This window comes from Spirosoma knui, assembly GCF_054780635.1.
Genome location: NZ_BAAGVY010000002.1, coordinates 57672 through 288357, shown reverse-complemented (window position 1 = coordinate 288357; position 230686 = coordinate 57672). Strand labels below are relative to the sequence as shown.

The 230686-nt window shown below is 50.7% G+C and carries 180 protein-coding genes and 1 pseudogene (1 of these 181 running past the window's edge); 119 read left to right on the top strand and 62 right to left on the bottom strand.

All coding sequences use genetic code 11. The annotated features are described in order from the left end of the window. The first annotated feature begins 286 nt into the window (after positions 1 to 286). The 5 genes from ACYVIY_RS05890 (at position 287) to ACYVIY_RS05870 (ending at position 5510) form a co-directional block, all read left to right on the top strand. Positions 287 to 1375 (top strand): MBL fold metallo-hydrolase, encoded by a 1089-nt coding sequence (locus ACYVIY_RS05890; RefSeq protein WP_460975368.1) that lies wholly within the window; start codon positions 287 to 289, stop codon positions 1373 to 1375. A 34-nt stretch (positions 1376 to 1409) separates the two neighbouring features. After that, complete coding sequence (locus ACYVIY_RS05885; protein ID WP_460975367.1) at positions 1410 to 2783, top strand: Gfo/Idh/MocA family protein; 1374 nt, start codon at positions 1410 to 1412, stop codon at positions 2781 to 2783. A gap of 112 nt (positions 2784 to 2895) precedes the next feature. Then, positions 2896 to 4122, top strand: coding sequence for a sugar MFS transporter (locus tag ACYVIY_RS05880; protein ID WP_460975366.1), 1227 nt, complete (start codon positions 2896 to 2898; stop codon positions 4120 to 4122). Positions 4123 to 4200: 78 nt separating this feature from the next. Beyond that, positions 4201 to 4428 (top strand): type II toxin-antitoxin system MqsA family antitoxin, encoded by a 228-nt coding sequence (locus ACYVIY_RS05875; protein WP_460975365.1) that lies wholly within the window; start codon positions 4201 to 4203, stop codon positions 4426 to 4428. 2 nt (positions 4429 to 4430) lie between these two features. Continuing rightward, positions 4431 to 5510, top strand: coding sequence for a mevalonate kinase family protein (locus ACYVIY_RS05870; RefSeq protein WP_460975364.1), 1080 nt, complete (start codon positions 4431 to 4433; stop codon positions 5508 to 5510). On the opposite strand, the gene ACYVIY_RS05865 is transcribed toward ACYVIY_RS05870, so the two are convergent. After that, positions 5503 to 6714, bottom strand: a complete 1212-nt coding sequence (locus tag ACYVIY_RS05865; RefSeq protein ID WP_460975363.1) for an ABC transporter permease — start codon at positions 6712 to 6714, stop codon at positions 5503 to 5505. The genes ACYVIY_RS05870 and ACYVIY_RS05865 overlap by 8 nt on opposite strands. A gap of 109 nt (positions 6715 to 6823) precedes the next feature. Then, positions 6824 to 7204 carry a 30S ribosome-binding factor RbfA gene (gene rbfA / locus ACYVIY_RS05860; protein ID WP_460975362.1) on the bottom strand — a complete coding sequence of 127 codons (381 nt, stop codon included), beginning with the start codon at positions 7202 to 7204 and terminating at the stop codon, positions 6824 to 6826. 258 nt (positions 7205 to 7462) lie between these two features. On the opposite strand from rbfA, the gene ACYVIY_RS05855 reads away from it, so the two are divergent. Then, complete coding sequence (locus tag ACYVIY_RS05855; protein ID WP_460975361.1) at positions 7463 to 8872, top strand: LTA synthase family protein; 1410 nt, start codon at positions 7463 to 7465, stop codon at positions 8870 to 8872. A 57-nt stretch (positions 8873 to 8929) separates the two neighbouring features. Beyond that, positions 8930 to 9721, top strand: coding sequence for a queuosine precursor transporter (locus ACYVIY_RS05850; protein WP_460975360.1), 792 nt, complete (start codon positions 8930 to 8932; stop codon positions 9719 to 9721). 46 nt (positions 9722 to 9767) lie between these two features. On the opposite strand, the gene ACYVIY_RS05845 is transcribed toward ACYVIY_RS05850, so the two are convergent. Continuing rightward, complete coding sequence (locus tag ACYVIY_RS05845) at positions 9768 to 10520, bottom strand: TrmH family RNA methyltransferase (protein WP_460975359.1); 753 nt, start codon at positions 10518 to 10520, stop codon at positions 9768 to 9770. Here ACYVIY_RS05845 and tamL point away from each other — a divergent pair. The 6 genes from tamL to secG all read left to right on the top strand — a co-directional run bounded on the left by tamL (position 10519) and on the right by secG (position 18162). Next, a complete protein-coding gene (gene tamL / locus ACYVIY_RS05840; RefSeq protein WP_460975358.1) occupies positions 10519 to 13200 on the top strand; it encodes a translocation and assembly module lipoprotein TamL in 2682 nt (893 codons plus the stop codon). The genes ACYVIY_RS05845 and tamL overlap by 2 nt on opposite strands. A gap of 163 nt (positions 13201 to 13363) precedes the next feature. Further along, entirely contained in the window at positions 13364 to 14785 is a 1422-nt protein-coding gene (gene miaB, locus ACYVIY_RS05835) for a tRNA (N6-isopentenyl adenosine(37)-C2)-methylthiotransferase MiaB (protein WP_460975357.1), read from the top strand. Positions 14786 to 14852: 67 nt separating this feature from the next. Further along, positions 14853 to 16202, top strand: a complete 1350-nt coding sequence (locus ACYVIY_RS05830; RefSeq protein WP_460975916.1) for a sigma-54 interaction domain-containing protein — start codon at positions 14853 to 14855, stop codon at positions 16200 to 16202. Next, positions 16183 to 16734, top strand: coding sequence for an LPS assembly lipoprotein LptE (gene lptE / locus ACYVIY_RS05825; RefSeq protein ID WP_460975356.1), 552 nt, complete (start codon positions 16183 to 16185; stop codon positions 16732 to 16734). The genes ACYVIY_RS05830 and lptE overlap by 20 nt, the downstream gene beginning before the upstream one ends. Before the next feature lie 123 nt (positions 16735 to 16857). Next, on the top strand, positions 16858 to 17688 hold the full coding sequence (locus ACYVIY_RS05820) for a hypothetical protein (RefSeq protein ID WP_460975355.1): 831 nt from the start codon (positions 16858 to 16860) through the stop codon (positions 17686 to 17688). A 54-nt stretch (positions 17689 to 17742) separates the two neighbouring features. Beyond that, on the top strand, positions 17743 to 18162 hold the full coding sequence (gene secG / locus ACYVIY_RS05815; protein ID WP_460975354.1) for a preprotein translocase subunit SecG: 420 nt from the start codon (positions 17743 to 17745) through the stop codon (positions 18160 to 18162). A gap of 69 nt (positions 18163 to 18231) precedes the next feature. Here secG and ACYVIY_RS05810 read toward each other — a convergent pair whose 3' ends face one another. After that, positions 18232 to 18939: a hypothetical protein gene (locus tag ACYVIY_RS05810; RefSeq protein WP_460975353.1), complete on the bottom strand. Its 708-nt coding sequence runs from the start codon at positions 18937 to 18939 to the stop codon at positions 18232 to 18234. A 250-nt stretch (positions 18940 to 19189) separates the two neighbouring features. Between ACYVIY_RS05810 and ACYVIY_RS05805 the strand changes: the two genes are divergently transcribed. Then, complete coding sequence (locus ACYVIY_RS05805) at positions 19190 to 19486, top strand: co-chaperone GroES (RefSeq protein WP_460975352.1); 297 nt, start codon at positions 19190 to 19192, stop codon at positions 19484 to 19486. Between the two features lie 61 nt (positions 19487 to 19547). Next, complete coding sequence (gene groL, locus ACYVIY_RS05800) at positions 19548 to 21188, top strand: chaperonin GroEL (RefSeq protein ID WP_460975351.1); 1641 nt, start codon at positions 19548 to 19550, stop codon at positions 21186 to 21188. Positions 21189 to 21715: 527 nt separating this feature from the next. Here groL and ACYVIY_RS05795 read toward each other — a convergent pair. Then, complete coding sequence (locus ACYVIY_RS05795; RefSeq protein ID WP_460975350.1) at positions 21716 to 22375, bottom strand: ABC transporter ATP-binding protein; 660 nt, start codon at positions 22373 to 22375, stop codon at positions 21716 to 21718. A gap of 152 nt (positions 22376 to 22527) precedes the next feature. Between ACYVIY_RS05795 and sucC the strand changes: the two genes are divergently transcribed. Next, entirely contained in the window at positions 22528 to 23748 is a 1221-nt protein-coding gene (sucC, locus tag ACYVIY_RS05790; RefSeq protein ID WP_460975349.1) for an ADP-forming succinate--CoA ligase subunit beta, read from the top strand. 70 nt (positions 23749 to 23818) lie between these two features. Here the strand turns inward: sucC and ACYVIY_RS05785 are convergent, their stop codons facing one another. Further along, complete coding sequence (locus ACYVIY_RS05785; protein ID WP_460975348.1) at positions 23819 to 24643, bottom strand: M48 family metallopeptidase; 825 nt, start codon at positions 24641 to 24643, stop codon at positions 23819 to 23821. Positions 24644 to 24860: 217 nt separating this feature from the next. Between ACYVIY_RS05785 and ACYVIY_RS05780 the strand changes: the two are divergent. The 8 genes and pseudogenes from ACYVIY_RS05780 to ACYVIY_RS05745 form a co-directional block, all read left to right on the top strand. Next, a pseudogene (locus tag ACYVIY_RS05780) lies at positions 24861 to 25487 on the top strand (fumarylacetoacetate hydrolase family protein); the annotation flags it as partial. 146 nt (positions 25488 to 25633) lie between these two features. After that, positions 25634 to 27559: a M23 family metallopeptidase gene (locus ACYVIY_RS05775; protein ID WP_460975915.1), complete on the top strand. Its 1926-nt coding sequence runs from the start codon at positions 25634 to 25636 to the stop codon at positions 27557 to 27559. A gap of 60 nt (positions 27560 to 27619) precedes the next feature. After that, positions 27620 to 28069: a thioredoxin-dependent thiol peroxidase gene (gene bcp / locus ACYVIY_RS05770; protein WP_460975347.1), complete on the top strand. Its 450-nt coding sequence runs from the start codon at positions 27620 to 27622 to the stop codon at positions 28067 to 28069. 97 nt (positions 28070 to 28166) lie between these two features. Beyond that, positions 28167 to 29024 carry a transketolase gene (locus tag ACYVIY_RS05765; RefSeq protein WP_460975346.1) on the top strand — a complete coding sequence of 286 codons (858 nt, stop codon included), beginning with the start codon at positions 28167 to 28169 and terminating at the stop codon, positions 29022 to 29024. A 20-nt stretch (positions 29025 to 29044) separates the two neighbouring features. Next, positions 29045 to 29998 (top strand): transketolase family protein, encoded by a 954-nt coding sequence (locus ACYVIY_RS05760; protein ID WP_460975345.1) that lies wholly within the window; start codon positions 29045 to 29047, stop codon positions 29996 to 29998. Positions 29999 to 30097: 99 nt separating this feature from the next. Next, positions 30098 to 30670, top strand: coding sequence for an RNA polymerase sigma factor (locus tag ACYVIY_RS05755; protein ID WP_460975344.1), 573 nt, complete (start codon positions 30098 to 30100; stop codon positions 30668 to 30670). Between the two features lie 70 nt (positions 30671 to 30740). Next, positions 30741 to 31205 (top strand): hypothetical protein, encoded by a 465-nt coding sequence (locus ACYVIY_RS05750; protein WP_460975343.1) that lies wholly within the window; start codon positions 30741 to 30743, stop codon positions 31203 to 31205. 8 nt (positions 31206 to 31213) lie between these two features. Continuing rightward, positions 31214 to 31666: a hypothetical protein gene (locus ACYVIY_RS05745; RefSeq protein ID WP_460975342.1), complete on the top strand. Its 453-nt coding sequence runs from the start codon at positions 31214 to 31216 to the stop codon at positions 31664 to 31666. A 67-nt stretch (positions 31667 to 31733) separates the two neighbouring features. Here ACYVIY_RS05745 and ACYVIY_RS05740 read toward each other — a convergent pair whose 3' ends face one another. From ACYVIY_RS05740 to trpF, 4 genes are all read right to left on the bottom strand, one after another. Then, positions 31734 to 34550: a M14 family metallopeptidase gene (locus tag ACYVIY_RS05740; RefSeq protein ID WP_460975341.1), complete on the bottom strand. Its 2817-nt coding sequence runs from the start codon at positions 34548 to 34550 to the stop codon at positions 31734 to 31736. A 101-nt stretch (positions 34551 to 34651) separates the two neighbouring features. After that, positions 34652 to 35677, bottom strand: coding sequence for a LiaI-LiaF-like domain-containing protein (locus ACYVIY_RS05735; RefSeq protein ID WP_460975340.1), 1026 nt, complete (start codon positions 35675 to 35677; stop codon positions 34652 to 34654). Between the two features lie 71 nt (positions 35678 to 35748). Further along, entirely contained in the window at positions 35749 to 36216 is a 468-nt protein-coding gene (locus tag ACYVIY_RS05730) for a PspC domain-containing protein (protein WP_460975339.1), read from the bottom strand. A gap of 174 nt (positions 36217 to 36390) precedes the next feature. Further along, entirely contained in the window at positions 36391 to 37011 is a 621-nt protein-coding gene (gene trpF / locus ACYVIY_RS05725; RefSeq protein WP_460975338.1) for a phosphoribosylanthranilate isomerase, read from the bottom strand. Between the two features lie 215 nt (positions 37012 to 37226). Between trpF and ACYVIY_RS05720 the strand changes: the two genes are divergently transcribed. Genes ACYVIY_RS05720 through ACYVIY_RS05710 form a run of 3 tightly spaced genes read left to right on the top strand, consistent with a single transcriptional unit; the run spans position 37227 to position 42946 of the window. Next, positions 37227 to 37565 carry a PadR family transcriptional regulator gene (locus tag ACYVIY_RS05720; RefSeq protein WP_460975337.1) on the top strand — a complete coding sequence of 113 codons (339 nt, stop codon included), beginning with the start codon at positions 37227 to 37229 and terminating at the stop codon, positions 37563 to 37565. After that, complete coding sequence (locus tag ACYVIY_RS05715) at positions 37562 to 40222, top strand: ABC transporter permease (RefSeq protein WP_460975336.1); 2661 nt, start codon at positions 37562 to 37564, stop codon at positions 40220 to 40222. Before ACYVIY_RS05720 ends, ACYVIY_RS05715 begins: the two co-directional genes overlap by 4 nt. 12 nt (positions 40223 to 40234) lie before the next feature. Then, positions 40235 to 42946 carry a permease prefix domain 2-containing transporter gene (locus tag ACYVIY_RS05710; protein ID WP_460975335.1) on the top strand — a complete coding sequence of 904 codons (2712 nt, stop codon included), beginning with the start codon at positions 40235 to 40237 and terminating at the stop codon, positions 42944 to 42946. A gap of 63 nt (positions 42947 to 43009) precedes the next feature. Here ACYVIY_RS05710 and ACYVIY_RS05705 read toward each other — a convergent pair whose 3' ends face one another. Both ACYVIY_RS05705 and ACYVIY_RS05700 read right to left on the bottom strand, forming a co-directional pair. Further along, complete coding sequence (locus ACYVIY_RS05705) at positions 43010 to 43858, bottom strand: sugar phosphate isomerase/epimerase family protein (protein WP_460975334.1); 849 nt, start codon at positions 43856 to 43858, stop codon at positions 43010 to 43012. Positions 43859 to 43952: 94 nt separating this feature from the next. Beyond that, entirely contained in the window at positions 43953 to 45023 is a 1071-nt protein-coding gene (locus tag ACYVIY_RS05700; protein WP_460975333.1) for a PA0069 family radical SAM protein, read from the bottom strand. A gap of 200 nt (positions 45024 to 45223) precedes the next feature. On the opposite strand from ACYVIY_RS05700, the gene ACYVIY_RS05695 reads away from it, so the two are divergent. The 13 genes from ACYVIY_RS05695 to ACYVIY_RS05635 all read left to right on the top strand — a co-directional run bounded on the left by ACYVIY_RS05695 (position 45224) and on the right by ACYVIY_RS05635 (position 71864). After that, positions 45224 to 45562 carry a PadR family transcriptional regulator gene (locus ACYVIY_RS05695; RefSeq protein WP_460975332.1) on the top strand — a complete coding sequence of 113 codons (339 nt, stop codon included), beginning with the start codon at positions 45224 to 45226 and terminating at the stop codon, positions 45560 to 45562. Then, positions 45559 to 48210, top strand: coding sequence for an ABC transporter permease (locus ACYVIY_RS05690; RefSeq protein ID WP_460975331.1), 2652 nt, complete (start codon positions 45559 to 45561; stop codon positions 48208 to 48210). The genes ACYVIY_RS05695 and ACYVIY_RS05690 overlap by 4 nt, the downstream gene beginning before the upstream one ends. Before the next feature lie 80 nt (positions 48211 to 48290). Then, on the top strand, positions 48291 to 50903 hold the full coding sequence (locus ACYVIY_RS05685) for a permease prefix domain 2-containing transporter (RefSeq protein WP_460975330.1): 2613 nt from the start codon (positions 48291 to 48293) through the stop codon (positions 50901 to 50903). A gap of 76 nt (positions 50904 to 50979) precedes the next feature. Further along, entirely contained in the window at positions 50980 to 53613 is a 2634-nt protein-coding gene (locus ACYVIY_RS05680) for an ABC transporter permease (protein WP_460975329.1), read from the top strand. 300 nt (positions 53614 to 53913) lie between these two features. After that, on the top strand, positions 53914 to 54243 hold the full coding sequence (locus ACYVIY_RS05675; RefSeq protein WP_460975328.1) for a PadR family transcriptional regulator: 330 nt from the start codon (positions 53914 to 53916) through the stop codon (positions 54241 to 54243). Positions 54244 to 54246: 3 nt separating this feature from the next. Further along, on the top strand, positions 54247 to 56913 hold the full coding sequence (locus tag ACYVIY_RS05670; RefSeq protein ID WP_460975327.1) for an ABC transporter permease: 2667 nt from the start codon (positions 54247 to 54249) through the stop codon (positions 56911 to 56913). 3 nt (positions 56914 to 56916) lie between these two features. After that, positions 56917 to 59592: an ABC transporter permease gene (locus ACYVIY_RS05665; protein WP_460975326.1), complete on the top strand. Its 2676-nt coding sequence runs from the start codon at positions 56917 to 56919 to the stop codon at positions 59590 to 59592. A gap of 180 nt (positions 59593 to 59772) precedes the next feature. Beyond that, a complete protein-coding gene (locus tag ACYVIY_RS05660; RefSeq protein WP_460975325.1) occupies positions 59773 to 61527 on the top strand; it encodes an ABC transporter ATP-binding protein in 1755 nt (584 codons plus the stop codon). Then, entirely contained in the window at positions 61511 to 63274 is a 1764-nt protein-coding gene (locus tag ACYVIY_RS05655) for an ABC transporter ATP-binding protein (protein ID WP_460975324.1), read from the top strand. Before ACYVIY_RS05660 ends, ACYVIY_RS05655 begins: the two co-directional genes overlap by 17 nt. Positions 63275 to 63470: 196 nt before the next feature. Then, positions 63471 to 63806, top strand: a complete 336-nt coding sequence (locus ACYVIY_RS05650; RefSeq protein WP_460975323.1) for a PadR family transcriptional regulator — start codon at positions 63471 to 63473, stop codon at positions 63804 to 63806. Between the two features lie 12 nt (positions 63807 to 63818). Continuing rightward, positions 63819 to 66554 (top strand): ABC transporter permease, encoded by a 2736-nt coding sequence (locus ACYVIY_RS05645; protein ID WP_460975322.1) that lies wholly within the window; start codon positions 63819 to 63821, stop codon positions 66552 to 66554. Positions 66555 to 66579: 25 nt separating this feature from the next. Continuing rightward, positions 66580 to 69234: an ABC transporter permease gene (locus ACYVIY_RS05640; RefSeq protein ID WP_460975321.1), complete on the top strand. Its 2655-nt coding sequence runs from the start codon at positions 66580 to 66582 to the stop codon at positions 69232 to 69234. 20 nt (positions 69235 to 69254) lie between these two features. Beyond that, complete coding sequence (locus tag ACYVIY_RS05635) at positions 69255 to 71864, top strand: ABC transporter permease (RefSeq protein WP_460975320.1); 2610 nt, start codon at positions 69255 to 69257, stop codon at positions 71862 to 71864. A gap of 12 nt (positions 71865 to 71876) precedes the next feature. On the opposite strand, the gene ACYVIY_RS05630 is transcribed toward ACYVIY_RS05635, so the two are convergent. Next, complete coding sequence (locus ACYVIY_RS05630) at positions 71877 to 73310, bottom strand: alpha/beta fold hydrolase (protein WP_460975319.1); 1434 nt, start codon at positions 73308 to 73310, stop codon at positions 71877 to 71879. A 95-nt stretch (positions 73311 to 73405) separates the two neighbouring features. Further along, positions 73406 to 74212, bottom strand: coding sequence for an AraC family transcriptional regulator (locus ACYVIY_RS05625; protein ID WP_460975318.1), 807 nt, complete (start codon positions 74210 to 74212; stop codon positions 73406 to 73408). 141 nt (positions 74213 to 74353) lie between these two features. Between ACYVIY_RS05625 and ACYVIY_RS05620 the strand changes: the two genes are divergently transcribed. After that, positions 74354 to 75256, top strand: coding sequence for a helix-turn-helix domain-containing protein (locus tag ACYVIY_RS05620; RefSeq protein WP_460975317.1), 903 nt, complete (start codon positions 74354 to 74356; stop codon positions 75254 to 75256). 96 nt (positions 75257 to 75352) lie between these two features. Beyond that, complete coding sequence (locus ACYVIY_RS05615) at positions 75353 to 76207, top strand: oxidoreductase (protein WP_460975316.1); 855 nt, start codon at positions 75353 to 75355, stop codon at positions 76205 to 76207. A gap of 95 nt (positions 76208 to 76302) precedes the next feature. Here ACYVIY_RS05615 and ACYVIY_RS05610 read toward each other — a convergent pair whose 3' ends face one another. The 3 genes from ACYVIY_RS05610 to ACYVIY_RS05600 all read right to left on the bottom strand — a co-directional run bounded on the left by ACYVIY_RS05610 (position 76303) and on the right by ACYVIY_RS05600 (position 81139). Then, positions 76303 to 78321 carry a xanthine dehydrogenase family protein molybdopterin-binding subunit gene (locus ACYVIY_RS05610; RefSeq protein WP_460975315.1) on the bottom strand — a complete coding sequence of 673 codons (2019 nt, stop codon included), beginning with the start codon at positions 78319 to 78321 and terminating at the stop codon, positions 76303 to 76305. 176 nt (positions 78322 to 78497) lie between these two features. Continuing rightward, positions 78498 to 80666 carry a xanthine dehydrogenase family protein molybdopterin-binding subunit gene (locus ACYVIY_RS05605; protein WP_460975314.1) on the bottom strand — a complete coding sequence of 723 codons (2169 nt, stop codon included), beginning with the start codon at positions 80664 to 80666 and terminating at the stop codon, positions 78498 to 78500. Next, positions 80663 to 81139, bottom strand: a complete 477-nt coding sequence (locus ACYVIY_RS05600) for a (2Fe-2S)-binding protein (protein WP_460975313.1) — start codon at positions 81137 to 81139, stop codon at positions 80663 to 80665. The genes ACYVIY_RS05605 and ACYVIY_RS05600 overlap by 4 nt, the downstream gene beginning before the upstream one ends. Positions 81140 to 81409: 270 nt before the next feature. On the opposite strand from ACYVIY_RS05600, the gene ACYVIY_RS05595 reads away from it, so the two are divergent. The 7 genes from ACYVIY_RS05595 to ACYVIY_RS05565 all read left to right on the top strand — a co-directional run bounded on the left by ACYVIY_RS05595 (position 81410) and on the right by ACYVIY_RS05565 (position 94386). Further along, positions 81410 to 82531: a sensor histidine kinase gene (locus ACYVIY_RS05595; RefSeq protein WP_460975312.1), complete on the top strand. Its 1122-nt coding sequence runs from the start codon at positions 81410 to 81412 to the stop codon at positions 82529 to 82531. An 18-nt stretch (positions 82532 to 82549) separates the two neighbouring features. Next, positions 82550 to 83275 carry a LytR/AlgR family response regulator transcription factor gene (locus ACYVIY_RS05590; protein WP_460975311.1) on the top strand — a complete coding sequence of 242 codons (726 nt, stop codon included), beginning with the start codon at positions 82550 to 82552 and terminating at the stop codon, positions 83273 to 83275. Positions 83276 to 83440: 165 nt separating this feature from the next. After that, a complete protein-coding gene (locus tag ACYVIY_RS05585; RefSeq protein WP_460975310.1) occupies positions 83441 to 83767 on the top strand; it encodes a PadR family transcriptional regulator in 327 nt (108 codons plus the stop codon). Continuing rightward, entirely contained in the window at positions 83764 to 86412 is a 2649-nt protein-coding gene (locus tag ACYVIY_RS05580) for an ABC transporter permease (RefSeq protein WP_460975309.1), read from the top strand. The genes ACYVIY_RS05585 and ACYVIY_RS05580 overlap by 4 nt, the downstream gene beginning before the upstream one ends. Before the next feature lie 4 nt (positions 86413 to 86416). Then, entirely contained in the window at positions 86417 to 89074 is a 2658-nt protein-coding gene (locus tag ACYVIY_RS05575) for an ABC transporter permease (RefSeq protein WP_460975308.1), read from the top strand. 4 nt (positions 89075 to 89078) lie between these two features. Continuing rightward, positions 89079 to 91748, top strand: a complete 2670-nt coding sequence (locus ACYVIY_RS05570) for an ABC transporter permease (protein WP_460975307.1) — start codon at positions 89079 to 89081, stop codon at positions 91746 to 91748. A 4-nt stretch (positions 91749 to 91752) separates the two neighbouring features. Further along, positions 91753 to 94386: an ABC transporter permease gene (locus ACYVIY_RS05565; RefSeq protein ID WP_460975306.1), complete on the top strand. Its 2634-nt coding sequence runs from the start codon at positions 91753 to 91755 to the stop codon at positions 94384 to 94386. Between the two features lie 36 nt (positions 94387 to 94422). On the opposite strand, the gene ACYVIY_RS05560 is transcribed toward ACYVIY_RS05565, so the two are convergent. After that, positions 94423 to 95730, bottom strand: coding sequence for a hypothetical protein (locus ACYVIY_RS05560; RefSeq protein WP_460975305.1), 1308 nt, complete (start codon positions 95728 to 95730; stop codon positions 94423 to 94425). A gap of 142 nt (positions 95731 to 95872) precedes the next feature. Between ACYVIY_RS05560 and ACYVIY_RS05555 the strand changes: the two genes are divergently transcribed. The 9 genes from ACYVIY_RS05555 to ACYVIY_RS05515 all read left to right on the top strand — a co-directional run bounded on the left by ACYVIY_RS05555 (position 95873) and on the right by ACYVIY_RS05515 (position 108573). Further along, a complete protein-coding gene (locus ACYVIY_RS05555) occupies positions 95873 to 96550 on the top strand; it encodes a hypothetical protein (protein ID WP_460975304.1) in 678 nt (225 codons plus the stop codon). 66 nt (positions 96551 to 96616) lie between these two features. Beyond that, positions 96617 to 97276, top strand: coding sequence for a hypothetical protein (locus tag ACYVIY_RS05550; protein ID WP_460975303.1), 660 nt, complete (start codon positions 96617 to 96619; stop codon positions 97274 to 97276). A 210-nt stretch (positions 97277 to 97486) separates the two neighbouring features. Next, positions 97487 to 97822: a PadR family transcriptional regulator gene (locus ACYVIY_RS05545; RefSeq protein ID WP_460975302.1), complete on the top strand. Its 336-nt coding sequence runs from the start codon at positions 97487 to 97489 to the stop codon at positions 97820 to 97822. A gap of 20 nt (positions 97823 to 97842) precedes the next feature. Continuing rightward, positions 97843 to 100500: an ABC transporter permease gene (locus ACYVIY_RS05540; RefSeq protein ID WP_460975301.1), complete on the top strand. Its 2658-nt coding sequence runs from the start codon at positions 97843 to 97845 to the stop codon at positions 100498 to 100500. Positions 100501 to 100698: 198 nt separating this feature from the next. Next, the gene (locus ACYVIY_RS05535) at positions 100699 to 100911 is read left to right on the top strand and encodes a hypothetical protein (RefSeq protein ID WP_460975300.1); all 213 of its coding nucleotides are present in this window, start codon (positions 100699 to 100701) and stop codon (positions 100909 to 100911) included. 152 nt (positions 100912 to 101063) lie between these two features. Continuing rightward, the gene (locus ACYVIY_RS05530; protein ID WP_460975299.1) at positions 101064 to 102317 is read left to right on the top strand and encodes an exo-beta-N-acetylmuramidase NamZ family protein; all 1254 of its coding nucleotides are present in this window, start codon (positions 101064 to 101066) and stop codon (positions 102315 to 102317) included. Between the two features lie 126 nt (positions 102318 to 102443). After that, positions 102444 to 103679 carry an alkaline phosphatase family protein gene (locus ACYVIY_RS05525; RefSeq protein WP_460975298.1) on the top strand — a complete coding sequence of 412 codons (1236 nt, stop codon included), beginning with the start codon at positions 102444 to 102446 and terminating at the stop codon, positions 103677 to 103679. Positions 103680 to 103746: 67 nt separating this feature from the next. Then, positions 103747 to 106128 (top strand): ABC transporter permease, encoded by a 2382-nt coding sequence (locus ACYVIY_RS05520; protein WP_460975297.1) that lies wholly within the window; start codon positions 103747 to 103749, stop codon positions 106126 to 106128. 81 nt (positions 106129 to 106209) lie between these two features. Continuing rightward, a complete protein-coding gene (locus tag ACYVIY_RS05515) occupies positions 106210 to 108573 on the top strand; it encodes an ABC transporter permease (RefSeq protein WP_460975296.1) in 2364 nt (787 codons plus the stop codon). Here ACYVIY_RS05515 and ACYVIY_RS05510 read toward each other — a convergent pair whose 3' ends face one another. Continuing rightward, the gene (locus ACYVIY_RS05510) at positions 108574 to 109053 is read right to left on the bottom strand and encodes a Uma2 family endonuclease (RefSeq protein ID WP_460975295.1); all 480 of its coding nucleotides are present in this window, start codon (positions 109051 to 109053) and stop codon (positions 108574 to 108576) included. A 41-nt stretch (positions 109054 to 109094) separates the two neighbouring features. Between ACYVIY_RS05510 and ACYVIY_RS05505 the strand changes: the two genes are divergently transcribed. Continuing rightward, entirely contained in the window at positions 109095 to 111509 is a 2415-nt protein-coding gene (locus ACYVIY_RS05505; RefSeq protein WP_460975294.1) for an ABC transporter permease, read from the top strand. Between the two features lie 131 nt (positions 111510 to 111640). Beyond that, positions 111641 to 114040, top strand: coding sequence for an ABC transporter permease (locus ACYVIY_RS05500; protein ID WP_460975293.1), 2400 nt, complete (start codon positions 111641 to 111643; stop codon positions 114038 to 114040). A gap of 455 nt (positions 114041 to 114495) precedes the next feature. Here the strand turns inward: ACYVIY_RS05500 and ACYVIY_RS05495 are convergent, their stop codons facing one another. Both ACYVIY_RS05495 and ACYVIY_RS05490 read right to left on the bottom strand, forming a co-directional pair. Next, entirely contained in the window at positions 114496 to 114885 is a 390-nt protein-coding gene (locus ACYVIY_RS05495) for a hypothetical protein (RefSeq protein WP_460975292.1), read from the bottom strand. Positions 114886 to 114943: 58 nt separating this feature from the next. Continuing rightward, entirely contained in the window at positions 114944 to 115372 is a 429-nt protein-coding gene (locus ACYVIY_RS05490; protein ID WP_460975291.1) for a hypothetical protein, read from the bottom strand. A 282-nt stretch (positions 115373 to 115654) separates the two neighbouring features. Between ACYVIY_RS05490 and ACYVIY_RS05485 the strand changes: the two genes are divergently transcribed. From ACYVIY_RS05485 to ACYVIY_RS05470, 4 genes are read left to right on the top strand one after another with little or no spacing between them, the layout of a single operon-like run. Next, complete coding sequence (locus ACYVIY_RS05485) at positions 115655 to 116059, top strand: hypothetical protein (RefSeq protein ID WP_460975290.1); 405 nt, start codon at positions 115655 to 115657, stop codon at positions 116057 to 116059. Positions 116060 to 116088: 29 nt separating this feature from the next. Continuing rightward, positions 116089 to 116574 (top strand): hypothetical protein, encoded by a 486-nt coding sequence (locus ACYVIY_RS05480; protein ID WP_460975289.1) that lies wholly within the window; start codon positions 116089 to 116091, stop codon positions 116572 to 116574. Positions 116575 to 116610: 36 nt separating this feature from the next. Then, positions 116611 to 117531: a winged helix-turn-helix domain-containing protein gene (locus tag ACYVIY_RS05475; RefSeq protein ID WP_460975288.1), complete on the top strand. Its 921-nt coding sequence runs from the start codon at positions 116611 to 116613 to the stop codon at positions 117529 to 117531. Between the two features lie 18 nt (positions 117532 to 117549). Further along, positions 117550 to 117696, top strand: a complete 147-nt coding sequence (locus ACYVIY_RS05470; protein WP_460975287.1) for a hypothetical protein — start codon at positions 117550 to 117552, stop codon at positions 117694 to 117696. A gap of 60 nt (positions 117697 to 117756) precedes the next feature. Here ACYVIY_RS05470 and ACYVIY_RS05465 read toward each other — a convergent pair whose 3' ends face one another. Both ACYVIY_RS05465 and ACYVIY_RS05460 read right to left on the bottom strand, forming a co-directional pair. After that, on the bottom strand, positions 117757 to 118278 hold the full coding sequence (locus ACYVIY_RS05465) for a dihydrofolate reductase family protein (protein WP_460975286.1): 522 nt from the start codon (positions 118276 to 118278) through the stop codon (positions 117757 to 117759). Positions 118279 to 118345: 67 nt separating this feature from the next. Continuing rightward, the gene (locus ACYVIY_RS05460; protein ID WP_460975285.1) at positions 118346 to 119143 is read right to left on the bottom strand and encodes a helix-turn-helix domain-containing protein; all 798 of its coding nucleotides are present in this window, start codon (positions 119141 to 119143) and stop codon (positions 118346 to 118348) included. 173 nt (positions 119144 to 119316) lie between these two features. On the opposite strand from ACYVIY_RS05460, the gene ACYVIY_RS05455 reads away from it, so the two are divergent. The 15 genes from ACYVIY_RS05455 (at position 119317) to ACYVIY_RS05385 (ending at position 149045) form a co-directional block, all read left to right on the top strand. After that, positions 119317 to 119655 (top strand): PadR family transcriptional regulator, encoded by a 339-nt coding sequence (locus tag ACYVIY_RS05455; protein ID WP_460975284.1) that lies wholly within the window; start codon positions 119317 to 119319, stop codon positions 119653 to 119655. 11 nt (positions 119656 to 119666) lie between these two features. Then, on the top strand, positions 119667 to 122348 hold the full coding sequence (locus ACYVIY_RS05450; RefSeq protein WP_460975283.1) for an ABC transporter permease: 2682 nt from the start codon (positions 119667 to 119669) through the stop codon (positions 122346 to 122348). Continuing rightward, entirely contained in the window at positions 122348 to 125020 is a 2673-nt protein-coding gene (locus ACYVIY_RS05445; protein WP_460975282.1) for an ABC transporter permease, read from the top strand. The genes ACYVIY_RS05450 and ACYVIY_RS05445 overlap by 1 nt, the downstream gene beginning before the upstream one ends. A gap of 107 nt (positions 125021 to 125127) precedes the next feature. Further along, positions 125128 to 127506, top strand: a complete 2379-nt coding sequence (locus ACYVIY_RS05440) for an ABC transporter permease (protein WP_460975281.1) — start codon at positions 125128 to 125130, stop codon at positions 127504 to 127506. A 325-nt stretch (positions 127507 to 127831) separates the two neighbouring features. Beyond that, positions 127832 to 130582 carry an immunoglobulin domain-containing protein gene (locus ACYVIY_RS05435; protein WP_460975280.1) on the top strand — a complete coding sequence of 917 codons (2751 nt, stop codon included), beginning with the start codon at positions 127832 to 127834 and terminating at the stop codon, positions 130580 to 130582. Between the two features lie 624 nt (positions 130583 to 131206). Next, positions 131207 to 133009: a T9SS type A sorting domain-containing protein gene (locus ACYVIY_RS05430; RefSeq protein ID WP_460975279.1), complete on the top strand. Its 1803-nt coding sequence runs from the start codon at positions 131207 to 131209 to the stop codon at positions 133007 to 133009. A gap of 553 nt (positions 133010 to 133562) precedes the next feature. Further along, positions 133563 to 136658 carry an SBBP repeat-containing protein gene (locus tag ACYVIY_RS05425; protein ID WP_460975278.1) on the top strand — a complete coding sequence of 1032 codons (3096 nt, stop codon included), beginning with the start codon at positions 133563 to 133565 and terminating at the stop codon, positions 136656 to 136658. Between the two features lie 496 nt (positions 136659 to 137154). Then, on the top strand, positions 137155 to 140475 hold the full coding sequence (locus ACYVIY_RS05420; RefSeq protein WP_460975277.1) for a hypothetical protein: 3321 nt from the start codon (positions 137155 to 137157) through the stop codon (positions 140473 to 140475). Between the two features lie 196 nt (positions 140476 to 140671). Beyond that, entirely contained in the window at positions 140672 to 142690 is a 2019-nt protein-coding gene (locus ACYVIY_RS05415) for a T9SS type A sorting domain-containing protein (protein WP_460975276.1), read from the top strand. A gap of 167 nt (positions 142691 to 142857) precedes the next feature. Beyond that, complete coding sequence (locus ACYVIY_RS05410) at positions 142858 to 144351, top strand: choice-of-anchor Q domain-containing protein (protein ID WP_460975275.1); 1494 nt, start codon at positions 142858 to 142860, stop codon at positions 144349 to 144351. Positions 144352 to 144609: 258 nt separating this feature from the next. After that, a complete protein-coding gene (locus tag ACYVIY_RS05405) occupies positions 144610 to 145488 on the top strand; it encodes an MBL fold metallo-hydrolase (protein ID WP_460975274.1) in 879 nt (292 codons plus the stop codon). 207 nt (positions 145489 to 145695) lie between these two features. After that, positions 145696 to 146835 (top strand): tRNA 2-thiouridine(34) synthase MnmA, encoded by a 1140-nt coding sequence (gene mnmA, locus ACYVIY_RS05400; RefSeq protein ID WP_460975273.1) that lies wholly within the window; start codon positions 145696 to 145698, stop codon positions 146833 to 146835. A 176-nt stretch (positions 146836 to 147011) separates the two neighbouring features. Next, positions 147012 to 147926 carry a pirin family protein gene (locus tag ACYVIY_RS05395; protein ID WP_460975272.1) on the top strand — a complete coding sequence of 305 codons (915 nt, stop codon included), beginning with the start codon at positions 147012 to 147014 and terminating at the stop codon, positions 147924 to 147926. Positions 147927 to 148060: 134 nt separating this feature from the next. Further along, positions 148061 to 148753: a 3-keto-disaccharide hydrolase gene (locus tag ACYVIY_RS05390; protein WP_460975271.1), complete on the top strand. Its 693-nt coding sequence runs from the start codon at positions 148061 to 148063 to the stop codon at positions 148751 to 148753. Positions 148754 to 148796: 43 nt separating this feature from the next. Further along, on the top strand, positions 148797 to 149045 hold the full coding sequence (locus ACYVIY_RS05385; protein ID WP_460975270.1) for a hypothetical protein: 249 nt from the start codon (positions 148797 to 148799) through the stop codon (positions 149043 to 149045). Here ACYVIY_RS05385 and ACYVIY_RS05380 read toward each other — a convergent pair. Beyond that, the gene (locus ACYVIY_RS05380) at positions 149038 to 149574 is read right to left on the bottom strand and encodes a GAF domain-containing protein (protein WP_460975269.1); all 537 of its coding nucleotides are present in this window, start codon (positions 149572 to 149574) and stop codon (positions 149038 to 149040) included. The two genes, ACYVIY_RS05385 and ACYVIY_RS05380, sit on opposite strands and share 8 nt — an antisense overlap. Positions 149575 to 149666: 92 nt before the next feature. Between ACYVIY_RS05380 and ACYVIY_RS05375 the strand changes: the two genes are divergently transcribed. From ACYVIY_RS05375 to ACYVIY_RS05345, 7 genes are all read left to right on the top strand, one after another. Continuing rightward, positions 149667 to 150377 (top strand): HAD family hydrolase, encoded by a 711-nt coding sequence (locus ACYVIY_RS05375; RefSeq protein ID WP_460975268.1) that lies wholly within the window; start codon positions 149667 to 149669, stop codon positions 150375 to 150377. A gap of 76 nt (positions 150378 to 150453) precedes the next feature. Beyond that, a complete protein-coding gene (locus ACYVIY_RS05370) occupies positions 150454 to 151515 on the top strand; it encodes an agmatine deiminase family protein (RefSeq protein WP_460975267.1) in 1062 nt (353 codons plus the stop codon). Beyond that, positions 151515 to 151859, top strand: a complete 345-nt coding sequence (locus ACYVIY_RS05365; protein ID WP_460975914.1) for a n-acetylglutamate synthase — start codon at positions 151515 to 151517, stop codon at positions 151857 to 151859. The genes ACYVIY_RS05370 and ACYVIY_RS05365 overlap by 1 nt, the downstream gene beginning before the upstream one ends. A 6-nt stretch (positions 151860 to 151865) precedes the next feature. Further along, positions 151866 to 152558, top strand: coding sequence for a putative periplasmic lipoprotein (locus ACYVIY_RS05360; RefSeq protein ID WP_460975266.1), 693 nt, complete (start codon positions 151866 to 151868; stop codon positions 152556 to 152558). A 132-nt stretch (positions 152559 to 152690) separates the two neighbouring features. Continuing rightward, positions 152691 to 155051 (top strand): peptidylprolyl isomerase, encoded by a 2361-nt coding sequence (locus tag ACYVIY_RS05355; protein WP_460975265.1) that lies wholly within the window; start codon positions 152691 to 152693, stop codon positions 155049 to 155051. Positions 155052 to 155163: 112 nt separating this feature from the next. After that, on the top strand, positions 155164 to 156549 hold the full coding sequence (locus tag ACYVIY_RS05350) for a peptidylprolyl isomerase (protein ID WP_460975264.1): 1386 nt from the start codon (positions 155164 to 155166) through the stop codon (positions 156547 to 156549). 126 nt (positions 156550 to 156675) lie between these two features. Next, positions 156676 to 157638, top strand: a complete 963-nt coding sequence (locus ACYVIY_RS05345) for an AAA family ATPase (RefSeq protein ID WP_460975263.1) — start codon at positions 156676 to 156678, stop codon at positions 157636 to 157638. 112 nt (positions 157639 to 157750) lie between these two features. Here ACYVIY_RS05345 and ACYVIY_RS05340 read toward each other — a convergent pair whose 3' ends face one another. The 3 genes from ACYVIY_RS05340 to ACYVIY_RS05330 form a co-directional block, all read right to left on the bottom strand. After that, the gene (locus ACYVIY_RS05340) at positions 157751 to 157930 is read right to left on the bottom strand and encodes a hypothetical protein (RefSeq protein ID WP_460975262.1); all 180 of its coding nucleotides are present in this window, start codon (positions 157928 to 157930) and stop codon (positions 157751 to 157753) included. 59 nt (positions 157931 to 157989) lie between these two features. Next, positions 157990 to 158994 (bottom strand): ABC transporter ATP-binding protein, encoded by a 1005-nt coding sequence (locus tag ACYVIY_RS05335; RefSeq protein WP_460975261.1) that lies wholly within the window; start codon positions 158992 to 158994, stop codon positions 157990 to 157992. Positions 158995 to 159276: 282 nt separating this feature from the next. Next, entirely contained in the window at positions 159277 to 160911 is a 1635-nt protein-coding gene (locus tag ACYVIY_RS05330; RefSeq protein ID WP_460975260.1) for an NADP-dependent glyceraldehyde-3-phosphate dehydrogenase, read from the bottom strand. 237 nt (positions 160912 to 161148) lie between these two features. Between ACYVIY_RS05330 and ACYVIY_RS05325 the strand changes: the two genes are divergently transcribed. Further along, complete coding sequence (locus ACYVIY_RS05325; RefSeq protein WP_460975259.1) at positions 161149 to 162489, top strand: sigma-54-dependent transcriptional regulator; 1341 nt, start codon at positions 161149 to 161151, stop codon at positions 162487 to 162489. A 6-nt stretch (positions 162490 to 162495) separates the two neighbouring features. On the opposite strand, the gene ACYVIY_RS05320 is transcribed toward ACYVIY_RS05325, so the two are convergent. Beyond that, positions 162496 to 163176, bottom strand: coding sequence for a hypothetical protein (locus ACYVIY_RS05320; protein ID WP_460975258.1), 681 nt, complete (start codon positions 163174 to 163176; stop codon positions 162496 to 162498). Between the two features lie 3 nt (positions 163177 to 163179). Further along, the gene (locus ACYVIY_RS05315; RefSeq protein WP_460975257.1) at positions 163180 to 165189 is read right to left on the bottom strand and encodes a KUP/HAK/KT family potassium transporter; all 2010 of its coding nucleotides are present in this window, start codon (positions 165187 to 165189) and stop codon (positions 163180 to 163182) included. A gap of 340 nt (positions 165190 to 165529) precedes the next feature. Between ACYVIY_RS05315 and ACYVIY_RS05310 the strand changes: the two genes are divergently transcribed. Both ACYVIY_RS05310 and kdpA read left to right on the top strand, forming a co-directional pair. Next, on the top strand, positions 165530 to 165610 hold the full coding sequence (locus ACYVIY_RS05310) for a potassium-transporting ATPase subunit F (protein WP_114408399.1): 81 nt from the start codon (positions 165530 to 165532) through the stop codon (positions 165608 to 165610). Positions 165611 to 165622: 12 nt separating this feature from the next. After that, the gene (gene kdpA, locus ACYVIY_RS05305; RefSeq protein ID WP_460975256.1) at positions 165623 to 167338 is read left to right on the top strand and encodes a potassium-transporting ATPase subunit KdpA; all 1716 of its coding nucleotides are present in this window, start codon (positions 165623 to 165625) and stop codon (positions 167336 to 167338) included. On the opposite strand, the gene ACYVIY_RS05300 is transcribed toward kdpA, so the two are convergent. Together ACYVIY_RS05300 and ACYVIY_RS05295 are read right to left on the bottom strand one after the other, a co-directional pair. After that, positions 167325 to 167675, bottom strand: a complete 351-nt coding sequence (locus tag ACYVIY_RS05300; protein ID WP_460975255.1) for a toxin-antitoxin system TumE family protein — start codon at positions 167673 to 167675, stop codon at positions 167325 to 167327. The genes kdpA and ACYVIY_RS05300 overlap by 14 nt on opposite strands. Further along, on the bottom strand, positions 167672 to 167968 hold the full coding sequence (locus ACYVIY_RS05295; protein WP_460975254.1) for a hypothetical protein: 297 nt from the start codon (positions 167966 to 167968) through the stop codon (positions 167672 to 167674). The genes ACYVIY_RS05300 and ACYVIY_RS05295 overlap by 4 nt, the downstream gene beginning before the upstream one ends. A gap of 29 nt (positions 167969 to 167997) precedes the next feature. Between ACYVIY_RS05295 and kdpB the strand changes: the two genes are divergently transcribed. From kdpB to ACYVIY_RS05270, 5 genes are all read left to right on the top strand, one after another. Next, positions 167998 to 170136, top strand: a complete 2139-nt coding sequence (gene kdpB, locus ACYVIY_RS05290; protein WP_460975253.1) for a potassium-transporting ATPase subunit KdpB — start codon at positions 167998 to 168000, stop codon at positions 170134 to 170136. A 72-nt stretch (positions 170137 to 170208) separates the two neighbouring features. After that, the gene (locus ACYVIY_RS05285; protein ID WP_460975252.1) at positions 170209 to 170772 is read left to right on the top strand and encodes a K(+)-transporting ATPase subunit C; all 564 of its coding nucleotides are present in this window, start codon (positions 170209 to 170211) and stop codon (positions 170770 to 170772) included. 95 nt (positions 170773 to 170867) lie between these two features. Continuing rightward, positions 170868 to 172049 (top strand): porin, encoded by a 1182-nt coding sequence (locus tag ACYVIY_RS05280; RefSeq protein WP_460975251.1) that lies wholly within the window; start codon positions 170868 to 170870, stop codon positions 172047 to 172049. 107 nt (positions 172050 to 172156) lie between these two features. After that, the gene (locus ACYVIY_RS05275) at positions 172157 to 173284 is read left to right on the top strand and encodes a sensor protein KdpD (RefSeq protein ID WP_460975250.1); all 1128 of its coding nucleotides are present in this window, start codon (positions 172157 to 172159) and stop codon (positions 173282 to 173284) included. 242 nt (positions 173285 to 173526) lie between these two features. Then, positions 173527 to 175281, top strand: coding sequence for a sensor histidine kinase (locus ACYVIY_RS05270; RefSeq protein WP_460975249.1), 1755 nt, complete (start codon positions 173527 to 173529; stop codon positions 175279 to 175281). Here the strand turns inward: ACYVIY_RS05270 and ACYVIY_RS05265 are convergent. Both ACYVIY_RS05265 and ACYVIY_RS05260 read right to left on the bottom strand, forming a co-directional pair. Beyond that, a complete protein-coding gene (locus ACYVIY_RS05265) occupies positions 175238 to 175882 on the bottom strand; it encodes a DUF1003 domain-containing protein (protein WP_460975248.1) in 645 nt (214 codons plus the stop codon). The two genes, ACYVIY_RS05270 and ACYVIY_RS05265, sit on opposite strands and share 44 nt — an antisense overlap. A gap of 12 nt (positions 175883 to 175894) precedes the next feature. After that, positions 175895 to 177013: a L,D-transpeptidase family protein gene (locus ACYVIY_RS05260; RefSeq protein ID WP_460975247.1), complete on the bottom strand. Its 1119-nt coding sequence runs from the start codon at positions 177011 to 177013 to the stop codon at positions 175895 to 175897. A 201-nt stretch (positions 177014 to 177214) separates the two neighbouring features. Between ACYVIY_RS05260 and ACYVIY_RS05255 the strand changes: the two genes are divergently transcribed. Next, positions 177215 to 177457 (top strand): FixH family protein, encoded by a 243-nt coding sequence (locus tag ACYVIY_RS05255; protein WP_460975246.1) that lies wholly within the window; start codon positions 177215 to 177217, stop codon positions 177455 to 177457. A 19-nt stretch (positions 177458 to 177476) separates the two neighbouring features. On the opposite strand, the gene ACYVIY_RS05250 is transcribed toward ACYVIY_RS05255, so the two are convergent. Beyond that, positions 177477 to 179966, bottom strand: a complete 2490-nt coding sequence (locus ACYVIY_RS05250) for a TonB-dependent receptor (RefSeq protein ID WP_460975245.1) — start codon at positions 179964 to 179966, stop codon at positions 177477 to 177479. A gap of 237 nt (positions 179967 to 180203) precedes the next feature. Between ACYVIY_RS05250 and ACYVIY_RS05245 the strand changes: the two genes are divergently transcribed. The 6 genes from ACYVIY_RS05245 to ACYVIY_RS05220 all read left to right on the top strand — a co-directional run bounded on the left by ACYVIY_RS05245 (position 180204) and on the right by ACYVIY_RS05220 (position 188951). Continuing rightward, positions 180204 to 180488: a hypothetical protein gene (locus ACYVIY_RS05245; RefSeq protein ID WP_460975244.1), complete on the top strand. Its 285-nt coding sequence runs from the start codon at positions 180204 to 180206 to the stop codon at positions 180486 to 180488. A gap of 269 nt (positions 180489 to 180757) precedes the next feature. Then, positions 180758 to 181201, top strand: a complete 444-nt coding sequence (locus ACYVIY_RS05240; RefSeq protein WP_460975243.1) for a DUF6508 domain-containing protein — start codon at positions 180758 to 180760, stop codon at positions 181199 to 181201. A 95-nt stretch (positions 181202 to 181296) separates the two neighbouring features. Continuing rightward, a complete protein-coding gene (locus ACYVIY_RS05235) occupies positions 181297 to 181452 on the top strand; it encodes a hypothetical protein (protein WP_460975242.1) in 156 nt (51 codons plus the stop codon). Between the two features lie 447 nt (positions 181453 to 181899). Next, positions 181900 to 182790 (top strand): AraC family transcriptional regulator, encoded by an 891-nt coding sequence (locus ACYVIY_RS05230; RefSeq protein WP_460975241.1) that lies wholly within the window; start codon positions 181900 to 181902, stop codon positions 182788 to 182790. Between the two features lie 69 nt (positions 182791 to 182859). Next, positions 182860 to 183597 (top strand): SDR family oxidoreductase, encoded by a 738-nt coding sequence (locus ACYVIY_RS05225; RefSeq protein ID WP_460975240.1) that lies wholly within the window; start codon positions 182860 to 182862, stop codon positions 183595 to 183597. Positions 183598 to 184073: 476 nt separating this feature from the next. Continuing rightward, entirely contained in the window at positions 184074 to 188951 is a 4878-nt protein-coding gene (locus ACYVIY_RS05220; protein WP_460975239.1) for a glycoside hydrolase family 9 protein, read from the top strand. A gap of 251 nt (positions 188952 to 189202) precedes the next feature. On the opposite strand, the gene ACYVIY_RS05215 is transcribed toward ACYVIY_RS05220, so the two are convergent. The 5 genes from ACYVIY_RS05215 to ACYVIY_RS05195 form a co-directional block, all read right to left on the bottom strand. Beyond that, the gene (locus ACYVIY_RS05215) at positions 189203 to 189841 is read right to left on the bottom strand and encodes a carbonic anhydrase (protein WP_460975238.1); all 639 of its coding nucleotides are present in this window, start codon (positions 189839 to 189841) and stop codon (positions 189203 to 189205) included. 174 nt (positions 189842 to 190015) lie between these two features. After that, a complete protein-coding gene (locus ACYVIY_RS05210) occupies positions 190016 to 190405 on the bottom strand; it encodes a hypothetical protein (RefSeq protein ID WP_460975237.1) in 390 nt (129 codons plus the stop codon). Positions 190406 to 190691: 286 nt separating this feature from the next. Next, complete coding sequence (locus ACYVIY_RS05205; RefSeq protein WP_460975236.1) at positions 190692 to 192053, bottom strand: HAMP domain-containing sensor histidine kinase; 1362 nt, start codon at positions 192051 to 192053, stop codon at positions 190692 to 190694. Beyond that, a complete protein-coding gene (locus tag ACYVIY_RS05200; RefSeq protein ID WP_460975235.1) occupies positions 192050 to 192745 on the bottom strand; it encodes a response regulator transcription factor in 696 nt (231 codons plus the stop codon). Before ACYVIY_RS05200 ends, ACYVIY_RS05205 begins: the two co-directional genes overlap by 4 nt. 114 nt (positions 192746 to 192859) lie before the next feature. Further along, positions 192860 to 193570 (bottom strand): TerC family protein, encoded by a 711-nt coding sequence (locus ACYVIY_RS05195; protein ID WP_460975234.1) that lies wholly within the window; start codon positions 193568 to 193570, stop codon positions 192860 to 192862. A gap of 505 nt (positions 193571 to 194075) precedes the next feature. Here ACYVIY_RS05195 and ACYVIY_RS05190 point away from each other — a divergent pair. Beyond that, complete coding sequence (locus ACYVIY_RS05190) at positions 194076 to 194858, top strand: phytanoyl-CoA dioxygenase family protein (protein ID WP_460975233.1); 783 nt, start codon at positions 194076 to 194078, stop codon at positions 194856 to 194858. Positions 194859 to 194956: 98 nt separating this feature from the next. On the opposite strand, the gene ACYVIY_RS05185 is transcribed toward ACYVIY_RS05190, so the two are convergent. After that, a complete protein-coding gene (locus ACYVIY_RS05185) occupies positions 194957 to 195973 on the bottom strand; it encodes an SDR family oxidoreductase (RefSeq protein ID WP_460975232.1) in 1017 nt (338 codons plus the stop codon). A gap of 350 nt (positions 195974 to 196323) precedes the next feature. Between ACYVIY_RS05185 and ACYVIY_RS05180 the strand changes: the two genes are divergently transcribed. From ACYVIY_RS05180 to ACYVIY_RS05170, 3 genes are all read left to right on the top strand, one after another. Beyond that, positions 196324 to 197253: an alpha/beta hydrolase gene (locus ACYVIY_RS05180; RefSeq protein WP_460975231.1), complete on the top strand. Its 930-nt coding sequence runs from the start codon at positions 196324 to 196326 to the stop codon at positions 197251 to 197253. Between the two features lie 407 nt (positions 197254 to 197660). Continuing rightward, positions 197661 to 198512 (top strand): SDR family NAD(P)-dependent oxidoreductase, encoded by an 852-nt coding sequence (locus tag ACYVIY_RS05175; protein ID WP_460975230.1) that lies wholly within the window; start codon positions 197661 to 197663, stop codon positions 198510 to 198512. A gap of 9 nt (positions 198513 to 198521) precedes the next feature. Then, positions 198522 to 199439 carry a helix-turn-helix domain-containing protein gene (locus tag ACYVIY_RS05170; protein WP_460975229.1) on the top strand — a complete coding sequence of 306 codons (918 nt, stop codon included), beginning with the start codon at positions 198522 to 198524 and terminating at the stop codon, positions 199437 to 199439. 25 nt (positions 199440 to 199464) lie between these two features. Here ACYVIY_RS05170 and ACYVIY_RS05165 read toward each other — a convergent pair whose 3' ends face one another. Together ACYVIY_RS05165 and ACYVIY_RS05160 are read right to left on the bottom strand one after the other, a co-directional pair. Next, positions 199465 to 200970, bottom strand: coding sequence for a PQQ-dependent sugar dehydrogenase (locus ACYVIY_RS05165; RefSeq protein WP_460975228.1), 1506 nt, complete (start codon positions 200968 to 200970; stop codon positions 199465 to 199467). A 107-nt stretch (positions 200971 to 201077) separates the two neighbouring features. Next, positions 201078 to 202139, bottom strand: coding sequence for a helix-turn-helix domain-containing protein (locus tag ACYVIY_RS05160; RefSeq protein ID WP_460975227.1), 1062 nt, complete (start codon positions 202137 to 202139; stop codon positions 201078 to 201080). A gap of 172 nt (positions 202140 to 202311) precedes the next feature. Here ACYVIY_RS05160 and ACYVIY_RS05155 point away from each other — a divergent pair, with 172 nt between their 5' ends. From ACYVIY_RS05155 to ACYVIY_RS05140, 4 genes are read left to right on the top strand one after another with little or no spacing between them, the layout of a single operon-like run. Next, a complete protein-coding gene (locus ACYVIY_RS05155) occupies positions 202312 to 202635 on the top strand; it encodes an ArsR/SmtB family transcription factor (RefSeq protein WP_460975226.1) in 324 nt (107 codons plus the stop codon). Between the two features lie 6 nt (positions 202636 to 202641). Beyond that, positions 202642 to 203127 carry an SRPBCC domain-containing protein gene (locus tag ACYVIY_RS05150; protein ID WP_460975225.1) on the top strand — a complete coding sequence of 162 codons (486 nt, stop codon included), beginning with the start codon at positions 202642 to 202644 and terminating at the stop codon, positions 203125 to 203127. Continuing rightward, positions 203111 to 203494 carry a DoxX family protein gene (locus ACYVIY_RS05145; RefSeq protein ID WP_460975224.1) on the top strand — a complete coding sequence of 128 codons (384 nt, stop codon included), beginning with the start codon at positions 203111 to 203113 and terminating at the stop codon, positions 203492 to 203494. Before ACYVIY_RS05150 ends, ACYVIY_RS05145 begins: the two co-directional genes overlap by 17 nt. Before the next feature lie 14 nt (positions 203495 to 203508). Further along, complete coding sequence (locus ACYVIY_RS05140) at positions 203509 to 204069, top strand: DUF4256 domain-containing protein (protein ID WP_460975223.1); 561 nt, start codon at positions 203509 to 203511, stop codon at positions 204067 to 204069. A gap of 345 nt (positions 204070 to 204414) precedes the next feature. Here the strand turns inward: ACYVIY_RS05140 and ACYVIY_RS05135 are convergent, their stop codons facing one another. The 3 genes from ACYVIY_RS05135 to ACYVIY_RS05125 form a co-directional block, all read right to left on the bottom strand. Further along, positions 204415 to 205005: a transposase gene (locus ACYVIY_RS05135; RefSeq protein WP_460975222.1), complete on the bottom strand. Its 591-nt coding sequence runs from the start codon at positions 205003 to 205005 to the stop codon at positions 204415 to 204417. After that, positions 204983 to 205192 (bottom strand): transposase, encoded by a 210-nt coding sequence (locus tag ACYVIY_RS05130; protein WP_460975221.1) that lies wholly within the window; start codon positions 205190 to 205192, stop codon positions 204983 to 204985. Before ACYVIY_RS05130 ends, ACYVIY_RS05135 begins: the two co-directional genes overlap by 23 nt. A gap of 66 nt (positions 205193 to 205258) precedes the next feature. Further along, positions 205259 to 205849, bottom strand: coding sequence for a Crp/Fnr family transcriptional regulator (locus ACYVIY_RS05125; RefSeq protein ID WP_460975220.1), 591 nt, complete (start codon positions 205847 to 205849; stop codon positions 205259 to 205261). Between the two features lie 137 nt (positions 205850 to 205986). On the opposite strand from ACYVIY_RS05125, the gene ACYVIY_RS05120 reads away from it, so the two are divergent. Then, complete coding sequence (locus tag ACYVIY_RS05120) at positions 205987 to 206871, top strand: SDR family oxidoreductase (protein ID WP_460975219.1); 885 nt, start codon at positions 205987 to 205989, stop codon at positions 206869 to 206871. 172 nt (positions 206872 to 207043) lie between these two features. Here ACYVIY_RS05120 and ACYVIY_RS05115 read toward each other — a convergent pair whose 3' ends face one another. Further along, positions 207044 to 207382, bottom strand: coding sequence for a winged helix-turn-helix transcriptional regulator (locus tag ACYVIY_RS05115; RefSeq protein ID WP_460975218.1), 339 nt, complete (start codon positions 207380 to 207382; stop codon positions 207044 to 207046). A 124-nt stretch (positions 207383 to 207506) separates the two neighbouring features. On the opposite strand from ACYVIY_RS05115, the gene ACYVIY_RS05110 reads away from it, so the two are divergent. From ACYVIY_RS05110 to ACYVIY_RS05100, 3 genes are all read left to right on the top strand, one after another. Next, positions 207507 to 207923 carry a DoxX family protein gene (locus tag ACYVIY_RS05110; protein ID WP_460975217.1) on the top strand — a complete coding sequence of 139 codons (417 nt, stop codon included), beginning with the start codon at positions 207507 to 207509 and terminating at the stop codon, positions 207921 to 207923. A gap of 5 nt (positions 207924 to 207928) precedes the next feature. Further along, positions 207929 to 208843 carry a helix-turn-helix domain-containing protein gene (locus ACYVIY_RS05105; protein WP_460975216.1) on the top strand — a complete coding sequence of 305 codons (915 nt, stop codon included), beginning with the start codon at positions 207929 to 207931 and terminating at the stop codon, positions 208841 to 208843. Positions 208844 to 208937: 94 nt separating this feature from the next. Then, complete coding sequence (locus tag ACYVIY_RS05100) at positions 208938 to 209822, top strand: NmrA family NAD(P)-binding protein (protein WP_460975215.1); 885 nt, start codon at positions 208938 to 208940, stop codon at positions 209820 to 209822. 69 nt (positions 209823 to 209891) lie between these two features. On the opposite strand, the gene ACYVIY_RS05095 is transcribed toward ACYVIY_RS05100, so the two are convergent. Then, positions 209892 to 211145, bottom strand: a complete 1254-nt coding sequence (locus ACYVIY_RS05095) for a hypothetical protein (protein WP_460975214.1) — start codon at positions 211143 to 211145, stop codon at positions 209892 to 209894. A gap of 493 nt (positions 211146 to 211638) precedes the next feature. Between ACYVIY_RS05095 and ACYVIY_RS05090 the strand changes: the two genes are divergently transcribed. Beyond that, a complete protein-coding gene (locus tag ACYVIY_RS05090) occupies positions 211639 to 212646 on the top strand; it encodes a glycoside hydrolase family 43 protein (protein ID WP_460975213.1) in 1008 nt (335 codons plus the stop codon). Between the two features lie 427 nt (positions 212647 to 213073). Here the strand turns inward: ACYVIY_RS05090 and ACYVIY_RS05085 are convergent, their stop codons facing one another. The 7 genes from ACYVIY_RS05085 to ACYVIY_RS05055 form a co-directional block, all read right to left on the bottom strand. Beyond that, positions 213074 to 213562, bottom strand: a complete 489-nt coding sequence (locus ACYVIY_RS05085) for an SRPBCC family protein (RefSeq protein ID WP_460975212.1) — start codon at positions 213560 to 213562, stop codon at positions 213074 to 213076. Next, the gene (locus ACYVIY_RS05080) at positions 213559 to 213879 is read right to left on the bottom strand and encodes an ArsR/SmtB family transcription factor (protein ID WP_460975211.1); all 321 of its coding nucleotides are present in this window, start codon (positions 213877 to 213879) and stop codon (positions 213559 to 213561) included. The genes ACYVIY_RS05085 and ACYVIY_RS05080 overlap by 4 nt, the downstream gene beginning before the upstream one ends. 583 nt (positions 213880 to 214462) lie before the next feature. Next, positions 214463 to 214951 carry a VOC family protein gene (locus ACYVIY_RS05075; RefSeq protein ID WP_460975210.1) on the bottom strand — a complete coding sequence of 163 codons (489 nt, stop codon included), beginning with the start codon at positions 214949 to 214951 and terminating at the stop codon, positions 214463 to 214465. 379 nt (positions 214952 to 215330) lie between these two features. Then, complete coding sequence (locus ACYVIY_RS05070; protein ID WP_460975913.1) at positions 215331 to 215642, bottom strand: HigA family addiction module antitoxin; 312 nt, start codon at positions 215640 to 215642, stop codon at positions 215331 to 215333. Then, complete coding sequence (locus ACYVIY_RS05065) at positions 215642 to 215920, bottom strand: type II toxin-antitoxin system RelE/ParE family toxin (RefSeq protein WP_460975209.1); 279 nt, start codon at positions 215918 to 215920, stop codon at positions 215642 to 215644. Before ACYVIY_RS05065 ends, ACYVIY_RS05070 begins: the two co-directional genes overlap by 1 nt. Positions 215921 to 216368: 448 nt before the next feature. Next, positions 216369 to 217001 carry a hypothetical protein gene (locus tag ACYVIY_RS05060; RefSeq protein ID WP_460975208.1) on the bottom strand — a complete coding sequence of 211 codons (633 nt, stop codon included), beginning with the start codon at positions 216999 to 217001 and terminating at the stop codon, positions 216369 to 216371. A 560-nt stretch (positions 217002 to 217561) separates the two neighbouring features. Next, a complete protein-coding gene (locus ACYVIY_RS05055) occupies positions 217562 to 218038 on the bottom strand; it encodes a hypothetical protein (protein WP_460975207.1) in 477 nt (158 codons plus the stop codon). 429 nt (positions 218039 to 218467) lie between these two features. On the opposite strand from ACYVIY_RS05055, the gene ACYVIY_RS05050 reads away from it, so the two are divergent. Continuing rightward, on the top strand, positions 218468 to 218737 hold the full coding sequence (locus ACYVIY_RS05050) for a hypothetical protein (RefSeq protein WP_460975206.1): 270 nt from the start codon (positions 218468 to 218470) through the stop codon (positions 218735 to 218737). Here the strand turns inward: ACYVIY_RS05050 and ACYVIY_RS05045 are convergent. Next, positions 218712 to 219884, bottom strand: coding sequence for a tyrosine-type recombinase/integrase (locus tag ACYVIY_RS05045; protein ID WP_460975205.1), 1173 nt, complete (start codon positions 219882 to 219884; stop codon positions 218712 to 218714). The genes ACYVIY_RS05050 and ACYVIY_RS05045 overlap by 26 nt on opposite strands. Before the next feature lie 36 nt (positions 219885 to 219920). Next, positions 219921 to 220691 carry an AMP nucleosidase gene (locus ACYVIY_RS05040; RefSeq protein ID WP_460975204.1) on the bottom strand — a complete coding sequence of 257 codons (771 nt, stop codon included), beginning with the start codon at positions 220689 to 220691 and terminating at the stop codon, positions 219921 to 219923. A 104-nt stretch (positions 220692 to 220795) separates the two neighbouring features. Between ACYVIY_RS05040 and ACYVIY_RS05035 the strand changes: the two genes are divergently transcribed. Further along, complete coding sequence (locus ACYVIY_RS05035) at positions 220796 to 221239, top strand: type I restriction enzyme HsdR N-terminal domain-containing protein (protein ID WP_460975203.1); 444 nt, start codon at positions 220796 to 220798, stop codon at positions 221237 to 221239. A gap of 259 nt (positions 221240 to 221498) precedes the next feature. Here the strand turns inward: ACYVIY_RS05035 and ACYVIY_RS05030 are convergent, their stop codons facing one another. The 4 genes from ACYVIY_RS05030 to ACYVIY_RS05015 form a co-directional block, all read right to left on the bottom strand. Continuing rightward, positions 221499 to 222122: a YceI family protein gene (locus ACYVIY_RS05030; protein ID WP_460975202.1), complete on the bottom strand. Its 624-nt coding sequence runs from the start codon at positions 222120 to 222122 to the stop codon at positions 221499 to 221501. Positions 222123 to 222177: 55 nt separating this feature from the next. Further along, positions 222178 to 222633 carry a MarR family winged helix-turn-helix transcriptional regulator gene (locus ACYVIY_RS05025; protein WP_460975201.1) on the bottom strand — a complete coding sequence of 152 codons (456 nt, stop codon included), beginning with the start codon at positions 222631 to 222633 and terminating at the stop codon, positions 222178 to 222180. A 54-nt stretch (positions 222634 to 222687) separates the two neighbouring features. After that, positions 222688 to 224652 (bottom strand): hypothetical protein, encoded by a 1965-nt coding sequence (locus ACYVIY_RS05020; protein ID WP_460975200.1) that lies wholly within the window; start codon positions 224650 to 224652, stop codon positions 222688 to 222690. A 61-nt stretch (positions 224653 to 224713) separates the two neighbouring features. Continuing rightward, entirely contained in the window at positions 224714 to 225235 is a 522-nt protein-coding gene (locus ACYVIY_RS05015; RefSeq protein ID WP_460975199.1) for a GNAT family N-acetyltransferase, read from the bottom strand. A gap of 81 nt (positions 225236 to 225316) precedes the next feature. Between ACYVIY_RS05015 and ACYVIY_RS05010 the strand changes: the two genes are divergently transcribed. From ACYVIY_RS05010 to ACYVIY_RS05000, 3 genes are all read left to right on the top strand, one after another. Next, positions 225317 to 225913 (top strand): Maf family protein, encoded by a 597-nt coding sequence (locus ACYVIY_RS05010; protein WP_460975198.1) that lies wholly within the window; start codon positions 225317 to 225319, stop codon positions 225911 to 225913. Between the two features lie 61 nt (positions 225914 to 225974). Continuing rightward, positions 225975 to 227528: an alpha-amylase family glycosyl hydrolase gene (locus ACYVIY_RS05005; RefSeq protein WP_460975197.1), complete on the top strand. Its 1554-nt coding sequence runs from the start codon at positions 225975 to 225977 to the stop codon at positions 227526 to 227528. A gap of 49 nt (positions 227529 to 227577) precedes the next feature. After that, entirely contained in the window at positions 227578 to 228186 is a 609-nt protein-coding gene (locus tag ACYVIY_RS05000; RefSeq protein ID WP_460975196.1) for a Uma2 family endonuclease, read from the top strand. A 9-nt stretch (positions 228187 to 228195) separates the two neighbouring features. On the opposite strand, the gene ACYVIY_RS04995 is transcribed toward ACYVIY_RS05000, so the two are convergent. Together ACYVIY_RS04995 and ACYVIY_RS04990 are read right to left on the bottom strand one after the other, a co-directional pair. Beyond that, a complete protein-coding gene (locus ACYVIY_RS04995; RefSeq protein ID WP_460975195.1) occupies positions 228196 to 229233 on the bottom strand; it encodes a hypothetical protein in 1038 nt (345 codons plus the stop codon). A gap of 3 nt (positions 229234 to 229236) precedes the next feature. Next, on the bottom strand, positions 229237 to 230686 hold the 3' portion of the coding sequence (locus ACYVIY_RS04990) for a DUF3696 domain-containing protein (RefSeq protein ID WP_460975194.1). Its footprint extends 137 nt past the window's final position; 1450 of the gene's 1587 nt are visible here — the last part of the coding sequence; its start codon lies off the right edge, out of view — the gene reads right to left on this strand; the stop codon is at positions 229237 to 229239.

Sequence of the window (230686 nt, the reverse complement as noted above, 5' to 3'; positions counted from 1 at the left end):
ATAGAATCGAAATAGGGTTCGATCAACCTGTCGTTACAAAGTTTGTGTACAACACAGGCAGACGGCAGAGCGTGTAGCCAGGACGCTCATTAGTGTGCAAATACTCTATCCCTAACCGGAAGTGCTTTACTTTTGTTCAAGATTTATCGAACAAAATTAAACAAAACGTCTTCGGTTCGTTTACATAACATCTGCTTTGAACTGAATGTTCCTGATACCGCCATTCTGGTAGGAACCTCATTTAAACCGGGTCCGTTGTGGCACCATGAACCGTTTACGAACCACCATGATCGCCACTCTTAGTATACTAGCCCTGCTGACAGCCGCCGTTTTTCTGTTTATACGCCAGCCCCCCTTTGGCAGTGATCCAACAGCCAGTCGGCTGGAACGTATTCAACACTCGCCCAACTACCGGGATGGAACCTTTCAGAACCTGGCTCCCACGGCCGTTATGCGGGAAGATGCTTCGTACCGTACCATGCTCGTCGATTACTTTAATAAGTCGAAAGACAACAGTCCGAACAAGCCGCTTCCCTCCATTCAGACCGATTTGAAAGCAATCGCTGACGATAAGCCCACGATCGTGTGGTTCGGCCATTCATCGTATCTAATCAAATCGAAAGGGATTACCGTTCTGGTCGATCCCGTATTTAGCGGGAACGCATCGCCGGTGTCGTTCTTTGGCAAGTCGTTTCCGGGTTCGGACGTATACAGCGCGGATGACATGCCTGACATTGATCTGCTGGTTATCTCCCACGACCACTACGACCACCTCGATTACAAGACGGTTGCTCAGCTCATGCCCAGAGTTAAGAAAGTGTACACGGCATTAGGCGTGGGAGCTCATCTGGAACGCTGGGGGTTTCCGGCCGATAAGATTGTGGAGTTTGACTGGTGGGAACAGCATAAAGTAGCCGACGATATTGAGTTGACCGCTACGCCAGCCCGGCATTTTTCGGGGCGGAGCCTGACACGCGGAAAAACGCTCTGGACCTCGTTTGTACTAGGCCTGCACGGCTATACGCTTTTCCTGGGTGGGGACTCTGGCTACGGCGATCATTTTAAAGAGATTGGCAAGAAATACGGCCCCTTCGATCTGGCCATTCTGGAATGCGGTCAATATGGCAAAGACTGGCCCAACATCCATATGTTTCCGGCCGAAGTCGCGACAGCCGCTCAGGATCTACGCGCCAAAACGCTGCTCCCCGTTCACTGGGCTAAATTCGCCCTGGCGTATCATGCCTGGAACGAACCCATTCAGCTACTCACGCAGGCAGCCGAACGGCAAGGGCTGGACGTAACAACGCCCCAGATCGGCGAGCCCGTGGTAATTGGCGCTGTGTATCCTAAAAAAAGGTGGTGGTTAACTGAATAAAGTTGTTTCTTTAACCGGTTAATATTCCGTTTTCATGAGCACCACCCGACGCCAATTCATTCGTACAGCCGCCCTCACGGGTGCCAGCGCTTCTGTTTTTCCGTCCATCATAACCGCGGCCGATCGCGTACGATCGAAGCCCGCCGATCCAAAAGTCAGGTTAGGCTTCATTGGGGTTGGCTCACGGGGGCGCAGCCATGTGGAGCAGGCCCTGTACCGCGATGATGTGGTAGTTCCGGCCATCTGCGATATTGACCCCGACAGCATTGCCCGAACCAACGAACTCTTCAAAAAGAAAGGGCTCCCCGTACCCGAAGCGTACACCAAAGGCGACGAAGCCTTTTTACAGATGCTCAAGCGGGATGATTTGGATGGGGTTGTGATCGCCACGCCCTGGGAATGGCATACCCCAATGGCCGTAGCAACCATGAAAGCAGGCAAATATGCGGGCGTAGAAGTTTCGGCAACCGTTACGTTAAAAGAGTCGTGGGATCTGGTCAATACGTTCGAAAAGACAGGCAGCCCCTGCATGATTCTGGAAAACGTCTGCTACCGACGCGACGTGCTGGCGGTCCTGAATATGATCCGGCAAGGCTTATTCGGCGAAATGACCTATGCTCACTGCGGCTATCAGCACGATCTACGCGATATTAAGTTTAACGATGGTAAGCATTACGCCGGTGGAGGAGCCGAATTTGGCGCGAAAGGATACGCCGAAGCCCGCTGGCGCACCCAGCACTCGGTCGAACGTAACGGCGACTTATACCCTACCCACGGTCTTGGTCCGGTAGCACACTGGCTCGACATTAACCGGGGCAACCGCTTTGTGCACCTGACCAGCACAGCGACCAAAAGCCGTGGCCTGCACAAATACGTAGTGGATAAAGGAGGACCTAACCACCCCAACGCGAAGGTCAACTTCAAACTCGGCGACGTAGTGACCACGGTGATTCAGTGCGCCAATGGCGAGAATATTGTCATCATCCACGACACAAACTCGCCCCGCCCCTATTCGCTTGGCTTCCGGGCTCAGGGAACGCAGGGCATCTGGATGGACGACAACGACATGATCTATCTGGAAGGCGTTACGCCCAAAGCGCACACCTGGGAACCGTTTGCCGCCTATCAGGACAAATACGACCATCCACTCTGGAAACGCCACGCCCAGACGGCCGAAAAAGCGGGGCATGGCGGCATCGACTTTTTTGTCATGCGCGCGTTCATTGAATCGGTGAAAACCAAAACACCACCCCCGATTGACGTGTACGACGCAGCCGTCTGGAGTGCCATTAGTCCGCTGTCGGAAGAAAGCATTGCTGGCAATAGCAAATCCGTCGAAATTCCAGACTTTACCCGGGGCAAGTGGAAGACCAACAAGCCCATTTTTGCTCTGGCTGACACGTTTTGATGAATTATGTAGAATGAACGATGGATAATAAAAGCAGAAAAGCGTAGTTTGGCGATTCGATTACCATAACTACTCTCAGACCCAGTATTCATCGTTCATTTTTTCTTCCTGTATGACCCCAACTGCGACCCAGACCCCACCCAAAAACTACACGGGCCCACTACTAATTATTGGTGCTCTTTTCTTTGTTTTTGGCTTTGTTACGTGGGTAAACAGCGTCCTGATCGCCTTTTTCAAGCAGGCGTTTAATCTTAGCACAGTCGGATCAAACCTGGTGGCTTTTGCCTTCTTCATCTCGTATACGCTAATGGCCATTCCGTCGTCGGCGGTGCTAAAGCGCACGGGTTTCAAAAATGGCATGTCGTTAGGCTTGCTGGTCATGGCCGTAGGAACGATGATCTTCGTTCCAGCGGCTAATGCGGTGTCGTATCCCTTGTTTCTGGTGGGTCTGTTCCTAATCGGAATCGGCTTAACGGTCCTCCAAACGGCTTCGAATCCATACGCTACTATTCTGGGTCCACGCGAGAGTGCTGCCCAACGTATTAGCTTCCTAGGTATTGCCAACAAACTGGCGGGGATTATTAGCCAGCGCATCTTTGGTGGGCTGTTGCTAACGGGAACGAGCGTGGCGATCGGGGCCGAAAGCTTGCAGAAAGTGGTTAGCCCCTACATGATTCTGACGGGCGTTTTAGTAGTTCTGGCCGGGCTCATCCGCTTTTCAAACCTTCCTGAAGTATCGGAAGAGCAGGCTGATGACAACGTTGAGGTGGTCTCGAATTATACCAGTATCTGGCAGTTTCCAAACCTGGTACTGGGCGTACTTGCCCTTTTCTGTTACGTAGGTGCCGAAGTTATTTCGGGCGATACCATCATCAACTACGGTAAAGCCATTGGGTTTGGCAACGACGAAGCAAAGCACTTCACCGAATACACCCTCTACGGGCTGCTGGCGGGTTATGTACTGAGCATCATCGCCATTCCCCGCTTCATTTCCCAACAGAACGCCCTGCGCTACGGGATGATCCTTGCGTTGGCGTTAACAATCGGTACGTTAGTAACGGACGGATTCGCGTCTGTACTGTGCATTGCCTTATTGGGTTTTGCGATTGCTCCAACCTGGGGTGCTATCTGGCCGCTGGCGCTGAACCGCTTAGGCAAATTCACTAAATTGGGATCGGCCCTACTCATCATGGCCATTGCCGGAGGAGCCGTACTGCCTTTACTACACGGCTATCTGACGGATACCGTAAGCCCTAAAGCTGCTTACGCCATGCTGCTGCCACTCTTTAGCTTTATTCTCTATTACGCGACAATAGGCTACAAAAAGACGAAGTGGTAAGGCAGGTTGACGAATGAGGCTCATGTATCTGGCGGACCATCTCCTGATATATGAGCCTGATTTTAAAACCAGAAGGCAATGACAAGACTTGAAGCCTGCCCCATTTGTGGAGGCCATAAAGAAGCGGGTTACACGACGTTTAGCGCCGATTTAGGTGAAGGTTTAGTGGTTGTACGCCACGTCCCAGCTACGATCTGCAACCAGTGCGGAGAAGAGTGGATTGACAATACGATTGCTCAGCAATTTGAAAAAATTGTTGAGGAAGCCCGCCAGAAAAAACATCAGGTAGAAGTTTTATCGTTTTAACATTGCTTATTAACGCTTCCACTCCCGGCCGGATCTGTCTGTTTGGTGAACATCAGGATTATCTGGGGTTACCCGTCATTGCAGCCGCCATTTCCCGTCGTATTGAGATTCAGGCCGAACAGACCGACCGGACCGGCTTCCGACTAAATCTACCCGACATACGTAGTTCGGTCGACATCCCCTTCGACGGTACGCCACTAAGCTATCCGCAGGATCGGGATTATTTCCGGTCGGCCGTTAACGTGCTGCTGCGGGAAGGGTTTACGTTCTCGAAGGGTATTCAGGGCGACGTACACGGCAACATTCCGATTAACTCAGGTACGTCAAGTTCCTCGGCCTTGCTGGTGACCTGGCTCAACGTACTGACGCAACTGGCCGACGAACCGCGTCAGCTCTCGCTGGAACGACTGGCCGAACTTGCCTATGTGGCGGAAGTGCTTGAATTTGGCGAGCCGGGGGGCATGATGGATCATTATGCTACGGCTGTTGGCCAGGTTATCTATCTGGAGTCGAAGCCTGCCATTAACCTCCTTAAACTGACTCCACAATTAGGTTCGTTTGTGCTGGGCGACTCACTGGAGCCTAAAGACACGATTGGTATTCTGAAACGGGTGAAGTTTGGTATGCTGGCTATTATTGCCCGGCTTAACAGTGTTAACCCCTCGTTTTCCTTGACCGAATCAGAAGGCACCGAAGTCACTGAGTTCAAGGACATTTTGACAAAAGACGAATACATCCTGCTGAAAGGCAACCTGGCCAACCGGGATATTCTCCGGGAAGCGTTGTCGGTTATGCAGGCACCCGTGCTGGATCACGTTCGGTTTGGCCAGCTCTTAATCGACCACCAAGCCAACTTACGGGATGCCCAGCGGATTTCAACGCCTAAGATCGACCGGATGCTCGACGCAGCGATGAAGGCGGGCGCACTGGGTGGAAAAATCAACGGATCGGGCGGGGGCGGCTGCATGTTTGCGTATGCACCTTCGCATCCTGAAGCCGTTGCCGAGGCCATCGAACGAGAAGGCGGAAAAGCCTACGTAATCGCCGTCGACACCGGCAGTGTTAGCACCCAGACTACGTAACGTTAGCCGCTCGCTGGGCCGGAAACCAGGACGTAGCGAACGTAATGCCGACCACTAAAACGCCAGTTAAAACGATATCAGCCAGGTCCAGGCGCACCGGATACGCATCGATGATCGAACTGGTCGTGCCGATTCCAACAAACCCGTACTGCTCCTGAGCTAAACAAATAGCAACACCCAGGACTAATCCGGTAAATGCACCGGTCAGGCCAATGATTGCCCCTTCGGTCAGGAAGATGCGACGTACCAGACTGGCAGTGGCTCCCATCGCGAAAAGAACTTTTATATCTTCTTTCTTTTCGACAACCAGCATCGACAGCGAAAAGAAAATATTGATGGAAGCCGCCAGAATGATAAACGATAAGGTTACGGCAACCAATAATTTTTCAATCCGAATCGTTCGGTAGAGCTCGGTGTTGAGGTCATCCCGGCTTTGCACCAGCAACTGCTCCCCTACTACGTTTTGCAGCGCTGTCCTGGCTTTAGTTTCGTCGGTACCGGGTCGTAGTTGAATTTCCAGGCTTGTCACCTCGTCGGGCTGGTAACCGAACAGGGAGCGGGCTACGTTAATAGGCGTTAAAACAAAGTTGTCGTACTTCGCTTCCGGAATAAAAAACACGCCTGAAACCGTCAGTCGCTCACGGCTTAGCGCTTCCGGGTTGAGTACGCTGAGCGATTGGCCCCGTTGTGGGTACAACAGTTCGAGGGGCGTCAGAATATCGATAGTTGAAATGCTCAGATCGTTCCGTACTCCTTCGGCTACAACCGCATAATTTATGTCGTGCTGACGTAACAGCAGCTTACCTTCCAGCAACGCCGAATCAAGCTGCTGGCGTTGCAGATAGCTCTCGTCTACCCCTTTTACCTGCACGACGGTCTGCCCGTCGGCGTAATGAGCTAGCGCGTTATCCTGAGCCACGGTGGTTAACAACTCAACGCCCGGTGTCTGGCGCAGGCGGTTGAGAAGTGCCGCATTAGCCATAAACCGCTTGCCCTGCTTTGGCGACACGGTCATGTCGGCCTCGAAGGTTTTGAAGATCTGCCGGTTTAGCTCGCGCATGCCATTAAACACCGATAGCACGACGATCAGGGCCATGGTGCCAACGCCGACACCGAGCATCGACATAATAGACAGTAAGCTGATAAAGCTTCGTTTCTTCTTCGAGAAAAAGTACCGGCGGGCAATCCAGGCGGGGAGGTTCATTTTCTAATGAGTGAAAGAATGAAAGAGTGAAAGAGTGAAATCGGACCGCACGGCGGACCGTCGCCGAAGCGGAGTGATCCAGCCATCTTTCGCTCTTTCGCCCTTTCGCTCATTCATTTTCGTCTTCGTCTTCCGGAGCGGGCGGAATTTCTAAACCGGCGAAGAGTTTATCCATTTTGTCGGCGTATTCGGCCGTATCGTCCATAAAGAAACTAAGCTCAGGCACAATTCGAAGCTGGTGACGAACGCGCTCGCCCAGAAGCTGACGAATGGTCTTTCCTTTTTCCTGAATGCTTTCCAACAGCATCTCTTTATTCTTCGTCGCCAGAAAGCTCAAGTAGACACGGGCGACACTTAAATCCGGCGAAACCCGCACACTGGTAACGGTTATAAACGCGCCGTTGAAGAGGTGTGGCACTTCCCGCTGAAAAATTTCGCTTAAATCTTTCTGCAATTGCCGGGCTACTTTCTGCTGTCGTTTCGATTCCATAATACTATAGCTAGGTAGTATGCTGAACGGTTGAGCGGTTGAATAGTTTACGGTCACCGGAGCGACCGAACGGCGGATTCTTCATCAACCCATCAACTGCTTCCCTCGCTACCTTTTTGCAAATATCCGCAGGTTTTTCCGTTCTGCCGAAATTGACTGTAATTTCGCAGGGTAGTACGTTACGGCGCAGCCGGACGGGTGGCTGATCCGGCCGTTTCAGCGCCAGCCTACGTACTGACTAACTGACTGATTACCGCTTTGTTAAGTTTCTTTCGCTCTTACTTTCCGTATCAATACGTTAGCCTGTTAGGACTGCTCTTCTTAATTCGGCTGCCGCTGTTGCTGCATCCGTTTCCGCTGCTTGTTCCCGAATTGAACTGGATGCTGGTGGGTGAGCAATTAAATCAGGGCGATTTATTATACCGCGATCTTTGGGATAGCATCAGCCCACTTTCGGCCGTGGTGTACTGGGGCATCGACGCGTTGTTCGGTCGTTCGTCCATCGCGCTGCACGGAGCCGCCACGCTGGTATCTGTTCTCCAGATTGTGTATTTCAACTACGTAACGAACAACCGCGATGTGTATCCCGATCGTTCATTTTGGCCGGGGCTGATCTACATGCTTTTCCTGCATCTTTCGTTCGACTGCCTGACCTTATCTCCAGTGTTAATGTCGACGAGTTTTCTGCTGCTGGCATTCGGTACGCTGATCCGGCAAATGGAGCGACGGGGTGCTACCGACGAAGTGTTTGAAGTGGGTTTTTACATTGGCATTGCCGCCCTGTTCTACCTGCCTTCGGCCTTGTTTATACTTTGGGCTACGTTGTCGCTCCTGTTCTTCACGGGTGCTACGTTCCGGCAACACTCGCTGTCGCTGTTTGGCTTTCTGTTTCCGGTTGCAGCCACCGTCTTTTTTTATTACCTCAGCGATAGTCTGGACGATTTTAACCGGAATCTGCTCTCGTCGGTATTTCGCGTACGGCAGTACTCTTTGTCTGACTTCCAGTCATTATTCGCTTCGTTGCTGATTCCCATCGGCCTCGGTATTCTGGGTTTTCTGAGTTTGTTCAATGCCACAAGTCGGTACGTAAATTTTCAGCAGCGGGTTCAGCAAATCATGATGATCTGGTTCGTTATTGCGTTCCTGAGCATTGGTCTGATGCCATTCCTGGCCCCGATGTCGTTTTTGAGTTTCGTGCCACCCATGGCCTATTTCGCTGTGTATTACTTCGAAAATATCCGGAAAGCCTGGATGCGGGAAGTAAGTTTCACGATTGCCTTCGGGCTGATGCTACTTTTGTTTTACCAGGGAGCGCTCGGGCTTATTCCAGGAGCCGAACTGGGTCGCCTGAGTAGCTTACAGGTACGCCCTTCTCCCCTGCCCGCCAACATCCAGAATCAACATGTGCTCATCATTGGTGAAGACATCAGTGCCTATCGCAACAACCAGCCCGCTACGCCCTATTTGAACTGGGATCTGGCCAAGTATGATTTAAAAAATTTAGACAACTACGAAGCGGTCATCAACGTATTTGACCATTTCCGGCAGGACCCGCCCGACTACATTATCGACCACGAAGACGTAGTACAAAAACTGTTTCAGCGGGCACCCGCGCTGGCGGCTCAGTACGAAAAAATGCCGACGGCGGGAGTATACAAGCGAAAGTGATCGACGATTTCGGATTTATGATTTATTTTGGGATAAATCATAAATCCCATCTTCCCTATGCCCACCTATTCGTTCACGAACAAGCGGACTAATCTTTACATCTTCCTGAGCGCCGTGTTTCTGACCAATGCGTTGGTTGCCGAGATCATTGGCGTTAAAATCTTTTCGGGCGAAGCATTGCTCGGCACAAACCCGGCTCAGATTCATTTATTCGGCGATTTCGTGCTCGATTTCAACCTGACAGCGGGGGCGGTTATCTGGCCGTTCGTGTTTGTTACATCGGATATTATTAACGAGTATTTCGGTAAGGCGGGCGTTCGGCGAATTTCGTTTCTGACCGCTGGCTTTGTTGGCTACAGCTTCCTGATTATCTACGCCGTTACGACACTTCCACCCGCGCAATTCTGGCTGGATGTAAACGCCAAAGATGCCGCTGGCAACCCGATTAATATCGACAACGCGTTTCGGATGATTTTCCGGCAGGGATTAGGTATCATCATCGGTTCGTTGACGGCCTTTCTAATCGGGCAGATCCTGGATGCGTCCGTGTTCCAATACCTGCGCAAGATTACCGGTAGCCGAAAAATCTGGCTCCGGGCAACCGGCTCAACCCTTATTTCGCAGTTGGTCGATTCGTTTGTGGTTCTGGGGATTGCCTTTTACGTGTTTGGCAACTGGTCGCTGGCCCAGGTAATCGCCGTAGGCATTATTAACTACCTGTATAAAGCGACGACGGCCGTTTTGCTTACGCCCCTGCTCTACGTAGCCCACTATTTCATTGACCGGTACTTAGGCAAAGAACACGCCGAAGAACTGGCCAACGAATCGGCCATGAGCAGCTTTATGTAGATGACCTCACTCCCATCCCCCCTCCTTTCAAGGAGAGGGGGATTTATTATGAAAAGATGCTTCTCCGCCAGTTATCCAGCAGAACGGCGGTTGCAATGCCTACATTCAACGACTCAGCCTCGCCATAGCGCGGAATCGTCACCCGCTGCGTTACGTACGTAGCAACCTCAGCCCGAATCCCATTCGACTCATTTCCCATCACCAGATACCCAGCCGGTTTAAACGGCAACGTATGCACATCGTCCCCATCCAGAAATGCGCCATACACGGGTTGGTTAACCTCCGTCGTCAGCAACTGAACAATATCGCCATACCACCAGGCAACCCGGGTGAAGGAGCCCTTACTGGCCGAAATCACCTTCGGATTGTACACGTCAGCCGTCGTTTCTGAACACAGGATTTTGCGGATGCCGTACCAATCGGCGATCCGCAAAATGGTGCCCAAGTTACCAGGGTCCCGGATATCGTCTAAAATCAGGGCAATTTCACCGGCTTCGGCCAATAGTGGACGATTTTCTTTCGTTCTGACCACAGCCAGCGCTGCGTTGTTGCTTTCGAGGGTGCCGATACGTTCGAGTTCGGCCACCGACGCGATTTCAACGGGCGTTGGTTGGCGGTCTGTCAACTGCGCGTTTTCTTTGTAAAACGCTTCAGTCGCAACAAGCAACTCGACCTCAAAGTCAGATTGCAGCACCTCCTGTACGCTCTTGGCTCCTTCGACCAGGAAAGCACGGTGTTGCTGACGAAATTTTTTCTGATGCAGCGACTGAATGTATTTGATTTGATTTTTGGAGAGCATGAAGTGGAGTTGCGATTTACGGATGGTCCCGCGCCGACGCTTATTACGTCAGCGTGTCAGTTACGTCTGCCAACATATAGGCAAGGGGGTTGTCTGTATACCAGACGCTATCATTCGGAACGCGTATGTTGTCGTATGCCTGCTTGTTGTATCGGGTTGTGTCACTACAAAAAATCTTCGCACGAACGAGTACATTCTCACGTCGCAGCAAATTCGGGGCAATCACACCATTACCGACGAAGAACTCGAAAGCCTGATCCCGCAAAAGCCGAATCGACGGGTGCTGGGATTGCCCATTACGCCCCCTCTCTGGTTTTATCAGTTAGGCCAACGTCGCTACAACCGGGAAGCCGCCATCCGCGAGCTAGAAGCCAAAACTAACGAATTTGAGCAGCAAAGTCAGCAGTTTGCCGAGCAGCCGCAGGTACTTAAGCAACTGAACCGCCGGTACGGCCGCGAACTCAAACGCCTGCGCCAAAAAGCGGAAGAAGGCAACTGGCTGATGCGTAACCTGGGTGAACCGCCGTCGTACTTCGCCGAAAAAGACGCCCAGACGAATGCTGCGAAGATGCAGAAATATCTGTTCGACAAGGGTTTTTTCAACGCCCGAACCCGGTATAAACTCGATACGCTACGTAAACGGCAGATCCGCGTCAATTACGTCATTAATGAGAACGCGGGGTATTACCTGCGCAACATTACGTACGAAATTGCCGACCCGCGTGTGGACTCAATTGTCCGGCAATCGCTGTTGAAGTCGGTGTTACGTTCGGGCGACCGCTTCGATTTCGAAAACCTGTCGGCCGAAAAAGTCAGGATCGAATCGTTGCTGCGCGACCAGGGGTATTACGCCTTTTCGCGGCAATATATACGGGCCACGGATGTGGATACCATTCGGCGTGGCGCTGATCAGTTTATTTCTACGGATACCTTACGGCGCAGCGCAAACGTATTTATTCAAATTATTAATCCACCGGGACTGGCGGCCCACCCAATCTACCGAATCGGTGACATTCAGGTACGGATTAGTCCGGACGAAACGCAGCCGGCCGCAGCGTCGTTCGGCCTGGATACGGTTAGCCGGAACGGTGTGTTGTACCTATTGGGGGGTCGAAACATATCGGCTCGTTTGCTGGACGGCAAGATTCTGTTACGTCCCGGCGAATTATACAGTCAGTCGCATTACCGCGATACGCAGCGTCAGTTATTCCTGCTGAATCAGTTTAAGTTCGTGAACGTGAATTTTACGGATACAACGAACCGACAGCTAAAGACGCTGATCACGGCTACGCCTTTAGACCGATATGAAGCAACCGCCGAAGGGGGCGTTACCGGCTTATTGTATCAGGGACAGGGCTATCCAGGCGGATTTGGCAGTTTGATTTTTCGGGTTCGGAATTTCTTTGGAGGCCTCGAAACCTTTGAAACATCAGTACGGTATGGGATAGAAGCGCAGACCGGCTTCCTGACGAATACCACGAAGACTGGTGATGTTTATTCATCACAAGAACTTGGCGTAAGTAGCTCGCTGACATTTCCGCAGATTTTATTTCCGGGGCGCTTTCGGTTTTCATTCAACCCCTATAACCCCCGAACGCAGATCAGCTTAAGCTTTAACAATACGTTCCGGCCTGACTTCCGGCGCTCCCTGCTCCGGGCAACGATGGCCTATAACTGGCAGACATCGCTCACCAAACAGTTTAGTTTTTTCATTGCTGACATCAACTTAATTAATGCCGCAGCGGGTACGAATAAGGAGATCAGCGATTTGTTCCAGCAAAATCTTGATGCGTTAACGAAACAAGGCAATACAGTCGGACTTAGCTTCCGGCGTTCGTTTGCTTCCGGAATCAGCTTTGCGTATACCTATAATACCAATGTCATCGGACAAAATCGACGCGCTAATTTCTTACGAACCGTAGTCGAATCCGGAGGGACAACGCTTAACTTTTTCCCGGATGCCACCCTCCAGAAGTTATTCAATACACAAGATACGTCCAGAGGTTTACAGTATTATAAATACCTGCGTTTGAACGTTGACTTTCGTCATTATATACCCCTTCGTACGCATACTACGTTGGCATTTCGGATTAACACAGGTGCCGTGTTTGGCTACGGTTTTAACCGTACGGCTCCTTACGAAAAGCTTTTCTTTGCGGGCGGAAGCAACAGCATTCGCGCCTGGTTACCCCGACGATTAGGGCCTGGGTCGCAGTTACCACAGACATCGGCGGCCAACCCAAACTTACCCCAAACAAACGAAAATGGCCAGTTTCTGTACACGTTTGAAAAACCCGGCGATTTGCTGATCGAAGCCTCGGCGGAACTACGTGGACGTTTGTTTCATCTAGTGGCCGATGTAAACGGCGCGTTGTTTATCGATGCAGGTAATGTATGGACGCTGCGGGACAATATAAACCGTCCGGGAGCGGCTTTTAAATTCGATACGTTTGTTCCGCAGATTGCCGTAGGTACGGGCGTGGGGTTACGCCTTGACTTTTCGTTCTTCATTATCCGACTCGACGGTGGCATTAAGGTCTGGGACCCGGCCCGGCGATACATCGATGCAGAAAATAAACTCGTTGACCAACGATTCCTCCTCCCTAAATTCTCTCTTCGCCAGCTTTCCAGCGGCCCTAATCCGCTGATTATTAACTTCGGTATTGGCTATCCCTTTTAACAAAACAGCAAAGCGCCCCACGTAATCTTAACAGAATTTAACGGGCTTTATCTGCCAAAATGACAGCTTATTTAGGCTTTATTCCTAAATTTGTAAATCGTTTGGCAAGTTATTGATGATCAAGATTTGTGTAAGCTGCCAGGCATTCAACTGATTGACTGTTATGACGCTCATCCCTGAATTAAGCATATTACAACCTGAAGATAAAGAAGCCATTGAACTGCCGCGTACCTCCGAAGACGAGATAGCGGTAGGTAAGAAGCGGCTGTATATTGAGAGCTACGGTTGCCAGATGAACTTCGCCGACAGCGAGATTGTGGCAGCCGTGATGCGTAATGCAGGCTTTGCCACTACGTCCTCGGCTGATGAAGCAGACCTGATTTTTCTGAATACCTGCGCCATTCGCGACAATGCCGAGCAGAAGGTTCGTCACCGGCTCAAACACCTCAACGCGCTGAAACGGCAAAAGCCGGAGTTGCTCGTTGGCATGCTCGGCTGCATGGCTGAGCGCCTGAAAACGAAATTACTGGAAGAAGAAAAAGTCGTTGACATTGTCGCAGGTCCTGATGCCTACCGCGACATTCCTAAACTAGTTGAAGAGGCTGAATCAGGCCAGAAAGCCGTCAACGTATTTTTATCTCGGGAAGAAACGTATGCCGATATTTCGCCGATTCGGTTGAATTCAAACGGCGTAACGGCCTTTGTTTCGATCATGCGCGGCTGCGACAACATGTGCTCGTTCTGCGTAGTGCCCTTCACGCGGGGCCGCGAACGTAGCCGTGATCCACACAGTATTGTGCGCGAAGCCCAGGATTTATTCGATAGAGGGTATCGTGAGGTGACGCTACTGGGCCAGAATGTAGACTCGTATAAGTGGCTGGACAAAGAAGATGTTCAGGCGACAACCTTCGCCAACCTGCTTGAGATGGTAGCCCAGATTCATCCCGATCTGCGCGTTCGCTTCTCGACGTCGCATCCGAAAGATATTACCGACGAGGTGCTGCACACGATGGCCCGCTACGACAACATCTGCAATTACATCCACCTGCCCGCTCAAAGCGGAAACAGTCGGGTCTTGAAGCTGATGAACCGGACCTATGACCGGGATTGGTATATCGGCAAAATTGACCGCATACGTGAAATTCTGGGCGAAGATTGTGGTATTTCCACAGATATGATTTCGGGCTTTTGTACTGAAACCGAAGAAGAGCATCAGGAATCGCTTTCACTGATGGAATACGTTCGGTATGATTATGCGTACATGTTTGCCTATTCCGAGCGTCCCGGTACGTTAGCGGCTAAAAAATACACCGACGACATTCCGGAAGAAGTCAAGAAACGTCGGCTTAACGAAATTATAGCTAAGCAGTTATCCCACTCGGCGGAGCGCAACCAGCGCCATATTGGCCAGGTGCAACGCGTGTTGATCGAAGGCGAATCGAAACGTTCGGCGGACTTCCTGTGCGGACGCAACGACCAGAACAAGATGGTTGTCTTCTCTAAAGGGAATCACCAGAAAGGTCAGTACGTAAACGTGCTGGTTACAGAATGTACATCAGCTACCCTGCGCGGTGAAGTAATATAGTTGCTGGTCATCAGTGATAGGGATAGTAGCTGTCACTGATGACCAGCGTCCAATGACCAATGACTTAATGAACAATCAGGAGATACAATCCGTTAAACAGCGCTTCGGTATAATCGGTAACGCCCCTGCCCTCAACTACGCCATCAACGTAGCCATGCAGGTTTCGGCCACCGATTTGACGGTGCTGATTACGGGCGAAAGCGGCAGCGGTAAAGAATCGTTTTCTAAAATTATTCATAGCTTAAGTGCCCGCAAACACGGCCAGTTCATCGCCATCAACTGCGGAGCGATTCCCGAAGGAACGATTGATTCAGAGTTGTTTGGCCATGAAAAAGGCTCGTTTACCGGGGCCGTTGATTCGCGCAAAGGTTACTTTGAAACGACCAATGGCGGTACGATTTTTTTAGATGAAATCGGCGAGATGCCCCTGGGTACTCAGGCCCGTTTGCTACGTGTTCTGGAGAACGGCGAATTCATTCGCGTCGGTTCATCAAAAACGCAGAAAACCGACGTACGCGTGGTTGCGGCCACAAACGTCAATCTGCTGGATGCGGTCGAGAAAGGTAAGTTTCGGGAGGATTTGTATTATCGGCTCAACACCGTACCCATCTACGTTCCGCCCCTGCGCGAACGTGGTACGGACATCGAATTGTTGTTCCGGAAGTTTACCACTGATTTTGCCGAGCGTTACCGGATTAAGCCGTTACAGCTGACCGAAGGCGCCAAACAGTTGCTCCTTAACTACCCGTTTCCTGGCAATATCCGGCAACTGAAAAACATTGCGGAGCAGGTATCCATTCTGGAGTCGGATCAGAACAAACCCCTCGAAGCTGACATATTAGGTAAATACCTGCCCCAGTCTCAGCAGCCCAACCGAGCCTTAGCCTTATTCCCGCACGCGGCTGGTGGTGCGAACGCCGACAATTTTTCGGAACGGGAACTGCTGTATAAAGTGCTGTTCGACATGCGCCGGGACGTAAACGAGCTAAAGAAACTGGTTCGGGACGTACTGGGTAATGAACTGGACGGGCGGCAGATTTTACACAATCACCGGGATCTTTTCGACTCGATTCCGTCGGAGGGCGACGGTGGTGCTGACGGTGGTATGGGCCGCTACCTGCCGGCCGTTAACGGAGCCCCCCGCTCCGATACTCCGCCTTCGGAGACGTACAACAGTCACCCACCCGTTCAGATTTTCGACGACGTAGACGGCGACATCAACGACGTAACGGTTGAAGATGTTACCCACGAAACCGAAGAAGATGATTCGCTTTCGCTGGAACGGCAGGAAAAAGAAATGATTCTGAAAGCACTCCGGCGGAACAATAACAAACGGAAATACGCGGCACAGGCACTTGGCATCTCCGAGCGGACGTTATACCGGAAGATTAAACAGTATGAAATTGACGAAGAGTAAGCTAATGGCTAAAGGAGTTCGATGGAGTCGCGTGTTCGTGCTGGCGCTTTTAGGCATTAACGCTACGGTGTTCATGTCGTCCTGTGGCGTGTATTCATTCACCGGCACTACGTTGTCGCCGGATATAAAATCCGTAACGGTCAATAACTTCGTGCTGGCAACGGCTGGCGGACCGGCAAACCTGCCCCTTACATTCAACGAAAAGTTAAAAGAGTATTACCAGCGGTACACCAACCTGAAAGTCTTACCCGCTAATGGCGACATGGTGCTGGAAGGCAACATCACGGGCTACGACCTGCTGGCCGTAGCACCAACAGCCCAGGATCAGGCCGGTGTGAACCGATTACAAATTACCGTACTGGCTCGCTTTTATAATAATAAGGACGAAAGCAAAAACTTTGAGCAATCGTTTTCGTTCTACCAGGACTTCCCGCAGAATCAAACGCTGAGCCAGAACGAGAGCCGACTGGTGCCCAGAATCCTGGATCAGATCGTGCTTGATATTTTCAACAAAACGGCGGCTGACTGGTAAAAGATTTGCGTCGTCCGCCATGCGAATTACCGCGCAAAGACGTACTTTCGCATGGTTGCTCAACAACGCGCATCCGCGTTTCCGATTTTGAGTTCATAACCCGTAAAGCAATACCTTCCCTCCGTGCTGGCCCTCGATAAAGAAACATTTTCCTACTGGGTAACCCACCCGGATGATCTCACGGCTACTGATTTTATTCAGTTGCAGGAAAGTCTGGCGCAATTTCCGTACTGTCAGCCGCTTTACACGCTAACGGCAAAAGCGGCCTCCGTGCACCACCGGAGTCAGACAGTTGCCTATATCCGCCAGGCAGCAGCGCACGCCTTAAGCCGCAACGCGTTACGTAAGCTAATCGACAACGAGTTTCAGTGGTCAGAGAATCTGCTCACCAAGCTGAATGAATTGTCGGCTAAACACGTACCGATTCCCGAAGATTACCAGCAGGAGAGCTACGCTTTTTTCAAATCGAAAGCCGGGTTAAGCACGAGTTTTCCTAAACTGGCCCTGCTGAGGTTACCCGAACGGTCGGAGCCCGAGCCAACAGCTACTGTACCGACTCCGGAGGACATGACTCTGGCCGAAACCAATCTGCAGAATGAGCTGGTGCAGATTGCCGAAGCGGCTCCTACTCCGCCTACTTTATCGGCAACCGATCTGGAACGCCAGCGCCAATTAGACTTGATTGATAACTTTATCAAGAAAGAACCCCGCATCTCTCCGGTACGTAACAAACTTGGCGAACCCGTTGAGCAGGAAGACCTAACGAAACGCACAAAGCCGGTTGGTGGCGGTTTCGTTACGGAAAGCTTCGCCAAGATATTGGAGAAACAAGGGAAATTCGATAAGGCCCGCGAAATATACGAGAAGCTGATAGTTAAAAATCCAGAGAAAAAAGCGTACTTTGCGGCAAAAATCAGTGAATTGGAGAAAGGTCACGATATACCTAAGCAGTAGTTTGTCATTCTCCAAACCTGACAGACATTAACCGAACATTTAGAAACTCTTTACATGATAACGGCAATTATTGTCCTCATTTGCATTCTCACCGTCTTATTGATTCTGATTGTGCTCATTCAAAACTCAAAAGGCGGAGGATTAGCTGGCGAATTCGGCGGACTCGGTTCGAATCAGCTGATGGGGGTTAAGAAAACAACGGATTTACTTGAGCAGATTACCTGGGGCCTCGGTATTGGCGTTATGGTGCTGTCACTGGCGTCTTACATCATGGTCGACCGCAACACGACCGCTGGTATCAACAGCGTTAACGTCGACCGTGCTCAAACGCAAACTTTACCAGGTGCAGCGGCTCCAACTCCGGCACCAGGTGCTGCTAACGGCGCAGCACCAAGTCAGACCGCTCCGGGACGGTCCGACGCTTCGGCGCAAACGCCAGGTGCTTCTACATCGGCTCTGACGCCCCAGAAGTAAGCACGATCCATTTTTCAATAAACGCAAAAAGCCGACTACGTAGTCGGCTTTTTGCGTTTGCACCAGGACTTAGGCAACAGCCTGCGCCAATAGCTGCTGAGCAATTGGCAGCAATGTTTCCTGTACAGGGTAGGTCCGTTGACTTTCGAGCATAAACGTCGCCGGATTGGGCAGGTGACGGTGCCGCCGGATTAGATCGAGCTTCATATTTTCGAACGTATTGGCTAATCCTTTCGGTATGGCTTCTACGTACCGCAGCTTTACCACACGGCCGCCCGGCTCCTGCTCGGAGTACAGTGTCAGGCAGAAATAATAGACCTGGGTTTCATTGTGATTGGTAGCGTGTAGGAGCAGGTACCCTTCCTTCGGCCGCAACGGCATCAGACCGATGGGGGCCAGCGTTAGCGATCCGGCAATATCGGTCCAACGTTGCTGCCCTTCCGTGAGCATTGCCTGAAAACGAGGTAAGGCGAAGTTCATAATCTCGTCGACTTCCGACATAAATTCATCGTCCGTTACCTCGGATTTATACTCAATCCGGGGAGGGGGTCCGGTCACACCACTTATCCGCTTGGGAAACGCGGCATTTAACGTACCTTTGCCCCTCGAAAAACGGACGCCAGCATCGTAGTGGGTACGAAGTTCGGGCAGATCAGGGCAAAGTTTGTCATGTTCAAAATTTTGCCGGACGGCCTGCAAGTATGCCATCACGACATATTTCTGGTATTCGGCGTCAAGCCAATTTTGCGTAAACCAATCAGACTGCAATTTTTTCATAGACTCTAAAACAGCGCTCTGTCAGCGTATAATAGACTTAAACTAATCAATTTAAGCAGAGTTGCCAAATGTTATTCAGTGAAATTGTTCTTTCTCCCGAATAAACAATCATGAAAAGAAGGAGTGGCAGACTGTCAGTGAATATCCTGAAAATTTGACAGTTTTTTAGGTTGGCACAGTAATTGGCAAGCCGAACGTGTCGTGTAATCATAGTACACAAATAAATAGTAACCTTAATCAACTCATTATCATGGTAGCAGAAACGGAAAGCGTTAAAGTGAACGTGAAACCGCTGGCTGACCGGGTGCTGGTAGAAGCAGCTCCGGCCGAAGAAAAAACCTCGTTCGGGATCATTATCCCTGACACGGCAAAAGAAAAACCCCAGCGCGGTACGGTCGTGGCCGTTGGTGCAGGCAAGAAAGATGAGCCGCTGACAGTACAGGTTGGCGATACGGTACTCTATGGCAAATATGCTGGTACGGAAATCACCGTTGACGGCAAAGAGTATCTCATCATGCGCGAATCTGACATTTTCGCGATTATCTAATTTTCATTGCTCACATTACGTAAGCAAACGTTTTTTGTAATCCAAAACGATTAACAGTACAATGGCTAAGAAAATTTTCTTCGATACCGAAGCGCGTGAGCGTATCAAGAAGGGTGTCGATACCCTGGCAGATGCCGTAAAAGTAACCCTGGGTCCTAAAGGCCGGAACGTTATCCTTGACAAAAAATTCGGCTCGCCTGCTATCACGAAAGATGGTGTGACGGTCGCTAAAGAAATTGAACTGAAGGACGCCATGGAAAACATGGGTGCTCAGTTAGTGAAAGAGGTAGCGTCGAAAACGGCTGATTCAGCTGGTGATGGTACCACAACTGCAACCGTTCTGGCCCAGGCGATCTACTCGATCGGCGCTAAGAACGTAGCGGCTGGTGCAAACCCAATGGACCTGAAACGGGGTATCGATAAAGCCGTTCAGGCGGTTACGGCTAATCTGTCGGAGCAGGCACAAACGGTTGGTGACGATTTCGGTAAAATCGCGCAGGTAGCTACTATTTCGGCTAACCACGACGAAGAAATCGGTACCATGATTGCCGAAGCCATGAAGAAAGTGGGTAAAGAAGGTGTTATTACGGTTGAAGAAGCACGCGGTACTGAAACGGAAGTTAAAACCGTTGAAGGTATGCAGTTCGACCGGGGTTACCTGTCTCCTTACTTCGTAACGAACACCGAGAAAATGGAAGCTGAACTGGATCGTCCGTTCATCCTGATCTCGGAAAAGAAAGTGTCGTCGATGAAAGAACTGCTTCCAGTTCTGGAGCAGGTTGCTCAAACCGGCCGTCCGCTGCTGATCATCGCTGAAGACGTTGACGGTGAAGCACTGGCTACGCTGGTTGTTAACAAAATCCGGGGTGCGCTGAAAGTTGCCGCCGTGAAGGCTCCGGGCTTTGGTGATCGCCGGAAAGCTATGCTGGAAGACATCGCTATCCTGACCGGTGGTCAGGTCATCAGCGAAGAGCGTGGCTTCAAACTCGAAAACGCTTCGATCGATTACCTGGGTCAGTGCGAAAAAATCCTGATCGACAAAGACAACACGACCATCGTAAACGGTGTTGGTCAGAAAGACGACATCACCGGTCGTGTTAACCAAATCAAAGCCCAGATCGAGAACACGACGTCAGATTACGACCGCGAGAAATTGCAGGAGCGTCTGGCCAAACTGTCGGGTGGTGTGGCTATCCTCTACATCGGTGCTGCTACCGAAGTAGAAATGAAAGAAAAGAAAGACCGTGTTGACGATGCGCTGCATGCAACCCGCGCTGCCGTTGAAGAAGGTATCGTGACGGGTGGTGGTATCGCGCTGATCCGCGCTATCCCAGCGCTGGATGGTGTTAGCTCGATCAACGAAGACGAGAAAACCGGTATCAACATCATCCGTCAGGCTCTCGAATCACCACTACGCACGATCGTAGCTAACGCCGGTGGCGAAGGTTCGGTTGTTGTGAACAAGGTGAAAGATGGCGACGGTGGTTTCGGCTATAACGCAAAGAACGATACGTTCGAAGATCTGTTCGCAGCCGGTATCATTGACCCGAAAAAAGTAACCCGTCTTGCTCTTGAGAACGCAGCGTCGATCGCAGGTCTGTTGCTGACGACTGAGTGTGTAATCGCTGACGAACCAGAAGAAGCTCCGGCTGGCGCTGGTGCCGGTATGCACGGCGGTGGCGGCATGGGTGGCATGATGTAATCATTGCCCCTACCCAGTTTATAGAAACGGCCCACAGTCTAATGACTGTGGGCCGTTTCTGTTTGTGATGTATTGTAAGATTCTAATTAAGCTTACTATAATGGCAAATGTATAACGCAACAAACCAACCTTACTAGGTTGGTTCTTATATTCTGTAAAATCCTTGAAGAATAGACTCGCTGGGAAAAAGCTGATAGGTATTGTAACAGAGGCTAAGGCATCGAGCGAGGCAGTAAAACCCTCGCTATAGGGCAACAAAAAAGCCAAGCGAGATACTCTCTTGGCTTTCTGATTTACTCAACGTTATGAAAAACTTTTCTTTTCGACACAATTATAAAACAAAAATAATAATTATTGATTCTTTTTCCTAAAATAATTTTTTAACAATTCTTTACAGCTCTGTTTATCAGCCTATTAACTACTTATCAGAAGATTACTTTCACAACGTTTTTAAGTAGATATACTTATTAAATCAACTCTCAAGTCTCTACATACATAGTAGAATACTATCAATAGTTTTACGCAAATTAAGTAAAAAGTAGACCATCCCGAATCGTGACAATTCTATCGGCCAAAGCCGCTAATGCTTCATTATGGGTTACGATTATAAACGTTTGACCGAGTTCACTTCGTAAGCGAAAGAACAACTGGTGGAGTTCCTCGGCGTTACGTGAATCCAGATTGCCACTGGGTTCATCAGCGAACACAATAGCTGGTTCATTGATTAAGGCTCGGGCAACGGCTGTCCGCTGCTGCTCACCACCTGACATCTGCGAAGGTAAATGGCTCATCCGATCACGCAAACCCAGCATGGAAAGCAGGGACTGGGCCCGCTCTCGAACGGCTTTTTCGTCCTTACCGGCTATAAACCCAGGCAGACAAACATTTTCAAGCGCCGTAAATTCAGGGAGTAGGTTATTGAACTGAAAAACAAAGCCAATACGCTCATTCCGAAAACGGGCTAACTGTCGGTCGTTTAGCGTGAAAACATTCTGCCCAGTAATGTGCAGTTCGCCCGAATCGGGCCGGTCGAGCGTGCCCAGGATTTGGAGTAACGTGGTTTTACCAGCACCCGACGCACCGACAATTGATACCACTTCGCCCGATTCAATGGTTAAATTTATTCCTTTAAGAACCGGCAATTCACCGTAGTTTCGATGCAGGTCTAGCGTTTGTAGCAGGGGCATTTCTAATAGTAATGAGTGATAAACGATAAACGATGGAGACTACAAACGATGCCACAACCGACATCAGTTTGTTATTTATCGCTCATCATTCATCATTTCGTACTAATTTGCCGCCAAAAATACGATTTCCAACTCTCCTTGTTGCAGTTGTCATGAATATACACGAGTATCAGGGTAAAGAAATTCTGAAAAAATACGGCGTCCGGATTCAGGAAGGCATTGTTGCCGAATCGCCCGAAAAAGCCGTCGAAGCTGCCAAGCAGATCATGGCGCAGTCCGGTTCAAAGTTTGTCGTCGTTAAATCCCAGATCCATGCGGGTGGACGCGGTAAAGGGAAAATTGTTGGCTCCGAACAGCGGGGTGTCGCCCTTGCCAAATCTGTCGACGATGTACGCGACATTGCTAAGAATCTGATCGGTAACGTACTCGTAACCCACCAAACCGGTCCTGAAGGTAAGAAGGTGAATAAGGTACTGGTTGCTCAGGACGTATTCTACCCCGGCGCATCCGAGCCGAAAGAAATGTACATCAGCATCCTGCTCGATCGTACGAAGGCTTGTAACGTCATCATGGCCAGCACCGAAGGTGGTATGGACATTGAAGAAGTGGCCGAGAAGACGCCCGAAAAAATCGTAAAAGAATGGATCGACCCTGCGGTCGGCTTGCAGCCCTTCCAGGCTCGTAAAGTAGCCTTCGGTCTGGGACTAGAAGGTGAAGCCTTCAAAGAAATGGTAAAATTCGTTACGTCGCTGTATAAAGCGTACGTCGATACGGATGCTTCCATGTTCGAAATCAACCCGGTTCTTAAAACATCGGACAACAAGATCCTGGCGGTTGATGCTAAAGTAAATCTGGATGATAATGCCTTGTACCGTCATCCGGATTTAGCGAACCTCCGCGATATTTCTGAAGAAGATCTCCTCGAAGTTGAAGCCAGTGCCAACGACCTGAACTACGTAAAGCTCGATGGCAACGTAGGCTGTATGGTAAACGGCGCGGGTCTGGCGATGGCGACTATGGACATTATCAAACTGTCGGGTGGCGAACCTGCCAACTTCCTTGATGTCGGTGGTGGAGCGAATGCCAAGACGGTTGAAGCAGGTTTCCGGATTATCCTGAAAGATCCAAACGTAAAAGCCATTCTGATCAACATCTTCGGTGGTATTGTGCGTTGCGACCGCGTGGCTACGGGCGTTGTGGAAGCTTACAAAGCCATTGGCGACATCAACATACCGATCATCGTTCGTTTGCAGGGCACAAATGCCGAAGAAGGCGCCCGCATCATCGACGAATCTGGTCTAAAAGTATATTCAGCCGTGTTGTTGAAAGAAGCCGCCGAAAAAGTAGAGCAGGTACTGAAAGAGGTTGCATAAGGCGTTTCCTATAAAACATAAAAAGCCGGGGTGTGTGCCCCGGCTTTTTGGTTTTACGCTTGCTGCCGCATTAACTGTTCCGGCGGTTGTAATACTTCATCGCATCGGGAATCAGTTTCTGCAAGTCGCTGATACGGCGTTGATCAGAGGGGTGACTCGATAAAAACTCAGCGGGGGCCTTTCCAGCGCTGGCTTTAGCCATACGCGACCAGAAGTTAATAGCTTCCTGCGGATTATATCCAGCCATAGCCATGAAAATTAGCCCCAGGTGATCCGCTTCCGACTCCTGACTCCGGCTGTGAGGCAACGCCCGGCCAACCTGATAGGCAACCGGAATACCAGCACCAACCGCCTGCATCAACAAGGCCCTGGTGGTTGAACTCTGCTGTGCCCGTGAGCCCAGATACGCCTGTCCTACCTGCATTAAGCCGTTTGCCACCAGGCTTTCGCTCATGCGCTCGTTCCCGTGTTCGGCAATCGCGTGCGAGACCTCATGCCCCATTACGGTAGCCAGCCCCGCTTCGTTCTGGGTGTAAGGTAATATGCCCGAGTACACCACGATTTTACCACCGGGCATACACCAGGCGTTAACCTCCGGGCTTTGCACCAGATTATATTCCCAGTTGAAGCCTTCCAATCGGTTGCTTTGGTTGTTTGAGTTCAGATACTGCTCAACCGCCTGACGAATACGGGCACCTACGCGTCGAACCATTTCGGCGTCGCCGGAATTAATAACCCGGCTCGTATCAATAAACTGCTTATACTGCTGATTACTCAGCGCCAGCATCTGATCGCTGGGCACCAGCAGCAATTGTCGGCGACCCGTTAGCGGCACTCGAGCGCAGGCGGTCACTAAACCGACTAGTACCAGCATACCATATAATGCCTTTCTCATCTTTTTGTGTTTTTGTTGAATGGTTTCTTCTGACGGTATATGACCCGTAAGGTATCTGATTTGTTCAGATTATTTCCGAACGGGCGTGGTCAGCCCCTCTTTAGTGCTTAGATTTGCGGCATTTCGAATAGTTTAAAAGGTCAGTTTATTCTCAGTCGGTATAGTCGCTACGTTATTTGCGCTATGCATAGACCAACTGAGACGCTGCTGACACCTTACTAATTTTTACCGCATGAAACTTATCTGCGTTGGCCGCAATTACGTCGAACACATTAAAGAGCTTAATAACGAACAGCCCGACGATCCGGTTATTTTCATGAAACCCGAAACGGCCATTCCGCTGAGGAACGAGCCGTTTTTTTACCCAAGTTTTTCGGCCGATGTGCATCATGAAGTCGAAATTCTGGTGAAGATCAATCGGGTTGGCAAGAATATCGACGAAAAATTTGCGCATAAATATTACGACGAGATCGGAATCGGAATCGACTTTACGGCCCGCGATATTCAGAGTAAGCTGAAAGCGAAAGGTCTGCCCTGGGAATTAGCCAAAGGATTCAACGGCTCGGCTCCTATTTCGGGGTTCGTGCCCAAGACGGACTTCCCGGACCTGCAAAATCTGAACTTCCGGCTCGACGTAAATGATGAGACCCGCCAACAGGGCAACACCAGCCTGATGCTCTTTAAAATTGATTACCTGATCGCATTTGTATCCAGATACTTTATGCTGCAGCAGGGCGACATCCTCTTTACGGGTACGCCGAAAGGAGTTGGCCCCGTACAGATCGGCGACCGCCTGACAGCTTATATTGAAGATCGGCCGATGCTCACGTTTGACGTAAAATGAAGGTTTCTTTTCCGCCTTTGAGACAGTTTCTGATCTACCAGGCGCTAGGTATATTAGTCGGCCTCGGCATAGCCGTGAGCCAGACGATGCCCAATCTGCCTAAAGCGTCAGCGAACCTGCTGATTCAACCGAACGTCGGCTATTTCATGTTTCCAATCATGCCAGGTTCGGCCAATTCGCTGTCGGGTGGAATGGGCGATCTGCGCGCAAACCATTTTCACGCGGGGCTGGACATCCGGACCGGCGGACGCGAAGGACTGGATGTGCATGCGGCTGCTGATGGGTACGTATCGCGCATTGCCGTTTTTACGGGTGGCTACGGCAACGTCATTTTTATTAAGCACCCCAACGGCCTGACAACCGTTTACGGGCACCTGAAAACCCTCAAGGATACGCTTGGAACGTTTCTTCGTGAGCAGCAGTACGAGAAGAAAACGTTTGAGATTGATCTTCGTCCTGCACCGAATCAGTTTCCGGTAAAAAAAGGGGACGTAGTGGCTGCTTCGGGTAATACCGGGGGTTCGGGTGGTCCGCACCTTCACTTTGAGGTTCGCGATGCCAACGACAACCTCATCAATCCGCTCCTCTATGGCTTTTCTGAACTTCAGGACGACGTACCGCCGTATTTTGAGCGAATTGCGTTAAAGACGATGACGCCTACGTCACGCGTCAACGGCGAATATCAGCGCGTCAGTTACGTGCCGGTACGGCGGGCTGATGGCTCGTATGTCATTACGCAGCCCATTACAGCCTCGGGGCTGATTGGTCTGGAGGTGCTCGGTTACGACAAAACCAGCGGGTCACCGTACCGAAACGGCATCAGCTGCCTGGAAATCCGGCTCGATGGTCGGGAAGTGTTCGCCTACAATATGAACAGCTTTCCCAACGAGTTGACCCGCTTCATGAACGTCCACGAAAACTACGAAGTGGAGCAGATGACTGGCCAGCGTTACCACCGGGCGTATATTGCCGATGGCAACGTATTGAATCTGTATAAGCTGCCGAGTAATGCAGCCTACCGGGGACGATTGCCGTTGCTCGATGGTAAACCGCATGAGGTTACCCTGACGCTTTTCGATGCGTATGATCACGCGGCTAGGCTCACCTTTACGATTCTGCCCGAGTTGCCGCAAGCCGACGGGTTACGTAGCGATTCGATAGCGGCCAATGATCGGTATGCTGATGAAGCCCCTGAGGAATCCGTTAAGGCTCTACCTACGGCGACCATCACGACCGATGAAAACGTCCTGAAGCTAACGGTCCGGAATGTCTCGCTGAGTAATCCACCAATGGCCAAACTGTACTCAGGCCGAACGGTTGTTGAGCAACCGATTAGCTACGTACGTAACAACCAAGCGGTTTATCTCATAGATTTGCGCCAGACATTGCCGGATTCGGTGCAGTTCGGGCGCGGAGTGGTTCGTACGAATTTCAAGAAACGCATCGTACCGGGCCGGAGCGAAGTGTTTGTAGACGGGAATACCCGATTGGCATTTGGCCCCAGAACGCTGTTCGATACGTTGCACCTGGCCATGCGGTCGGTACCAGGGGGTGGCTTAGAAATCAATCAGCCAACGATTCCGCTCAACGATTACCTGACGGTACAGTATAAACCAAACTATCCGATTGCGATCGACACGATGCGAACAAAAGCGTACTGGACGAGTGGTGGACGCGAGAGTTTCCTGGGTGGCACCTGGAACAAAGGACAGATTGAGTTTAAGACGCGGTCGCTGGGCAAGTTTCAACTCCTGACGGACGTTAATCCACCAACCGTTGAGATTCTGTCGGCGACCCCTGCTGGTATCTCGGCCCGAATTCGTGACGATCTGTCGGGGATTGCGCAGTTTCGGGCGTTGGTCAACGGCGAGTGGGTGCTGATGCAGTATGATTATAAGCGTGCGCTACTCTGGTCGGATAAGCTCGACCCTGAGCAACCGTTTGAAACCGGGGCCGAAGTGATTGTGCAGGTGAAAGACCGGTCAGGCAATATTGGCTCCGACACAGCAACCATTGCCGAACCACGGCCCGTTGTGCGAAAGACCACGCCCAAACGCCGGAAAAGAAGATAACGAGAAGGTCTTAACAGTTACCCGAAACACTGACCTCAACAACCGCAAACGATCAACTCTATGAGTCTATCCATTGGCGATGCAGCCCCTGACTTTACCAGTACTGATCAGCATGGCCACCCCATTAAGCTGTCTGACTATCGCGGTAAAAAGGTGGTGCTGTATTTTTACCCCAAAGATGATACGTCAGGCTGCACAGCCCAGGCGTGTAGCTTACGGGATCATTACGCCGAACTCAGGGCCGCCGGTTACGAAGTGCTCGGCGTAAGCATCGATAACCAAACCTCACACCATAAGTTTATCAAAAAGCACGATCTACCGTTTACGCTCATCGCCGATACAGATAAGCAGCTTGTAGAAGCCTATGGGATATGGCAGGAAAAGTCGATGTACGGCCGCAAGTACATGGGTACCGTTCGAACCACGTTCCTGATTGATGAAAACGGGATTATTACCGACGTTATCGGTAAAGTGGACACCAAAAAACACGCAGAACAAATCTTGAAATAGCCGTCATTTGTGGTCGTTAGACTCATCTCTTGTTTTAACCCGGAACGACGAATGATAGACAATGACAACAAGTGCCAATTTAATGACCAATAAATATATGGAACTCGAAAAACTCGAAGGTATTGCCACCGCCGTTCGGCGCGACATTCTCCGCATGGTTGCGGCCGTTAACTCAGGTCACCCCGGTGGTTCACTGGGGTGCACCGATTTCTTCGTTGCGCTTTATTTTGACATCATGCGCCGGAAGCAGGACGAAAATGGCAATCCCATTTTTGAGATGGACGGTCACGATGAAGACCTTTTCTTTCTGTCGAACGGCCACATTTCGCCCGTCTGGTATTCAGTACTGGCGCGCGCCGGTTATTTCCCACTCGAAGAGTTAGCGACGTTCCGTAAACTGGACAGCCGTCTGCAAGGGCACCCAACCACCGCCGAGCACCTACCGGGCGTACGTATCGCATCGGGCTCGCTGGGACAGGGTCTATCAGTCGCTTGTGGAGCTGCTTACGCCAAAAAGCTCAACGGCGACGATAAGCATGTATACGTATTGATGGGTGACGGCGAGCAGCAGGAAGGCCAGATTTGGGAAGCCGCTCAGTTTGCCCCCAACAAAAAGCTTGGTAACCTGACTGCCATCATTGACCTGAACCACGCGCAGATCGACGGCACTACGGATAACGTAAACAGCAACCGCGACCTGGGTGAGAAATACCGCGCGTTCGGCTGGTTCGTCGAAACGATGGAAGGCAACGACATGGCCGAAGTAATCCGGACGCTGAAGAAAGCGCAGGAAAACCCAGACGTACCCACGCTGATTCTGATGCACACCGAAATGGGCTTTGGCGTCGACTACATGGTCGGCAACTACAAATGGCACGGTACCGCCCCCAATGCTGAGCAATTACAACAAGCGTTGAATGGTCTACCCTTATCGGTTGGCGTAACGGATTATTAAACTACTCACTGACTCTAATCATGAAAAAATACGAATACACTGACAAGAAAGACACTCGTTCAGGTTTTGGCGCTGGTATTGCCGAACTGGGCAAAACGCACCCAAACGTTGTTGCGCTGACGGCTGATCTGGCTGGTTCGCTCAAACTGGAAGCCTTTATTAAAGATAACCCCGACCGGTTTATTCAGTGCGGTATCGCTGAAGCAAACATGATCGGCGTTTCGGCCGGATTGACCATCGGCGGTAAAATTCCGTATGCCACTACGTTCGCGAACTTCGCGACGGGCCGCGTATACGATCAGATTCGCCAGTCGGTTGCCTACTCCAACAAGAACGTTAAAATCTGCGCTTCGCACGCGGGTTTAACACTAGGCGAAGATGGCGCGACGCACCAGATTCTGGAAGATTTGGGCATGATGAAAATGCTGCCGAACATGACGGTTATTAATCCATGCGATTACAACCAGACCAAAGCCGCAACCATCGCCATTGCCGATCACGAAGGGCCGGTTTATCTGCGGTTTGGCCGTCCGGTCATTCCCGTGTTTACGCCAGCGGACCAGAAGTTCGAGATTGGTAAAGCATGGCATGTCAACGAAGGCGATGCAGTGTCTATTTTCTGCACAGGCCACCTGGTTTGGGAAGCCATAAAAGCCGGTGAAATCCTGTCGGCAGAAGGTATTGAAGCCGACATTATCAATATTCACACCATCAAACCGTTAGATGAAGAAGCCATCTTGGCGTCGGTGAAGAAAACGGGTTGCGCGGTATCGGCCGAAGAGCACATGATCAATGGTGGCCTGGGCGATAGCGTAGCACAGGTACTAGCTCGCAACTACCCCGCACCGATTGAATACGTTGGTGTGCACGATACGTTCGGCGAGAGTGCTACGCCCGACGAACTGATGAAGAAATATGGCCTCACCGCTGACAAAATTGTTGAGCAGGTGAAAAAAGTAATGGCTAGAAAATAAAGTAGTCAGGAGCGAGAAGTGAGAAGTGAGAATGTTTTTGTTCGGTGATCCAGCAAAATTCTCACTTCTCGCTCCTCACTTCTAACTACTAAATAAAGAATGACTGACGCAGAACTCCTCGCTAAATACCGCGATCCATCGAGCCGGAACTATGCCTTTAATCTGCTGGTGCGACAGTATCAGCAGAAAATTTATTGGCATATCCGCAAGATGGTCATCGACCACGATGACGCCGATGATTTGGTGCAGGAGACGTTCATAAAAGTCTGGAATAGTCTGGAACAGTTTCGGGGTGATAGTCAGTTATATACGTGGATATACCGTATTGCCACCAATGAATGCCTGAACTTCCTTAACAAAAAACGCCGACGTTTTTTTCTGCCTATTGGCGACGTAGAAGGTGAGTTGATGGAGAAGCTGGAAAGTAACGCTGACTACGTTACGTCGGGCAATGATCCGAGTGGCGAAGAGGTGCAGCTCAAATTACAAAAAGCTTTGCTCAAGTTACCGGATAAGCAGCGGCTGGTATTCAATATGAAATACTTCGACGATATGAAGTACGAAGAAATTTCAGAGATTACCGGTACATCCGTGGGGGCGTTAAAAGCATCCTATCACCTTGCCGTCAAAAAAATTGAAGATTATCTCAACAATTCTGGTACCGACGATTAAACCTCACCCCTTCCGGGCTGTCAAATCTAGAAACAGCAACTAAATTGTGTGACTTGTACACACGCATACAATGAACGAGAAAAACGTCTTTCGGCTTGATGAACTTCCCCCCGAGCATCCGCTACGGCAGCAGCCGTTCTCGGTGCCCGATGGTTATTTCGATGCTTTACCATCGCGGGTACAAACTCGCGTAACCCGTAAGCCGAAACCAGCGTTTAGCATCAGCTGGTCGTGGCAGCGTACGGCAGTCTCTATGGCTGGAGCAAGCCTGATTGCCGTACTGATCTGGCAAACGCTGCCTAAACGGCAGGAGTCGCTGGGTAGCGAAGCGTTGAGCGGTGTGAGTAATGAGGTAATTGCGGCTTACCTCGATGAGCAGGGGGTTGACCCATACGAACTGGCCGATAGCCAACAGATTCGTTCGACCTTCGGCAGTGATACAACGGCGATTGACTTTCTGAACGTCCAGCCCGCCGACATTCAGCAATTTATTGACGAGCAGGGTTTACCAGAAACTGAAAACCTTGGCTCCTGATTTTACGAATGGTTAACTTTACCACGATGAGAAAGGCATGGATTAGTTGGCTTATTGGGTTTGTGTTACTCGCTCAGGTAAGCGTTGCACAAGACCCCAGTGGACGCCAGAAGATAGAATCAGCGAAGATTGCCATGATCACCAACCGGCTCAACCTGACCACGGACCAGGCTCCGCAGTTCTGGGCGGTTTATAACGAGTATAATGGCAAAAAGCATGAGCTAAATCGGCGCATTCGTCAATTAGGCAACGAACCATCACGGAACAACCTGAACAACAACCAACTGGTAGACGGTTTGCGCGAGATTAACGCAACGAAGCAAAAGTTAGCCGATTTAGATGAAGAATACATGGGTAGGTTTCTGAAAGTAATCAGCCCGGCTCAGCTCAATGAGTTGTATAAGACCGAACGGGATTTCAATCGGGTGCTCATGAATCGGCTCAACAACCAAAGTAACTAACATACTGAACTACGCACAAAAAAGGTCGGCCCCTAGTGAGCCGACCTTTTTTGTGCGTACTGCAAATCTATTCACTTTCGGTTGCCAATACCTTCGCCGTTGCGTTGGTATAGAGTTGATTGAATAAGAATTTGAACGTACCGTGCGATTGAGCCCGGAACGTAATTTCAGGTCCAAACGCATACAGCTTGCCTGCTCCTACCGGGGCGACAAAAGCCGCTACGCCATCCTGTAGATATGACTGGCCCCAGGCCCAACCACTACGTAACGGTTTATCGCTGGAAAACCAGGCCAATGGTTTTACGCGACCCGTAGCAATGGCGTCGGGAGCCAGCTTGAACACGGGACTAGCCTCGAAATACACATCGCTCTGCGCGGGCATTCCCCAGGCGGCCTGATTGGTCGAATCGACGCTCAGGCGCAGAATGCTGCCCGGAACGTAATACTTCTCACTAGCCAGCGGACGCGTCTGCCCTGTATTTGTCATCTCAACTAACGCGTTCTTTACCGGCAATCCCAGATGATACGCTAGATTCGTGCTTGATCCAATCGTAACCACGGAGCCGCCCGCTTCCATGAACTGCTTGAGCTGCGGAATCGATTTGTCAGCCGTAATCTTACCGAGCCACGGACGATACTCGGCGGGCGTTTCGTCAACCTTCGGTTCCCGACCCCCAAAGCCACGTTCACTATTATCCTGGCTACTCACTGGCGGAATGGCCCGCGTTACGAAAACGATTACATCATATTTCTTACGCAGATCACCCGCATCGATGTCTTGCGGGTAGATTACCTGTGCGGAGAAATGATACTGCTCCATCAACCAACGTACCCAACCCGATGGCATTGAGCCGCCGTAGGTATCCCATAATCCGATACGTAACGGCGCAATCCGGGTCATGGCAGCGGGGCGCTGCGCTACACCCGCAATTTCGAGTCCGGTATCACCCGCTGATTTTTCAAGGACTGACTTTGCCTTTGCCCCGGCCGGTACGAAGAAAGAGCCGGTCTCCACACTGCCTTTGCCACCAGACGTTACCCGGTACACATCTACACCCGCTTTCATGAGGTCATTGGTGACCGTAAACGCATAGTTTGATCGGGGAGTTAAGACGTACCCAGCCACCGACGAGCTTGCTTTAATACTTCCTTTGGGCGATTGCAGTTCACCGTACGGAATCCGTTGGAACGGCCCCTCAAAGTCGTCCAGTAAACGATCGAACCGCACGCCCATCTGATACGCCAGCGTCCAGCCAGCCGCGTCGTATGGCCGAATCGGCGGGCCACCTGGGTATTGGAAATCGTTCGGGTGATCCTGCGGCTCAAACATGTCGAGCAGGTGAGGCCGGAACGCCTGGTTCGTTTTTACTACGTACGACCCGGCCGGGTATTTCTTGCCCGCCACGGTAAAATCGGCGGTAGCTTTGTGAACAACTAGCCCAGTCTTGATTAACGCATTGATGAACGTAACGGCCGTTGGAAAATCGGCCTGATCGGCGGGAACAATGTAGCCACGCGGGTCGCGCAGGACCGGGGCTTTCATCACAGAATCAAAATATTTGACCGGCATCCCACTGTTTCGGTTCGCCCAGCCCATTGGATCGCTGGCAGCGGTGTTCCCGGCTTCTGTCGTCCCCGGCTTTTTCTGGTCGTTTCTGTACGCCTGATTGATGGCATCTACCCGCTTGGGCGATAACATCCAGTAGTCTTTACTGCCCCGCTCAATAGAGTTTTTACCCATCCGGTAAATGTTGAACAACAGCTCATCATGATGACGAGCGGCATAATCCAGCACCGCATAGTTCAGCGAAAGCGAGTAGTCTATCGACTGCTTGAACGTCCATTTTTGGGGTGTAACCGGATTCGGCGTAGCACCATTGGGAATCAGTCGCTGCGGTACTAGGGGCACCTCTTCCGGTGTTGGGCCGCCAATAATCTCCGTCAACAAACCTATCATGTTGTGGAAATGCGTTGTCGTTCGCAAGCCACCATTGTACCAGGTCGAGAAGCTGGCGCCGTTCAAGCGGGTAAAGCCGGGTTTATTTTCCGCGTTGAGCCGGTTATACATGGCCGCACCCAGCGCATCGATACCGGTAATCATCAGGGGGTCGAACACGTAGTTGAACGGATCGCGATACGGCGGACCAGCGAGTACCGACCCGGCCGGACCGCGCTGGTGGTGGTTATACATAATCTGCGGAATCCACTCGACAAATAACTGACGGCCGATATTCTGTGATTCCTTCAGGTTCATGATGAAGAAATCGCGGTTGTTATCGTGACCCGCATATTTTTCGTACAGGCGAGGTAAGTTTTCGAGCGACCGTTTTTCGGGCTTTTCGTTGCGCATGTACCAGTTGGTCACGATCTCCTGCCCATCGGGATTGGCATGGGTCAGCAGGATAACAACCTGATCGAGAATACGTAGTGTTTCGGGGTCTTTCCGGCTTACTAACTGCCAGGCGGTTTCAATAAGTTGATGGGTGCCAACGGTTTCGGTAGCGTGCAGTCCGCCATCGATCCAGACGATTGCTTTGCCTTCGTCGGCCAGGGCGCGCGCCTGCTCATCGGTCAGGTTCTCGGCGCGAGCCATTTTTTGGGAAATCTCCTGGTAACGGCTTAACTTTTTGATGTTGGCGGGCGACGAAACAATTAACATAAATTGCCGACGACCTTCTTCGGTTGGGCCAATGTCAACGAGCTTCGTTCGATCAGAGGTTGCCAGTTTTTTAAAATAAGCCTCCGTTTGTGTGTAGGTGGCAAGCTGATAATTATCGCCGATCGAAAAGCCAAAGTGTTCTTTGGGTGAGGGAATCGTTTGCGCCTGGGCGAGCGTTATGCCAAGCAGCAACAGAACAGTTAATGAGTGTAAGACTTTACGCATCAGGAGATTTATTTTGTCAGGTTGTGTTTTAACGGTTGAATTTAACGATAATACGTCAGACCCAACCGTTAAAACCCTAACAATTCTCCTATATGCCGAATTTAATACCGTACTACTTTAAAGCTGGAGATACCCCCGTCAAAGCGAATAATCATTTTTTTCTTGGCTGCGTCGTAGCCAGGGCTCAAGTACTCTCCCCCACCAACGTCCGTAAAATCGTCCAGCCGTTCAATGTTAAGGGCTCCGTCTTTTTTGATGCGGCAACCAACTTCTTTTGGAACGCGTACGGTTACTGAAGCGGCCCCAACGTCAAGCTTTACGTCCGACTGATCGGCTTTTGCCCCTAACTTAAGGTCAAGATCGGCGGCTCCGGCGGCAAGTTTTAGGCTTTTCACGGCGTATGAACTTAAGTCCAGATCGCCCTGCCCGGCACCTAGCGCCACGTCCATCGTCCAGAGCGGCTTATCATTGAGGTGGATATCCACCCGGTTCTCGAAATTACCGTCTTTCAGCTCAAACTTTTGATTCTCCTCCGAAGGCTTCAGCTCAATGGTTGGAACGCGCGTGGTCGGATCACGGTCGACGGTCATCGAATAATTACCAACCGTTTGCTTGGTATCGGCTTTGATTAGCTCCGTAGTTGGATCACTAACAACGAATCGCCCGGCTCCCCCGGCCAGCTTAAACACGGCTTCCCGCGTGTCAGCATCCATCGACTCCCTGAACGTATTAGTGTGCACCTCATTGCGTTCGGTATCTCGGCGTTCTCGTTCGGCCCGATAGTCGTCTTCGTTGTTGTCGTCACCTTCATCGGCATTGTCGTCATCTTCATTGTCATCATCGTCGTGATTCCAGTGTATCCCATGTTCGTTATGGCGATCACGCGCAAAGAATCCGAACAAGGTCGTTGGTACTGCAACGGCCAGCATGACCGTGGTGACGAAAGCCGCCGGATTGCCACGCCGTTCCAGAATCAGGTTGATACCAGCCAGAATAAGCAGCACCGGCCATAAGTTGACGAGCGAGTGCCAATCGGCATCTAACCATCCGGCCCGTCTGGCCAGGAATAATACGCCAAACGTAAGTAGGAAGATCCCCCAGAACAGTCCGTTATTTCGTCGTTTCATGACAGCGTCCATTTTTCCGTATCCAGGATAAGCAGTAAATAGAACTACTCCCTATCCTGAATACGGTTGGTTTATAATGAGTTATCCGGGTTGTTGGTATTATTGGAATCGTAGGGCGTTCTGATCCGGTCGCGGAAGATGAGCCACAAGCCGGTCGCAATCAGGAAGAACGGCCACAAATCACCGAAATCAATATCGAAATAGCGATCCAGCAAAAACAAGACACCAAGAATGATCAGGACAGCGCCCCCGATAATGCTGCGGTCGGGCGATGCGGGTTGATTAGGATTGTAGGGATTCATGGAGAAAACAGGATTAGCATAAACGGTTAATTGATTGACGGATGCACCGGCCGGTTGCTTTGGCATAGCGATCCACAAGATAATGTAAATCAGGAAGGCTGGAAAGCCCGGCAACGGAATACCAATCAGAAAAAGCAGGCGCACAATGGTGCGATTCCATCCAAAATAGTGGGCCAGTCCGGCCGCGACGCCCCCGATCATTGCTTCGTCGGTGATGCGTTCTAATCGTTTGTTCATGGCTTTTTGTGTCTAAAACCGATGTAAACGTAGCAGGTTGTGATGACCGGTGGAAGGAGAATCGGAAGAATGGACGCGGCTATTGATGGATGTATGTTTTCAATGATAGTAGGTAATGCATAGTAGTGGGTTAAAGCGTGATGAAAATAGCTTTTCAACGCAGTAAGGCCAGGCTTAATCTTCTTCAATGGCTTCCAGAATGTCCATCAGATCACCGAACTCTTTATTACCAGGCCGTTCCTCATCGCCCCCACTCAGCGCAATACCCCGCACCGACAAATCAGCCAACAGTTCGTGAATATTATCAACCGAAATACCCGTTCCCAGCAGGATTGGGTAGCGATTGGCTAGCCGTTGAAGAGCGGTTTTCAGATCGGCGTCAAAGTGGAGCGCCCCTTTACTTTCGAGCAGTACGTATTCAGCACCCGACGAACCGGACTGGAATAACGTATCAAGCTGGTCGAGGGTCAGTTGCGACAGATCGACACGCAGGATAAGTGGTTTGTCGTACGTAGCCAGATACGGGAGCAGGGCCGCTTCGTCGACCTGCAACAGATCAGGCTGGTACGTAGCGAGGAGTTGCTCAATCGTTTCGGGGTCTGTACTCGTCGTTTCGCCAACAATCTGCACACCCGCAACCCATGACTTTATTTCGTCAAATTTCTTCGGCTCAACGTACTCCGGCGAGTCGCTATCCATGGAGAAACCGAGCATATCAACGCCCATGCCGGCACAGTAGCGTGCATCGCTCAGGTTGGTCACATTCGATATTTTCACTAAAGTCTTAAGAGCCATGCGTAGTGTCGGTTAGCAATATTGGTCAGTAAACCGCAAAAATACGAAGTCGTGCCTTGTAGTACCCTATTCCGTTCAGATTGTTCAGCTTCGGACAGCAAGTGTACGATTTCGGACGCCCGCAATACATCCTTACCCCTATTAAGCGCCTGTATGGCTATTTTTTTAGCTTGGCAAGGCATTTGTTCTACTAAAGTTGAAGATAAAGATCTGGTATGAGACGAACGTACTTAGGCGAGTTTGAAGAAGTCGTTTTATTGACCGTAGCGGTTTTGCACAAAAGTGCTTATGGCGTTGCCATTACCGATGAACTAGACCGACAGACGGGCCGGTCGGTGAGTATCAGCGCCGTTCATGCGGCCCTCCACCGGCTCGAAGAGAAAGGCATGCTTACGTCCCAGATGGGCGATGCGACGGCCGAACGGGGTGGGCGCCGGAAACGGCTGTTTACCGTTACGGCGCTGGGCAGTCGGACGCTTCACGACATTCGGGCCGTTCGGGAGCAGTTATGGAAGTCGATTCTACCCAATACGTTGCCTGCCATTAGTATATGAGCAAATGGAACAAACAAGAAACACCAGAACCGCCCCGCTGGGCCGACCGCCTGCTGGAATGGTTCTGCGCTCCGCACCTGCTGGAAGAGATTCAGGGCGATCTGCACGAGCGATTTCACCGGTGCGTCGCCACGATGGGCGAACGGAAAGCCCGACACCGATACGTCCGGAATGTACTCAGCTTCATCCAACCCTTTGCCATCAAACGCAAACCGACAAACAGCCCTTACTCGTCCGTCCCTTTACTCAGTACGACTATGCTACAGAACTATTTCAAAATTGCTCTCCGTACCCTGGTCCACAACAAAGTTTACTCGTCAATTAATGTCATTGGGTTAAGTATTGGGCTGGCAGCGGCCATGCTGATCATGCTGTACACCAAAGACGAGGTTAGCTATGACCGGTTTCACGCCAATAACCCGAACATCTACCGGATAACGAGCCAGGAATTGAATCCGGCTGGCTCACCTGAGAGGTTCAGTCCATACACGGGTATCTTCCAGGGGCCAAAGTTCAGCGCTAGTGTCCCCGAAATTCGGTCTTTCGTTCGTTATCAGTCTAATCGAAGAGACATTAAGCAAGGCAACGAGATAAAGAGCCAGGACGTGTTCATAACGGACTCTTCTTTCTTCCAAATCTTCTCGTTTCCATTGCTGAGCGGCAATTCTAAAACAGCACTTCGACAACCTAAGTCGGTCGTGCTTTCTGAGGAAATGGCCAAAACGCAATTTGGTACTACCGACGCCCTCGGCAAAGTCCTTTATTTAAAAGAAGAAGATCAATTTGAGCCCTATACCGTAACGGGTGTAGCGGCAAAATGTCCGCAAAACTCGTCCATAAAGTTCGATGTGCTGATGCCCATAACCGTGTCGAAAGAAGACATGGGCAACAACAGTAACTGGTTCAGTGTCTTCCTAAACACGTTCGTCGTACTAAACCCAAATGCTAACATCAAAGCGGTTGAAGCCAAAATGAATCGTATTTACCTGGCTGACGCCAAGGAGAGCATCAAAGAAATGGCGGAGAAATATGGCTTTAAAAACAAAGTAGAATACGCGCTTCAGCCCTATATCGACATGCATCTGAGCAAGGAATTACCCGCTGATAATGGCTTAGTGGACAGCAGTAATCCGATGTTCTCTTACATTCTATCGGGAATTGCCTTGTTTATTCTGTTGATTGCCTGCATCAATTTCATAAATCTAACGGTTGCCCGGTCGTTGAAGCGAGCCAAAGAGATTGGCGTACGAAAAGTGGTAGGTGGAGGTCGGTGGCAGCTGATTATTCAGTTTATGGGCGAATCGTTCGTGCTTTGTTTTGCGGCTTTTATATTAGCCATATTACTGGTTCAATTGGCCCTGCCCACGTTTAACCAGCTTTCCGACAAAGCCCTTGCTCTTTCTTACCTCTTCGATTTGAAGTTAATACTGGGCTACATCACACTTTTCGTGATCACCGGCTTGTTAGCAGGTTTTTATCCAGCAATAGTTCTGTCTAACTATGATCCCGTTCAAACACTTTACAGTCGATTCAATCTGTCCGGGAAGAATTATCTGCAAAAGGGCCTCGTTGTTTTACAATTCGCGTTGGCCTCCTCTCTGATCGTTGCGACACTTACCATCTATTCTCAATTCAATTATTTGACCAACAAAGATTTAGGGTACGACGACAGTAATATGGTAGTTCTTGAGAAGTCAGGAATGAAACGAAGTGAAGCTTCTTTGTTGGAAGAAGAGTTGCTGAAAAGCCCGACAATCATCAATGTCTCGCCAAAAAATGGAGGATTCTGGGGCACAATTGCTAAAGTCAATAATAGTGAAAAGCAAATCAACTTCGCTTATGAAACCATAGACGAGACCTACTTGCCAGCATTCAAAATTCCGATTATCAAAGGCCGTAATTTTTCCGCGCAGTTCCCGAGTGATTCCACCAATTCTGTGCTTGTCAACGAAAGCTTCGTTAAAGAAGCAGGCTGGAAAAACCCGATTGGTCAGGTAGTTGACTTTTCGTACGATAAGCCAGAAAAGTATAGAGTGATTGGGGTCGTAAAAAACCATCACTATGCCTCACTCAATCAAGAAATCAAATCGCAGCTTTTTACGATGAAGCCTACAAACTTATACGGTAAAGCCTTCATCAAGATTAAACCGAATACCGAGACGGAAAGCCTTCAATACATTGAAAAGACGTTCAAGAAACTGTTCCCTCTGAATCCGTACTCATATAAGTTCTTAGATCAGGAAAATTTAAAGCGGTATGAGTCGGAGGCTAAATGGAAGCAAATGATGCTCTTCGGGGCCATACTGACTATTTTTATTTCGTGCATTGGTCTCTTCGGCTTAGCTACTCTTTCGGCCGAACGACGTACCAAAGAGATCGGTATTCGCAAAGTACTTGGAGCGTCGGTTTCTACAATCGTCCAACTGCTTTCTACTGATTTCCTAAAACTGGTTGCGCTATCCTTCATCTTCGCTTTTCCGGCGGCTGGCTATGCCATGCAGGAATGGCTTAAAAACTACCCTTACCGAATAAGCCTGGGTGCCGACGTGTTTGCGTTGACTGCCTTAATTGCCATTTCCATTGCGTTCTTGACGGTTGGCTGGCAATCGCTGAAAGCCGCCTTGATCAATCCGGTAAAAACCTTGAAGTCAGAATAATTCCGTTTGCTCATGCATAACTCAGGACAACCCCGAAACGACCGGTACGCCGGAGCGGGACCGCCCCGAAACGTCGGACCGCGTTGGGCCGATCGGCTGCTGGAATGGTTCTGTGATCCGTACTTGCTGGAAGAAGTGCAGGGCGATCTGCATGAGCGCTTCCGTCGAAACGCTGCCCTGTTCGGCGAACGTAGCGCCCGACGGCAATACGTCCGGGAGGTACTGGGTTTCATCCGCCCATTTGCCCTGAAGCGTCAATCTCCTGAGTATTCATCCCCTTTTCTATTCAGTCCTGCCATGATCCGTAATTATCTAAAAACTGCTTTCCGTACACTGAAGAAGCATAAAACCAGCGCGGTAATCAACTTATCCGGGCTTACGCTGGGCGTAACGGCCTGTCTGGTGATTTATCTCATCACCAGCCATGAATTGAGTTTCAATACGTTTTATCCGGATGGAGAGCGCATTTATCGGCTGGTTGGAGAGGCTCAATATGGTGCTCCGAGTGAAAAACATCCGGTGGGTTTTGCTCCGAACGCCGTTCCAAACGCTATCCGCGAAGAGATTCCGGGGCTGGAAACAGTAGCTGCATTTCACAACATTGCGTCGCACGTGCTTATTCCGACCGGTAAAGAAAAGCCCAAACGATTTGACAGTAAAAGCCACAGTGAAATTGTGGTGACCGAGCCTCAGTTCTTCGAGATTTTCAAGTACCAGTGGCTGGCGGGTAGCGCTGACGTGGCGTTGAATGAGCCGTTCAAACTGGTTCTGTCAGAACGTAAGGCCCGTACCTACTTCGGCGATTTACCGCTCGACCAAATGCTGGGCAAGGAGGTTATTTATTGGGACTCTGTTCGGGTCAGTGTCGCGGGCATTGTAAAGGACTGGGAGCAGCCGACTGATTTTATGTTCACAGACTTCATTTCGTTCGCAACGATCAGGGCCAGTGCCCAGATGAAGGGCAATATAAACCTCGACGAATGGAACGACAACTGGTCGTCCTCACAGGCATTCGTAAAACTGCCGAAAGGTATGTCAGCCGCTCAGTTGACTCCTTCATTTCTGCAGTTTTCCAAACAGCATTTTAAAGGAGATTTCAAATTTGTACCGGCTCTGCAACCTCTGTCTGACTTACATTTCAACGCCGACTACACCGACAACTACTCCAGAAAAGCACACTTGCCGACGCTGTATGGGCTGATGGGGGTCGCCTTGTTCATTCTGTTGATTGCGGCCATCAACTTTATCAACCTGACCACCGCGCAATCAATCCGGCGTTCGCAGGAAGTAGGGCTTCGGAAAGTGCTGGGCAGCAGCCGCAGCAGCCTGGTCGCTCAGTTCATGAGCGAAACATTCATTCTGACGACTTTAGCCGTTTTTATTTCGTTGTTACTTACCCAGCCGGTTCTGTCGGCCTTCGCATCAATTATTCCGCAGGGTGTAAGCCTTACCGTATCCAATCCGCAGGTATGGCTATTTTTGCTCGCCATTGCCTGTGTTACAGCCCTGATTTCGGGCCTGTATCCCTCCTGGATTCTGTCGTCTTACCAGCCTGCGACTACGCTTAAAGGGCAAACGGCATTAGTCGGAAATCGGAAAGGTTATCTGCGTAAAAGCCTGATCATTTTTCAATTTACGGTGTCCATGGTCTTCACCATCGGAACCCTGTTTGTAGGTCGCCAGCTTAGTTTTATGCGCGATAAAGACCTGGGCTTTTCGACCGACGCTATCGTTTCGTTGCAAACGGGTCGACTAGGCAAGAGCGACATTCTGGCCCAGAAGCTCAGCCAGCTATCGGACGTAGAGCGCGTTACGCGGGAATGGTTTCCGCCGATGGGTGACAGTTACATGGTAACCAAGCTGAAATACCACGGCAAAAAAGAAGTTGAGCTGGACGTGTCGGCCAAAGCAGGCGACGCGAATTACATTCCGCTCTATCAACTTCGGTTACTGGCCGGCCGCAACTACCGACAAAGCGATTCGTTACGTGAACTAGTCATTAACGAAACGTACCTGAAGGCCCTGGGTTTCAAAAAACCGGCCGAGGCTCTGAACCAGCTTATCGACTTTCAAGGCAAACAGTACCCCATCGTTGGCGTTGTTGCCGACTTCCACGAACAGTCGTTCCATGAACGGATCAGCCCCGTCTTTATCGGATACCTTCCCATGCAATCGCAGAACATTGGGGTTAAGTTAGCTACCACGGGCAGGCAGTTGAGCGATATGAAAGGCATCTTGGCCAACCTCGAAAAAACCTGGAATGACGTGTATCCCGACACTAAATTCGAGTATTCGTTTCTGGATGAATCGATTGCCAAACTCTACGAAAAAGAGCAGAAAACGGCTCAGCTCGTTAATACGGCCACAGCCATTGCTATTTTGATCTCCTGCATGGGCCTGTTTGGTTTAGCAATGTTCACCGCCGAACAACGGACCAAAGAAATCGGTATCCGGAAAGTACTTGGAGCATCGGTCGCCAGCATCATTACGTTGTTATCGGCTAACTTCCTGAAGCTTGTGTTACTGGCCATTTTCATTGCCACGCCCATTGCCTGGTACGCGATCACTCAATGGTTAAACGACTTTGCCTACAAGGTTGATCTGGACTGGTGGGTATTTGCTCTGGCTGGCATCCTGGCAACGATGGTCGCTCTGGTCACCATAAGCTTCCAGAGTGTGAAAGCAGCTCTGATGAACCCGACCGAGAGCCTGCGGACGGAGTAATAAAGATGGGTTAATCATGAGTGGCTGACACTGCGTCAGCCACTCATGATTAAACATAAACGGCTACTTCACCCGGCTGTATATCTCCCGAAAGTTTTTTACGCTTTCGGCAATTTCAGGGCCGTTGTTTTCCCAATGATATTCGTACTCGGCCGAAATAGGTCCTTTAAACTGCTGCCGTTTTAACTCCTCAAGTACAGCTTCGACTTTGCCGTCGCCCGTTCCCCAGACAACGTCATGGTATTTGGCTTCAGGCGTATCTTTCTTTACGTCCTTGAAGTGCATTCCCAGCACATGGCCGTTCAGTTTCTTCAGGCACTCGACCGGGTCAAGCCCCGAACGTACCCAGTGGCCAATGTCGGCGCAGGCGCCCACGTATTTACTTCCGCCAATGGCCGCCAAGACCGTATCGGGATGCCAGTACCGCGACGGTTTCGGGTGATTATGCAGCGCTACGTTGATTTTGTATTGATCGGCCAGTTTGCGCACGTACGCCATCTGGTCGGGAGTGGGCTCTGAATTGATGTTGCGAATGCCCATGTCTTTGGCAAAGTCAAACAAGGCGTTCCATTCCTCCTGCGACTTCGGGCTGATTACCCCGTAGGCAACAAGGGTCAGCCCTCGGTCTTTGACTAGTTTCTTAACGGCCTGACGGGTAGCGGCATCCATCATAAAATCCATCGACCCTTTTACGCCCCCACCAATCGGCTGACCGGGGAAAGCTTCCACGTATTTCAGGCCACAGCTATCCATTTTCCGTAAGGCATCGGCGAACGAAAACAGTCGAAACGAATACGCCTGTGCGCCCAGTTTCCACCCGGCTTTGTCTTCCGGCCGGTTTTGAGCCAGCAACGAACAAAAAGGTAAGGCAAGAAGTGCTCCCCAGAGCCAAAATTTAGGTAAGTAGTTCATAAGAGTAAAGAGGCTGTTCGTCAAATAAAGAAATGACAATATGCTCTTTACCCATGTTGCTTTGAACAACTAGTATATCCGCTCAGGATTTGCGCTATCCAAACAGATTCAGTTGATTACCTCGCCGAAACTTAGACGTGTCCAGCGCCGGAAACGAACGCTCCGATAAGTGGTTGTGGAAGGCCATCCGGTGCAGTTGCCGAATGTAGTCGGCGACCTGCCCTTCTCCGGACATTCGGGTACCAAAGCGCGAATCACCGATGCTTCCTCCGTGACAATCGGCAACCTGACGTAGCACCTTATCGGCTCGCTCCGAAAAATTCTGACGTATCCAATCTTCGAACAACGGGCCGACAGCGCCGTTGAGTCGAACCACTGTATAGCCTGCCCAGCAAGCACCGCGTTCAGCGGCCGCTTTAATCATAGCCGGAATCTCCTGGTCATTCAATCCCGGAATAATGGGAGCCGTCATTACGCCGACCGGTACACCCGCTTCTGTAAGCGCCTGAATCACCCGCAGGCGCTGCTCGGCGGTAACGGTACGTGGCTCCATCTTTAGCCGCAAGGCTTCGTTCAACGTAGTGAGCGATATAAGTACGTGCACCAGATTCAGTTCCGCTAGCTGACGTAACAGATCCCTGTCGCGCAGGATCAGCGCATTTTTAGTAATGATGCTAACGGGATTACGGTATTGCAGGCAAAGCGCCAGCATGCGACGCGTTAACTGATACGTTCGTTCGGCGGGCTGGTAGCAGTCGGTATTGCCGGAAAGATGAATCGGTTTAGGCTGCCAATTCCTGGATAAAAACTGGCGCTCGAGCAGGGCCGGAGCGTTACGTTTGACTACTATTTTGGATTCAAAATCTAATCCAGCCGAGTAGCCCCAGTATTCATGGGTGTTCCGGGCGTAGCAATAAATACAGCCATGTTCGCAGCCCTGATACGGATTTACGGACGCCGAAAAGGGAATGTCCGGGCTTTTTGAGGTACTGATAATCTGCTTTGCCTGCTCTTCGAAGTACTTGGTTTTCAGGACTGGCTGCGGAAAATCATCATCCGGAATGTCATCGATGCTGGTCGCGTCCAGGTGTTGATCCTGGAAACGATTCGTCGTATTGAATTGTGCCCCACGCCCTTTTTTGTACTCCTCTTTGCCGTTCTTCATCTACTCAAGATACGCAGAAATTGGGAGTTCTCCAGGCAATTCAGCGCTTAGTTAGCTGTCCTGAAGCGTACACTAGGTTGTCCGGTAGCGGACATCTGGCAGTCCTTGATTTTAGCCAAAACAGGCATTCTGTTACGTAGCGAGCGATTTTGATTACTGGCAATCTATTTGCTCAGCAAAACTAGATTTAATATACGACGATGAAACGAACCTACTTAGGCGAGTTTGAGGAGATTGTGCTGCTGATGGTCGCCGGGATGGATGGCGAGGCATACGGCGTTGGTATCACGCACAAGCTTAATGAGGAAACGGATCGGTCTGTTCGGCTTAATCAGGTCCATGCCGCGCTGCACCGGTTGCAGGAGAAAGGCATGGTTGCCTCCCGCATGGGCGATCCAACGCCCGAGCGCGGTGGCCGCCGAAAGCTGCTGTTCACCGTGACGGCCTACGGGTATCGGACATTACAGGACATTAAAGAAATGCGGGCGCAGTTGTGGAATGACGTACCGTCTACGCCCAAACTCGCCATCAATTTATGAACTCCAGGCCTATTCCCCACCCACCCCGCTTAGCCAACCGCCTGCTGGAATGGTTTGTGGCTCCGCACCTGCTGGAAACCCTGCAAGGCGACCTCCACGAGGAGTTTGCTTATCAGGTTGAGCGCGTGGGTGTTCAACGAGCCCGGTGGCGCTACTGGTGGGATGTGCTAGGCTTTGCCAGACCTTACGTAATGAAACGTAAACCGGTGGTTGGAATGCCGCCCTACCACCAATTCGATCAGTACTCAACCCCAACCTATTCAGACATGCTACGGAATTATCTTAAAATCGCTTTTCGTAATCTAGCCCGCAACAAGTCCTTTTCAATTATTAATCTACTGGGTTTATCGACGGGCATCACGGTCTGTTTGCTGATCTTCCTGTTCATCATGAATGAGTTCAGCGTCGACAATTTCCACAAACATGGAAAAACCATCTACCGCGTCATGCGTGGTATACCGAATGAAGGTAAAGAAATAGCCGTCTCCTATTTGTCAGGGCCTTATGCGCCCGCGCTGCTGACCGACTTTAAAGAGCAAATTACTCAGGCTGTACGGGTAAATCCGACCGATGCGCTGGTAACTTCCCAGGACAAATCATTCCACGAGCGAAAAATCATTAGTGTTGACTCTAACTTTTTCACGTTCTTTTCTTTCCAGCTACTTAAAGGCGATGCCACTACGGTATTGCGTGAACCAGCGAGTGTCGTGCTTACCGAATCAACAGCCATAAAGTACTTTGGCAGCGTCGACAACGCGATGGGTAAAATCATTAAAGTTGACAACAATTTACCCGTAAAAGTCACCGGTATTGCGCAGGACGTACCGGCTAATTCTCACCTGAACTTTGACCTAGTGATTCCCCTGGAGAACTACAAAGATCGGCTCTGGATGACCCACTGGATTAATAACGGCATTTACACTTATGTGCAGCTTGCCCCATCCGTCAGCGAAGAACAGATAGAGCGAAATTTTCCGCGCTTTATGGAAAAACACATGGGGTCGATCATGAAGCAATCAGGCTTTCACTTTACGCTATCGCTCACGCCGTTACGGGATATCTACTTTGAACAGGCAGCCTTCGACGGTGCCAGACATGGCGATAAACGGGTGGTTTACATCTTTCTATCGATTGCAGTCCTCATCTTGCTGGTGGCCTGCATCAATTTCATGAATCTGTCGACGGTTCGGGCGGTGGAGCGGTCGAAAGAAATTGGCGTTCGGAAAGTCTTGGGCGCAATTAAAGGACATCTGGTCTGGCAGTTCATTGGCGAGTCGCTGCTGCTGACAACCCTTTCCTGTCTACTATCCATAGGGCTGCTGGCGCTAGTTTTCCCGGCTTACGAACAACTCTTAGGTTACCCGTTGAACCTTGCTATTTATGCGCTGCCCATTGGTGTCTTCCTGATTGGGATTATCCTTATAGCGGGTTTCCTGTCAGGCTGCTATCCGGCATTCGTGCTGGCGGCCTTCTCGCCCATCCAGGCTCTAAAAGGTAGATTACAGTTAGGGACAGGTGGTATTTCGTTACGGCAGGTACTGGTGGTCGTGCAGTTCAGCATTTCGATCTTACTCATGCTCGGAACAGCCATCGGTACGCAACAGATGAGCTATCTCAAAAACAAACAGCTTGGGTACAATAAAGAGCAGACGTTAGTAATCCCCATCGATAACAATGACATCTACAACTTCTTTCTGAGCCATAAACAGGAACTGCTCGCCCAGAGCCGGATAGAGGCCGTTTCAATGATGTCGGGCGAGCCGGGTGGTTTTTTCGACGGGCTTATGTTTGACGTGGAAGCGCATCCCAACCGTTGGAAAGCCCGAACTGAGTTTGCCGACTTCGACTACGTAAAAACCATGGGGTTGAAGCTGATTGCGGGCCGGGACTTTTCGGCCCAGTACCCCACCGATTCGACCCAGGCTGTACTGGTTAATCGAACGGCGGCTGCCAGACTAGGCTGGACTCCGAACGAAGCCATCGGCAAATGGTTGAAAAACACGATCGTCGACAAGACAAATCGAACCATCATTGGTGTAGTCGAAGATTTCAATTTCCTGTCCCTGAAAGAGGCCATCGAACCCTTGGTGATTAGTCCCAACACTGACGACCGCCGGGCGGCCCTAATCAGACTAAGGCCTGGGAATACGGCGGCTACGGTCGAAACCATTCGGCAGTTGTACGCGAAAACGCGACAATCGTATCCGTTAGAGTACCATTTTTTAGACCAGCAGTTCGACCAGATGTACCAGACGGACCTGCGTCAGCAAACGATTTTGAGCGTTTTCGCGGGTTTAGCCATTTTTATTGCTTGTCTGGGTTTGTTTGGGTTAGCTTCTTTTTCGGCCCAGCAGCGCACCAAGGAGATTGGCGTTCGGAAAGCCCTTGGGGCATCAGTGGGCAGTATTGTAAGCTTGCTTTCCAGTGATTTTTTGAAACCGGTAGGCATTGCCATCCTGGTAGCCAGCCCCCTTGCCTGGTATGCCATGAATCAGTGGTTGCAAAACTTCGCCTACCACATCGACATCGAATGGTGGGTATTCGCGCTGGCCGGTGCATTAGCCATCGGTATTGCGCTACTGACTGTGAGCTTTCAGAGTATCAAAGCGGCCTTAGTAAATCCGGTAAAGTCCTTACGTAGTGAGTAACTGGCTTGGGGCTAGGGGCATGGAGAGAAGGGTAGTACCAAGCTCCGCCTATTGCCTCCAGCCCTTCGCCCCCTAACCCCATGAAGCCCCAGCTCCCTACCCCACCCCGCGTAGCCGACCGCCTGCTGGAATGGTTTGTGGCTCCTCACTTGCTGGAAACCCTGCAAGGCGACCTCCACGAGGAGTTTGCTTATCAGGTTGAGCGCGTGGGTGTTCGACGAGCCCAGTGGCGCTACTGGCGGGATGTGCTGGGCTTTGTCAGGCCCTATGTGATTAAGCGAGAGAGAACCGAGAATCTAAACCCAACTAACACCGACATGATCCGCAATCATATCATCATTGCTTTCCGACAACTCTGGAAAAATCAACTCCTCAGTGGCCTGAACATCGTTGGGTTAACTGTTGGCCTGGCCGTTAGTACGCTGATTACGCTTTACGTCTGGCACGAATTTCACTACGACCGCTTTCAACCGTTTGCCGACCGGACGTACCGGATTACGTCTGTCGCCAGGTATGGGGGAGACGACGTGACTATGACCGGCCTGCACGAATCCTTTGGGCGTGAAGCCAAACGGCAGATTCCAGACGTGGAAGCCGTTATCCGCTTTTCGGATGGCGTTGGCGATCCCGTGCTTCAGTCCGACCCGCAGCATCGGTTTAAAGAAAGCAATATCGGATTTACGGATACACCCGCCCTGTCATCGCTGGGCTTTCGGTTGATATACGGCAATCCGAAAACGGCACTGGGCGAACCCGGACGGATTGTTCTGACCCGGCAACTGGCCCAAAAATACTATGGCGACCGAAATCCGCTAGGGCAAACGCTACTGTATGATAAACAGTACCCGTTGACCGTTTCCGGCGTTCTCGACGACTACCCAACACACTCTGTTATTCAGGTCAACGGATTGATTTCGCTGAGTTCCATGCCTACGCTGGGACCTACGGCCAAGAACATTTATGAATCGGCCGGGTTTCTGCAAACCTTTCTGGTTCTCCGGCCGGGAACGAACATCGCTTCGGTAGAGAAGAAGCTGGAGCAGGTGAAAGGGGGCATCCATTTTGTCGATATGACAGCCCGTTTTTTCCTGGAAGCGCTTCCAGACCTGCATCTCGACAGCCGCGGTGCCCCGAAAGATACCCGACAGTCGATTTACATTCTGCTCACCATTGTCCTGTTGATTCTGGCCCTGGCGATCATCAACTACGTTAGCCTCACCACCGCCCGCGCCACCCAACGGTCTCGGGAGGTAGGCATTCGAAAAGCGGTTGGCAGCCAGCGCAGCGAACTGATCGGGCAGTTTTTTATAGAATCGTTTCTGACGACGACTATAGCTTTTGGCTTATCGCTGGTGGTGTTACAGGTGCTGTTCCCGTGGGCCAACCAGGCGCTGGATTTACGCATGGACAACCGCGTACTGCAACAGGGGACCTACTGGGGTCTGTTGGCCGGTTTGTGGCTGGCCTGCGCCTTATTGGCGGGTGGCTATCCGGCCCTGTTACTGTCCAGATTCAAGCCTAACGAAGTGCTGAAAGGCACCATCGGTTCAGCACGAAGCGGGGCCGGGGTTCGCCAATTCTTCACAACTCTTCAGTTTACCGCTTCCGTTGCCCTGCTGATTTGCAGCCTGGTACTGTTCATGCAGATGCGTCTGCTGCGAACGCAAAATCTGGGCATTAACCGGTCACAGGTAGTGAGCATCACCATTGACAGCGACATGACGCGGCAGTTTCCCGCTTTTCGGGATGCGGTTCGGCAATGGGCCGGTCCCGACAACGTAGCGTACTCAAACACCGCGCTGTTTACAAACCGGATTATGACCTGGTTCATGAAAACGGCCAAAACGCAAAAGCAATTGATGGTGAACGCCATGACGGTCGACAAGTCGTTTTTTGCGATGATGGGGGTGCGGATGATTTATCCGCCTGTTGGCTGGCAGGACAGGCCCGTAACAAAGGAACTTCAGTTGTATAACCAAACGGTGATGAACGAAGCGGGCATTAAGGGCAATCCAATACAACAGCCTGCTCCCTTCAAAGATCAACCCACGGATGGAGTTGTGGCCGACTTTCATGTGCATAGTCTCCGCGGGTTGGTGTCGCCCATGTTGCTGACCGTCATTAGTGACACCAGCCGCAAAGCCTTGGCCAAGGGGGGCTTTCTGCTCGTTCGTCTGGGCGCTCAGACGGACGTAATGCAGGCGCTGGATCACCTTCGTCAGTTGTACAATCAAACCCAGCCGTCTGTTCCGTTCGATTATTACTTCCTGGACGAAGCGTATAACCGCCTGTACGAAAAAGAAGAACGGTTGATGCGTCTGTTCAATGGCTTTACCGGCCTGACGCTATTGGTTGCCTGCCTTGGTTTACTGGGTTTGATGACGTTTTCGGTGGAGGTCAGGACTAAAGAGATTGGTATCCGTAAAGTGTTGGGGGCATCGGTATCCAGTCTGGTAACGCTGCTGTCGAAAGACTTTCTGAAGCTGGTCCTGCTCGCCATACTGATTGCCTCGCCCATTGCCTGGTACGCTATGGACCAGTGGCTGCAAAACTTCGCGTACAAGATCACCATTGAATGGTGGATGTTTGCCTTAGCCGGTGCCCTGGCAACCTTAGTCGCCCTATTAACGGTCAGTTTCCAGAGCATCAGAGCCGCCCTAATGGATCCAGCTAAGTCACTACGTAGCGAGTAATTCGCTTAGGGTTAGGGGCAGAGGGCGAAGGGTACAACCAAGTCCTACCCCTGCCCTATGTACCACGCCCAACACCATGAAAACCAACGCCGGATCGCCTGACCGCCTAACCCCTCCGTCCCTCGCCGACCGTCTATTAGAATGGTTCGTGGCTCCGCATCTGCTGGAAACCCTGCAAGGTGATTTGCATGAAGAGTTTGCTTACCAGCTTGGGCGGGTGGGTGCACGACGCGCCAAGTGGCGCTACTGGTGGGATGTGCTGGGATTTGTGAAGCCTTATGTGATCAAACGCAGAAAAAGTGAATATCCTAACCCTACCAACATGGACATGATCCGAAACTATTTAATGATTGCCTTCCGAAACCTGTCCCGCAACAAAGGCTATTCGGTTATTAACATCACAGGCTTGGGCGTGGGGATGGCTGTAGCGATGCTGATTGGCTTGTGGGTTTGGGATGAGCTGTCTTACAACAAGTACCACGCCAACTACGACCGCATTGCACGGGTAATGCAGCATCAAACCTGGAACGGATCGACCAGTACAACTCCGGCAACACCTCTACCCATGCGGGCGGTTTTGCAGAACGAGTACGGTAGCTATTTCAGTCATATCGCCTTATCGTCCTGGACCGAAGAAAGAATTCTGGCTTATGGTATGAACAAATTTACAAAGCGGGGTAACTATGTAGAGCCTAGCTTTCTAGACATGTTTTCGCTGAAGATGCTCAGCGGCACCCGGAATGGACTTGATAACCCCACGTCTATTCTACTTTCTGAATCAGTAGCGAAAGCACTGTTTGGTGATGCTGATCCCCTCAACAAACTCGTTAAGGTCGGCAACAAGCGCTATCTTAAGGTAACTGGCGTCTATGAGGATTTGCCTTACAGCACTGAGTTTCGGGAAGTATCCTTTCTCCTTCCCTGGAAATTGTTCGTTGAGGACGAAGCTTGGGTAAAACGGTCGGAGACAAATTGGGGGAACAATTCCTTTCTTCTACTAGTCCAGATTGCTCCCCACACTAGCTTCGATCAGGTTTCGGCCAAGATCGAACGGATCAAAGTCACACACGCTAAAGAGGAGGCCCGGTTTGACCCTAAGGCGTTTTTACACCCGATGAGTCAGTGGCATCTCTACTCCGAATGGGAAAACGGTGTACTAATTCGGGGGCGAATTCAGTTCGTGTGGCTGTTCAGCATCATTGGCATGTTTGTGTTGCTGTTAGCCTGCATTAATTTTATGAACCTTAGCACCGCCCGCTCTGAGAAGCGTGCTAAAGAGGTTGGCATTCGAAAAGCGGTTGGATCAGTACGTAGCCAGTTAATCAGCCAGTTTTTGAGCGAATCATTATTGGTTGTTGTAATCGCTCTGGGTGTAGCGCTATTCCTGGTACAGCTTTTACTACCGTTATTCAACGAGCTTGCCGACAAGAAAACGATTATCCTATGGAGCAATCCGCTGTTTTGGATCTTTTGCTTAAGCTTCACTCTCTTTACAGGCTTGCTGGCCGGTAGCTATCCGGCGTTGTACTTATCTGGCTTCCAGCCCATGAGGGCACTTAAAGGTACCTTCCGGGTCGGACGCTTTGCATCCGTGCCACGTAAGGCGTTAGTGGTTACCCAATTTACCGTATCCGTAACACTTATTATTGGTACCATCATCGTTTTTCAGCAGATTCAACACGCGAAAAATCGACCCGTAGGTTTCGACAGGACAGGGTTATTATCTGTCCTGATGAACACCCCCGATCTGTATAAACATTACGACGCAATTCGCACCGATTTGCTCCAAACTGGTGCCGTAGTCAACATGGCCGAATCATCCAGTCCAGCTACAGAAGTGTGGAGTAGTGACGCCAGCTTCGACTGGAAAGGCAAAGACCCAAATCAACTAGGCGATTTTGGCACAGTTGGCATCACCCAGGAGTATGGCAAAACGGTCGGGTGGCAATTTAAACGAGGTCGTGATTTTTCCCGCAGCTTTTCAACCGATTCGCTGGGCATTATCATCAACGAAAGTGCGGCTAAGTTTATCGGCATGACAGACCCCATTGGCGAATACATCAAGTGGAACGGCAAGAACTACACAATCATTGGCGTGATCAAGGACGTGGTAATGGGGTCACCTTTCAAACCAATTCAACCAACTATTTTTTTATTAAAAGAAGACTGGGCTTATTTCATCCATATTAAGCTCAATCCACAGATAAATACCCGTGAGGCTCTGGCCCGGATTGAGCCTATTTTAAAAAAATATAATCCTGGCAGTCCATTTGAGTATAAGTTTAGCAGCGATGAGTACGACCAGAAGTTCCGCGCTGAAGAACGTATCGGCCAGTTGTCTACGGTCTTCGCCGTACTAGCCATTTTTATCTCTTGCCTGGGTTTGTTCGGACTCGCTTCGTTTATGGCGGAGCAACGTACTAAAGAGCTTGGGGTGCGCAAAGTGCTGGGCGCGTCGGTGTTCAGTCTGTGGCAATTGCTTTCCAAAGACTTTGTCGGGCTCGTACTCATATCCTTACTGATTGCCTCACCCATTGCCTGGTACTTCATGAACGACTGGCTGCAGCAGTACCAGTACCGCGCGACAATCTCGTGGTGGACTTTTGCCGCAACGGGCGCGGGCGCATTGCTCATTACGTTGCTGACCGTCAGTTTTCAAAGCATTCGGGCTGCACTGATGAACCCGGTGAAAAGTCTGCGAAACGAATAATCTAAAAAGCTGACCCGTAAACGCCCACAAAGCACCGTGATATATGCGGTGCTTTGTGGGCGTTTACGGGTTTTGTTGTCGAACGTTGTTTGTTCTTCTCCGACCTTCCTGAACTCGCGCATTACGTTTGCTCATCTTTCCTGTCCGCAGTCGTACGACTCTTTGTCCATTAACGGACAGCACACGACTACGCTATAAACTATAAAACGGCCTCAAATGCGTATGAAAGCCCATTGCTTACTCTGGCAAGGCATTTGTTTAGCAAATAATAAGTAAATACTTAAAGCTGACATTGACCTCATGGGCAGACCTTACTTAGGTGAGTTTGAAGAACTGGTTCTGCTGACCGTTGCCGTTCTGGAAGGGCAGGCATACGGCGTAACCATTGCCGCCGAACTCAAGCAACGTACCGAACGAACCATTAGTCTGAGCGGGGTGCACATTGCCCTCTATCGATTAGAAGAGAAAGGCTTTGTTCACTCCGAATTGGGTGGGGCTACGGCCGCCCGGGGTGGTCGGCGCAAACGCTTCTTCACCATCACGGCGGCTGGTAAGCGAACGCTGGGCGAGATGCGGGAGGTACGTAACGAGTTGTGGAACGCTATTCCTAACAACCCTTCCTGGTCGTGAGTCATGGCAAAGCATCCCACATCTACCCCACCGGATCGCCGGCCGCCCCCTTGGGCTGACCGGCTACTGAAGCGCGTGCTGCCCGCCGATCTGCTGGAAGAACTGCTAGGCGATCTGCACGAGCAATTTGAGCAACAAGTCGCCGAAATTGGTGCGGCTAAAGCCCGGCAGCTCTACGTACTGGAAGTGGTCAAGTTCTGTCGGCCTTACTTCCTCAAACGGCGGGCCGCGTACCATAAGCACAGTGTAAGCGAATACCCTCAACCTCTGTTACTAAGCCCTGATATGATCCGCAATTATTTAAAGATCGCTTTGCGAAGCCTGTCTAAAAACAAGGTTTATTCGATGATCAATATTGCCGGGCTGTCGGTGGGTATGGCCGTAGCAATGCTCATAGGTCTTTGGATTTACGATGAGCTATCGTTCAATAAATCTTTCGAGCATTATGACCGCATTGCCCAGGTCATGCAAAATCAGACCATCAATGGAAGCACATCAACGGCCACTGCAGTTCCTGTACCGCTAGCCGATGTGTTGCGAACGAAGTACGGCAGTGATTTTAAGCACATCGTGCTTTCTTCCTGGACGGAGGGCCACATTCTGTCATTTGGTACCAAGAAGTTCTGGAAGGCGGGCAACTTCATTGAGCCTGAAGCCACAGAGATGCTTTCGCTAAAGATGCTTAAAGGCACTCGAGCGGGCTTACAAGAACCTAATTCGATCATGCTCTCTGAATCAATAGCCAATACTTTTTTTGGCCACGGTGATCCTATAGGCCAAGTGCTGAAGATTGATAACGACATAGCAGTAAAGGTCACAGGGGTTTATCAGAACCTACCCAGCAACAGCCAATTCAGTAATCTCGATTACCTGGTTCCCTGGCAAGTTAATGAGGCTATACGCGACTGGGTGAAGAAATCACGGGAGAAGTGGGACAACAATTCGTTTCAGATTTTCGTCCAGCTTGCCGACCATACCGATATGGAGCAGGTGTCGACCAAAATTAAAGACGCTAAACTGGCTAATGTAAGCCCTAACCTGGCCCAGTTCAAACCTGAGATTTTCCTCCAGCCAATGTCTAATTGGCATTTGTATTCGGAATTTAAAGACGGAGTAAACATTGGTGGGCAAGTTCAATTTGTCTGGCTGTTTGGCATCATTGGCGTTTTTGTCCTACTGCTGGCCTGCATCAATTTCATGAACCTCAGCACAGCCCGTAGTGAAAAACGAGCTAAAGAAGTGGGCATCCGCAAAGCCATTGGGTCGATTCGCCTGCAACTTATCAGTCAGTTTCTGAGCGAATCATTGCTGATCGTTCTGATTGCTTTCGGCATCTCCTTACTGCTGGTTGAACTAGCGCTACCGCTCTTTAATGAGGTTGCCGCCAAGCAGATGGTTATTCCCTGGCTGGTACCTCGATTCTGGATAGTAGGCCTTGGTTTTACGTTACTTACTGGCTTGCTGGCTGGTAGTTACCCAGCGTTGTATCTCTCCGGCTTTGAGCCCATAAAAGTTTTAAAAGGCACCTTTAGAGCCGGACGTTTTGCGTCTTTACCGCGTCAGGTACTGGTCGTGGTGCAGTTTACAGTTTCGGTCACCTTAATCATCGGCACCATCGTTGTGTTTCGTCAGATTCAATTCACCCAAAACCGTCCCATTGGCTACGATCGAAACGGTTTGCTGTTTGTACAAACGACTACATCGGATATTCACAATCACTTCGATGCGTTTCGCCGAGAACTGATTGCTTCCGGCGCAGCCACGGAAACAGCAGAGTCTGAAAGCCCACTAACCAGCGTGTGGCACACGAACGGTGGTTTTGACTGGGAAGGGAAAGACCCTGATCAGCAGCCTGACTTCGCCGTTATCGGCGTATCGTATGAATTTGGGAAAACGGTCGGCTGGCAGTTTAAGGATGGGCGTGATTTCTCGCGGACATTTGGCACGGATTCGTCGGGGATGGTCATCAACGAAGCGGCCGTAAAATTCATGGGAATCAAAAATCCCGTAGGGAAAATCATCCGAGAAGGCGATTTACGGTATAAAATTATTGGTGTCATTAAAGACATGGTCATGGAATCGCCGTATGACCCCGCCCGCCAGACCCTTTTTTACCTGGCCAAGTTCCCGAACAACTTCGTCAACATCCGAATAAATCCTAACATCAGCGCCAGCGAAGCCGTGAGCACCATTGGGGCCATTTTTCAAAAGTACAATCCTACTGCCCCCTTTGATTACAAGTTTGCCGACGCGGAATACACCAGGAAGTTCGCGGCCGAAGAACGGATCGGTACGCTGGCTTCAGTCTTTGCGGTGCTTGCCATCTTTATCTCCTGCTTAGGTTTGTTCGCTCTGGCTTCGTTCGTCGCTGAGCAGCGGACCAAAGAAATTGGCATTCGTAAAGTAATGGGAGCAACGGTTGCCAATGTATGGACTATGCTGTCAAAGGATTTTGTGCTCCTGGTCATGATCGCCTTCAGCATCGCTACACCGATCGCCTATTATTTTCTAAATAATTGGCTCCACAACTATCAATACCGGACGGACTTGTCGTGGTGGATTTTTGCCGTAACAGGCGCAGGAGCGTTGCTTATCACCTTGCTAACGGTAAGCTATCAGGCCATTAAAGCGGCCCTACTAAACCCTGTCAAATCTCTTCGTTCTGAGTAAGTTATGAAACCCTATGCTCAACCACCCGACTGGGCCAATCGTTTACTGGCACGGTTCATTCCATCAGACTTGCTGGAAGAACTATTAGGCGATCTGCACGAGCAATTCGAACAACAAGTCGCCGAAGTTGGTGCGGCTAAAGCCCGGCAGCTCTACGTACTGGAAGTGCTCAAGTTCTGTCGGCCCTATTTTCTGAAACGACGAGCCATTCATCACAAGCAACTCTCACCGGTTACTCAATTTAACCCCTACTCTCAGCAGGAATACCGTACCATCCTATTTTTCAATCCTACCATGATTCGCAATTATCTGAAAATCGCCTGGCGTAATGTCATTCATAACAAGACCTTTTCGGCCATCAACATCTTAGGGTTAGCCTTAGGCATGGCCTGTAGCCTGCTCATTTTCCTGTGGATACAGGACGAGTTCAGAGTAGATGCCTACCACGCACACGGTCCGCAGTTGTACAATGTCATGGAGCGCCAATATTACGACGGGAAAGTTGAGGCCGGCCCCAGTACACCCGGTTTGCTAGCTGACGAGCTAAAAAAAGCCTTTCCCGAAATCAAATATGCGGCCGGACTTTCCTGGGAAGATCAGCATACGTTTACGGTTGGCGACCGCATCAATAAAGAAAAAGGCCGATCGGTAGGAGCTGACTGGTTCAACATGTACAGCATTCCACTATTGGCCGGAGCTGCCGAAACCGCACTGAGTGCACCGACAAACATCGCTATATCCAACAAACTGGCGCAAAACTATTTTGGCAGTGCCCAGGCCGCCATCGGAAAAAGCATCCGGCTCGATAATAAAAGCGACTACCTGATTACGGCGGTCTTTAGTGACATCCCCCAGAATAGCTCAGAACGGTATGATTACCTGCTTAGCTGGCAGGATTTACTTAACCGGAACGAGTGGCTGAAAGACTGGGGGACTAACGCTTCCAGCACGCGTATTATGCTGCAAACCGACCGCATGGGTCAACCCGCCGACCCCGCCCGGTTGGAAGCTAAAATGCTGTCGTTCCTGAAAAAATATAATCCTGGGCTCAAAACCGGTACGTTCGACATCCAGCTCTTTCTTCAGCCGTTTCAGGAGGCTTACCTGTATTCGAACTTTAAAAACGGCTACCAGGATGGCGGCCGCATTGAATACGTTCGGCTGTTCGGCATCGTAGCCGTAGTTATTCTGTTAATTGCCTGCATCAACTTTATGAACCTGGCGACGGCCCGTTCGGTGAAGCGCGCCCGCGAAGTGGGTGTTCGGAAGGTTATTGGAGCAGCCAGGAGCCTGCTGGTTGGTCAGTTTATCGGCGAAGCGTTGCTATTAACATTGCTCGCGCTGGTGATCTCGCTGGTACTGGTCTGGTTGTTGCTGCCGGTATTTAATAGCCTTACCGAGAAGCACATTACGTTCCGGATTTCAGATGCTTCGTTCTGGGTTACGCTGGTTGGCATGACCCTCCTTACCGGACTGATTGCGGGCAGTTATCCAGCGCTGTTTCTATCCTCGCTAAATCCAATACGTGTTTTAAAGGGTACGATTCAGTTTGGCGCTGGCGCGCGACTGTTTCGCCAGAGTTTGGTCGTGTTTCAGTTTGTGTTGTCGCTCGTGCTCATTGTCGGCACCATCGTTGTTTATAGGCAGATCAGCTACATCCAGACCAAAAACCTCGGTTTCGACCGCGCGAATCTGATTTATGTACCGGCCGAAGGTGAGTTGGCCAGCAAATACACGACCTTCAAACAGGAGCTGCTGGAAAGACCCGGTATTCAGAGTGTAACGTACATGAATGGTACACCTACCAACGCGTTTGGCAGCACTGGGAATGTAAAATGGCCGGGTAAAGACCCGAACTTGAATATCGAATTTCAGTTCTCTACCGTCGATTATGATTTCACAAAAACGCTGAAGATTAGCCTGAAAGGCCGTGATTTCTCGCCAGCTTATGGTATGGATTCGGTAAGTTATCTGATCAACCAAACAGCCGCCCGCCGAATTGGTTATGAAGACCCGATCGGTAAACCGCTTACGCTCTGGGGTAAGCCAGGCACCATCATCGGCGTTCTTGATGATTTTCATCAGCACTCGCTGCACATTGCTATTGAACCAATGATTATCAAATTAAGCCCGGATCTAACGAATCAAAACATCATTGTGCGGACTCAGCCCGGACAAACCAAGCAAGCGCTGGCGAGTCTGGAAACGGTATGCCGCGAGCTGAACCCGAAATTTCCATTCTCGTACAAATTCTCCGACGATGAGTTTCAGAAGCTGTACCACAGCGAAACGGTTGTCGGTACACTGGCCAACTACTTTGCATTCTTAGCCATTTTCATTTCGTGCTTAGGTCTTTTCGGCCTTGCGACATTTACGGCCGAACAGCGCACCAAAGAAATCGGCGTTCGGAAAGTGCTGGGTGCATCTGTGCCTAGTATTGTCACCCTACTATCCCGCGACTTCCTCAAGCTGGTGCTACTAGCAATTATCATTGCCTCTCCTCTTGCCTGGTATGCGATGTCGCAGTGGATGCAGGGTTATGAATACAAAGTAGGTATTGAATGGTGGGTATTTATCGTAGCGGGTGTGCTGGCCATCGGCATTGCGTTACTGACGGTCAGCTTCCAAAGTATTAAAGCCGCGTTGATGAACCCTGTCAAAAGCTTAAAAGCCGAGTAGAACGGAGCATATACAACTCGAAAAGCACTGCGCAGAACACAGTGCTTTTCGAGTTGTATATGCTCTAAATTTGAGGTTAGTATAGCCATTAATACGATTTTAACGTAGATAGCCATTTGTCGTTATCTATCTTTGGAAACGCCTTTATCTGAACACAGCTGCCCGCTTTAGGGATTACGTATGGCCAACGCAGTTCCCAAAACACAAGCATCCCGAACCTCTTCACCCTCGTTGCTGAACTTACTCAAGCCTTATTCCCGGCAGGTTGGTGTATTAATACTTTTGGCACTGGTTAGTAACGGAGTCAACCTGGTACTGCCAATGGTTATTTCACAGGGCATTGACGCGTATACAGCGGGTCATTTTGCCCTTCGAACAATGGTCGTTGAGTTTCTGGTCGCGTCGCTGCTGATTTTCGTTTTTACGTACGGGCAAAGCATCGTTCAAACCTTTGTTTCCGAGCGGGTGGCAAAAAACCTGCGTACCCAATTGGCAGATACCATTTCCCGCCAGAGCTTTTCGTATATCCAGCAGGCCAACCCGTCGAAGCTGCTCACCAACCTCACCTCAGATGTTGACTCGGTCAAGCTTTTTGTTTCCCAGGCGATTGTCTCCATCGCATCCTCGTTGTGCATTATTATTGGAGCCAGTATTCTGCTGATCAGCATCAACTGGAAACTCGCGCTGACCGTTCTGGCTATCGTCCCGATTATTGGGGGTACGTTTTTCTACGTATTGAAACGAGTTCGGGTATTGTTCATCAAAAGCCGCGAGGTAATCGACTGGCTCAACAAAGTCATCAACGAAAGCATCCTTGGGTCGGCTCTGATTCGGGTGCTTAACTCGCAGCAGCTGGAATACAACAAGTTTATGGCCGCCAACACCGACGCCAAAGACCTGGGCCTTGCCATATTACGGTTGTTTGCTACCCTGATTCCGGTTATCAGTTTTACGGCTAATATGGCAGTTCTGGCGATTCTGGTATTGGGTGGTCGTTTTGTGATAACCGGCAGTATGTCGCTGGGTGATTTCTCGGCCTTCAACAGCTATCTGGCAATGTTGATTTTCCCGATTATTGTAATCGGCTTTATGAGCAACGTAATCGCACAGGCTTCGGCTTCGTACACGCGGGTAAGTGCGGTGTTACAGGCGCCTGCCCCCGCTAAAACCGGCACCGTAACAACCCGACTGCAAGGCGAGGTGGAGCTTCGGAACGTATCGGTTTACTACGGCGAGAAGCCCGCGCTAAAAGACGTTTCGTTTACGGTAAAAGCAGGTACACGAACGGCTATCGTTGGCCCAACGGCCGCCGGAAAAAGTCAGCTTTTGTTTCTGCTGACCGGACTAACCAAACCGACATCAGGTAGTGTTTATTTTGACGGGCAATCCATCGAAAGCTACGACGAGGACGTATTTCATCAGCAGGTTGGATTTGTCTTTCAGGACAGTATTATCTTCAATCTGACGCTCCGCGAAAACATTGCTTTCAATGGGAACGTAACGGACGAATCGCTGAAACGAGCCATCGACACCGCCGAATTAAGCGGCCTGGTCCAGTCGATGCCCGGCAAACTACAAACGATTATTTCTGAACGCGGGAGCAGCCTGTCAGGAGGGCAAAAGCAGCGGATCATGCTGGCCCGGGCACTGGCACTAAACCCCAGCGTACTCTTACTGGACGATTTTACGGCGCGGGTCGACCCCAATACTGAGCAGAAGATACTGGCGAATGTGCAACAGAATTATCCCGGACTAACGCTCATCTCAGTGACCCAGAAGATTGCCGCTGTCGAGGATTATGAGCAGATCATCCTACTTATGGAAGGCGAGGTAATTGCCCAGGGGACTCATCCCGAACTGATGAAAACCAGCCCAGAGTACATTCAGATTTCCCAATCACAACGGAGCACGAGCCAGTATGAACTACGATCTTAATCAGTTTGTGGGCCAGACAGAAGAAAAAAATGCTACGGCCAAAGCGCTCCGAAAGCTACTGGCGCTTATTGTCGATGAGCGGCAACGACTGATTCTGGCGGGTATCGCCATTCTGATCAACTCGGGCCTGACGCTGGTAGGACCCATTATTATCGGTCAGACCGTCGACCGGTACGTCCGGACCAAACAGTTCGACGGCATTCTGACGAACGCGGGTATGCTCTTCGTCATTTACACGGTTGCGTTCATGACCAACTACCTGCAAACCCGCCTGATGGGGAGCGTCGGACAGCGCACCTTATTCAAGCTGCGAAACGCCGTGTTTAATAAGCTGCTGGAACTGCCGGTCGCGTTCTTCAACCAGAACAAGGCCGGAGATCTGATTTCACGAATCAACAACGACACCGATAAACTCAATCAGTTTTTCTCCCAGTCGCTGATGCAGTTTGTGGGCAGCATTTTCATCATGACCGGAGCCGGTCTGTTTCTATTATTCATTAACCTGCCGTTAGGAGCAGCCGCTCTGTCACCGGCCATACTTATCTGGCTGTTCACAAAAATGACCTCGGCCTGGGTAAAGCGAACGAATGCCGCAAACCTGAAAAGCGTAGGAGACCTAAGCGCCGATATTCAGGAGAGCCTGACCAACTTCAAGGTCATTATTGCCTTTAATCGGCGGGATTATTTTCGGAAACGTTTCGAGGAAGTCAATCAGCAGAACTACCGGACAGCGATTGGAGCCGGACTGGCCAACAATGTCTTTTTGCCCGTTATTGGCCTGGCAGCTAACATCGGCCAATTAGTTGTGCTTACGTTCGGCATCTACCTGATCACCACGAACCGGTTCTCCATTGGTCTGCTGATTAGCTTTCTGGCGTACATCACCAATTTTTACAATCCACTCCGCCAGTTGTCTACGTTATGGGCCAATTTTCAGGTGGCACTGGCGGGTTGGGATCGCATTTCGCACCTGCTGGCTTTACAAACCAACCTGCAACCCGTTGCCGATCCGTTAACCGTTTCTAGCTCATCCCTGCTGTCGTTTCGTAACGTATCGTTTAGCTACCCCAACGGCAGCGACGTATTGCACAACATTACGTTCGACCTCGAACGGGGCAAAACCTACGCGCTGGTCGGTCCGACAGGGGGTGGAAAAACGACAACTGCCTCGCTGATTGCTCGTTTATACGACCCCACCAGCGGAACGGTACTGCTCGATGGAACCGACATTCGCGGTTATAGTGCTGCCGAACGCTCACGGAAAATTGGCTTCATTTTGCAGGAGCCTTTCCTGTTTACAGGCACCGTTCGGGAAAACATTTTGTACGGCAACGAAACGTATCAGTCGTACACCAACGAACAACTGGCTGCCGTAATCCAGGAGACAAACCTGGAAAAGCTCGTCGAGCGGTTCGACCAGGGCTTAGATACCCACGTACAGACGGTTGGCGACACCATTAGCCTGGGCCAACGGCAACTGATCGCGTTTATGCGGGCCGTGCTACGTAACCCCGACTTACTTATCCTGGACGAAGCCACTGCCAATATTGATACCATTACGGAGCAACTACTCGACGAAATCTTACAGAACCTGCCCGAATCGACCACGCGGATCATCATTGCCCATCGGCTCAATACCATCGAAACCGCCAACGACATTTTTTTCATCAATGCTGGGCAGGTCACCCGTGCCGGATCGCTCACCGATGCCGTCGATATGCTCATGCATGACAAACGAACCAGCTAAGCGACCAATCGCATTCAGCAAATTTCCATGTCCGTCCGCGTACGAAATCTGTCCGTTTCTGGACAAAGCATACGTAACAGTGCTACCAAAACAGCCCATTCTAATCAGGAATGGGCTGTTTTGGTATTTGGCAAGGCATTTGACATACAGAAATAGAGGAAATAAAACGTAACTGATTAACTCCCTCCTTTAGCTGATGCGACGTAGTGACTTAGGTGAGTTTGAAGAGGTCGTTTTGCTGGCCGTGACGGTACTCGCGCCGAAAGCCTATTCGGTGGGTATCGCCGAAGAGCTCGAACGGGAAACGGGACAGACCGTCAGCACCGGGGCGGTTCACGCGGCCCTCCAACGACTCGAAACAAAAGGCTACCTCCGCTCTGAACTGGGCGAAGCTACGGCCGAACGGGGTGGTCGGCGCAAACGCCTGTTTACCATTACGGCGCTGGGCGGGCGCGTCCTGAGTGAGGTTCATTCGGTACGTAGCCGGTTTTGGGATCGCATCACTCCGCAGACTATGCTGAAATGGAGCTAGCCCAGCCGTTGTATGGAACCTAACCAATTTAGAACCCCACCCCGACCCGCCGGTGATCCGGCACTCCGACCGCCCAAATGGCTCGACAGGCTGCTTACCTGGCTTATAGCTCCGCATCTGCGGGAGGAGGTGTTGGGCGACATCCACGAACGATACGCCTTGCGGGTACAGCGGCTGGGAGCACGCAAGGCACGTAACACGTACTGGCGCGAGGTGCTGGCTTATATGCGCCCGCAATTCATTCGACGTAAACCATCAACCTACCCTACCCCAACTTATACTGATATGCTACGTAATTATGTCAAAATCGCCCTTCGAACGCTCAGCCGGAACAAGCTATACACTGCTCTCAATATGGCGGGGCTTACGTTCGGCCTTACCTGCTTTTTGCTCATTGGGCTGTATGTGTTCGATGAACTCACCTTCGATCAGCAGCATAGTCGGGCCAGTCGGATCTACCGGGTTATTGAGCACAAAACCGTGAACGGTGAAGCAACGACCATTGCCGCAGCCAGCTATAAACTGGCCGCCGAATCGAAAAAAAGCCTGGCTGAAATTGAAAATACAACGCGGATATCAAGACCCGGACGCGCAAACCTAATCAACCCTGAAAACCCTGTAAACTTCCAGGAAACAATTACCAACGCCGATGAGAATTTCCTGCGAATCTTTGATTTTCCGCTGCTGTCCGGCGACAGGAATACGGCCCTGAAAGAACCAAATTCAATTGTTATCAATGAAGGGCTGGCCCTACGGCTGTTTGGTCAAACGCAAGTGTTGGGCAAATCGCTCCAGTTCAGCCACATGGAGTCCCCATTGACCGTAACGGGCGTATTGAAAAATCACCCTAGTAATTCAAGTTTCGATTTCAATTCACTGGTGTCTGAGGCCTCATTTCGCAATAATGAATCGTTTCAACAAACAATGACCAGCGATTGGTCATCCACCGGATTTTCAGTTTATGTGCTGCTGAAGTCCAATTCTACTCCGGAAGCGGTTCCCCACAAACTAACGGACCTAGTTCTCGCGAACGCCAAACTGGAGGCAGGAACCAGCCTATCGTTCAGTCTCCAGGCCCTGAAAGACATCCACCTCCATTCGGAAGGAATAATCGATGGAGCACGAAACTCAAACGTAACGGCTATGGCTCAGGGAAGCCCGCTGTACATCAGCATCTTCTCGTTCGTTGCGTTCTTTGTCCTGTGCATTGCCGGTATCAATTACATGAACTTATCGACGGCCAGAGCCTCCAATCGCCTGAAGGAAATTGGAGTACGAAAGTCGATTGGTGCTGTCCGAAGCAATCTGGTGTATCAGTTTTTGGTAGAAGCGCTGTTAATGGCAAGCATCTCGCTGGTCCTGGCGCTGCTGCTGGTCAATATTCTGCTGCCCTTCCTCAATCAGTTTGTCAACAAACAACTGACGCTCGGTTGTGGAACCGACTATCGAATCTGGCTGATGACCTTAGCCGCAGCCCTGTTGATTGGGCTATTGTCTGGGAGTTACCCCGCCTTGTTGTTATCCGGTTTCAGGCCCGTTCTGCTGCTGAAAGGGATGAAGACAAACCCGCAGGGCAGCCTGAGTTTGCGCAAAGCCTTAGTGGTGTTTCAATTTACAATTTCTACGGTAATCATCATCGGCACCATCGTCCTCTATCAGCAGGTGCAGTTTATGAACACGACCGACTTAGGTTTCAACAAAGACCAGATGGTTGTGATCGATGTCAATACCGGCGCGGCCCGAGACCGTTTCGAGACGATTAAAGCGAACATGGCTAAGATTCCGTCGGTAAAGAACGTATCGGTCACGTCCCGGGTCCCCGGCGAGTGGAAAACGATTCGAACGGTTAAGATCAGTACTCAGGGTAAGTCTAATGATCCTAAAGTCGCCTACCTCATTGGCGCGGACAAAGACTTTCTCAACACCTTTGAAGTAGACCTTCTGAAGGGAAGAAACTTCATTAATCCGACCGATTCCACGGCTGTACTCCTAAACGAAACAGCGGCTCATCTACTGAATATTACCGAACCATCTGATCAGCTCGTGGAGATTCCGGCTATGTCGCGAGGTAGTGAGTTTCAGCCCATCAATGATGACAATACGCCATTTAAGGCCCGGGTAGTTGGCATTGTAAAGGATTTTCATTTTCAGTCATTGCACGCCAAGATTGAGCCCCTGGTTTTAGCCTATAATCAGAATCCGGTGCATGGCATCGACTATTACACGGCACGTATCGACGCCAACAACATTTCACAAACGTTAGAGAAGCTGAAAGCCGTGATGCTGAAAGCCGATCCCGATGATCCGTTCGAGTATCATTTTCTGGACCAGCAACTGGCGCTCTTTTACCTGGAAGACGCTCGTCGGCAAACCCTTTTGATTTGGGTAGCGCTGGCAACCATCTTCATCGCTAGCTTCGGGCTTTTCGGTCTGGCGACCTATGCTGCCGAACAACGTGTCAAGGAAATCGGCGTCCGGAAAGCCCTGGGAGCCAGCGTTCTGAGCATTACAACTTTACTCTCTCAAGATTTCCTGAAGCTGGTATTGATTGCCAATGGCCTTGCCTTTCCGCTGGCCTGGTGGGCTATCAATCAATGGCTGAAGGAGTTCGCATACCACATCGATGTAGCGTGGTGGGTATTCGTCGTTGCGAGCGTTTCCGCCATTGCTATCGCCTTAGTAACCGTTAGCTATCAGGCCATCAAAGTGGCTTTGGTGAATCCCGTGAAGAGCTTACGTAGTGAATAGTAGTTCACGTAACCCGTTCAGTCGTATGAACCCAAATCAGCCAACGCCCCCACCGCCCAAGTGGCCTGACAAACTGCTTAACTGGCTAGTAGCTCCCCACCTGCGCGAAGAGGTACTGGGCGACATCCACGAGCGCTATGCCCTACGAGTGAAGCGGCTGGGTGAACGCAGGGCCCGTCGCTCCTACTGGCGGGAGGTGCTGGCCTATGTGCGCCCGGAGTTCATTAAACGACAACCATCTACCTATCCAAATCCAACTAATACCGATATGCTACGTAACTATCTCAAAATCGCTCTCCGCAACCTGGCCAGGCATAAAGGCTATTCGGCTATTAACATTGGCGGTTTGGCAGTCGGTATGGCCGTGGCTATGTTGATTGGTCTGTGGATTTACGACGAACTATCGTACAATACGCACTATGAGCATTACGATCGCATTGCTCAGGTTATGCAACATCAAACGTTTAACGGACACATTGGCACGCAAAAGGATGTTCCGGCTCCGTTGGAGGCTGAACTGCGAACTAAGTACGGCAGTAACTTCACACACCTGGCGATGTCGGCCTGGCTGGGCGACCGCATCCTCTCCTACGGCGATACTAAGATTACGCGTTCAGGTAATTATATGGGTGCCGAAATGCCAGAAATCCTGTCGCTGCACATGCTCAAAGGCAGTCGTAATGGCTTGAACGAAACCAATACTATTTTGCTGTCGGCCTCAACGGCGGAGTCGCTCTTTGGCGGGGCTGATCCGATGGGAAAACTTATTCATATCGACGGCAAAGCGGATGTTCGGGTGACAGGCGTTTACGAAGACCTGCCGTTTACTACCGAGTTTCGCGATCTTAAGTTCATAGCTCCCTGGGAATTATACGTAGCCACGCAGCCCTGGGTGAAACAGGCCCGTGATCAGAACCTATGGGGAAATAACTCGTTTCAGCTGTTTGTTCAGCTCGCCGACAATACGGACATGGAAACGGTGAGTAACCGAATCAAAAACGCCAAATTAAACAACGTACCGGCCGACGACAAAAAATTCAAATCGGAGATGTTTCTGCACCCGATGAGCGACTGGCGCCTGCGTGGTAACTGGGAAGAAGGCATCAAAACAGGCGGCTACATTCAGTACGTTCGGTTGTTTGCCATTGTGGGCGTGTTTGTTTTGCTACTGGCCTGCATCAACTTCATGAATCTCTCGACGGCCCGCTCCGAAAAACGCGCCAAAGAAGTGGGTATCCGCAAGGCCGTCGGGTCAGTACGGGCCCAGCTGATCAACCAGTTTTTCAGCGAGTCGTTTCTGGTCGTTGTTTTTGCATTTATCGGTGCTACGTTGCTCATTCTGGTTCTTTTACCCTGGTTTAATGAAGTAGCCGACAAACACATTACGTTCCCCTGGACAGAGGCATCATTCTGGCTAACCAGTTTTGTATTTATATTGATCACCGGGCTGCTGGCAGGCAGTTATCCAGCCTTTTATCTTTCGTCCTTTCAACCGATTAAGGTCTTAAAAGGCACCTTCAATGTGGGACGCTGGGCAGCCGTGCCGCGTAAGGTGCTGGTCGTGGTTCAGTTTACGGTTTCCATTACGTTGATTATTGGCACCAGTATCGTGTACCGACAAATTCAACACACCAAAAATCGTCCGATTGGCTACGATACTAACGGGCTTGTCATGATTCAGATGATGTCACCCGCCTTTTACGGCAAATATGACGTACTAAAAACAGAGCTAAAAAATGCGGGGGTCATTCAGGAAATGGCCGAATCATCCAGTCCGATGACCGGTGTTTGGTCCAATAGTAGTGGCTTTAGCTGGCCAGGGAAAGACCCGTCGCTCGATGATGACTTCTCGACCGTCTGGGTAACGCATGATTTTGGCAAAACCGTAGGCTGGCAGTTTAAAGAAGGCCGTGATTTTTCAAGAAAATTCACTACGGATTCGCTGGCCGTAATTATCAATGAATCAGCGGTTAAATTCATGGGCATTAAAAATCCGATTGGCACCGTCGTTAAATGGGGAAGGGACGATGCTCCCGATAAGCCTGGCTATTTCACGATTATCGGTGTGATCAAAGACGTACTGGCCGAATCGCCCTACGAACCCGTGAAGCAGGCCATATACTTCCTGGATTATGAAAATGTCAACTGGATAGCCCTCAAAATCAATCCTAGCCGAAGCGCCAGCGAGTCAATGGCCGTTATCGAAGCTACGTTCAAAAAGCACATCCCGTCGGCCCCATTCGAGTATAAGTTTGCGAACGAAGAGTTTGGAAAAAAATTCGCGTCGGAAGAGCGTTTCGGCAAGTTGGCGGGTGGTTTTGCCCTGCTGGCCGTCCTCATCTCCTGTCTGGGGCTATTCGGTCTGGCTTCGTTCGTAGCTGAGCAACGCACCAAAGAAATCGGCGTTCGGAAAGTGCTGGGCGCTTCGGTCCTGAACCTGTGGAGTTTATTGTCGAAAGATTTCGTGGTGCTGGTTATTATTTCCTGCTTCTTGGCTTCGCCTATTGCTTACTACTACCTGGGCAAATGGCTACAAGAGTATACGTATCGAACGGAAATGTCCTGGTGGATTTTTGCAGCCTCTGGCATGGGCGCTTTGCTCATTACGTTACTGACGGTCAGCTACCAAAGCATTAAGGCAGCCGTAATGAACCCGGTAAAAAGCTTACGGACGGAATAGCTGCCCAATTCATCAGTCGTATGAACCCAAATCAGCCAACGCCCCCACCGCCCAAGTGGCCTGACAAACTGCTCAACTGGCTGGTGGCTCCCCACCTGCGGGAGGAAGTGCTGGGCGATATCCACGAGCGCTACGCCTTACGGGTCCAACGGCTGGGAGCACGCAAAGCCCGGAACACGTACTGGCGCGAGGTACTGGCCTATATGCGTCCTTCCATGATTAAACGGAAACAACCTGATCATCCTAACCCCTTAGCTATCCTCATGCTACGTAATTATATTAAAACCGCTCAGCGTAGTCTGCTGAAGAACCGATTCTACTCGCTGATCAACATGACCGGCCTGACCGTCGGCCTGACCGTTGGCATTCTCCTTCTGCTTTGGGTGCAGCATGAACTAAGTTTCGATCGGTTTCACCGGCAGGCTTCGTCCATCTACCGGCTCGAAAACTGGGGAGGGACCGGCAGTAGTCGGCAACTCTGGACGGTGACCGTAGCGCCCATTACGGACTACGCAAAAAAGCAGCTACCGGAAGTAAAAGACGCCGTTCGGATGAGCTTTAATGACACGTATACTTTGTTTAAGTACGCCGATAAGGTGTTCAAAGAAGACCGCACCAAGTTCACCGACCCAGCATTATTCTCAGTTTTTGACTTCAGGTTAATTCAGGGAAACCCAGCCAATCCGTTTCCCGACAATCACTCGATTGTGCTCACCAAAACGACCGCTAATCGCTATTTTGGCGATAGTAACCCCATAGGCAAAATCCTGTCGGTCGATGATAAGACTTCCTTTAAGGTCAGCGGTATCATCAACGACTTCCCCAAAAATTCGAGCATTACGGCCGACATACTGTTGCCTATGTCACTACGTTTTAAAGACATCTACGGAGGCAGGAACGATGGTAAAACCGTTGCGCAGGACTTTAGCGAGTTTAATTACGAAACGTATTTACTACTCCAACCCGGCACCTCTATCCAGGCGCTTGCGGATAAATTACGGACCATCCACCTTAGCCATAAACCCGATGATACGGACCTGAATTACGTAATACAACCTTTGTCCGACATGCATCTGTACAGAGCCGACGGCACCAACGGCGGTATTGAAACGGTCAGGATGTTTGGACTCATCGCCCTGCTCATTCTGGCGATTGCGTGCATCAATTACGTTAACCTATCCACTGCCCGCGCCATGCTACGTTCTAAAGAAGTAAGCATGCGCAAAATTGTGGGTGCGGCACGCCAGCAGTTGTTTTTACAGTTTTTGGTGGAGACCGCACTGCTTTTCGCCGTAGCAACCGGGCTGGCGCTTAGCTTGATTTATTTCCTTTTACCCGTCTACAACCAGATTTCCGGCAGGCAGTTGGTTCTTGACCTGTCAGACTATCGCTTATGGCAGCTTATTGGCCTGACCATTTTCGGAACGCTGGTTGCGTCAAGCATTTACCCGGCCTTACTGCTGTCTTCTTTTGATCCGCTGAAGGCGCTAAAAGGCAAAGTATCGGCCCGCATGAGTGATGTTACGTTCCGCAAGGTACTGGTGGTTACGCAGTTTTCGGTATCGGTGATTCTGATTGTTGGTACGTTTATTATCAGTAAGCAACTCGAGTATATCCGGTCGAAATCACTGGGTTACGACAAGACGCATGTGTTCGCGTATTTCATGCGTGATCTGAATAAGCACTACGACGTAATAAAAGCTGATTTGTTGAATCAGCCCGGTGTGGCTGGCGTAACCCGAGCCAGTTCAAACATAATTCAGCTTGGGAACCAAACCGGCGATAACGAATGGGATGGCAAAGAAAAAGGTGAAACCATGTTTATGCGTCCGGTTGCGATTGACAAAGACTTTGTGCCCTTCTTTAAAATGAAGCTGCAGGAAGGAGCCAACTTCACAGGGGCGGTTTCGGATTCAGTCCATTTCATCCTGAATGAGACGGCCGTTAAAGCGGCCCGTCTTAAAAACCCTATCGGGAAACGATTCCGGCTCTGGAACCGCAAGGGCACGATCATCGGGGTTGTGAAAGACTTTCACTTTGCCTCCATGCGCCAGAAAATAGAACCAGCCATCTTTTATTACGCTCCCGAGCAACTCAATGCAATCTATATCAAAACGATAGGCAAAGAAGCTGAACCTGTACTAGCGGCAGCCGAACACTCCTGGAAGCAATACAACGCCGATTATCCGTTCGAATACTTCTTTCTGGACGATCTATTCGACAGCCTTTACAAGTCGGAGCAACAAACGGGCACCCTATTTAACCTGTTTGCGTCGATTGCCATCCTGATTTCGTGTCTGGGCTTGTTTGGCTTAGCCACATTCACCGCGCAGGTACGTACCCGCGAAATTGGCGTTCGGAAGGTATTGGGGGCCAGCGTAACGGGCATACTCCGGCTGCTGGCCGTCGACTTCATCAAGTTAGTGATTATTGCCATCGTCGTTGCCGTACCGATTGCCTGGTACACAATGAGCCAGTGGTTACAGGATTTTGCGTACAAGATTGATATTGAGTGGTGGATGTTCGTTCCGGCCGGGTTAGCCGCCCTGTTCATTGCGCTGCTGACCATAAGCTTTCAAAGCCTTAAAGCCGCCCTGATGAACCCCGTCAAAAGCTTGCGAAGTGAATAGCGTAGTAATCAGTTAGTACGCTACAATCTCCTTTTTATTCGGCTCTATTTTCTTGTACGGATTATTTAAAAATTCCCGCATGAAGTAGTTCATATCGGGCCCGCTAACCATGTGGGCCCGATTGATAAACAACAATCGCTGGCTGTTGGGCATGTAATGATGGATTCTGTCGATGTAGAGCGGGCGACAGGCGTTGTCCATTTCGCCATCGGTTAACAAAGCCGGTTTGCTGGAGTAAAAGGGTAGTTTGGTCGCTGGACTGATGGGCGGCACCTGCCAGCAATCGCACATTTCTTTATAGACATCATTAATGTGATACCCCTTCAGATATGGGTAAGTTTCATAGAGTTGCTGGAGGACCTTTTCGCTATGATACGCTGCCTGATCAGCACAATACACCGAAATCCGCATGCCGGATGGGCCATTACCGTTGGCAAGTATATTGTCGAGCATTGGTCTGATATAGCGCTCATGATGCCCTTGGATCATTTCCGTAATGATGAACGGAATATCTTTCGGAGGAGAGTTGACAAGGATACCCAACAAATCACTGCGCGTATATTGAATTTGCAATGGATTTGTAGTGCCGTTTTCAACGTAGGAAATCGTAAATAGTTTACCGCCGATTGACGTAAAATAGCGCTCGAATTTTCCTTTCAGGTCTCCATACCGCGCTTTATCTGTCGAGTCCTGGTCAACATGCCTGAACAGTACGTTCAACGATTCATTGAAGTTAGCTGGCTCATCCTCGTCAATGGGAACAAAGGTCGGGAGTGGTGAGTCCAGCACTAACGACCTAACTTTGGACGGGTCTTTCTGTAGCACAGCCAGCATAAGCCCTCCGCTATAGGATCCACCAAACAGATTAACCGAATCGATTTTTAAGGTAGCCAGCAAGTCGTGAATGTCTGACACGGTTTCGTCTGTATTATACCCAGACAAATCGATGCCTTTAGATTCCAGTGCTTTTCTGTAGCGTTTAGTGCCAACCACAACCATGCTATCCTTATTCAGATTTTTGCGATACGATTCTTTGATGGCATCACTCAGTTCATCGCTCCACAGATTCGGAACGGCGTAATGGGTGCCTCGCTGCTCAAAGGCAATGCAATCGCGATCGTTGATCACTAATCGCTGGGGGACTCCCCTCACCCAGCCCAGCGAACTACCACCTGGCCCACCTGCCGTAAACAGCAACGGGTCCTTCTTTTTGTTGGGATTTTTGCTTTCCACCAGAATGAAGGGGAGTTTAATGGTTTTCCCATTCTTCTTCTTTCGGTTCTCGGGCACGATCAGGTACGCGCAACGAGTCTGAAAGCTGCTGTCTACTTTAACTTGACAGGCGCAGGGTTCCAGTTTACGAACGACACCTGGCTGGCTCCAGGCTGATAGTAGAGGAAATTGCAGGAGTAAGAATAGCGCGGTTACTACCAAATGGTTGTTCATTCGTCTTCTTATTAATTTTCTACAAAGCAAAAAGACGAACTGCGCAGATTTTAGTAAAAAACGGACAATCTGAATTGTAACGCGGACCGTCCGCGCTACAAACACTCACTCAGCTTCTGGCCTGTAAATCTGACGACATCCTTATAGAAATGGCTCATGTCGTAATAGCCGAAGTCGTCGGGTGAGAATTGGGTTCGATTGGCGACGTAGCCCGTCAAGGCCGCCCTGACTCTTACGCTAGACAAGTACTGTTTGGGGGATACACCCACGACCCGGTGAAAGTAGCGGTTGATGGTTTTAGCCGTCACGAATGTCCGGTCGGCCAGCTGGCCCGGATTGAACACTAACCCACTCGCTTCAAACGTACCAATGGTATTGGTTACGATGGTTCGGTAATGATCTGCTCGTTTGCGGCTGACGTATTGACTCAAAAAGAAAGACTCAAGCAGTTCAATTCGTTCGGCAAACTCATTTAGCTGTTTGACACGCTGGATCAATGCAACGGGCAATATCGTTTCCAATCGTACAACCTGATCGACCAACTGCACCTGGTTGATACCCAGTATCGCTTCGAGTCCGCCGGGATAAAACTTGATGGTAAATATGTGGTCGGTTGGCAAGTTAAATCGCTCGACAATAGAGTTTCGAAGCAACAGCACATCAGCATCCTTTTGGATTAAATATCGATTAGCACCGACCACCATTTGATACGGCTCACCCAGATTAATATAACAGGTAGGCGTCCAGCTCGGAAACATCCTGACTGTAAACGGATTGCTTGCTACGTGCTGATACGTTTCCTCAGCGGACGATTCCGAGAAAAACTCGATGTGTTGCGCCAGTTCGTTGGTGGGCGTGTAGAATCGGTACAGCTTACGGATGTTATCGAAGATTTCGGTCATTGGAATACGTGCCCGTTTTTCACACTGGTTACGGTCTCTGTTCAGCGTAACAGAGGCAAGATAAGCATCTAAGTTGCAACCTGATCTAGTGGTTTAGCCACCAACAGTCAGAATGCGGTTTGAATTTGGTAAGTTTGCTCTATGCAAAAGACCGAAACGCTCGAAGAGTTTTACCGGCACAAGTTCAAGCAGTTGCCCGAAACGCTGCAACTTGACATGGGGCAGGCCAACGTCTTCCGCCTGGAAGAGTGTCTGGCTCCCAATGCCCGGCCGGTAGCCTATAGTCGGCGCGATTTCTATAAGATTTCGCTCATCCGTGGGCACCACGCGTATCACTACGCCGATAAAAGCATCGAAATCACACAACCAACGCTCCTGTTTTTTAACCCACTGGTGCCGTATACCTGGCAACCCATAGCCGACGACACGACCGGTTTTTTCTGCATTTTCCGGGAAGCCTTCTTCAATGGCCGGTTAAGCCCTAACCTGACGGACTTACCGCCGTTCCGGCCGGGGGGGCAATCTGCATACCCCTTAAACGTGCGTCAGGACGGCGAAGTAAGTGCGCTTTTCGAGAAGATGCTGGCAGAAATCCACTCTGATTACGTGTTTAAATATGATTTGCTTCGAAACTACGTGTCTGAACTGATTCATTACGCGATGAAACTACAGCCTGCCGATACGCTCTATCAACACCCTGATGCCCGAGCGCGGCTAACGGCTATATTCATCGAGCTCCTCGAACGGCAATTCCCGATTGAAACGCCTGCCCAGCGGTTTACCCTCCGGTCGGCGAGTGATTTTGCCCAGCACCTCGCCGTGCATACCAACCACCTGAATCGCTGCGTTCGGGACACAACCGGTAAAACCACCACCGACCACATTGCCAGTCGGCTGGCCAGCGAAGCGAAGGCGCTGCTTAAGCATTCAGACTGGAACATCGCTGAAATTGCCTATAGCCTCGGCTTTGAGGAACCTGCCCACTTCAATTACTTTTTCAGGAAGCAAACCGGTCAGGCACCGTCTGCTTACCGGCGTGTTTGAATTTCATAAGTATCCGTTTGAATTTGGCAAATCCTCCTCCTGTCCACTGACCTACCTTTGCTCCCGTTAAACAAATACACGTAACGGAACAAAATCATGAATACGGAACAGGTTTGGTTTATCACCGGTGCATCCAAAGGTATTGGACTTGAGTTAGTTAATCAGTTGCTGCAACAGGGGCATCGGGTAGCAGCAACCTCGCGCGATGTGGCGGAACTGCGTCGGGCCGTCGGCGTCGAATCGGCCCATTTCCTGCCTATGGCGGTAAATCTGGTGAGCGAATCATCCGTTGACGAGGCCATTCAGGCTACGATTGCGCAGTTCGGCCGGATTGATGTGGTCGTTAATAACGCGGGTTACGGACAGTTGGGTGGCCTGGAGGAGCTGACTGACGAGGAGGCCCGTGCCAATTTCGACGTCAACGTGTTTGGTCTACTGCACGTGATCCGGCGCGTTATGCCGCAGTTGCGGAAACAACAATCCGGACATATCTTGAATATCTCCTCTATTGCGGGTATCACCGGCAACTTCCCGGGCTGGGGCGTTTACTGCGCTACGAAATTCGCCGTTGAAGGGCTATCCGAATCGCTGGCGGCTGAGGTGGCTCCGTTCGGCATTAAGGTAACCATTGTAGAGCCAGGTTATTTCCGAACCGAATTCCTGTCGGGCTCGCTACGGGTTCCGCAGGACTCGATGGAAGAATACGCGCTGATTCGGGAGTCCGAAGCGGTTCACCAGCAGCAAATCAGGGGCAACCAACCTGGCGATCCGGTCAAAGCCGTAGCCGCCATGATCCAGATTGCTGCCGAACCCAATCCGCCCCTCCACCTCTTTCTGGGGCAAGATGCGTTTGACATGGCTCATGTGAAAATCAAAGCCCTGCAAGACGACCTGGCTCAGTGGAAAGAACTGACGGCGTCTACTAATTTCGTTGAACCAGCCGCTGCTTAGCGCATTATCCACGGCGCACAGAACATACCGGATAACTAAAACAGGCTTCTCACGTGCGTGAGAAGCCTGTTGTTTACCCTCCGTCAAGCATTCATTCAGGATTTCTTACTTTCTTCTAACCGTAGAGGTAGGTTTCGAAAGCGCTTCCCAGTGGCGGCAAAGAGGGCATTCGCCAGGGCTGGAGCAACAGGTGCCACCCCCGGTTCGCCTGCCCCGCCCATGCGCTCAGTGCTGGGAACAATATGCACCTCGATAGCTGGCGTTTCGTTCAGCCGCAGCATTCGGTAATCGTGAAAGTTGCTTTGCTGAACGCGCCCATCAGCCAGTGTGATCTCGCCGTAAAGTGCCGCTGTCAGTCCAAAAACAATTCCGCCTTCCATCTGAGCCACTACGCCGTCGGGATTAACCGCCAGTCCGCAATCAATAGCACACACCACTCGATGTACCTGAATTTCCTCTTTTTCCACCGACACCTCAATGACCTGAGCCACATAGCTACCCATAGCCTCACATACCGCTACGCCCCTAAAGACTCCCTGTTTTGATGGTTTATGCCAAGCTGCCTTTTCGACGACCAGATTGAGTGCGGCCAGATGCCGGGGTGCGTCTCTAAGCAGATGCCGCCGATACGCAACCGGGTCAACAGCTGCCTGAGCCGCAAGTTCATCCACCAGCGTTTCCATCACGAATACGGTATGCGTAGCGCCCACCGACCGCCAAGGTAAAACAGGAACACCTACCTGGGTGGTGTGCAGCTCGAAGGAACAGTTTGGGATCATTTTGGAGTAAGGAGCTCCGGTGGTTACCGAGCTATAGTCTATACCCTTCGGAGCAATCATACCCTGTAGGGGCGTATTGGCAAATAGCGACTGTCCGACAATACGGTGTTGCCAGGCAATGGGTAAGCCAGTCGGGTCTGTACCAACCTGAACACGATGTACGTAAGCTGGCCGGTAATAACCGCCCTGAATGTCGTCTTCGCGAGTCCATACCAGCTTGATGGCTTTTCCGCTGGCTTTCGCAATGTGCACCGCTTCCATAACCCAGTCGGCGCTAAACGAACCCCGTCGGCCAAAGCTACCACCCATATGGGGCGTGTGAAGCAATACCTTCTCAGGTTTTAAACCCAAAAAAGCGGCAATCTCGGCCTGATGGAGCAGGGGCGATTGTGTGCCAACCCAGACCTCGCATTGATTGACACCAATTTTCACCGTACAGTTGAGGGGTTCCATCGGCGCGTGAGCCAGATACGGAAAACTGTACTCTACATCGATCACATTAGCCGCTTTTTTCAAACCAGCCGCTACGTCGCCTTTCTGGTGAACGGGTAAGCCCTTAGTGGTGGCCAACCGGCGGTATTCGTCCAGCTGTTGGGCGCTATCCAGCGTTGCGTTAGGGCCAAAATTCCAGTCAATCACCAAAGCATCGCGGCCTACTTTAGCCGCCCAGAACGTATCGGCGATAACCGCAACGCCCGTTGGCAGCTGAACAACCTGCCGAACGCCTTTTATGACCTTAGTTTTGGTGGCATCAAATGCCCTTACCGTAGCCCCAAAAACTGGTGCGTGCGCGACTACGGCAGTCAGCAGTCCGGGAAAGTAAATATCCAATCCATACGTGGCTTTGCCGGATATCTTATCCGGTGTATCCAGTCGTTTCTGCGATTTGCCAATATACTTCCAGTCTTTCGGCTCGCGGAGCGTAACCGTAGGCACAGGCAGCCTTGCAGCATCGGCTGCTACCTCGCCGTAGCTGACCCGTCGATTTCCGGCGATGACATACCCGTTCTCAGTACGGCATTGTTCAAGGTTTACATCTAATCGGCGGGCGGCAGCCGTAACCAGCATCACCCGGGCCGTTGCGCCCGCCTGTCGGCAATGGTCAAACTTGGATACGGTTGTCTCCGAGCCGCCGGTAAAGCTGGGGATAAGCGTCTTTTTGAAGTCGGCTTCCCGACCCGGCGGGCTGTGTTCTACCTTTATCTGGCTCCAGTCGCAATCCAGTTCCTCGGCAATCAGCATAGGAAGGGTGGTCCATATACCCTGTCCCATCTCCACTTTAGACAAGATGATGTGGATGCTGTTGTCCGTACCAATCCGCAGATAAGCATTCAACAGGGTTTCTGTCAGACTAGGAACCCGAAGACTTTCTGCTTTACCAGGAATAGCAAAAGCAAATAGCAAGCCTCCGCTGGCAAGGGAGCTGACTTTAAGAAAACCTCTACGGTTTACTCTACTATTTTTATTCATTATATCCCTGTTTCGCTACGTAAGGCAAGTCTGCTGAATGACTACACCTCATCTAATCTAAAGGGTAAAATGCGAATCCGCTTGCCGGTCAAGTCAAAAATCGCGTTGCACAAAGCGGGAGCTAAAGGTGGTAAACCGGGTTCACCAACCCCACCAGCGGGTTCATCATTTTCCATGATATGCACCTCAATTTCTGGTGTATCAATCATGCGGGGCATATCGTAGGTATCGAAATTATGCTCCACGGCCTTCCCATCGGCAAATGTGGTCGCATGTTTATTAGCCGCCCCCAAGCCCATGATGATACTCCCTTCTACCTGAGCACGAATGATATCTGGATTAACATACCAGCCACAATCCATCAGCGCAATTACTTTTTTAATCTTGACCTTTCCGTCTGACTGGCGTGAAACCTGCACCACATGACCACAGATGCCGCCAAAGCACTCGGTTATGGCGACACCCCAACCCGCATTCTTAATCCTTGACTTCCATCCACTAATGATCTCCAACTGATCGATTAGTGCCTGATAACGCCTGTCGGGCAGATGGTTTCGGCGGAAGGTCATCGGGTCCTGCCCCGCCAGATGCGCGAGTTCGTCGATGAAACTTTCACCGGCAAAACCTGCCGTACATGCCCCTGGGGCGCGCCACCACATGACCGGTATAGGCGAGTGGGTTTTAGCTACCCTAAAACTATAGTACGAAATTGCCTTGAGATAAGGGCTTGGCATCCCTTCCAGACTCCCTTCATTATACCCCAGCGGTTTTGGGTCAGGATAGGATTCAGGGCTCCAGGTCTGTCCAATCTGCTGCGTAGCGGTGATCGTCTGAAAGGCCTGTATATGCCCATCGGTATCAAGGCCTCCCTTGCAGGCATAGAAAGCACCAGGTCGAAATGGCCCCAGGCTCATATCATCTTCCCGCGTCCACACGACCTGAACGGGGGCGTTCATGGCTTTCGAGAGTAAGGCCGCTTCGTAAGGATAGTCGGGAAATGCCTTGCGTCCAAACCCACCACCCAAGAAGGTCATATTGACCGTGACGTTTTCTTTTGGGACCCCCATTCGCTCACTCAAATCAGCCTGTATCCAGTTAGCTTCCTGAATTGGCCCCCAAATGTCGATGCGGTTTTCCTGTACATGGGCGATACAGTTGAGGGGCTCCATACAACTATGTGACTGGTAAGGCGTTTCGTAAACCACTTCCAGCTTTTTGGCCGCGGCCTGAAAAGCAGCTTCGAGTTGATCTGATGGGCGGGGCTTTTTGAGATCGTCTCGCATCTGGGTAGCAAGCTCGTCGGAATTAAGATGGTTAAAGCCAGAATCATCCCAATCGACCACCAGTACTTTGCGTCCTTGCATCGCGGCCCATAGCGAATCGGCCACGACGGCAACCCCTTCGCAAAGGCTCTCAAAAACAACTCGCTGTATGGGTAGCACACGTCTGACACCCGGCACAGCCATGGTTTTTGCCGCATCGAACCCATTGACTTTCCCACGAAATCGTGGATTACGCTCAACTACGGCATAGAGCATCCCTGGCAAGTTTTTATCCAGTCCGAATTGAGCCCTACCATTCGTTTTCAGCGGAATGTCCTGCCTGGGCATCGGCTTCCCGATGAGCTTATACGCCTTCCGGCTTTTCAAGGAAACGTTTTGCGGGGGAGTCAATTGGGTGGCTTTTTCGACCAGTAACCCGTAATTGACTTTTTTACCGGAAGGCCGATGAATAACCTGACCGTTTTCCGCGTAGCACTCTGAAGCGTGTACCTGCCATTGTGTAGCGGCCACGTCGATGAGCATTTCTCGTGCGGCCGCCCCGGTCTGTAACAGTTGTTTATACCAACCCCGCACCGAAAAACTTCCTTCCTGGGGCTGAGGACCAAATTGGGCGGGATTTGCTGGTGCAGACAAAATCGTAACCTGATCCAGATTGACTTCCAGCTCTTCGGCTATCATTTGAGGAATGGCCTGAAACGTTCCCTGTCCCATTTCGGACCGGTGGTTCATCAGCGTTACCCGACCCGATTGGTCGATCGAAATCCAGGCCATCAGCTCCGTTCCTGGTTGAACGACCGTTTGACCATTGACGATATCGACCGTCGATTGAGCCGAACCAACTCTGTAGGCGCCAATTGTTAACGCAATCCCTGATAATCCCGTTTGTCGGATAAACGTTCGGCGCGATACCCCCTGACTATGTTTCATTGATCTTTCGGTTTAGCCAGCATACCAGCGGCTGTTTTAATAGCGTTTCGGATTCGGGGATACGTGCCACAACGGCAGATATTACCCTGCATGGCGGCATCAATATCATCGTCGGTCGGGTGGGAATTCATCTTTAATAAAGCAACGGCCGACATGATCTGCCCGCTTTGGCAGTAGCCACACTGAGGTACCTGCTCGGTAATCCAGGCTTTTTGTACGGGATGTTCGTTGTCTTTAGAAATCCCTTCAATCGTGGTGATGGGTTGATTCAACACGGCTGATACAGGAAAGGAACAGGAGCGGATAGGTGCGCCCTTCAGGTGTATAGTACAGGCACCACACTGGGCTATACCGCAACCGTATTTTGTGCCAGTCAGGCCAACCAGGTCCCGAATAACCCAAAGCAAAGGCATCTGTGCATCGGCGCTGACGGTGTATCTCTTACCGTTGATCAATAGCGTATAGGAAGGCATATCTCTTGCATTTAAACCAGTTAAGCAAATAAATACAGAGGCCGCGCGATTGAAAAATAGAATTGACCACCGACCTGATCTAGTTGACGAACAGCCTGATAAGCTTCTGATTTCAGCAGTAGATACCGGTCAAGACGAAATTGCAGCTTATCCTTCGGGTTAGGTAAGTGGTCAATTGGTTTAGGTCGTTCGTGTATTGTATCGATGCAATTTCCCTCAATTCGTATAACTTGTGAGACGTGTTAATTGGACAAACCGTGTAGACAACCCATGCCTGCTTTATCAAATAGCTCACCAAATCAGAACTGGTTTTTTAACTACAAGCTTTACCACTTGCCGTTCTGGTTTGTGTACCATTATGTCTCGTGGGTCATTACGTGGGGCAACCCGGTTACCGTTTTCCACACGATCATCATCCTACCCTACGCACTCAAATACAGTTTCTACGTCATTTTTCAGGCGTTAGCTGTCTATTTTAATTTGTATTTTCTAGTGCCTGCCTTTCTGGAGAAAAGTCGATTTGTGCCCTACATCGCTTATTTTCTCTTGACGGTATTGTGTGCTACCTTCTGTATTGCGGGTGGCTATTATTTCAGTGCCTTTGTCAGTGGAAAAACCATACAGAAGTTATTTGGCGAGTCGGCCTGCTATTATCAGTTCTTGGGCAATGCGCTGCCGTCGACCATGGCCAGCATGACACTGGCCATGAGTATCAAGCTCACTAAAAACTGGATCCAGACGCGCAAGCGACAGCAGTTGTTGGAAAAAGAGAAATTGGAAACCGAGCTGAAATTCCTGCGCAGCCAGTTCAATCCCCATTTTCTCTTCAACACGATTAATTCCATCTTCTTTTTAATTCATAAAAATCCTGATATGGCGTCGGCCTCGCTGGCGAAATTTTCGGAACTATTACGCTATCAGCTGTATGAATGTAACGACCAGCAAATACCCCTTAGCAAAGAGATCGCTTACCTGGAGAACTTCATTGAACTGGAAAAACTGCGCCAAAACAGTAATGTAAAGGTGACCATTGACATTAAGACCCACTATGTAGATCACCTCGGCATTGCTCCGTTTATCGTCATGACGTTTGTTGAAAATGCTTTCAAGCATGTTTCCAGGCACGGCAATCAACTCAATTGGATAACCATTCGGCTGGCGTTAAACGGTCAACAGCTGAGTCTTTTTGTTGCGAATAGTACGGCGATAGAACCTGATAACGTCGTGATACAATACGGCGGCATTGGCTTACAAAACGTGCAGCGACGACTGGACCTACTCTATCCTGAACAGTATACATTGAACATTCAGCAACGCCCCGACAGCTTTGAGGTGACGTTACGCGTCCTGCTGACCGAACGTGTGTCATCTTCTCCTCTACAATTGGCTTGATCACCTTTCTCGAACCATATGTTGAACTGCGTTATTGTAGATGATGAGCCACTGGCTCGGGAAGGATTGGCCTGTTACGTGCGGGAAGTTGATTTTCTGCACCTGACAAGAACCTGCGAGCATGCCCTCGAACTGGTTTCATTGCTCGACCAACAAGCGGTCGAACTGATTTTTCTGGACATTCAAATGCCGAAGATGACCGGAATCGATTTCTTGAAAATTGTACCGAAACCGCCGATGGTTATCATTACTACGGCCTATCCCAGTTTTGCGCTGGAAGGCTTTCAGTTGAACGTACTGGATTATCTGCTCAAACCCATCACCTTCGACCGCTTCTTTAAATCGGCCAACAAAGCCCGGGAATACCATCGGCTCCTGACGCAATCGACGATGAACCCGCCAACCGCGACTGCTGATTCGGACTATTTCTTTATCAAATGCGGCAACAAATACGAAAAGTTGTTTTATGCCGACATTCTGTTTATTGAAGGGCTACAGAACTACGTAACCATTTTTACGACCCAAGGCAAGTACGTTACGTTATTAAACCTCAAACAGTTAGATCAGTACTTGACTAGCCCAGCCTTCCTTCGCGTCCATAAATCGTACACAGTGGCCGTGAACAAGATTGATGGCATCGAAGGCCACGAACTCTTTATTCAGGCACACCGCATCCCTATCAGTCGCCATTACCGGGACGGGGTTATGAGCAAGGTGCTGAGCAACAAGTTGTGGAAAAAATGACCGCTAGAACGTAACCCGTTATTGTCCAAACGCGTACAAAAATGTCCGTTTCTGGACAAGTGTTCCAAGGCATATTTTGAATAGAAAGGCTATTCCTGCGCAGGAATAGCCTTTCTGCTTCCTGGCAAGGCATTTGTTATACATATACACAACTAATCTTTAGCTATGAAGGGGACTTACTTAGGCGAGTTCGAAGAAATAGTGCTGCTGGCTGTAGCCATTCGATCGGGTGATGCGTATGGAGCCGCTGTCGTCACGGAGATTGAGCAGCAGATGGGCCGTTCGGTCAACCTCGGCGCGGTGCATTCAGCGCTGAACCGACTTCAGGAAAAAGGGCTCGTCAAATCAGAGATGGGGGGTATATCGCCCGAACGCGGTGGCCGACGGAAACGACTCTACTCCGTAACGAGTGCGGGCAAGCGAGCTCTTGAAGAAGTACGGGAGTTGCGGAGCCAAATGTGGAATGCCATTCCCCGAACTGCCTGGTCATGAGCAAGCCAACTATCCCGCCCCGCATAGCCCGGCGTCTACTGCGCTGGTTCTGCGCTCCGCATCTGCTCGACGAGCTGGAAGGTGATCTGAACGAACTGTTCCAGGAGCGGGTCGAGTCGGTGGGGCTGCGCCGGGCACAGTGGCGCTACGTCCGGGATGTACTGAGCCTGATGCGGCCCTGGATTGTGAAGCGTAAACCAAAGGAGTATCCAAACCCGACCAACACAGACATGATTCGTAACTATCTGACCATCGCTTTTCGGAATCTGTGGCGACACAAGGCATTTACCGCCATCAATATTGTCGGCTTAGCTGTGGGGCTGGCAACCTGTCTGCTAATTGTCCTTTTCGTGCTACACGAGCTGAGTTATGACCGTTACCACGCCAACGCCGACCGAGTGTATCGAATGATCCTACACGGGCGAATGGATGAAAAAGACATCAACCTGGCCTATACCAGCGGACCAGCCGGGCAAGCTCTCCTACGAGACTGTCCCGGTGTGGAGGTAGTTACCCGGCTACGCAGAGAAGGGGCTTTTCTGATAAAACACGGCCAGGAAGTCATAAAAGAAGAGAATGTGGCCTTCGTTGATTCGAATTTCTTCTCGGTTTTCGCTATTCCAATGCTGAAAGGTAGCGCAGCCAGCGTACTCGTTGAACCAAAAACGCTGGTCGTTACGGAAACAATCGCCCGGAAGTACTTTGGTCAATCAGATCCTATCGGAAAAATGCTATCGATGGGTCAATTGGGTCTTTTCCGGGTGACCGGTGTCTGTGCAGATGTTCCGTCGAACACGCATTTTCAGTACGACATGTTTGGCTCGCTGCAGTCGGTTAAAAACGGCCCTAAATGGTTAGCCAGCGGTGCCTACACCTATCTGCGACTTCGGGAAGGCTACTCCATCCAGCAGGTAGAAGCCATCAGCCGGGGGTTCATCAGCAAGTACATCGCTTCTGAAATCAAAGAGTTCTTCGGAATAGATTATGCTGAGTTCCAAAGAAAAGGCAATCGATTCGGCTTTGGCTTCCAACCCATAACCGCCATTCATCTACATTCCAATTTAGATGACGAATTAGCGGCTAATAGCGACATCAAATACGTCTACATCTTCTCGGCAATTGCGCTATTTATCCTGCTGTTAGCCTGCATCAATTTCATGAACTTGTCCACTGCCGGATCAGCCGGACGATCCAAAGAAGTTGGTATTCGCAAAGTACTGGGCTCTGTTCAGAAGCAGTTGGTCGGTCAGTTCCTGACCGAATCTATTCTACTGACTTTTCTGGCGCTAGTACTAGCGCTGGGGCTCGTCTTCCTGTTATTGCCGAGCTTCAATACGTTATCCGGGAAACAATTTACCGCTAGTGCCATTCTCAACGGGCGAATGCTCTTCGGTGCAGTGTTGGCCTGCCTGGCAATTGGCTTATTGGCTGGCAGCTATCCAGCCTTTGTACTCTCATCCTTCAAGCCCATTACGGTTCTCAGCGGCCGAATACAGGCTGGCTTACGGAACGGTTGGTTGCGCAATACATTAGTGACGGGTCAGTTTGTGGTGTCAATCGGAATGATCATCGTCACGATTGTCGCGAATCAGCAAGTACGTTTCATGCAAACCAAGAAGGTTGGTTTTGACAAAGAACAGGTGCTGGTCTTACACGATACGCACGTACTGGGCGATAAACTAAATGCCTTCAAAGCCGAACTGTCCAGGTTGTCACCCGTCATCAAAGTATCGCTGGCCGGATTTCTACCAGCTGGCGCATCCAGCCAGAGTGTGGATGGAATTCAGGTCAAGAACGGTTCACGGACAGGCACGCACCGGACAAAAAGCTATTTTATTGACGAAGATTACCTGCCTACATTGGGGATTCGGCTGGTGCAGGGCCGCAGCTTTTCGAAGGCTTTTGGCTCTGAGAGTTCAGCGGTACTGCTGAACGAAGCGGCCGTTCGGGCGTACGGCTTCAAAAACCCTATCGGTCAGCAGATTGCCACGGTAGGCGACGGTACCGAAGGAAGTAAACGAACGTACACGGTCATAGGCGTAGTAAACGATTTTCATTTTGAATCCATGCGCCAGCACATTGCCCCATTACTCCTGTTCTATGGTGGCAATAATGAACAACTGGCCTTACGTATCCAGACAGACGATATCCCCGGTCTTCTACGTACTATTGAACAGCGGTGGAAGGCTCAGACGGATAACCCGTTTGCGTATTCGTTCTTAGACGAACGGTTTAATACCATGTATCAGTCCGAACAACGGATTAGTCAATTATTTGGTGTTTTTGCCAGTTTAGCCGTGCTGATTGCCTGTTTGGGATTGCTCGGATTAGCCGCTTTCACTACCCATCAGCGCAATAAGGAAATTGGCATTCGGAAAGTCCTGGGGGCATCCATCGCCAGCGTGGTTGTCCTGCTAACGAAAGATTTCTTACGCTTAGTGGTGATTGCCATCGGTATTGCGACCCCTTTGGCCTGGTACGCTATGAATCAGTGGCTGCAAGATTTTGCGTACAAGATTAACATTGCCTGGTGGGTCTTCGTACTGGCCGCGGTATTGGCCATTTTGGTGGCCTTCGTGACGGTAAGTTTCCAAAGCATCAAAGCCGCTCTAGTAAATCCAGTAAGGTCATTACGTAGCGAGTAAGTCAATGTCCCAAGCTCCCCGCTCTTCACCACCCCGTTACGACGGACCCCGCCTTGCCCAACGCCTGCTGCGCTGGTTCTGCGCTCCGCATCTTCTTAATGAACTGGAGGGCGATCTGGATGAGCTATTCCAGCAGCGGGTGCGGGAGGAGGGCCTACGTCGGGCGCAGTGGCGCTACGTACGGGACGTACTGAGCCTGATGCGGCCCTGGATTGTGAAGCGTAAACCAAAGGAGTATCCAAACCCAACCAACACAGACATGCTACGCAATTACATTAAAATCGCCTTTCGCAATCTGGTCAGGAACCGGGCTTACTCAGTCATTAATATTGGCGGGTTAGCTATGGGAATGGCTGTAGCCATGCTCATAAGCTTGTGGGTGTATGACGAACTCTCGTTCGATCGGTATTTCCAGAATTACGACCGCATTGCCAAGGTCATGCAGTCTGGTTCGTTCAACGGGGAGGTCATTCATAGTAATTACAATCCGGCACCAATGGGCCCCGAACTCCGGACGGTCTACGGCGAAAACTTTACCCACGTCATCATGTCGTCCTGGACGGATGAACACATTCTCGCCTACGGCGACAAAAAATTCACAAAAACTGGAAATTACCTGAGTCCAGGGGCTCCCGATATGCTGACATTGAACATGCTTAGCGGCACACGGGCTGGTTTAAAAGAACCCAACTCTATTTTATTGTCGGCGTCAGTAGCACAGGCACTGTTTGGAACAACCGATCCCGTGGGAAAACTCATGAAGATCGACAATCGGCTCAACGTGAAAGTAACGGGTGTCTACGAGGATTTACCCTACAATACGGAATTCCGGGAGATGAAATTCATCGCTCCGTGGGACCTGTACGCTTCTTCGCAGGATTGGGTCAAACGGGCGCAGGACAATGTTGAGTGGGACAATAACTCCTGGCAGGTACTGGCACAGATTCGGCCAAACACAACATTTGAAGCCGTTTCGGCCAAAATCAAAAACATCCGCTTACAGCATATTCCTGAAATAGCATTTCTTAAGCCAGTCGTGTATTTGCACCCTATGAGTCGCTGGCATCTCTACTCAGGCTGGGATAAATCGGGAAACCTGGATGGCCGCATTCAGTACGTCTGGCTATTCGGGATTATCGGCGCGTTTGTGCTGTTGCTGGCCTGTATCAATTTCATGAACCTGTCAACCGCCCGCTCTGAGAAACGCGCTAAAGAGGTTGGCATTCGCAAAGCCATTGGGTCGGTTCGCAGCCAACTGATTGCACAATTTTTCAGTGAGTCGCTGCTGGTATCGGCTCTCGCGTTTGGTCTAGCTATCGGTCTGGTGTTGTTAATACTCCCTGTTTTCAACGAAGTAGCTGATAAACAAATCCGTATACTATGGACAACTCCGATTTTCTGGCTTTGCGGTATTTGTTTCGCCCTGCTTACTGGTTTGATTGCGGGCAGCTATCCGGCCCTTTATCTATCGTCGTTCCAGGCGATTCAGGTATTAAAAGGCCATAGTTCAGCACTCCGGTTCCGGTTTGGCCGTTTTGCCACGGTTCCACGCCAGGCATTGGTTGTGGTGCAGTTCACCGTATCGGTCACTTTGATTATCGGAACGATCATCGTGTTTCGGCAAATTCAGCACGCCAAAAATCGTCCGGTCGGGTACGACCGCAACGGCCTGATTACGGTGGCGATGAACACTCCGGAGTTGTATCAGCATTACAATGCCCTACGAAACAGCTTACAGGAAACCGGCGCGGTTGTGGATATGTCCACATCGTCGGCCCCGACAACGAATCTGAATTCCCAGAACGGCGGATTTACCTGGGAAGGGAAAGATCCTAGTTTTAAAGAGAGCTTCGGTACCGTTGCCGTTTCTCATGACTTCGGTAAAACGGTAGGCTGGCAGTTTGTACAGGGGCGAGATTTATCCCGGCAATTCGCTACGGACTCATCGGGCATTGTGCTGAACGAAACGGCCGTTCGTTATATGGGTTTGAAAGATCCGGTGGGCAAACAGATGAAGTGGAATAATAAGCCATACCGAATCGTAGGGGTTATCAAGGATATGCTCATGGACTCTCCCTTCGAGCCTGTTTATCAGACGGTTTATATGCTGAACTACGGCTGGGCTAACGTCATCAATGTCAAGCTCAACCCCAATCAACCTCTGAGTGAGTCGTTAGCAAAGGTTGAGGAGGTATTTCGAAAATTCAATCCCGGGAGCCCCTTCGATTACAAGTTCACAGATCAGCAATATGCCCTGAAATTTGCCGCTGAAGAACGGATTGGCAAACTCGCTTCCGGCTTCGCCATTCTCGCCATTCTGATTAGCTGCCTGGGACTGTTTGGATTAGCCTCGTTCATGGCCGAACAACGCACCAAAGAGATTGGTGTGCGGAAAGTCCTGGGGGCATCCGTAACCAACCTTTGGCTACTACTCTCGAAAGACTTCGTGGTGCTGGTGGTTATTGCTTTTGGTATCTCCACAGTAATTGCCTACTACTTTCTGAACGACTGGCTCCAGAAGTATCAATACCATACCAAATTGTCGTGGTGGATATTTACGCTAGCGGGTGGCAGTGCGTTGGTTATAACATTGCTGACTGTCAGCTATCAGGCCATCAAAGCCGCGTTGGTCAATCCGGTCAAATCGCTACGTAGCGAATAAGCCTATGCGCTCAGCTCCTACCCCTCCACCCTTGGCCCAAGGCCTGTTACGTTGGTTCTGCGCCCCGCACCTGCTCGACGAGCTGGAAGGTGATCTGAACGAACTGTTCCAGGAGCGGGTCGAGTCAATAGGCTTACGGAAGGCGCGGTGGCGTTACGTCCGGGATGTTGTGAGTTTGCTGCGGCCTCAATTCATCAAACGAAAAGATCATGAGTACCCCAAACCAACAAATACTGACATGCTACGGAATTATCTGACAATTGCGTTTCGAAATCTAGCCAAAAATAGAGCTTCCTCTGCCATTAACATTGGCGGACTAGCCGTTGGTATGGCCGTAGCCATGCTCAATGGCCTATGGGTTTGGGACGAACTGTCGTTCAATAAATCCTTTCAGAATTACAACCACATCGCCCAGGTCAGGGAGCGCGGAATCAGACCCGATGAAGGCCGGAATTATTCAAACAATTCGTTACCCTACCCGCTGGCCAACGAATTAAAAACAAATTATGGACAGTACTTTAAGCACATTCTGCTGGCTCAGCAACCGGAAGAATGCATTCTGACCTCGGGTGAGACGAAATTGACGCAGAAAGGGCAGTTCATTGAAGCGGGGGCACCGGACATGTTCACGCTGCATATGCTGAGTGGTTCTCGATCGGCCCTGAATGACCGACATTCTGTTCTTCTGGCAGCGTCGGCCGCCCAAGCGATGTTCGGTGATGAAGACCCGGTAAATAAGCCGATAAAGATCAATGATAACATCGAGGCAACGGTAGCCGGTGTGTATGCCGACTTACCCCACAACACAGCCTTCAGCGACATAAAATTCTTTGCTCCGTTCGACCTGTGGGTGTCGGTCAATCCGTGGGTACGGGAGCAGCAATGGAACAACTGGTTTCTGGATATCTATGTCCAGCTTCATCCGCAGGCCGATGCGGCTCAGGTATCGGCCCTTATCAAAGACATTGAGCTGAATAAACTAAAAGCACTCGAAGGAACGCAGGAGCTAATGGCCCGACAACCCAAGATTTCTCTGCTGCCTATGAGTCGCTGGCACCTGTATAGCAACTACTACGAAGACGACAATAGCCCGGTTCAGCTGGTATGGCTCGTTGGCCTGATTGGGCTGTTCGTCTTGCTGCTGGCCTGCATCAATTTCATGAACCTCAGCACGGCCCGTTCGGCAAGGCGGGCGAAAGAAGTGGGCGTTCGGAAAGCCGTCGGCTCGCAGCGCGGGCAGCTAATTAGTCAATTCTTCAGCGAGTCGTTTCTGGTCGTTTTCATGGCCTTTGGTCTGATGCTCGTGCTGGTCATCCTTTCGCTACCCTGGTTCAACCAGATAGCCGCCAAGGAGTTGCAGCTTCCATGGGCGAATGGCACATTCTGGTTGGTCAGTGTAGGGTTTATCTTGTTCACGGGTTTTGTGGCAGGAAGCTACCCCGCTTTTTACCTCTCGTCGTTTCAGCCGGTCAAGGTGCTAAAAGGAGTAGCCAGTATCGGCGCATCGCCTGTCCGGCGACTTGTCGCCTTACCGCGCCAGGTATTGGTCGTAATGCAGTTTGTGGTTTCGGTGAGTCTTATTATCGGCACTCTGATTGTGTATCGGCAGGTTCAGTATGCCCGTGATCGACCCGTTGGCTACGACAAGGCCGGTTTGCTGTTAATCGAGAAGAAAACGGCTGGCTATACCGGCAAGTTTGAGCTGCTCAGAACCGAGTTGAAGAATACGGGCGTCGTGGAGGAGGTGGCTCAGTCGAGGAGTTCGGTTACGGGTATTACCATGTGGAACCCCGGTTTCTCAAGAAACGGTCTGGAAATAACCTGCCCGCACGGTTGCGGTACGTTGCCGGTCTCGCCGGAATACGGTAAAACAGTCAGCTGGCAATTTGTGGCTGGCCGGGATTTCAACCGGGCGTTGACCAGCGATTCGGCGGGTTTTGTCATCAACGAGTCGTTTGCCAGGCAGATGGGCCTGAAAAACCGCAACGGCGGATCGCCAGTAGGCGAAACCATCGTCTGGGCGCCTAAGGGACGGGCTGCCAAGCCCTACACAATCCTGGGCGTCGTGAAAGACATGGTTGCCCTGTCGCCCTACGAGCCAACAATACCAACCGTCTTTTTTGTAGAGGATAACTACACCTGGATTAACATCCGAATCAAGCCTACCGTAAGTGCATCGGCGGCTCTTCCTAAACTAGGAGCCGTTTTTAAGCAACTTATCCCATCGGTTCCGTTTGATTACAAGTTCGCCGATCAGGAATACGCGCTCAAGTTTGCCGCCGAAGAACGCATTGGCAATCTAGCGGCCATATTCGCCGTGCTAGCCATTTTCATCTCTTGTCTGGGCTTGTTCGGCTTGGCTTCGTTTATTGCCGAGTCGCGCACCAAAGAAATTGGTATCCGCAAAGTACTAGGTGCCAGCACAACCAGCCTTTGGGGCTTACTTTCCAAAGATTTCGTCCTGCTGGTCCTGATAGCCATTGGCATTGCTACACCTATGGCCTGGTTTTTCCTGTCAAAATGGTTGAATCAGTATCAGTACCATACTGAGCTGTCCTGGTGGATTTTCGCCCTGGCGGGCACCCTTGTCCTGGTTATTACGCTACTGACTGTCAGTTATCAGAGCATCAAAGCCGCCCTTTTGAATCCGGTAAAGTCGTTACGTAGTGAGTAAGCGTATGCCCTCCGCCCCCCACCCCGGCCCGCCCCATTACGACGGACCTCGCTTGGCAAAGCGCCTGCTGCGCTGGTTTTGCGCTCCACATCTGCTCGACGAGCTGGAAGGCGACCTCGATGAGCTGTTCCAGGAACGGGTCGAGTCGATAGGCTTACGGAAGGCGCGGTGGCGTTACGTCCGGGACGTATTGAGCCTGATGCGGCCTCAGTTCATTAAACGACAAGATCATGAGTACCCCAAACCAACAAATACTGACATGCTACGGAATTATCTGACAATTGCGTTTCGAAATCTAGTGAAGAATAGAGTCTATTCTTTCATTAATATGTTTGGGCTGGCTTCGGGTATGGCCGTCGCCATACTGATTGGCCTCTGGATTTACGACGAACTGTCGTTCAACAGACAGTTCAAAAATTATGACCGGCTGGCCAAACTCTGGCAGTTTGTCAAGTTCGACGTAGAGAAAGCTTCCTACGATGTGATGCCGATTCCGCTGGCGCAGGAGTTACGGAGTCACTACGCCGATTTCGAGTCGGTCGGATTATCTGTAACGCGTAACGTAATGCTGGTAGCGGGGGAGCGAAAGCTGTTGAAAACTGGCAATTATGCTGAACCTGACTTCATTGATATGCTGTCGCTGAACGTAGTGTCAGGCACCCGCTTCGGGCGCAATGACATTAACTCTATTCTACTATCAGAATCGCTCGCCAGCACGATGTTTGGCACCGAAAATCCGCTCAACAAGTTAATAAAATTGGACAATAAGCAGACAGTAAAGGTTGCAGGCGTTTATGAAGACTTCCCGGCCAATAGTACATTTAATGACGTAACATTTCTGATCCCCTGGAATTTTTTTGCGGCTAACGATAAAAACGCCAGACTCGACCAGAATGAGTGGGACTCCAATTCGTATCAGATTTTCGTTCAACTTAAACCGGGCGTTGATTTCGACCAGGTATCGGCGAAGATCAGGGATATCCGAATGAAGCGAGACAATCCGCCCGGTTATAAACCCGAATTCTTCCTGCACCCGATGAGCAAATGGCACCTGTACGCCGATTTTAAAGATGGTGTCAATACGGGCGGGCTCATTACGTTTGTGTGGCTGTTCGGCAGCATTGGCGTCATTGTATTACTGCTGGCCTGCATCAATTTCATGAATCTGAGTACCGCCCGCTCCGAAAAACGCGCCAAAGAAGTCGGGATTCGGAAGGCGATTGGCTCGTTTCAAAGCCAACTAATTGGGCAGTTCCTGAGTGAATCGCTGCTGATGGCCCTACTAGCCTTTGTGCTGTCCATTCTGTTCGTACAGCTTACGATTCCCTTCTTCAATCAGGTAGCTGACAAGAAAATGATCATTTTGTGGGCTAACCCCCTGTTCTGGCTGGCGGGACTAGGGTTCAGCCTACTGACAGGTTTGATTGCGGGGAGTTATCCAGCGTTGTATTTGTCTGCGTTCCAGCCCATCAAAGTACTCAAAGGTGCCATCCGCACGAATCGCTCGGCCACGATTCCACGGCGGCTATTGGTTGGTTTTCAGTTTACGGTTTCGGTTACGCTCATCATCGGCACCATCATCGTGTTTCGGCAGATCGAATACGCCAAAGACCGACCGGTGGGTTACAGCCGCAGTGGGTTGATCGAAATCGGGATGAACGCCCCTGAACTCTACGGGCACTATGACGCCCTACGAAACGACCTGCTCAATACAGGAGCCGTAGCCGGTATGTCGGAATCGTCGAATTCAATAACCGAACAGGCCGGTGGCACAACCGACATTTCGTGGAAAGGGAAAAAGGCGGGTAGTAAACCACTGGTCATGACCAATTACGTGACGCACGATTATGGCAAAACGGTCGACTGGCAGATCAAGGAAGGGCGAGATTTTTCCAGAGCCTATTCCACAGACACGGCTTCGGTTATCCTGAATGAAGCAGCTGTCAGGCTGATGGGATTCAAAAACCCAATTGGTGAACTCGTTCGGCGGGGTTCGCCAAGCCGTGAATACAAGGTGATTGGCGTTATCAAAGACATGGTGAAAGAAGATCCCTTTAAGCCGGTTAATCCGTCTTTTTTCGCCATCGAATATGCCAATGTCAATACTATAAATATACGTTTAGCTCCGCAATTATCAGCTCATAAGGCTCTGGCCAGGGTAGAACAGATCTTCAAAACGTATAGCCCTGACGCCCCTTTCGACTATCAATTTGTGGACAACCAGTACGCCCGGAAATTCGGTACCGAAGAACGTATTGGTCGACTAGCGGGCGGATTTACCATCCTGGCGATTCTAATTAGTTGCCTGGGGCTGTTTGGGTTAGCATCGTTCATCGCTGAGCAACGCACTAAGGAAATCGGGATTCGTAAAGTGCTCGGCGCGTCGGTGTTCAACGTCTGGGGATTGCTCTCGAAAGAGTTTGTGCTGTTGATTCTGGTGGCGTTCTGCCTGGCGGCCCCGCTGTCTTATTACGTCCTATCGGGCTGGCTCCAAAATTACCAATACCGTACGGAACTGTCCTGGTGGATCTTTGCAATGGCGGGTGCCGGTGCGTTGGTCATTACATTACTGACGGTCAGCTATCAAGCCCTCAAAGCCGCGTTGGTCAATCCGGTCAAGAGCCTGCGCTCTGAATAAAGATGTATTTGGAAGGATAGGTTGCAATCCGCTGTCTTACTGGATGGCTTGGTCAAATGCGTCAGCAAACACCACCGAGCCATCTGGTCGGCGGAAGCGGCAATACTCAACCGAACCCGTTCCGGTAAATTCATACGTAATACCAACCAGATCGACCGGAGCCGACGGAAGGGTTGCCTGGTAGGCCAGTCGCCCGTTTACCCAGATGCGCGCCTGTTTGTTGACTACCTCGCAACGCAGGTCCACCCAATCCGAAAAGTCAACGCCAAAGGCCGACAGATCGGTGTTACGTCCGTCTACCTGGTGTCCCGCTAAACCCAGCGACAGATCAGAGATACACCCTTTAGCCGACAGTGGTATAAAAAACATTTCTCCTTTGCCATGGATCATCAGGCGCGTCTGCTGACAGGCTGCGGCTCCAGACCGGTAATCATGACGAAGCCGAGTTTCCATGATAAAGTTATCGGAGCGCAATCCCGGCAACTCCCGGATATAGCGATACCGCACGACGGGCGGCTGGGGCTGCATGGCTATGTGATTGGCTTCAATAAGTGACGCAGGTAAGCTAAGTTTTCCGTTTCGAATTATATCAGTGGTGTTGAAATAGACAGGCACCGGCTCCTGCAATACGGCGACGTGCCAGCCATTTGAGCGAATGAGTAAATCGTGTTCCCGAACAATCTGTTTGCCCACCACCAGCTTAGCCCGGAAGTAGCCTGGATGGTAATAAATAGACGTATGCTGATGGCCGGTGCGCGACACAAGCTGGCGACGAGTGGGGTCCCAGGATTGCTGGATGAATATTGAGTCGGTGGGTGAAGTGGTCGCGTCATAATCGAACACGACCGAGTTAGGGATTCCCTGCGTGACCGGACGGCTACGGAACGAAAAATCCTCGGGCGAAAGTGGCTCGTGTTTATGCGATGCCAGCGTTAAAGCCAATAATCCGACCAGTCCAATGCCAATCACAGACAGAACTACCCGGCTCGTTAGGCGACGCCAGCCGGTGCGAGTTAGTGGTGAATCAGTGCCTGGTTGCGAAGAAATAGTCGCTACAGGTTTTGGTTGATTGCTCTGCTGCTGAAAGTCGTGCCAGTTTGAATAGCCCAGATACTGCACCAGTACGTTCAGGGTTGTTGTCGTGGGCGAAGAATCGTAGCGGACTTTACCCCAGACTCGCTTAAGCGTCGTTACGCTCAGGCAAGCACCAGTCTTGGCCAGAATGGCATCACTCAATCGCTCAAAGTCGGCCGTCGTCCATCCTTCGGCAGCGCCCAGACCACTGACCTGCTCGATCTGGTAGCGGCAACGAGCCAGATTATCCGTATCCATCTTTACGACCATATCCCTGTCAATTAGCTACTTATCGGTTTGACACAACTTGCACAATACTTGAACACGATTGATTGGTAGTAAGTCAAAGCAACGACTACGTTTACGGTTGTTTACTCTTCAGATCTGTTCCTCCCAATCAATTACGTACGTAATGAAACAAACCCAGAACGTGCCAATCCTACTGTACATGGTGCTTAGCCTGCTGATCAACGGCCATAGCTTAGCACAAACGCCTACTCCCGTTTCACCTGATTTGACCCTTCTGGCCAACAGCCCCAAAGCCGCCGTTAACCGCACCACCATAGTTCTGACAGAAGGGCAACGAAAAGGCATCCGGATAGATGAACGACCCGGCGAAGGACTGGTTTGGCTACCCGACGTTCGGATGGCGAATGGAACCCTTGAGTTCGATGTCCGGGGCAAAGATGTCCTCCAGCGTAGCTTTGTGGGAATTGCCTTTCTTGGGCAGGACGACAAAACCTACGAAGCTATTTATTTCAGGCCCTTCAACTTTCGTAGCACCGATCCGGTCCGGCGCGTCCATGCCGTGCAGTACATAGCTCATCCAGTTTACACCTGGGAGAAGCTTCGTACTGATTTTCCAGACAAGTACGAAGCCGCCCTAACCTTCCCTCCCGACCCCAATGGCTGGTTTCACGTACGGATAGAGATTAAGTCTCCCAGTGTGCAGGTTTTCGTCAATCAAAACAGTACTCCGGCGCTGGTGGTCGAGCGACTTGCCCAGGTGGTCAGCGGGAAGATTGGCCTTTGGGTCGGTAATGGCTCCGGGGGTGATTTCGCTAACCTCGTTATCACTCCTACTCCTTAAATGATTGCCCCAATAGTCTTTTTTATTAAAGCTTGTGGTCTTCTCTGTCTATCAAATCGAATAAATATGCGCCCTCAATGGTGTAGCATAGCGCTAGCTTTCACACTTCTGTTCTTCAGCGGCCACCTGACAACAACGGCTCAAACCGCTTATAACCTCCCTCTCCTACTCCGGGAGAAGCAACTCATCACCACACCGGCCAACGCCATACAGGTGCTGAACGACAAAGCACATTCGGGCGTATCGACCAAAGGCATTGTGTGGCTGAAAGGGGTTAATTTTAGGCAGGGAACAATTGAGGTTGATCTACGCGGCAAGGATGTGTTTCTACAAAGTTTTCTGGGCATTGCCTTCCACGGGGTAGATACGCTCACCTATGATGTGGTATATTTCCGCCCATTCAATTTTCGACATAGCGACACGCTCCGAAGAAACTGGTCCCTTCAGTACATGAGTATGCCCGATTATAGCTGGCCACAGCTACGAAAAGTGTCACCCCTGAAATACGAGCATGCGGTACATCCTGTGCCACAGGCCGACGACTGGTTTCATTGCACGCTAAAAATCACTGATACTACCGTCAGCGTTTTTGTTAACCACGACCCCACTCCATCGCTGACTGTCCAGTTGCTTAACAAACGGTCGGAGGGGCTGATCGGCTTATGGGCCGATGGGCTAAGCGGTGATTTTTCCGCACTGACAATTACCCCAGCACCCAAACGCTGAGACAATCAGATAAGGCAAATCGATTAACTTAGCCTGACTACCTATCATAGAAAGCTGTCCAGAAGCGAACAGATTCTGTCCGTTTCTGGACGAGCTTCTCTGTGTTGGTTCTGTCCTGATGGGCCTTCGTTAGACGCTAACACATTTTTCAAACTCTGGCACTGCATTTGATTTGCATTATTATAACTAATCATCCTGGACACGCTACACATGAAGAGAACCTTTCTCGGCGAGTTTGAAGAAGTGGTATTACTGGTGGTAGCGGCCTGCACCGAAGATGCTTACGGCGTCATTATCTGGGAGCAGCTACAGGAACAGACCGGCCGCAACATTACCATCAGCGCCGTACATGCTACGTTGTATCGGCTGGAAGAGAAAGGCTACCTGTCGTCGCAGATGGGCGGTGCGACGGCGGAACGGGGTGGGCGACGCAAACGCTTCTTCACCGTAACGGCCTTAGGCAGCCGGGCCTTACTGGAGATTCAGGAGATGCGCCAACGGTTGTGGCAGGCAATTCCACAAGGCAAGCTACAGCTCATTGGTTAAACGTGATCACCGCCCCGACTATGCCTGATGAAACTCACTATACCCGCACTGGCGATGATGCGGCCCCTCAACCACCCCGCTGGGCCGACCGTCTGCTGGAAAGATTTGTATCGCCGTACCTGCTGGAAGACCTCCAGGGTGATCTGCAGGAAATCTTTTATAAACGGGTCAAGCAAGTGGGTCTGGCCCGAGCCCGACGTGAGTATGGCTGGGCCGTGTTACAGTATCTAACCCCTTTTTTCAGCAAAGCACTCCGGCGTACCGACAGGCAAACGATTCGACGATTCGATACTTACCCAACCCCAGCACTGACTGATATGCTACGCAACTATCTTAAAATTGCTTTTCGAAGCTTATCTAAAAACAAGGTTTATTCATTCATCAACGTCTCCGGCCTGGCGCTGGGCATGGCTTGTGCGCTGCTGATTGGGCTATGGGTAAACGATGAACTAAGTTACAACCGCTTCTTACCCAACGCCGAAAACATCTGCTACGTACGGGTCAATTTTGCGGACCCAAATACAGGCGAAATTCACACAAACTGGGCGACGCCCGGCCCTTTACAGGAGGCTATCGCGCAGGACGTACCGGAGGTAGCCGCCGTCACGAAAATCAACTACGGGCCAGAATACCTGATCAAGGTCGGTGACAAAGCGGCTAAGGAGAAAGGCCATTACGCTACCAGCGACTTCTTTAGCGTATTTGATCTGCCCACCGTGCAAGGCAATCCGAAAGCTGCCCTGGCGCAAACCAATCAGATTGTGATCACGCGAAAGGTAGCCGAGACGTTTTTCCCGGACGGCCAGGTCTTAGGAAAAACGCTGCAACTCAACGGTGATAAATTTTACGTAGTCGGGGCTGTAATCGAAAACCTTCCACGCAACTCGTCTTTACAGTTCGACTGGCTGGTGAACTGGAACGTACAGGAGGAAGCCTGGATGAAAACATGGGGCAATGTATCCTTTCAGACCTTTGTACGACTGAAGCCACACGTAACGCTGGGGCAGGCCGAAGCCGCGATGAAGGACATTTACCCACGCCGGGCCGGAAAGAATTTTGACAGCGGTCGCCCAACTTTGCAGGCTATCACCGACCTGCACCTGTACGGTGAGTACAAGAACGGTCGGCCGGAAGGTGGGCGCATCGAGTATGTTCGTGTTTTTGCCCTTGTTGCCCTGTTTATTCTGTTCATTGCCTGCATCAATTTCATGAACCTGTCCACCGCCCGTTCCGCAACCCGGGCACGCGAGGTAGGCGTTCGCAAAGTGGTGGGGGCGCTACGTTCGTCGCTCATTGGTCAGTTCATGAGCGAAGCCATACTCACCAGTCTCATGGCGGTTGTCCTGGCGGTATGCTTAGTATGGCTTGTCCTGCCCACCTTCAATACGGTATTCGAGAAACAATTAGCCCTCAATCTGGCCGAGCCTACCTTTTGGCTGCTTCTATTGGGCTTAGTGCTGATTACAGGCTTTATATCGGGCAGTTATCCGGCCTTGTTCCTATCGTCTTTGCAACCGATCAAGATTTTAAAGGGCCGGTTACACTTTGGGGCTGGGCCAGCCATATTCCGGCGCACGCTGGTGATATTCCAGTTTTCGATGTCTATTTTCCTGATTGTGGGTATGCTGGCCGTTGGTCGTCAGATGCAGTACCTGCGCGACAAGAATCTGGGCCTCGACCGCGAAAACGTGCTCTACTGGCCCATTGAAGGCGTCAATGAGCCCAAAAAGTTTGCTGCCCTCCAGCAGGAAATAATGCGGCTTCCGTCGATCGCATCGGCCACGACAACGGGTTCGTTACCGGTAAACATTCAGTCTTCGTCGGGCGACCTGACCTGGCCGGGTAAAGACCCGAACTTGTCAACGAGTGTGCAGGCCATGTTCGTAGGCAGTAACTTCACAAAAACCATGAACATTAAACTGGCTGACGGTCGTGATTTTAGAGCCGACAGCCCCGCCGACTCGGCCAATTACATCATTAACGAAGCGACAGCCAGGCTAATGGGAATGTCAAGCCCGGTGGGGAAGGAAGTACAGTTCTGGATGGGAAAAGGGCAGATCGTTGGCGTAATGAAAGACTTTCATTTACAATCACTTCATGAGCCGATCAAACCCTTACTTCTTTGCTTCAACTATTTGAATACAAGCTACCTGCTCGTTAAAACGCGTGCCGGGCAGACGCAGCAGGCCCTCGCCGATCTGGCGAAGATATCGAAAGAATTTACGCCTGACTATCCATTCAACTTCCATTTTCTGGACGAGGAATACGAAAAATTATACCGCAGCGAACAGCAGGTAAGTACGTTGATTACCTACTTCGGTGTGCTGGCCATTCTTATTTCTTGTCTGGGATTATTCGGATTGGCCGCATTCACCGCCGAGCAGCGGACGAAGGAGATTGGCGTTCGCAAGGTATTAGGTGCCAGCATTACCAACATTGTCGGTCTACTCTCCAAAGATTTTTTGCTGCTTGTGTTTATAGCGATCGTGCTGGCCGTACCGCTGGCGTGGTGGGCGCTGAGCCAGTGGCTGGGTACGTTTGCCTACCACCAGGAATTATCGTGGTGGCTATTTGGCTTAGCTGGCTTGCTGGCGATCACGATTGCTTTCCTGACCGTGAGCTACCAGAGCATCAAAGCGGCCCGAATGAATCCGGTGAAAAGCTTACAAAGTGAGTAACTGAGTAAGCCATCACTATTTTTCAGATCTGTTGGAACAGAAAATGATGTTTTGACAGAACCCGCTGCAACCCTTCTTCAACATATGGCATCTTTTATAACAGAAGCCCAACCTGTGACTTTCTGTCGGCAAGTCCTTATTTAAGAATGTCGGGACGGGCAGCCTGTTGGCTTGAACATAAACAACACCTACTACAACATGAACGAGTACGCTCAACTGTATGACCAGTTAAGTGGTCGCCGAAATGCCCTGGTTAAATGGTACGGTCCGCGCAGCGGATTGAAACAGTACAATCCGTCAGCTTATCAACAGTATCAGGAAAAAATTCGTGACTTAAACCGTCAGTTACGTTTGTTACGGCTACGCCTGGTTAGCGCAGTTAAACCGCAACCAACGGAAGTCGGGTTGTAGACCTGAGCAACCCTGTATGTTGGAAGATACTCAACGGAGTTCCCCTACGTACAGGGTTGCTGCTTACGTTAGCATGGCCTACGAACCTAACGGCCAATTGCACATACAAACTTTTCTGGACAACTTGCCGCCCTACTGCCGACTCATCATCCATGAAATCGTTCTCGTTTGCGCTGCTCCCTCTCATTTTAGGCCTTGTTTGTCTGACGGATTTTACCGCTCGACTCCTTCTTCGCTATCCTGCCGAAACCAGTCTTATTGTACCAACAGAACCCAAGAAACTGCTGGCAACGGGTGCTGATCAGGTATCAGCCTATCTACCTTATCTGAAAGGCAAACGCATTGGGATGGTTGTCAATCCTACTTCTGTCATTGGCAACAAACCCAGTGTAGACAGCCTGCAAAGCCTGGGCGTAAATATAGTGATGGTGTTTGGGCCGGAGCACGGCTTTCGCGGCAACGCCAGCAATGGGGCTAAAGTGGCCGATGAAGTAGATGCTAAAACCGGTATTCCCATTATTTCACTCTACGGCAAAAACCGCAAGCCAACAAAAGAACAACTCGACAAGATTGACCTGCTGATTTTCGACATTCAGGACGTAGGAGCGCGGTTCTATACCTATATCAACACGCTCAACTACATTATGGAAGCCTGCGCCGAGAACAAAAAGGAACTCTTGATTTTGGACCGGCCTAACCCGAACGGCTTCATTGTTGACGGTCCCATCCTGGAAGATCATTTGCACTCGGGGATTGGCATGCACAAAATCCCGATTACGCATGGTATGACCATCGGCGAATTTGCGCAGATGATCAACGGCGAGGGCTGGGACATCCCCAAAAATTCCTGTAAACTGAAAATCATTAAAGTAGCGAACTATACGCACGATACGCCCTACGTATTACCCGTGGCCCCTTCGCCAAACCTGAACACGCCCCAGTCTATTCTACTGTATCCCAGCGTCTGCCTGTTTGAAGGCACAATTATCAGCCAGGGGCGGGGTACGTACATGCCGTTCACCGTTCTAGGAGCACCGGCTTTAAAAGGGAAGTATTCGTTCTCGTTCCGACCTATCAGCATCAAGGGCATGAAAGAAGCGCCCCTGCATCAGGACACCGACTGCTACGGCCTTGACTTACGAAAGTACGATACCACTGTTTTCCGCAAAACCCGCCAGCTCAACCTGCAATGGCTCATGGAATTGTACAAAGCTTATCCTGACAAAGCACGGTTCTTCGATATGAGCCAGAGCAAGGAAATCGGCAACTTCGACAAACTGGCAGGCACCGAAAACCTCAAAAAGCAGATTATTGCCGGAGCGAGTGAAAAAGAGATTCGCCAAAGCTGGGAGCCGGGGCTATCGCAGTATAAGAAAATGCGCAAGAAGTATCTGCTGTATCCGTAATAACAGCTTAAACTTCGTGGATTATGGAAATTTGTTGACGTACGTCTCGTAACGACGTTTAACATAACCCCATAACCGGAAGCATTACTTTTGCGGCTAGATGTTTTCATTCACTTGTCTACTATCGTGAACCATCGATTTGCCCTCGTTTCACTGGCGGTTATTTGTCAATTACCTGTACTGGCTCAAAACCGGACGCCGAAAGCTGTCTTTGTTATTGTTGACGGTATTCCGGCGGATGTGGTTGAGAAGGTGCCGACGCCCCATCTGGATAGCCTGGCTAAAGTTGGGTTCTATAAACGGGCGCACGTAGGTGGTCAGAGAGGCACGTATTCGCAGACACCCACCATTTCAGCGGTGGGTTACAATAGCCTGCTGACGGGTACCTGGGTCAACAAACACAATGTCTGGGATAACACGATTGAAGCGCCCAACTACCACTACCCGACGATTTTTCGTCTGCTTAAGAATCAGTACCCGAATAAGAAAACAGCGGTATTTAGCAGTTGGCTCGATAACCGGACAAAACTCGTTGGCGACGGTCTGCCCCAGACCAATAACCTAAACGTGGACTACCATGCCGACGGCTACGAACTGGACACGGTGAACTTCCCGCACGACAAGGAACGGGCGTTCATGAACCGAATCGACAACCGGGTCATCGACGAAGCCGTTGCCTGCCTAAGCAAACAGGCACCCGACTTATCGTGGGTCTATCTTGAGTACACAGACGATATTGGACATAAGTACGGCGACAGTCCGCAAATGCACACCGCCTGTGAGAAAATGGACGCGCAGATTGGCCGGCTTAGTCGTGCGCTGCAGCAACGTCAGCAACAGTTTGCGGAAGATTGGCTGCTGGTCATTACCACCGACCACGGCCGCGATGCCAAAACGGGGCTCAACCACGGTGGACAGTCGGACCGCGAACGTACTACCTGGATTGTCTCGAACCAGCCGGAACTCAATGCCTACGGCCAGCAGGTTGAGCCGGGGATTGTTGATTTGATGCCGACGATTGCCCGGTTCATGCGCATCCAGATTCCCAAGGACGTAGCGCAGGAAGTGGATGGTGTCCCGCTCATTGGTCCTGTTTCACTAACAAACCCACAGGCCACTCTCAGCAACAATGCGCTGCAGGTCCGGTGGAAAGCGTTGGCTTCGCCGGGTACGGTCAATATCTGGTTATCCACGACTAATCAATTTGAAACTGGCGGGAAAGACACGTATCAACTAATCGGCAAAGCTCCCTTAAGTCAGCAGCAATTCAGCGTATCAATCACCGACAAGCCATCGTCCTTTTATAAAATCTGGCTCGAAGGTCCAGCCAACTCCGTCAATACATGGCTAGTATTAAAATAGAAGTGCTTAAGCCCACTTACAAGGCTTAACGTTTTTTAACAGCCTGTCTATAAGCAATGTCCGTACCTTGGCCGATGAATCAGGTACGGACATTATGTTTATCAACTACCTCAAAATTGCCTGGCGGAACCTAAACCGGAATCGACTGTATTCAGGGCTTAATGTGGGTGGGTTAGGCATTGGCTTAGCCGCCTGCCTGCTGATGTACCTCTACGTGAGGCACGAGTTTACGTTTGATGGCTTCCACAAAAATTCAGACCGGATCGCCCGGGTTACTACCAACATAAAGACGCCCGAAGCGCCTATGTCAATAGCGGCTGTCCCGATTCGACTGGCCGACGCCTTGAAGCGTGACTATCCCGAAGTAGAAACCGCGGTACGGTTCGAGCCGCTATCGGCGACCATTCGGTACGGTGAAAAGCTGTTCAACCAGTCTGATATTTATTACGCCGATCAGGGTGTATTTGCCGTGTTTTCGTACCCGTTTGTCGCGGGTGACCCAGCTCAGGCTTTAACCACACCCAACAGCGCCGTTGTGACGAAGGCCTTCGCCGAGAAATACATGGGTAGAATTGACGTTATCGGTCAGTTCTTCCAATGCAATAAGCAGACATATCGAATCACAGGCGTTATGGCTAACCTGCCATCCAATGCCGATTTAAAAGTTAGCGCTCTATTATCGAAGGACTTTTCTACGTCAACGTCCTGGTTGGGTGAAGATTTTCCGGTATACACCTTCGTACTGTTTCGAGATAAGCCGAATTTAGGCGCATTTGAGAAGAAACTAGCTGCTCTTAGTCAGCGGTATATCCAGCCTGAGTTCAAGAAAATGGGCGCCGAAGGCTACTCCATTCGCTTCCAAACAGAAATGCTGCCGGAAGTGCATTTCAGCCAGGGAAAAATGGGCGATACGCCCAAAGGCAACAGGCAGTATGGTTACGTTTTCGCGGTCCTGGCGGTGTTCGTATTTGCCATAGCGTTGCTGAACTACGTCAATCTGCTAACGTCCCGAGCCACCAGTCGAGCAAGAGAAGTAGGTATTCGGAAAGCGAACGGTGCCCTACGGGGTCAACTGATCGGACAGTTTCTATTAGAATCATTTTTACTCAGCCTGTTTTCCGTCGCATTCGCCATCTTATTACTAGTCTTTACAATTCCATCGTTCAACACCTTATTACAACTTCACCTGTCGGTGTCCTGGCCAGAAGGCTTGCTCATGGCAGTTGTCGCGATGGTAGCCACGACACTTTTGGGTGGCCTCTATCCTGCCTTTGTGTTATCGGACTATGACTCGGCGGACGTGCTGCGAGGACGGTTCGGCAGCTTTGGACAAGGTTTGTGGCTACGACGGACTATAACCGTCGTTCAGTTCACGCTCGCCGTCGGGATGATCGCTGGGGTACTGGTCGTAAGGCGTCAGATAAACTACTTGCAAGGAGTATCATTAGGTTTTTCGACTGACCAAGTCTTAACCGTTCACTTACCAGATGATTCGTTGGCCCGAAAATCAGCCCCGGCTCTAGCCAATACCTTACGGCAACGTACCGAAATCAGTGATCTATCCCTCGGCTCAGGTCTCAAACCTGACGCAATCCTGCCGGTTGGTACTACCTTCTTCCGTGCCAATGGTAAGAAGCGGGAAGTGACCAGCAACTACTTCTTCATTGATGAGCGGTTCGTACCTCTCCTAAACATGAAAATTAGTAGCGGCCGTAACCTTACTAATACCTCCGAAGCGGACAGAATCGGTGCCTTTCTGGTAAACGAAGCATTCGTAAAAATGGCAGGCTGGCGACAGGCCGTTGGTCAGGACATAGAAGGCTTTATGCACAAAGGGAAAGTGGTTGGCGTGATCAAAAACTTTAACTACCGGTCGCTACATAATCCGGTCGAACCACTCGTTTTGGTCTACAACACCTTACCGCCAAGTAACGTCACGATCAACATCCGGCCTGAGCATCTACCGTTAGTTGAAGCCGCCTGGAAATCGCACTACCCCAACTTCCCGTTTGAGTATTCGTTCTTGGATGCATCATTCGACGCTCAATACCGTAAGGACCGGCTCATGATGACCTTGTTTAACTGGTTCGCGGTCTTAACGGTACTCGTTTCGTGCTTAGGTCTGTTCGGCTTGACAACCTATACGACGGCACAGCGCATCAAAGAAATTGGTATTCGCAAAGTGCTCGGAGCCAGCGTAGGTAGTATTGTTACGCTGCTATCAAAAGACTTTCTGAGACTAGTGCTGATCGCCATTGCCATAGCCTCCCCCATCGCCTGGTACGCCATGAATTGGTGGCTACAGGATTTTGCCTACAAGGTCGATGTTAATGGATGGCTGTTTGTCATGGCGGGTTTGCTCGCCATCGGTATCGCCATATTGACAGTCAGCTTCCAAAGTATCAAAGCAGCCTTAATGAACCCAGTGAAGAGTCTTAAAACGGAATAGAGAGAAGAAAGGGAGTAAAGGGGGAACCATTTTCCTTTCTGTCCCTCGTCCCACTTCTCCATTCACTCCCTTTTCAAAACTATGCTTACGAACTACCTCAAAATCGCCTGGCGTACCCTCATTAAAAACCGGCTTTATACCGGTATTAACATCGCGGGGCTATCGATCAGCATGGCCGCCTGCTGGCTGATCAGTCTGTACGTCTGGAACGAACTCACCTTCGACCGGTTCCACGAACGGGCCGACTCGATCTACCGCGTGATCACTCGATTCAAGATGACCGGCTCGGATGATGGGCTCGCCGTATCAAGTGCTGACCTTGGTCCCCGCCTACAACAAACCTACCCGGACGTATTGAAGATGGTTCGGTTCAAGTCGGTTCCTGTAGCAACGATACGTCATGGCAGCCAACTGATAAATGAAGGCGATGTGTATCAGGTCGACAAAAGCCTGTTTGAGGTGTTTTCGTACCGCTTGCTCTCCGGTAGCAAAACCGCTTTAGATCGGCCCAACAGCGCGGTGGTGACCCAGCAAATGGCGAAAAAATATTTTGGTACAGCCGATCCGATTGGAAAACTCCTGCAGTTGAATAAGAAACCGTATACCGTAACCGGCGTATTAGAGGATCTTCCTACAAACACAGACTTAACCTTCAATATTTTACTGTCCTGGCAGGATGCGCCAGCCAGCGCCGAAGATGTGTTCGATACGTCCTGCTTTACGTACGTAGTACTTGCCGGTCAAACGCCCGCCGATGGCTTTCGCAAAAAGCTGGCGCAATTCGACCGGACCCAGGTAGCACCCCGTATTAAAGCACTAGGGCTGGGCAACGACATCCGGATTAGCCATCAGCTACAGCCGCTGACCGAGCTACACTTTGTCGACGGTCTGTTTGACGATACGCCTAAAGGCAATCGAGGTTATCTGCTCATCTTCGCCATCATAGCCGTATTTATCCTGCTCGTAGCCTGTATCAACTACATGAATCTGTACGTAGTACAGGCCGCTAAACGCCAGAAAGAAATTGGTATTCGGAAAGTAGCAGGAGCCGCCAGACGGCAGTTACTGGCCCAGTTTCTGGGCGAAGCGTTGTTGGTTATGAGCATCAGCTTGCTTTTATCGCTGGGTGTAATGCTCAGCGTTCGCCCTTTATTTGAGCAGCTCACGGCCATCCCTACGGGCCTGCCTGACTGGACACTGATCGCCGGTGGAGTGTGCCTGCTGATTGTAGTGAGCATACTGACCGGTCTGTACCCCGCGCTTTTTCTGTCGTCAGCTCAGCCGGTGCGCCTGTTGAGAGGGCAATTGCAGGGGGTAGGGCGTCAGTGGGCCCGGAAATCGCTGGTTGTTCTGCAATTCGCCATGTCGGTAATGCTGATTGGCAGCACGCTGGTGGTTCGACAGCAAACGGATTACCTCCGCAGTAAAAATCCGGGGTTCACAAAGGAGCAGGTCTTGATTGTGAACGTCCCGGCCGACGAAACGATCCGCAAAAAGATGGCGGTGCTGAAAGCAACACTAGCGCAAAACAGCCGCATTGATGCCGTATCGCTGGGATTAAACCCCATCACAAACGAAGCTAAAGCCAGTGTCATCAAAGAAACGGGGGGCCAGCGAACCGAGCAACTGGTCTTTTCCGCCCATATCGACGAAGATTACCTGAACCTGCTGCAAATCAAGCTCAGGGCCGGACGAACGTTCAGCCCCAATTTACCCAGTGACAAAAAACACGCCGTTATTGTCAATGAACGTTTTGTCCACTGGATGGGCTGGCCGATGAATCAGGCCGTTGGCAAGATTGTGAAGACGGCCGCGCATGATTCACTTAATCAGCGGGTGATCGGTGTTGTCAGCGACTATCATTTTGCATCGCTTCATAACCAGATCGAGCCCCTTCTTTTGTATTACCAAACCGACAATCCGTTTAATGTACTGGTTCGGCTGAAGCCTTCGGACAGAGAGTTGGTTCGGTCGGCCTGGACGACTCTTATTCCGGATTATCCGTTTGAAGCTTCGTTTCTGGACACGAGTTTCGATAAGCAATACGAGCAGGAGAAGAAAGGCACGACCCTGCTCAGCTGGTTTTCTTTCTTAACCATTCTTATTGCTTGTCTTGGCCTGTTCGGGCTGGTGGCCTTCTCCGCCGAGCAACGTATCAAGGAAATCGGAATCCGGAAAGTGCTTGGCGCTTCAGTAGCTCAACTGGTAGCTTTACTTTCCAGAGACTTTATAAAACTGGTGCTCATCGCCATTGTGGCCGCCATACCGCCTACTTGGTACGTTATGAGTCGGTGGCTGCAACGCTTCGCCTACAAGATTGACATCGACTGGCGGGCGTTTGCGCTGGCGGGATTCCTGGCCATTTGCATCGCGTTACTGACGGTAAGTTTTCAAAGCATCAAAGCGGCCCTGATGAATCCGGTAAAGAGTTTGAGGAGTGAGTGATTATACGAAAACTTCACTTAACGGAATTTCAATACCGGTTACCACATCAGAAAGAACTTTATCCTCGGTAAAAAACTGGTATTTGCCGATTTCCGAATAGACAGATATAGCCTTAAAACTTGGCATAACTAACCAACATGACGTAACACCTGCGTTGAAGTACCGCTCAAACTTAGCTAAGATTTCGGCGTCGGATTGTGAGGGCGAGACAATTTCAATCGCCGTCAGCGGCATGTCGGTCATGGACGTAACATCGTGCAGGAAGTCAATTTCCAGTTTCGGATAAATGGCAATATCGGGTACCGCATCAGGCCGTTCCGGCATTGATAGATTTAGCTCAGACAGAAATGTATGCGTCTTACGATACCGAGTCTTTAGCTCAACAATCAAATTAGCCTGAACGTAAGCGTGGTTTAGGGTGGGCATGGGTTTTCCGCGCTCGCGTTCGTAATCCGACAACTGTTCAACGACTGCTTCCATAGCACGAGATTTTTTCAAATATAACTTTAAAACCGCACAACATGCTTCGATCCTACCTCAAAATCGCCTGGCGGAACCTACTCCGTCGCAAGTTTTATTCGGTACTCAATATCATTGGCCTGGCCGTGGGTATTACGTTCACGCTACTGATTGGCAGCTACGTCTGGGGTGAATTCCAAGTTAATCGACAGCTACGTAACGCCGGTCAACAATGCCTCGTCCAAAGCCGCTGGAAGCAGGAAAATATGGGCATGGACATCACAACCCTGGCCCCACTTGGTCCGGCGCTTAAAACTGTCTATCCAAACCTGGTAGCGGATTTTTATCGGTTTTATGGCATCAGCGCTACCGTCTCAAAGGGCAGCAATCACTTCCGCGAATCCATCCAGATTGGCGACTCTACCCTGCTGACAATGTATGATTTCAAGCTGTTGCAGGGTAATCCGCGCACGGCCCTGGCAGGCCCGAACTCCATTGTTATCACCGCTGAAAAAGCCCTTAAATACTTCGGTCGGACCGATGTCCTGAACCAGTCACTAACGGTGGAGACAACCGGCGCGGGGAAACAGGAGTTTTTGATTACGGGCGTACTACAGCCGCTACCCGATAATTCGGTATCGCACCTGCTGGCGGAATCAAACGAAGTGTTTATGCCCGTGAGCAGTGTCCGTTATTTTGGCGGAGAAGCCAGTATGCAAACCTGGCTTAATCAGTACATTGTCACCTACGTTGAGTTGCAACCGGGCGTAACGCCGAAAGACTTGGAAAAGCCGCTGGCGCACGTAATCGCGACAAACACACCGGCCGAAATTCAGAAAAATCTGACGGCCTACGTAACACCACTAACTGATTTCTACCTGCAAAGCAACAATGGGCTGATCCGCAAAATGATCATTACTCTAACGGCAGTGGCCTTGTTCATTCTGCTAATGGCGGTCGTCAACTTCGTCAATATCTCGATGGGTAACTCCTCATCGCGTTTGCGGGAGATCGGCGTTCGCAAAGCGCTGGGTGGGCTCCGGCGGCAACTTACAGTCCAGTTCCTCATGGAAGCGTTTGTGCTGACAGCCATTGCTACGGTGCTCTCCGTGGGTTTGTACGCCCTATTTCGCCCCCTGTTCAACGATGTCGTCGGTAAAGCCCTTCCGACGCTAACGCACTTACCGTGGCAACATAGCTGGCTATTGGTCGTATTGATACTGCTGGTCGGCGGACTGGCGGGTGGGTATCCGGCGCTGTATCTGTCAGCCTATTCGTCCGTCGATTCGTTGAAAGGCAAAGAGAAATCGGCCCGCGAAGGCATCCTATTCCTACGCAGCCTGGTTACGGTGCAGTTCGCCATTGCGGTATTCGTGTTCGTTGGAGCCACTATTGTCTCCCGGCAAATTGCGTACTTCTTCAATACGGACCTTGGCTTCAAGAAAGAAGCCGTTCTGACGGTATCGTCATTGCCCCGAAACTGGTCGAAGGAGGGCGTTACCCGCATGGAAGCCGCTCGTGATCAGTTCGCTCGCTTGCCGGGGGTCTCCTCGGCCAGTCTTTCATACGAGATACCGAATGGCAATGTAGGCAACAGCGCTAACCTGTATCCGCAGGGCCGCGATTCAACGCAGGCCGTTAGTGTCGACCTGATGACTACCGACGAACACTACGCGGAAACGTACGGGATTCCTTTAAAAGGTGGGAAATTTTTTCATTATGGCCAGGGCGGGTATGACTCAACGAGCGTTGTTTTGAATGAATCGGCGATTAAAGCACTTGGCTATAAAACCGCAGAAGCCGCCATTGGCCAGTTGGTACGCTTCCAGAATATCCCACTTACCTATCGCGTTCGTGGTGTAGTGCAGGATTTCCACGTTGGCACCATGCACAAAGCGATCCAGCCCATAGCCATCGGACAAATACAGGCGTTACCGATTTACCGCTTCTTTTCGTTCCGGCTAGCGCCCGGCATGACCAAACCAACCATGGCGGGCATTGAACAGAAATGGCACGACCTATTTCCCGATGCGCCATTCGACTATGCGTTTATTGACCAGACCCTCGAAAAACTGTATCGCACAGAGCTTCAACTAGAGAAAGCGGCCTACGTAGCCACCGGCTTAGCCTTGTTGATTGTGCTATTGGGCGTCATTGGCCTGGTTTCCTTAAGCGTGGCCCGCCGGACCAAAGAAGTGGGCATTCGGAAGGTACTGGGGGCATCGGTGCCTGACATCGTCGGTTTATTCCTGAAAGAATACGTTTGGGTAATGGTCATTGCCAACGCGATTGCCTGGCCCCTCGCCTACTGGCTGATCTCGAATTGGTTAGCTGATTATGCGTATCACACGCAAATTACCTGGTCGCCCTTCGTAATTGTCGGCGGATTGCTGGCGGTGCTGACCAGCCTAGTTATCAGCGCACAGGTGTTTAAAGCCGCTTTATCAAACCCGGTAAAGAGTATTCGAACGGAATAAAAAAGGAGGAGAGGGAGTAAAGGGAAGAATGGGACGAAAGGGAACAGTCTCATCTTCTCTGCTCCCACTACTTCCATCTCCCCTTACTCCCTCCTCCCATTATTGCCCCTCTTCCCTTTACTCCCCCTCTTATGCTACGTAACTACGTCAAAATCGCCTGGCGGAACCTGAAAGCGCAACGCAGCTATGCCTTTCTGAATACACTCGGTCTGTCTATTGGCATGGCGGGTGGGTTGCTTATCTTCTTCTTTCTACGCCATCACCTCAGCACGGATCGGCACCACGCTAAGTTCGACCGTATCTATCGAATCGATACCGACCTTTACCTCGCCGATAGTTCCGTCGAATACAATCCGGAAGCGCCCCTGCCGATGGCGCAGGTACTTCGCACGCAGTATCCACATGTGGAGCAAGCGGCTTTTTTGAGCATGTTCCGCGATATGACGGTGAGTGTTAAGCGTCAGAACGAACGCCAGCCCATACGGTTTCTCGAACACAAAGGCACGGGTGTAGTAGAGCCGGAGTGGTTCGACGTATTAAGCTACACGTGGTTGCGGGGTGATGCTAAAACGGCGTTACGTGGACCAAACCGCGTCGTGCTCACCGAGTCATGGGCCAGAAAATACTTTGGTGACACCGATCCGATTGGGCAAACGCTAACGCTAAACAACAAGGCCGTCGTTACGGTCACGGGCGTACTCGCCGAACCACCCACCACAACGGACACGAACCTCGGCCTGTTTGTGTCCATGCCCACCATGCGGCAACTCGACCCCGATTATAACGTAACGGATTGGGGATGGCTGAACAGCAACAACCGCATATACGCTACGTTAAAGGGTGAGGAAGCCGCAATCAGTCTACAACAGGCGATGCCCGCCCTGTCCAAGAAACACTACGGGGATAATGCCAACGTATTCCGGTTTCACGTGCAGCCCATGCGCGAGCTGCACTTCGACGTAGCGCGTGATCCTGCCGGAACGATTCGGTCATCGTTGCTGTGGTCGCTGGTTATCGTGGGCGTGTTGCTCATTCTGGCCGCTTGCATCAACTTTATCAATCTGGCCACGGCACAGGCGCTTCGACGTAGCAAAGAAGTGGGCATCCGGAAAACGCTGGGCAGCTCACGCGGTCAACTCAGTCGCCAATTCCTGCTCGAAACGGCCCTCGTTACGCTGGCAGCAACGAGCCTGGCCCTGTTGCTGGCTTACGTATCACTACCCCTGTTCAACAACTGGGTGCAGCTTGGCCTGACCTTCCGGCTCGATGGTCTGACCCTTTTGTCCGTTACGTTGCTTTTTTTCGGCGTAGTGCTGCTGGCGGGTGGGTATCCAGCAGCTGTACTATCCGGGTTTTCACCTGACCTGGCTCTACGTGGCAAACTGACCACGTCGTCGTTTGGCGGGCTATCGATTCGGCGGGCACTGGTCATTACGCAGTTCATCGTTTGTCAGGCCCTCATCGTAGGTACACTCGTGGTGGCCCGGCAAGTTCGGTACATGCAACAGGCCGATCTGGGCTTTCGTCCGGACAACGTAGTACTGGTGCCACTACCTGATAACACCCAGCCGTTGCAGGACGCGTTTAAACAGACGTTAACTCAATACGCCGACATCCACGCTATTAGCCTGGGGCATTTACCACCCTCCAGCGACCGGCTCTATGGTGGCTCTGTCAAATTCGATAACCGCCCCGACTGGGAGCCCTGGCCCAGTCGCGAACGCCTGGCCGACGCTGACTTTATCAAGACCTATGGGTTGACGCTGCTGTCTGGTCGTAATATTGTGCCGAGCGATACGATCCGCGAGTATCTGATCAACGAGACGATGTTGCACAAACTCGGCTTTCAAAAACCGGAGCAAGTCCTAGGTAAACGGCTTCAACATTATTTATCGCCCGTTATGCTCCCCATTGTTGGGGTTGTACGCGACTTCCATCTGAAATCGTTACGTGAGGAGATTAGCCCTTGTGTGATTGCCAGCCGATCCGAGCGATACCGTCACGCCGGCATTCGAATCTCGGGCCAGTACCCGGCCCAAACCCTCGAACGCATTCGCCAGACCTGGCAGCAACTGTATCCGAACGAGGTGTTTGAATACCAGTTCCTGGACGAACACATTGCTCAACTATATAAAACTGAAACCTTAATCACTCGACTGGTTAACGTATTCACGGGATTAGCCATCCTGATCTGCTGCCTGGGACTGTATGGGCTTGTCTCGCAGGTGGTGGTGCAGCGCACGAAAGAGATCGGTATTCGAAAAGTATTGGGGGCCAGCGTAGCCAGCATTGTGGCGCTACTATCAAAAGACTTCCTGGGATTGGTGCTGATCGCCATTGCCATAGCCTCCCCCATCGCCTGGTACGTTATGCATGGGTGGCTTCAGGACTTCGCGTATCGCATCGACATCGCCTGGTGGGTGTTTGCCCTAGCAGGGCTACTAGCCGTAAGCATTGCCTTGCTCACCGTTAGTTTTCAAAGCGTAAAGGCAGCTTTAACCAATCCGGTCAACAGCTTACGAAGCGAATGACCCATTCAACGTGTGCCACGCTAATAAATAATCAACGCATTTACACTTAGAGTACCGTTGCCAAAATGGTACTCTTTTTTCTCAGTATTAACGCTATCACTCATCTTGGCTATTATCTCAGAATCGCTCTGTTAAGCCTTTACTTATATGTTATAAAACAACTAGTAACGATCTGAAGGCCGTGAATCAAATAGAGGCAGGATAGCTAAACTATGAATTGGATAATTAGTCTATTTTTTCCTCTTAACATAACGGCAGTGGCTGATGCAAAAGTCAACACAGGTTTGAATCGACCATGTCAGTCTCCTGTTTTCGAGGCAAAAAATGGTTGAATAAGGTTCACATAGTAGGCCTGACTAATTACTTTCGGATTTTTGCAACAGCCACTCATCTTTTGTTAATAAAAGAAAATTAGAATTTCGTTCATTTCCCAAAGTAGCCATTCTTGAAATAAATCAATTATTGACTTTTGTTAAGTCATATTCTTCAGGGCCTTTCACTGAACTAATAGTAGCGGTTAAAATAAATTCCCGTTCTGACTTCTCGATAATTATAGGGCTTGATCCATTACTGTGTTGAACAACAAAGTAGTATTGCTTATTGGGCTCAAAATGCAAAAAATGAGGATGACCGTTAACAATAAATCCCAGGCTATCACCAGTTGGCCGAATGACTGTCCAAGTATGTGACTTAAGCACAATTGGTTTTCGCTGGTTCAATGTTGTCTCCACTTCAACTCGCTCAGCGTTCATCGGATTTAACAAATGGATCCTGGCCGTTGACTGAGCATTACTAATCGTGCTTATTGAACAAGCTATAAGTATTAAACCAATCAATGTCTTCATGATATATCTTGTTATATAAGTGGCTATGCATTGCCCTAATAATGATTTACAGGATCAGCTACTTCCTAGTGTCGTAGAGAAACCACTTATTCTTTTGTTGAGCCGACAGCGCTCCTGTGGCCATGTACCGAAACTTCATTTTATAATCTTCGCCAGGCATTTTGATTAGGTGCTTTTCGTTAACAACAGGTGCTTTCACGGCTATAGTCGAATAAGCGCTAACCCCCGTCTGCTTGTCTCGAACAAAGACGATGTATTCAGCGTCTTGAGCAGGAACCAGCAAAATTTCTGACGCATTGTTTGACGGAACAGCACCTGGCGTATTGAGGCCCCAGGCGTAACTGTAATGACCAGATCCGCCGGTCACTGTAGCCTGAATGAGTTGCTTGCCAGTAGTGGCGTCGCCACTGATTTCCGTAGTTTCCTTAACCTGGGCAAATAACGTTGTAGAACTGATTAAGCCCGCAAGAACTAAAAGAGCACGCATCGAATACTTCATTTTTGACGAGTTCAGAAGGGTGAAGCTATAAAAGATCAATTTTCCTGTTTTATAACCTAACGTTAGACCAAAGGATAAAAATAATCGCAGAAAACAATTAGCAGAGCCTGATTCCTAAGCAAAAGGCTGTTGCCAAATACTGCTATATTATTCAAAAATAGCACGATACAGAGGTTTTACAATTCCTTTACAACCTTTTACAGTCCTTAACGCAGTCGGTTTAGGGTGGCTAATACATTTGTTTCATTACTCACGCAAAACACGTACGGTATGAAACGAACCTATTGGCTTACCCTGCTTTGTGCTTCTGTTGTCGGCACCACCTTCGGGCAGGATTCATTTAAGCAGTGCTCGGCGGCTTTCCTGGGCAATCGCATGATCGTTAACGAGTACACGCCAGCCGGTACGTGCGTTGTCTCATCTACCGCTACCGGCGAGTTGACCGTAAACACCGTTGAGCTGTCACCCAATCAGACGAAAGCGCTCGACAAGATTCCGTTCCGGGTTGCCATCCGCGACAATACAACACATACACTCCTTATGTACTCGAACCAGGAGGTGAAGCAGGTGGACGTGCAGAAGGTCCTGGCAAAGTGCAAAAAAGGCGATCACATCGTCCTGCTCACCCTTGACGATCAATATGCCCTGCCGCATAATGAAATTACGGTGCAATAATATTCATCCTTTCAACCCCACAAAGTAGTATGACTCAACACATAACTCCCATCCGGCTTTTCGGCCTGTTGGCGATCGTGATCAGCGTCGCACAGCCCTTGCTGACCTCTAATGACCTGGTAGCTGCTGCTTCTACCAGAAAACCGGCTGATTTTTATTCGAATTCGGTGCTGTTAAACGGCAGACCACTGGACGAGTCCACCTTTTCGCTTCAAAGCCGAGGAACGTTGGTCGTCGTGGCAGGAAGCTCTATTTCGTACGGAACGGAGCGCATCCCGTTTCGTATTTACCTCAGGCGAGCCGGTTCAATTATCCATCATGGCCAATCGGACCCAACACGGGATGTGTATACGGCCGACGTATCGCAAGTGCTGGCCTTTGCTGTTCCCGGCGACGAACTGGTTATTGAGCCTTCCTGGCAATCGAACGCGCTAATGAAACGTAGCATTCAAGTAAAAACGAACTGGCCGTTACCCATGAACTGGCTCTTCAGCGCACCCGGTCGCGGGTGTTAGTCAATTACTTATCTTTGAGCTAAATCAGGAACAGCCATGAACGCATCCACTACGTCTATCCCTCGCCCTTTTGTGGCGCTCATGGCTGTTCTAGTCGCTGGCTTTCTCTTTGCTCTTTTCGCTCAACTCACCCCATCCATCGGTGAAAATCCGTATTCAGCCGAAAAGGTGAACCTGGCGCTCCGACGTACCGCTCATCACCTGCTTACCGAAGCGGGTGACAGAAAGTCTCAGATTCCGCCCGTTCAACAGCCGAAGCCGGGCACATTTCTCATTCGGCTAGGTCGCACGTTTGATTACAATCGACTACCGATATTGCTGGACCAATCGCTGAAGCGGCATGGGATCAACGGCAATTATGACGTAGCGGTACTGGACTGCGAGAAAGGTGACGTGCTGCTGGGCTATAACTTCCGTGACATAACGACGGACAAGTCAGTGGCCTGTGGTGGTCGCCAACAAACGGGTACCTGTTACATAGTCCAGCTCACCTTGCTTAAGACAGAAACTCCGAACCAGCCAGTTCCAACCTGGGGTCTCTTCGCCTTTGGTTGCCTGCTAGCCGGCCTTTTGTTTACCGCCTGGCGTCGAACCACACCAACGCCACAAATACCCGTAGTGAGTTCATCCCCCCCCAGTAAACCCGAGCACCAACCGATTCAGTTCGGAAATTCCAGCTTCGACTTTTCTAACCAGACGCTTACCCTGGGAACGACCCGACATGAACTGACCTATCGCGAAGCCAAACTCCTTCACCTGTTCGTCCGGAACCTCAACCAGCTCCTGGACCGTGACTTCATCCTGAAATCAGTTTGGGAAGATGAAGGCATTATTGTCGGACGTAGCGTCGATGTCTTTGTTTCCCGCCTGCGTAAACTACTCCAGGATGACCCTGCCGTACGTATCGTCGCCGTGCATGGCGTAGGCTACCGTTTTGAAGTGCGTCAGCCTGAGTAGTGACCTTTACCGCTTTTAATGATACTTTTTCCTGTGCTCCCTTTCCCAAACGTAACCTCTATTGTACTCCTGCCGCATCATACCCCACCCGGCCTCCCCTTGTGGGGAGGAGTTTTAACCGGCAGCTTTGCTCCTCCCCCTCGAAGGGGAGGTTGGGATGGGTAATTAAGCGCAAAACGTATCTCAAGCGGTGCTAAGTCTGGCAATCGGCATTACCCGAACGTATCACGTTAGCTGGTAATAGAGGGTGACCAGGCCAGTTGAGTACGCTTTTGAACCGGTAAGCCTCAGGTGAACACGGTCCTGGAGGTTAACAAACAACGGCTTGCCCGCGCCCAGCAAAATTGGGTGAACAGCCAGAAAGACTTCATCAACCAGTCCAGCATTCATGAAGGCACTTGTTAAATCAGCCCCACCGAACAGCCAGATGTCTTTACCAGGCTGATCTTTAAAGGCGTTGACCTGCACTTTCAGGTCGCCACGCATCAACTCGGCTCCCTCGCCCACTGCGGTCAGCGTATTGGAGAAAACGTATTTTTTGAATTCCGAAAACTGATAATTGCTGGCTTCTTCGGCCGGATTATTCATCAGTTCGTAACTTTTTCGCCCGATAAAAATTGAATCGATACGTTCCAGAAAGGCGCTCATGCCATAATCCTGATCGGTGAAACACCAGTCGTATTCGCCGTTGGGACCTTCGATGTAGCCATCCAGACTGACGGCCAGCCCTAAAATTACCTTACGCATAGAGTTGTTCGATTGGTTTTGGCAAAGTTGCAAACGAACGGACAGGCTTACTTGTAAAAATCGGACATCAACATAAGATGTAGTTCGCCTGGAGCAGTTGACGCGGGCTTAAGCCGGAATACTCCCGGCACGCATGAATGAAATGCGATTGATCATAGTAGCCGCTGTCATAGGCGATCTGAGTCAGATTATAATCAGGAGAAATTTTGAGTTGCGCCAGGGCGTGTTTAAATGCCGTGATTCGGGCAAATTCTTTGGGTGCCAGTCCAACACATTGGTTAAATCGACGGATCAGTTGGCGGTTGCTGATGCCAATGCGATTGGCTAATTCCTCCAGCGAGAGTTGACCGTGCACCTGGCTGATCTGATCAATGCATCTGGCAACACCCAGGTCATATTGGCTAGCTTTTGCCAACTGCCGAATCAGATGCTGCTGAATACACTGCACCCGTTGCGTCATGGTTGGTGCCTCATCAACGGACTGCTGCATCTCGTCAGCACTACGTCCCCACAAATCCTGTAAATCAACCACCTGATTGGCAACAGCCTGCATCGGTACAGGAAAGAATGAATAAGCGCTACCGCTCCAGAAACAAACCGACACGTACGATACGCTGCTGAACGTCCGAACGTCCATAAACTGATTCATTCGGGACGTAACGAAACTTCGACTGACATGCGCAATCTTACCAACTGACGAAGCGATGGATTGCGGCTCGCCGGTGTTCACGAAGAGCTCAACGCACGTATCGGGCAGCACCCGGATAGGGTCAGACGTAACAGCGGATGTATCGCTTTCTACCGTGCAAATTTCCCGGACAAAAGGCCTCAGCAGCGGGGCAATATTGTAGTGTCTGACTTGCATTACCCAAAGATACACATTTAGTTTTCTGCGTCCGGTTTACGGACAGTCGATGTCCAGAATCGGACAGGCGACTTAGCCGTTGTTTCTAAAAACAACCCTTACTGAGCGTTAAAAGGCGTTTCTCGTGATTGGCACCGCATTTGATCGACATTATCGGAATAAATACCAATACCATGAAACGAGCCTTTCTGGGAGAGTTTGAAGAAGTGGTCATGCTGACCGTTGCTATCCTCGACGAAGAAGCCTACGGCGTTACCGTAACACAGGAGATTGAGCAGAAAACGGGCCGGTCGGTGGGCTTCAGCACGGTTCACACGACCCTGCAACGGCTGGAAGAGAAAGGCTTTTTGTACTCGTGTATGGGGGGAGCTACCGCCGAGCGGGGCGGGCGCCGGAAGCGCTTTTTTACGGTGACGGCGACTGGTCGAAAGGCTTTGCAGGAAGTCAAACAAGTACGCGAAGAACTGTGGGGTTCGCTGCCTCCACAGACACTGCAACTGATGGGTACCTAATCCGACGGCGTATGAGCACCCAGAATCCTCTTCCACCCCGTTGGGCCCAGAAGCTCCTGAGTTGGTGGGCTCACCCCGACACGCGGGAAGACGTGCAGGGCGACCTGCTGGAACTGTACGCCTACTGGGTCAACTCAGTGGGCAAACGCCGGGCCGACTGGCGCTACAGCCTGAACGCCCTGAAGTTAGTACGACCCTTTGCCAAACCTGAACGATCCACCCGCTACACGCAACCTTTTTTTTTACATCCCGCTATGATCCGCAACTATTTAACCATTGCCTGGCGTAACCTCAACCGAAACCGGGCCTTCTCGGCCATCAATATCGCAGGCTTGTCGATCGGGCTGGCTACGTGCATCCTCATCAGCCTGTTCGTGGTTGACGAGCTGAGCTTCGACCGCTATAACGCAAAAGCTGATCGCATTGTCCGGGTTGTATTTCGGGGAACTATGAACGGGGAGAAAATGCGGGAAGCCAACGTAATGCCCCCCGTCGCACAAACGCTCAAAGCCGACTACCCGGAAGTGATAGAAGCGACCCGATTACGTACGGGTGGGTTTCCCCGGATTACGTACGGTGATAAAACATTCCGCGAGGGCGCATTTACGTTTGTCGACTCTAACTTCTTCCAGGTCTTCACGCTGCCCTTTCTGAAAGGCGACCCCAAAACGGCCCTGGTGCGCCCCAACACCGTTGTCATCACGACGGTACTTGCCCAGAAATACTTTGGCAACGACGATCCAATTGGCAAAGTCCTGACTGTTAAAGACCGGCAGACGGCCTATACCATAACCGGTGTAATCGACCCGGTACCGGCTAATTCGCACTTTCATTTCGATCTCTTCGCGGCCATGTCCACCTTACCGGAAGCGAAGTCAACATCCTGGATACAGTCAAATTTCTATACCTACCTGGTCTTACCCGATGGGTATGATTACAAACGACTGGACGCCAAACTGCCTCAGGTGGCCGAGAAATACATGGCTCCCCAACTAAGACAGATGATGGGCGTGAGTCTGGCGGAATTCCGCAAAAAAGGCAACGATATTGGGTTGTCGCTCCAACGACTAACCGACATCCACCTCCATTCCGACATGAAACCGGAAACGGATCTGGAGCCCGGTGGCGACATTCGGTACGTTTATCTGTTTGGTGCCATTGCGGTGTTCATGCTGCTGTTGGCCTGCATCAACTTCATGAACCTATCGACGGCGGGGGCGACAAAGCGAGCTAAAGAAGTGGGCATTCGGAAAGTGATGGGCTCAGCGAAGGGCAAACTGGTCGGTCAGTTCCTGGCCGAATCTACCCTGTTGACCGCTTTGTCATTAGTCCTGGCGCTTGGTATCGTCTGGCTGGCCCTCCCATACCTAAACGAGCTTAGCGGCAAAGCGCTACGTCTGAATTTCCTGCAAACGCCCTGGCTGCTACCGGTCCTAGTCTTGTTTGGCGTATTGGTTGGCCTGTTGGCGGGTAGTTATCCGGCCTTCTTCCTGTCGTCTTTCCGGCCCATTGCCGTGTTGAAGGGGAATGTTACGGCGGGTCAGTTTAGACCCGGCAGCAGTTTTACTGTACGCGGTGGCTTAGTGGTTTTCCAGTTCTTTGTTTCGTTCACGCTGTTAGTAGGCACAACAGTTGTTTATCAGCAGCTTCGCTACATCCAGAATACCAAACTGGGGTACGACAAAGACCAGGTACTAGTACTGCATGGCACCGGGGCACTGGGCAAAAACGAAGATGTTTTCCGTCGCCAGTTACTGAAGGATGCCCGCGTTCAGAACGCCAGCATATCGGCTTACCTACCTAGTGGACCGACCTATATGAGTATGTTTTCGCTGTATCCCGAAGCGCATAATGAGCAGGTGAGACGGATCATCCTCTACGGAATTGATTCGAATTACCTTCCGACGCTCGGCATGAAGGTAGTGGCGGGCCGAAACTTCTCGCCGTCGTTTGGTACGGACTCTATGGGCGTACTTATCAACGAAACAGCCGCCCGCCTGTTCGGCTGGGGTAACGATGCCATCGGTCGTACGCTTATTAACCCCAACAACGAGGGCATCGAAACAAAGTATCAGGTCGTTGGGGTTGTCCGCGACTTTCATTTCCGGTCGCTGCACGAGCAGATTGCCCCCCTGGCCATGACGTTACGCGGCAACTCCGGCTCGATCATCGTTAAGACGAAGACAAAAGATATCGAGAGTCTGCTGGCTTATGCCAAAACGCAATGGGCCACCTTCAGCACGGACGAACCCTTTGTGTATTCGTTCCTCGACGAACGCTATCAGACTACTTACGAAGCGGAACTGAAAACAGGTCGTATTCTGGGCATTTTTGCCGGATTAACGATCTTCATCGCCTGCCTGGGTCTGTTCGGTCTGGCAACGTTTACCGCCGAACAACGGACGAAAGAGATCGGTGTTCGCAAGGTGCTGGGCGCGTCGGTGCCAAACATCGTCGCGCTGCTGTCGAAAGATTTCTTGAAACCGGTGCTGCTGGCCATTCTCATCGCGTCGCCTATTGCCTGGTACGTCACTGATCTGTGGTTACAGAACTTCGCGTATAAGATTGATATTGAGTGGTGGATGTTCGTGCTGGCGGGTGTGCTGGCCATCAGCATCGCCCTGCTAACGGTCAGCTTCCAGAGCATCAAAGCGGCCCTGATGAACCCAATTAAATCCCTACGGTCCGAGTAATGAAAACGAAGCCACCCCGCTGGGCCGAGCAACTCCTCAACGCGTTCGGCCATCCCGACACGCGGGAAGAAGTTCAAGGCGACCTGCTGGAGCTGTACGCCTATTGGGTTAGCACCGTCGGTAAACGCCGGGCCGACTGGCGCTATGGCCTGAGTGTGCTGAAATTGTTACGTCCATTGGCCAAACCCAAACAAGTATCTGAATACCCTCAACCTTTTCTGCTGAGCCCCGATATGATACGGAATTACATCTTAATCGCCTTCAGAAATCTGTGGCGCAAAAAAGCCTTTTCGGCCATCAATATTGTTGGGCTGGCAGTGGGATTAGCGACCTGTTTACTAATCACCGTATTCGTATTACACGAACTGAGTTATGATCGGTACCATGCCAAAGCCGACCGGATGTACCGCATGATCATGCTCGGTCAGCTAGGTGGCAAAGAACTTAAAACCGCTTTTTCTGGCGTTCCGGCAGGTCCGGCACTGGTTCACGATTACCCAGGCGTTGAAGCCTCAGTCCGGCTCTATGGAGAAGGAACGTTTATTGTTAAGCATGGCACCGAACGCTTTAAGGAGGAACACGTCATTTTTCCCGACTCGAACTTCTTCAGCTTCTTTTCGATCCCCCTCCTGAAGGGCGATAAACGTACTGTACTCACTGATCCGAATACACTAGTCATTACGGAGACAATCGCCAGGAAATACTTCGGTGCGCAAAATCCCGTCGGGAAAACCCTGACTCTGGGTACCCGTGGCCTTTTCCGGGTGACGGGTGTATGCCAGGATGTGCCCTCGAATACCCATTTTCAGTATACTATGTTTGCGTCAATCAGCTCGGTTCAACTGCGGAATACGTGGTTATCGAGTGGTGTCCAGACATACGTTATTCTACGGCCTGGGTATTCGATTGACAAACTTCAGGCGCAAATGCCTGGCTTAGTCAATAAATACATTGGCTCAGAGCTTCAGCAACTACTGGGTATAAGTCTGGCTGAGTTTACCCGCAAAGGCGACCGATTGGGCTTCCAGTTTCAGCCGGTTACCGACATTCATCTTCGGTCTGAGCTAGAAGGTGAAATTGAGCCCAATGGCGACATTAAATACGTGTACATATTTTCGGCTATCGCCCTGTTTATTCTGCTGATTGCCTGCATAAACTTCATGAACCTGTCAACCGCCGGATCAGCAGGCCGGGCTAAGGAGGTTGGCATTCGCAAGGTGCTTGGTTCCGTTCAGCAGCAGTTAATCAGTCAGTTTCTGAGCGAGTCGGTCCTGATTACATTCCTGGCCTTATTGATTGCCCTGGGTATTGTCATAGCCGTTTTGCCAAGCTTCAACCAGCTAGCAGACAAGCAGTTTAGCATAAGCACAATCGTTAACGGCTGGATGCTGCCAGGCATTGGTTTGGCCTGCCTGCTGATCGGTCTGCTGGCAGGTAGTTATCCGGCCTTTTTCCTATCTGCTTTCAAGCCCATAAGCGTCCTGAAAGGGAGTGGCTCTGCCCTGGCGTCACGCGTTCAAGGCGGTGCCCGGAGCGGTTGGTTACGGAATACGCTGGTAACGGTTCAGTTTGTGGTGTCGATCGGCATGATCATTGGTACCTTGATCGTCTACCAACAGCTTCATTTTATTCAGAGCAAGAAAGTGGGGTATGATAAAGATCAGGTGCTTATTCTGCACGACACCTACGCGCTTGGCGATAAGGCCAACACGCTTAAAACAGAATTAGCGGAACTATCGCAGGTACGAGGGGTTTCGATGGCGGGGTATCTGCCTGCCGGAGCCTCCAGCAACGGAGTCGAGGGATTCAAGATCGACAAGGGGGCTGGCGAGTCTGTTACGTACCGCAACAAATCGTATTACATTGACGAGAGCTACCTGCCCACATTAGGCATTCGTGTGGCTCAGGGGCGAAATTTCTCTAAAGCCTTTCCGTCTGACAGTTCAGCGGTCCTGATCAACGAAGCAGCCGCCCGGCAGTTTGGCTGGAAAAGTCCCGTTGGCCACCAAATCTCGACGGTCGGCAACGGCAGTCTCGAAAGCCGGCGTACGTATACTATTGTTGGTGTTGTAAAAGACTTTCATTTCGAGTCGATGCACCAGAACATTGCACCGCTGGTTATGATTTACGGCGCCGACAACTACCAAATGGCCCTGCGCATCAGCACAAAGAATGTACCCGACTTATTACGTTTGGTGGAGCAGAAATGGAAAGCGCAAACAAACAATCCATTCGCCTACTCATTTCTGAGCGAACGGTTCAATACAATGTATCAGTCGGAGCAACGTATCGGCCAATTGTTCAGCATCTTCGCTAGCCTGACCGTTTTCATTGCCTGCCTGGGTCTGTTTGGGTTAGCCATGTTCACAGCGCAGCAACGCACCAAGGAGATTGGCGTTCGTAAAGTGCTGGGCGCATCCGTTACCAGCATCATTGGGCTGTTATCGAGTGATTTCCTGAAACCGGTTCTCGTCGCTATGCTGATTGCCTCTCCGATTGCGTGGTACGCTATGCATCGCTGGCTACAGGATTTTGCTTATAAAATTGACATTGCCTGGTGGGTATTTGCGCTAGCTGGTCTACTAACAACAGCCGTAGCGTTACTAACGGTCAGCTATCAAAGTATCAAAGCCGCCCTTACGAATCCGGTGAAGTCACTTAAGACGGAGTAAAAGAAAAGAGGGTGTAAAGGGACAAAGAGGATAAATTTAACTGTGCACCTCTCCCCTTTTTCCCTCATCCCTTTACTTCCCTTCTCCCTTTCTTTCCCCTTAACCCTATGCTTCACAATTATCTGAAAATAGCCGGTAGAAATCTGCTTCGGAATAAGGTTTCCTCCTTCATCAATATTGGCGGACTGGCCGTTGGCATGACCGTAGCCCTGCTCATTGGCCTATGGATCTGGGACGAATTTTCGTTTGATACGTATCATCAGCGCTACGACCGGCTGGCGCAGGTGATGGACACGCAAATCGTCAACGGCGAAACCCACACCAGCGGAGCCGTCGCGATTCCGCTCGCCAACGCCTTACGTACTCAATACGGCAGTGATATCAAGCGTATGGCGCTGGTGTTTCCGAGCTTCACGCACATTCTGGCCAATGGCGACAAAAAGATCGCCCAGCCGGGCGTATGGGCTCAGCCCGACCTGCCCGAAATGCTTACGCTGGATATGCGGCAGGGTCGACGGGATGCCCTGAACGATCCATCTTCGGCCTTACTCGCTCAGTCGCTGGCCGAAGCCTTGTTTGGCAACACCAATCCCATTGGCAAGACCCTGAAATTGGACAACCGCACCTATGTGAACGTAGCGGGCGTATTCAACGACCTACCTCATAACACCACTTTCAGCGACACTAAGCTTTTTCTGTCCTGGAACAAGGTTGTCAACGATCTGAGCTGGGTGAAGGAAGCCGAAACCCAGTGGGATTTGCAACACTGGCAGCTGTTCGTGGAGTTGAACGACCGGATTGACCTCAACAAACTGAATGACCGAATTAAAAACCTTGAGAATACGTACCGGCCGAAAAGCAAGTCCGAAATTCTACTGCATCCAATGGCCCGCTGGCACTTATACAGCGAGTTTCAGAATGGGCAGTCGGTTGGCGGCCGGATTCAGCTCGTCTGGCTGTTCGGCATCATCGGCGGCTTTGTGCTGCTGCTGGCCTGCATCAATTTCATGAACCTGAGTACGGCCCGCTCCGAAAAGCGCGCCAAAGAAGTCGGCATTCGCAAAGCAGTCGGGTCGGTACGTAGTCAACTGATTGGTCAGTTCCTGAGCGAATCGCTGCTGGTTGCCTTTCTCGCCTTTGTACTGATGGTTGGTCTGGTGGTGGTCACGCTTCCGGCTTTCAACCAACTCGCCGGTAAAACCATTTCGATTTCGTGGTCGAACCCGACGCTTTGGCTATCGGTGCTGGCTTTTACCCTGCTGACTGGACTCATTGCCGGTAGCTATCCTGCTTTCTATTTATCAGGTTTCGAGTCGGTAAAGGTGCTGAAAGGTAACCATCGCGTGGGGCGATGGGCCTCGGTTCCCCGTCAGGTACTGGTCGTGGTTCAGTTTACGGTATCGATTACGTTGATTATCGGCACCGTGATTGTGTTTCAGCAGATACAACACGCCAAAAACCGGCCAGTAGGCTACGCCCGTAACGGGCTGATTACGGTCCAGAAAAATACGCCCGAGCTGTTTCAGGTATCGTACCAGGCCATTCGTAACGACCTGCTGCGGACCGGTGTCGTCAAGGATATGGCGTATTCGTCCGCCCAATCCACCGAAGCCCCGGCGGGTAACGCCGACTTCGACTGGAACGGAAAGGTACCGGGTTCCTCGGCCCTGATCCAGACAGTTGGGGTTAGTCACGACTACGGCAACACGATGGGCTGGAAAATGAAGGCCGGACGTGATTTTTCGAGGCAGTTCCCGACCGATTCGAACGCCTTGATTTTGAACGAAACGGCGGCCAGGCTAATGGGTTTCGGGCAGTTGGCCGTTGGCCAGATTGTTCGGTGGGGCGGGAAACCGCATTCGGTCATTGGCGTGGTAAACGATCTGGTCATGGAATCGCCCTACCAGCCCATTCAGCCTTGCCTGTTCGTGCTGGATTACAAATGGGGCAATTTCATTACGCTACGTCTTAAACCCAGCCTGCCGGTACGTGACGCACTGGCCAAGATCGAGCCGATTTTCAAAACGTATAACCCCGGTAGTCCCTTTGAATTCAACTTTGTCGACGACGAATACGCCCGCAAATTTTCTGATGAAGAGCGTATCGGCAACCTGGCGACTACGTTCGCGATTCTGGCCATTTTCATCTCCTGCCTCGGCTTGTTTGGGCTCGCTTCGTTCGTGGCTGAGCAGCGTACCAAAGAGATTGGTGTGCGGAAAGTGCTTGGCGCATCCGTACTGAACGTGTGGACCTTACTGTCGAAGGAATTTATAACGCTGGTCGTCATTGCGTTTGCCATTGCTACGCCCATAGCCTATTACGCGCTTCATGCATGGCTTCAGCAATACGAGTACCGTACCGACATAGCCGGGTGGGTGTTTATCGCGTCGGGCGTGGCGGCCCTCCTCGTTACGCTGCTGACGGTGAGCTTCCAGAGTCTCAAAGCCGCGCTGATGAACCCGGTCAGAAGTTTGCGGAGCGACTAAGCTCTTTAAGCCTGCTTTCCGAACAGGTACTCGGTTGTTTTGATCAGGCCCGGCCACTTCAGTGCCGGGCTTTTTTGATGGCCTCAACCCGCCCCTCTGCCCTGCTTTCTGACCCAAAGTTGAGCGATATCAGAGCTGGTCATCACCAGCGTCCGCGCACCCTAAATGAAGCTAAACTTTAACAACACCACAGCGAGTTTTGCTCTAAAAAAGTTACTGACTGACTCAAAATGGAACATGTTTGCTAAAAATGGAACATGTGTGATAGACTTTGACCTATCGGCCTACCTAGATTTGCCCCACGACTTTAACTCATAAAATGTTTATGAAACCAACTTTACCAACCGGGCTACGCAAGTGGCAAATCAGGCTGCTAGCCCTGCTGTTTCTGCCCCTGCTGTCTTCGATAGCCAGCGCTCAATGTGATAATATCACCTTAAGTACTCAACAGCAGGTCGATGCATTTGCCCAGTCCGGATGTACAACTATCTCTGGCAATTTAACCATATCAGGACCTGACATCACCAATTTGGATGGCCTAAGCAGTCTGACCAGTGTGGGCGGTAGCGTATACATCGAGGACAATGCCAGCTTGACCAGCCTCGCTGGTTTGAGTGGACTCTCCCACACAGATATCAACAGAGACCTACAAATATCACGTAATGCTGAGCTGACCAGTCTGGACGGCTTAAACAGTCTGACCAGCGTGGGCGGTAATCTTCGCATCGATGAAAACGCCAGCCTGACCAGCCTCGCTGCCCTAAGCAAACTCATCCAAGCAAAGGGCAACCTACAAATATCACGTAATGCTCAACTGGCCAGGCTGGACGGCTTAAGCAGTCTGCCCCGTGTTGACTATAATCTAATCATTGAGGACAATGCCAGCCTGACCAACCTCGCTGCTCTAAGCGGACTCACCCTGATAGGGATCGACCTACGAATATCACGTAATGCTGAGCTGACCAGTCTGGACGGCTTAAGCAATCTGACCCGTGTTTTAAACGATATTGAAATTCGGGATAATGATAAACTAAGCAGCTTAGATGGGCTGGAAAAGTTGACGAGCGCGGGGGGCCTCGATATTTTCTCCAATAAGAAATTGAGCAGCATAACGGGAGTAAGTAGTCTGACTAGCCTGAGGAGTTTAAGCATTTATGACAGTCCTGTAAGCAGCCTGGCAGGTCTGGAGAAGCTAACCAGCCTCTCCTCATACCTGAACCTTGATGACACTAACCTAAGCGATTTAACGGGTTTGAGCAGCCTTACCAGTATTGGTAGCGTGAACATCGTTAGAAACTCAGGGCTCAGGAGCCTGAATGGCTTGAATAAGCTAACGAGTATCGGGAGAGGCCTTACGATTATGAGCAACGGTTTAACCAGTATATCTGCCCTAAGTAGTCTGACCAGTATTAGGGGCGATCTGGAAATCACCAGCAACGACGATTTGAGCCAATGTAGTATTGAAGCCCTCTGCCGCTACCTGACTAACCCGTCCGGCTCCATAGACATTTCGTCCAATGATACTGGCTGCAATTCTAGAGAAGAGGTAGAAGACCGTTGTTCGACTTTAACCGTCTCTCCGCTCTCCAGCGGCTCTATTGTCTGCACCGGAGCTACAGTAACGGTTACCGTCTCCACCACTGGCCCTGCCCGTAATTATGCCTGGTATCGAGATAACACCCTCCTGGCCAGTCAGACCTCGGCTACCCTCACCCTGCCCAACACCCAGACCGCCGATGCAGGTACTTACCGGGTCGTGGTCAGCAACTCGGTGACTAGTCTCACCTCTACGGCTTTCAATCTGACGGTCAACCCTACCCCTATCCTCAGCATCAGTCCATCGACCACTGCCATCTGTAGCGGGCAAAGCGCCACCTTCACCGCTCAAGGCGCAGACTCCTTCCAGTGGCAGGGACCGGGCGGCTTTGCCAGCACGGCCAGCAGCATCACCGTTTCGATTGCAGGATCTTACTCCGTGAGCGGCACCAACAGCTTCGGCTGCTCGGCTTCGGCTACCGCCAGCCTGAGCGTCAACCCCACGCCCAGCGTGAGTCTGAGTGCCAGTGGACCGCTCACCTGCAACCAGACCAGCGTTAGCTTAGTGGCGACAGGGGCAGAGCCGGGAGCTACCTATCGCTTTAGTGGCGGGGGACTCTCTGGCCAGCCCAGTTCTTCATCTGCCGTTTCGGTCACCGCCAGCGGCACCTACTCCGTGACGGTGACTACAACCGGTGGTTGCTCGGCTACAGCCACTACTGAAGTGACCGGCAGCACCGCCCCGCCTAGCGTTACCCTGACTAACAGCGGGCCTTTGTCGTTTACCAACACTAGCGTGACGCTCACGGCTACCGAAGGAGCGGGCTACAGCTACTCCTTCAGTCAGGGGGCTGTTCAGCAAGGCAGTAGCAACAAGGCTCAGGTCACCACGGCGGGCGTTTATTCAGTGACGGTGACCCGGCAGGACAACGGCTGTTCGACGACGGCTTCTACTGCTGTACTGGGTGGCAACAACCCCACCGTGTGCCGGGGTGCATCGGCGACAATCAACGTAGTGGTAGAGGGTGATCCCATCCGCTACGAGTGGTACAAGAACAGCCTCACTAGCCCCAAGCTCATGGAGACGCCCCAACTCTTCCGCGGTACAGCGACAAGCAGCTTAACCTTGATCAACGCCCAGAGCAACACGCAAGGCAACTTCTTCTTGAAAGTGACTGATCGTTCAGGCAGTGTTAGAGTCTACGGCCCCTACCGGCTGACAGTCGACGGCAGTTGCCGGGCTCGGGAAGTAGCTCAATTGGAGATACCGTTACAGGTAGAACTAGCGCCCAATCCTATCCAACAGGATCGTCTTCGTGCTATAGTACGCGGTGCTGAAGGTCGCTCGTTACAGGTAGAGCTGGTTGATCTAAGTGGTAAGCCCATTCGTCAGCAGCACTGGTCGCAGGCCGACGCCCAACACCTGCTTGATTGGGATATGCAGGGGCAAGCTAGTGGGCTGTATCTTTTGCAGATCGTCAGTGAAGGTAGCGCAGGTCTGCCCGCTCAGCGCCAAAGCGTGAAGGTAGTTAAGCCCTAAACGTTGACTGTTTCTAAAAAAGCCCGGCCCCAGACCAGTCGGGCTTTTTTATGCCCCTCCACCTACGCTAATCTTTTTATTCCCTTAGTTACTTGCGAAGTAGTATACACCTGTAGTAGTTTTATAACAAATTAGGCTTACTCTTCTTTTAATCAACTCCTTATGAAGCACCTGTTTACTCTTCTTTTTTTAATCGTTAGCTGGGCGGGATTGCCAAGCCAAGCGCTAGCGCAACGCTATATAACAATCGCCCAAGATAAGGGCAAGCCTAAGTTACTTGTCTCTGAAAACAATCTTTCATTTCAGAAGGCAGGAGCTAGGCAAGCGGCTGAGCAGTGTGCTGATCTCATCGCCACACAGATACGTCAAACCGTTTGCGCAGGGGATGGACCTGTCTTTAATTCGATTTTCCAATTTTCCACTGCGGGGCCCTTTTCAGGCCCCTCTCCTGTATTAGCCCTTGAACTATCGGATGGATCAGGAAATTTCGATAACCCAACAGAGTTGATTCCACCTACTGGAGCGAGTCCTTTTTCTCAATTATTATTTCGTGCAAAATTACCCGCTAACCTCCCCCTGGGTACTAATTATAAGATTCGCATTCGAGATGTTACTAATTCTTGTGTGACAAACGAGATTGGCCCATTAACTATTCTACCAACACCTTCGTCGGCTACCTTAATCAGCAGCGGCCCGATCTCCTGTGCCAACCCATCCGTTCAACTCTCGGCTACAGGTGGGCTGGAAGGAGCCAGTTACCGATTCACCGGGCAAGGTCTGGCGGGTGAACCTACCTCTTTGACGGCAGTTTCTGTCACCGCATCTGGTACGTATTCGGTCACGGTGACTAATCCGGGCGGCTGCTCAGCCACGGCCACCACACAGGTAACGGGCAACACAGCCCCTCCCCAGGAGGTGACCCTAGGCAGCAGTGGTACGTTGACCTGCGCTCAAACCAGCGTCAGTCTGACGGCAGGTAGTAGTACTACGGGGGTGACATATAGGATAACTGGACCAGACGGTTTTAGCGCCATTGGTCCACGGGCGAGTGTCGATACTCCGGGCACCTACACCGTTATAGCAACGGGTACCAATGGCTGCACCGCTACGGCTACGACGGAGGTAGAAGCTGATTTTGAGGGAGTAACCCTGTTCATAAGCGGTTCAACCTCTGTCGTCTTAACCTGTAGCCAGCCAACGGTGCCCATTTCCTTTAGCTCAACCGGTACGGTTAGTATTGACGTACCGCCAGGAGCGCCTAAAGTGATCTCAGGCAATCAGATCACTGTCAGCGAGCCCGGTGCGTACACCTTCACGGCCACTAACCCCACTTCGGGCTGCTTAATCATAACCTTTATCAACGTCAGCCGAGACTTAACACCACCCCAGAGCGCAAGCCTGACAAGTAACGGCCAATTGAGCTGCAATCAACCCAGCGTCACCCTGACGGCCACTGCTAGTTCAACCAGTACGCTTAGTTACAGTTTTGCCGGGCCAAGTTCGTCCACCATCACGCAAAATGGAAGTGCATCGGCTACGGTCAATGGCCCCGGTACGTATACGGTGACGGTGAGTGGCACTAACGGCTGTACAGCTACGGCCACCACCGAAGTAACGGGCAACACCGCACCGCCTAGCGTCACCTTGACCAACTCTGGCCCCTTGTCCTTTACCAACACCAGTGTGACGCTCACGGCAACAGCCGGGCAGGGTTACAGTTATAGCTTCAGCCAGGGCGCTGCTCAACAAGGGGGTAGCAACAAGGCTACATTGAATACAGCGGGCGTTTACTCAGTAACGGTGGTTCGGCAAGACAACGGCTGTACGGCTACGGCTTCTACTACGGTGTTAGGTGGTAACAACCCAACGGTGTGCCGGGGCGGTACAGCGGTGATCAACGTAGCGGTGGAAGGAGATCCGGTGAAGTACGAGTGGTACAAAAACACGCTCACTTCGCCTAAGCTGATGGAAACACCCCAACTCTTTCGGGGAACGGCTACCAGCAGCCTGACCCTAATCAATGCCCAGACCAACACTCAGGGCAACTTCTACCTGAAAGTTACCGACCGATCAGGTACAGTCAGAGTCTACGGCCCCTACCGCTTAACGGTGGACGCCAGCTGCCGAGCCAGAGAGATTGTTCAGTTGGAAACACCGTTGCAAGTCGAGCTAGCGCCCAATCCTATCCAACAGGATCGGCTCAGAGCCGTAGTACGAGGTGCTGAGGGCCGCTCGTTACAGGTCGAGCTGGTTGATCTAAGCGGTAAGTCTATTCGTCAGCAGCACTGGTCGCAGGCCGACGCCCAACACCTGCTTGATTGGGATATGCAGGGGCAAGCTAGTGGGCTGTATCTTTTGCAGATCGTCAGCGAAGCGGGTCACGGTATACCAGCGCAGCGGCAAAGCGTGAAGGTCATCAAGCCTTAAAGAATCAGACGTATTATCTACAACCAAACAGCCCGACACTAACCAGGTCGGGCTGTTTGGTTTATCGGCCTAACCGTTCAGCTACGGCCGTAGTCGGTCAGGTTCTTGAAATTGTTTGCTACAACGCTCTTGCCAACCTTGGTTTAGCGAACACCTGACAGCTTCTCCTCGGGATTGACTTTTACGTAACCGGCTTACCGCTACCTAGTCAGCAAATCTCACGACCTGACTTCTCAGAGCACGCACCCTGCACACCGCTGCACTTACCCTATTCAGACGCTGTAATCGGCCCCGGCGTAATAGGTAGGCATACGTCCCGGTGGGCATGTTGGCTATAGTTCAGGATAAATATCCTCTGCCTGAGCAACTGCATCGGCAGGGGGCGATCTATAACTTTTTTCTCGATTAGATATGATAAGCTATTACTATGTAAGTAATTACATCTACTTTGTCTCTTTTGTTAGTATTCTTTTAGTGCGCGTCGCTACCTGTTAATGTTACCTTATCAAGTTAATTTACTCTGTTTATGAATAAAACCGTTTACGTTTCTTTTATGTATTCCCCAGCAGATGATTTTGCGGAAAAGCCTGAGGCCGACAGGACTGCTCAGTCGGCTCGATTCACTACCTACTTTTACCCGTTGAGTGTAGCAGCTCGTTGGTGGACCGTCGTTCTGATGGGCTGGCTGTGGTTGACCCTCTCCTTAACTGCCACCGCTCAAACCCCTGCTGGGGTTACCGTAGCGGGGGGCAATGGAGAGGGCTCTGGCCCCAGTCAGTTGTATAATCCCTATAGCGCAGCTGTGGATGGGGAGGGTTATGTGTACGTAGCCGATTATAATAACCACCGCATCCAGAAGTTCCCTCCCAACTCGACTTCGGCTACGGCTGGCACCACCGTAGCGGGGGGTAATGGAAAAGGCTCTGCTCCCAATCAGTTGGATTCACCCACGGGTGTAGCCGTGGATGGGGAGGGCAACATTTATGTGGCCGATTTTGGTAATAACCGCATCCAGATGTGGGAGCCGAAGGCTATCTCTGGCATTACTGTAGCGGGGGGTAGTGGAGGCTCAACTTCCAGTCAGTTGGATTCACCCACGGGTGTAGCTGTGGATGGGGAGGGCAACATCTATGTGACCGATACGTTTAACGATCGCATCCAGATGTGGGAACCGAAGGCTACCTCCGGCAAAACGGTGGTCGGAGGCAATGGAAGGGGTTCTGCCCCCAATCAGTTGTACCTCCCAGCGGAAATAGCCATAGATAGACAGGGAAATTTGTATGTGGCCGACTTTGGTAATAGCCGCATCCAGATGTGGGAACCGAAGGAAGATAAAGTTACCACCGTGGCCGGGGGCAATGGAGTAGGCTCTGCCCCAAGTCAGTTGGCTTTTCCCACAGGTGTAGCCGTAGATGGGCAAGGTAATCTGTATGTGGCCGATCGGAACAACTATCGTATTCAGCTGTGGACACCGGGAGCTTCCTCGGGCATCACAGTGGCCGGAGGCAATGGAAGGGGCTCTGCTCCCAATCAGTTGGATTCACCCTCGGGTGTCGCCGTGGATGAGGAAGGCAACATCTATGTAGCCGATTATAGTAATAACCGCATTCAAAAGTTTGTGCCCCAACCTACGCTGACCAAGCTTTCGGCTGTCCCAAACCCAGTTTGTACGGGTCAATCCCTTTCTTTCACCGCTACAGTGGGCAACCTGACGAGCAGTTACAGCTATACGCTCTCGAATGGAATTGGCACTCCCCTAACTGGTACGGCCGACAGCCCTACCTTCAGCCAGAGCCTGACGGCCACCGGTACCGGTCCTCAGAGCTATACCCTGACCCTCACTACCCCAACTGGCACAGCCACGGCCAATGTAGGGCTTACCATCAACGCCCTGCCGACTCAATATGCAGTGACCGGGGGCGGCCCCTACTGCCAGACCAGCAGTGGAGCCGTGGTAGGACTGGCAGGCTCGGAAGAAGGGGTTAGCTATCAGCTTCGACTAAATGACACCAACGTAGGCACGGCTCTGGCCGGTACGGGAACGGCGCTTGACTTTGGCCCTCAGCGCGATGCAGGCATTTACAGCGTGTTAGCCACCCGGGTCACAGGGGCCTGTCAGCAACCCATGAGTGGTTCGGTTAGCGTCAGCATCACCTCTCTGCCAACGCCTACCTTAACCAACGATGGCCCCATTACCTGCAATAATCCCAGGGCCGTCCTGAGTGCGGGTGGTGGGGAGAGTTACGTCTTTAGCGGAGCCACAACGACCAACGGTAGCAGTGCCACGGTTAGTAGTGGGGGCACCTACACGGTGACCGTCACGGCTAACGGTTGTTCATCATTCACCACCACTACTGTGGAGAGCAACACGGTAAGTCCTGAAAACGTTACCCTGAACAGTAGTGGTACGCTGACCTGCGCTCAGACCAGTGTCAATCTTATAGCAAGCAGCACCACAGAAGCGACGTATAATGTTGCCGGACCGGGTGGGTTTAGTGCAAGTGGATCAACGGTTCATGTCAACCAGCCGGGTACCTACACCCTCACTGTAGCAGGTACTAATGGTTGCACCGCTACGACCACCACTACTGTAGAGAGTAACACCACCGCTCCCCAGAATGTGACTCTAACCAACAACGGGCCCTTGACCTGTGCTAAGACCTCAGTTCAACTCAACGCATCCAGCACGACTACGGGTGTGCTGAGCTACAGCTTCGCGGGTACCAATCCCATTACTCAGGATGGCACTGCGGTGGCTACGGTGACCAATGGGGGCACCTACACCGCTACCGTGACGGGAACGAACGGCTGTGCAACAACGGCCACCACCGAGGTAAGCATCAGCCTGGCCGGTCCTACCGTAAGCCTGACCAATACGGGTCCCTTGTCGTTCACCAACAATAGCGTGACGCTCACGGCTACCGAAGGAGCGGGCTACAGTTACTCCTTCAGTCAGGGCGCTGTTCAACAAAGCGGTAACAACAAGGCTCAGGTCGCTACGGCGGGCGTCTATTCAGTGACCGTTACCCGGCAGGACAACGGCTGTTCGACGACGGCTTCTACTACTGTACTGGGCGGTTCTAGCCCCACTGCATGTAGAGGGGAATCAACGGTGATTAGCGTAGCAGTGGCCGGTGATCCCATCCGCTACGAGTGGTACAAGAACACGCTGACCAGCCCCAAGCTCATGGAGACACCCCAGCTCTTCCGCGGTACAGCGACAAGCAGCTTAACCTTGATCAACGCCCAGACCAACACCCAGGGCAACTTCTTTCTCAAAGTCACTGACCGCTCAGGCAGTGTCAGAGTTTACGGTCCCTACCGACTGACGGTCGATGGCAACTGCCGGGCTCGAGAAGCAGCCCAGCTCGAAACCCCTCTCCAGGTGGAGCTAGCGCCCAATCCCATCCAGCAGGAGCGGCTGCGGGCGGTGGTACGTGGTGCAGAGGGCCGTCCGCTACAAGTGGAACTGGTTGACTTGAGCGGTAAGCCGATACGTCAGCAGCGCTGGCAGCAGGCGGATAGCCAACACCTGATTGACTGGGATATGCAAGCTCAAAGCTCGGGTATGTACCTCTTGCAGGTGGTCAGTGAAGCCGGTATACTGTTACCGGCTCAACGGCAGAGGTTGAAGATCATCAAGCCTTAATTCGCTCCGAATTCGGATTAGCCCGGTCACTTCAGTGCCGGGCTTTTTTGTTGGCTCCAACGTACCAGTTTGCCCTGGTTTCGCAGTCCGGTTGAGGCCTATTTCAGCCTGCTAAGTTCCCAGCCAAAGTGGCCTTCCTTAAAGTTTTACTTCAACGTGTCGTCAACGGGTTTTTCTCAAAAAAAGCAGTTGACTGACCTAAAATGGAACAATAGTACAAAAATTGGAACATGTGTGATAGACTTTGTGGGGGGCGCAGTCGGAACTTTACAGCTCAATATTCATCGTTTCAATCAGCCTATGTTTTCTTTTTTACGTTCCCCAAATAAATTCTTCACTAACGGCTCCACCCTGGATAAGGGCAGCGGATCTGGTGCTACGTCCAGACCATCAATCGGCCTTACTGTCTGCCAGGTGCTCTGGCGGCAACTCGTGTGTGTTCAGTCCCAATGCCAACAAAGAAGTTCGCTTTCATCAAAGTAAAACCCATACTGTTATGAATTTATTTTATCCTTTATCCAGGCTATTACAGCAGCGAGTCGCTGTCCGACTCATCATGTTGACCGCAGCAATGCTCATCACGAGCCTGATCGTTCAGGCACAAATCTCGTTCAACAACTTTACCGACACAGGTGCCCCTCCATTTAGAATAGGTCCTTACTTCATGACCCAGGTGACCGACAACACGAATGACTTTGGGACATTAACGGGCGTGGTGCCCGTGCGGGATGGCAAGAAGCTAGAGTTTGGCAAAGAATACAATTTCATCACCGAAGAATACTACTATGGCAACACATTGACGGTTATCGGGGTGGGGCCTGGTTTTCCTTGGCGTGAGGGATATTTGGGAAAGGCATACGGCAATCTTCGGACTGGAACGTCTGTACTAACCTTACCCTCGGGTACAAAGGCGTTCTATCTTTATGCCAAGCCTTTAGTAGGCACTTATGATATAACCGTTACGGCGTATAGCTATATCTATGTACCGGTAGGTGGCGGAGGGACCAGGCTCGAAAGACGTGAAGCAAAGTTTACAAAAACGGTTTCCTATCTGGAGCCCAAATACTTTGGCTTCCAGGTTGATAGTCCAATCTATGAAATAGAAAAGGTCGATGTAGAAATATCGGGAGGTACGCTTTACATCGGGGATTTTGGCTATTCGACATGCGGTCTTAACTTCTCTGCCTTTACCGCTTCCAACCAACTGACCTGTGCGACCCCTAACTCATCGACTCTGACCTATAATGTACCTGCTGGCAGCAACTATACAAACTTTTTGTTTGTCGGCCCCGACATTCCTTTGGTGCCGACAACTAACAATAAAGTTACGGCCTCTAAGCCCGGAGAGTACTTCGTTTACCCCTACAACCTAGCAACAGCAAACGAAACGGAAAACTGTCCACTCTCGCTTACCCTGACCGAAAACAAGACTCCGCCGAACGTTACCCTGGGCAATGATGGCCCGCTGAGTTGTTCTAAAGCGGTGGTTAGCATTGCGGCCACCGGTGGTTCGGCTGGAGATACGTATGCCTTTACTGGTCCCAACAACTTTAGCCAGACTGGGAGCAGCCCCACAGCCAGTGTGACAGCGGTGGGAACGTACTCGCTCGTTGTTACGGGGACTAATGGCTGTTCCGGCACAGTGGTTCAAACCACCGTAGAAAGAGATCCCACTCCGCTCACCCCCACTATCACTGGTCTGGATGCAGCCTACTGCCAGAACGCTCAGGCCATTCCACTGGCGGGTAACCCCACAGGGGGCACTTTCACCATTGACAATCAGCCCGCTACTGAGTTTACCCCGGTCAGCCTCAGCGTGGGTAGTCATACGGTCCGCTACAGCCTCACTCAGAACGGTTGCACCGGTTCCACCAGCCAGCTAGTGGAAATTAAGGCCGTACCTGATGCGAGTTACTCGGGGTTGGCGGGTTCGTACTGTGCTGATGCGGCCCCAGTTACTCTTACGCCGATCACTCCGGGGGGCACCTTCACCGGACTGGGCGTATCAGACAATACCTTCACCCCCGCCAAAGCAGGTAACGGCGGCATCATCACTTATTCGGTCATGGTCAATGGTTGCACCAGCAGCAGCCAACAGAACGTGACAGTCAATCCCGTTCCTCCAACACCCACGCTACCCGGCCTGGATGCGGCTTATTGCAAAAACGCCCAGGCCGTTACGTTAGCGGGCGATCCTCAGGGGGGCAGCTTTACGATTGATAACCAGCCAACCACTGAGTTTGCCCCAGCCAGTCTCACCGTGGGTAGCCATACCGTCCGCTATAGCCTCACTCAGAACGGATGCACCAGTTCCACCAGTCAGACGGTTGAAATTAAGGCCTTACCCAACGCTAGCTTCTCAGGGCTGGCCAGCCCCTACTGTGCTGATGCAGCCCCGGTTAGCCTTTCACCCACCACGCCGGGAGGCCTCTTCACCGGACCAGGCCTATCGGGCAACACCTTCACTCCCGCCAAGGCAGCCAACGGTGGAACCATCACATATTCGGTCACCGTCAATGGTTGCACCAATACCAGCCAGCAGAATGTGGTCGTCACCCCCCTGCCTACGCCCACTATCACTGGTCTGGATGCAGCCTACTGCCAGAACGCTCAGGCCATTCCACTGGCGGGTAACCCCACAGGGGGCACTTTCACCATTGACAATCAGCCCGCTACTGAGTTTACCCCGGTCAGCCTTAGCGTGGGTAGTCATACGGTCCGCTACAGCCTCACTCAGAATGGTTGCACAGGCTCCACCAGCCAGCTAGTGGAAATTAAGGCTATACCTACGGTCAACTTATATAACAATGGTCCCCTGACCTGCGCCAAGCCGAGCGTTACGCTGACACCTAGTCCTACCACTGGTCTCACCTTCGTGTTTAGTGGAGGAGATACTCCGCCAAACGAGAGCAATATAGCCAGGGTTAGTACTGGGGGGATTTACTCGGTTACTGCGACCAACGACAATGGCTGTTCAGCCAGCGCATCCACCACTGTTACTAGTAACACGACTGCTCCTGATCCAAGCCCGACCAACACCGGTCCCTTGTCGTTTACCAACACCAACGCTACGTTGACTGTCACTGCCAGCCCCGGAAACGTTTACAGTTATTCCTTCAGCCAAGGCGCTACTCAACAGGGCAGCAGCAACATGGCTCAGGTTACTACCGCTGGTGTTTACTCGGTGACCGTAACCCGTCAGGACAACGGCTGTACAGCAGTAGCTTCTACCACCGTAGCAGGAGGTAGCAGTCCAAACGTCTGCCGGGGCGGAACAGCGGTGATCAACGTAATCGTCGAGGGTGACCCAGTTAAGTATGAATGGTACAAGAACAGCCTGACCAGCCCCAAGCTCATGGAGACACCCCAGCTCTTCCGGGGTACGGCTACCAGCAGCTTAACGCTGATCAACGCCCAGACCAACACCCAGGGCAACTTCTTTCTCAAAGTCACCGACCGCTCAGGCAGTGTCAGGGTCTACGGGCCGTATCGGTTAACGGTCGATGGCAACTGCCGGGCTCGGGAAGTAGCCCCGTTAGAGATTCCGTTACGTATCGAGTTGGCTCCTAACCCCATCCAGCAGGAGCGGCTGCGGGCGGTGGTACGTGGTAGTGAAGGTCGTCCGCTACAGGTAGAGCTGGTTGATCTGAGCGGCAAACCGGTACGTCAGCAGCACTGGCCCCAGGCCGACAGTGAGCACCGTATTGATTGGGACATGAGCAGTCAGGCCAGCGGGCTGTATCTGTTGCAGGTCGTCAGTGAAGCGGGTAACGGTGTACCGGCTCAGCGGCAAAGCATAAAGGTTGTTAAGCCCTGATACGTACGTAGCCTGATCAGAAGCCCGGCTAATCGAAGGTTGGGCTTCTGATCAGACTGACTCGTATTCCTGATGCGGCACACAAATCACCCAAGTTCGTTTCCGTCAGTCAGTTTGTTTTAATGAAAAAAGGTTTACCCCGCTCAAACAGCTCTGATACAAGCTCCGTATTCATTTCTTACCTCAAAGATTAATTATGAACAAGCAACTTCTACAACTCGCTCACATTCGAAAGAGCTTAACTCAACTGCTGAGTTTGTTCGCTCTACTGGCACTGGCCTTCCCAGCCAGGTCCCAGTGTAATGATGTAACATTAAGCTCGCAGCAACAGGTTGATGACTTCGCTCAGTCGGGGTGTACAACTACATCCCGTGACTTAATCGTCTCGGGATTAGACATTACCAATCTAAATGGATTAAGAAACTTAACCCAGGTTGGTAACTTAGAGATTAAGGGCACCAAGCTAGCCAACCTGGAGGGGTTGAACCAACTCAAGCTTGCTTCTGACATATCGATTTCGGGCAACTCAAGCCTGACCAGCCTTAACGGATTGAGCAGCCTAACTGATGTGCAAAGTGAAATAGAAATTGATGGTAACTTATTGCTTACCAATCTAACCGGATTAAGTAGTCTGACTCTGGTAAATTATACATATATCACCAGTAATTATAGCTTAACCAGCCTACAGGGGCTGAATGGCCTTTCCCGCACGGTAGGTGGCTTATATATTACGTCTAATCCGGTATTAACTACGCTAAGCGGGCTGGATAATCTTAGGTCGATAGGAGCTAATTTAGTACTAATAAGCAACGATAGACTGACCAATCTGACGGGTCTGAACAGTCTCACCCGTGTGGCGAGTGGTGATGTACTAATCGAACGTAATAGAGAATTAACCAGCTTGGCAGGGCTGAATAATTTGACTGTGATATGGAGAGACTTCGAGATAAGCGAAAATCCGTTACTGACCAGTCTGGCGGACTTAAGTGGATTAACCTCAATTGGTGGAGTAATTAAAATCGTTGATAACTCAAGTTTAACGAACTGCGCCATTGCTGCCCTATGTGCCGCCTTAGCGAATCCACCTCAGGCCATTACAATTCAGGGCAACGCGTCTGGCTGCGCATCGAAAGAGGAAGTGCAAAGCAGGTGCCCACCTATTACCCTTACTTCCCCCGACCCGGTCAGCTCAACGGTGTGCGCCGGTGCCAGCCTGACAACCACCGTGGGCACCACGGGAAACGTAAAGACTTACCAGTGGTACAAAGATGACGCTCCCCTGGCCGGACAAACAACACCTACCCTCTCTTTGACTAACGTCGATCCTTCGGCCAGCGGAGTCTACCGTCTGGTGGCGGTTAACGCCTACAGTAGCCTGACGTCCACTGCCTTCAACCTGACGGTCAACCCTACGCCCCAAAACGTAAGCTTGAGTAACTCGGGACCTCTGTCGTTTACTAACACCAGCGTGTTGCTGATGGCCTCGGCCAGCCCCCCTGCTACCTACTCTTATCGCTTTAGCGCAGGAGCTACCCAGCAGGGCAGTAGCAATACCGCCCGAGTCACTACGACTGGTACCTATTCGGTAACGATCACAACCGCTAACGGCTGTACGGCTACCGCTACCACTACCGTGCTGGGGGGCAACAACCCCACCGTGTGCCGGGGTGGCACAGCGGTGATCAACGTAGCAGTAGAAGGTGATCCCATCCGCTATGAGTGGTACAAGAACAGTCTCACTAGCCCTAAGCTGATGGAGACGCCCCAGCTCTTTCGGGGTACGGCTACCGCCAGCCTAACCTTAATCAACGCCCAGAGCAACACCCAGGGCAACTTCTTCCTCAAAGTCACCGACCGCTCAGGTACTGTCAGAGTTTACGGTCCCTACCGACTGACGGTGGACGCTAGCTGCCGGGCTCGGGAACTGGCTCAGTTAGAAACGCCCTTGCAGGTCGAGCTAGCCCCTAACCCCATCCAGCAGGATCGGCTGCGGGCGGTGGTACGTGGTGCAGAGGGGCGTCCGCTACAGGTAGAGCTAATTGACCTAAGTGGCAAGCCCATCCGTCAGCAGCACTGGCAGCAGGCCGATAGTGAGCAACGTATCGACTGGGATATGAGCAGCCAGGCCAGTGGTGTGTACCTGTTGCAGGTCGTGAGCGAAGCTGATAAGGGTACGCCCGCTCAGCGCCAGAGTCTGAAGGTTATTAAGCCATAATCCCGTTAGATTTTTTACAAGCCCGGCGCTCCAGCGCCGGGCTTTTTTGTGCTGCTTTCCCCCTTATAATAATGCACATCATTTATTCAGGCGGTGGCGGCTTGCAGACTAGCTTACTGCCTATGTAGCTTTACAGATTCCACTCAGTAACGTGTAAGCTATTCTCAATGAAGTACGTGTTTACCCTTCTTTCCGTGTTGATTGTTTCGGCGGGCTTCTCAAGCCAACCCCGTACAGCGACATTACCAGTTCATTCCCTATTAGTTTACCGGAAAACATCAGCCTCCGTGCCATCTACCGCAGGCAACGCCCAACTACGTACGTCAGTAGCTACGACCATCCGTTACGTAAAAGCCGGAGGTATAAGCGATGGTTCTTCCTGGGGTAATGCCTCGGGCGATTTGCAAGCTATGATCAACGCATCGGCGCCAGGAGATCAGGTCTGGATAGCCGCAGGCACTTATAAGCCTACCTCAATAGCCAACTTACGGGATGCATCTTTCTCGCTTAAGGAGGGAGTAAACGTACTAGGTGGATTCACAGGCACGAGTGGTACGGAAGGTGACGCCAGCACGCGCACCGCCACTCCCTCTTCAACGACTTTATCGGGTGACCTTGGTCAGCCCGGCGAAGCCAGTGATAACGCCTACCATGTCGTCAACAACACTAACAATGGACTAACGAATGCAACTACCTTGGATGGTGTGGTTATCACCGGTGGAAATGCGAGTGGCGATTATACGAATCCTTCTGGTCAGGGAGGAGGCATGTATAACCTTGGCAGTTCGCCCACGATACTGAATTGTTTATTTACTCAAAACACGGGCACAACGGGTGGTGGACTGTATGAACAGCAGGCTAGTTCCCGAATAATCAATTGTAGTTTTATTGCGAACGATGGCAAGGGCCCTGGTGGCGGAGCAAGCGTTCTTTCAGGCAGGACTAGTTTTTCAAACTGTTTTTTTAGCCGGAACAATGGTGTAGAAGGCGGGGCAGTAGACATCCGCGGCTTATCCAATGTAACGCTTACCAACTGCACGTTTGTCTCTAATAACGCCATATTTGGAGCCTCCCTATCGAATATAGCCCCAGAGGATCAGAACAGTATTGCTACGTTGATAAACTGCTTATTATGGAATAACCAGGGGCAAAACTCTATTTACACTCGTCGCGATTCCCGTGTAATCAGCACCACGACAGCCAGGTATTGCGTATTTGAAGCGGGCACGATAGGCTATATCGACGAAGGTTACAATCAAATAATCACTAATTCGCCCTTCGTTACTGCGACAGATCCGCAATTAACTGCCTGCTCCCCCGCGGTAGATGCGGGTGATCCTACAACGACATCCGCTATGGTGGGCACGGTCGATCTGGCTGGAAACTCCCGTTTTGTGAGAAATCGCGTCGACATTGGGGCTTATGAGTACCAGGGCGCAGCCTGTCCTCAGCAGCTTAATTACGTCTACACCGTACAGGCGGGGCGATGGGATAATCCGGCCATTTGGTCAGCAGGGCGCTTACCAGCCAGTATGGATAAAGTGCTGCTGAAACATGCCATAACCATTCCTCGGAATTATCTGGCTAACGTACTAAAGCTTGAATTTGACGTATCTGGCAAATTAATCTACGAAACCGGAGGGCGTTTGTTAATAGACTAGACGCAGCATTGACGATGTGTCAGTTATAGGTTATGAAACCTAACGTATCTCATGCGCGGCCCTGCTTATTCGGGGAAAGCCCCACTGTCCAGTCAGCGTTATGCGGATTAACTCAGGCAATGGCTTGTAGGCGCTTGTCATAGATAATTGGCTTAGAACGAAGAGGCCTTTTCTGCTTTTGAGGAAGTCGCTAAACTACCGGCTCATTCTGGGGTTAGGTTGTAGGTTCCCCCGCTTAGTGGGGCGTTCGGCGAGAAAATGAATCTAACCATCACGGGCTATTCGACCGCCCTGTTTTCTACCTGGTACTTCATCGAGGAATTGCGGCTGCTCTTCGATGCCGGCGATGGGGTAGCCGCTACTCTGCTGCAGAAGTCCCGCAAGATTGAGCACATTTTCCTTTCTCATGCCGATCGGGACCACATTACAGGTTTGCTACGTTTCAACGAGCTGAACGCGCGAGAAGGCTTTCCTAAACTGTTTTTCCCGGCTGATACCCGCTCGATTGGTGCGCTGGAGGTATTTTCCAAACAGTTCGACAGCCGCGTCAACCAGACCATCTGGCAGGGTTTAGTTCACAACGAACGGGTCGCGATTCAAAAAGATCTATTTGTTCAGGCGATACGTAACAACCACGTCGTCAGCGCTCAGCCGCACGAGACAAAAAGCCTGAGCTACCAGGTTTATCAGGTAAAGCACAAACTGAAACAAGAGTTGTTAGGTCTGTCTCAGGATCAGATTATTCAGTTGGCGCACGACATTGGACGGGAAACGCTGACCGAAGACGTCCGAACGAATCTGTTGGTTTATTCCGGCGATACGCCCACCGACCAGCTTGCGCTGTGGGACAACACCCAGATTCTTATTCACGAAGCCACTTTCCTTACCGACGAAGAATTCACTACGTTAGATACGAATCGCAATCGGCATAGTACGCTCGAATCGGTATTACGTGCCGTAGCCGATCTTCGCATCGAAACGTTGATTTTGGGACATTTTTCTTCGCGGTATTCGTCCGAGGAGATTGACGCGGCCATCAGGCGCTTTTGTCAACACTTTCAGATCAAGATTCCGGTTTATCGCCTGTTGCCTGGCCAAACGCAGTGGGATATTCTTCGTAGTGATCCAATCAACTGAGACGTTTTTTCATACGGACAGCTTCCCTACTACACTAGGCGTAAGCCGCCTGTACTTTTTGCGAAGACCAGTGATATACGTGGGCTAGCGGCTACGCGCTCATCATCCGGAAACGGAAACTAAACTCAACAATTCGGTTGTTGGCTCTGTACCGATTAATTTTACCGAAATTATTAAAATCGGAGGGCTTTGAACCCTCGCAGATCCATGAGTAAACACGGACGCATTCTGGTCGCCATGAGTGGCGGCATCGACTCTTCGCTGGCAGCGGTTATGCTGCACGAAGAAGGCTACGAGGTCATTGGTATGACCATGAAAACCTGGGACTATGCCTCTTCGGGCGGTACCAAAAAAGAAACCGGCTGTTGCAGCCTCGACAGCATCAACGATGCCCGCAACATTGCCGTAAGCCTCGGCTTTCCGCATTATATCCTGGACATCCGCAACGAGTTCGGCGATTACGTAATCGACCACTTTACGGGCGAATACATCGAAGGTCGGACCCCCAACCCATGCGTGCTTTGCAATACGCACATCAAATGGGATGCGCTGCTCCGCCGGGCCGACCGTCTGGATTGTGAATTTATTGCCACCGGTCACTACGCCAACATCCGCAGCGAAAACGACCGGTACGTGATCTCGAAAGGCGTCGATACGCTGAAAGATCAGTCGTACGTGTTGTGGGGCGTGTCGCAGGAAAGCCTGAGCCGTACGAAACTGCCGTTGGGACACCTGCGTAAATCGGAGATTCGGGACATGGCTAAAGATCGGGGGTTTATTGAACTCGTGACCAAGTCCGAATCCTACGAAATCTGCTTTGTACCCGATAACGACTACCGGGGATTCCTGAAACGGCGCGTGCCGGGTCTGGAAGCCGAAGTCGCAGGGGGCAACTTCGTGATGGAAGGAACCGGCAAAGTTCTGGGTAAGCACCAGGGCTATCCGTTCTATACCATCGGCCAGCGGAAAGGGCTGGGTATGGCCTTCGGGCAACCCATGTTCGTCACCGAAATCCGGAAAGAAACGAACGAGGTAGTGCTGGGTGTCGACAAAGACCTGTACCGCGATGGCATGATCGTCAGCAAACTGAATCTGCAGAAATACGGGTCGATTGACCAGCCGATCGAAACGCTGACAAAGGTGCGCTACAAACACGATGGTACGCCCGCAACGATTTCACAAACGGGCGATACCATCGACGTCTGCTTCCACGAGGGTGTGTCGGCCATTGCTCCTGGTCAGGCGGCTGTCTTCTACGAAGGCGACGACGTAATTGGGGGCGGCTGGATCATGAAAAGCTACCGCCAAAGCGATAAGGCTACACAATTGGCCGTTACGCATGCCTAGGCCTTTTTGGCCAGTTTGCCTGTAAGTTGTGTCAGCATGGATTACTCCGGGTTTGGTGTCTTTACCGAACCCGGAGTAATCCATGCTGACGTCATACAATTAAGAAATAATAGCCGGATTCCCGAAAAAGGTGTAACATTAATCCATCGTCACACGCTTATTTCTCTCCGGTACTCATGCTTGACCTGATCATTGACGCTCGCCCTGCGTCGTTAGGCAATGGATTTAACGTTCGTCGCATTCTCCCGTATCGGCTGCGCCGGATGCTGGGGCCCTTTATTTTTATGGATCATGGCGGACCGGTCAGTATTGATCCGGCACAGATCGCAAACATGGACGTATTGCCCCATCCGCATATTGGCCTGTCAACCGTCAGCTATCTCTTCGATGGGCAGGTTACGCACCGCGATAGCCTGGGTGTGCAGCAGGTAATTCGTCCTGGCGAAGTAAACTGGATGACGGCCGGTCGGGGTATTGCCCACTCCGAACGTTTTGAAGACCCGGCTATGCTGGCCGGTGGTACGTTGGAAATGATCCAGACCTGGGTTGCCTTACCGGAATCCGTCGAAGAAAATGCCCCAACGTTCGACAATTATCAGCCCCACGAACTGCCCATCTTCACGGACAAAGGTGTCTGGATGCGCTTAATAGCGGGACAGGCATTTGGACTGCAAAACGACGTCAAAACGCATTCACCGCTATTCTACGCCCATGTCGTCCTGCAAACCGGCACCCGATTTGGCGTACCGCAGGGGTATACTGAACGAGGGGCTTATGTAGCAAAGGGCAGCGTTGAGGTAAACGGTCGGCGCTTCGGCGCTGGTCAATTGCTGATCTTTACGCCCGGCATCGACCCCGTGATTATCGCCCAGGAAACCTCTACACTCATGCTACTAGGGGGCGAACCGCTGGGCGAGCGATTCATCTGGTGGAACTTCGTGTCTTCTCGAAAAGAACGGATCGAACAGGCAAAAGCTGACTGGGAAGCGGGTCGCATTCCTCTGCCCCCTGACGACAATGCGGAATTTGTGCCGTTACCGCAGGACCGGTCGAAACCGGCGGGTTCACCCCCACCCCAAGCCTTATCCTAAGCAACCCAAATCCATTTTAGTACGTATTCGTTTGGAGAGTTAAGTAACGCCCCAGCGAAAGATGAATGCTGCTCGCGGGCTTGTGGCTAACTTTCCGTTTTTTTGTAATCAATACTTTACCTGCCTAACAAACTATGACAAAAGTCTTAACCCTGGCCATCACTATAGCCCTATTCAGCTTAGCCCACTCAACGTTCGGACAAACGCCCCCCAAAGGCCACCCGAATCCGGCCGGAGCGGGCTGGAAATACCTATTCGAAACCGATTTGTCGGATGCCAACTTCCCGAAAGGCGTCTGGAAAATGGAAGAAGGAGAGCTTACAGCCACGGCCGATATAGCCATCTGGACCAAGCAACCTTATACGGACTTCATACTCGACCTGCAGTTCAAGACCGCCGATGGCACCAACAGTGGCGTAGTGGTTCATGCCAGCGATACCACCAACTGGATACCCAACTCCGTGGAAATCCAGATTGCCGACGACTTTGCCAAGCAATGGGCCGAATCGCCCGCAAACTGGCGGAGCGGTGCCTTTTTCGGCCATCAGGCGGCCACAAAAAGTGCCGTGAAGAAGCCCGGCGAATGGAACCGCTACACCATTACCTGCCAGGGCAAGATGATCTACGTAGTGCTGAACAACCAACTGGTCAACACCATTGATCTGAACCAGTTTACGGATGCCAAGAAAAACCCCGATGGTTCGGAAGTACCGGCCTGGTTGAACAAACCAGCTGCCGAACTCCCGCTCCGGGGCTACATCGGTTTACAGGGCAAACATGCCGGAGCGCCGATCTATTTCCGGAATATGAAAATCAAGGAACTCTAGCCGGGGCGAACCCAAGCAGGCAGCGCATTTGTTGCTAAGGTATATGAATGCAGAACCTACAACCCGCCACAGCCGCGCCTTACCCGAGTTACGTTTTTCGCTTAACCTGCTCTACGTAGGTCGGTTGCTGGTCGGTATGCAGTCCACCTCCGACGTAACGGAAGACGGGATCGACGCCTTTGACGAACGGATTGAAGAGGTTACCGACGAACTGGTCGCGACAGAGTTACTGCACGAAGCGGCCGTGCTGGCGGGCGATGTGCTCGCTACGCCGACGTACCCGGCTACGTAGCCAGTGACCCTACGTAATCAGCGATGATCGGCTGTAGCCGGGGCAAAATAGCCTCAATTTCGGTTTTCTCTTCATCTGTCCAGTGTCTGGGTTCACCAAATACGCACGGTTGCAATATGCCCCACAGCTGGCCATCCTGCTGGACGTGCGCGTGTATCAGCGCACGATGACCAAATGTCTTGTGCTCGAAATCACGATTTAAGACGTCCGGCCCAGCCGTTTCGACATCGTCTACGTAGACCGATGGCTTCATGGCGAGACCAGCCCGAATCAACGGATCTTCGTTGGGCAAATCGGCAGTATCGGGTTGCCAGTTGGGCTGAATGACATTCGGAATGGTATCATCCTTGCACCAGCAAAAGGCAATCCGTCCGTGCTGCTGGTCCGGCTGCCGAACGTAGAGAAAACACCGATCAGCGGCCAAGGCGGTACCGACGGTTTGCACGAGTTGCTGTAAGGTTAACTCGGGTGACTGGTTTTGCGCCAGCAAGTGATTGATTTGCTCAGGAATCGAGTGATACGTAGCCATTCAAGCTTAACTCAGATTGGTCGGTTCGGTTCTGCTCACCGACGAATTAATTAGTCAGTCACCTGAACCGAACCGGATACAATCCCTTTTCTTTGCGCCCAAAACTTCGCTCTGTGCCCAATGCTACGTTTGCGCCCTCTTCGTGGGGTGCCCTCTTCGACATGGACGGCGTGCTGATCGACAACGTCGATTTTCACGTCAACGCCTGGCTTCAATTTGCGCATCATTACAACCGGCCGTTAACCAAAGATCAGTACCTCGAACACATCAATGGGCACGTATCGGCGGATGCCATGGCGTACGTGTTTGAGCGGCCCATCGCCGACGGCGAACTCATTGTTCTGACCGAAGAGAAAGAAGCGATTTACCGCGAGTTGTATCGGCCCCATCTGCAACCCGCGCCGGGTTTATTGACGTTTCTGGAAGCGCTCAAAACACAAGGCGTTAAACTGGCAGTCGGTACGTCGGCGCCCATGAGCAACGTTCAGTTTACCCTCGACGGCCTTCAGCTACGCCCGTATTTCGATACGGTGGTTGACGCCAGCATGGTGCAGCGCGGCAAACCCGATCCCGAAATTTACCTGAAAGCCGCTGAACGACTAGGCCTGGAGCCAGTACAATGCGTCGTGTTCGAAGATGCTTTTGCGGGTATCGAAGCGGGGCTCCGGGCGGGCATGAACGTAGTGGCGCTGGCGACCACCCACACCCGAGAAGAACTGGCCGACAGTGGTGCCAGCCTGATTATCGACAATTTCGAGGGGCTAACCGTGGATGCGATCAGCCGCTTAGTCACAACGGTTTAACGGTGAATCTACTGACTGGCCCAGGCTAATTTCGTACCTTTGCGGCCTAGTTTGTACCCGTACCAACAGCATATCCTTGAATACATCATCTGAACTTACGCTGCCCCCAGCTCGGGACGGCTTCTTTTTCCCGCCTGAATGGCACCCACACGTAGCCACCTGGCTGAGTTGGCCGCATACCGAAGCGTCCTGGACGAAAGAGCGGCAGGAGCTTATGTTTCCGGCTTACATCGATTTCATTAAGGCCATTGCCGAGAGCGAACAGGTGTGCATCAATGCACATAACGATATTGTTATTCAGTCGGCAAAACTGCGTTTGCTGGCGGCTGGTGCCGATATGAATCGGATTACACTCCTACCCCACCCCACCAACGATTCGTGGTGCCGCGATCACGGCCCGGCCTTTCTGATAAACCCGGAGAAGAAACAACGGATGATAGTGAACTGGGGCTACAACGCCTGGGGGGGCAAATATCCGCCGTTTGACCGCGACGACCTTATTCCGGTTGAGATTGCTCATTATCGGGGCATAGACTACGTAACGCCGGGGATTGTCATGGAAGGTGGCTCGGTGGAGTTCAATGGGGCCGGTACGGTGCTGACCAGCCGGGCGTGTCTGCTGAACCAGAACCGCAACAGCCACCTGACGCAGGCCGACATTGAACGGTACCTGTGCGACTACTACGGTGTACAACAGGTACTCTGGGTCGAAGAAGGCATCGTGGGTGATGATACCGACGGGCACATTGATGACACGGTCCGGTTTGTGAACGAAGACACGGTGTTAGCCGCCTATGAGCCCAATCAGAACGACGACAATTATCCGTTCTTACAGGAAATTCACCACGAACTGCGCCAGATGCGACTGCTGAATGGCAAGCAACTCAACATTGTCGAGTTGCCCATGCCTGATCCGGTCATGAGCGATGGCCTGCGGTTACCCGCTTCATACGCCAATTTCCTGATCACCAACGGCTCGGTCATCGTTCCTACGTTCCGCTGCGACAAGGACCAACCAGCGCTGGACCTGATCGGCCAGTGCTTCCCGGATCGCAAAATCATAGGCATCGATTCAACGGATATTGTCTGGGGGCTAGGTAGCTTCCACTGCCTGAGTCAGCAGGAGCCAACTGTATGATGTACGACAATAAAGTATTTCGCTCCGTTACAAACACCGCCAATGGCGAAGTGAGTGGCGATACGTTGTTTCATTACCATCAGGAAGGCCGGATTGTCTGGGCCGACTATGCAGGCGGATCGATTGCGAAAGGCTTTTTGATCGCCACCGTACAGGACGATAACAGCCTCGATATGCGCTATCAGCACGTCAATACACAAGGCGAACTGATGACCGGTCGCTGTCAGTCTACACCAGAACTTCTGCCCGACGGCCGAATTCGGCTGCACGAGCGCTGGCAGTGGACCAGTGGCGACGGCTCATCGGGTCAGTCTATTGTTGAAGAAGTTCACCCGTTGGCTTAACTCATCATGCGAAGCTGCTTACTCTGTTTGATTCCGATGCTGGCGTTCGTTGGCTGCGCCCGTCAGCCAGCGCTCACTGCCGAGCTAGCGCCCCGATCCCTGAAAGCAGTAAATCTGGAAGAAACCGTGAGTCGGCGCGACGAGCTGATGATGGCGTATTCGTTAACCAGCTACGATGCGGCTAACAAACCGGTTGCCGTAGTAAACGGAGGCTGGGGCGTTGAAACGGTACAGAAAGGGCAAACTCTCGATCTACAGGCATCCGGCCCACGCCAGGCTCAGCCGATTCAGCTCGAACTACCCCGTAACGGCAAAATCGTAGCCTCACTCGTCTTGATTGAGGTTGATGATTACAACCGGGCGAAGCAACTGCTAGAGCAAGTTCGAAAAGTGCATAACCTGGTGAGTGGGCCAGCCGCGTTTCTGATTACGGCAACCGAAGTGCTAACGCCATTAAAGTACGTAGCGGCTGGCTTAGCCGCTTCGGGTGTTGGCCTCAAACTGGTGGATCAGCTCGACGATGATGACTTGCTGGGCCAAAGCAGTATGGAAATAGCGGAGGCTCAGTTCCGGCAGAAAAAGCAGCGATTCGTGCGCGTTCCGGCCATATTTACCGGTCAAAACCTGCGCGACGCGTTTGAGTACCGGCTTGAGTACGACATTACCCTAAAAACTGTGAAGATTCGCCCTGTACGCTAACCAGCAACTTTGTCGTTACTACGTAAACCTAGTTCTCACCGTCAGCTATCTCTATCCTGTACTGATTCGAGCGAATGTTTTTACCCTCAAATTTGTTCGTATACTATCCTGACATCACATTTTTCCGACGCTATGCGCCACCTCACCGGCGGTCTTTTGCTGGCTTTTTTTGTTACAGCCTGTAAAACAACCGCACCCGTCGTTCAGCAAACACCCCCACAACCGGTTATTCTGACGCTGGGTAACAAAGACTTTTCCACCGACGATTTCTTTCAGTCGTTCACGAAGAACCAGCTTTCGTCTGATTCCGCCCAGCGGACGGACGTAAAAGACTATTTTGATCTGTACACGAACCTGAAGCTGAAAGTGCTGGCGGCCGAAACCGAAGGCCGAGACACGACGGAGGCCTTCCGCGAAGAGATGAATACGTACCGGAAGCAGTTGGCGCAGTCGTATCTAACCGACAAAGTGCTGGTCGAATCCATGGCGGCCGAAGCGTATCAGCGGATGCAGGAAGAACTCAGTATCGCTCACATCCTAATCCCTGTCGTTGAAGATGCCGCTCCGGCTGATACCCTGGCCGCGTACCAAGCCATTCAGACTATTCACAAACAGGCGTTGGCGGGTGAAGACTTTGCCAAACTGGCCCGTGAGCAATCGAAGGATGCCATTACCGCTCCTAAAGGGGGCGATCTGGGATACATCACAGCATTTTCGGCGATTTATCCGCTGGAAAATGCGGCCTATGCTACCCCCGCCGGACGGGTTTCTGCACCCATACGTACTCGTTTTGGCTATCACTTGATCAAGGTCAATGACCGCCGTCCGAGTCGGGGACGAATCAATGCCGCTCACATTCTGGTTCGGATGAGTCCAAGCGCCGACGAAGCCGGACAGGCAGCGGCTCAGCGTCGTATCGATGCGGCCTACGCCCGCCTGCAAAAAGGCGAGTCGTTCGAGACGGTTTGCCGCGAAGTATCCGATGACCTTACGTCCCGCAACAATGGGGGCGTATTACCCGCGTTTACAACGGGTCGGCATGTCCCCGCCTTTGAAGATGCCGCCTTTGCCCTCAGGAACCCCGGCGATTATTCGCAGCCGGTACGTACCAACTATGGCTGGCACATCATCAAGCTCATCAGCCGGGTAGGTCTCGAACCGTATACCGAACTGGCTCCCGCTCTGCGCCAGCGGGTCACGACCGATACGCGCGCCGACGTGCTACGTCAGGCAACAGTTCAGCGGTTGCGGAAAGAGTATTCGGTAAACGAAGACAAAGCTGTGGTAACTACAGCGCTTACCAAAGCTGACAGCAGTTTGTTACGTGGTCAGTGGAAATACACTGAACCACTTGAGCCGGGTCTGCAAAACAAAGCGATTGTAACGGTCGCCGATAAGCCCTACACGGCTAATGAGTTCTTCGCGTACGTTCGCCAGCGCCAGCAACCGCAGCGGAATCCAGCTTTACCAGCCGCAGCCGTTCAGGCAACATCCCCTTTAGGTTCGCCGACTACGGCCATGCGTCGACTGCTCGACCGGTTTATCGGCGACCAGTTAATTGCGACCGAAGAAGCTAATCTGGACAAGAAGTCACCGGAGTTTCGATCACTGCTCAGCGAAATCCGCGACGGGGTGCTGTTGTCACAGGTGATGGAGCGCAATGTCTGGGAGCGATCGATGGCAGACTCAACGGGCCAGCGGCAGTATTACGAGCAGAACAAAGAAAAGTACCGTTTTCCGGAACGCGCCGTAGCCACGATTATCGTCGCGCAAAACGACGCCCTGCTGAAGCAGGCCACCGATATGCTCAACGGCAAACCACCGTATCAGCTTCGCCGGTCGGCCCCCGATCTGGCCTACGACAAAAATCAAACAGCGCTGACGCCAGCCCTGCGCGAAACCCTGTTCGACGTACTGGTGGCCATGACCCGCAATCCCGAGTATATTGTAGAAGTGACCGGCTCCCACGATCCGTCCGAAGCCGATTCGGTGTCGACCAGTCGCATCCGGGCCGTCGTTACGTATCTGCAACAGAACGGCATTGCGCTAAGCCGCATCATGGAGAAAGATTACCAGGGCGCGCGGCCCGGCCTGACGGCAGCGGCCGACCAAAAAGTGCATCGGCGGGTGACGTTCCAGTATTTCTCTACGGCCAAAACCGACGTAGCGAAAGTGCTCAGCAGCAAAACACAGGCGGCTTCGGATACGCCTGCCGTGACCATTCTGGAAGGAGCGTTTGCCCAGGGCGCTAACCCATATCTGGACAGCATTACCCAATGGAAGGTAGGCACAACGACCCTGCAACGGGATAATAAAGCGATTTCGGTTATCATCGACCGCATTGAACCAGCGCGGGCCAAAACGTTTGCCGAAGCCCGGGGAACCGTTATTAATGACTATCAGTCGGTGCTCGAACAGCAGTGGATCGCTCAGCTTCGGCAGAAGTATCCGGTGAAAGTAAACGAAGACGAGATTCGTAAACTCACTAAATAACTCCGCCAACCGCGTCCCGACCATGACGGCTCAGGAAAGCTGCGTGCGTTGGTTGTAAACTTAAAAAACCTTAAAAGTCAGGGCGCTACACGTTCTGTTCGTATATTTAGACATGAAAAGAAGAATTAGCAGTGCGTTCGTTCTATTGGTTGGCTGGTGTCTGACGGCCCCCGTGTTTGGGCAAGGTCAGGGAATCAGCCTGAACAAGATCATTGCCAAGGTTGACAACTACTACGTATTACGGTCCGATCTGGAAGAAGCGTACCAGTCGTACGTGGGGCAGAACCAGACTCCCCCGCAGAAGTGCCAGCTTTTGGAGAGTTTGGTTATCAATAAGATGATGCTCGCCAAAGCCGAGATTGACTCGGTTGTCGTCGAAGAAAAACTGGTTGACAGTGAGCTTGACTCGCGGATGCAGTATATGGCGCAGCAGTTCGGCTCGGAGAAGAACATTGTCGAAGCCTACGGCAAAAGCCTGGAGATGCTCAAGAGCGAATTACGCCAGCAGGTAAGAGACCAAAAGATCGTTCAGAAGATGCAGCAGAAAATCACGACGGACGTCAAGGTGACCCCGCGTGAGGTCCGTAAATTCTTCGATGCGATTCCTAAAGATAGTTTGCCGTACATGCCCGCCGAAGTAGAAGTCGGTCAGATCGTTCGCTTTGCCAAACCGACGAAAGAACAGAAAGAGGCATTGCGTCAGCGACTGCTCGACATTAAGAAGCGCGTTGAAGCCGGTGAAGATTTCGCCAAACTAGCCAAAGAAACTTCCGAAGACGTTGGCTCCGCACAAAACGGGGGTGACCTGGGCTTTGCCAAGCGGGGTATGATGGTGGCCCCCTTCGAAGGCGCGGCCCTGAAACTTAAGCCCAACGAGCTGTCGGATATTGTTGAATCGGAGTTCGGTCTGCACCTGATTCAGTTGCTGGAAACCCGGGGAGCTGAATACCACGCCCGGCACATTCTGTTACGTCCTGATTACAACCGGTTAGACCTGACCGGTCCAACGCGTTATCTGGACAGCCTGCGTACGCTGATTCAGATTGACTCGTTGAAGTTTGACAAAGCCGCTCACGACTTCTCGGAAGATAAAGCGACCGCCGATGCCGGTGGCCTGCTACGTGATCCACAATCGGGCAGCAGCCGCTTAGCGATGGACGGTTCTATGGAGTACGCGCTGTTCCAGATGCTGGACACCATGAAAGTGGGCAGCGTTTCGGCGGCCCTTCCGTACCGGACCGAAGATGGCAAGAGCGCCGTTCGGCTGCTCTATTTCAAGAGCAAAGTGGCTCCGCATACCGCCGACTTCAAACTAGACTTTGAAAAACTTCAGAATATCGTGCTGACTAACAAAAAGAATACGGCCATCGACAGCTGGTTCCGGAAGTCAGTTGCGGATGTATATATCACCGTTGATCCCGAATTTCAGGGGTGCCGAATCTTTGGTACCACGCAGGGAAGTGCCGCCAGTTTGGGTGGAAGCAGCGGCAATGAATGATTGAATAATGTTTGCAGAAATAAATGACCAGCAAAGCAGCAATAATGCTAATTTGCTGGTCATTCGTTCTGGGGCTTTCCTCATTATTCAGTTTCTGTTTTTCCTTACTCAATTATCCGTTAACAAATGCCTTATTCATCCGATGTCGCGGCTGCGGAAGCCCTTTCCAATTCCTACCAGAAATTAAAAACCGAAATCTCTAAAGTTGTCATTGGTCAGGACGAAACCGTGCGGCTGCTGCTGACGGCGATCTTCTGTCAGGGGCACTGCCTGCTGGTTGGGGTGCCGGGATTAGCAAAGACGCTGTTGATCCAGACCATTGCCGGAGCACTCGACCTGGATTTCAATCGGATTCAGTTCACGCCGGACTTAATGCCTTCTGACATCCTGGGTTCGGAAACCCTTGACCAGGAACGTAATTTCAAGTTCATCAAAGGACCCGTTTTCGCCAACATCATCCTCGCCGATGAGATCAACCGGACTCCCCCTAAAACGCAGTCGGCTCTGCTGGAAGCGATGCAGGAGTACGCCGTTACCATCGCCGGTCAGAAATACAGCTTAGGTCGGCCGTTCTTCGTGCTTGCCACGCAGAACCCCATTGAGCAGGAAGGTACGTATCCCCTGCCCGAAGCGCAGCTCGACCGCTTCATGTTCAATATTTACCTGGATTATCCTTCGTATCAGTCGGAGCTGGACATTGTGAAAAATACGACGTCGGATCAGCGCTACGAAGTGCAGCGCGTGATCACCGGCGAAGAAATCCGCGACTTCCAGCATCTGGTTCGTCGCGTACCTGTCGTCGACAACGTAGTGGAATACGCAGTTAAGCTGGTGCACAAAACCCGGCCGAATACCGAAATGGCGGCCACGGATGCGAACCAGTATTTAGAGTGGGGAGCTGGCCCACGGGCTTCGCAGGCCCTGATTCTGGCGGCAAAATGCAATGCACTGCTCAACGGAAAATACTCGCCGGATATTGAAGATGTACGGGCCGTAGCCTTGCCCATTCTTCGTCACCGCGTGGTGCGTAATTTCAAAGCCGAAGCGGAAGGCATTTCGGTTGAACAGCTCATCAAGCGATTGATGTAGAGAAAAAAGAAGGACGCAAGAGAAAAGACGTAAGACACAAGATAAGAGAGGTGCAATCTGCATTCTTTCAACTTGTGACTTACGTCTTTTCTCTTACGTCCCTTAGACCGTTCTAGTCGTCGTTGCGGTTCTCGTTGTTACTCTTTCCGAGATAATCGTCGTTGGTCATTCCATTCGACTCATCGTCTACCCCCGTTGGCTTCACATTCTCGGTTTCTTCGTGAACCAGAAAGCCGTTGTTTCCCTGCGATTCCTCTTTGCCGTGGTAGCCTTTTTCTTCTTTCGATTCCATACCGTTTCGTCAGTTTATTTACGTTAAAAACTGCGCTGCGCCGGAATGGTTACGGGAAGCTAGCGCTGGAGCCACCAAACCGCAGCTGGGTCAACGGCGATACCCACCTGCTGACCAACGTATAAATTCGTTCGCGTAGTTAGCATACGCAGACAAACGTAACGGCTTAGCTCGACTTCAAGCTCGTAGTGACTACCTTTAAAATAAACGGCACGTATCATACCCGGTCTACCAGCCTCATCAAGCCGTATCTGTTCGGGCCGTAGGCACAACAACGCATCGGCCTTATCGGATTCGGGCAGTCCTAATAGCGGCAGGTGTTTTCCTTTGAAAATATTAGCCACACCCGTCATCTGGGCGGCATAAGCAGTTAAAGGCTGGTGATATACGGATATAGGCGTATCTAATTGAATTAACCGGCCATCGCGCAGGATACCCAGCTTATCAGCGATAGACAACGCGTCAGTGGCGTCGTGCGTGACAAACAGACAGGACGTATCATCGTGTCGAACCAGATCGAACAGCAGGTCACGCACGATGAGCCGGTTTGGCAAATCGAGGTGGCTGAACGGCTCATCCAGCAGCAAGACGGTCGGCTTATCGGCAACGGCGCGGGCTATGGCGGTTCGCTGTTTTTCCCCGCCCGATACGTTACGTGGCAATCTTGCCTGCACCTCCGTTAACCGACACAGCTTGAGGAGCTGATCAACGCGGTAATCACGGTAGCTTTTCTCGAAGTAACGTAAGGCATAGGCGATGTTGTCGCGTACCGATACGTTCGGCATGAGCTGGTATTCCTGGTGCACCAACCGAATACCCGCGTGACCGGGTACCAACACCTCTGATGGTCCCGGTACTCGCTCGTTGTTGAGCCGAACTTCACCCGCGTCAGCGTCGGCTAAACCGGCCAGTACATTCAGTAATGTACTCTTACCCGAACCACTGGCACCTACCAACGCCATGACCTGACCCGTTTCGAGGGTGAATGATACGTTCCGAACGGCCTGTACGGTATCGTCAGTAAGGTCAGTAAACGATTTTGAGAGTTTGGAGGCTGTCAGCATTCCGTTCTGTCAATGGGTCAACGTGAGTTATAGTTCTAGAATACGCTAGCTAATTGATTGACAGGACGTTGCTGACGTGTCAGCCATTTATCCATAATTCACCTTACTCCGTGGTCGGTAAGGTGAATTATGGAGTAAGGTGAATTACTTTTTTGTCATTCCAACTTTGGGAGGAATCTTCTCGCATTGAGAATAATGCTAGCCAGAGAAGATTCCTCCTAAAGTCGGAATGACAAAATCAGGTAAAAAAGAGAACGTAACAGCTTGCCGTTGAACCCGGCATTAGAATATAAAATTTGTACTCAAGAACTCGGATTTGTGATGTCCGACAATGTCGTTTAGAATCTGCTTGTTCGCTCCGGTGTCTTTAGTAGCCACTGCCGAACGGATCGAGAACGAGCGCAGCGCATCTTCCACCGATAACGTTCCTTCAGCCGAATCTTTACGCCCCGTAAACGGAAACGTATCGGGTCCGCGCTGGCACTGCGCGTTAATGTTCACGCGACTCACCAGGTTTACCAATGGGTCGATAAGTTGAGCGATGGCATTCGGATCGGTACCGAAGATACTGGCCTGCATACCGTGATCGTCTGTGATCAGATAGTCGATAAACTCTTCCTCGTCGTCGTAGGGCACCACCGGAATTACCGGGCCGAACTGCTCCTCGCGGTACAATCGCATGCCTTCTTTAACCGGATAGACAACCGCCGGTTTGAACAACGAAGCTGTCACTTCTCCCCCACCGTCGTTGACAATCGACGCGCCCCCCGCTTTCGCATCCGCGATGATGTCGGCCAGGTATTCAGTTTTGTGCGGTTCAGGCAATGGCGTAATCTGCGCCCCGTCGTTCCAGGGCATGCCCAATTTCTGTTTGCTTACTTCGGGGTTGAAGCGCTTCAAAAACTCATCAACAACAGACCGGTGCGCCCAGATAATCTTGATTGCGGTACACCGCTGTCCGTTGAATGACAGGGAGCCGAGCAAACATTCTTTTACGGCCACATCCAGATCCGCGTCGGGCAGAATGATGGCCGCATTCTTCGCATCCAGGCTCATCACCGACCGAAGGCGGTTGAGTTTGGGGTGCTGCCGCTGCAACTGATCGGCCACCCGGCTCGAGCCAATGAGCGTCAGTACGTTCACCTTACCCGACTGCATCACAGGCGGTACTACGTCGGCACCACGGCCGTACAGCGAGTTGACTACACCTTTCGGAAAACTGGTCCGAAAGGCTTCGAGCAGCGGGTAATGCAGTAACGAACCATGCTTAGGCGTTTTGAACAGGATCGTGTTACCCATCAGAATAGCCGGAATCAGGGTCGTGTAGGTTTCGTTGAGCGGGTAGTTGAACGGTCCCATCGCCAGCACAACGCCAAGCGGTGAACGCCGGATTTGCCCAATTATCCCCTCCTCGATCCGGAACCGCGACGAATTACGGTCCATGTTTTTGAGCGTATCGATGGTATCGTAGATGTACTTTACGGTTCGATCGAACTCTTTAGTGGCGTCGGCCAGGTTCTTACCGATCTCCCACATAATCAGATTAATAACCAGTTTCCGCTGCTCCAGCATTTTGCCGACGAACGTTTCCATGCATTCGATTCGGCCAGCTACCGACATTTGCGGCCACTCACCCCGTCCATTATCATAAGCGGCTACGGCCGCATCAAGAGCTTCCAGCGCTTCCTTGGGCGTTGTGACCGGGAAGCTCCCAACGAGTTGCCGTTTTAACGTTCCGTCGGCATCCGGAATGCAAATAGGTGAATAGACCTCGGAAACAGGGCCATTCCACAGGCGCATCTCTCCGTTGAGCAAGTACTCGCGTTGGTGAATGGGCTCAATTTGATAATCGGCGGGAATTTGAGCAGCCTCTTTAGGAAAAAGAGCCGCCAATTCAGGTGATTGGGTAGTGGTCATGTTGTAAAGAAGGTTGTATTGGAAACTGATTACCTCGCTGATGATCAATAACCGGGATCATGCATTGAGATGCCCAAAGTTAAGCAAGCTGCCTATATTTCCGTGTCGTTCAGTTTATCGCTGGCCCCTAACCGTCGACAATCGTTGCTATACCACATTTTACGAGTTATCGGTTATTGCCATCCAGATTAGCCACGAAGTTTTACTTTTGCTTGGGTTAGCAAATTGTATTGTGTTTTGGCGGCAACCATTCTTTTAATTGACGACGAAGACCGGCTTCGTCAACTCCTGGCACGCATCCTCAGCCTGGAAGGCTACACTGTTCTGGAAGCTGCCGATGCGCGAAGTGGCTTAAAAACCCTCGAACGCGAGGAGGTACAGCTCGTTATCAGCGACGTAAAGCTCCCCGACAAAAACGGTATCGAGTTAACCACGCTGATTAAACAGGCGTACTCTGCTACCGAAGTCATTGTCTTAACCGCTTACGGCACCATCGCTGATGGCGTGGCCGCCATTAAGAATGGGGCTTTTGATTACATCACGAAGGGCGACGATAACGACAGGATTATTCCCCTGGTGAGTCGGGCTATTGAGAAAGCCGAGTTGCAGTTTCGCATCCGGCAGTTAGAGCAGCAGGTGAGCAAGCGGTACGGGTTCGACAGCATCATCGGTCGGTCGCGGGCCGTGCAACAGGCTATTGATCTAGCCCAAAAAGTGGCCGTAACTGATACAACGGTACTTCTAACGGGTGAGACGGGCACCGGTAAGGAAGTATTTGCCCAAGCCATTCATTACGCCAGTCTTCGCCGGAAAGGCCCATTCGTTGCAATCAATTGCGGTGCCTTGAGCAAAGAGATTCTGGAAAGCGAGCTGTTTGGCCATCGGGCGGGTGCATTCACCGGTGCCAGCCGCGACCAGAAGGGCTTATTCTCGGAAGCTGACAAAGGCACTCTTTTTCTAGATGAGATCGGAGAGATGCCCCTCGATTTACAGGCCAAACTGTTACGGGTGCTCGAAACGCATGAGTTCATGCGCGTCGGCGATACCAGACCCACGCAGGTAGATGTGCGTGTAGTAGCCGCTACTAACCGGAGCCTGGAACAGGAAGCCCATGCAGGTCATTTTCGGCTGGATCTATATTATCGGCTGTCGGTATTTTCGATTGAACTTCCTGCCCTCCGCGACCGCCGTGACGATATTCCGGCGCTGGCCACATTTTTTGCCCAGCGCGACGCAATCAAACTTGGCAAACGCGATCTACAACTCAGCCCGGAGTTTATTCAGAAGTTGCAGCAACATCCGTGGAAGGGGAATATCCGGGAGTTGAAAAACGTCATCGAACGAGCGGTTATTCTTGCCGACGGGCCGTATTTGAAACCGGACGATCTACCGGTAGACATCCGCGATGGAAACGCATTTACTGGCAGCCATGATTTAACGCTGGATACGTTGGAACGGCAGCATATCGGTCGTATTCTGCAACTGACCAACAACCAGAAAGTTGAAGCCGCTCGTTTACTGGGCATTTCTCTGGCGACACTCTACCGAAAGTTGGATGAATATGGCCTGAAAAAGTAAGCTTGATCAATTCAGATTCAGCCCGAACAGAATCCCAAACCAGGGCTGTCGATGATAAATCCAAGAGCTTTGGTTGCGATCAAATAAATGATCCAGGCCAGCCGCCAGGCCAACGTTAAAGATGCTGGCATCGTAAATGACGGCTAATCCAGCATCCGCGATCACCCCTTCATATTCGTCGGTAACGAGCCCCCGGGTAACTGTGCTATTGATAGTCGACGAGCCAATACCCGCAAAAAAGCCGTATCCTATTCCTTGGCTTACTACGTGCCGACGGACTAACGACGGGCTGATCCGCTGCGTCTGGTAGCGGTAAAAATCAATGCGCCGACCGATGTACAGAGCCGCATTAAAATTGGAGTTAAGCTGCGGAGGTACACCCGCCCGCGCCGGACGAATCTTAAACGGTAAGGTGAATACATCCACATCAGCCTCAAACCGATAGAAACGCAACGAGTCCACTTTGTTAATGGGTATGGCGATCGGCGTAGTAGCCTGTGGCCTCCAGAGTTGTAGGGTATCCTGTTGCACCAGTACATAGACAGGCTTTTCGGGAAGCCCATACCGGGCAGCCTTACGAACCCGGTAATAATCAGAAGTCAGGGTTGAATCCTGAAACGTCCGGCAACCGGCCATCAACGCCAGGCCGACGAAGACCAATCCCAGTGTACGGATCGACCGAAACATGCCCTATGTAGTTTTCTGATCTGTAACGACAATCTCCTCAATAACGACCGAGTTGGCTGCCGGATCCATCCGTTCCAACATCATATCGTCTACGGGACGTACCACCAACGGAACCAGCTCGGTCAAGACGTTCTGCGAATCCAGTCCATACGCTTCCTTATCGGATATACCGAGCCGTTTGAGCGCGAAGTAAGCGTTCATGGTAAACGTATCAAAAGCTTGTAGGTCATTCTCGTAGGATAAGAATCGGTTGATGATGATGAATTTGAAATCGCCAATGATGTTGTGCTGCTGCAGGGAGCGGTAGCGACTAATGATCGTTATCTCGCCACGACGTACCATATCTTCGACGACTCGTTTGAACAGCAGATTGATACGCGGCTGCACCCGAAAGCCCAGCCGGAACGTAATGCGCACTACGTCTTCGGGAGCCAGAATATCGACGGTATATTGAGCGGTGTACGGCTCATCAACCAGATCGACGTGAATGAGCCAGTATAAGTCCGCCCGCTTGGGCTGACGCTCCATGATTGACGTAATGATATGATCCTCAACCATCAGCGGATCATCCGAAGACGTTAGAAAAACCAGATTCGTCGCGTATTTGGGTACGTCCTGGTCATTACTGAGGGCCTGAAGAATAGGCAGGTGATCCTTGAGACTGACGTATGAAGTTAACCGGCGTTTGATTCGGCTGCCTCGATACCAGATGTACATGATGCTGATTATGATCAAACCCAGCATGAGCGTTACCCAGCCGCCATTGGCAAACTTACGTAGGTTTGCGGCCAGAAATGCTCCCTCGATGGCCAGATAGACCGTTAGCAGACTAAGTACTATGATGAGATTGACGCGCCGGGAGTAGAGGTAATACGAGAGCAGCACGGTGGTCATCAGCATAGTCAGGTTTACTGATAGCCCAAAGGCGGCTTCCATATTCTTGGATTCCCGGAAATACAGCACGACCCAGATACAGCCCGCCATAAGCAGCCAGTTGAAAGCCGGAATATACACCTGCCCACGCGCGTCCGATGGGAACACGATCCGTAGCTTCGGCAGCAGCGTCAACCGGAAAGCTTCTGAAACAAGGGTAAATGTACCGCTAATCAGGGCCTGGCTGGCGATAATAGTGGCCAGTGTGGCTATACCAATAGCGGGCAGCATGAACCAATCAGGAATCAAGCCAAAAAACGAGTTGGCTTCGCCCAGGGGTCGGCCCTGGTGCTCGAGTAGCCAGGCTGCCTGACCCAGATAGCACAGAATCAGACACAGCTTGACGTAAATCCACGAAACCTGTACGTTTCGGCGACCAACGTGGCCCATATCCGAGTAAAGTGCTTCGGCCCCTGTCGAGCACAGAAATACGCCACCCAGCAGCCAGAACCCGTGATGATGTTCAGCAACCATTCGGTACGCATACACCGGATTCAGCGCCCGGATCACCGATGGATCTTTGAGCACCTGCGCAATACCAATAACGCCGATCATCGTGAACCATACCATCATGATTGGACCAAAGGCGGTACCCAGCCGATCCGTACCAACTTGCTGTACCGTAAACAGGAGGACCAGAATCGCCAGCACGATCGGGACCGTAGGCAAATCGGGGTACAGAGGGCGTAAGCCCTCAATGGCCGATGACACCGAGATCGGCGGAGTAATGATACTATCGGCAATCAAGAAGCTCCCTCCAGCAATGGCCGGAATAAGCAGCCACTTTGCGTACTGCCGGATGAGCGTATAAAGCGAAAAAATACCGCCCTCCCCGTTATTGTCGGCACGCAGGGTGAGCAGGACGTATTTAAGCGTGGTCTGGAACGTAAGCGTCCAGAAGATCGCCGAGGCCCCGCCAAGCGCGAGCGTCTCGTCGACAACATGATCTTCGATAATGGCCCGATACGTATACAAAGGCGACGTACCGATATCGCCAAAGACGATACCCACGGCGACTAACAGGCCGCCAGCGGTGAGCCGATCCAGGTTGTGGTTGTGAGATGATTCTGTTGCTGTCATACCAGCTTTAAAGGTAAACAGCTTTTCAATGTTCTATTACGTGTTTCATGGCTCACCTTTCTCAATTTGAGAAAATCCGCCTTTCATTTTGAGAAAGCTATACCGCGCTGAAAGCCGCTCGCCCGTTTTAATAATTTACTACCCCCTCATAATCAAAGAATTGCCATGCAGAAAAAATAGAATCAGCTGTTTGGCACTGGGTTAGCAACGTAGTGAATACAAACCAAACGTATTCTCTACAATGGGGACTCTCCTGCTTTTACTGCTCTCGGCACTGCTGTGCTTTGCTTTCTTCTATGGCTGCATCGAGTGGTTCGAGAAAATCTAATCCATTATTGACATGATCACCCTCGTTTTCATTGCTGCACTGCTAGTCTTCGCGTACATGCTGTACGTCCTGATTAAACCGGAAAAGTTTTAACTCTGAACGCATATGTTTACTGAATGGATGGGCGTAGTTGTGATGTATGGACTAACAGTCCTGCTGGCGATTCCGCTAGGCAAGTATCTTGCTACTGTATTCAAAGACGAACCATCAACGTTCGACTTTTTGAAACCGCTGGAGCGGTTGATTTATCGCCTGGGCGGGATCAATCCCAGCCAGGACATGACCTGGAAACAGAACCTGGTTGCCCTGCTGACCATCAACGCACTCTGGCTGGTGTATGCTTTTGTCTTACTGGTAACGCAGGGAAGTCTACCCCTGAACCCAGATGGGAACCCCTCGCAAACACCTGATCTGGCCTTCAACACAGCGATCAGTTTTCTGATTAACTGTAACCTACAACACTACTCGGGCGAATCGGGCGCTACGTATCTGACGCAGCTTGGTGTGCTGATGTTCCTGCAATTTGTGTCGGCGGCAACGGGTATCGCAGCCGCCGTCTTACTGTTCCGGTCGTTCATGCCCAAAACCGTCGAAACGGTCGGCAACTTCTACGTCTTTTTTGTCAAGTCCATTACCCGACTACTGTTACCCGGTTCATTGATTATAGCGCTTGTTCTGGCGTTTAATGGCACACCCGCCAGCTTTGATGGCAAGGATTCTGTTGTCACGATGCAGGGTGATACGGTTGGTGTTTCGCGCGGACCCGCTGCGGCTTTCATTGCCATCAAACACTTAGGTACCAACGGCGGTGGCTGGTTTGGGACAAACTCGGCCCACCCACTCGAAAACCCGAATTACCTGACGAACATGGTCGAGATGATTGCCCAGACACTCATCCCAATTGCGATGATTTTCGCTCTAGGCTTTTTCATCAATCGCAAACGCTTTGCCTGGGTCATTTATGGCGTCATGACCATCGGGATGCTATTACTGTTAGTACCTATTATTGTTAGCGAACTAGGCGGCAATCCGGCTATCGCGCACATGGGCGTAGCCCAGTCAACGGGAGCGATGGAAGGCAAAGAAGTACGTTTTGGACCGCTGGCGTCGGCGTACTGGAGCATCGTGACCACCATTATTTCAACGGGTTCGGTCAACTCCATGCACGATTCTTCGATGGCTATGTCGGGCACGATAGAACTACTGGGCATGATGGTAAACGCCTTCTACGGCGGGGTCGGCGCGGGGCTGCTCAACTTCTATTACTTCCTGATCATCGCTGTCTTTGTGGCAGGTCTGATGGTCGGACGAACACCGGAGCTGTTCGGGCGTAAGGTAGAGGCACGGGAGATCAAGATTGCCTCGCTGGTCGCGCTGTTAAGTGCCCTGCTGGTAAAAGGCGGCACGGCCCTGGCGGCCTGGCTTATCATCAACTATGGGGATGCGTCGTGGGCGGTGAAACCCTCGGCCTGGCTGAACAACCCTGGTTTCCACGGCTTCTCGGAAATACTGTATGAGTTCACGTCGTCTAATGCTAACAACGGCTCGGGCTTCGAAGGACTCGCGGACAACAACTTCTTCTGGAACTTCGCAACAGGCATCGTACTGATTATGGGCCGTTACATCCCCATCATTGGTCCGGTGGCGATTGCCGGATTGTTAGCGCGGAAGAAGTACGTACCGGAGTCCTCGGGAACGCTGCCGGTTGATACGCCAACGTTTGGTTTGATGATTTTCGCGGTCATTTTCATCATTACCGCTTTATCATTTTTCCCGGCACTAGCCCTCGGACCATTAGCGGAGTATTTCAGTCTGAAGTAAGTTGCTGAGCGATGTAAGTAAGCACCTTCCCTAATGTCATCGGTTCAGAAGGTTGAATGTTCTCCTCCGAACCGACATGCTGGTGGTGGGGCGAAGTTTCGAAAGAAACGGGGTGCGCGTTGTCCCAGCGGTGAATGAGTCGATTGTCGGCGGTTTGCCAATGATAAGCGTAATCAGTCCATTCCGGGTCAACTACGTAGTTTTCCCGAATGTGCAGAACCGACTTGTCTAAAAACGTGATCCGACCACGTATCTGTGTGATATCAGGACGCTCAATGGGCTCCAGCGAGGTCGAGGCTGTGATGATATGACTAAAGGCGGCTAGTACTTGACTCATTTCACTAACTGCGCCAAGCGTTTAGCTACCCCCCGTAATACGATAAGTTCAGCCCGCCAGTCCATAATGTCATCCTCACGCTCGAACAAGCCAAACTGAGTAAGTTCATTAAAACGACGGTAAAACTCTTCGTACGCCATGCCGTACTTCGTTTCAAAAGCATCGATTCGTTCACTGCAAACTTTAAGCTCGTGCAATAATTCTTCCTGCATCTTCTTGATGGCATAGTCGGTGCTCGATGAATAGCCCGCTTTATGAAAAACCTGCTCGATAGACGCTTGCTCGACAGTCATACATCAATCTTTTTTCAAAACTAACAAAAATGCCAAAGCAATCATCCCCCACCCTATTCCAACGCGACCTTGTTGGAACGGCCATACGGGAATCATTTACGAAACTAAATCCAGCAGTCCTGGTCAAAAACCCGGTCATGTTTACCGTCGAAATCGGTACGCTGATTATGCTGCTGGTAACAAGCTACATCGCGCTGACGGGCGACACAACGCAGGGAACCCTGGGATACAACATCGCCATCACGGCTATTCTACTAGCAACGGTTCTCTTCGCCAATTTCGCGGAGGCCATTGCCGAAGCACGGGGCAAGGCTCAGGCCGAATCGCTGCGCAAAACGCGTGAAGAAACGCCTGCCAAGATCATTCGACTGGGCGGCACTCCGTCTGTCGGTCAATTCACGTTAGGCGAGGTCGAAGTTATCCCATCCTCACGGTTGAAAAAAGGCGATGTGTTCCTATGCGAAACCGGCGACATTATCCCTTCCGACGGCGAAATCGTTGAAGGGTTGGCAACCATCGATGAGTCGGCGATCACGGGTGAATCGGCCCCGGTTATTCGAGAAGCGGGTGGTGATCGCTCCTCCGTAACAGGCGGTACAAAAGTGCTCTCTGACCGCATTAAAGTGCTGGTGACAACGCAGCCTGGCGAATCGTTTCTGGACAAAATGATCGCTTTAGTTGAAGGAGCGAGCCGCCAGAAAACGCCGAACGAAATTGCGCTGACTATTCTGCTGGCGGGCTTTACGTTGATTTTTGTCATCGTCTGCGTGGCGCTGAAACCTTTTGCTGATTACGCCAGCACCCCGATTACGATTGCGGCCTTGATTTCGTTGTTCGTCTGTCTGATTCCAACCACAATCGGTGGGCTGCTATCAGCCATTGGTATTGCCGGTATGGACCGGGCCCTGCGAGCCAACGTCATTGCCAAATCAGGACGAGCAGTCGAAACCGCCGGGGATGTCGATACACTCCTCCTCGACAAAACAGGTACGATCACCATCGGCAACCGGAAAGCAACCAACTTTTACCCGGCTCCGGGTGTGAGCCGGACCGATATGGTGCGGGCTAGTGCCCTCAGTTCGCTCGCCGACGAAACGCCGGAAGGAAAGTCAATCGTTGAGCTAGCCGGAACAGACGTAACGCGATCGCTGTCTATTGAAGGCGCGACGCTGATTAAGTTCACTGCCGAAACGCGGTCGAGTGGTATTGACTTGCCGATTCGTGGCAAACAAAGCCTAGAAACAAACGGGCATTTCGGCAGCAGTCCTGTTATAAGCGAACAAGCAATGGCGGTTATGCGCATCCGCAAAGGGGCGGTTGATTCTATCCGGGCGATTGTGCAACGGGCAGGTAACCCATTTCCAGCGGAGACCGACGCAAAAGCCAGGGAGATTGCGGCTAACGGTGGTACGCCCCTAGTGGTGAGCGAAAACGAGATCGTGAAAGGCGTTGTCGAATTGCAGGACATTATCAAACCCGGCATTCAGGAACGGTTTCAGCGGCTACGTAGAATGGGGGTAAAAACAGTAATGGTGACGGGCGATAACCCTTTGACGGCCAAATTCATTGCTGAGAAAGCGGGAGTTGACGACTTTATCGCCGAAGCCAAGCCGGAGGACAAAATGAACTACATCCGTCATGAGCAAACCGGTGGTAAACTGGTGGCGATGATGGGCGATGGTACAAATGATGCTCCGGCGCTGGCACAGGCCGACGTGGGCGTAGCCATGAACAGTGGTACGCAGGCGGCCAAAGAAGCCGGTAACATGGTCGATCTCGACAACGACCCAACCAAACTGATTGAAGTCGTTGAAATTGGTAAGCAGTTGCTGATCACTCGCGGTACGTTAACGACCTTCTCGATCGCCAACGACGTAGCCAAGTACTTCGCTATCGTCCCGGCTTTGTTCATCAGCTCCATCCCGGCGTTACAAGCCTTGAACATCATGCATCTGCACAGCCCTGAATCAGCCATTATGTCGGCGGTCATCTTCAATGCCATCATCATTCCGATGCTGATCCCGCTGGCGTTACGTGGGGTAGAGTACAAACCAATCGGTGCATCGGCACTGCTACGCCGGAACTTACTGATCTACGGCGTAGGCGGCATTGTCGCGCCGTTCATTGGCATCAAAATCATTGACTTAGTCGTGGGCCTGTTTGTATAAAGTAAAGCGGGTGGAAACCCGCATTCGTAATCAACCTTTCAAAAAAGGCGGGTTTCCACCCGCTTTACAAGTATGAAAACTCACATTGGACCAGCTATTCGACTAACAATTGTCATGCTGGTGTTGCTTTCCGTCATTTATCCACTCGTCGTTGCTGGTATTGCTACGCTGGCCCCCGGTGGTGGCAAAGGCGAAACTGTCTCTGTGCATGGTAAAGTCGTCGGCTATAAACGTATCGGACAGGCCTTCACTGAAGATCGCTACTTCAACAGCCGTCCGTCGGCCGTCGGCTACAATGCTGCGGGGTCAGCGGGGTCAAACAAAGGCCCGAGTAACCTCGACTATCTGAAAACCGTTCAGGCACGTATCGATACGTTTCTGGTGCATAATCCTGGGGTTCGCAAAGAAGATATACCGGCTGAACTGGTAACCGCTTCGGGTAGTGGTCTTGATCCCGACTTATCGCCAGCTGCAGCCAAAGTTCAGATCGCCCGCCTTGCCAAAATACGCGGCATTAACGCCGACCAGTTGAATCGACTCGTCGACGAGCATACTCAAGGGCCTCTGTTGGGACTTTTTGGTCCTCCGACTGTGAATGTTCTGGAATTGAACGTCGCCTTAGATGCGCTAAAGTAGCTACGTAGTAGCACAGAACTGGGCAGTGACCAGTCATCGACCAGTTCTGTGCCACAAGACATAACAACGAAACTCCCGCTACGGCGGCTTGTGAAATGAACCGTTTTTTTAAGATGTCGGCCTTAGTCGTCGTCCCGTTATTCAAGGCTTTTGCTCAAGTTACAGATACGACTACCGCTTCGGTGCCCGCCCAGGCGGCAACGACGGTAGAACCAGGTAGCGGATTGACGTTTACGGGTTATGTGGAAGCCTATTACTCGCACGATCTTACAACACCGAAAACTGTACAGGAGCGGCCAAATTTCCTGTACAATTTTCGGCGGAACCGGGAGGTAAACGTAAACCTGGCGTTTCTGAAAGGGGCTTACGTGAGTGACGCTGGGGCCAGCCATCCAGTGCGGGCAAACCTGGCCGTTCAGGTCGGTACGTATCCGCAATACAACTACGTGGCTGAGCAGGAACTGGTACGGAATATCTTCGAAGCGAACGCCGGAGTGAAGCTGAGCAAGAGCCGCGACCTATGGCTGGACGCGGGGATATTCTCATCGCACATTGGTTTTGAAAGTGCGGTTGGCAAAGACAACTGGACGCTGACGCGGAGTATGGTTGCCGAAAATTCGCCCTATTATCTGTCAGGAGCTAAATTGACGTATAACACCGGAACGGCGGACCGCCCCAACGGTAAATGGACGTTTTTGGTATCACTCGTAAATGGCTGGCAACGTATTAAGCGATTAGATGGGTATTCGGGTCCGTCGGTCAGTACACAGATACAATACCGTCCTTCAGATAAAGTTACGTTAAACTGGAGCACCTTCCTCGGATCAGATCGACCCGATTCGTTGAAGCAGAGCCGGATGTATCATAACCTGTATGCCATCATTCAACCGGGCAAAGTAGGGCTGACATTAGGGTTTGATATCGGCTCGGATCGGAAACCGATAGTAAAAGGGGCTCGAGTCGGCAACGGGCGTTACGTCTGGTATACGCCCGTTGCTATTGTGCGCTACAGTCCTGGCGACAAAATTCGGATAGCCGGACGAGTTGAGTATTATGACGACAAAAACGGGGTTATTATCGCTACTGGAACGCCGGGCCAACCCAGTGGCTTTCAAACCTGGGGTTATTCCGTGAATGTTGACTATGCAATCACCCAGCAGGCGTTGTTTCGAATCGAAGCGCGTACATTCAGCAGCAACGATGCCATCTTCCAGACTGACAATGGTACCAGCCGCACCAATACAGCCTTAACAACCAGTTTAGCCGTTAACTTTTAGCCACTGGCTTCGCCGTCATTTTTGGTCATTGAGTCATTCGTTGCACTCCGATTTCTGATTCCATCAATGACTACAAATAACGGCGAAGCCAATGACAATAAATGTCAATGAACAACGACCGCGATCAATCTGCTGAGCACTTCCTCCGGCTCATTCAACAGTCCCGCCGGGGGAAATTCAAAATTTACATTGGCATGAGTGCGGGGGTTGGAAAATCATACCGAATGCTTCAGGAAGCGCATGCCTTACTACGTAACGGAATTGATGTTCAGATTGGATTTATTGAACCACACAACCGGGCTGAAACCCTGGCGCTGGTGGATGGTCTGCCGATCATTGCCCGGCGCAAGCTGTTCTACCGGGGGCGCGAACTGGAGGAGATGGACGTGCAGACCATTTTGAATACGCACCCAGAACTCGTCATTGTCGACGAACTGGCGCATACCAATATTCCCAGTTCCAAAAACGAAAAGCGCTGGCAGGATGTCATCGAGATTCTGGACGCAGGTATCAACGTCATCAGTGCGGTTAACATCCAGCACATTGAGAGTTTGTACGAGGAAGTGCATCAGATCACCGGCATCGACGTAACGGAACGCGTACCGGACAAAGTACTGCACATGGCCGATGAAGTCGTTACTATCGACTTACCTGCGGATGAGTTAATTACCCGGCTTAAAGAAGGAAAGATTTACGACAAGACGAAGATCGAAACGGCGCTACGTAACTTTTTTCAGCCCGAAAAAATCTTACAACTTCGCGAGCTGGCGCTCAAGGAAGTGGCCGGGCAAGTCGAGCGAAAAATCGAAACGACCCTGCCGCCCGCAATCCAGATTAAGCCGGAACGGTTTATGGCCTGTATCAGCACTAACCATCAGACCGCCCGAATGATCATCCGCAAAACGGGCCGTCTGGCGTCGTATTACCGGTCGCGGTGGTTTGTGCTCTACGTACAGACACCCGCAGAAGACCCCGACCGGATTAAGCTGGATGTGCAGCGGCATTTACTTAATAACTTAAAGCTGGCTACCGAACTGGGAGCCGAAGTAATTCAGGTGAAAGGAACGAATATTCCGCGCTGTATTGTCGAAACGGCCGAAGAGCGGAAGATCACGACTATTTGCATCGGCAAACCGCATATCAATTTGATCCGGATCATTTTGCGGACGAACCTGTTTAACCAGATGCTGAATAAGTTGTCGCAGTCCGACACTGACCTGATTATTTTGTCGTAAAACGGAGAAAAGATAAAGAATGAAACATAGAAGCTGTTTAATACTTCTTTTTCGCGTGGTTTTGTCATTCCGACCGCAGGGAGGAACCTTCTGTAGCTGGAAGTTTTGCCTTTAGAGAAGATTCCTCCCTGCGGTCGGAATGACAGAAAACGGTTCTATTTCTATCTCGTCCTCTGCGTCTTAAATAAGTTCACAGCAGAGCTCTCCCCACTCCTCCTATTTTCCCTCTTATCCTTCAAAAAATGACCATTAAAGCCAAAATATCGCTGGGTCTGGCCTTTATGTTCGCCATCATTCTGGCTCTGGGCGGTTTAGGAGCGTACTACCTCAACCAGCTTTCCAGCGACGCCCGCGCTATTCTGAAAGACAACTACATCTCGCTGGAATTCACCAGTGAGATGCAGAAAGCATTACTGGATTATAAAACGAACCCGAGCGCCATTCAGGTTTTTGAGCTCAACCTCCGGAAACAGGAACGTAACGTAACAGAAACTGGTGAAGAAGAACTAACCCAGGCCGTTCGACGCGATTTTAACCGGCTCAAAGCCGGCGCTTCTGACTTGCTGACAGTTAACCGACTCCAGAACAACCTGTTACAGCTCGATGCTTTAAACCGGCAGACCATGTTCCGCAAGAATAGCACCGCCGAACAAACCGCGAACGACGCCCTGGTTTGGCTGGCCTTTGTCGGTACCCTGTGTTTTCTGGTCGTTTTTTCGTTCATCATCAACTTCCCCGGCTACATTGCCAATCCACTGCGGGAGCTGACGCGAGGCATTAAGCAGGTAGCCAGCCGCAATTTTGAAGAACGGCTGCATTTCCGATCCAGCGACGAGTTTGGTGAACTCGCCCGCTCATTTAACTCCATGGCCCAAAAGCTGGATGAATATGAGCACAGCAACTTAGCCCGCGTCCTGTTTGACAAAAAACGGATTGACACCCTCATTCAGATCATGAGTGACGGCATTATTGGTTTGGACGAAAAACGTCGAATCTTGTTTGCCAATCCGGTCGCCTGCCGATTGCTGGGCCTCAGCGAAGCGCAACTGTTGGGCAAATATGCTCCTGATGTAGCGTCTATCAACGATCTGATGCGAACGCTCATTCAGGAGCTCATGACGGATGAACCCTTAACGAAGGAAGGGCGGCTATTAAAAATATACGATGTTGACACGGAAGGTAAAGGCAAAGAAAATTACTTCAACAAGCAGATTCACACCGTAGACGTTACCCGAACCGGCGAGGACGAATCGCAACTGGCAGGGTACGTGATTGTCCTGAAAAACGTCACGCCGTATCAGGAACGCGATCTCGCCAAAACCAACTTTATCGCAACGGTTTCGCACGAGCTAAAAACGCCTATCTCTGGTATCAAGATGAGCCTGAAGTTACTGGATGATCAGCGGATCGGCGGGTTAAACGACGAGCAGAAGCAGTTGGTCAGCCATGTCCGCAACGATGCCGACCGGCTGCTGAACATCACGGGCGAGCTTCTTAACATGGCACAAGTCGAATCGGGACAGATTCAGTTGCAGTTTCAGCCCGTAGCGCCCGCCGATATTGTTGCGGTTGCAACGAACGCCCTGCGAACAGCGGCCGAGCAAAAGCACGTTCAGTTTGCGGTATTTGTACCGGCGGATTTACCCGCCGTGAAAGCCGACCCCGACAAAGCCTCCTGGGTCTTGATCAACTTTCTCTCCAACGCGGTTCGACATAGCCCCGAAGACAGCCGCATCGACGTATCGGTGTCGATCGTGCCTGATCGTAACCTGGTTGATTTTCGCGTTCGTGATTACGGAACCGGTATCCGTCCGGAACACATGGACCGTGTATTCGATCGGTATTTTAAAGCACCGGGACGTAATGGACAGACGAGTGGCACAGGATTAGGATTAGCTATTTCCAGCGAGTTCATTCAAAGTATGAACGGCACCATCGGTCTCGACCCGAGCGTCACTGACGGGGCAGCCTTCTCTTTCCGTCTTCCCTTTGCCTAACGTATTGTGGAGTCTTTCGACAGCCCTCCCGGCGCAGCAACATGTCGACTTTCTCCTGAAGCAGCCGGATTTCACCTTCGGCTTTCAGGTTGATTTCATAATCCCGGCGGGCCCGATCGCGGTCCCGTTCTTCCTGGCGGTTCTGACTCATCATAATAACCGGTGCCTGCAACGCAGCCAGGCACGACAAAACCAGATTAAGCAGAATAAACGGATAGGGGTCGAAGCCTCTGTTTGTGAACCACCAGGCGTTGAGGCTCATCCAAAGAACAATAAAGCCAAGAAAACTCAGAATGAACGTCCAGCTCCCGCCAAAGTCGGCGATCTGATCGGCCACGCGTTGCCCAAACGTCAAATTCGAGTCGGGGTTAAAAGCCGCTATTGCTCTGCTCGATGCAGCCACCGCTGGCCGGTCATCAAGGCACCGATTCATATACGGCAATAGCCGATTAAGGGAAATGTAACTGTTGGGCGAAAAGGCCGGAAAATCAGCGTTAATTTCCCGTAACAACTCCGGATGCAACTGCTCGCCTAATACAGCGGCCTCGATAGCTACCGATTCGCCCGACAGGTTGCACAACACATTAATGATATTCTCCATAGCCCTGACGACTCAATGCTGAGCCAGCACCTGCCGGTACACATCTTTATACACCCGTACCGCGCCTTCGTCGTCAATATCGAGCAGGTTGTAGATAACCAGAACAGGCACGGCTTTCGGTAAACGTATCGTTTGCGGAGTCATTGCTTTCGCGCAGCTCGTTAGGTAAGCCGGGCTGAGCCGAGCATAGCCCAGCAAGGCATTAGCCAGTTCAACCGGCTTTTCGACCCGAATGCAGCCGTGACTTAGCCACCGGTTCGACTGCGTAAACAGCTCGCGATGGTTGGTATCGTGCAGGTAAATGTCGTACGGGTTGTTGATAGTAAATTTGAGAATACCCAGCGCATTGTCACACCCGGTTGATTGGCGCAATCGATACGGAAACGCACCTGTCGACACAGACCAATCAATGCCGACCGGATCAACCACTCGTCCCCTCCGGTCGATTACTTGTAGCTTCATCGCGTCGAGCGTAGCAAGTGGGTTCTTCTTGATTTTAGGCAGTAATTCCTTCACCATGATCGACCGGGGCACGTTCCAGTACGGATACATGACCACGTCCGTCAGGGAAGCCGTGAAATAAGGCGTTGGCGTACCAGGTTTACCAACAATAACCCGGCTGCTGACCAGCGTTTTGCCCTGCCGGTCGACCAGCCGCAGACTAGCCGCGGGAACATTCACGATAACGCGTTTTTCAGCCGGAAAGCGGTTCAACCAGCGGTACGTATTCAGACTGGCCTGGATCTGCTCAATCGTCAGCGAATCCTCCATATAATCGTCCACCAGACAACGCCAGCAGTAATCTTTCAACTGCCGATAGCGCCGGTCGTGTGATTCGAGCGAATCCAGCAGCGAACACCAGTCGCCACCGGCTACAAACAACCCAACCAGTCGGTTCAATCGACTGGTATCAATACGTTCCGCCAGACCCTGGTAACTCAGCCGTGGGTTCGGTTTACCCCAGATAATCTGATTAAAGTAATTGGTCAGGCAGGTCCGATCGGGCGTAGTGCATACGTTCTCAACGCCAATCGTCTCGGCGTACCGATGCAGTCGTGACCAGTCATCGGTCGTTTGCGCCCGAACAAGCGAGGGTAAACAAAGGCAGGCAAGTACTACAGATCGGAACATACAGGAGCGAAGTTGAAGGGCCGGAATCGTCACAAAGGTCAGTAGCACCGACTCGCTCGTTCCTGATGCTCTTCAGCCGTATAGCTAAACTTTATCAGGCGGTAGCCTAACGAGAATCATGTTACCGATGCCCTCACCTGTCCACCTTTGTTTCGTCATTCAGCAGCGGATAAATCGCCTTCAGCCATCCCTCGTTTCACCATGATGTTCGAACCTGCTACCCAATCCGTGGCCTTCGTATTACCATCTACGTTCTTAAAGGCCGAATTAACCTTCACCCGAACCCCCGATTCGCTCGACGATATTCGCGTCCCCATAACGCCGGGTCAGGCGTCACGCTATGTTGTTTCCACGGCCCGGCTGTCGAAAGGCCGCTGGCGGGCACGACTCAACTGGTCGACGGGGCAGCAACAGTACCACGACGAGCAGGACATTTTTGTTTGACAAGCTCGCTCAGACCGGCCTAGAAGTCGATGCGGTATAAAAAGACCGGCAAAAAGCCCAGTTGGTATTCCTGCTTGATGAAGCTACCGTCGGGCTGGGGCGCGTAACTCAGCGACAGAATGTTTTTCACACCCAATACATTCACAAAATCGACCGAAATGGTGTGGGTCAGTCCCCGCCGGTCAGCCGTACCCCGATTGATTTTGTAGTCGATCTTGATATCAAACCGCTTGTAGGCATCGAACTGAAGCGTGTTACGTCCTTCACTCTGGTAGATAATTTCCTGGTTCGATCGCGACGCCTGTTCATCGACCGGACCGTACCAGCGTCCGCCCGTGGTGGTGAACTTGGCACCCAGATTCAACGACGACCGGCGAAAGACGAACTCACGGGCCATCAACGCGTTAAAGGCGTATCGTCCGTTGAAATCGGTATTGCGCAGAACCCCGTCCGAACCTTTATACTTCGCATCGAAGAGCGAACCGGTAATCAGGAAATAGTAGTGATTACTGAAAAACTTCTCGAGGGTTAACTCCAGCCCATAATTCCGGCCTGTTCCGGTGTTCATAACCGGTCCGGGGAAAATCCGGACGAAAGCCGCTCCGCTGTTCAGCATCGAAAACGACGACCGCTGCACCTCGACCGGTACGTTAAACAACCGCTGGTAATAAGCCTCGATCAGCAACCGCAGGTTGGTTCCGAGCAGTCGCTGATAACCCGCTACGTAGTGCCAGCTCTTTGTCAAACCCATGTTGCGGTTCACCTGCTGATCAACGCGGTTTTGCCCCCGCAAATCGTCCCCATAGAAGTAGGTATAGATGGGTTGAATCTGGCTGTGTAACCCCGCGGCCAGGCTAATTTTCTGGCGGTTAGGCAAGTCCCAGCTTAGTCCAAGGCGCGGTTCAATGGGCGATATGCTCTTGCTGTTTACGGTAAACCACAGCGCATTCAGCCCGGCCGTTAGCGTCAGGTTTTCCGTCAGCCGGTTGCGGTAGCTGACGTAGGGCTGAGCCAGCGCAAAGACCTCACTTGTGTTCCAGCGCATGCGCCAGGACGTAAACTGGGTCGAACGGAGGTCTATAAACGTTCGTACACTGTCGAACGCCCGGTAGTGGTATACATCGAAGTTGAGTCCGGCTTTGATCGTAGCCCGACCGCTGATCTTGTGGTTGACAAACGTGGACAACGACGTTTTGACCTCTGAAAACCGATAGTCCAGTACAGGACGTAGTGAATCAACTACGTAGCGGCTGTTCAGAACGATTGGGTTATTGCTGCCATCTTTTCGCATGAACAGGTAGTCATGGTTAGCCACCTGAGCATTCCCGGAAACGGCCAGCGTAGCCTGCCAGAACGTTTGTTTGGTCAACGGCCGGGCATAGGTCAATCCCGCTACGCCCATGCGCGAGGTGTAATATTGATCGCGGTCGTTCTGTCCGAATATGTTCCGGTCTTTCACTTCCTGCTGACTGATAAGGATATTCACGGTACTGGTTCCCCCGAACGCCCATAGCGACAGGTTACCACCCGGCTCACCGTTACGTCCCTTGAGTGGAAAGTTGAGTCGAACGAAGCCATCCTGATACGTTGGTACGGCCTGCGTGCCAATGTCGATGCCCAGCTTATTAAACAACCCCAGATTGGCGTACCGATACGTAGCCAGATATGACGATTTCGACTGTCTGGAGAGCGGCCCTTCCACCATAGCCTCGGTTCCCAGAAAGCCAAATTGCAGCATCTTTTCGTGGCGCTCGTTGTTGCCGTTCCGCAGCTTCAGGTCAAAAACGCCCGCAACGGTATTGCCGAACTCAGCCGGAAACGCCCCCGTAAAAAAGTCGGAATTAGCCAGGTAGCGGTTGTTGATGATGCTGACCGGCCCGCCCGACGTACCGGCAATGGCAAAGTGATTCGGATTGGGAATACTTACGCCATCAACCCGCCACAAAACCCCCTGAGGTGAATTCCCCCGAATCACAATATCGTTGCGGGAGTCGTCGGCCCCCTGTACGCCCGCGAAGTTAGACGCCATGCGAGCCGGCTCACCCCGACTACCCGCGTAGCGATTGGTCTCCTCGACCGAGAACTGGCGGGCCGACACCACCGCCATCTCATTCCGCGCTTCGCCGGTACGTTGCGCCTGCACCGATACCGCAGCGAGTTGCTGAATGTCTTCCTCGAGTTCAAGGTCTATGATTTTTTCGCGACCAGCATCCACGACAATATCATTCAGCAAAACGGCCTTGTAACCGACCAGCGTTACGTTCAGGGAATGTCGCCCTACCGGAATTCCGGTCAGGCGAAACACGCCCGCCGTATCAGTCAGCGTTCCTTTCGCGACATCAGGGACCTGCACGGTAACGCCAACCAACGGGAATTTAGACTCTTTGTCAACGACCCGCCCCCGCAGCTTCTGGCTGATCTGGGCGCTAACCGCCGTAGAGAGAACAAGGAACCCGGCAAAAAACAGAATCGTCAAACGGGACCGTGACGAAGCGAAAGTCGTAACCATTATGGGCGTGCAGAAAAAGCTGGTGACAAGTTTAAGCGAAAATCTGGGAAAACGCACAGCCACAGGCTATGTAGCACTTCCGTTAAGAATTGACTTATGCCGTTAGTACGACGTATACGGAAATCGTTCTACCGAATAATTAATTTCCCGACCACACACTACGTTATTTATGATAACGCTTTGTAAATAAGTAACTTGTGTGTTACTTACTTCTCCTGTAACTAACAGAACCGGTTTATGATTGTCCTCCAGTTCTCCTGCCTTGACCCCGAGTCGAAATACCAGGAATGTATGTATGGCACACCCGTTGAAGACCTTCAATCTGGTTTTGAGGCCATTACGTCGCTGATTAATGAAGGCTGGCAACTGCTGCAGATCCAGTACCGGTATACGACACAAGGTGCCACCAGTTGGATAAATCTACCGTCAGAAGCCTTCGACGGCCAGCCGATCAAAGAACCCATCGAACGTTTACAAGGCGAATGGGAGCACATCTTATACAGCACTAACAAGCAGCCCTAAGTCAGTGCGGAACTAGCTGAAACCGGATCGTTAACATCGTTCACAGGAACACCCCTGCTCCCATCTATCCGTCTGACAAGACCATCCATTCGCGCGAGCTCGTTCGCATCTCGTTACAAGATGGCTCGCAATCTACCTCAGTCATCACAGGTCAGATCTCTAACGGGTGAGCGTGCTACCATCTACTCACATGACCAGCGCGTAGTAACTATATTTCAGATTAAGTTGACAAAGTATACTATTGAGCAAAACAACGTAGGATTAACTTAATGACAGAACTTGAACAGTTACCCGAACACTTGAAAAGTATTACACCCACCGATTGGAATAAGTTATTCGAATTGATACCCGAAATCGAATCAACCGAAAAGTTTGGTGAAATTAAGGGCGGAGATGCACTTCCTGATGGTTCTATTACAATGCCTTACTGGAGTTCTACGAACATAGTAGACAAGTTCTTCCATGCTGTAAATGATTTGGATATAGTGCCCGTGTACAACTGGGCTTCTTGGCAAGAAGGAAAGAGTTTGCTAGACGACAACAGCACTGATTATAACAACTTACCTATTGAAACGCTCTGCAAGCTCCTCACGGTAATTATTCGGGCTGACCGATTCAGCGATGGGTATCTGGTTAGCATGTTCGCAAATGGGAACATGCTAAAAATTATTAAAGCAATGAAGTATAATAGAGAGCGGGCTATTCAACTTTAAGAACAGCGCTGGTCGGGTCGCGCGGCAATACGTTAAACCAACGACTCTACCCAGCAGGTATATAAAGGTTAAAGCACGTTTATTCAGTCAAGTGAATGACTCCCTATCAGCTACTGTCGGTGTTGGATGTTCCGGCCAGCATGCTGGAAAGTAGCGTGATGGTAGGAGCGTGTGCGACAGGCTGCACAGTTCGACAGAGCGATTTTGAGTTGTATGCGACACTCAAAGCGCCGTATATAAAACAGGGTTAGGCACGTAGGGTTCGACAGGCCAACCGCCATAGACAGATTAGCGATGAATACCAAACGGATAATTTTAGGATTTGGCTTACTTTTATTAGTAGCCGCTTTTTTAGTTGGACCGGCGGCTTTTGACATTCAGCTTTATGACACATACTACGTCATTGGCTGGGGAAGTCTGTTCAAGGGTATAGGCTTGTTGTGTTGCCTGATAGGAGGAATTTACGTCTTGCTTGGCCGTCGCGTTAATCGGTAATAATAAGGCTCTGATCGATTCCCTTCGCATGACAGGAAGCTCATACCGAAAACAATTTGACAGTATATCCAAACGAGAATAAAAAAGGTTGCAACAATGCGCGTCAAATCAACGAACTCGCTTATCACTGACTCTTCATGGCGGTAGATTATATAAACAGGCCTATCAAGAACACCTAGCTGAAAAAAGTGTAGTTTCAGGGCATGAATGTTCTGACAATTGACCAGCCGGTACCGATCTACAGATTAGAGGATGATCCAATTCTGGGCGGTAAATTATTCAGTATGGTTCGGTTTGAGGGGATGTTGACGCACCAGTCCGATCTGCTGATTCCGCACCGCAAGGATTATTTTCTACTTGTTTTCATCCGGCGGGGCAGCAGCCGTCATTGGGTGGACATGAGGCCCTACGTAATCAAAGACAATACGTTTCATTTCTCTGTACCCAATCAGCTCGTCGTCAAAGAAGAGCCGGAACCGCTATGGGGCACGGCTATGGCGTTTACAAACGAGTTTCTGGCCTTGCAGGAAAACGCTTCACTGAGCGCACTGCCGTTGATCCGAAATCCACAAAACGCTCACGAGTTGCGGATTTCGGAGGTTGATGTGGCCTTTACAGAGGATATACTGGAAAAAATCTATGCCGAGTACAACCGTCCCGGCGAGTGGCAGCAACGCATGCTGACTGCCTACCTGACGGTGTTGCTCACGTACCTGAGCCGACTTTATTCAGAACAGTTGGAAAGCCAGCCCTTTTCGACCGACAAGCTTCTGCTCAGAAAATATCAGACCGAAATCGACGAGCACTATCGCGAACTGCACCAGGTGAGTGAGTACGCTTCATTGCTCAACGTATCGGCGGGGTATCTGAGCGAGGGGGTAAAGGCCCAGAGCGGCAAACCGGCCATTACGCACATCCATGAGCGATTGGTGCTGGAAGCCCGGCGTCTGTTGTTCCATACCCAACATTCGCTAAAGGAGATCGCCTTTGACCTCGGCTTTTCGGAGGCTTCCTACTTCAACCGCTTTTTTAAACGCGAAACCGGCGTAACTCCGGCTGAGTACCGAACCAATATCCGCAAAATGTACCAGTAATACCGATGGATGTGTTCCAGCCGGGCGCTCAGAGCCCGGTACTTTTGTACTGTCAAACAATTTTATACAATGAAAACAGTACTCATAACCGGAGCAAACAAAAGCATAGGCTTTGAAACGGCCAGGCAGTTATTACAACAGGGCTATTACGTATATCTGGGCAGCCGCGATGCGCAAAAAGGCCAGCAGGCGGTAGACCAGCTGAAGTCAGAAGGGTTCGACAACGTAGAGCCGATCGTGATTGACGTTGACAATGTTGCGTCGATACAGACTGCTCGGGAGACGCTCGGCCAGAAAACGAGCACACTTGATGTGTTAATCAACAATGCAGGTATCAGCGGTGAGTTGCCGCAGCCATCCCTGGAAACCGATATCAGCGTATTCCGGCAGGTATTTGAAACCAACTTCTTCGGGGTAATCGAAGTGACGCAGGCGTTCATTGATCTGCTGAAGCAAGCTATAGAACCCAGAATTGTCAACGTTACGTCGGGATTAGGCTCGCTCACCCTGCATACTGATCCTAACTGGAAGTATTACGCGGTTAAGGCCTCATGCTACGCTTCGTCGAAAGCAGCTCTGAATGCGTATACGATTATGCTGGCGTATGACTTGCGCGATACCGCGTTTAAAGTGAATGCCGTTGATCCGGGCTATACGGCTACCGATTTCAATCACCATAGTGGTCCCGGTACGGTACCCGATGCCGCAGCCCGGTTAGTTAAAGCGGCTACGTTAGGCCCGGATGGCCCAACGGGTCAATTTTTCAGTGATGATAATGCTCCTGACACCGGAATCAGCCCGTGGTGATCAATGAGAAACTTGCTTCGTGTGATTTGAGTGAGTTTCAAGTTTTGAAATAACACAATTAAAACTAGACTTATACCTCGGTATCTTTTGTCATCCCTCCTTTGGTCGGGATGACAAAAGCGGCTCTTCTGGCTCAAATAAATATAGAGCCAACCTCTCTCCCCAGCAAATACTTTTCGGTACGCACTAACTGACCACCGCCTACGATGAAGCATCGGCTTTGTCGTAGGCGGTGGTCTTTTTCTGTAATCGTCCTGCTATTACAAGCGATTCAATTTACCAAATGCGTAAACTAATAGGTTACCAACGTTCATTTTCTGCTCAGGTATTCTTTCTATCAATTGGGGTAACGTTTCAGACGGTTCACCGCTGTATCGAATTTTTAAGCAGGACAGGCACAATAGGTTTGCCCCTGCTTTTATTCCCCGAAAAGCATCCATCACATAAACTACCCGTAGGGGAGCGGGCGAATTTTTATGAAACAACCAATTTTATGGGTTCTGGTCTGGTTACTGACCACGTATCGCAGCCTGGCTGCACCACCCGGCACGACCGATCGTATTCGGGTCGATCAGTTCGGGTATTTACAAAACTCCCGCAAAGTCGCGGTGATTGTTAGTCCGCAGGTTGGCTCCGATGCAGGTCAGCCGTTCAACGCCAGTACTGGTGCGAACCAGTATCAGGTACGCCGATGGTCCGACGATGCCGTTGTGTTTACCGGCACCCTGCAAACCTGGGGTAACGGTGTTACGCAGGCGTCATCGGGCGACAAGGGCTGGTGGTTTGACTTCTCTACGGTCAACGCCCCTGGTTCGTACTACGTCTTCGACGTGGGAAATAACGTCGGCTCGTACCGCTTCGACATCGGTGACAATGTGTATAATGAGGTGTTGAAGGCTGCCGTACGCACGTATTTCTACCAGCGTATCAACTTCGCCAAACAGCCCCCGTTTACCGATGCGAAGTGGGCCGATGCAGCCACGCACGAAGGTACCGGGCAGGACCGGCAAGCTACCAGCCGCTACGCCAAGGGTGACATGAGTACCGCCAAAGATCTGCACGGCGGCTGGATGGATGCCGGCGACATGAACAAGTACGTGACCTTTGCCGAGGAGCCGGTGGTTCTACTGCTGGAATCGTATCGGCTCAACCCGTCGGTATTCAGCGATAATTTCAACATTCCTGAATCGGGCAACGGCATACCGGATATTCTGGACGAGGTAAAATGGGAGCTTGACTTCATGCGCCGGATGCAGGACGCGACGGGCACGGGTGGTTTGCTGCTGAAAGTGGGCGTTGACAATTACAACGAAACCAACCCGCCCAGCGCCGACACTCGGCCACGGCACTACCTGCCCGAATGTACGTCGTCTACCCTGTCGGGCGCGGCTATGTTTGCCGCAGCGGGGGCCGTCTACAAAACCATTCCGGCTCTGAACGCCTACGCGCAGGACATGATCGCCCGCGCCGAGCAGGCCTTCGCCCGCGCCAGAACGACGACCAGCAATTTTACTGCGTTCCAGACGAGCTGCGACGACGGTAACATTAAGTCGGGGGATGCCGACAAGCCCGCCGATATTCAGCGGCAGTCGGCGGTGGTCGCAGCTATTTATCTGTTCGAAGCGACCGGCAAGGCGGAATACAAGGCATTTGTGGATGCGCAGTACAACCAGATTCAGCCGATTGCCAACGAGTGGTGGGGCCCCTACCTGATGCACGTTCACACGGCACTATTGCGATATGCCGCTAACCCGGCCGCTACCCCGTCGGTCGCGTCGCGCATCCGGAGTCTGAAAAGCCAGCAGAACAGTGTGCTGTCGATCAACGACTACAACGCCAAAACCGACCTCTATCGGGCACACATGGCCGATGCGCAGTACCACTGGGGCAGCAACCAGGTGCGCGGCAACGCGGGCGTAGCCAACATGGACTTCGTAGATTTCAACGTAAACACGGGCAACAAAGCGCTGTACCGCGAAGTAGCCGAGCAGTATCTTCACTGGTTCCACGGGGTGAACGCGCAGGGGAAGGTGATGCTGTCGAACATGTATGCCTACGGGGCCGAGAACGCGCAGAACGAGATTTACCACACCTGGTTTGCCGATGGTACTGCCTGGGACAACGCCCTGACCTCGCCCAAAGGCCCCGCGCCGGGTTACCTGACGGGTGGTCCTAACAACATGGATCAGTACGACGGCACGCAGGGGTATATCCGTAACGAACCGCTTCAGAAACGATACAAGGACTGGAACACTGGTTTCCCCGAAAACTCGTGGATTTTTACGGAGGTCGCCATCTACAACCAGGCCCCGTATATCAGTCTGCTGAGTCGCCTGATGACGCCTACCTCGGACCCAACCGATACCGAAGCGCCGACAGCACCGGTTAACCTGGTCGCTTCTAGTGTGTCGCCGTACTCGGTGAAGCTGGCGTGGACGGGCTCGACCGACAACCGGGCGGTAACGGCCTACGAGGTGTACCAGAACGGCACCAAAATCGCCGAAACGCCCCAGACGTTTATTACCATCGAAACGCTGTCGCCCAGCAACAGCTATGAGTTCACGATCCGGGCCATCGACTTCTCGGCCAATCGCTCGAACCCCAGCAACGCAGTGACAGTGAACACGCCCGCCCCCAGCCCGAATGATTACATCATCTACGGCGACGCGCTGCGCAGTACGTTCTCGAACTGGTCGTGGAACAGCACCCAGAATTTTGCCAATACCAGTCCCGTTAAAATGGGAGAGCGGTCAATACGGGTGGACCCAACGGTCGCCTGGGGAGCCCTGAGCCTGCGGAACAGCGAGGTGCTGAACACGGCTAATTACCCCGGTGGTCTGCAATTCTGGTTCTACGGTTCTGACAAGCCGGTACGGGTCACGATGAGTCAGATAGACACCGGTCCAACGACGGATTTCTACCGCATCACGGCCGAACCGAACACCTGGACGCTTGTCCGGATTCCGTGGAGCGAATGGGGTAACCCAGCGCAAGTTCAGCGCATTTCGTTCACTGATGGATCGGGTGGCCCGCAAACCTTCTACCTCGACGATGTTCGTCTGGTAGCGGGTGATGCCACCACCGACACGCAACCGCCGACGACCCCGACCAACCTCTCGACCAGCAACGTAACGGCTACCAGCCTGCGGCTGAACTGGACGGCTTCGAGCGATAACATCGGCGTAACGGCTTATGAAGTTCTACAGGGCAATACGGTAATAAATAGCACCGTATCGGGTACGTCGCTGGATGTTACAGGCCTGACCTGCAACAGCTCGTACAATTTCACCGTGCGAGCCAAAGATGCCGCTGGTAACGTATCGCCCAATAGCAACACGGTGTACGTCATGAGCGCCCCCTGCACGGACAACCAGGCGCCCAGCGTTCCTACCAATCTGGCCAGCAGCAACGTAACGGCCACTGGTTTCACGTTGAGTTGGACAGCAGCTACGGATAACGTCGGCGTGACGGGTTACGAAGTATATCAGAACGGCACGCTGCTGAACAGCAACGTAACGGGTACGTCGCTGAACGTAACGGGCCTGACCTGCAACACCGCCTATACGTATACAGTACTGGCGAAAGACGGGGCTGGCCATAAATCAGCCCAGAGCAGCGCACTCAGCGTAACGACCTCCGTCTGCGCCGACAGCCAGGCACCGAGTGTTCTGACCGCATTAGCCGCCAGCAACGTAACGGCTTCCGGTGCAACGCTGACCTGGACTGCTTCAACCGATAACGTGGGTGTAACCGCCTATGAGGTGTATCGGAACGGCACGCTGCTGAATGGCAACGTAACGGGCACATCACTGAACGTAACGGATCTGGTTTGCGGTACGGTGTACACCTTCACCGTGCTGGCGAAAGACGCGACGGGCAACAAGTCAGCCCAGAGCGCCCCGGTGAACGTAACGACATCGGCCTGTCCGCCTTCGGGAAGCGATATGATTTACGACGAAGCGTTGAACGCAAACTGGAAAGAGTGGGGCTGGTCGGTAACCACTAACTATGCCGCAACGAACCCGGTGAAAGTCGGACAAAAATCGCTGTCCATCCAGTATACCGACGGTTGGGGCGGCTGGGCCATTACACGCAACAGCCACTTTATCACAACGCCACAAACGACCGTTCGCTTCTGGATTTACGCCACGACCAACAAGACCATCGGCGTTTGCACCAGCTCGGAAAACGAGAGTGGGGTAAGCCCGTACGTGTCGTTCCAGCCTACGCCAAACACCTGGCAGGAAGTAGTTGTGACGATGCCGCAGCTCGGTAACCCGGCGAAGATCAAGCGCCTGACGATTCAGTCGCAAGGGTCGGGCGCAAACCTGATTTACGTCGATAACGTCCGCTTTGAAGGCTCGTTTAACGTAACCGTCAGCAACGTAGCGACTACGGGTCTGCGGCTGAACTGGACGACTCCGGCGGTCGACAACGTCGCCAGCTATGCCGTGTACCAGAATGGCACTTTGCTCAACGGCAGCGTATCGGGTACGTCGCTGGACGTATCGGGGCTGACTTGTGGCACGGGGTACAGCTTTGTCGTGCGCGCCAACAACGCCCAGGGTACTGAACTGGTGACGAGCGTTCCGGTGAGCGCGACCACTACGTTCTGCCCCAATTCCTCGACCGTCGAGATGATTTACGACGAAGGGTTCAACCCCGGCTGGGACGACTGGTCGTGGGGTCTTGTGACCAACTACGCCAATACCAACCCGGTGAAGGCAGGTCAGAAATCAGCCGCGCTGACCTTCGACGGTTGGGGTGCCTGGTCTATTTTCCGCAAGACAGCCCTGCCCGTTACGGCACAATCGACCGTACGGTTCTGGTTGTATGCGACGACCAACAAAACGCTGACGGTAACGACCTACGGCGAAAACGATAGTCAGGCCGGTACGACCGTAACGCTGACGCCCACGCCGAATGTGTGGCAGGAAGTGACGCTAACGATGCCGCAACTGGGCAACCCGACGCGCATCAAACGCATCGTGTTGAACATGCCAACTTTCGGGCCAAATCCAGTCTATCTCGACAACGTCCGCATCGAAACACCCAACGGCGCAGCGCGTGCTGCAGCTGCCGTAGCGGAGTTTCCGGCCGAAGGCCGCATGACCGTCAGCCCGAACCCGGCGGATGGCCCGGTACGAGTGCAGGTATTGACGAACGAATCACAAACTGGTACGTTATCGGTACTGAATTTACACGGCGCAGCGGTTACGACTCAGGCCGCATCGGCACAGCCCGGCCGCAACGAGTTTACGCTCGATTTGAGCGGTCAGCCATCGGGCACGTATCTGGTGCAGTGGCAAACGGCTACGAAACGACTCGTGCAACGGCTCGTACTGGTCAAGTAACGTCCTCTGTTTGTGAGTTAACCTGAATTACACAGGTGGTTCACATCTGGCAAGCCCTTCTGTTTTGCGGTTCATACTCGCGGAGCAGGAGGGCTCTGCGTTGACGTCAGATTGAAACGGACTTAACAAGGTCTAGTTCGGTAAACATCACAAAGGCGTTCATCCGACTGGAGTTTAGCTCAGCCGGATGAACGCCTTTGTCTAATTAGGTGTGTATCCTGATCTATTGATCAGGTCTTTACTATTTCAGGTCACGCGGGAATAAGCCGGTAGACATCATGAACCATTTCGGCATTGTCGGTACTAACCTGTAAATCGGTTAACAAGCCCGTTTTGAGGTCATAGACCAGACCATGAAGCTGAAGCGACTTCCTATTATGCCAGGCATTCTGAACGATTGTGGTGGCGCTCAGCCGGTGTACCTGCTCCGCTACGTTCAACTCCACGAACCGATTGAGTCGCTGCTGATCGTCGTCAATCGCAGTCAGTTCGTCCTGATGCAGGCGATACACATCTTTAATGCTACGCAGCCAGTTGTCGATCAATCCCACCGGCTGGTTACCCATAGCGGCCGCTACGCCCCCGCAGCCATAATGGCCACAAACAATAACGTGCTGAACGCCTAATACGTTGACCGCATACTCCAGAACACTCAGCATACTCAGGTCGGTATGAACGACCATGTTGGCAATGTTCCGATGCACGAACAGATCGCCCGGTTCAGTTCCGGTTACCAGATTGGCGGGCACCCGACTATCCGCGCAGCCAATCCACAAAAACTTGGGCTTCTGACCCGCTGCGAGTTCAGAAAAAAAGGCAGGTACTTGGCCATTTTTTTCTTCAACCCATTTCTTATTGTTAACAAATATCGCCTGATACGAATCAATCACTGGGGTTAGTAAGGTTTAAGGACGTTAATATGTAGCAAGTTGAATGGGTTTAAAGCCGAACAGGGGCTGACACGTGTGAAGTCATTGACTCGCAGGCATCCTCCCCTTGTTCGTACGGAACCACCAGAAACAAGAATCTTGTAAGAATTGCGAAGGTCCGGTCGGAACCTTCGTTTAGTTACCTTCTGCAGTCGGCTGACCCGGTGTCTGATCAGTACCCTCCGAAGCTGGCGGAGTGGTCGACTTGGGCAAACTTACCCGCTGCATTTTATAATTCCGCAGCGTTACGTCCTGCTCCGGAGTATGGTTTACCTCGATGCCACCCGTCGGCACGGCATTGGGCACCTGGCGTTTATAGTTGGCTACTTGGCCCTGGCTATAACCCGGCGCGCGAACCGCTACGCCTTTTTGGTTTTCCCACTGACGGGCAGTAGCAGCTTTGTTAGGATGCTTGTAATTGTGCGTCGAGTACGTACGGTCGTTCCTCAATTTCTGATCGTCCTGGGCCGAAGCAGTCAGGACAGAAAGGCTTACAAAGGCTAAAACTAACAGGTATGTTTTCATAGGTATCGTATCGTTTTCAAGGTCAATCAACCCGAAATGAGCTGATCTGCACTCACTTGCTGATTGACATTACAAAGGTCGGATACCGGGGTTAAGCTCGTGTTAGAGCAACATTAGAACGGGATTAGAAATGATAAAGGAGCCCCCGAAAAGCCAGATTTACCCACTGGTAAACGAAGGATAAATGCTTGTCTGACGGGAATTACAAACAAAAGACTAACCGTCAATCAGCGATTCATCATTCACGTAACATAGAGTCAAAAAACGCAACCCGGCAATTGGTGCGTCAGCGGGGTAAGGTAACCGTAAACGTAGTACCAGCCTCAACCGAAGACTCGGCCCGGATTTCTCCCTGATGCAGTCGAACGATACGTTCCGTCAGCGAAAGACCGATGCCATGTCCGGGGTGCCCATCCGCATTGCGCCCCCGCTGAAACGGCATAAAAATCGTTGACAACTGATCGGCGGCAATCGTAGGGCCGGTGTTCTGCACAGTCAGTTGCAGCGTGCGTTTCTGACCGGACAGATGCACCGTAACGGTATGATCGGGCGAGAACTTACCGCCGTTTTCCAGCAGGTTAAACAGAGCGGTACGTAACAAGGCTTCGCTGCCGGTAATTTGCCAGTTCGCGTTCGGTCCCGCCGGCTGGGCGATTGTCAGATGAACCGTGTAGGTCGGCTGTAAGCGCTCAAGCTCGGCCTTGATCTGTCGAAGTAGGCTATCTGTTTGAACTGGCCCCATCGGTACGGCGGATGAATCCATGCTGGCGCTGGCCAGGGCCAGTAACCCGTTGGCCATCCGATTCAGGCCCCGTACATCATCCAGTACGGAACGAAGGGTGGCCCTAAGCTCTTCGGGTTCATCGTCGGCCAGCAGCGACACTTCCAGTTGGCCCGTAATGGCCGTTAGTGGGGTACGTAGCTCGTGGGAAGCATGCGAGACGAACGAGCGCTGTAGGCGAAACGCTTCTTCCAGCCGATTCAGCATCTGATTGAACCGCCCGGCCAGTTGGGTAAACTCATCGGCCTTCGCGCCCTCGGGTAAGCGCAGCGACAGATTTGAGGCCGTAATGGTGTCGATCTGCTGGTTAATCTGATTGATGGGCTGCAGCGTTCGTCCCGCAAAAAAACGACCGGCCGCCAGGATTAGCCCCGTCATCAGCAGCCAGCCAATGCCCAGGAGTTGCGCCAGATTCAACCGGGTCCGAACGCCATACGTATCAACTCCCGACGCAATAATCACGAACGGCTCGCCGGTTTCGGCAAACAGAACACCTAAAATCTCGCGGTTTGCCTCCCGCCAGTACAGCTCACCCTGCCGCCGAATGCGGTGTAAGGTTTCGGGGGTAATGGTCTGGTAGTCAGTGCCACTTTCGTACACTAGCCTGTTTTTTGAATTGTAAATAATAATTTCCTCCTGCGGCAATACCGTCAGTTGATTCTTGTCCAGCAGCTTGTAGAGCGTCGGCCCAATCCGTTCCTCACCGATCAGCAGGTGCCCTGCCGTCAACGCTTCGGAGCGCAGCCGGTTCTGAAATTGCCGGGTCAGGTATTGCTTGGCGACCAGAAACAGGAGCAGACAGAACAAGGCCAGCAGCACCGAAACGAGGGCCGTAAACAACAGGGTCAGGCGACTGCGAAGGCTCATTTTTCTTTCAGTACGTAGCCCATGCCAATCAGCGTATGAATGAGCTTGACGGGTGAATCTTTGTCAATTTTAGCGCGCAGGTAACTGACGTACACGTCAATAACGTTGGTGCCCGTATCGAAGCCAATATCCCAGACCTGTTCGGCGATGTCTACCCTAGAAACAACCCGTCCGGCGTTACGCATCAGGTATTCGAGCAGAGCGAACTCACGGGCCGTCAGCTCAATGGTCTGCCCCCGCCGACGGGCAACGCGCTCATGCAGATCAAGTTCCAGATCAGACACGCGCAGCATCCTGTCAGGTTCCTCCCCATTTCCCGACCGACGGAGCAGGGCTTTTACGCGGGCCAGCAGTTCCAGAAAATCAAAGGGTTTTACCAGGTAATCGTCGGCTCCGGCCTCAAATCCGAGCAGTTTATCGGCCGTCGTGCCCAGCGCAGTTAGCATCAGAATGGGTACGTGAGGATTCTGACGGCGGATGTATTGAGCCAGGTCAAGTCCGCTCACATCCGGCAGGTTCACATCCAGAATGATCAGATCATACGGCGTAGCGTCGAGAAACTGTTTGGCCTCCTCCCCTGTCAGGGCAAGCGCTACCGAGTACGCCTGGGTTTGTAATCCTTTCTTGATAAACGTTGCCACTTTGGGCTCATCTTCCACCAGAAGCAGGTTTGCGTTGGAACCAGTCGTCATACAGTTACACGTGGGTCATCCCGAAACAGTCTTTGCCAATTCCGGATACCCTCAAAAATAGGCTGAAAGGGCCTGATCACCACGTATCGACGGCTATTTAATGCAGATCTGGCGTCATTTATTTGGTTGAGTCGGACGAACAGTCTTCATCTGAATAATATCGACCAGAAACGCAAAGGCCATCGAAAAATAGATGTAGCCTTTGGGAATTTCAAAGTGCAGTCCTTCGGCCACCAGCGACATGCCGATAATTAGCAAAAAACACAAAGCCAGAATCTTGAACGAAGGGTGCTGACTGATAAAGGAAGCAATTGGCTTAGACGCCAGCAGCATGATGCCTACCGTAACGATGACGGCGGTGTACATAACCCAAAGCTCATCGACCATCCCGACGGCGGTGATAATGGAATCGATTGAGAACACCATATCCAGTACCAACACCTGAATCAGCAAGTCGCGAAATGTAGACTTAGTCGTGTCCGGCGCGTTAGCTTCGTCGCCAATCTCCGCTTTATGATAAATTTCAGCAGTGCTTTTATAGATTAAGAACAAGCCTCCCGCTATCAGAATCAGGCCCTTACCGCTAATCGCAATATTGAACACCGTAAACAGCGTTTGGTCAAGTTTCATGATCCAGGCAATCAGTGCCAGAAGCCCAAGCCGCATGACCATGGCCAGACCAATACCCCAGTAGCGCAACTTGTCCCGCTGGTCAACGGGTAGCTTATCGGCCAGAATCGAGATAAAAATAATGTTATCAATGCCCAGAATTATCTCCAGCACAATCAGCGTTAACAAGGGTACCAGGTTATCGGCAAATTCCATTTGTCATTGATCGGTTTAGTCAGGACTTGATAATAACCGATAGTCCCTGCCAGTCTAACCAGCATCAGGCGCGGTGTGTTTAAGAACGGGATCAACGTACCACCACCATTGCGGCCCAATTACATACGGATTGAGACCTCTCTCCAGGCGCGAAACGCCACGGCGTGGCGGTTGTATATGGCTTCTTCGGCGCTACTAGTCCAGGTGGTCCGGTCGCTGTCATTTCCCGGATTTTTCTATATTTGCCGTATGAGGATGGCACCCATGTTATAAATTTTCCTCTCCGATGTCGCTCTGACAGTCAGCCTTTTCGAAGGCCCGTTTTCCTATTGTCTTTACGTAAGGTTACCAGTTGATGTTAGTACGTGATCCGTCGCGATAACGTACCCTTGTGTGGCCTGTATAGACAATTCGTTTTCTTTTCCAAAAGCAGTTTGAGCTGATAAGCCGTGGCTCCAGCCGGCCAAAGCGACACACTTAAAACAGCTTCTAAACTTTGTTTTCTATGCAGGAAGATTTGACCCATGACCAAATCGAACAATTCATACGTAGTGGCTTTGTTCGCATCGATAACGCTTTTTCGTCCGAAGAGGCTCTGGCAGTACGTACCCTGCTTTGGCGTGATATACCAGGCGTACCAGACGATCCCAGTACGTGGACACAGCCCGTAGTATGGCTTGGCATGTACACACAGGACCCTTTTATCCAGGTAGCCAATACGCCGGAGTTGCACTGGGCCTTCGATCAGTTGGTCGGGCCGGGAGAATGGCTGCCGTTACGTAGCATGGGGACGTTCCCGGTTCGTTTTCCGTCGACGGAAGATTCCGGCGATGCGGGCTGGCATGTCGATGCTGGTTTTCCGGGTGACGACCCAGCCGACTTATTTAGTTGGCGTATCAATGTTCGGTCGAAAAGTAGGGCCCTGCTGATGCTGTTTTTGTTTTCGGACATCAGCGAACAGGATGCACCCACCCGCCTTCGGATCGGCTCCCATCTGGATGTTGCCGCTCTCCTGAAAACCGCGGGCGAAGAAGGACTTTCATTTATGGAACTAGCCGCTAAGCTGGACGACTTACCGGCACGTAACGTAACGCTAGCCACCGGCAAAGCGGGCACGGTCTATCTGTGTCACCCGTTTCTGGTTCATGCCGCGCAAGCGCATCTAGGCACCGAACCCCGGTTCTTAGCCCAGCCCCCCCTCCTGCTCCGGAATGAGTTGACTATTGCGGATAAAGCGACTGACTACACACCGGTAGAAGCGGCCATCCGGTTAGGAATACGGAGTTAGCGGGTTTAATACGAGTTTTGAAGAAAATACTAACGCCTAGCCCTGTAACGACGGGGCTAGGCGTTAGCAATCGTATCGTTTACGCTCAGTAAAAGCGCCTAAGGCTGCCCACCGCCACCAGCGGCTCCATACACTTGCCCTGTGGCGTAACTACCATCGTTAGCGGCTAACTGAACATAGATTGAAGCCAGCTCAACGGGTTGCCCGGGACGGCCCAGGGGCGTGTCGCCACCGAAGTTCTTCAGTTTCTCCGCCGTAGCCCCTCCGCTCGGTTGTAGAGGTGTCCAGATTGGCCCCGGCGCTACACCGTTCACCCGAATTCCTTTCGGACCGAGCTGTTTGGCGAGCGACTTCACGAAGTTCATATTAGCGGCTTTCGTCTGTGCGTAGTCAAACAAATTGGCTGAGGGGTCGTAGGCCTGCTCGGAGGTCGTACTAATGATCGCTGAGCCAGGTGGCATGTGCGGCAGAGCGGCTTTGGTAACCCAGAAGGGCGCGTAGATGTTGGTCTTCATCGTTGCGTCAAAATCCTCCGACGTAAGGTCCATAAGAGACTCGCGTTGCTGCTGCCGGGCTGCATTATTGACCAGAATGTCCAGCCCTCCCAGTCCTTTCACCGCTTCATCAACCAGTCGCTTACAGAACGCTTCGTCGCGGAGATCGCCGGGAATCGCAATCGCCTTCCGGCCTTCTTTCTTGATCAGGTCAATGACCTCTTTAGCATCGGGCTCCTCAGCGGGCAAGTAGTTGATCGCTACGTCGGCTCCTTCGCGGGCGTAGGCAATAGCCGCGGCCCGGCCCATACCCGAATCACCACCGGTAATCAAGGCTTTACGGCCCTGCAACCGGCCCGACCCTTTGTAACTGGTCTCCCCATGATCGGGACGCGGGTTCATTTTGCTCGCCAGACCCGGCCAGGGTTGCATGGGCGTATTAAACGGCGGCTTAGGAAACTTCTTGGTTGGGTCGACAAGCGGTGCCGGGGCTGACGCGTTTGGGTTCGGCACCGCCGTTTCCGAACCGGCAAATACCGGAGGAGCCAATACGGTAGCTGCTAAGCCGCTACCAATGCCGCCAATGACCTGGCGTCTGTTGAGTTGGTTCTCATTCATCATAGTTGTATTCTGTCGTTGAGTATACGTTTGTCGAGAAGTATTCTACTTTCTCTATAAATATACGACTAACTACGTGTTACAGACTATGGTTAGATTTGTCTGAATATTTAATTTGGAAGCCTCTACCTGCGGCATTGGGGTCCTCCGCTACGTGCCGCAGCGAGTGAGCCCAAGAGCCATCCCTTGCAGGATAAAGAGGGTAGGGCAAGCCACTGATTACAGTTCTCTACATCATCACCTAAAACAGGTATATTGCACTAGTACAGCTTCTCGAGTTGTATTGACGCAATAAAGTTTCGTCTATTTGCGAGTTAGCAGTAATTTTTTACAGCATCCATAATGATAGTAAAATGAAAATACAGACTCTAATAACGATTTGCTTTTGTTGGACACAAATAGCTTTATCACAGACAGTCGAAAATAAACTGGTTGTCATTGACAATGTAAAAGTTTCTTACAGAGCATTTAGGCTTGACACAAGGAAAGTCAATGAACCAATTATTGTATTTGAAAACGGCATTGGTGGCGGTGGGTTTAACCAAATTTATCAATATCTGCCTACTAATGCCGCTTGTATTGAATATGACCGAAATGGCTTAGGGCAATCTGAAATAGACACTACTATTAAGAACGATAATCAGGTAGTTGAAAGACTTCACAAGTTATTAACAACCTTAAATATCAAAGCCCCATATTTGTTAGTGGGACATTCTATTGGTGGACCTTTTATTAGACTGTTTGCTTCAAAATATCCAAACGAAGTAAGTGGTCTTGTTTTTATTGACCCAACCGATTATATGTTAACAAAAAAAGAGGACGAGTATGCCAAAAAAGTATCTAAAAGTTTGACAGGGTATAGAGACATTTGGACAATAAATTTAAAAACAATGGCAAATGATACATCTATTCCAATTGGCATTAGGAATGAAGTTAAAAGAGAGCTTTATGCAAGTACTCCAACTTTTTTTAAGGAATATCAACAATTAGTATCACTTAAAGACATACCGATCACTGTAATTATTTCTTATGCCAAGCCTGTTGAGCCATATGAAATTGAAATGAACAAGAAATTGAAATTAGGTATCAACATAATTCCATGGTGGAAAGAATATGATAATTTTCGCATTCAGCATTACACAGACTTAATTAGAAATAATCATAACAGCAAAATAGTTTTATTACCCAATTATAGTCACGGCATACACTACCAAGATCCTGAACTTGTAGGAAATGCTATTGTTGAAACATACAAATATTGCATTGAAAAAACTGACAAATAAAGCTACCGCTAACAGGCGGTTTGGCAATATAGCAGGGGGACGAATATATGCTCAACTTTTTATTCGCTAATCGGGTTCAGTTCCAGCCGACGTAATACTAATCGGCAGCAAAATTAACAATGAACGTTTGTAACTTTATTCAGGGGCGGTTATCGGCAGACGTTTTTTTAATACCGCCACATCGCCAAGCCGTGGCCGTTAGTATCAATGGCAGAGCGGTCCTAACCGGCAGGCATACAACTAACCAACTGACATAGAAGAAAGCCGACTACACTAAAGATTTGAAACCGAAGCCTACCTACCCCTCAAATAACAACACAACTTAAGTTTTGACTACAACAAAAGGCGTTTTGATTACACCTGTTTTCTGAATGTTGAGGAATTTTGCCTCAGCAAAAAATAAGAAAATGGAATTTAAAGACAAAACCTATTTAGTGACGGGTGGCACATCGGGCGTTGGAAAAGCCATTGCAACAGGCATAGCAAAGACAGGTGCAAATGTTGTAATCGTTAGTCGTAATGATTCAAACGGACAGCAAACCGTAAAAGAAATTTCGGAAAATTCAGCCAACAAAAATGTTTCTTTTCTCACAGCCGATTTAAGTTTACTGAAATCAGTTGAACAACTAAGTACACAATTTAAGCAACAACACAACCAACTGCATGGCTTGGTAAATGCGGCAGGTGCGTGGTATTTCAAAAAAGAAATTACAAGCGAAGGAATTGACAAATCACTTGCCATAAATTACCTAGGCCATTTTGCGCTTACAAACAGTTTACTTGGTTTATTAAAAACAACTGATGAAGCTCGAATTGTAACGGTTGCTGGTGCACCCCGTTTTTTGAAAAAGCCAAAAATTGATTTGAGTAATTTACAGCTCACAAAATCATATAGCGGGCTGAAAGCAATTAGTCTGGCAATGTTCGCAAGGATTTTCTTCGGCTTTGAGTTAGCCGACAGATTGCAAAGCACTTCGGCAAGCTCTATGCTTTTTCACCCCGGCTTCGTAAAATCAAACCTCGGAAAGTCTACTGCCCCTTTGTGGCTCAAACTAATGTTTTCATTCTCATCTGACGTTAGAAATGCACCCGAAACCTGCGAAAGCGGTGTATATGTTGCAACAAAGGAAAATGCAAAACTCACTAACGGAAAATTCTTTGACGAGAAAAATAACATCGTTGAACTTCGGGATAATTTTGATCAATCAATAGGTAGAGAATTATGGTTATTAAGCGAGCAACTCGTATTAAAAAACTAACTTTTTGTTATGACAATTACAAAACCTATTCGAATAGAAACAATCAGCGAATTCCACAAGTTAAGAGGTTTGCCTAAGCCAGAACATCCGCTTGTCAGCGTTGTAAATATGGATGACATAACTATTCTGCCAAGTGCAAACGAACTAAGTGTCATTTTTGGTTTTTATTTTATCTCGATGAAACGGGTGCTTAACGCAACGTATAAATACGGACAAAATGATTATGATTTTAGTGAAGGGACGCTGTTTTTCATGTCACCTAACCAGATTTTAGGTATTAACGTAGAAGCATATACCGAAAGACCATTAGGTTGGGTACTGCTTATACACCCCGATTTTCTTTGGAACACATCGCTTTTAAAGAACATTAAAAAATACGAATATTTTGACTATTCCGTAAACGAAGCCTTGTTTTTATCGGAAAAAGAAGAAATAATACTCGGCAATATTGTTGAAAATATAAAACAAGAATATCGTTCAAACATTGATAAATTTAGCAAACAAATCATCATCACACACCTTGAAAACTTATTGAGTTATGCTGAACGCTTTTACAATCGACAGTTTATCACAAGAGAAAAGACTAATACTCAGTTATTGAACCGCTTAGACAAATTATTGACAGATTATTTTAATAATGAAGAGTTGACAACGAAGGGTCTGCCGACAGTTCAATACATTTCAGAAGCACTAAACATTTCACCCAATTATTTACGCGGCTTACTCAACGTACTGACAGGACAAAACACACAGCAACACATTCACAACAAGTTGATAGAAAAAGCTAAAGAAAAACTATCCACGACAGAATTTTCTATAAGCGAAATCGCTTACGGACTTGGCTTTGAACATTCGCAATCGTTTAGCAAATTGTTTAAGACGAAGACCAAACAATCACCTTTGGAATTTAGGCAATCATTCAACTAGCCGAAGTCCGTAAGCGCACGGATGGTTAAAATGCTCCGTTCTTTATTCTGATCAATTTACCATTTAATTCATCCGATAGCAGATACAACTTGCCCATTGGGCTTTGGGCTACTTTTCGTATCCTTAACCGGTCGTCCGTAAATAGTTCTTCGGCACTTTTGATGGTCTCACCTTCGAGTGTCAGTCGCCATACGCTACCCTTCGATAATCCACCTACGAGTAAGTTTCCATTCCAGGCGGCAAATTCATCACCTGCGTAGCTATGCGGTCCGGTGGGCGCTACGGTTTGCGCCCATGACCAGGCAGGGTTTGTATAAACATGCCCAGGAATTGGCGCTGGTTTAAACTCAGCAAAGCGGTATTGTCCGGTTGTGACCATAGGCCAGCCGTAATTAGCCCCCGCTTTCAATACGTTGATCTCATCGCCCTGGTGCGTACCATGTTCGCTGAACCAGATTTTGTTGGTACGCCTATCAAAGGCTAATCCCTGCGCTGCGCGGATGCCTATAGCGTATAGGCCGGGAACCGCTTTATCGCCAAAATTCGGGTTGTCTTTCGGGATGGTTCCGTCGGGATTTATCCGGTAAATTTTTCCTCTTCGATCCGCTACGTTCTGCGCGATAGGAAGAGTTGGCTCGTCTTTCTCGGTAAATAGCCGCTCGCCGATAGTAAAGTAGAGCTTCCCATCATTCCCGAAGAGCATTCCGCCCCCATAATGAACCCGCTCGTCGCTATGAGGTTCCGCCACGAAGAGCACCTTGATCTGCTGTAAGGATTCATGGTCAAGTACGGCCCTGACAATTTTGGTGGTTCGGCCATTGGTCGCTTTGGCAGCGTAAGACAGGTAGATGTACTTGTTGTTTTTAAAATCCGGGTCCAGCAGGACATCGAACTTGCCCGTATTATCCCCGAAACCACGCAAGCTATCTTCCAGGTCGGCTGGAAAATTCGTTATTCTTGTCTTTTCTTTTCTGGCCAGATTGTACTGTATAAGATCACCTTCCTTCTCAGAAATCAGCACCTCCTCTTCCGAGATGAAGGCCATGCTCCAGGGACGTTTCAACCCTTCTAAAACCACTTCTTTCTGCGGCTGTATGCGGTTCAGGACAAAGGTTCTGTGGGGTGTCCGGGTGGATACTTTATCGGCAATTACCCAACCCTCATCGGTTTTCATGAGGGTAAAGTAATCGGTGAATACGTCGCGCTCCGTGCTGATTTCCACTTTTGCGCTGCCCATATTGTTGGTTATGTCCAGGGAGACAATGCTGGTACGCAGGTTTTTGGGCCGTTCGTGAGGCTTGAATAAACTGAGATAACGAGCTCTAGAAAACTCCGTAAATTTTCCATTTGTATAATTCTTCAAATGACAGGAAGAGTGCATGGCTTTGCCAAGTTTCGTGGTATCTCCTGTTGCCCAGCCATCAAAATAGAGCTGTATCGTGTTTTCGATCAATTGTCTTTCGCTGGGTGCGTTTTGGCAAAATGCCGGAAAGGTGGCCAGTAGGCTTACGAGTAAGAGTGTTGTTTTCATTTGAAAGTACCTTTTGATTGTCAAAATGAGTGCGCATCATTCTGGTCTCAAATGTCTGGGATACGTTCTGCGAGAAGGTACAGCAACCCTTTTTCCGTAGTACTACTTTATAAATCTGGAGTGTGCTCCTGACGGTAGGCGTTGGGACTGAGGCCTTTAACTTTCTTGAAGGTTGCAAAAAAGGTCGACTTCGCATTGAACCCAACTTCGTCGCCGATGGCCTCTATCGTTAAGTTGGGGTATAAGGATAAAATTCTACAGGCTTCGTTGATCCTGTATTCGTTAACAAATAGGGCGAAATTTTTTTCAATGTTGTTATTCAATACCTGCGATAGCTGGTGCACAGTAACATTAATCTCTTTGGCAACATCGCCTATTTTCAGATTCGGATTTTTGAAGAGTTCCTTTTCCGCCATTACCCTTAGCAATTTCCCTATTACCAGTTGTACATCCGCATCATCAAGTCTTGCGTCGGCATATTTTGGCGTAGCGAAGGCCGATAAATCATTCGTTTTCCGGCGATACAATAAGGCGAACACGACCAGATAGATGATCAACGAAAAACAAATGGCCCCGTTGATATAACTGCCTTTTGTAATATTTAGAATTGCCCACACGTACGTAACGAACAGGATAGACACACCACTGCATATCACCAGAATCCAGTGCTCGAACGGTTTTGTGGGCTCTTTCCTGGCTATCTTTTTCAGAATAGGAATCAGCAATAGAATAGAAAGCGCGATGTATGAACCCCATTGCAGATAAATAATCGGTACCAGATATTGGCCCCATACCTGCGGAAACCGTTCGTAAGGATAGGCAACACCCACCGCAACAATAACCAAAAGCCAGCCTGCTAACTGCCAGGCCCAGGACGTTGGTAGTTTTCTGATCTGTTGCGTTTCGGATTTAACGTAGTAATACAAAAACGGGCCGATAAAGAAACAGGCAGTTAAACCAATCTGTAGGTACTGCTTAGACAGATTGTAATCAAAAAAGTACGCGACCGACTTTCCGATCCGGATGCTCAGTACCAACAGTAAGGCTCCCAGCAAGTAACCGGAGAGAGGCTTTTTAGTGGTAAAAAAGATAAAATAGATACCCAGAATAAGGCCATTAAACGCTCCTAAGGCGCTAAAGAAGAATAACAGCTTATCACCAAAGCCCATCGTAGGTTTTAGTTTTGATTACTTCTAGTAAATATAGGTGGAATGTACATCGCTGAGCCAAGCGTAATGATGGTGAATCGCAAAATGTTCTGCGCAAATCGCTTCATTAAAACGTAAAAATACTTGCGTAGTCAAATAGCTACACGTATATTTGTAGTCAAATGACTACGCGATGAATTTAAGACGAGACGTATTCCAGGCTATTGCCGACCCAACCCGAAGGGCCATCCTTTTGCTGGTCGCTTCGCAGGCCATGACGGCCGGAGCCATTGCTGCCAACTTCGATACGGCCAGGCCAACTGTATCTAAGCACCTGCAAATTCTGACCGAGTGCGAACTGCTCGCCCAGCAGCAAAATGGCCGCGAAATCTACTACCACATTAATGCGAAAAAGATGAAAGAAGTCGCCGACTTTATCGAACCCTTCCGCCAGATGTGGGACGACCGGTTCAACAAACTAGAAGCCATCATGAAGAACTACGACTCAAAAAAGTAAACTTGTATGGAGCTCAAAACGAAAGTGGCTGCCGAAGACGGCAAACAGGAAATCCTCATCACCCGGGAGTTTGATTTGCCGCTGGAATTACTGTTCAAGGCGTACGTAGAGCCGGAGATTGTTGAGCAGTGGATGGGCACCAAAGTACTTAAACTCGACAATCGAAAGCACGGTAGTTGGCAGTTTGAAACGACGGACCCGCGGGGCAACAAACACGGTTTCAGTGGGGTAATCCACGAGTTTGTTCCGAACCAGAAAATCACGCGGACATTCGAAATGGAGAACGTACCCGCGTTTGCGGTCCAGCTTGAATTCCTGGAGTTTGAATCGCTTACCGAGGGCACCAGCAAACTCACCATGCACATCATCTACAAATCTGTCGCGCTCAGAGACCAGATGTTGCAGATGCCTTTCGCTCAGGGAATCAACATGGCTCATAATCGATTGCAGGACCTAATGAACAAAGGAAGACACCATGACAAAGCGCACTAAAATCATCTATTGGGTTTCCACAATCTGGCTTGCACTGGGAATGGCCTCGACCGGCATAGTCCAGTTAATGGGCATGGACGAAGAGGTTGATAAAATGTCCCATCTGGGCTATCCGGCCTATTTCCTGCCACTTCTCGGAATCTGGAAGATCCTGGGCGTTACAACGGTGCTCATGCCTGGATTCGCCTTATTGAAAGAATGGGCTTACGCAGGCTTCTTCTTTGCGATGGTTGGTGCAGTCGTGTCGCATATCGCCAGTGGAGACGGTGCCGTCGAGAATTTTGGTCCTGTATTGTTGCTTATCCTGACGGTAGTGTCGTGGTATTTCAGACCTGTTAAGAGAAAACTCAGTTTCATAACTCAATAAGCCCAACCAAAATCATGAGCCAAAAGCAATTACCAGCCGACCGTCAGAAAGAACTCCTCACAACGTTGAAAACTCGTTTTGAAAAAAATAGGAACCGCCACGAAGGGCTGGACTGGGCGGCTGTACAGGCCCGGCTGGAAGCTAAGCCTGAAAAGCTGTGGGCGCTGGATGATATGGAGACAACGGAAGGCGAACCGGATGTAGTTGGGTACGATGCCACGACGGGCGAATACATCTTTTTCGACTGTTCAGCGGAAAGCCCCAAAGGTCGCCGGAGTGTGTGTTACGACCGGGCTGGGTTGGAATCGAGGAAGGAGCACAAACCGGCCAATACGACCCTGGACATGGCGGCCGAAATGGGCATTGAGCTATTAACCGAAGAGCAATACCGGGCGTTGCAGCAACTTGGGAAGTTTGATTTGAAAACATCGAGCTGGGTGCAAACACCGGCCCAGATCAGAAAACTCGGCGGTGCCCTTTTCTGCGACCGTCGCTACGACACCATTTTTACATACCACAACGGAGCCGAGTCGTACTATGCCGCCAGAGGCTTCCGCGGTTCGCTCAGGGTCTGATGCCGCCCATACCGCTACGTTACACCGTTCAGGATAATTGAGAACCACTGATGAGCTTATTAAAAAGCCTTCATGCGACGTAGCAGGCAGGTCTCTAAACCTCTTATTGATCCGTGAACTAAGCCATAAAGTTGTTGACCTACCGAAGTTGCCTAAGCTGGCCCAACACTATAGTTACCAATTACAAACTTCACGGACTTGCTCACGGATCAATAAAGTTTGAGAATTTATCCCGTTTTCTGTAGCCGTTAAGAAACGGTTTGACCTTATGCTCACTAAACTGCCGATCGACATACAAAAGTCAGCGGCTAAGAACGTGTTGGGGAATTATCTTCTGTAATGGGGCTATATCCGCTGAAGCATGAGTTGAATATTAGCCAGATACAGCCAGTTGACCGAAGATGATAGCGTATACTCGTAATCTTTGACGATGCGACGAAAGTAATTCGTCCAGGCAATACTGCGTTCGACCACCCAGCGCTTAGCGACAGGCACAAAACCTTGGGCTGATTCGGGCCGCGATGCCTTCTCGAAATCAATACTCCAATTGGCTAGGGCTTTGGCAAAAACTCCGTTGTACGACTGGTCGCCATACACTTTTTCTAGCCGTTCGCCCACTCGCCAAAGTATATCCCCAATCAGCGAAATAGCAGCAGGACCATCGGCTTGATTGGCGGCATGAACAGTCGCCACCCAGAGTCGGCCTTGAGTATCAACGACAAGTTGTCGCTTGCGACCATTGACTCGTTTATTGGCATCTATACCTCGGTCTTCGCAGATCATAGGATTCAGTTTAATGCTCTGTGAATCAATGCACAATGCAGACGGATACGCTTCTTTTTGGACTCGTTTTCGATCCAGCTGATTCAAGGCTAAATTGATTCGCTCGAAGGTGCCATCCTGTTTCCATTGCTCAAACCGGGTGGCCGGAGCCATAGTAGTAAACGGCCTGCCAGTTAGGCCATTCTTCGGGTAGATTCCGCCATTGGGCGCCCGTTCGCAACAGCCATAAAATGATATTGACCATTTGCCGTAGATCGTGTTTTCGCTTGCGTTTGAGATTGAAAAAAGGCGAAATTGCGGCCCATTGAGGGTCGGTCAGTTTGCTGAACTGTTTGGTCATCACTTTGCTGCTTGGTCGCTACAAAGTTGGCACGGCTCTCAACCTTTCTCAATTCCCAAACACGTTCTAAGCTTTCTCAGTTAATAAGAGTCCCTGCCGGATGCGGGTGAGCGTTTCCCGCGATACGCCCAGATACGAAGCTACCATATGCAGCGGCACCCGCCGGAAGGTGTCGGGGTACGTATTAATGAAGTGGAGGTATCGCTCTTCTGGCGTCGAACTGATGTTCAGCAGGATTCGCTTCTGGGCGTCGATGCTGCTGCGGGAAATCATCTGTTCGGCAAATGAATTGAGTTCCGGAATTGTAGCCCGTAACCCCTCAAAATCGTCGTGGTGCCACACCAATACATCACTAGGCTCCAGCGCATCGATGCAGAATGTAGAGGGCGTCTGATGCGTATAGCTTTCTGGATCCGTGAGAAACCCTTCCTCAGTCGTAAACTTCATTACGTATTCATGCCCATCTTCGGTGATGTGATACGTCCTCAGTAAGCCCCGGATCACAAATATCTTGTATTGACACACCTCCCCGGCTTGTAACAAATATTGCTTTCGGCGCATTTTCCGCTCTACAGTGACTGACCGGATCAACTCAATCTGCTCAGCAGTTACTGTTGGCAACTGCTGTCGGAGGTAACGTATAAAGTCTTCGAACATGGCGAAAAGAAGGCTACGAATGGCAGCTAGTGTAAAGTTAGCTAAAAAGCACTCCAAAAATTGCGTCAAATGACCTCGGTCAGCCGCACTACTCCCCCCTAGCTTTGTAGGGTCATTTCACAAAACCAGCTATAGTTATGCGTGTATTTGTCACAGGAGCCTCCGGGTTTGTTGGCTCCGCTGTTGTCCAGGAATTACGGGCAGCCGGGCATCAGGTAATAGGGTTGGCTCGCTCCGATGCGTCGGCGCAGGCGCTCGTAAAGGCTGGTGCCGAGGTAGTGCGGGGCAGCCTGGAAGATCTGGACAGCCTAAAACAAGGTGCCGCCAATGCTGATGGGGTTATCCACACGGCGTTTATCCATGATTTTTCCCAGTATGAAGCCGCTGGCCTCACTGATAAAGCTGCCATTGAGGCTATGGGCTCGGTACTGGCCGGTTCTAACCGCCCGCTTGTTGTGACGGCCGGCACCGCAGGGCTCAAAGGGACTGGAGAGCTCATTACCGAAAACGATCCCGCCCCGGCGGATCCGAGAGTCTCGGAAACAATCGGTCTTGCAATGGCCGTGCTTGGCGTGCGGGCGTCGGTCATTCGACTTTCGCCCTCAGTACACGATCGGGGCGACCAGGGCTTTGTGCCTACGCTCATTAACATTGCCCGCGACAAAGGCGTGTCGGCCTACGTAGGCGACGGTAGCAACCGCTGGCCTGCCGTACACCGGCTCGATGCGGCCCGTCTGTTCCGGCTGGCGCTGGAGCAGGGCGTGGCTGGTGCCCGCTACCATGGCGTAGCCGACGAAGGCATCCCGGTTCGCCAGATTGCCGAGGTAATTGGCCACCACCTGAACCTGCCGGTTGTGTCGGTATCTCCCGACGAAGCGGCTGGTCATTTCGGCTGGATGAGCCGGTTTATTGTCATCAATAGTCCGGCATCCAGCGCCAAAACGAGAGAGCAACTCAGTTGGCAGCCCATCCATCCCGGCCTGATCGAGGATTTAGAGATTGGGCACTACTTCGAAAACTGATCGCACACCTATTTCCAGTTAGCACACACTGATTCTGTGTAGAACTTTTTCAGGATCGTTTTAGCCTCCGGCTGTGGGATGATGTGTATCGTCAACTACAGCCGGAGAAATCGTTTAGCTCGCAGGCATACATCAACGTTATCACGATCACGAATCGACAGGCTTTACCCGGCTATTTCCCGATAATTAATTGGCGATGTGACAACCCCCAATAATGGAGTTCATTGATTACGTTTTCGAGCGACTTTCCGTGCTGTGTAATGGCGTATTCTACGGTAGGTGGAAAGGTGTCGTAAACAGCCCTTGTTATCAGTCGGTTCGCTTCCAGGCTTTTCAGTTCTTTGGATAGCGTTTTGTCGGTTATACCATTGACCTCTTTGGCCAGTTGCTTAAAGCGTTTGGGGCCTGAAGACAAGGCAAACAAAATCAACAACTTCCATTTTCCTTCCACAGCCTCCAGCGCATCTTTAATGGAAAGAATCGTCTTCGGGCAACCTTCTCCTGTCAGCATCTTTTCGTCTGTATCACGATTTCTCCATTACTATCTTCCTGGCTAGTACTTCCCAAAACGGATAGCGCTTTCTGCGAGAAAGCAACGCAGAATACTTTTGTTTCATTCATAAAAATCCGCAAAAATGATTGATCAGCAAACGTATTCACGGACAATTCATAACATGCTATGGGTAGCACAGGTTAGTTTAGCCACCAGTCTTGTTTGGGCAGCCAGCATGAAATTGATTCAACCTATCGACAACCTCTCGACTATGTGGCCGTGGGCCGGTCAAGTTCCGGCCGCGTTCGTTAAATTCACGGGATTGGTCGATCTATTGGGGGGGATTGGGTTAATACTCCCTTCTTTAGTACGTATCAAACCGAATCTCACTCCTATAGCAGCTATTGGCGTTATTGTACTCATGGTCTGCGCCAGTATTTTCCATATTGGAAGAGGAGAGACCTCCGTTATTGGGGTAAATATTGTTTTTGCCAGTATTGCGGCTTTCGTAGCCTGGGGCAGACTCAGAAAAGCGCCGATAGCCGCAAAACAGACGTAGCAGCCATGAAAAGCACGCAACCTCATCGCCTAAATACCATAACTGAATACTACCAGTTCATGGGGCTTCCCAAACCACAGCACCCGCTGGTCAGCGTAATGAGTTTCGACGCGCTGAAACATGTGTCTGCTGCGTATCCCAAAAGCATTACGTATAATTTTTACTCCATCGTGCTTAAACGGAATTTTACGGGCAAGATGAAATACGGTCAGCAGGCGTATGATTTTGACCAAGGGGTCATGCTGTTTCTCGCGCCTGGCCAGGTATTTTCCATTGAGGCTGACGAAGAAGTAAATCATTCGGGTTGGCTGCTGTTTGTTCACCCCGATTTTTTATGGAATACGCCGTTGGCCAAAGCCATCAGGCAGTACGCGTATTTCAGCTATTCAGTTAGCGAAGCCCTGTACCTTTCAGAACAGGAAGAAACCATGGTTACGGGCATCATAAAAACCATTGAGCAGGAGTATCATTCAGCCATTGATGCGTTCAGCCAGCGCGTGATTATCGCTCAGCTTGAACTACTACTGATCTACGCCGACCGGTTTTACAATCGTCAGTTCCTGACCCGCACCATCACGAACCACAAAATTCTCGATCGGCTGGAAGCGATTCTTGCCGACTACTTCAACAGCGATGCATTGGTTGAAAACGGGTTGCCCACGGTTCAATCCATTGCCGAAGCCCTGAACGTATCGCCCAATTATTTGAGTACCCTGCTTAAGGTATCGACCGGCCGAAGCACACAGCAGCATATCCACGACAAACTAATCGAGAAGGCAAAAGAAAAACTATCGACTACCGATTTATCGGTCAGCGAAATCGCTTACGCATTAGGCTTTGAGCACTCGCAGTCGTTCAGCAAATTGTTCAAGAGCAAAACGGCCATTTCCCCGGTCGACTTCCGTCGTTCGTTTACCTGATCGGCTAAGAAACGGCTACAACAATCGGAGATTCTGCTACAGAAATCGAGCCTGGCGTTTCGACTTTTGCCTGACAAACAAACGCCAACTCGTTATGAAGGTTGTGATAACCGGTTCGTTAGGTCATGTGGGCAAACCGCTGACAACGGACTTAGTACAAAAAGGCCATGCCGTTACGGTAATCAGTAGCAACACCAAAAAGCAAAAAGACATCGAAGCGCTGGGAGCTACGGCAGCTATTGGCACCCTGGAAGACACTGATTTTCTAAACGCTACGTTTACCGGCGCGGAGGCTGTGTTTACGATGGTGCCGCCTAACTTTGCCGAGGCCGATCAGGTCGCCTATTACCGCCGATTGAGCACGAACTACGTGCAGGCGATTACTCAGTCGGGCGTCGAACGAGTTGTTCATCTGAGCAGTTACGGTGCCCATTTAGCGAAGGACACCGGGTTTATTCTGGGCGCTTATCATGCCGAATCGATTCTGAATGAGCTGCCCAATGTAGCCGTTACGTACCTACGGGCTGGCTATTTCTATTACAACCTGTTCGGCTTTATAGACATGATCAAAGGAGGGGGTTTTATAGGAGCCAACTACGGGGGTGATGACAGGATCGCTTTGGTTTCGCCACTCGATATTGCCGCCGTCGCTGCGGAAGAACTGGTCCGGCCTTCGACCGGAAAAACCGTACGGTACGTCGCCAGTGATGAGCGTACTGGTACCGAAATCGCCCAGATCGTAGGTGCTGCAATTGGCAAACCGGACTTAGCGTGGCTAGTCCTGACTGATGAGCAGATGAAAGACGGGATGGAAAAGAGCGGGATGCCCGCCCACGTAATTGCTAACTTCGTGGAAATGGGTGCCAGCCTGCACAGTGGCGCCTTACTGGCCGATTACGAACAGCACAGGCCCCAACTATGCCGTGTCAAACTGGAAGATTTTGCCCCGGAATTTGCCGCCGTCTTTCACAAAGAATAACAATCATCCCTCAACATCTTCATGTTGGGGGATGAATCCTAACGTCAGTAAAAACGTTCTGTATTTCGCCTACTTGAATCCGAAAAGTACCGGAAAAAAGAAAGTGACCACAATTGCCCATACACTATAAACGGGCAGAAAAGAGGCTATGCTTAGTTCAACGGCTTCGATTGTACTGCGGCCACTCATGGTCCTGATTAATCGGTACGTTACCAGCAGCAGATTAGTCAAAATAAGCAGGTTACCTCCCAGAACTGCCAGTCTGTTCGGCGTAATCCCCCATTCCGAAATTCGGAACAGAATGGCCGAAAGCGCAATACCGTTGACCAATATGGTCACGACTGACAACCCCAACAGCATAAACGTAACGAATCGGTTTTCTGAATTTTTAGCCGTTCCGGCAATTGAGAACACGATGAGTGCCATCACACCAATCAGCAGCAGATTAAACACAATCAGCGACTCCCGGTCGTTGTAGGGGTCTTTGCCGGTATAGAGTATCGCAATCAGGTAAGTGACCAGCGTAACAAAAACCAGCGGGGTAAACACTTTGGCAACCACGGGCGATACTTTACCAACCAGTTGCGGGTTTACCTGAACCAGGTAAGTGCCTACAATGGGAGCAGCCGCCAGTCCCCAAATGGCAATGTGCTTGAAATAAAACTCGCCGATGTTCAGGCCAATCAGTTTGAAAAGCCCTAACGTAATGACGGTTAAGCCGCCACCGGCAATCAGAATGATGGTCGTCATAACCACCAGATCACCATTGTAGGTCAGAAAATTCAATCGCCCCTGTAAATTCTTCAGATTGCCTCCCGAAAACGTCAGACCCAGAATTGACCATAAGAATAAGGGCAGGTGCACGCAGGCCAGAATGAACGTATCACTTTTCGGATTGTCGGGTAATGCGTTTATATAGAGCAGCGAGGTAATGAAGACTAAGGAGAGGAGAACGAGTTTTCTCAGCGACAGGGCCTGTTTCCAAACGAAATAAGCCGTCAGAAATGGGAACACGATGAACGCAATGTTTCGGGGATAAAAGTACTCCGGGTTGATAGCGAAAAAGTCAGGAATCTGCGCAATCAGTCCCGCCAGGAACGATGCCAAAAGCACGAAATTCATATCCCCGCCCGAGCCCCAGGAAATGTCATCGGCTTCAAAGTTCAGGCGTTCATGCCAGATTTGCGCCGAAACCCTTTCCCGAATATCCGGATAAATCAGGTTGAACTCTCGTTTGAACGACATTTTGTTGCGCCGGTACAATTGTTCGAGCTGTACGGGGTTGTCCAGATTATTCTTGATCTCTGCTTCGATACTGTGCATTGGAATTAAGTGTATAAGTAGTTGTCAATACGTTCAACGTTTCCTCTTCCCTACTCCGAAAGGATGGCTTGGCTATTTATATCTGTCTGTCAATACGTTGTAAGCACAATTTTCGGCATTGTTACTATCGCTGCTATAGGTGTGCGTCTAACATTGCTCTATAATCTGTTTGCTTTTACGTAATACGGTAGACCGACGTGAGCCGCATACGCGATCATCAAACTAAAAGTACTTTGCAATACAAAGCAATACAACAAAAACCATATAGTCAACTTCATTTTACTGACTATTCAAACTTTTTGAATGAAATCGGGAACCGTACCCTGACGTGAGTTGTGCCTGAAGCTGCATTCGTAATTCACGTTCGAAAGCAACAGAAACCTGTTAGCCACAACAGGTTGAGGTATAATCGTTGTCAGGCATTCTTTTAGAAGAAGCCCTTACCCTTCGGGGCGCAATACACGCAACTCCCAACCAACCTTAAACTCGATTTATGACCTATACTTGGTTGACATTGATAAGCTGCCTGCTGGCTTCGTTTGCTGTAAAGGCTCAGGAGAACAGAGTACGGGAGGTCAGGAAAAATGTCCCGATAGATTCTATAGTCCTGAGCGATCCGTTTATTCTGGCAGATCGTCCAACAAATACGTACTACATGACCGGAACTGGAGGCCTGCTTTGGAAAAGCAAAGACCTCAGGCGTTGGGATGGCCCCTACAAAGTTACCCAGACCGACCCGAGCTCCTGGATGGGCCCTAACCCAATGATCTGGGCAGCGGAAATTCATCCCTACAAGAACAAGTACTATTACTTTGCTACGTTCACCAACCGGGCCGTCAAAATTGATACCGTTCAGGGAAGGGCAATTGAACGGCGGGCCTGCCACGTACTGGTCAGCGACAAACCCGATGGCCCGTACGTTCCCATGCAGGATTCTACGTATTTGCCTGCTAACATGCCCACGCTGGATGGCACCTTGTGGGTCGACAAGAACGGTAAGCCTTATATGGTCTATTGCTACGAGTGGTTGCAGAACCTGAACGGCACCATTGAAAAGATTGAACTGAAACCCGACTTAAGCGGCTCGATAGGCAAAGGTGAAGTGTTGTTCCGCGCCAGCGATTCACCCTGGAGCCGCGAGAAAGACGAAACTGGTAAAGATCGTCCGAATAAGGTCACCGATGGGCCGTATCTGTTCTACACTAAAACCGGGCGATTGGGTATGATCTGGACCAGTTGGATCTATGATGTGTATACGCAGGGGGTTGCGTATTCGAAAAGCGGTACGTTGGATGGCCCCTGGCTACAGGAGAAAGATCCCATTACGCCACTCAATTACGGGCATGGCATGTTGTTTCGTACTTTTGATGGCAAGCTGTTGATGTCCATTCACAGCCATAAAAGCGTGAACGGTCGTTACGTCCGCATCCCCCATTTGTTCGAAGCCGACTTATCTGGCGATAAACTGGTAGTCAGTAAACCGTACGTACCAGCCAACTAATGTTCGGGAAGAGGATGACGTCAAGAATAGGACAAACAAAGCAACAGCGTTTTCACAAGATTGCTTTTCCGGGCACGATCTGTTACGTCGACTGAACGACTTCTGGCTGTTCGAATTCAGGTGCTTTCAACGTGTATAACTTTACCTGAGTTTGGCTTTAGACCTTCCTGCGAGGTGAATACTCTGTCGTAGGCAACGCCCCCAGACAGAACACACAGCATCCGGTTCATCCGGTAAATGCCGCTTACCTGAGCGGCATTTACCGGCCGTTTATATTCGCAATCAACGGTTTAGGGCTTAGCGATGGTGGGGTGCCTGAAAGTTGTCCGCTGGATAAACGTACTACTGCCGCTATAACGACCAACACTGAATAACGTGAACGTTCAGTCCCACTTCGCCAAGCCGATGTTAACTGCAATCTATTGCTCTACTTTTGTTGCGATAAAGTTGCCAATAGCTCTTCCAGGTTTTTCAATGTCATCGCCGTTCCTTCCTTGAAGCCCATTTCAAGCATCTTCTCCAAGCGAGCAAGCGATTCATTATAAATACTGATACGTACGGTTGTCTTCCCGTTTTGTTCGCTGAACGTTAAATCCCACTCAGAGCCAGGCAATTCTGGATTTTCATCTTTGTCGGCAAAAGCATTCAACAATTTGAAGTTGGTTTTCGGACTAATGGACGTGTATTTTTGAATTGACCAATGCTCTTGTCCTTCAGGGCTCACCATTGCATAAAACCGTCGGCCGCCAACCTCAAAATTCATAAATTTTGTTTTTGAAGTCCAAGGTTTGGGTGCCCACCATTGATCAAGAATTTCCGGCTTCGTGTACGCATCCCATACCAACGAAAGGTCGGCGTTAAATTCTCTGGAAAAGGTTACTGTCTTTGTTGTTTTGTCAACGATGAAATCGTTCATCTTTGCTGTTTTTTGAGGGTTGATAATACGTCGTCAAGTTGATCGAAACGAGTTTCCCAAATTTTCCTGAACTGGTTTACCCACTGATCAACCTCTCTTATTTTTTCTACTTCAAGTGAATAGTAGATTTCCCTGCCTTGCTGTTCCTGTTTCACCAGTTCGCATTCGGTGAGTATGCGTAAGTGTTTGGAAACAGCTTGTCGGGTTGTGTTGAAGTTCTCGGCAATGGCGTTTGGTGTCATTGCCTGCAAAGCAATCAGGGCGATGATGGCCCGCCTTGTGGGGTCGGCTATTGCCTGAAAAATATCTCGTCTCATATTGAAGAATTTTAGAAACCGAATGGTTGCAAATATACGCGCAACCATTCGGTTTCTAAAATTCTTTAACAAGAAGATTAGTTGGAATTATCGGTTTTGAGGATGCATCCTAAACCTGCTATTGACTCGCCAATTGCCTTACTTTCGATCCAGCAGTACGAACTGTGTAATCTAAGTTGCTGAATTTATTTCGAGTCTGTCTGCCGAACGTTCGTATTGTCGCCGGGTCGCACTACTAGACGCTAAACTTGATTTGTCGGAGTGTTCACTCTGTCGGACGAAACCCGAAATTGGAATCGGATCGCGGGGGGTCGCATTGGCGACTCAAACCTATTCTATAGGGGACGCGCTGCCTGTCGACCGAGACGTACCTCGTAAATAAATACTAGGATTGATACCCACGGGGTTGATAGTCCCAGAAGTCGCTTCAACTAATAAACGTAGTTGCCAGCCTTTACGCTCTCATCGATAGGATTGAAGAGCTGTCCGTCGTGTTGTCTGACTGTCTACCCGGAGCGAGACAACACAGTTTGTCCACTTTTAGTCTGGCGCGAAGCTATAGATACACGACTGAAAAAACTACCTAGCCGTTAGCTTGGTAGGCCTGCTTGATCGCTGACACATCGAGCTTAACCATCTTGTAAATGGCGTTAAGAACTCGATGGACTCTTGTCATGTCAGGATCTTTCATCATATCCCACAGAATTGTCGGCGTTATTTGCCAATAAACCCCAAACTTATCTTTCAGCCAGCCACACTCCTGCGCCTTTCCTCCCTCCAATAATTTATTCCATACGTCGTCAATTTCCTCCTGAGAATCACAGTTCATGTATAGTGACATGCCTTCGCAGAATTTGAAGGATTTTCCTCCGTTCGCAAACTGGAATTCCTGTCCATTAAGTTCTAAGGCAACAAGACACACACTGCCAGCCGGACCGGGTTGCCCTTCCTCGAACCGAATGACATTAAGAATTTTTGAGTTTTTAAAGATAGAGGTGTAAAACTGGGCGGCTTCTTCAGCCTTATCGTTGAATACTAACGACGGAAGAAATTTTGGCAGGGGAGTTTGCATAACCGTACATCGTTCAGGCGCAAGTTAATCCACTAAACTACAACTACTTGCAACAAAAAAGGTTATTTACTAAACCATTTAATACCTCGTAACAACTCAGGAATCGACACTGAGGCCTAGTTTCTAAAGCTTCCGCCCAACACCCACAGGGGTTGATGGTGGGCGAAGTACTCTACTGAACAAACGCACCTGCACCTTTACACCCCTGTTTGGATGTACTGTCAAATTACAACTCCTTGATAATCAGGTATCGTTCAAAAGGCAATTTTACAGTTCTTCTGGGTTCGTTCGCCCGCGAACTCGGTGGCGGTTGGGCTGCAATGCTTGGCTGTGCAGCCTGCTGCCTGTCGCCGGAAACCTGCCCATGCGGAGCGGAATGTTAGGCAGCTTGTAGACCACCTGCCTGATTGAAATGGCGAATGGCGGAACGGTTAACTTTGCGTTCAGCATGCCACAACTCATAGTTCTTTTGTAAGTTGAACCAGAACTGAGCCGTGTTGCCAAATGCTTCTGACAATTTGACGGCTAACTCCGGGCTAATACCAGCTCGCTCGTTGACGATAGCCGACAGATTACCACGGGCAATGCCCAAGCCTTGTGCGACTTCCGTTATCGTCAAATTCCGTTCTTTAATGTAGTCCTCCCGCAAAATCTCGCCGGGATGCACTGGGGGTAAGTTGCGTGTCATAATCAGTGGTAATCTACATAGTCAACATCGTACACATCTCCGGCTTCAAAGCGAAAGATGATCCGGTAGTTGGGCGTTACAGTAATAGCCCAGAAATCAGCCAAATCACCTGTAAGTTTATGGATGTCAGAGCCCATCTGCTGAATATCGCTGACAGAGGTTACGGCATCTAACTGGTCGAAGAGCCGGTTAATCTTGCGCAGGTATTGAGTGGGTAACTTGGAGCCATTGCCCGCTTCATAATACTGTTGAAGCCCTTTGTTTTTGAAGTTAACAATCATGGTTCGCTTTGTAGCGTGTAATATTACACATTACAAATCAAAAAAGAAAACAGCGTCACATCAATTTAGCGTTTCTCGTGTCCACAGGAGCCACGCAACCAGTCAGAAGCTGCCTAACTGGGGTGTCTGCGCTGTCGCCGACAAGCCCGAAATGGAAATTCCAGTTGCCTAATGGGGCGTTTCTGGTGTCAACCGAATCCGGCAATGGAAGTTCAGAAATCACTTTTGAGCCGTGTAAACTGTCGCCCGGAAGCTAACCACTACGTTGTTTTACATCTTTTGCTATGCACCCAACGCCAACAGGGGTTGATGGCCCCAGAAGTCGCTGAAAAAACAACCGAAGCGTCTGCCTTTACACCCCTGTTTGGTTGGGCTGTCGGCCTCACCTTGGGACGTGCTGCCTGTCGCCAGGAAGCGACCCTACGCGGAGCGAGAATCTACCACAACTCTACCACAACCCAATCCAGTTTTCTAACGCCCGCTTAGATTCTTCCACGGCAAGCCAAGTGTTTACTTTACTTTCGTTCCTTATGTCATAGGCAGTTAAATAGTGAATACTGATTTTTTCACCCACTTTCAAATCAGGCAAATGTGTTATGAAGCCGTTTCTTTTCATTTGAGTTATCGACACAGAGAAATCAACTTTGTCTCTTAATCTTGGCGGAAACCAGTCATCAAGCTCAGCTCTTGATCGGAGTATTTCGCCATCCTCTGTTCCTATATGCAGTATCCAATCTTTATTGAATGCTTCGATGGCATCTAAAGATTCGCCCGTTGCAGTATCAAAATCAACATCACCATTTTTTACTTCGAGTTCACAAAATGATTCTATTTCCTCCGCCCCATCCGCTATTTTTTCAATCCGAAGTAGCCAACCGTTACTGTCACTGACAGTTTCACCATTGTAGAGGGGTTGCCGAATTTTGAAAGTAACTACTTCAATTCTGTACGCTAATGAATTGAAAATTTCAGATTCACCATTTTCATACGCTCTTGTCTCTAGGAATTGGGCTTTAGTAGATTTGAAACCGCACCTAACTAATCCTAATGGCGTGTCAAAGTTTCTTTCTATCAAATCCATTTGTCCATTCACTTCTCAGAAATAGTGCTTGTCGTCGGGAACTGTCCTAACAAATGTCGAGTCTACCAAATCAGGCGTTTCTCGTGTCGACTGGAGCCGACCAACGAGCCAAAAGTGACCCAGTCGGGGCGATTCTCGTGTCGACCGAAGCGGCCTAACGAACCTCAAAGCCCGCCTGTCGAGCCGCGTCCTCTGTCGCACGAAAGCCAATCACTACGTTGTTTTTCCGCTTTTGGCGATGCACCCAACGCCGTGAAGTGCTGTCTGGTGAGCGTAGCGAGCCTTGACACACTTCAGTTGTTGGGTGACTTCGCAAAGAGCACGACCAAGCTCACTGCTGACCGTGCCTGAATGACTCACAAGACACTAAAAATTCACCACAATGGAAACTGCTGAAAGTCGCCTAAATGACCCGCGTAAACGAACACAGAAGCCGCCAACGAAACAGGAACGGCAAATGATGAAACAGATTCAGGCTATGCCGCCTATGAACGAGAGTCAGAACTATGCAATCTACGAGCGTGTAATTGGCGATGTACTTAATGGTAGTGAGTCGAATATCACCACCACCCAAATACTTTCGCTAACCCCACAATTAAAGCACTCACACCCCCAACAATTACCGAAACATACTTAATCTTGTCCCAAATGGAATGGTCTGATTTTTTGATAGGGTTTTCTCTTGGCTGGGCTTGTTGTGGAGCTGCGTTTATTGCGGGGGATTGGCTGTTCAAATCTCGCAAAGAGGAGCCATGACCAATCTGCGAACCAATTACGGGGCCGCCGACGTGAATATTTTGGTTTGGTTTATTCTGGTGTTCGATCAGCTTTAGCCACTTTTCAAAGCCTCCCGCCCTTAAGGCTTCGTGTCCCTTTTGGGTAAGTTCGTATGTATGCTCATTGATAATAATCAGACCGTAAGCTGCGGCCCGTTGTAAAACGGGATATTGATTGTCGGGGTCTTCCAAGGTAAGAAGCCAGTAGTCTTCATTGGCGGTATCATTTAACAATTTATCAATTCGTTCTGATAGGTCCATGCTCTATTCATCTGATTGCTTTAAAGTATATATGCCCACCAAGTCCGAATTGTCGCCCTTTCCTCACCGCCCGGCGTGTTTGTCGCCATCGAACAGGACGCTCGTGTCAACCGTGCCCCGCACCCTACGGGCTTGTCTCTACCGTGTCCACAACTAGCGCCAGCACCAAGCCGACCCACCACGCTACTGCTGCCGGATCATACCCGACCCAATAGACAGGCGTACATAAATATGTTGGGTGTGAGTACCCTATTTAGCCTATTGGTTCACCCAACATGTATATGTACGCCAACTCACTTAATAATATCTTGTTCAAAATCAGCGAATTGATATTAAGTGCATTGACTTTCACCATGTTTGTGCGTCTACAAGCTGAATGGCTTACGCCCTGTTGCAACAATAAGCAAACAGGGCAGGTCACGCAAACGGATGACTAATAAAAATACCCTCCTTAAAGCCGAATTTATTATTCGGTGCTGGGACATCGAAGGATTCCCCAACTACTTTTTTGCAAACGACAAAAAGCTGTATCGGTTCGATTCGCGTGGTCGAATCAAACAAAATCGACGTGTCGTGATTGGCACTACGCAGGGTTACATTCTGAAACAGAAGTTTTATAGCCTCGCAAAGCTTCGTCCGCTGCTTCAACGGCACGGTTCCGACGACCCATCCTCTATAGATCGTCCAGCGGACTTTTAAGCGTGCTGATTTTGTCGGCTGTTACGTGCGTGTAGCGCATGGTCGTCAGGATGCTTTCGTGACCCAGCAGTTGCTGAATGTATCGGATGTCGAGTCCCGATTCAAGCAGATGAGTAGCAAAGGAATGGCGCAACGTATGAATGCCGCCCCGCTTTTGAATACCCGCAAAACGAGTAGTTTCTCCGTAAACACGCTGAATGGTGCGTGTTGCAAGTGGCTCCCCCGATTCCAGCTCTTCAAACAGAAATCGCTTAGGTTTGTACTTAGTCGTGTATTCGCTCAATGCTGCTTCCAGCTTCTGGGTGAACATCACAATTCGGTCTTTCCGCCCTTTTCCTGCCCGCACATTTATTAGCCGCCTAACGGGGTCAATATCGGATATGCGTAGGGGCGCAACTTCGCTCAGTCGTAGTCCAGTGGCATAGACTAACTTGAAAAGCGTACGGTATTTCAGACTGGTAGTTGCTTTGAAAATAGCTTTTACCTCGTCTACGCTGTAAACTGTTGGCAGTTTTACCGCCTGACGAGGGTACGCTACATCGTAATACTCTTTATCACGTTGCAATACCTTTTCTTGGTAAAACTTGTACGCATTGATGTGTACGGTTATGGTGGCGCTCCCTAACCGCTTCTTTTCTATCAGAAACAGCAAATACGTTTGGTATTGCTCTTTACTTAGTTCAGCAATCGGCTTGTCACCAGCGTAACGAATCAGCGCAATCAGTGCCTGTTTATAGTTTTTATACGTTTTAAAACTGTAGTTGCCGACCTTCAACGCTTCGGTAAGGGCCACAACAACCGGGTGCCGGTCGTATGCACGCATGGGCGGAACGTATCGAAATGGTAGACGACGGGTTCGCTTTGCAGGAGGTGGCCAAAGTGGATTCGTGGCTTGTTCAACTTCCGCGAGGGTCGCCGTTGGTTTGTACAGTTGGATTACGGCTTCGTCGAAGCGGCAATACTCTTTTCCAAACAGCTTCCCGAGCTGAACAACCGATTCGCGGGTATTTGGCACCAGCCAGCCACGTCGGGAATAGCTAAAACGTCGGCCGGGTATCTGACCGATCAGGTCATTACCAATGGGGTCCTGTGGAAAATAAACGCCTAGACAGGTGGGGTCGCGTTCGTCAATTTGAATAGTGATCATGTACGGTAGGTAAGAATAGCGTGAAGAAACGCTATTTTACTCAAACCGCAAATGCTTCACCGACTCGCCGGACGATTCGAGTTCGAGCAGGGCGTCGATGCCGATTTCCAGGTGCTTGTTGACGAATTGGCCCGTTACGCGCTTGTCGCTCTCTTCGGTTTTTACCCCTTCGGGAACCAGCGGATTGTCGGACACGAGCAGCAACGCACCGTGCGGAATGGAGTTGACGAAGCCAACGGTAAATACGGTAGCCGTTTCCATATCGATGGCCATCGCCCGAATTTCGCGCAGGTATTCTTTGAACACTTCGTCGTGCTCCCAGATACGTCGGTTGGTTGTATAAACCGTACCGGTCCAGTAATCGAGTTCGTACCGTTTGATGGTCGACGAAACGGCTCGCTGCAACCGGAACGATGGTAGCGCTGGAATTTCGGGGCGCATATAGTCGTTGCTGGTACCTTCGCCCCGAATGGCGGCAATCGGCAGAATCAGATCACCTATCTGTGTTTTTTTCAATCCACCGCATTTACCCAGAAACAAAACCGCTTTGGGCGAAACGGCCGAGAGCAGATCCATGACCGTCGCGGCCATAGCACTGCCCATTCCGAAGTTAATAATGGTGATGTTGTTGGCGGTAGCCGTCTGCATAGCCCGGCCTATCCCAAAAATCTCAACCTCGAACTTGTTGGCAAACAGCTCGACGTAATTGATAAAGTTGGTCAGCAAAATATATTCGCCGAATTGCTCGATGGGCGTACCCGTATACCGCGGCAACCAGTTCTGAACGATATCTTCTTTTGTCTTCATATATAGGGGGAGAAAAGGAGGAGTGGGAAGAAAAGGAATAGGATTCGATAAATTCCTTTCGTACCATTCCTCCCTTTCTTCCCTTTACTCCTTATTTTTGGGTTATGCTCACGTTGAACCTGCCCACTTTTGATTGCAAAACTAAGCAAGTCGAGGGGAAACCTTACATTTTCGACCTGATCCGGAAGAAGTACGTCCGGCTGTCGCCCGAGGAGTGGGTCCGGCAGCATATCGTTAATCTGCTGCTCACGCACTACGCGTATCCCAAAGCCCTAATCCGTTCGGAGGGTGGCCTGACGCTCAATCAGACGCAGAAACGTACTGATATTGTCGTCTTCAACCGGCAGGGCGAGCCGTTTTTACTCGTCGAGTGCAAGGCTCCGCATATTCCGTTAACGCAGGCAGTGTTCGACCAGGTAGCCCGTTATAACCACGTACATCGTGCACCGTATCTGGTGATCTCTAACGGCCTGACGCACTATTGCTGCTGCGTAAACCACTCCACCGCCGAAGTTAGCTTCCTGGACGATTTCCCGGCGTTTGAGTGATTTTTTGTCATTTTGGTCGGGATGGCAGCATATATATAACTTCACCATACTTAAAAAGGCTGACGCCTAGCCCTTCGACTCCGCTCAGGGTGACAATCGCCAAATCGCTTTAAGCAAACAAATAACGGTTGAGTGTCACCCTGAGCGGAGTCGAAGGGCTAGGCGTCAGCAAATACTGACTGTCCAATGTATACCTGCACGAATACAAAAATCCCCGGCACCGTTGGGCGCCAGGGATTGCGGTGGGTACGGTAGGTAATTATTTATTGGCTACAACTTTCATTTCGACGGTGAAGTCGTCATAAATCGCTTTGTCGCCGATGTTTTCAAAGAATGATTTCGAGCCATAGCGGATGTCGTATTTCGTACGATCCAGCGTTGCTTTTCCATCAGCTTCGATCGTGTTACCGTTCATTTTTACCGTCGCCGGGAACGTAACGGCATTGGTGATGCCTTTGATGGTCATGTTGCCTGTAATGTCGTATGCATTACCGCCTTTAGGGGTCACTTTCGTGATTTTGAACGTAGAAGTTGGGAATTTCGCCGTGTTGAAGAAATCTTCCGACTTCATGTGGCCGATGAATTTGGCGTTATAACCCGGATCGGTCAGATCGGTGCTGACAATGCTGTTCATGTCGAACGTAAACGTACCGCCCGTCAGTTTACCACCATCAACGGTCAGCGCGCCATCGCTCAGTTTAACGGTGCCGAAGTGCTCGCCCGTTACTTTCTTTCCGTTCCATTTCAGCACGCTTTTCTGCGTATCGACTTTCAGCGAAGTTGCTTTTTTACCGGGAGCGTCCACTCTGGGCGCAACAAAGGCCGAAGTACCGGCCAGAACGGCCACCGCAAACAGGCCCGTTAGGAATTGACGTGTTTTCATAAAAATCAGGTTTTATTTTATTGGTTGTATTCGTGATTGTAAGTAAATGCGTGTACTAAGCCCGAAGGCGATCCAGCAGGGAGCTGAGCTGTACGGCTTCTTCTTCGGTTAATTTGCAGCGTTGCGCCCCATCCCACTCAGCCTGACTGACGTCCAGGCGTTTCAACATGGCCATTCCCTGATCGGTGATGACAACGTCAACGGCCCGCCGGTCGCTGGGACATTCGGTCCGCAGAACCAGTTTCTTGGCCACCAGCTTATCGACCAGCCGCGATGCATTCGACATTTTGTCGAGCATCCGTTCGGTGATGTCGCTCACCTTGACCGGGTTCGGATATTGCCCCCGAAGAATGCGCAGGACGTTGTACTGCTGCAACGTCAGGCCATACGGTTTTAATAGCTGAGTCTGGCTATCAGCAAACCAGTTACTTGTATAAATCAGATTCACCATCGCCCGATGATAGGGCGTTTTAAAGGGTGTCGTCTGTTTAATGTCTGTTTCTATGGACATGGTGCAAATATAATACGTCTACAATTAATGTAACAACACTTAATTAGAAAAAATTCAACGGTACGGAACAATTTGCGGAGCCGACAGGTCAAAATCGCGGAATCTAAGCACGGGAATGCCTTCAAACCCCTGCCGAAATGGTATCGTATTGTTCGGAATATTCGGGTAATACGCCAGCCGAATCTGGAAGCTGTTGAACGTCAGGTTTTCGTTCCGCAGCCGGAAGGCAATGCCATAGCCCTGATACAGAGGGCCACGTAGCAGCGATCGGTCTGAAAAGCTAACCAGCCCAAGATTCGCGAACGTAACGAACGCCACCCGAAACCCGACCAGACTTAGCCGTGAGAACAGAATATTCTCATAGTTGATCAGCCAGCGCTTCGTGCCCCGCAGGGCATCATTATTGATACCGATCCCGTCGGTATTAATGCCGCTACCATTACTGCTTAACGTAATGTATTCGTTGGTAAACCGCCCTATGCCCGTTGTGAACCGGGTATTGAAGAAGTGCCGCATGTTGCCCCACTTCGTTTTCAGGAGCGGACTAAAATAGTTGGACTCCAGCGAGAAAACGCCCTGTTCAATACGGCTACTGCGTGAGTAACCCCCCAGGTTAATTAGCCCGTATACATAGCCAATCTTGGATACGTACTTACCCTGCGAAAAGTTAACCCCCGTATACAGCCGCTGCCCGAGTTCAGCATTATCGACCCCAATAATGCCCGCAAACGACTCCCCTACCGGTACGTCTTCCGTACGCCCGAAGCCATAGATCAACACATCGCGAACGTATTTGCGCCGGGAATATCCTACGCTGAACAGCGTCGTGCGGCTATCCTGATAAATCTGGTTGGTATCGGCCGTCACGCCGGGTCGGCGGGTATACTCGTAGTTCGTATTGCGTAAGGCTACTACGAGCCGGGTTCGTCCCTTTTCGTCGGAATCCTGCTGGCGATAAAACAACCGGAACGAACGACCAATCCACACATCCGAGTAGTTGTACGTTACGGGTACGAGCAGAACGCTATCATCGCGGGTGATGATCCGATTATTGATCTGCGTATGATTCAGCTCGATAGAGCCAGCGTACTTGGTATCGGGCGTCAGGAACGGTCGGAACAGGCGAACGGCGGCCTGCTTCAGATCGCGCAGGTACAGCAGATCGGCCTGGGCGGTTAAAAACGTTTTACCGATAAACGGAATCGTGTATCGCCCCTGATACTCGGCCTTCTGGCGCGGATCAGCGCCGTTGTAAGCAAACTGCGCATACAGCAGGTGCCCTAATCCCCGGAAGTTCCGTTGCTCAAAGCCAACGCTAAAGTTAGTCAGTCCGCCAACGCCACCCGTGGGCAGCAGTGACCAGACATCCTGCGTGATCACGTACACATCCACAAACTGACGGCTGCCGGTACGTGGCAGCACCAGGATACGGGCGTCGTGAAAGATCGACGTATTACGTAACAGCCGTTCATTGTCCCGCATTACGTTCGGATTTAAGGCATCGCCTTCTTTGAAGAGCAGGTACGACCGACGAATTACGTGCTCACGGGTGTTGGTATGCAGGCGATTCCCCGTTCGCTCGAACCAGTTGCCCGGCTTCCGCAGCGTATCGTATACCGTTTGCCCGAACACCCCCAATCGCCGGATATAGATGTCGCCGATAATACGTCCTTCGAACGCTTTAAACGGGTTAACCTCAATTTGATTGACTTCGCCTGTCTGAATACGGCTGTTATAGACATCCCGAAAGACGGCGTCGTAGAGTTGGCGGGTTAGCCGACGTTTATACATTCGGGTCTTCAGGCGGCTGTAAAAAACGCTGTCCCGCTGCATGAGCACACTATCCGCCACAGCCCTCGAATAAACGGTGGCCAACGAGTCTGAGACTATCTTCTCTCGCGCTTTTGCCGTGCTGTCCTGCTGGGCAAACCCGTTGAAACTGTAGCCCACGAACAGCAGTAGCCAGGTCAGCAACGGGCGCCAGGCTAACAGGTGTTTGTTCGGGTACAGACGATTCATAGGGTACAGATGCTCTATTAGAATGAAATCAGCCTAAATGGTTTAACGAGTTTCCGACGTATCAGGCAGTTAACTGTTTTTGAAGCCAATAGTCCCGCTGGCGTTCGGAGCCAAACTGAAAATAGTGAAACCCGAAGCGGTCAAAACCCAGCTTTTTGTAGAAAGCCAAGGCGCGCTCGTTACGCTCCCAGACGCCCAGCCACACGGCCATAAAGCCCTGCTCACCCGCCCAATTCAGGCAATGCTGCATCAGCAGGCGGCCCTGCCCCTGTCCAATGTGCGCTTGCAACAGATAAATCCGCTGAATCTCGATGGCCTTCCGTTCACTCATTCGGCGGGGTGGCGCGTGCCGACGCATTTTTGCGTAGCCAATGGCTGTTCCCTCGTCCGACAGCATCAGAAAAAAGGTTGAACGCGGGTCGGCCAGCTCCGCTGTAAGTATACGTTCGTTAATGGCGGATTGGATGTATTCGTCAACGAGATGAATGGGGTTGTGGGGCGGACCGAAGGCTTCACGCATCGTGGTGATCGCTAGGTCAGTAAGTAAAGCCGCATCGGTAACGGCAGCCGGTCGAATGGTCATTGACTGAGGTAAGTAACCCACTAATTTACGTAAAAGCACGGGGTCTATCTTACTTTTGCGGTCTGTATACCGAAAAGACACATGCTATCATTACGTTATCCGCTTGTGCTGGCGTCGGGTTCGCCCCGGCGAAAGCAACTCATGACTGACGCCGGTTTTTCGTTTACCATCGAGACGCGCCCCACCGACGAAGCGTTTCCGCCCACGATGCCAGTCAATGAAGTTGCCGAATACCTGGCCCGCCAAAAAGCGGAACAGTTTCAACACGATCTGGGCGAGCGGTTAGTACTCTGCGCTGATACGGTCGTCATTCTGGATAACCAAATCCTGAACAAGCCCGCCGATGAGGCCGATGCCCAGCGAATGCTCCGAGCCCTATCCGGCAATACCCACCGGGTTCGTACGGGTGTGGCGATTCTGTCGCCGGACGGGATGGGCGGAACCAGACTCGAATCGTTCACCGACGAAACGACCGTTCAGTTTGTTTCACTGACCGACGAGGAGATTAGGTATTACATTCGGGCGTGTACCCCATTCGACAAGGCCGGCTCGTATGGTGCTCAGGACTTCATCGGCCTGGTTGGGATCGAGCGGCTGGACGGTTCCTTTTATACCGTCATGGGCTTACCGACGCACCGTGTGTATCAGGCATTAAAGCCGTACGAAGTGTTACCTTAACCAGCTACGTAAACTCATTCCGCCGTTTGCTGGTTCTGAGAAGAACAACAGTTAACACCGAATGTCGTCAAATACTATCGTTCAACCCGATACGGCCCTTATTCATTCAAAACCTGGTTTAGCTCCCGTGGGCCACACCGGAGTTCATTACGAAATTTTTGTCCGCTCCTTTGCCGACTCGAACGGCGACGGCATCGGCGATTTAAACGGCGTAACGAACAACCTTGATTATCTGAAAGAGCTTGGCGTATCAGCCATCTGGCTGATGCCCATTAATCCGTCGCCGACGTATCACAAATACGACGTAACGGACTATTACGGCATTGACCCCGAGTATGGCACAATGGACGATTTTAAACGGCTGCTGGCCGAAGCGCACCGTCGGGGCATTGCGGTGTTGATCGACCTGGTTATTCACCACACGAGTTTAGAGCACAAGTGGTTTCTGGAAGCGAAAAAAGGGCCTAATAATCCGTACTGGCATTATTACAAATGGTTAAAGCTCGAAGAAATCAAAGCCCGAAACTTAGCTACCCGCGACATTACGGCCGATTCAGGAGAGCGTAATCCCTGGCATGCCGTACCGGGTGTTACGTATCCCGAACGTTATTACGGCATGTTCTGGAAAGGGATGCCCGACCTGAACTTCGATCATCGCCCGGTGCGGGATGAGGTTTTCAAAATTGCGCGGTATTGGTTGCAGGAGGTTGGGATTGATGGTTTTCGGCTCGATGCGGCCCGGCATTTATACCGGGATTTTGAGGAGCCAAAGAACTATGCGTTTTGGGAGGAGTTCGGTCGGGAGGTTGACGCCATTAAACCGGGGGCTTACACGGTCGGCGAGGTCTGGACCCGCCCCGAACGCATTGCTCCGTATTTCCGGGGACTAAAAGCCAACTTCAACTTCGATTTGCAACTCCTCATTGCCGAGGTAGTTGGCAACGAAGACGATACCGAGGACATGCTCACATTCCTCGACTATGTTCAAAAGGCATTTGCCGAGGTAAATCCCCAATTTATCGATGCGCTGATTCTGTCGAACCATGACCAGAACCGTATTGGTAGCGTACTGAAGGGGAACCCGAACCACCTGAAGGTGGCGGCTAACCTACTGTTTACGTTACCCGGTTTGCCTTACCTCTACTACGGCGAAGAGATTGGTATGCTCGGTCAGAAACCGGACGAATACATCCGGGAGCCGTTTTTGTGGAACGTTCGCGCGAAAGATCAGCAACGCACCCGCTGGCGTCGGGGAAAATACAGCACTAGCCGCACGGTTCGCCCGTTGGCTGAGCAGCGTACCGACCCGAACTCATTATTTAATCATTACAAACACCTTATTACGTACCGCAACGGTCATCCAGTGCTGAACGACAACATGAGCCGATTGCAGCTAACCGGTATCCGGCAAAAGGGAATTATAGCGTTTGCTCGGCAACGGGCCGATGGGGAACGAGTATTGGTCGTGCATAACGTAACGGGCAAACCCATCAACGTTGTCTTCTCCCCCGACGAAGCCTGGTGCCAGCGGATCGTGTTCGAAACCACACCCGGCAGCTTATTCAAGAGCGATCGGATAACGGTACCAGCCTATAGCTGCGTAGTGATGGAGTAGATGATTGCCTGCAAAAAGTAGTATCTTTATCCAACCTCCTTTGCTTTTTATGCAGGCTGAAAAAGTACATCATCCCCGAAAAGGAATTTCTCAACGTCGTCGTAAAGCAACGCCGGAGCAGTATTTCGCCCTTGAAACACGCTCCGTACGCAAACATGAATACATTGACGGTGAGATTCGATTAATGCCTTATACCTCCGAAAACCACGGCCTGATTGTGGCCAACCTGATTATTGCATTGGGTAATGCGTTAAAAGATACTGCTTGCCGTGTTTACCCTAGTGACCGTATGTTATTTACAACACAAACCGGTAACTACTATTACCCTGATGTGATGGTTGTCTGTGGTGAATCGCAATTTTACCAGTTCAAGCCCCGAATGCAGGCAACCTTAAATCCAACCGTACTGATTGAGGTGTTATCGGAGACAACCAGTGATTACGACGAAGCTGTAAAGTGGTACGCCTATAAGCAGATACCAACCCTACAGCAGTACGTTCGGGTATCGCAGAATGAAATCCGCCTTGATCTTTATACCCGCGTCGGCAACTCCAACGACTGGCTCAACACCTTCGCCGAACAACTCGACCAAAGCATCACCATTGGAGGTTGTACGGTGAAAGTAAGCGAGGTGTATGAGAACGTTAAAGTAGCATAGTTTAACCCATTAATTTGCTAACAGCCGTGAAGCTCTTGATCCAGTTGTATAAACCTTTTTAACGCCGTGCTCATCGTGTGTATGCCTAACAATATCGCCAATCACACGAAGACGTTCCTTCAACAGGTTACGAGTAGACTTGCGAAAAACAAACCGAAAGTCTATGTTATCCGAAAGGGTTAAGTTAGTTGTTCTGGTATTGGCATCGTAACGAAAAAAGTTAAAAGAGTTCTGCGGATTTATATACCAATAGTTTGTTATAAGGCCCCTTCCATGCTCGCGGTAGAAGTTTTCGTTATTAGTTAATTTTAATACAGTTATATTAAGCTTCCCTATCCTCATCCATTCTACTAATTGTTTTTTAATCAATTCTGCATATTCATCAATATTGTTATCACGAGTAAAGTGGGTTAACTCTGATATAATTATTACTTCTAGATCACTTGAATTTAAATTTCGGCAAGGTAACGACTGAAATAATGCAAACAGGTTTGAGCGAAATGCGCCTTTATTCTGTAACACATAACGATCGCAAAGAATTAGTGAATTGAAAGGATGTGTAAAGTTTTGCAGGTAAGACCAATTATCAAATTTTGGATCGCAATCAGGGTTATCAGTTATGGGAAGAGCTAAATCATCTCGCTCATCTGAGAAGTAGCGCCATATCTTCAGCAAGTTAGATGAATTAATATAAAGAAGGCCAAAATTGCGACTTAACGCATCTACATCGTCGCGCTCAACAAAAAACAGCTTGAAACCAGTAGAGTTTTCATAAAAGCTTGACTTGCCAATCTCATTACAAAAATCCTTTCGAATTATTGGTATAACAGTACCATCATATAAACGTAACCAGAAAGGTGAAGAGTCAACCACTTTCTCAAGCTCGTCCAAAGAATCATAATTCGTTATTATATCAACACCTTGAAGTTTAGTCAGGAATCGGTAAAAATCCTGTAAATCTGGATCACGATCGAAAGCCAACTGTTTTCCATCAACTTCCTTTACAAAATCACGGTCGATATATATCTCGAAATGTATCGTATTCATAGTTTAATTCTTCCGCGTATTTTTCAGACGTAACAATTCAAATTTCCAGTGTGCTGCTTCATCATAGAACCCTGGTCCGAAATCATCGGATAAACTACCGTCTTCTAAGATATTAATCTTCTTCACCTGCTTCTCGCCTGCTGGTACGTTGTTTGGGTCGTTGAAGTAGTAAATAACTGTGTCCTCTGGTTTTATTTCTCCTTTCGCAGTCAGATATTGTAATTTACGGATGAGGTACTCAGAATGGGTTTCTATTATGAATTGATTTTGCCGACTAGCTTCACTCAAAAGATCAGCTAAAAGACTCTGGTACTTGGGGTGCAGGTTAGCTTCGGGCTCTTCAAGTAAAAGTATATTTTTGTTATGATTATCATGAAGACCAATCATTACTAATAAAGCAGTTAGCTGACTCAAACCAAACCCTAGATCTGTTAGCGAACGATCATTAACTGTAATATAATTAGCATCTAAACGATCATCCCTCTTAATGGTAATCTCACCAATTCCAAAAGTCTTCTGCCATCTCATCAAATACTCGCTCATACCATTATTGGATGATTCTTTGAAGCTCTTGATTAGTGAGTTTATAACATGATCTTCGTTAGATTGGTACGAGCGCTTTGATTGCCCTTTAATGGATGGTAGGTACAGCAGGCTCCCTAATTGAGAAAAATTAGCAGATAGATCTAACTCTTTTCCATTATTCTCTAAATTAAACAATTCGAATAGGGAATGAAAGGCTTCCATAGCTTGTTCAGCGTTTTCCTTGGTTAGCCACGCCCGCCCTGCTTCGTTAAATATCGGTACACATGCACTGATATAGCTACCGGATATAACGTTGTTTATGAACTCTTCTTGAGATATAGATACCTCATCTGTATAATAATAACCATTCTCATCTTCTACATTAATCTGCTGATAAAAAGGTTTGTTCTTATCAAAGTAATCTGCGTATAAAACAGTATTAACTTCCCAACTTTTAGTACCGAAAAATTTTTTAATTAATCTAGTTTTATCTAGTTGGCTTCGAATTGTACCTTTAATATGTTGATAGAAGATTTTATTAAGATAATCATCCTCTTCAGTTTTATCTAAAACTACCATAGAATCTATCAACTCCTGATCCGGAACCAAACATGCTAAAATACGAGGTATATTAAGGTATACACTTTCATTAGTTAAGCGAAATAAAAGTTCTTCTGATTGGGTCTTTATGCTAACGTACGAGTATTTAACTGAAGCATCTTGATCTACTTGAAAAATAAATTCATATATCAATTTTGCCTTAAAGCTTTTTAAATCATAATCGAAAACAAACCGAAACTGATCATCCTTTGTATCAAGATTAATTATATTTTTTCCGCTACTTAAGTTATGCGATCCACCATCAAATTTTAGAACTGCGTTATTTACTCGCCTGAATAAGATATCTCTTTCATAATTATCCTTTAGC

Coding starts and splice junctions, on each gene's coding strand:
- rbfA (WP_460975362.1), bottom strand. CDS start 7,204: ATGGAATCGAAACGACAGCAGAAAGTAGCCCGGCAATTGCAGAAAGAT.
- ACYVIY_RS05715 (WP_460975336.1), top strand. CDS start 37,562: ATGAGCAAATGGAACAAACAAGAAACACCAGAACCGCCCCGCTGGGCC.
- ACYVIY_RS05745 (WP_460975342.1), top strand. CDS start 31,214: ATGGTTAACTTTACCACGATGAGAAAGGCATGGATTAGTTGGCTTATT.
- ACYVIY_RS05045 (WP_460975205.1), bottom strand. CDS start 219,884: ATGATCACTATTCAAATTGACGAACGCGACCCCACCTGTCTAGGCGTT.
- ACYVIY_RS05240 (WP_460975243.1), top strand. CDS start 180,758: ATGACAGAACTTGAACAGTTACCCGAACACTTGAAAAGTATTACACCC.
- ACYVIY_RS05805 (WP_460975352.1), top strand. CDS start 19,190: ATGGTAGCAGAAACGGAAAGCGTTAAAGTGAACGTGAAACCGCTGGCT.
- ACYVIY_RS05755 (WP_460975344.1), top strand. CDS start 30,098: ATGACTGACGCAGAACTCCTCGCTAAATACCGCGATCCATCGAGCCGG.
- ACYVIY_RS05645 (WP_460975322.1), top strand. CDS start 63,819: ATGGAACCTAACCAATTTAGAACCCCACCCCGACCCGCCGGTGATCCG.
- ACYVIY_RS05080 (WP_460975211.1), bottom strand. CDS start 213,879: ATGAGACGAGATATTTTTCAGGCAATAGCCGACCCCACAAGGCGGGCC.
- ACYVIY_RS05435 (WP_460975280.1), top strand. CDS start 127,832: ATGAAACCAACTTTACCAACCGGGCTACGCAAGTGGCAAATCAGGCTG.
- ACYVIY_RS05075 (WP_460975210.1), bottom strand. CDS start 214,951: ATGCAAACTCCCCTGCCAAAATTTCTTCCGTCGTTAGTATTCAACGAT.
- ACYVIY_RS05265 (WP_460975248.1), bottom strand. CDS start 175,882: ATGGAGAATATCATTAATGTGTTGTGCAACCTGTCGGGCGAATCGGTA.
- ACYVIY_RS05685 (WP_460975330.1), top strand. CDS start 48,291: ATGAAGCCCCAGCTCCCTACCCCACCCCGCGTAGCCGACCGCCTGCTG.
- ACYVIY_RS05210 (WP_460975237.1), bottom strand. CDS start 190,405: ATGAAAACATACCTGTTAGTTTTAGCCTTTGTAAGCCTTTCTGTCCTG.
- ACYVIY_RS05735 (WP_460975340.1), bottom strand. CDS start 35,677: ATGAAACGACGAAATAACGGACTGTTCTGGGGGATCTTCCTACTTACG.
- ACYVIY_RS05025 (WP_460975201.1), bottom strand. CDS start 222,633: ATGTCCATAGAAACAGACATTAAACAGACGACACCCTTTAAAACGCCC.
- ACYVIY_RS05200 (WP_460975235.1), bottom strand. CDS start 192,745: ATGACGACTGGTTCCAACGCAAACCTGCTTCTGGTGGAAGATGAGCCC.
- ACYVIY_RS05585 (WP_460975310.1), top strand. CDS start 83,441: ATGAAGGGGACTTACTTAGGCGAGTTCGAAGAAATAGTGCTGCTGGCT.
- ACYVIY_RS05500 (WP_460975293.1), top strand. CDS start 111,641: ATGCTACGTAACTACGTCAAAATCGCCTGGCGGAACCTGAAAGCGCAA.
- ACYVIY_RS05175 (WP_460975230.1), top strand. CDS start 197,661: ATGGAATTTAAAGACAAAACCTATTTAGTGACGGGTGGCACATCGGGC.
- ACYVIY_RS05105 (WP_460975216.1), top strand. CDS start 207,929: ATGAAAAGCACGCAACCTCATCGCCTAAATACCATAACTGAATACTAC.
- ACYVIY_RS05150 (WP_460975225.1), top strand. CDS start 202,642: ATGGAGCTCAAAACGAAAGTGGCTGCCGAAGACGGCAAACAGGAAATC.
- ACYVIY_RS05030 (WP_460975202.1), bottom strand. CDS start 222,122: ATGAAAACACGTCAATTCCTAACGGGCCTGTTTGCGGTGGCCGTTCTG.
- ACYVIY_RS05580 (WP_460975309.1), top strand. CDS start 83,764: ATGAGCAAGCCAACTATCCCGCCCCGCATAGCCCGGCGTCTACTGCGC.
- secG (WP_460975354.1), top strand. CDS start 17,743: ATGATAACGGCAATTATTGTCCTCATTTGCATTCTCACCGTCTTATTG.
- ACYVIY_RS05015 (WP_460975199.1), bottom strand. CDS start 225,235: ATGACCATTCGACCGGCTGCCGTTACCGATGCGGCTTTACTTACTGAC.
- ACYVIY_RS05165 (WP_460975228.1), bottom strand. CDS start 200,970: ATGAAAACAACACTCTTACTCGTAAGCCTACTGGCCACCTTTCCGGCA.
- ACYVIY_RS05320 (WP_460975258.1), bottom strand. CDS start 163,176: ATGTTTCGGTCGATCCGTACACTGGGATTGGTCTTCGTCGGCCTGGCG.
- ACYVIY_RS05560 (WP_460975305.1), bottom strand. CDS start 95,730: ATGGTCGTAAAGATGGATACGGATAATCTGGCTCGTTGCCGCTACCAG.
- ACYVIY_RS05255 (WP_460975246.1), top strand. CDS start 177,215: ATGATGTTCGAACCTGCTACCCAATCCGTGGCCTTCGTATTACCATCT.
- ACYVIY_RS05250 (WP_460975245.1), bottom strand. CDS start 179,966: ATGGTTACGACTTTCGCTTCGTCACGGTCCCGTTTGACGATTCTGTTT.
- ACYVIY_RS05785 (WP_460975348.1), bottom strand. CDS start 24,643: ATGAGAAAGGCATTATATGGTATGCTGGTACTAGTCGGTTTAGTGACC.
- mnmA (WP_460975273.1), top strand. CDS start 145,696: ATGAGTAAACACGGACGCATTCTGGTCGCCATGAGTGGCGGCATCGAC.
- ACYVIY_RS05605 (WP_460975314.1), bottom strand. CDS start 80,666: ATGAAACATAGTCAGGGGGTATCGCGCCGAACGTTTATCCGACAAACG.
- ACYVIY_RS05180 (WP_460975231.1), top strand. CDS start 196,324: ATGAAAATACAGACTCTAATAACGATTTGCTTTTGTTGGACACAAATA.
- ACYVIY_RS05545 (WP_460975302.1), top strand. CDS start 97,487: ATGAAGAGAACCTTTCTCGGCGAGTTTGAAGAAGTGGTATTACTGGTG.
- ACYVIY_RS05775 (WP_460975915.1), top strand. CDS start 25,634: ATGTTTCCAATCATGCCAGGTTCGGCCAATTCGCTGTCGGGTGGAATG.
- ACYVIY_RS05660 (WP_460975325.1), top strand. CDS start 59,773: ATGGCCAACGCAGTTCCCAAAACACAAGCATCCCGAACCTCTTCACCC.
- ACYVIY_RS05060 (WP_460975208.1), bottom strand. CDS start 217,001: ATGGATTTGATAGAAAGAAACTTTGACACGCCATTAGGATTAGTTAGG.
- ACYVIY_RS05275 (WP_460975250.1), top strand. CDS start 172,157: ATGAACAACGACCGCGATCAATCTGCTGAGCACTTCCTCCGGCTCATT.
- ACYVIY_RS05225 (WP_460975240.1), top strand. CDS start 182,860: ATGAAAACAGTACTCATAACCGGAGCAAACAAAAGCATAGGCTTTGAA.
- ACYVIY_RS05740 (WP_460975341.1), bottom strand. CDS start 34,550: ATGCGTAAAGTCTTACACTCATTAACTGTTCTGTTGCTGCTTGGCATA.
- ACYVIY_RS05515 (WP_460975296.1), top strand. CDS start 106,210: ATGCTTACGAACTACCTCAAAATCGCCTGGCGTACCCTCATTAAAAAC.
- kdpB (WP_460975253.1), top strand. CDS start 167,998: ATGCCAAAGCAATCATCCCCCACCCTATTCCAACGCGACCTTGTTGGA.
- ACYVIY_RS05110 (WP_460975217.1), top strand. CDS start 207,507: ATGATTGATCAGCAAACGTATTCACGGACAATTCATAACATGCTATGG.
- ACYVIY_RS05850 (WP_460975360.1), top strand. CDS start 8,930: ATGCCCACCTATTCGTTCACGAACAAGCGGACTAATCTTTACATCTTC.
- ACYVIY_RS05040 (WP_460975204.1), bottom strand. CDS start 220,691: ATGAAGACAAAAGAAGATATCGTTCAGAACTGGTTGCCGCGGTATACG.
- ACYVIY_RS05795 (WP_460975350.1), bottom strand. CDS start 22,375: ATGCCCCTGCTACAAACGCTAGACCTGCATCGAAACTACGGTGAATTG.
- ACYVIY_RS05140 (WP_460975223.1), top strand. CDS start 203,509: ATGAGCCAAAAGCAATTACCAGCCGACCGTCAGAAAGAACTCCTCACA.
- miaB (WP_460975357.1), top strand. CDS start 13,364: ATGACGCTCATCCCTGAATTAAGCATATTACAACCTGAAGATAAAGAA.
- ACYVIY_RS05285 (WP_460975252.1), top strand. CDS start 170,209: ATGAAAACTCACATTGGACCAGCTATTCGACTAACAATTGTCATGCTG.
- ACYVIY_RS05295 (WP_460975254.1), bottom strand. CDS start 167,968: ATGACTGTCGAGCAAGCGTCTATCGAGCAGGTTTTTCATAAAGCGGGC.
- ACYVIY_RS05635 (WP_460975320.1), top strand. CDS start 69,255: ATGAACCCAAATCAGCCAACGCCCCCACCGCCCAAGTGGCCTGACAAA.
- ACYVIY_RS05705 (WP_460975334.1), bottom strand. CDS start 43,858: ATGAACTACTTACCTAAATTTTGGCTCTGGGGAGCACTTCTTGCCTTA.
- ACYVIY_RS05550 (WP_460975303.1), top strand. CDS start 96,617: ATGCGCCCTCAATGGTGTAGCATAGCGCTAGCTTTCACACTTCTGTTC.
- ACYVIY_RS05020 (WP_460975200.1), bottom strand. CDS start 224,652: ATGAATCGTCTGTACCCGAACAAACACCTGTTAGCCTGGCGCCCGTTG.
- ACYVIY_RS05390 (WP_460975271.1), top strand. CDS start 148,061: ATGACAAAAGTCTTAACCCTGGCCATCACTATAGCCCTATTCAGCTTA.
- sucC (WP_460975349.1), top strand. CDS start 22,528: ATGAATATACACGAGTATCAGGGTAAAGAAATTCTGAAAAAATACGGC.
- ACYVIY_RS05510 (WP_460975295.1), bottom strand. CDS start 109,053: ATGGAAGCAGTCGTTGAACAGTTGTCGGATTACGAACGCGAGCGCGGA.
- ACYVIY_RS05085 (WP_460975212.1), bottom strand. CDS start 213,562: ATGAACGATTTCATCGTTGACAAAACAACAAAGACAGTAACCTTTTCC.
- ACYVIY_RS05005 (WP_460975197.1), top strand. CDS start 225,975: ATGTCGTCAAATACTATCGTTCAACCCGATACGGCCCTTATTCATTCA.
- ACYVIY_RS05405 (WP_460975274.1), top strand. CDS start 144,610: ATGAATCTAACCATCACGGGCTATTCGACCGCCCTGTTTTCTACCTGG.
- ACYVIY_RS05160 (WP_460975227.1), bottom strand. CDS start 202,139: ATGGGCTTTGGTGATAAGCTGTTATTCTTCTTTAGCGCCTTAGGAGCG.
- ACYVIY_RS05050 (WP_460975206.1), top strand. CDS start 218,468: ATGACTAATAAAAATACCCTCCTTAAAGCCGAATTTATTATTCGGTGC.
- ACYVIY_RS05350 (WP_460975264.1), top strand. CDS start 155,164: ATGAAAAGAAGAATTAGCAGTGCGTTCGTTCTATTGGTTGGCTGGTGT.
- ACYVIY_RS05630 (WP_460975319.1), bottom strand. CDS start 73,310: ATGAACAACCATTTGGTAGTAACCGCGCTATTCTTACTCCTGCAATTT.
- ACYVIY_RS05540 (WP_460975301.1), top strand. CDS start 97,843: ATGCCTGATGAAACTCACTATACCCGCACTGGCGATGATGCGGCCCCT.
- ACYVIY_RS05395 (WP_460975272.1), top strand. CDS start 147,012: ATGCTTGACCTGATCATTGACGCTCGCCCTGCGTCGTTAGGCAATGGA.
- ACYVIY_RS05245 (WP_460975244.1), top strand. CDS start 180,204: ATGATTGTCCTCCAGTTCTCCTGCCTTGACCCCGAGTCGAAATACCAG.
- ACYVIY_RS05535 (WP_460975300.1), top strand. CDS start 100,699: ATGAACGAGTACGCTCAACTGTATGACCAGTTAAGTGGTCGCCGAAAT.
- ACYVIY_RS05010 (WP_460975198.1), top strand. CDS start 225,317: ATGCTATCATTACGTTATCCGCTTGTGCTGGCGTCGGGTTCGCCCCGG.
- ACYVIY_RS05365 (WP_460975914.1), top strand. CDS start 151,515: ATGTACGACAATAAAGTATTTCGCTCCGTTACAAACACCGCCAATGGC.
- ACYVIY_RS05655 (WP_460975324.1), top strand. CDS start 61,511: ATGAACTACGATCTTAATCAGTTTGTGGGCCAGACAGAAGAAAAAAAT.
- ACYVIY_RS05465 (WP_460975286.1), bottom strand. CDS start 118,278: ATGCGTAAGGTAATTTTAGGGCTGGCCGTCAGTCTGGATGGCTACATC.
- ACYVIY_RS05700 (WP_460975333.1), bottom strand. CDS start 45,023: ATGAAGAACGGCAAAGAGGAGTACAAAAAAGGGCGTGGGGCACAATTC.
- ACYVIY_RS05270 (WP_460975249.1), top strand. CDS start 173,527: ATGACCATTAAAGCCAAAATATCGCTGGGTCTGGCCTTTATGTTCGCC.
- ACYVIY_RS05620 (WP_460975317.1), top strand. CDS start 74,354: ATGCAAAAGACCGAAACGCTCGAAGAGTTTTACCGGCACAAGTTCAAG.
- ACYVIY_RS05675 (WP_460975328.1), top strand. CDS start 53,914: ATGGGCAGACCTTACTTAGGTGAGTTTGAAGAACTGGTTCTGCTGACC.
- ACYVIY_RS05055 (WP_460975207.1), bottom strand. CDS start 218,038: ATGGACCTATCAGAACGAATTGATAAATTGTTAAATGATACCGCCAAT.
- ACYVIY_RS05130 (WP_460975221.1), bottom strand. CDS start 205,192: ATGACCAAACAGTTCAGCAAACTGACCGACCCTCAATGGGCCGCAATT.
- ACYVIY_RS05065 (WP_460975209.1), bottom strand. CDS start 215,920: ATGATTGTTAACTTCAAAAACAAAGGGCTTCAACAGTATTATGAAGCG.
- ACYVIY_RS05410 (WP_460975275.1), top strand. CDS start 142,858: ATGAAGTACGTGTTTACCCTTCTTTCCGTGTTGATTGTTTCGGCGGGC.
- ACYVIY_RS05485 (WP_460975290.1), top strand. CDS start 115,655: ATGAAACGAACCTATTGGCTTACCCTGCTTTGTGCTTCTGTTGTCGGC.
- ACYVIY_RS05830 (WP_460975916.1), top strand. CDS start 14,853: ATGAACAATCAGGAGATACAATCCGTTAAACAGCGCTTCGGTATAATC.
- ACYVIY_RS05600 (WP_460975313.1), bottom strand. CDS start 81,139: ATGCCTTCCTATACGCTATTGATCAACGGTAAGAGATACACCGTCAGC.
- ACYVIY_RS05135 (WP_460975222.1), bottom strand. CDS start 205,005: ATGGCTCCGGCCACCCGGTTTGAGCAATGGAAACAGGATGGCACCTTC.
- ACYVIY_RS05300 (WP_460975255.1), bottom strand. CDS start 167,675: ATGAGTCAAGTACTAGCCGCCTTTAGTCATATCATCACAGCCTCGACC.
- ACYVIY_RS05595 (WP_460975312.1), top strand. CDS start 81,410: ATGCCTGCTTTATCAAATAGCTCACCAAATCAGAACTGGTTTTTTAAC.
- ACYVIY_RS05455 (WP_460975284.1), top strand. CDS start 119,317: ATGAAACGAGCCTTTCTGGGAGAGTTTGAAGAAGTGGTCATGCTGACC.
- ACYVIY_RS05555 (WP_460975304.1), top strand. CDS start 95,873: ATGAAACAAACCCAGAACGTGCCAATCCTACTGTACATGGTGCTTAGC.
- ACYVIY_RS05100 (WP_460975215.1), top strand. CDS start 208,938: ATGAAGGTTGTGATAACCGGTTCGTTAGGTCATGTGGGCAAACCGCTG.
- ACYVIY_RS05335 (WP_460975261.1), bottom strand. CDS start 158,994: ATGCTGACAGCCTCCAAACTCTCAAAATCGTTTACTGACCTTACTGAC.
- ACYVIY_RS05650 (WP_460975323.1), top strand. CDS start 63,471: ATGCGACGTAGTGACTTAGGTGAGTTTGAAGAGGTCGTTTTGCTGGCC.
- ACYVIY_RS05845 (WP_460975359.1), bottom strand. CDS start 10,520: ATGCTCTCCAAAAATCAAATCAAATACATTCAGTCGCTGCATCAGAAA.
- tamL (WP_460975358.1), top strand. CDS start 10,519: ATGAAGTGGAGTTGCGATTTACGGATGGTCCCGCGCCGACGCTTATTA.
- lptE (WP_460975356.1), top strand. CDS start 16,183: ATGAAATTGACGAAGAGTAAGCTAATGGCTAAAGGAGTTCGATGGAGT.
- ACYVIY_RS05470 (WP_460975287.1), top strand. CDS start 117,550: ATGATACTTTTTCCTGTGCTCCCTTTCCCAAACGTAACCTCTATTGTA.
- ACYVIY_RS05380 (WP_460975269.1), bottom strand. CDS start 149,574: ATGGCTACGTATCACTCGATTCCTGAGCAAATCAATCACTTGCTGGCG.
- ACYVIY_RS05875 (WP_460975365.1), top strand. CDS start 4,201: ATGACAAGACTTGAAGCCTGCCCCATTTGTGGAGGCCATAAAGAAGCG.
- ACYVIY_RS05230 (WP_460975241.1), top strand. CDS start 181,900: ATGAATGTTCTGACAATTGACCAGCCGGTACCGATCTACAGATTAGAG.
- ACYVIY_RS05170 (WP_460975229.1), top strand. CDS start 198,522: ATGACAATTACAAAACCTATTCGAATAGAAACAATCAGCGAATTCCAC.
- ACYVIY_RS05570 (WP_460975307.1), top strand. CDS start 89,079: ATGCGCTCAGCTCCTACCCCTCCACCCTTGGCCCAAGGCCTGTTACGT.
- ACYVIY_RS05340 (WP_460975262.1), bottom strand. CDS start 157,930: ATGGAATCGAAAGAAGAAAAAGGCTACCACGGCAAAGAGGAATCGCAG.
- ACYVIY_RS05890 (WP_460975368.1), top strand. CDS start 287: ATGATCGCCACTCTTAGTATACTAGCCCTGCTGACAGCCGCCGTTTTT.
- ACYVIY_RS05120 (WP_460975219.1), top strand. CDS start 205,987: ATGCGTGTATTTGTCACAGGAGCCTCCGGGTTTGTTGGCTCCGCTGTT.
- ACYVIY_RS04995 (WP_460975195.1), bottom strand. CDS start 229,233: ATGAATACGATACATTTCGAGATATATATCGACCGTGATTTTGTAAAG.
- ACYVIY_RS05730 (WP_460975339.1), bottom strand. CDS start 36,216: ATGAACAAACGATTAGAACGCATCACCGACGAAGCAATGATCGGGGGC.
- ACYVIY_RS05885 (WP_460975367.1), top strand. CDS start 1,410: ATGAGCACCACCCGACGCCAATTCATTCGTACAGCCGCCCTCACGGGT.
- ACYVIY_RS05145 (WP_460975224.1), top strand. CDS start 203,111: ATGACAAAGCGCACTAAAATCATCTATTGGGTTTCCACAATCTGGCTT.
- ACYVIY_RS05420 (WP_460975277.1), top strand. CDS start 137,155: ATGAATTTATTTTATCCTTTATCCAGGCTATTACAGCAGCGAGTCGCT.
- ACYVIY_RS05695 (WP_460975332.1), top strand. CDS start 45,224: ATGAAACGAACCTACTTAGGCGAGTTTGAGGAGATTGTGCTGCTGATG.
- ACYVIY_RS05445 (WP_460975282.1), top strand. CDS start 122,348: ATGAAAACGAAGCCACCCCGCTGGGCCGAGCAACTCCTCAACGCGTTC.
- ACYVIY_RS05490 (WP_460975291.1), bottom strand. CDS start 115,372: ATGCGTGCTCTTTTAGTTCTTGCGGGCTTAATCAGTTCTACAACGTTA.
- ACYVIY_RS05280 (WP_460975251.1), top strand. CDS start 170,868: ATGAACCGTTTTTTTAAGATGTCGGCCTTAGTCGTCGTCCCGTTATTC.
- ACYVIY_RS05495 (WP_460975292.1), bottom strand. CDS start 114,885: ATGAAGACATTGATTGGTTTAATACTTATAGCTTGTTCAATAAGCACG.
- ACYVIY_RS05095 (WP_460975214.1), bottom strand. CDS start 211,145: ATGCACAGTATCGAAGCAGAGATCAAGAATAATCTGGACAACCCCGTA.
- ACYVIY_RS05865 (WP_460975363.1), bottom strand. CDS start 6,714: ATGAACCTCCCCGCCTGGATTGCCCGCCGGTACTTTTTCTCGAAGAAG.
- ACYVIY_RS05220 (WP_460975239.1), top strand. CDS start 184,074: ATGAAACAACCAATTTTATGGGTTCTGGTCTGGTTACTGACCACGTAT.
- ACYVIY_RS05310 (WP_114408399.1), top strand. CDS start 165,530: ATGATCACCCTCGTTTTCATTGCTGCACTGCTAGTCTTCGCGTACATG.
- ACYVIY_RS05530 (WP_460975299.1), top strand. CDS start 101,064: ATGAAATCGTTCTCGTTTGCGCTGCTCCCTCTCATTTTAGGCCTTGTT.
- ACYVIY_RS05475 (WP_460975288.1), top strand. CDS start 116,611: ATGAACGCATCCACTACGTCTATCCCTCGCCCTTTTGTGGCGCTCATG.
- ACYVIY_RS05260 (WP_460975247.1), bottom strand. CDS start 177,013: ATGTTCCGATCTGTAGTACTTGCCTGCCTTTGTTTACCCTCGCTTGTT.
- ACYVIY_RS05590 (WP_460975311.1), top strand. CDS start 82,550: ATGTTGAACTGCGTTATTGTAGATGATGAGCCACTGGCTCGGGAAGGA.
- ACYVIY_RS05625 (WP_460975318.1), bottom strand. CDS start 74,212: ATGACCGAAATCTTCGATAACATCCGTAAGCTGTACCGATTCTACACG.
- ACYVIY_RS05665 (WP_460975326.1), top strand. CDS start 56,917: ATGAAACCCTATGCTCAACCACCCGACTGGGCCAATCGTTTACTGGCA.
- ACYVIY_RS05680 (WP_460975329.1), top strand. CDS start 50,980: ATGAAAACCAACGCCGGATCGCCTGACCGCCTAACCCCTCCGTCCCTC.
- ACYVIY_RS05670 (WP_460975327.1), top strand. CDS start 54,247: ATGGCAAAGCATCCCACATCTACCCCACCGGATCGCCGGCCGCCCCCT.
- ACYVIY_RS05235 (WP_460975242.1), top strand. CDS start 181,297: ATGACTCCCTATCAGCTACTGTCGGTGTTGGATGTTCCGGCCAGCATG.
- ACYVIY_RS05415 (WP_460975276.1), top strand. CDS start 140,672: ATGAACAAGCAACTTCTACAACTCGCTCACATTCGAAAGAGCTTAACT.
- ACYVIY_RS05315 (WP_460975257.1), bottom strand. CDS start 165,189: ATGACAGCAACAGAATCATCTCACAACCACAACCTGGATCGGCTCACC.
- trpF (WP_460975338.1), bottom strand. CDS start 37,011: ATGGCTCTTAAGACTTTAGTGAAAATATCGAATGTGACCAACCTGAGC.
- kdpA (WP_460975256.1), top strand. CDS start 165,623: ATGTTTACTGAATGGATGGGCGTAGTTGTGATGTATGGACTAACAGTC.
- ACYVIY_RS05765 (WP_460975346.1), top strand. CDS start 28,167: ATGGAACTCGAAAAACTCGAAGGTATTGCCACCGCCGTTCGGCGCGAC.
- ACYVIY_RS05205 (WP_460975236.1), bottom strand. CDS start 192,053: ATGAGCCTTCGCAGTCGCCTGACCCTGTTGTTTACGGCCCTCGTTTCG.
- ACYVIY_RS05115 (WP_460975218.1), bottom strand. CDS start 207,382: ATGCTGACAGGAGAAGGTTGCCCGAAGACGATTCTTTCCATTAAAGAT.
- ACYVIY_RS05195 (WP_460975234.1), bottom strand. CDS start 193,570: ATGGAATTTGCCGATAACCTGGTACCCTTGTTAACGCTGATTGTGCTG.
- ACYVIY_RS05440 (WP_460975281.1), top strand. CDS start 125,128: ATGCTTCACAATTATCTGAAAATAGCCGGTAGAAATCTGCTTCGGAAT.
- ACYVIY_RS05575 (WP_460975308.1), top strand. CDS start 86,417: ATGTCCCAAGCTCCCCGCTCTTCACCACCCCGTTACGACGGACCCCGC.
- ACYVIY_RS05385 (WP_460975270.1), top strand. CDS start 148,797: ATGAATGCAGAACCTACAACCCGCCACAGCCGCGCCTTACCCGAGTTA.
- ACYVIY_RS05750 (WP_460975343.1), top strand. CDS start 30,741: ATGAACGAGAAAAACGTCTTTCGGCTTGATGAACTTCCCCCCGAGCAT.
- ACYVIY_RS05155 (WP_460975226.1), top strand. CDS start 202,312: ATGAATTTAAGACGAGACGTATTCCAGGCTATTGCCGACCCAACCCGA.
- ACYVIY_RS05640 (WP_460975321.1), top strand. CDS start 66,580: ATGAACCCAAATCAGCCAACGCCCCCACCGCCCAAGTGGCCTGACAAA.
- ACYVIY_RS05190 (WP_460975233.1), top strand. CDS start 194,076: ATGCAGGAAGATTTGACCCATGACCAAATCGAACAATTCATACGTAGT.
- groL (WP_460975351.1), top strand. CDS start 19,548: ATGGCTAAGAAAATTTTCTTCGATACCGAAGCGCGTGAGCGTATCAAG.
- ACYVIY_RS05565 (WP_460975306.1), top strand. CDS start 91,753: ATGCCCTCCGCCCCCCACCCCGGCCCGCCCCATTACGACGGACCTCGC.
- ACYVIY_RS05330 (WP_460975260.1), bottom strand. CDS start 160,911: ATGACCACTACCCAATCACCTGAATTGGCGGCTCTTTTTCCTAAAGAG.
- ACYVIY_RS05125 (WP_460975220.1), bottom strand. CDS start 205,849: ATGTTCGAAGACTTTATACGTTACCTCCGACAGCAGTTGCCAACAGTA.
- ACYVIY_RS05425 (WP_460975278.1), top strand. CDS start 133,563: ATGTATTCCCCAGCAGATGATTTTGCGGAAAAGCCTGAGGCCGACAGG.
- bcp (WP_460975347.1), top strand. CDS start 27,620: ATGAGTCTATCCATTGGCGATGCAGCCCCTGACTTTACCAGTACTGAT.
- ACYVIY_RS05450 (WP_460975283.1), top strand. CDS start 119,667: ATGAGCACCCAGAATCCTCTTCCACCCCGTTGGGCCCAGAAGCTCCTG.
- ACYVIY_RS05185 (WP_460975232.1), bottom strand. CDS start 195,973: ATGATGAATGAGAACCAACTCAACAGACGCCAGGTCATTGGCGGCATT.
- ACYVIY_RS05880 (WP_460975366.1), top strand. CDS start 2,896: ATGACCCCAACTGCGACCCAGACCCCACCCAAAAACTACACGGGCCCA.
- ACYVIY_RS05710 (WP_460975335.1), top strand. CDS start 40,235: ATGCATAACTCAGGACAACCCCGAAACGACCGGTACGCCGGAGCGGGA.
- ACYVIY_RS05505 (WP_460975294.1), top strand. CDS start 109,095: ATGCTTCGATCCTACCTCAAAATCGCCTGGCGGAACCTACTCCGTCGC.
- ACYVIY_RS05355 (WP_460975265.1), top strand. CDS start 152,691: ATGCGCCACCTCACCGGCGGTCTTTTGCTGGCTTTTTTTGTTACAGCC.
- ACYVIY_RS05345 (WP_460975263.1), top strand. CDS start 156,676: ATGCCTTATTCATCCGATGTCGCGGCTGCGGAAGCCCTTTCCAATTCC.
- ACYVIY_RS05690 (WP_460975331.1), top strand. CDS start 45,559: ATGAACTCCAGGCCTATTCCCCACCCACCCCGCTTAGCCAACCGCCTG.
- ACYVIY_RS05720 (WP_460975337.1), top strand. CDS start 37,227: ATGAGACGAACGTACTTAGGCGAGTTTGAAGAAGTCGTTTTATTGACC.
- ACYVIY_RS05810 (WP_460975353.1), bottom strand. CDS start 18,939: ATGAAAAAATTGCAGTCTGATTGGTTTACGCAAAATTGGCTTGACGCC.
- ACYVIY_RS05760 (WP_460975345.1), top strand. CDS start 29,045: ATGAAAAAATACGAATACACTGACAAGAAAGACACTCGTTCAGGTTTT.
- ACYVIY_RS05615 (WP_460975316.1), top strand. CDS start 75,353: ATGAATACGGAACAGGTTTGGTTTATCACCGGTGCATCCAAAGGTATT.
- ACYVIY_RS05035 (WP_460975203.1), top strand. CDS start 220,796: ATGCTCACGTTGAACCTGCCCACTTTTGATTGCAAAACTAAGCAAGTC.
- ACYVIY_RS05090 (WP_460975213.1), top strand. CDS start 211,639: ATGACCTATACTTGGTTGACATTGATAAGCTGCCTGCTGGCTTCGTTT.
- ACYVIY_RS05360 (WP_460975266.1), top strand. CDS start 151,866: ATGCGAAGCTGCTTACTCTGTTTGATTCCGATGCTGGCGTTCGTTGGC.
- ACYVIY_RS05460 (WP_460975285.1), bottom strand. CDS start 119,143: ATGCAAGTCAGACACTACAATATTGCCCCGCTGCTGAGGCCTTTTGTC.
- ACYVIY_RS05000 (WP_460975196.1), top strand. CDS start 227,578: ATGCAGGCTGAAAAAGTACATCATCCCCGAAAAGGAATTTCTCAACGT.
- ACYVIY_RS05480 (WP_460975289.1), top strand. CDS start 116,089: ATGACTCAACACATAACTCCCATCCGGCTTTTCGGCCTGTTGGCGATC.